Annotated in this window: 145 protein-coding genes, 1 pseudogene and 1 riboswitch (1 of these 147 cut by a window edge); of the genes and pseudogenes, 106 read left to right on the top strand and 40 right to left on the bottom strand. The window is 49.0% G+C overall.

Features of this window, described 5'->3' with window-relative positions; translation table 11 throughout:
* From JUF22_RS04855 to JUF22_RS04870, 4 genes are all read left to right on the top strand, one after another.
* Nucleotides 1-372, top strand: partial view of an Nramp family divalent metal transporter gene (locus JUF22_RS04855; protein ID WP_203639533.1) — the 3' end only. Its footprint begins 1,191 nt before the window's first position; 372 of the gene's 1,563 nt are visible here — the last part of the coding sequence; its start codon lies off the left edge, out of view; it ends in the stop codon at nt 370-372.
* Between the two features lie 12 nt (nt 373-384).
* Nucleotides 385-816: a universal stress protein gene (locus tag JUF22_RS04860; RefSeq protein WP_203644015.1), complete on the top strand. Its 432-nt coding sequence runs from the start codon at nt 385-387 to the stop codon at nt 814-816.
* Nucleotides 817-982: 166 nt separating this feature from the next.
* Complete coding sequence (locus JUF22_RS04865; protein WP_203644328.1) at nt 983-1,684, top strand: B3/B4 domain-containing protein; 702 nt, start codon at nt 983-985, stop codon at nt 1,682-1,684.
* Between the two features lie 95 nt (nt 1,685-1,779).
* Complete coding sequence (locus JUF22_RS04870) at nt 1,780-2,547, top strand: CPBP family intramembrane glutamic endopeptidase (protein WP_203644017.1); 768 nt, start codon at nt 1,780-1,782, stop codon at nt 2,545-2,547.
* A gap of 63 nt (nt 2,548-2,610) precedes the next feature.
* Here JUF22_RS04870 and JUF22_RS04875 read toward each other — a convergent pair whose 3' ends face one another.
* Complete coding sequence (locus JUF22_RS04875) at nt 2,611-3,597, bottom strand: GMP reductase (RefSeq protein WP_203639536.1); 987 nt, start codon at nt 3,595-3,597, stop codon at nt 2,611-2,613.
* Between the two features lie 25 nt (nt 3,598-3,622).
* Nucleotides 3,623-4,909 carry an adenylosuccinate synthase gene (locus JUF22_RS04880; RefSeq protein WP_203644019.1) on the bottom strand — a complete coding sequence of 429 codons (1,287 nt, stop codon included), beginning with the start codon at nt 4,907-4,909 and terminating at the stop codon, nt 3,623-3,625.
* Nucleotides 4,910-5,183: 274 nt separating this feature from the next.
* On the opposite strand from JUF22_RS04880, the gene purB reads away from it, so the two are divergent.
* The 4 genes from purB to JUF22_RS04900 all read left to right on the top strand — a co-directional run bounded on the left by purB (nt 5,184) and on the right by JUF22_RS04900 (nt 7,531).
* On the top strand, nt 5,184-6,482 hold the full coding sequence (gene purB, locus JUF22_RS04885; RefSeq protein WP_203644021.1) for an adenylosuccinate lyase: 1,299 nt from the start codon (nt 5,184-5,186) through the stop codon (nt 6,480-6,482).
* 48 nt (nt 6,483-6,530) lie between these two features.
* On the top strand, nt 6,531-6,761 hold the full coding sequence (locus JUF22_RS04890; protein ID WP_203644023.1) for a hypothetical protein: 231 nt from the start codon (nt 6,531-6,533) through the stop codon (nt 6,759-6,761).
* Nucleotides 6,762-6,929: a hypothetical protein gene (locus JUF22_RS04895; protein ID WP_203644025.1), complete on the top strand. Its 168-nt coding sequence runs from the start codon at nt 6,762-6,764 to the stop codon at nt 6,927-6,929.
* Between the two features lie 146 nt (nt 6,930-7,075).
* Complete coding sequence (locus tag JUF22_RS04900; RefSeq protein ID WP_203644027.1) at nt 7,076-7,531, top strand: hypothetical protein; 456 nt, start codon at nt 7,076-7,078, stop codon at nt 7,529-7,531.
* 383 nt (nt 7,532-7,914) lie between these two features.
* On the opposite strand, the gene JUF22_RS04905 is transcribed toward JUF22_RS04900, so the two are convergent.
* Together JUF22_RS04905 and JUF22_RS04910 are read right to left on the bottom strand one after the other, a co-directional pair.
* Nucleotides 7,915-8,853, bottom strand: coding sequence for an alpha/beta hydrolase (locus JUF22_RS04905; protein ID WP_203644029.1), 939 nt, complete (start codon nt 8,851-8,853; stop codon nt 7,915-7,917).
* Nucleotides 8,854-8,930: 77 nt separating this feature from the next.
* Nucleotides 8,931-9,725 (bottom strand): tyrosine-protein phosphatase, encoded by a 795-nt coding sequence (locus JUF22_RS04910; RefSeq protein WP_203644030.1) that lies wholly within the window; start codon nt 9,723-9,725, stop codon nt 8,931-8,933.
* A gap of 168 nt (nt 9,726-9,893) precedes the next feature.
* Between JUF22_RS04910 and JUF22_RS04915 the strand changes: the two genes are divergently transcribed.
* Nucleotides 9,894-10,778 (top strand): alpha/beta hydrolase fold domain-containing protein, encoded by an 885-nt coding sequence (locus tag JUF22_RS04915; RefSeq protein ID WP_203644330.1) that lies wholly within the window; start codon nt 9,894-9,896, stop codon nt 10,776-10,778.
* Between the two features lie 714 nt (nt 10,779-11,492).
* Nucleotides 11,493-13,337 (top strand): S53 family peptidase, encoded by a 1,845-nt coding sequence (locus tag JUF22_RS04920; RefSeq protein ID WP_236000720.1) that lies wholly within the window; start codon nt 11,493-11,495, stop codon nt 13,335-13,337.
* Between the two features lie 561 nt (nt 13,338-13,898).
* Here the strand turns inward: JUF22_RS04920 and JUF22_RS04925 are convergent.
* The 4 genes from JUF22_RS04925 to JUF22_RS04940 form a co-directional block, all read right to left on the bottom strand.
* Nucleotides 13,899-15,563 (bottom strand): MucBP domain-containing protein, encoded by a 1,665-nt coding sequence (locus JUF22_RS04925; RefSeq protein WP_203644034.1) that lies wholly within the window; start codon nt 15,561-15,563, stop codon nt 13,899-13,901.
* A 280-nt stretch (nt 15,564-15,843) separates the two neighbouring features.
* Entirely contained in the window at nt 15,844-17,706 is a 1,863-nt protein-coding gene (locus tag JUF22_RS04930; RefSeq protein ID WP_203644036.1) for a DUF5776 domain-containing protein, read from the bottom strand.
* A 403-nt stretch (nt 17,707-18,109) separates the two neighbouring features.
* Nucleotides 18,110-18,766 carry a DUF6198 family protein gene (locus JUF22_RS04935; protein WP_203644038.1) on the bottom strand — a complete coding sequence of 219 codons (657 nt, stop codon included), beginning with the start codon at nt 18,764-18,766 and terminating at the stop codon, nt 18,110-18,112.
* 81 nt (nt 18,767-18,847) lie between these two features.
* Nucleotides 18,848-19,573: a gamma-glutamyl-gamma-aminobutyrate hydrolase family protein gene (locus tag JUF22_RS04940; protein ID WP_203644040.1), complete on the bottom strand. Its 726-nt coding sequence runs from the start codon at nt 19,571-19,573 to the stop codon at nt 18,848-18,850.
* A gap of 360 nt (nt 19,574-19,933) precedes the next feature.
* Here JUF22_RS04940 and JUF22_RS04945 point away from each other — a divergent pair, with 360 nt between their 5' ends.
* The 3 genes from JUF22_RS04945 to glpK all read left to right on the top strand — a co-directional run bounded on the left by JUF22_RS04945 (nt 19,934) and on the right by glpK (nt 23,256).
* The gene (locus JUF22_RS04945) at nt 19,934-20,194 is read left to right on the top strand and encodes a hypothetical protein (RefSeq protein WP_203644042.1); all 261 of its coding nucleotides are present in this window, start codon (nt 19,934-19,936) and stop codon (nt 20,192-20,194) included.
* Between the two features lie 395 nt (nt 20,195-20,589).
* The gene (locus JUF22_RS04950) at nt 20,590-21,240 is read left to right on the top strand and encodes an endonuclease III domain-containing protein (RefSeq protein WP_203644044.1); all 651 of its coding nucleotides are present in this window, start codon (nt 20,590-20,592) and stop codon (nt 21,238-21,240) included.
* A gap of 498 nt (nt 21,241-21,738) precedes the next feature.
* Nucleotides 21,739-23,256: a glycerol kinase GlpK gene (gene glpK / locus JUF22_RS04955; RefSeq protein ID WP_203644051.1), complete on the top strand. Its 1,518-nt coding sequence runs from the start codon at nt 21,739-21,741 to the stop codon at nt 23,254-23,256.
* A 52-nt stretch (nt 23,257-23,308) separates the two neighbouring features.
* Here glpK and JUF22_RS04960 read toward each other — a convergent pair whose 3' ends face one another.
* The gene (locus JUF22_RS04960; RefSeq protein ID WP_203644053.1) at nt 23,309-23,587 is read right to left on the bottom strand and encodes a helix-turn-helix domain-containing protein; all 279 of its coding nucleotides are present in this window, start codon (nt 23,585-23,587) and stop codon (nt 23,309-23,311) included.
* A gap of 38 nt (nt 23,588-23,625) precedes the next feature.
* A complete protein-coding gene (locus tag JUF22_RS04965; protein ID WP_203644055.1) occupies nt 23,626-24,483 on the bottom strand; it encodes a DUF368 domain-containing protein in 858 nt (285 codons plus the stop codon).
* A gap of 628 nt (nt 24,484-25,111) precedes the next feature.
* Between JUF22_RS04965 and JUF22_RS04970 the strand changes: the two genes are divergently transcribed.
* Complete coding sequence (locus JUF22_RS04970) at nt 25,112-25,855, top strand: SDR family oxidoreductase (RefSeq protein WP_203644057.1); 744 nt, start codon at nt 25,112-25,114, stop codon at nt 25,853-25,855.
* A 768-nt stretch (nt 25,856-26,623) separates the two neighbouring features.
* Here JUF22_RS04970 and JUF22_RS04975 read toward each other — a convergent pair.
* Nucleotides 26,624-27,073 carry a hypothetical protein gene (locus tag JUF22_RS04975; protein WP_203644064.1) on the bottom strand — a complete coding sequence of 150 codons (450 nt, stop codon included), beginning with the start codon at nt 27,071-27,073 and terminating at the stop codon, nt 26,624-26,626.
* A gap of 430 nt (nt 27,074-27,503) precedes the next feature.
* Nucleotides 27,504-29,060, bottom strand: coding sequence for a 23S rRNA (uracil(1939)-C(5))-methyltransferase RlmD (rlmD, locus tag JUF22_RS04980; protein WP_203644073.1), 1,557 nt, complete (start codon nt 29,058-29,060; stop codon nt 27,504-27,506).
* A gap of 239 nt (nt 29,061-29,299) precedes the next feature.
* On the opposite strand from rlmD, the gene JUF22_RS04985 reads away from it, so the two are divergent.
* From JUF22_RS04985 to JUF22_RS13820, 10 genes are all read left to right on the top strand, one after another.
* Nucleotides 29,300-29,947, top strand: coding sequence for an ABC transporter ATP-binding protein (locus tag JUF22_RS04985; protein WP_203644081.1), 648 nt, complete (start codon nt 29,300-29,302; stop codon nt 29,945-29,947).
* A complete protein-coding gene (locus JUF22_RS04990; protein ID WP_203644091.1) occupies nt 29,948-30,706 on the top strand; it encodes an ABC transporter permease in 759 nt (252 codons plus the stop codon).
* Nucleotides 30,707-31,595: 889 nt separating this feature from the next.
* Nucleotides 31,596-32,426 carry an oxidoreductase gene (locus tag JUF22_RS04995; protein WP_203644094.1) on the top strand — a complete coding sequence of 277 codons (831 nt, stop codon included), beginning with the start codon at nt 31,596-31,598 and terminating at the stop codon, nt 32,424-32,426.
* A gap of 47 nt (nt 32,427-32,473) precedes the next feature.
* A riboswitch (TPP riboswitch) is annotated at nt 32,474-32,578 on the top strand.
* Between the two features lie 206 nt (nt 32,579-32,784).
* Complete coding sequence (thiM, locus tag JUF22_RS05000) at nt 32,785-33,573, top strand: hydroxyethylthiazole kinase (protein WP_203644096.1); 789 nt, start codon at nt 32,785-32,787, stop codon at nt 33,571-33,573.
* A gap of 333 nt (nt 33,574-33,906) precedes the next feature.
* Nucleotides 33,907-34,722, top strand: a complete 816-nt coding sequence (thiD, locus tag JUF22_RS05005; protein WP_203644098.1) for a bifunctional hydroxymethylpyrimidine kinase/phosphomethylpyrimidine kinase — start codon at nt 33,907-33,909, stop codon at nt 34,720-34,722.
* Nucleotides 34,722-35,369, top strand: a complete 648-nt coding sequence (gene thiE / locus JUF22_RS05010; RefSeq protein WP_203644105.1) for a thiamine phosphate synthase — start codon at nt 34,722-34,724, stop codon at nt 35,367-35,369. The genes thiD and thiE overlap by 1 nt, the downstream gene beginning before the upstream one ends.
* 672 nt (nt 35,370-36,041) lie before the next feature.
* Complete coding sequence (locus tag JUF22_RS05015; RefSeq protein WP_203644107.1) at nt 36,042-37,340, top strand: Y-family DNA polymerase; 1,299 nt, start codon at nt 36,042-36,044, stop codon at nt 37,338-37,340.
* Nucleotides 37,333-37,641 carry a hypothetical protein gene (locus JUF22_RS05020; protein ID WP_203644109.1) on the top strand — a complete coding sequence of 103 codons (309 nt, stop codon included), beginning with the start codon at nt 37,333-37,335 and terminating at the stop codon, nt 37,639-37,641. Before JUF22_RS05015 ends, JUF22_RS05020 begins: the two co-directional genes overlap by 8 nt.
* Nucleotides 37,642-37,653: 12 nt before the next feature.
* Entirely contained in the window at nt 37,654-38,046 is a 393-nt protein-coding gene (locus JUF22_RS05025; RefSeq protein ID WP_203644111.1) for a hypothetical protein, read from the top strand.
* Nucleotides 38,047-38,215: 169 nt separating this feature from the next.
* The gene (locus JUF22_RS13820) at nt 38,216-38,344 is read left to right on the top strand and encodes a hypothetical protein (protein ID WP_268890133.1); all 129 of its coding nucleotides are present in this window, start codon (nt 38,216-38,218) and stop codon (nt 38,342-38,344) included.
* A 4-nt stretch (nt 38,345-38,348) separates the two neighbouring features.
* On the opposite strand, the gene JUF22_RS05030 is transcribed toward JUF22_RS13820, so the two are convergent.
* Nucleotides 38,349-38,624 carry a type II toxin-antitoxin system Phd/YefM family antitoxin gene (locus tag JUF22_RS05030; RefSeq protein ID WP_203644113.1) on the bottom strand — a complete coding sequence of 92 codons (276 nt, stop codon included), beginning with the start codon at nt 38,622-38,624 and terminating at the stop codon, nt 38,349-38,351.
* A gap of 1,036 nt (nt 38,625-39,660) precedes the next feature.
* The gene (locus JUF22_RS05035) at nt 39,661-40,767 is read right to left on the bottom strand and encodes a hypothetical protein (protein ID WP_203644115.1); all 1,107 of its coding nucleotides are present in this window, start codon (nt 40,765-40,767) and stop codon (nt 39,661-39,663) included.
* A 317-nt stretch (nt 40,768-41,084) separates the two neighbouring features.
* On the opposite strand from JUF22_RS05035, the gene JUF22_RS05040 reads away from it, so the two are divergent.
* The 4 genes from JUF22_RS05040 to JUF22_RS13865 all read left to right on the top strand — a co-directional run bounded on the left by JUF22_RS05040 (nt 41,085) and on the right by JUF22_RS13865 (nt 45,122).
* Nucleotides 41,085-41,648 (top strand): sigma-70 family RNA polymerase sigma factor, encoded by a 564-nt coding sequence (locus tag JUF22_RS05040; protein WP_203644117.1) that lies wholly within the window; start codon nt 41,085-41,087, stop codon nt 41,646-41,648.
* Between the two features lie 91 nt (nt 41,649-41,739).
* A complete protein-coding gene (locus JUF22_RS05045; RefSeq protein WP_203644119.1) occupies nt 41,740-41,937 on the top strand; it encodes a hypothetical protein in 198 nt (65 codons plus the stop codon).
* 35 nt (nt 41,938-41,972) lie between these two features.
* Nucleotides 41,973-42,218, top strand: coding sequence for a DUF2922 domain-containing protein (locus JUF22_RS05050; RefSeq protein WP_203644120.1), 246 nt, complete (start codon nt 41,973-41,975; stop codon nt 42,216-42,218).
* A 582-nt stretch (nt 42,219-42,800) separates the two neighbouring features.
* A complete protein-coding gene (locus tag JUF22_RS13865) occupies nt 42,801-45,122 on the top strand; it encodes a MucBP domain-containing protein (protein WP_203644121.1) in 2,322 nt (773 codons plus the stop codon).
* A 91-nt stretch (nt 45,123-45,213) separates the two neighbouring features.
* Here JUF22_RS13865 and JUF22_RS05060 read toward each other — a convergent pair whose 3' ends face one another.
* From JUF22_RS05060 to JUF22_RS05070, 4 genes are all read right to left on the bottom strand, one after another.
* Entirely contained in the window at nt 45,214-45,948 is a 735-nt protein-coding gene (locus JUF22_RS05060; protein WP_203644122.1) for a hypothetical protein, read from the bottom strand.
* A 226-nt stretch (nt 45,949-46,174) separates the two neighbouring features.
* Complete coding sequence (locus JUF22_RS05065; protein WP_203644127.1) at nt 46,175-46,915, bottom strand: hypothetical protein; 741 nt, start codon at nt 46,913-46,915, stop codon at nt 46,175-46,177.
* Nucleotides 46,916-46,960: 45 nt separating this feature from the next.
* Nucleotides 46,961-47,092: a hypothetical protein gene (locus JUF22_RS13830; protein ID WP_268890134.1), complete on the bottom strand. Its 132-nt coding sequence runs from the start codon at nt 47,090-47,092 to the stop codon at nt 46,961-46,963.
* A gap of 81 nt (nt 47,093-47,173) precedes the next feature.
* Nucleotides 47,174-47,329, bottom strand: coding sequence for a hypothetical protein (locus JUF22_RS05070; RefSeq protein WP_203644129.1), 156 nt, complete (start codon nt 47,327-47,329; stop codon nt 47,174-47,176).
* 296 nt (nt 47,330-47,625) lie between these two features.
* Here JUF22_RS05070 and JUF22_RS05075 point away from each other — a divergent pair, with 296 nt between their 5' ends.
* From JUF22_RS05075 to JUF22_RS05090, 4 genes are all read left to right on the top strand, one after another.
* A complete protein-coding gene (locus tag JUF22_RS05075) occupies nt 47,626-48,864 on the top strand; it encodes an AAA family ATPase (protein WP_203644131.1) in 1,239 nt (412 codons plus the stop codon).
* A 99-nt stretch (nt 48,865-48,963) separates the two neighbouring features.
* Nucleotides 48,964-49,530: a hypothetical protein gene (locus JUF22_RS05080; RefSeq protein ID WP_203644133.1), complete on the top strand. Its 567-nt coding sequence runs from the start codon at nt 48,964-48,966 to the stop codon at nt 49,528-49,530.
* Nucleotides 49,531-49,586: 56 nt separating this feature from the next.
* The gene (locus JUF22_RS05085) at nt 49,587-49,862 is read left to right on the top strand and encodes a hypothetical protein (protein WP_203644135.1); all 276 of its coding nucleotides are present in this window, start codon (nt 49,587-49,589) and stop codon (nt 49,860-49,862) included.
* On the top strand, nt 49,862-50,320 hold the full coding sequence (locus JUF22_RS05090; protein WP_203644143.1) for a protein-export chaperone SecB: 459 nt from the start codon (nt 49,862-49,864) through the stop codon (nt 50,318-50,320). The genes JUF22_RS05085 and JUF22_RS05090 overlap by 1 nt, the downstream gene beginning before the upstream one ends.
* Nucleotides 50,321-50,688: 368 nt before the next feature.
* On the opposite strand, the gene JUF22_RS05095 is transcribed toward JUF22_RS05090, so the two are convergent.
* The gene (locus tag JUF22_RS05095) at nt 50,689-51,597 is read right to left on the bottom strand and encodes a LysR family transcriptional regulator (protein ID WP_203644150.1); all 909 of its coding nucleotides are present in this window, start codon (nt 51,595-51,597) and stop codon (nt 50,689-50,691) included.
* Nucleotides 51,598-52,707: 1,110 nt separating this feature from the next.
* Between JUF22_RS05095 and JUF22_RS05100 the strand changes: the two genes are divergently transcribed.
* Together JUF22_RS05100 and JUF22_RS05105 are read left to right on the top strand one after the other, a co-directional pair.
* On the top strand, nt 52,708-53,922 hold the full coding sequence (locus tag JUF22_RS05100) for an aminotransferase-like domain-containing protein (RefSeq protein WP_203644152.1): 1,215 nt from the start codon (nt 52,708-52,710) through the stop codon (nt 53,920-53,922).
* 147 nt (nt 53,923-54,069) lie between these two features.
* Nucleotides 54,070-54,780: a hypothetical protein gene (locus tag JUF22_RS05105; protein ID WP_203644154.1), complete on the top strand. Its 711-nt coding sequence runs from the start codon at nt 54,070-54,072 to the stop codon at nt 54,778-54,780.
* Nucleotides 54,781-54,941: 161 nt separating this feature from the next.
* Here the strand turns inward: JUF22_RS05105 and JUF22_RS05110 are convergent, their stop codons facing one another.
* From JUF22_RS05110 to JUF22_RS05125, 4 genes are all read right to left on the bottom strand, one after another.
* Complete coding sequence (locus JUF22_RS05110) at nt 54,942-55,364, bottom strand: DUF5776 domain-containing protein (protein ID WP_203644155.1); 423 nt, start codon at nt 55,362-55,364, stop codon at nt 54,942-54,944.
* A gap of 39 nt (nt 55,365-55,403) precedes the next feature.
* Nucleotides 55,404-56,153, bottom strand: a complete 750-nt coding sequence (locus JUF22_RS05115) for a hypothetical protein (RefSeq protein WP_203644157.1) — start codon at nt 56,151-56,153, stop codon at nt 55,404-55,406.
* Between the two features lie 30 nt (nt 56,154-56,183).
* Nucleotides 56,184-57,329, bottom strand: a complete 1,146-nt coding sequence (locus JUF22_RS05120) for a DUF5776 domain-containing protein (protein ID WP_203644159.1) — start codon at nt 57,327-57,329, stop codon at nt 56,184-56,186.
* An 87-nt stretch (nt 57,330-57,416) separates the two neighbouring features.
* Nucleotides 57,417-58,586, bottom strand: coding sequence for a DUF5776 domain-containing protein (locus tag JUF22_RS05125; protein ID WP_203644161.1), 1,170 nt, complete (start codon nt 58,584-58,586; stop codon nt 57,417-57,419).
* A gap of 383 nt (nt 58,587-58,969) precedes the next feature.
* On the opposite strand from JUF22_RS05125, the gene JUF22_RS05130 reads away from it, so the two are divergent.
* From JUF22_RS05130 to tnpB, 3 genes are all read left to right on the top strand, one after another.
* A complete protein-coding gene (locus tag JUF22_RS05130; RefSeq protein ID WP_203644164.1) occupies nt 58,970-59,680 on the top strand; it encodes a hypothetical protein in 711 nt (236 codons plus the stop codon).
* A 1,131-nt stretch (nt 59,681-60,811) separates the two neighbouring features.
* Nucleotides 60,812-62,281 carry an S-layer protein gene (locus JUF22_RS05135; protein WP_203644166.1) on the top strand — a complete coding sequence of 490 codons (1,470 nt, stop codon included), beginning with the start codon at nt 60,812-60,814 and terminating at the stop codon, nt 62,279-62,281.
* Nucleotides 62,282-62,633: 352 nt separating this feature from the next.
* Nucleotides 62,634-62,840 (top strand): IS66 family insertion sequence element accessory protein TnpB, encoded by a 207-nt coding sequence (gene tnpB / locus JUF22_RS13895; RefSeq protein WP_373306105.1) that lies wholly within the window; start codon nt 62,634-62,636, stop codon nt 62,838-62,840.
* Nucleotides 62,841-62,970: 130 nt separating this feature from the next.
* Here the strand turns inward: tnpB and JUF22_RS05145 are convergent, their stop codons facing one another.
* Complete coding sequence (locus JUF22_RS05145) at nt 62,971-63,345, bottom strand: hypothetical protein (RefSeq protein WP_203644175.1); 375 nt, start codon at nt 63,343-63,345, stop codon at nt 62,971-62,973.
* Nucleotides 63,346-66,423: 3,078 nt separating this feature from the next.
* Between JUF22_RS05145 and JUF22_RS05150 the strand changes: the two genes are divergently transcribed.
* The 4 genes from JUF22_RS05150 (at nt 66,424) to JUF22_RS05165 (ending at nt 70,790) form a co-directional block, all read left to right on the top strand.
* Nucleotides 66,424-67,632, top strand: a complete 1,209-nt coding sequence (locus JUF22_RS05150) for a DUF5776 domain-containing protein (RefSeq protein ID WP_203644177.1) — start codon at nt 66,424-66,426, stop codon at nt 67,630-67,632.
* A gap of 117 nt (nt 67,633-67,749) precedes the next feature.
* The gene (locus tag JUF22_RS05155; protein ID WP_203644180.1) at nt 67,750-68,535 is read left to right on the top strand and encodes a hypothetical protein; all 786 of its coding nucleotides are present in this window, start codon (nt 67,750-67,752) and stop codon (nt 68,533-68,535) included.
* A 56-nt stretch (nt 68,536-68,591) separates the two neighbouring features.
* On the top strand, nt 68,592-70,268 hold the full coding sequence (locus tag JUF22_RS05160; RefSeq protein WP_203644182.1) for a DUF5776 domain-containing protein: 1,677 nt from the start codon (nt 68,592-68,594) through the stop codon (nt 70,266-70,268).
* A 114-nt stretch (nt 70,269-70,382) separates the two neighbouring features.
* Nucleotides 70,383-70,790, top strand: a complete 408-nt coding sequence (locus JUF22_RS05165) for a DUF5776 domain-containing protein (protein WP_203644184.1) — start codon at nt 70,383-70,385, stop codon at nt 70,788-70,790.
* 1,053 nt (nt 70,791-71,843) lie between these two features.
* Here the strand turns inward: JUF22_RS05165 and JUF22_RS05170 are convergent.
* Entirely contained in the window at nt 71,844-73,208 is a 1,365-nt protein-coding gene (locus JUF22_RS05170) for an S-layer protein (RefSeq protein ID WP_203644186.1), read from the bottom strand.
* Between the two features lie 445 nt (nt 73,209-73,653).
* Between JUF22_RS05170 and JUF22_RS05175 the strand changes: the two genes are divergently transcribed.
* Together JUF22_RS05175 and JUF22_RS05180 are read left to right on the top strand one after the other, a co-directional pair.
* Nucleotides 73,654-74,886: an ImmA/IrrE family metallo-endopeptidase gene (locus tag JUF22_RS05175; RefSeq protein WP_203644193.1), complete on the top strand. Its 1,233-nt coding sequence runs from the start codon at nt 73,654-73,656 to the stop codon at nt 74,884-74,886.
* A complete protein-coding gene (locus JUF22_RS05180; protein WP_203644195.1) occupies nt 74,873-75,376 on the top strand; it encodes a DUF4411 family protein in 504 nt (167 codons plus the stop codon). Before JUF22_RS05175 ends, JUF22_RS05180 begins: the two co-directional genes overlap by 14 nt.
* 179 nt (nt 75,377-75,555) lie before the next feature.
* Here JUF22_RS05180 and JUF22_RS05185 read toward each other — a convergent pair whose 3' ends face one another.
* On the bottom strand, nt 75,556-76,872 hold the full coding sequence (locus JUF22_RS05185) for a tyrosine-protein phosphatase (protein ID WP_203644197.1): 1,317 nt from the start codon (nt 76,870-76,872) through the stop codon (nt 75,556-75,558).
* 149 nt (nt 76,873-77,021) lie between these two features.
* Nucleotides 77,022-78,203, bottom strand: coding sequence for a PucR family transcriptional regulator (locus JUF22_RS05190; RefSeq protein WP_203644199.1), 1,182 nt, complete (start codon nt 78,201-78,203; stop codon nt 77,022-77,024).
* Nucleotides 78,204-78,331: 128 nt separating this feature from the next.
* On the opposite strand from JUF22_RS05190, the gene JUF22_RS05195 reads away from it, so the two are divergent.
* Genes JUF22_RS05195 through JUF22_RS05210 form a run of 4 tightly spaced genes read left to right on the top strand, consistent with a single transcriptional unit; the run spans nt 78,332 to nt 82,731 of the window.
* The gene (locus tag JUF22_RS05195; protein WP_203644201.1) at nt 78,332-79,540 is read left to right on the top strand and encodes an MFS transporter; all 1,209 of its coding nucleotides are present in this window, start codon (nt 78,332-78,334) and stop codon (nt 79,538-79,540) included.
* Entirely contained in the window at nt 79,533-80,276 is a 744-nt protein-coding gene (locus tag JUF22_RS05200) for a nucleoside phosphorylase (protein ID WP_203644203.1), read from the top strand. Before JUF22_RS05195 ends, JUF22_RS05200 begins: the two co-directional genes overlap by 8 nt.
* 20 nt (nt 80,277-80,296) lie before the next feature.
* A complete protein-coding gene (locus JUF22_RS05205; protein ID WP_203644205.1) occupies nt 80,297-81,511 on the top strand; it encodes an MFS transporter in 1,215 nt (404 codons plus the stop codon).
* A gap of 26 nt (nt 81,512-81,537) precedes the next feature.
* The gene (locus tag JUF22_RS05210; protein ID WP_203644206.1) at nt 81,538-82,731 is read left to right on the top strand and encodes a phosphopentomutase; all 1,194 of its coding nucleotides are present in this window, start codon (nt 81,538-81,540) and stop codon (nt 82,729-82,731) included.
* A gap of 93 nt (nt 82,732-82,824) precedes the next feature.
* On the opposite strand, the gene JUF22_RS05215 is transcribed toward JUF22_RS05210, so the two are convergent.
* The gene (locus tag JUF22_RS05215) at nt 82,825-83,718 is read right to left on the bottom strand and encodes an ArsR/SmtB family transcription factor (protein ID WP_203644209.1); all 894 of its coding nucleotides are present in this window, start codon (nt 83,716-83,718) and stop codon (nt 82,825-82,827) included.
* Nucleotides 83,719-83,966: 248 nt separating this feature from the next.
* Between JUF22_RS05215 and JUF22_RS05220 the strand changes: the two genes are divergently transcribed.
* From JUF22_RS05220 to JUF22_RS05240, 5 genes are all read left to right on the top strand, one after another.
* Nucleotides 83,967-85,508: an alpha-N-arabinofuranosidase gene (locus tag JUF22_RS05220; RefSeq protein ID WP_203639369.1), complete on the top strand. Its 1,542-nt coding sequence runs from the start codon at nt 83,967-83,969 to the stop codon at nt 85,506-85,508.
* Nucleotides 85,509-85,522: 14 nt separating this feature from the next.
* The gene (locus tag JUF22_RS05225) at nt 85,523-86,896 is read left to right on the top strand and encodes an MFS transporter (protein WP_203644211.1); all 1,374 of its coding nucleotides are present in this window, start codon (nt 85,523-85,525) and stop codon (nt 86,894-86,896) included.
* Nucleotides 86,897-87,132: 236 nt separating this feature from the next.
* Nucleotides 87,133-87,996, top strand: coding sequence for a hypothetical protein (locus JUF22_RS05230; protein WP_203644213.1), 864 nt, complete (start codon nt 87,133-87,135; stop codon nt 87,994-87,996).
* A 41-nt stretch (nt 87,997-88,037) separates the two neighbouring features.
* Complete coding sequence (locus JUF22_RS05235) at nt 88,038-89,813, top strand: ATP-dependent nuclease (RefSeq protein ID WP_203644215.1); 1,776 nt, start codon at nt 88,038-88,040, stop codon at nt 89,811-89,813.
* The gene (locus JUF22_RS05240; RefSeq protein WP_203644217.1) at nt 89,806-91,545 is read left to right on the top strand and encodes a UvrD-helicase domain-containing protein; all 1,740 of its coding nucleotides are present in this window, start codon (nt 89,806-89,808) and stop codon (nt 91,543-91,545) included. Before JUF22_RS05235 ends, JUF22_RS05240 begins: the two co-directional genes overlap by 8 nt.
* A gap of 389 nt (nt 91,546-91,934) precedes the next feature.
* On the opposite strand, the gene JUF22_RS05245 is transcribed toward JUF22_RS05240, so the two are convergent.
* Nucleotides 91,935-92,381 carry a DUF5776 domain-containing protein gene (locus tag JUF22_RS05245; RefSeq protein ID WP_203644219.1) on the bottom strand — a complete coding sequence of 149 codons (447 nt, stop codon included), beginning with the start codon at nt 92,379-92,381 and terminating at the stop codon, nt 91,935-91,937.
* Nucleotides 92,382-92,409: 28 nt separating this feature from the next.
* Complete coding sequence (locus JUF22_RS05250; RefSeq protein WP_203644221.1) at nt 92,410-92,694, bottom strand: hypothetical protein; 285 nt, start codon at nt 92,692-92,694, stop codon at nt 92,410-92,412.
* 155 nt (nt 92,695-92,849) lie between these two features.
* Here JUF22_RS05250 and JUF22_RS05255 point away from each other — a divergent pair, with 155 nt between their 5' ends.
* From JUF22_RS05255 to JUF22_RS05265, 3 genes are all read left to right on the top strand, one after another.
* Nucleotides 92,850-93,332: a hypothetical protein gene (locus JUF22_RS05255; protein WP_203644223.1), complete on the top strand. Its 483-nt coding sequence runs from the start codon at nt 92,850-92,852 to the stop codon at nt 93,330-93,332.
* A 174-nt stretch (nt 93,333-93,506) separates the two neighbouring features.
* The gene (locus tag JUF22_RS05260; RefSeq protein ID WP_203644225.1) at nt 93,507-94,085 is read left to right on the top strand and encodes an ImmA/IrrE family metallo-endopeptidase; all 579 of its coding nucleotides are present in this window, start codon (nt 93,507-93,509) and stop codon (nt 94,083-94,085) included.
* Nucleotides 94,075-94,611, top strand: a complete 537-nt coding sequence (locus tag JUF22_RS05265) for a hypothetical protein (RefSeq protein ID WP_203644227.1) — start codon at nt 94,075-94,077, stop codon at nt 94,609-94,611. The genes JUF22_RS05260 and JUF22_RS05265 overlap by 11 nt, the downstream gene beginning before the upstream one ends.
* Here JUF22_RS05265 and JUF22_RS05270 read toward each other — a convergent pair whose 3' ends face one another.
* The gene (locus JUF22_RS05270) at nt 94,612-95,073 is read right to left on the bottom strand and encodes a hypothetical protein (RefSeq protein WP_203644229.1); all 462 of its coding nucleotides are present in this window, start codon (nt 95,071-95,073) and stop codon (nt 94,612-94,614) included.
* 307 nt (nt 95,074-95,380) lie between these two features.
* On the opposite strand from JUF22_RS05270, the gene JUF22_RS05275 reads away from it, so the two are divergent.
* From JUF22_RS05275 to JUF22_RS05295, 5 genes are all read left to right on the top strand, one after another.
* Nucleotides 95,381-95,818, top strand: coding sequence for a hypothetical protein (locus JUF22_RS05275; protein WP_203644231.1), 438 nt, complete (start codon nt 95,381-95,383; stop codon nt 95,816-95,818).
* A gap of 130 nt (nt 95,819-95,948) precedes the next feature.
* Nucleotides 95,949-97,313, top strand: a complete 1,365-nt coding sequence (locus tag JUF22_RS05280; protein ID WP_203644233.1) for an AAA family ATPase — start codon at nt 95,949-95,951, stop codon at nt 97,311-97,313.
* Nucleotides 97,306-97,878, top strand: coding sequence for a hypothetical protein (locus JUF22_RS05285; RefSeq protein ID WP_203644235.1), 573 nt, complete (start codon nt 97,306-97,308; stop codon nt 97,876-97,878). Before JUF22_RS05280 ends, JUF22_RS05285 begins: the two co-directional genes overlap by 8 nt.
* 226 nt (nt 97,879-98,104) lie before the next feature.
* Complete coding sequence (locus JUF22_RS05290) at nt 98,105-99,538, top strand: S-layer protein (protein WP_203644237.1); 1,434 nt, start codon at nt 98,105-98,107, stop codon at nt 99,536-99,538.
* A gap of 223 nt (nt 99,539-99,761) precedes the next feature.
* Complete coding sequence (locus JUF22_RS05295) at nt 99,762-101,045, top strand: hypothetical protein (protein ID WP_203644238.1); 1,284 nt, start codon at nt 99,762-99,764, stop codon at nt 101,043-101,045.
* 63 nt (nt 101,046-101,108) lie between these two features.
* Here JUF22_RS05295 and JUF22_RS05300 read toward each other — a convergent pair whose 3' ends face one another.
* Entirely contained in the window at nt 101,109-101,765 is a 657-nt protein-coding gene (locus tag JUF22_RS05300; RefSeq protein WP_203644240.1) for a hypothetical protein, read from the bottom strand.
* 303 nt (nt 101,766-102,068) lie between these two features.
* On the opposite strand from JUF22_RS05300, the gene JUF22_RS05305 reads away from it, so the two are divergent.
* Together JUF22_RS05305 and JUF22_RS05310 are read left to right on the top strand one after the other, a co-directional pair.
* The gene (locus JUF22_RS05305; protein WP_203644242.1) at nt 102,069-102,854 is read left to right on the top strand and encodes a hypothetical protein; all 786 of its coding nucleotides are present in this window, start codon (nt 102,069-102,071) and stop codon (nt 102,852-102,854) included.
* A 253-nt stretch (nt 102,855-103,107) separates the two neighbouring features.
* Entirely contained in the window at nt 103,108-103,488 is a 381-nt protein-coding gene (locus tag JUF22_RS05310) for a MarR family winged helix-turn-helix transcriptional regulator (protein ID WP_203644244.1), read from the top strand.
* 107 nt (nt 103,489-103,595) lie between these two features.
* Here JUF22_RS05310 and JUF22_RS05315 read toward each other — a convergent pair whose 3' ends face one another.
* Nucleotides 103,596-103,853 (bottom strand): hypothetical protein, encoded by a 258-nt coding sequence (locus JUF22_RS05315; RefSeq protein WP_203644245.1) that lies wholly within the window; start codon nt 103,851-103,853, stop codon nt 103,596-103,598.
* Between the two features lie 172 nt (nt 103,854-104,025).
* Entirely contained in the window at nt 104,026-104,628 is a 603-nt protein-coding gene (locus tag JUF22_RS05320; RefSeq protein WP_203644247.1) for a hypothetical protein, read from the bottom strand.
* 874 nt (nt 104,629-105,502) lie between these two features.
* On the opposite strand from JUF22_RS05320, the gene JUF22_RS05325 reads away from it, so the two are divergent.
* The 29 genes from JUF22_RS05325 to JUF22_RS05465 all read left to right on the top strand — a co-directional run bounded on the left by JUF22_RS05325 (nt 105,503) and on the right by JUF22_RS05465 (nt 143,357).
* Entirely contained in the window at nt 105,503-105,769 is a 267-nt protein-coding gene (locus JUF22_RS05325) for a hypothetical protein (protein ID WP_203639342.1), read from the top strand.
* A gap of 123 nt (nt 105,770-105,892) precedes the next feature.
* Nucleotides 105,893-106,531, top strand: coding sequence for an SDR family oxidoreductase (locus tag JUF22_RS05330; protein ID WP_203644249.1), 639 nt, complete (start codon nt 105,893-105,895; stop codon nt 106,529-106,531).
* A gap of 2,135 nt (nt 106,532-108,666) precedes the next feature.
* Nucleotides 108,667-109,491, top strand: a complete 825-nt coding sequence (locus JUF22_RS05335) for an alkaline phosphatase family protein (RefSeq protein WP_203644251.1) — start codon at nt 108,667-108,669, stop codon at nt 109,489-109,491.
* A gap of 294 nt (nt 109,492-109,785) precedes the next feature.
* A complete protein-coding gene (locus JUF22_RS05340; protein ID WP_125766241.1) occupies nt 109,786-111,045 on the top strand; it encodes a NupC/NupG family nucleoside CNT transporter in 1,260 nt (419 codons plus the stop codon).
* Nucleotides 111,046-111,290: 245 nt separating this feature from the next.
* Nucleotides 111,291-112,604, top strand: coding sequence for an NCS2 family permease (locus JUF22_RS05345; protein WP_203644253.1), 1,314 nt, complete (start codon nt 111,291-111,293; stop codon nt 112,602-112,604).
* Between the two features lie 80 nt (nt 112,605-112,684).
* Nucleotides 112,685-113,599, top strand: coding sequence for a ribonucleoside hydrolase RihC (gene rihC, locus JUF22_RS05350; RefSeq protein WP_203644254.1), 915 nt, complete (start codon nt 112,685-112,687; stop codon nt 113,597-113,599).
* 465 nt (nt 113,600-114,064) lie between these two features.
* Entirely contained in the window at nt 114,065-114,946 is an 882-nt protein-coding gene (locus JUF22_RS05355; RefSeq protein WP_203644256.1) for a metallophosphoesterase family protein, read from the top strand.
* 1,151 nt (nt 114,947-116,097) lie between these two features.
* Nucleotides 116,098-116,826: a 16S rRNA (guanine(527)-N(7))-methyltransferase RsmG gene (rsmG, locus tag JUF22_RS05360; protein ID WP_203644258.1), complete on the top strand. Its 729-nt coding sequence runs from the start codon at nt 116,098-116,100 to the stop codon at nt 116,824-116,826.
* A gap of 19 nt (nt 116,827-116,845) precedes the next feature.
* On the top strand, nt 116,846-117,679 hold the full coding sequence (gene noc / locus JUF22_RS05365; RefSeq protein WP_236000721.1) for a nucleoid occlusion protein: 834 nt from the start codon (nt 116,846-116,848) through the stop codon (nt 117,677-117,679).
* A 14-nt stretch (nt 117,680-117,693) separates the two neighbouring features.
* A complete protein-coding gene (locus tag JUF22_RS05370; protein WP_203639334.1) occupies nt 117,694-118,461 on the top strand; it encodes a ParA family protein in 768 nt (255 codons plus the stop codon).
* Nucleotides 118,451-119,335 carry a ParB/RepB/Spo0J family partition protein gene (locus JUF22_RS05375; protein ID WP_203644260.1) on the top strand — a complete coding sequence of 295 codons (885 nt, stop codon included), beginning with the start codon at nt 118,451-118,453 and terminating at the stop codon, nt 119,333-119,335. The genes JUF22_RS05370 and JUF22_RS05375 overlap by 11 nt, the downstream gene beginning before the upstream one ends.
* Before the next feature lie 20 nt (nt 119,336-119,355).
* Nucleotides 119,356-119,559: a DUF951 domain-containing protein gene (locus JUF22_RS05380; RefSeq protein WP_125763845.1), complete on the top strand. Its 204-nt coding sequence runs from the start codon at nt 119,356-119,358 to the stop codon at nt 119,557-119,559.
* A gap of 5 nt (nt 119,560-119,564) precedes the next feature.
* The gene (gene ychF / locus JUF22_RS05385; RefSeq protein ID WP_203644262.1) at nt 119,565-120,665 is read left to right on the top strand and encodes a redox-regulated ATPase YchF; all 1,101 of its coding nucleotides are present in this window, start codon (nt 119,565-119,567) and stop codon (nt 120,663-120,665) included.
* 17 nt (nt 120,666-120,682) lie between these two features.
* Nucleotides 120,683-121,408 carry a DUF1129 domain-containing protein gene (locus JUF22_RS05390; protein ID WP_203644264.1) on the top strand — a complete coding sequence of 242 codons (726 nt, stop codon included), beginning with the start codon at nt 120,683-120,685 and terminating at the stop codon, nt 121,406-121,408.
* A 1,412-nt stretch (nt 121,409-122,820) separates the two neighbouring features.
* Nucleotides 122,821-123,420, top strand: a complete 600-nt coding sequence (locus JUF22_RS05395; RefSeq protein WP_203644265.1) for a hypothetical protein — start codon at nt 122,821-122,823, stop codon at nt 123,418-123,420.
* Between the two features lie 88 nt (nt 123,421-123,508).
* A complete protein-coding gene (locus JUF22_RS05400) occupies nt 123,509-125,143 on the top strand; it encodes a glycosyltransferase family protein (RefSeq protein WP_236000722.1) in 1,635 nt (544 codons plus the stop codon).
* A 632-nt stretch (nt 125,144-125,775) separates the two neighbouring features.
* Nucleotides 125,776-126,939 (top strand): hypothetical protein, encoded by a 1,164-nt coding sequence (locus tag JUF22_RS05405; RefSeq protein ID WP_203644267.1) that lies wholly within the window; start codon nt 125,776-125,778, stop codon nt 126,937-126,939.
* Nucleotides 126,940-127,141: 202 nt separating this feature from the next.
* Complete coding sequence (locus JUF22_RS05410; protein ID WP_125763833.1) at nt 127,142-127,600, top strand: histidine biosynthesis protein HisIE; 459 nt, start codon at nt 127,142-127,144, stop codon at nt 127,598-127,600.
* Between the two features lie 82 nt (nt 127,601-127,682).
* Entirely contained in the window at nt 127,683-129,332 is a 1,650-nt protein-coding gene (locus JUF22_RS05415; protein ID WP_203644269.1) for a glycosyltransferase family protein, read from the top strand.
* Between the two features lie 6 nt (nt 129,333-129,338).
* Entirely contained in the window at nt 129,339-131,030 is a 1,692-nt protein-coding gene (locus JUF22_RS05420; protein ID WP_203644271.1) for a putative glycosyltransferase family protein, read from the top strand.
* Between the two features lie 198 nt (nt 131,031-131,228).
* Complete coding sequence (guaB, locus tag JUF22_RS05425; protein WP_125763826.1) at nt 131,229-132,368, top strand: IMP dehydrogenase; 1,140 nt, start codon at nt 131,229-131,231, stop codon at nt 132,366-132,368.
* Nucleotides 132,369-132,762: 394 nt separating this feature from the next.
* Nucleotides 132,763-133,005 (top strand): type II toxin-antitoxin system RelB family antitoxin, encoded by a 243-nt coding sequence (relB, locus tag JUF22_RS05430; protein WP_203644273.1) that lies wholly within the window; start codon nt 132,763-132,765, stop codon nt 133,003-133,005.
* A 454-nt stretch (nt 133,006-133,459) separates the two neighbouring features.
* Nucleotides 133,460-134,149: a response regulator transcription factor CroR gene (gene croR, locus JUF22_RS05435; RefSeq protein ID WP_125763821.1), complete on the top strand. Its 690-nt coding sequence runs from the start codon at nt 133,460-133,462 to the stop codon at nt 134,147-134,149.
* A 749-nt stretch (nt 134,150-134,898) separates the two neighbouring features.
* The gene (locus tag JUF22_RS05440; RefSeq protein ID WP_203639321.1) at nt 134,899-136,074 is read left to right on the top strand and encodes a sensor histidine kinase; all 1,176 of its coding nucleotides are present in this window, start codon (nt 134,899-134,901) and stop codon (nt 136,072-136,074) included.
* A gap of 49 nt (nt 136,075-136,123) precedes the next feature.
* A complete protein-coding gene (locus tag JUF22_RS05445) occupies nt 136,124-137,446 on the top strand; it encodes a serine hydrolase (protein ID WP_203644275.1) in 1,323 nt (440 codons plus the stop codon).
* Between the two features lie 759 nt (nt 137,447-138,205).
* The gene (locus tag JUF22_RS05450; RefSeq protein WP_203644277.1) at nt 138,206-141,400 is read left to right on the top strand and encodes a YhgE/Pip family protein; all 3,195 of its coding nucleotides are present in this window, start codon (nt 138,206-138,208) and stop codon (nt 141,398-141,400) included.
* A gap of 89 nt (nt 141,401-141,489) precedes the next feature.
* Nucleotides 141,490-141,990: a GNAT family N-acetyltransferase gene (locus JUF22_RS05455; protein ID WP_203644279.1), complete on the top strand. Its 501-nt coding sequence runs from the start codon at nt 141,490-141,492 to the stop codon at nt 141,988-141,990.
* A gap of 195 nt (nt 141,991-142,185) precedes the next feature.
* A complete protein-coding gene (locus JUF22_RS05460; RefSeq protein WP_203644281.1) occupies nt 142,186-142,992 on the top strand; it encodes an AzlC family ABC transporter permease in 807 nt (268 codons plus the stop codon).
* Between the two features lie 17 nt (nt 142,993-143,009).
* Nucleotides 143,010-143,357, top strand: coding sequence for an AzlD domain-containing protein (locus JUF22_RS05465; protein ID WP_203644283.1), 348 nt, complete (start codon nt 143,010-143,012; stop codon nt 143,355-143,357).
* Nucleotides 143,358-143,432: 75 nt separating this feature from the next.
* Here JUF22_RS05465 and JUF22_RS13925 read toward each other — a convergent pair whose 3' ends face one another.
* The 5 genes from JUF22_RS13925 to JUF22_RS05510 all read right to left on the bottom strand — a co-directional run bounded on the left by JUF22_RS13925 (nt 143,433) and on the right by JUF22_RS05510 (nt 150,344).
* Nucleotides 143,433-145,004, bottom strand: a complete 1,572-nt coding sequence (locus JUF22_RS13925) for a hypothetical protein (protein ID WP_236000723.1) — start codon at nt 145,002-145,004, stop codon at nt 143,433-143,435.
* A 319-nt stretch (nt 145,005-145,323) separates the two neighbouring features.
* The gene (locus tag JUF22_RS05495; protein WP_203644285.1) at nt 145,324-146,196 is read right to left on the bottom strand and encodes a hypothetical protein; all 873 of its coding nucleotides are present in this window, start codon (nt 146,194-146,196) and stop codon (nt 145,324-145,326) included.
* Nucleotides 146,197-146,525: 329 nt separating this feature from the next.
* Nucleotides 146,526-147,401, bottom strand: a complete 876-nt coding sequence (locus tag JUF22_RS05500; protein ID WP_203644286.1) for a hypothetical protein — start codon at nt 147,399-147,401, stop codon at nt 146,526-146,528.
* A gap of 213 nt (nt 147,402-147,614) precedes the next feature.
* On the bottom strand, nt 147,615-148,493 hold the full coding sequence (locus JUF22_RS05505; protein WP_203644287.1) for a hypothetical protein: 879 nt from the start codon (nt 148,491-148,493) through the stop codon (nt 147,615-147,617).
* Between the two features lie 654 nt (nt 148,494-149,147).
* On the bottom strand, nt 149,148-150,344 hold the full coding sequence (locus tag JUF22_RS05510) for an SAM-dependent methyltransferase (RefSeq protein WP_203644288.1): 1,197 nt from the start codon (nt 150,342-150,344) through the stop codon (nt 149,148-149,150).
* 296 nt (nt 150,345-150,640) lie between these two features.
* Between JUF22_RS05510 and JUF22_RS05515 the strand changes: the two genes are divergently transcribed.
* From JUF22_RS05515 to JUF22_RS05565, 11 genes and pseudogenes are all read left to right on the top strand, one after another.
* A complete protein-coding gene (locus JUF22_RS05515; protein ID WP_203644289.1) occupies nt 150,641-151,861 on the top strand; it encodes an RNA-guided endonuclease InsQ/TnpB family protein in 1,221 nt (406 codons plus the stop codon).
* Nucleotides 151,862-152,053: 192 nt separating this feature from the next.
* A complete protein-coding gene (locus tag JUF22_RS05520) occupies nt 152,054-152,956 on the top strand; it encodes a hypothetical protein (RefSeq protein WP_203644290.1) in 903 nt (300 codons plus the stop codon).
* Between the two features lie 1,360 nt (nt 152,957-154,316).
* Nucleotides 154,317-155,285, top strand: coding sequence for an ROK family protein (locus JUF22_RS05525; RefSeq protein ID WP_236000724.1), 969 nt, complete (start codon nt 154,317-154,319; stop codon nt 155,283-155,285).
* Nucleotides 155,286-156,019: 734 nt separating this feature from the next.
* Complete coding sequence (locus tag JUF22_RS05530; protein WP_203644293.1) at nt 156,020-157,111, top strand: AI-2E family transporter; 1,092 nt, start codon at nt 156,020-156,022, stop codon at nt 157,109-157,111.
* A gap of 174 nt (nt 157,112-157,285) precedes the next feature.
* Nucleotides 157,286-157,978, top strand: a complete 693-nt coding sequence (locus tag JUF22_RS05535; RefSeq protein WP_125763795.1) for a 2,3-diphosphoglycerate-dependent phosphoglycerate mutase — start codon at nt 157,286-157,288, stop codon at nt 157,976-157,978.
* A gap of 142 nt (nt 157,979-158,120) precedes the next feature.
* Nucleotides 158,121-158,342, top strand: coding sequence for a hypothetical protein (locus tag JUF22_RS05540; protein ID WP_236000725.1), 222 nt, complete (start codon nt 158,121-158,123; stop codon nt 158,340-158,342).
* Nucleotides 158,343-159,019: 677 nt separating this feature from the next.
* The gene (locus JUF22_RS05545; RefSeq protein ID WP_203644295.1) at nt 159,020-159,910 is read left to right on the top strand and encodes an HNH endonuclease; all 891 of its coding nucleotides are present in this window, start codon (nt 159,020-159,022) and stop codon (nt 159,908-159,910) included.
* 99 nt (nt 159,911-160,009) lie between these two features.
* A pseudogene (gpmA, locus tag JUF22_RS05550) lies at nt 160,010-160,215 on the top strand (2,3-diphosphoglycerate-dependent phosphoglycerate mutase); the annotation flags it as partial.
* Nucleotides 160,216-160,369: 154 nt separating this feature from the next.
* Nucleotides 160,370-160,591 (top strand): hypothetical protein, encoded by a 222-nt coding sequence (locus JUF22_RS05555; protein ID WP_236000726.1) that lies wholly within the window; start codon nt 160,370-160,372, stop codon nt 160,589-160,591.
* Between the two features lie 10 nt (nt 160,592-160,601).
* Nucleotides 160,602-160,847 carry a DUF3781 domain-containing protein gene (locus JUF22_RS05560; protein ID WP_203644299.1) on the top strand — a complete coding sequence of 82 codons (246 nt, stop codon included), beginning with the start codon at nt 160,602-160,604 and terminating at the stop codon, nt 160,845-160,847.
* A 350-nt stretch (nt 160,848-161,197) separates the two neighbouring features.
* A complete protein-coding gene (locus JUF22_RS05565) occupies nt 161,198-161,917 on the top strand; it encodes a hypothetical protein (protein ID WP_203644301.1) in 720 nt (239 codons plus the stop codon).
* A gap of 198 nt (nt 161,918-162,115) precedes the next feature.
* On the opposite strand, the gene JUF22_RS05570 is transcribed toward JUF22_RS05565, so the two are convergent.
* Nucleotides 162,116-162,889 (bottom strand): hypothetical protein, encoded by a 774-nt coding sequence (locus JUF22_RS05570; RefSeq protein ID WP_203644303.1) that lies wholly within the window; start codon nt 162,887-162,889, stop codon nt 162,116-162,118.
* 432 nt (nt 162,890-163,321) lie between these two features.
* Between JUF22_RS05570 and JUF22_RS05575 the strand changes: the two genes are divergently transcribed.
* The 4 genes from JUF22_RS05575 to JUF22_RS05590 all read left to right on the top strand — a co-directional run.
* Nucleotides 163,322-165,364 (top strand): MucBP domain-containing protein, encoded by a 2,043-nt coding sequence (locus tag JUF22_RS05575; protein WP_203644305.1) that lies wholly within the window; start codon nt 163,322-163,324, stop codon nt 165,362-165,364.
* A 10-nt stretch (nt 165,365-165,374) separates the two neighbouring features.
* Nucleotides 165,375-165,545 (top strand): hypothetical protein, encoded by a 171-nt coding sequence (locus JUF22_RS05580; protein WP_203644307.1) that lies wholly within the window; start codon nt 165,375-165,377, stop codon nt 165,543-165,545.
* Nucleotides 165,546-166,657: 1,112 nt separating this feature from the next.
* Nucleotides 166,658-166,924 (top strand): hypothetical protein, encoded by a 267-nt coding sequence (locus tag JUF22_RS05585; protein ID WP_203644309.1) that lies wholly within the window; start codon nt 166,658-166,660, stop codon nt 166,922-166,924.
* The coding region (locus JUF22_RS05590; protein WP_203644312.1) for a lectin-like domain-containing protein at nt 166,864-171,257 on the top strand (4,394 nt) is incomplete at its 3' end. The genes JUF22_RS05585 and JUF22_RS05590, both read left to right, overlap by 61 nt.

Below are 171,257 nucleotides of genomic sequence, written 5' to 3' on the forward strand. Positions count from 1 at the left end.
CACGAAGCGTTGAATGATTTAATGAACAATTCGCAAGTCTTTCTGGCGTTTGCCCTGCCATTTTCCATGCTGCCCCTCTTGATGATGACCGATAGCAAATTGGAAATGGGCGAGCGTTTCAAGAACTCCTGGTGGCTTAAAATTTTAGGCTGGTTCTCCGTCATTGCCTTGACCGGGTTGAACCTGGAAGGCATGCCGGGGCAAGTTCAGGCTTTCTTCGGCAGTAACGTGACGGGTGGCACGCTGGCCTTGGCCAATGGCATTGCCTACGCGTTGATTGCGGCCGTGCTGGGCTTGCTGGCGTGGACCATCGTGGAATTGCATTTCGGCAACAAGCGCTTAGCCGCATCACTAGCGGCGAAGGAAAAGTAGGGGGATGAGTGCATGCCAACCACGTTTAAGCGAATTTTAGTCGGCGTCGACGATTCGGCGGACGCCTTGTTAGCCTTTAGATACGCGATTCATCAGGCAAAACGAGACGGTGCCGAGCTGGTGATTGCGTCGGTCTTGGAAAAGGAAACCATGAACGTTTACCAGGCGCTGGATACGGATTTCATCCACGGGCAATATGATGATTTGAAACGGCATGTCCGTGAGTACCAGCAACAGGCAGAGGACGCGGGCGTTGCCGATGTCCGCATCATGATTGCGGAGGGCGAGCCGGGTGAGACCATCGTGAAGGAAATCATTCCCCAGGTTAAGCCGGACATTCTCATTGTCGGGTCAATCGCCAAGAAGGGTGTCAGTCGTCATTTTGGTAGCCAGGCTGCGTACATGGCTAAGTATGCGCCGGTCTCGGTGCTGGTGATCCGATAAAGAGCAGTTAGAAAAAAAGCTCAATAAAAAACACACAAAACGACTCATCCGTAAAATAGGATGGGCCGTTTTTAGACTAGCGTTGCAAATTTTTACCAGTAGCTTATGATGAGAGAGTAAGAAAGTAAACCAGCGATTAACCGAAAGGATGAATAGAATTATGACGATGAAGGATGTCATTATTGACGATAGTTTTTGGCAAACGTATCCGGAGGCCCAGATCAATTTGATGTGGCTGACGGGTTTTGATAACCACGATACGGACGATAATCTGGCTGAACGCCAAGAATTATTGCGCACGGCGACGGCGGAATCTGACAAATTTACCAAGGTTGACCCCTTCCGGAACAACCCGGTCGTGGCCGAATGGCGGGATGCTTACCAACAATTTCCTAAGCGTAAAGGGGCGCGTTCCTCGATTGAAGCCTTGTTAAAGCGGGCTAGTCAGGGCCACGAGTTCACCCCAATCGAGCCTTTGGTTGACGTGTATAACAGTATTTCACTGCGTTACGGCGTGCCAGTCGGTATTGAAGACCGGGATAAAATTGCCGGTGACCTGCATTTAGGCACGGCCCAAGGCGGCGAATCCTTCTTCCCATTAGGGGCGGAAGAGGATGACCCAGCCCGGGCTGGCGAAATGATTTACTACGATGAAGACGGCGCCGTATGCCGGAGCCTGAATTGGCGGGAAGCTCAACGGACCATGTTGACAGATGATACCACCAACGGCATTGTCGTGATGGAATCGGTCAACGCCGACCAGGCTGCCCGGGCCAATGAAGCCATGGCAGCCTTAGCCGAATTGATTCCAACCTATTTCGGGATCAAACCGGATAAGACGGCCGTTTTGACCGCGGAAACGAAGTAACTAGCTTAATCGCTACTGATGCAAAAATTTCGGGGAAGCTTGTGTTGGTCAGCGATAGACTGAATTTGTCGTGGCAATAGAAGGGGAGAATTTTCTTGGAGTTAAATCAGGGGAGAAGACAGCCAGCTTATCAGTTAATCTTAACGTGGGTACTGGTGATTGTTGTGATGAATGTCGTCGGCTACTTGCTGAAAAAGGCTAGCTTGTCGACGATGCTAACATCATTTTTGGAAGAAATTGTTGTCTTAACGATTGTTTGTTTGGCTAACCGGTTTTGGTTAGGTGTGCCGATTCATTTAAAGTCGGAACTGTCATTTTGGCAACAGGTTAAGACTAACGGGGGACCCGTGTTTTTTATGGTGATGAACGGGTCCTTACTGGTCACGGCCAAACACTTTACGGGGCACTCAGCCCTGCTGGTGTTACTGGCGCTACTGATTGCCATCTTTGAGGAGTTGCTGTTTAGAGGCGTCTTGCTCGGCGGCTTTCTCCGGCGGTTTGCCAACAATGTGCGGTGGGGCGTGTGGTTAGCGGTGATTTCCAGTAGTTTATTGTTTGCTGCGAGTCACTTGATCAATCTGTCACACCAAAGTCTGACCATGACTGTCGGGCAGGTCCTGATGGCGTTCGGTTTTGGCCTGCTGACGAGTGCCATGTATCTCCGGACGGGGAGCTTGTTGTGGACGATTGCGTGGCATTTCTTGGAGGATGCCCAGGTGTTGGTCAATACGGGATTGCTTCAGCAGGGCGTAAATTTACCTGCTTGGGCTGGCATCGGGCCACTGGTCGTCTATGGCGGTATTGCCTGGTTCATGTTGCGGCGGTCTAAGTTGGCTGACGTTCGTGCCCGCTTTTTAAACTAAATATGTAGCAAAAAGTCACGCGTCACTTTCCACACCGGAAAGGACGCGTGACTTTTAGTTTGGTTAGTAATTGTCGCCGTTCATAATGGAGCTCTTCACGATAACGTAGTCCACGGTCCGAATGTCCAGCAGATTACGGCCACCTGCGTAGGAAATTGAGGATTGCAGGTCTTCTTGCATGGCGTTTAACGTGTTGGCGATATCACCACGGTAAGGAACCAGCATTTGCTTGCCCTCAACGTTGCGGTAGGCGCCTTTTTGCTTTTCAGAGGCGGAACCCCAGTATTGCTTGAAGGTCCGGCCGTCGATAGTTAACAGGCTACCAGGCGATTGCTCGTGACCGGCTAACATTGAGCCAATCATGACCATGCTGGCACCGAAACGAATCGACTTGGCGATGTCACCATTATAGCGAATCCCACCGTCAGCGATGATTGGCTTCCGGGCAGCCTTGGCACAGAGCCGAACGGCTGCGAGTTGCCAGCCGCCGGTCCCGAAGCCCGTCTTGAGCTTGGTGATGCAGGCCTTACCAGGTCCGATACCGACCTTGGTAGCGTCGGCACCGGCGTTCTCCAATTCCCGAACAGCTTCAGGAGTGCCGACGTTTCCGGCAATCACGAAGCTATCTGGCAGCTTGGTCTTGATCTGCTTGATCATCCGAATGACCGCGTCACTGTGACCGTGCGCGATATCGATTGTGATGTATTCAGGCACTAGGTCGGCTGCGGCAAGTTCGTCAATGAAGGCGTGCTCGTCGTCTTTGACCCCCACACTAATGGAAGCAAAGAGGGACTTGGCGTGCATCCGTTCAATGAAGCCGCGGCGTTCTTCTGGGTGGAAGCGGTGCATGACGTAGAAATAATCATGTTGGGCCAGCCAAATGGCTAGGGGTTCGTTGATGACCGTTTCCATGTTCGCGGGAACGACCGGGATTTTAAACCGGTGGGGACCGAATTCAATACTGGTATCGGCCTCGCTTCGACTGTCGATGATACATTTGTTAGGAATCAGTTGAATGTCTTCGTAATCAAATACTTCAGCAGGATGCATGTGCAGTCACTCCTTGTTCGTGGGGTTAGGCGTTCCAGACGTCTTGTAAAATGTTAGTTTGTTCGCGGTCGGGGCCGACGGAGAGTGTGGCGATATCCACACCCACTAGTTCGGCGAGGCGCTTGACGTAGTTTTGGGCGTTGACGGGAAGTTCTTCGACTGAGTGACAGCCAGTGATGTCTTCCGTCCAGCCAGGGAATTCTTCATAGATGGGTTGGCAAGCGTCCAGGTCAACCAGGCTAGCGGGGTAGTGGTAAATAGCCTCGCCGTTTAATTCGTAAGCCTTGCAGATCTTGACGGTCTTGAGACCAGTCAACACATCGAGACAGTTCAGAGACAGGCTCGTTAAACCAGAAACGCGCTTGGCATGGCGGAGAACGACGCTGTCGAACCAGCCGATTCGGCGAGGACGCTTGGTAACTGTCCCGTATTCATGACCGGTCTCACGGATGGTGTCCCCGATTTCATCAAAGAGTTCAGTAGGGAAGGGACCATCACCGACTCGTGACGTGTAGGCCTTGCAGACGCCGACAACGTGGTCGATCTTGGTTGGGCCAACACCGGCACCGATGGTTACCCCACCGGCAACGGGGTTCGAAGATGTGACGAATGGGTAAGTCCCGTGGTCGATATCCAACATCACCCCTTGAGCGCCTTCGAAGAGAACGTTCTTGCCGGCATCAATCGCGTCGTTAATCACGACGGATGTGTCGGTGACGTGGCCTTTGATTTGTTGGCCCAGTGCATAGTATTCATCGAAAACATCATCAAAATTAAGTGGTTCGACATCGTATAACTTGGTTAAAACATTATTCTTTTCAATTAAGTTTTGGCGTAATTTATCAGCAAAAATGTCGTGGTCCAACAAATCCGCGATACGAATCCCGATTCGTTCGGCTTTATCCATGTAAGCCGGGCCGATACCCTTGTTGGTGGTCCCAATCTTGTTTTCCTTTGCCTTTTCTTGCGCTTGGTCTAACAAGATGTGGTAGGGCAGAATCACGTGTGCCCGGTCGGAAATCCGTAAATTATCGGTAGAGATGCCATTTTCATGGAGGTAAGTCAGCTCTTCAATCAGAGATTTCGGATTGACGACGACCCCATTACCAATCACACTCAGCTTGTCGGCGTAGAAAATCCCAGAAGGAATCAGCCGTAACTTGAATGTTTGACCATTGAAAACAATGGTGTGGCCGGCATTGTCACCACCTTGGTAGCGGGCAATGACATCAGCCTTCTCACTCAGAAAATCCGTGATCTTTCCTTTACCTTCATCGCCCCATTGACTACCAACTACTACTGTTGATGACATTGCAAACACCTCATCGTTATTATTTGCCGGGCCGAACACCCAGCAAGAATAAGTGTATCAAGTTCGGAATTAAAAAGCAAGCGAAAAGCGAACGATTTATTTAATAATGCAGTATAAAGTTCTTTTAATTATGGGTAGAAATTAATTAATAAGGGATATACCACGTAAATCACTAGCTAAAGTGGGATATTCTGTGCTAAAATAGATATCAGAGAAAAGAACGAAAATTAAAATTAATGTTCGTGTTTTACCTATTTTCGAGGAGGAAATGTGCATGTTAGAACGCTATACCCGACCAGAGATGGGCCAGATTTGGTCCCTAGAAAACCAGTATCAGTCTTGGCTTGCCGTGGAGATTGCCATTGACGAGGCTTGGGCAAAGTTGGGCGAAGTCCCTGCTGAAGATGCACGTAAGATTCGTGAGAACGCGACCTTTGATGTCGACCGTATCGCCGAGATTGAAGCCGTTACCCACCATGATATGGTTGCCTTTACGCGGGATGTTTCGGAATCACTAGGTGCCGAACGCAAATGGATTCACTTTGGCGTCACTAGTACGGACGTGGTTGACACGGCTCAGGGTTACCGATTAAAGCAAGCCAACGCCGTGTTACGCCAGGATTTGGTGACGTTGATTGCGACGCTTAAGGACATGGCACTTCATTATAAGGACACGGTCATGATTGGACGGACCCACGGGGTTCAGGCAGAACCCACCACGTTTGGCTTAAAGATTGCGCGCTTCTACGCGGAAATGGAACGGAACTTGGCGCGCTTTGACCAAGCCGCCACCGCCGTGGAAACCGGGAAAATCAGTGGGGCAGTCGGGACGTTTGCCAACGTGCCACCAGAAGTCGAAGCCTCAGTCTGTGAGGAACTTGGCATCAGTGCGCAACCAATTGCCAGCCAAGTGCTGCCGCGGGACCTGCACGCAGACTACATTTCAATGTTGGCCTTGATCGGAACGGGTGTCGAAAATATTGCCACGGAGATTCGGAGCCTACAACGCTCAGAAATCCATGAAGTGGAAGAACATTTTAGTGCCGGGCAAAAGGGCTCCTCAGCCATGCCACACAAGCGTAATCCCATCGGTTCCGAAAACGTGACCGGCCTAGCTCGCGTCTTACGGGGAACCATGGTCACGGCGTATGAGAACGTGAGTCTCTGGCACGAACGGGACATTTCCCATTCCTCAGCTGAACGCATGATTTTGCCTGAGAGCACGACACTGCTGGACTATATGCTGCACCGAATTAACCGCATCTTGACGAACCTAGATGTCTTCCCAGAAACCATGAAGGCGAATATGAACCGGACGTACGGCTTGATTTACAGTCAACGGTTATTGTTGAAGCTGATTGAATCGGGACTTAGTCGTGAGGCCGCTTATGATTTGGTCCAACCATTGACTGCCCAGGCCTGGGACCAACAAACACAGTTCCGGCCACTGGTGGAAGCCAATGCAGAAATTACGCAACGGTTAACGCCGAATCAAATTGACGATGCGTTCGATTATCATTACCACTTGCGCCGCGTGGACTTTATCTTTAACCGCTTGGGATTAACCAAATAGGTTTAGCGACGTCGTTAGCTTGTCTGTGAACTATGGGAGGAATGGCCAATGGAGAAAGTGTATTCACCAATTGATGCGCAACAGAATTTGTTAGAGTTGTTACGGCAAGTTCATGCCGGGAAGGCCGTTAAGATCGCGTCACCTCAGCAAACCGATGATGGCGCCATTTTGATGAGTGAAGCGCAGTGGGCAGCCATTCAAGCGCAACTGACCCAGGTAACTCAGACGCACGAGACGCAGCACCGGCAGGATCTGTATAAGGCTTGGCGGTGGTTGTAGGTGAGTGAGAAGCCTTCTGAAAAGATTGTGGTGGATGCGGATGAATGGCGTTCGTTACAAGAAACCTTGTTCCTAATTAACCAGGGTGTTGACCGGCAGATTAGGGAACGTAGTAATGATAAGACTATCGGGTTCGCTGAAGCCTGGCGTCAAATTAAAGACAAATAACGTGAATTGAATTGGAAAGTCCAGGAGATATCTTCTGGGCTTTTTTGGTGTCTAATGGTGTTCTGCCTTACATCCCGCACTTTTTAATGTCGGTTAATTCGTAGTAAACTAATCGTGAGTTTATACATAACAAGGAGTGACAAGGTTTGAAGTTCAAAAGACTGATTTTAATACTACTAGCAACCCTTTCCGTTGCCTTAGTATTTAGCAGTACGCCCCAGACGGCACAAGCGGCTAGCTGGAAGACTGGTTTGCCGAAGGTGTTGCGGGGCCACTGGTGGAGTAGCTATGTACCTGGCGGCGTGCGGGTTCGTTATAAATTCAGCAAAAAATATATTGGAGAAACGGATTGCTTTTATCAAAGTCATGGTCGATGGGTCAATAGTCATCAGTCATTGAATGCAGTCAATACCTTTAATCATGAGGTAAAAAGTCATCATTACGCTAAAAATAAGTACATGATTAAGTCTGCCGATCATTATAAGTCATTGTTTGGTAGCAATCGGGTTAAGATCACCAGAAAAGGTAAGAACAAGATCGTCATGACATCCCGGTTTAAAAAGACGTGGTCAAAGCCAGAAACCTTAACACGGGCGAAGTAAGTTGTTTTCCGGGCGGAACAGAATTCCAGCCCAAAATAAAAGGTTCGTCGCACTCTCGGGGAAGAGTACGGCGAACCTTTTTTCATGAGGAGTGCATTTACATAGGGGGTGTAAACGCAACTTAGAGGGGTGATTAGGCTTGAGGGAACCTAATCAGGAAGGATTCTCTTAGGGGGAGAGAATCTAAAAGGGATTGGATATAGAATTTGGTTAGTAATAGTTATTGGCTAATTACTATGGTGTTTACTATACCCGCCGCTTGTGAAGAGAAAAGGGCCAAATCCGTGATGACTTTTTGACAAATTACTAAAGAAAAACTAAAGTGTGAAGATTCTACGATAATCGTAAGGAAGCCGTAAATGCCGTTAAGTTAGGCTTAAGCTTCAGTCCTCGTTGAAGTAAGTTTGCAGGAATTCCGTGACGTGTTGTTGGTAACGCGCCGGATTAGTCCAGAAACTTTCCGCATGGGAGGCATTTTTCACAATCCATAATTGCTTTGGTGCGTGAGTGGCAGCGTAGTTTTCGTAAGCCATGCCCACGGGCACGTAGACGTCTTTTTCGCCGTGGATAAAGAGAATTGGCCGCTGGTTTTTCTGCAGTTGTTCCGTGGCGGTCACGTCGCCCAGGTAGTAGCCCAGTCGGCGCTTAGAAATGGTGCTGACGAGGGGCTCGATGGGGTACTTGGGTAAATGAAATTGTCGTTTCAACAGATACGTCAATTCGGCTTCGATGCTGGAGTAACCACAGTCGGCGATGATGGCCTTGACCTGAGGGGGAAGGCTTTCACCGGAGAGCATTTCCATCGTGGCGCCGCCCATGCTGACACCGAACAATAGAATCTTGACATCGTTGTCGGCCCGATCGATGACCTGTTGGATCCATTGCAGGTAGTCCAACCGGTCTAGCCAGCCAAAGCTGATATACTTACCGGCACTCTCACCGTGACCCCGGTCATCCGGCAACAGGACGTTGAAGCCCAGGCGATGGTACATCTGGGCAAAGTTTGCCATCGTTTCACCGTTACCCTTGTAGCCGTGAGAAATGATCACGGTCTTGGCGCTCGACGTTTCCGCGGGGATGTACTCCGCTACCATCCGATTTTTCGGATCGTGTTCGTGCAGGTACCATTTTTCCTTAGGAATCTTCTGGTACCAATCGACGTAGGCGTAATAGGCATCGGCGTATTTTTGCTTGTCCGCGGAGGTTTCTGGGACGTAATTCACGCGTTTAAAGGCGAAGTTAAAGAGGTGCTCACTGGCGGCCAGTGAGGTCAGGGCGATTCCGGCAAGTGGGAGGGCCCAGGTCAACGTTTTCTTCTTCATCAGCAATCAGTTCCTTTCGTATAGGTGGGGTTAAAAAACCAGACTACCCGTTAAAACGGTTAGCCTGGCGTGGATGTTTAGTCCAAATAAAGTCGTTTCAAAGTGGTTAAGTCACTGTGGGATAAGCCCAGAACGTCGTGCAAGTAATCTTGCGTGCCGCCGTATTGGGTGTTGATGACCTTCGTCGCCGCGGCTAAATAGTCGGGGTTGACCGTGGACAGTGCCCGGATGTTGGTCACAAAGGCTTCTGAATGGCCTTCTTCACGGGCCTTGTCGCTTTGGCGGTCTACCAGTGGCATAACGTTTGGATTCGTTAACAGGTAGTCCTGATGAATGATTTGGGGATCAACGTTTAGGGCGCTCAAGGCTAAGAACGCGCCCATCCCAGTCCGGTCTTTACCAGCAGTACAGTGGAAGAGTACAGATTGATCGGCCGTTTCATTGCTGAGGAGCGTACCGAAGAAGTTGTGGTAGGCTTCCTGCGCCGTGGGCAGCGTCACCATTTTCTGGTAAACGTCTAACATGTGGCGGTACCCGGCCTGGTCATCGCCGTTGAAGCGGGCTTCGAGTTCTTCCTGGGTGGCTGAAGCGTCGGTTTCATCGCCAGCCGGAAAGACTGGGAGAAAATGATAGGTTACCCCAGCCGGAACCTTGTCCGGTGCCAGTTTCTTTTCATCATTGGAGCGGAAATCAACGTCGGCAACGACGCCGTAGTCCGTCAATAATTGTTGGTCATCCGGGGTGAGGCGCGCTAGCCCGTCTGTCCGCAATAACTTGTGCCACTTAACCGAGTGGCCGTCAACGGTGGTGTAACCGCCCAGTTCTCGGAAGTTCCAGCCGCCCGTCACGTTTAATTTTCGGTTATTTGTCATTGGTTTCTTGCCACCCTTTCAGATTTACTGTTACGCCTTCTATTCTAACGGTTTTTCGGGAAATTACCTAGTAATTCAATCTGAGGGAAGCGTTTTTAGTGGAAACGCTGTATACTGACAATATGAGTCGAGCAAAAAATGAAGTCAAAAAAGATAAGGGTGATAGTCGTGAGTTTGCGCGGGAAATGGTTACTCTTCAAGACCCAGCACAGTCAGCTCAAACAGCAGATTCAACAAGCATTTTTACAGCCCAGCCGGCAAAACCGGGCCGTGGTGCCAGAAAAGTTTCCGGCTACCATCGTGACTAAGGAACGCAAAGTCTTTGGCGGCCGCATCCTGACCGCTGCATCGGGCGCGCCATTACCGCAACATGTGTTGTTATTTCACGGCGGGGCGTACACCATGCAGGGCATCGACAGCCATCGTGAATTGATGGAAACGTTGGTCCAACAGGCTAATTTGCGAATCTCCTACATTGATTACCCCCTGGTTCCAGAGGCAACGGTTGACGAAACGGTGATTTTTGCCATGAACGCCTACGATTACCTGCGGGCCCAGTATCCGGACGACCAGTTCTTCCTGATGGGAGACTCGGCCGGGGGCGGTTTAGCGTTGACTTTGTTACAACAATTGAAAATTCACCAAGAACCCTTGCCAGCCGGGACGGTGCTGATTTCGCCGTGGACCGACCTGAGCATGATGAATCCTGACCTCCAAACGGCGGCCAAGCACGATCCGTATCTCACATTGGCCACTTTGAAAAAAATTGGTTTCGATTACGCGGGAGACCACCCCGTGACCGATCCCCTCGTCAGTCCCATTTATGGTGATTTTGACGACTTGGGACCAATCCTCCTATATTACGGGACTAATGAATTATTGGCGGCAGATGACGAACGACTGATTCAAAAGCTAAACGAGGCCAGTGGCACGCCAGCCAAGGTTCACGAACTAAAGTCGATGCTCCACGACTACATCCTGTGGGGCAAGCTACCCGAGTCCAAGCGGACGTTGAAGGAAGTTAAGCAGTTTATTTTGACGGGAAAGTTATAGAGTGTAGAGCGGGGCGGTTAACTGGCGAGCATTAACGGCGTAACGGGAATGACCCCGGGCTTGGGTCGTTTTCGTTACGGTGTTAAGCGGAACCAGTTGCCCCGTGTAGCACGTTTCAGAAGCTGCCAGGACCAGAATTGTTCCGTGTAGAACTAGTGCAACGAACTGAGACAATCCGAATGAGACGACTGGGATATTTTTTTAGCCGGGGTTAAGCGCAGGGACCTGGCTCGCGTAGCACGTTTCAGAAGCTGCCAGGACCAGGATTGTTCCGTGTAGAACTAGCGTAACGAGCCGAGACAGTTCGAACTGAATGACAAGTCCTGCGCCAAACAAGTCCTACCGGTACTGTGGTAAGTTTCAAACCAGTCCAAAAGTAACCCCCAACAATCATTGTCTTCAAAACGCATTCAACCCAAAATACAACCAAAAACAACAGGTTTCCGCGACCCCAAAAACAAGGCCACGGCAACCTGTTTTTAGTTAACCCACCAAAAGTCCGTCAAAATCACGAAATTGCCCCGCCCTTAACCCGTGAAACCATTCTAATTGCTCACAAACGTAAGCGGTAAGACCGCTACGACCGGTAACGGCCACCCACCATTTAGCAGGACCTTGGTTCGACCATTTAATTATGTCATCATCAACTAGTGATTTGCGCCACCTTTTCGCGGAGTGGCGGGGTATAATGAAGCTTAAATGGAGGGGATGCTCATGAGGATTCGTCTGATTGTGGCCGGCTTAATTGTGGGGCTGGGCAGTTTCGGTGGCGTCACAGCGACCGCGGCTAGCACCAGCACGCTGGCGACACCGTACCGTGAGAGTGAATTAACCAATTTAAAAAATGTGAAACCCGTTTCTGGCAGTAAAACCGTGACGCTGGACCTGGTCCTCAACACGCGGAATAGCGCGCAGCTGACCAAGACCGCGTACGCCGTGAATACGTCGGGGAATAAGCAGTTCAAGGCTTACCTGACGCCCAAACAGTTCCGGCAAAAATTTGGACAGTCCACGACCACCACAAAACGTTTGGCCAAGTACTTCAAGTCACGCAAGTTTAAGGTCACAACCTTTAACGACGGCCTAATCATGCAGATCAAGGGGAGTACGACGGCCGTGAACAAGACCTTCGCGACGAACCTGAAGACGGCCACTTATCACGGCAAGAAAATTCAGTTTTCTAAGAAGACGCCAAAGTTGCCAAGCAACGTGGCTAAGCCCATCAAGGCCGTCGTCGGCATCACCAACCTGGCGAAGATGAGTAGCTTGGCGGATACGTCCAGCACCAGTTCCGACGGGCCAACCAGTGATGGTGCGCCGCAGAATTTCTTGAGTCAGTACAATGCGACGAACCTGGCCAAGGGCAATGATGGCAAAGGCCAAACGATTGGCATCATTAGCTTTAGCAAGGTCAACCAGAATGACATCACCCATTTCTGGTCTGAGGAAGGCGTTGCGTCGTCCGCCAGTCGCATCAGTGTGAAGACCACTGGCGGCATGAATATCTGGGGCAACGTCGATCCGGGAAACGAAGAGACTTCGCTAGACGTTGAACAGGCCGGGGCCATCGCGCCGAAAGCTAAGATTCGCGTGTACACGGCTTCTCTGAGTGACGTGGGTTGGCTCAATGCGTTTGCGACAGCCTTTGGTGAGAATCAGGCTAGTTCGTTGTCGTTGAGCTGGGGCCTATCCGAAGGTGTGCTCCAGAGCCTGAACAAGGAGCACCTGTTAACGCCACTTTATGGCAGCATCATGAACACGTTGCTGGCGCAGGGCGCGATTCAAGGAATCTCGACCTTTGCGGCAAGCGGGGACACCGGGGCCTATGGCGAAGAGCTCGACAGCCAGGGCAATACCAACGAAGGTATTTACGCCAACTTCCCTGCCAACAATCCGTGGGTCACGGCCACCGGTGGGACCACGTTGCCAGTCTCTGGCACGCTGGCCAACGGCATCAAGGTCGACATCCCCAAGGAACGGACCTGGGGCGGCGACGAACTCTTTGGCGCCTACTTCCAAGATGAAGGCTTTTTCAAAAAGAATTCTGATTTGATGGACACGCTTCAGAGCGGCAGTGGCGGCGGTATTTCCGAACTGTACGCAACGCCGCAGTATCAAAAGGGCGTGTCTGGCGTGAACACCTATAACGCCCGCCAATACCTGACGGCGAGTGGGTTGCCACGAGAGAATCCGAGTTTGATCACCGGGACGGCCAGCGGGCGAAACTTCCCAGACGTCGTGGCTGACGCCGATCCGTTGACGGGGTATGACGAATACACCAGCGCGGATGGTTGGGAACTGACCGGTGGGACCAGCGTCGTGGCACCGCAGTTTGCGGCGATGGCGGCCGTTATCAACAGTGGTCGCAGTAAGCGCATGGGACTGTGGAACCCGCAGCTGTACGCGCTGGCCCAGACCAGTCAGTCACCGTTTACCAAATTGGATTCGGCCACGAACAACGGGAATTTGTTCTACGTGGGGCAGCCGGGGAAGACTTATAACCAGGCGGCCGGCTTAGGTACCCTGGACTTTGACCAGTTAGCCAAGGTCTTCAAATAACTGGGTTAAACTGGGTCTTATCATCGCCTCCGGGCTGGTGAAAATGGACCGTGACGCTGTGGGCGCACGTCTGAAGCCTGAGAAGCGGTCTTCAGACTTACTTTGAGCCGAAAGTCACGTCTCAAAGATAGCAGTTACCTAAGCGGGAAACCCGCTAAGGTAACTCCCACGGCTGAGCCCATTTTCACCAGCCCTGCGGCTGACACGGGTTCAACCCGCAAGTTTGTGGCCATGTGCTTCTTAATAATTAAGCATAAGCATCATAATCAAAGAGCAGCAGCTCACCCAAGTGGTGGACTGCTGCTTTTGATTTACATAGAAAGTAGATAATCGACGTCACTAACGCAACGGATGTTGGTCGGATGGTTAACCACAATGTTAGCCGTGAGGGCGGTGAAAATAGCCTCAGCCGTGGGATTTCCTGTGTTCTTCAGGAAATGGTGACTTTGAGACGTGGTGTTGGCGGCTCAAAGCAAGTGGGAAGACCGAACCTCAGGCTTCCCGCGTCCTTCCCACCGCGTTCCAGCCTATTTTCACCGCCCGGTAAGGCGAATTAAACGATTATTTAACCGTCTGAACCAATTTCTTGTTAGCAGTGACGTAGGTGCCGTTGGTGAGGACGAACCGGGTCGTCAGGTTGTGGGTCACGATTTTCTTCACCTTGAGGACCTGGCCTTGACGGTAGTGGTGGCGCTTACCGGTCAGGGACTTTTTACTATAGGCGTTGACGCCGGCTTTGTTGATCACGGTGATCTTAGGTTGCTTCTTAGCGTAGTACACGCGAGCAGTGTAGCGGCTGTTGGCCGTGATATAACCGGTCTTGCCGGCGGTCTTACTGTGGTGGTTGACGTCCTTCACGCGGTAACGTTTGACGCCGTTCTTGGATTTGGCATAGCCGGTGACGACAAACATCGGCCGGTTTTGCCGTGACTTTTTCGCGTACCACTGTTTACGGGCCTTTTTAGTGAAGGTGGCTGACCGATACAGGCCAATCTTCTTGGTGGCGTAAACCACTGTGCCCTTGGGAGCGACAACTGCGGCACCAGCGCCACTCGTCAGGACGGCCTGGTACACGTAGGTGACGGTCTGTGCCTGGCTGGTAAATTTACCAGTGGCGTTGGTTGGCGTCGTCTTTAAGGTGTAGTTGGCAATCTTCAACGCGGCACTCTGATAGCTCGCTCCCAGGTCACCCGTCAGCGTTTTGGCCGGGGCGACCGTCTTGCCAGTGGTATCGACGTAACGGACCGTCACCGGTTGACTGGTCACGGGTTCTGGGTCGGGCGTTGGCTGCGGGTTGGGATTTGGTTCTGGTGTCGTAGTCGGTGGCAACAGGGCGTCATCGGAACTGAAAATTTTAAACTCGATGGCCATCAGAAGACCGCTGACTTGGTAGGTGCCATCCCCTTGTGGTATCAGGAAGTCAGCCATCGGTTGATTCATGGCACGTTCCGTTTCCGCTGCGGAGATTTCCGGGTTTAACTGGGTCAATTGTTCGTTGGTATACTGGCCTAGGTAGTTCGCTTGGATGAGACCAGGAAATGTATTTTCATAGAGCATTTTTTGAATACGTGGGTCTTCAAAGTTTTCCTCTGTAGTAAAAATCTGGTCGTAGGTTCCCATAGTGCTATCAGGGGTCTCAATATTAACCAGATAATCACGCAAGAAATTGTGGTAATCCGACTGCATTTGCGCATAATTACTTTGATTGATTTGGTATTGTGCAAGGTTTTTCAGCCACCAGGTGGTAATGAAAGTGCTGAGGCGGCTACTTTCGATATAGTCAGCGGCGCTAGAAAAGTCCTCGGTATTCTGAGTGTATAAAAATTCGCCGACAGTCGTGTCCTTGGCAATGGTTGGGTCGGCGTAGAGGCCTTGATAAATATAAGGCAGGCTGGCGGCCATATCGTCGTTATTGTTATATTTGACGAAATTTTCCATGTAGCCAGTATTTTCCAATTGACCAACGGTGAGGGCATGGGGCCCACCATCGGTATCACTGGTCATATCTTTTTGGAACCAGTAGTCCTTGGTCACTTGCTGGTTCGCAATCAGTTTCGTGTAGGGTAGCTCGACAGAACTAATGGTGTAAGTTTGTTTGGCAGCTTGAGTCGTAGCGGTTGGGACGGCGGTGACGGCTTCAGCGTGAATGACGCTGGGACTGAGAATCCCGCCAAATAAAATCATGGCGAGACTCGCGGTCACGAGTTGTCTAAAGCCCCTAGTCATTTTTGAACACTCCTTTTACTTTTTGTCCTATTATCTAGTAGCAGTATACCATGGATATAGGGCTAAAAGCTATAACAATCGCCCATATAAAGGCGATTATGACTAGTCCGACAAATGATTTCAAAGGTCGTTAATCAGTTGAATTAACATTGCACAGATTTTATAAAATGGGTTAACGTGAGAAAACGAATCCCTGTAGTGGTTTCCCCGAAAATAGGGGAAAATCCGTAAAAAAGAAGCCCCGACTGGTAGAGTCAGAGCTTCATTTCAAGAAATCACATTAACGAACGGTTTTCACCAGGTGCCGGTTAGCGGTGATGTACCCGCCAGCCACGTGGTACCGTAGCGTGTCGTGCTTACTGAAATTGTTGGCATTTGAGTAAGCCCAGCCGCGGACGGCTAATTTGGTGCCCTTCTTGAGGTGTCTATTCTGCTTGGTGAGATTAACGTTGCTGTAACGGTTGATGGCGTGTTTAGTCTTAATCTGCCGTGGCATCGTGACTTTACCCGCCTGAACCAGTTTCTTGTTAGCGGTCATGTAACGGCCATTCTTGAGAACGAAACGGGTCGTTAACTTGTTGGAAACCACTTTCTTAACGGTCAGCGTTTGTCCTTGACGGTAGTGGGTCTTTTTGCCAGTTAACGTCTTCTTGGCGTAACTGTTGACCCCGGTTGGATTGATCACCGTCACGGTCTTGTGCTTAGCTGCGTAGTAAACGGGCGTGGTGTAGGCGTTGTTGGTCGTGAGGTAACCGGTCTTGCCGGCCGTCTTGCTGTGGTGGTTGACGTCCTTGACGCGGTACCGTTTGACACCGTTCTTAGAGGTCGCGTAACCGGTGACCACAAACATCGGCCGGTTCGTCCGGGACTTCTTCACGTACCACCGCTTCAGGTTCTTCTTGGAGAAGGTGGCCGTCTTGTAGAGGCCGACCTTCTTGGTGGCGTAAACGACGGCGCCCTTAGGAGCCAGCGTATTGGTCTCGATGGTGTCGGCCGCAGAACCGCTTTGCAGCGTGCCTTGCTTGGTGTACACGTAGGTCACGGTCTGCGCAGCACTGGTAAATTTGCCAGTGGCGTTAGCGGGCGTCTTGCTCAGCTTGTAGCCGGCGATATTCAGGGCGTCACTCTGGTAGGTGGTGTCCAGGTCGCCGGTCAACGTTTTGCTGGGTGCCAGCGTTTTGCCTTGGTCATCGACGTAGGTCACCGTTACCGGTTGGCTCTTGGCTGGCGTTGGTGTCGGTGTTGGGTCGGGGATGACGGGGTCGGGCGTACCAAAGTTTAGAAACTGGAAACCACCTGCCATTAATCCACTTACTTTATATGAACCATCGGGAAGCTTAGTGAAGTAATTGGAAAGGGGGGCTAACCATAGCTTTAGCTGTTCATTGATAGTCTTAGCGGGGTCAAGTTTGACGAATTGCTCATCAGAGATTTTGCTGAAAAGTTGATTTTCTTTGAGCATGACATAATCGCTTTCGTATACTTTAGCCAGCTTATCGTTAAAGGTTTCTTCTGGGTATTTTCCAGGATTGTAGGCGTCAATGATTGATTGAGGAGCGTTTAGTTTGAGCAGTTCGGGTGCAGCGTTCTCTGCATAATCTTTAATGACATCCTCGCGATTCATAAGCTTCAGGCTTAAGTTTACGTGGATGTACGCATCCCAAAGCTTCACATAGGAGTTTAGGAGCGACAGTTTTGCAAGGCTCTCTGCGGTATAACCATTACCAGCCGGTCCTGAGGAAGCTAGTATAAAATCTGCATAGGATTCCTTAGGGCTCGCTGTAAGTTCATTCGCGACGATTCCAAGCATGGCGTCTCTAACGTCATTAGAATCACTAACCGTGTTTTCTGGATGATCAGCGATAAACTTTGTCATGTAGTCGTCATCGTTGAGCTGTTCAGTTGTTAAAGATTCTGGCCAACCGGTAACAATGGGCGTCTTCTTGATGCCGCTGGTTGAAGAAATCAAGACATAAGGCGTTTCGACGGCACCAACGTGATAGGTGATTTTGTCGTCAGCTTTAGTCGTAGCTGCGACAGTATCTGTCGAAGAATCCGCGTAAGCCACCGCTGGTGTGGCCACGCCCCCTAATAAAATCAGTGTGAAGGTGGCAGTCATTAATTTGCTAAGTCCCCTAGTCATTTAGCACACTCCCTTTACGTTTGCTCTATTTATTAAATGCAGTATACCATGAGTTCGGTAATAATTGCTAGTGTAAATCGTATTGTAACGGCGTTCATGAAGATTAAATAAAAGTTCAATGTGTAAATGTAACCGCTTAAATAAAATTGCACACAATTGATAGAATGGCAAAAGGGCGGAACGGTTTCGGGCCAGAAAGTTCCGTGGGGATGGTAAGTTGTTGAAACTAACCCGGTGAAAACTGATGAGGTCAGTCTTTCTGAACGACGATAGCTGTCCTTGTATTTATCGACCGATTAGTTGACCAGCAAAACCAAGCACAAAAAGAGCAGCGTCGTTCGGCTCCGAAGAGTCAAACGACGCTGCTGAAATTAAATGAGAAAAATGTTAGTAAATTTTGAGGTTACACATCCACATGATGTTTTAACTGGGGGAAAACGTGGTAATCCGCCCAACCCATGACGATTCCCTGGGTGACCAGCGCCCAAACCGTGCCGAAGCCGATCGCGTGTAACTCGCCCGTGAAAACATAGGAGAGAATGATGATCAGCAGGGGTGGTGCGTAGCTGGCCCATTGGGCAATGATGGCCGATCCCCGCAGGTATTTAAACCGCAGAATATAAGCCAAATCGTCGTTGGGATGCATGATGATATTACACCGGTTATAAATAGAGACGGCAAAGGCCACGCCAAACAGGCCGATGATATCGACGATGACCCGCCCGGTTAATGGCAGGCGGCCAACGCCAATCCAGTTCCAGAAGTATCCGATCCACTCGACCAGGTAACTAAAGGGGATGATATACAGCAGGTTAGAAATGAATCGCCTGCGGTCAAATTGCCCCAATAACAGTTGGTTCAATAGGGTAATCACGATGCCGTACATGAACAGGGTGGTTCCCAATGGTACGTTGATCCAGTTGGCCAGGTTGACGGAAGACCCCGTCCAGACGGCGCTCCCGAGGTTGGTTGAGATGGTTAAAGCGTTAGCGGCTGAGTTCAGGACGATAGAGAAACCCAAAAAGCGCATGCGTTGCCCAAAGTCCTTCATTTTTGCCACTGATGCTCGCCTCCGATTTTTTTGCTACAAGCTCTAGTGTATAGGAAGTGGCGGCCAATGAAAAGGCCCTTTACCACAATTTTACATGCGAGCTGCGGCCCGGTCGACGAAATTTTGGAAAATTTGCCGCGATTCGGCGTGGTGCTTGTACATGTTTTCCGGGTGCCACTGCACACCTAGAATTTGATCGCTATCCTTGGATTCCAGCGCTTCGATGACCTGGTCGTCGGCCGTCGCCGTGACGCGTAAACTTGGCGCGACAGCCTTGATGGCCTGGTGGTGGCGGGAATTCACGTACGGGCGGTCGCCAGTCAGCGTGGCGAGTGTACTGCCGGGAACGACGGTGATGTGGTGGCTGGGTTGGTTGCCCATGGCGGCCTGACTGTGTTTGAGCTGGGCCGTGGGGTCCTCACTCAGGTCTTGGTAGAGCGTGCCACCCAGGCCAACATTAATTAATTGGAGTCCGCGGCAAATACCGAGAATGGCCTTGTTGGCGGCAACCGCCTGCTTCAGCAGTTCGATTTCAAATAGGTCGCGCTTGCGGTAGGTCTTGCCCAACCGAACGTGCGGTTCCTCACCAAAGAAGGTCGGATCAACGTCGGCACCGCCCAAGAAGGCGACCCCATCAAATAGGGACAGGTAATCCGCGACATCTTCGGGGTCGATACTAGGTAAAATAATGGGCAGACCGCCAGTTTTGACAATGGCTTCAACGGCCGGTCGGGGCGCAAAGGCCGCGTTTCTTTCATTAATAATGTTCGTCGCCTCGTCGAGCGTGTCGGCGGGCAAAGCAATACGTGGACGCATAGCGTCGCTTCCTCTCTTTTTTCGGGTTAAACTGTTGTTGTCAGCGCCCTCACGCCTAACACGAGTTTAACCCACACTATTCGTTTTTCTAACTGGAATTGGCAAATGAGTAAGATTTGTGAACTGGGGTTAACTGTGGGAATGGTAAAACTGGGCGGATGAGGCCTGTGTTAGTGACCAGAGGCGGGCCACGGCCCAGTTTTCACCATCCCGGAGGCGCTGACTAGACTTAACCCTATTCTAAGGACCCAAAGAACGTTTGTCACCCGAAACTTAGTGAAGGTGTAACAAAATAGTTAACAAACTTTGAAAAGAACCCTACAATAGAGAAGTAGACTAAATTTAAGCGAGGTAAACATGATGACAGAACGGCAGTTGATTCAAGAAATTTTGAATTCCGAAGCGGTTGAATACAGTTTCGAAAACGTCGATGAAGACTCAAAAGAATACACGCTTTTATTGAAACGGCAAGAACAAGATGTCCGCGCCGTAGAGACAATCAACGATGAAATCAAGAAGTACTTCCAGAGCGCAAACTTCGATTACAAAGAAGAGTTGAACCCAGAAGGTGTTGACGACGATATTCGCTTGGTCATCAAGCGTAATAGCGACGCCAAATAAAGAAAAGAATTAGCGGCCAACCACGATTTTTGTGGTTGGCTTTTTTGATGCGGTGAAAGGGTTAGCAGGCGGCTAAGTCACAGATTGACGTCGGTAGTTGTATAATTAAAAGTCTAATGTTGCACGTTGTTAAGTAGAGCATTAATTACAATTTCAGCGTTATTGAGTGATTAAACAAATGTTAGCCGCAGGGCTGGTGAAAATGGGCTCAGCCGTGGGAGTTGCCTTAGCGGTTTACCGCTTAGACAACTGATATCTTTGAGACGCGTTTCTAGCGGCTCAAAGTAAGCCCGGAGACCGTTCTTTGGCTCCGGGCGTTCGCCCACCGCGTCCCGGCCCAGTTTTCACCATCCCGGAGGCGTTGACAAGCGTTTAACCAGAGAGGAGAGAATTGAATGACAATTGAAGAATTATACCGCGAAATGGCCAAGCAGATGGGCCCGCAACCCTGGCTGAAGCCCGGAACACCGTGGGCCGAGACACCGGTTGAAATCATGTTGGGCGCCATTCTGGTGCAAAACACCAATTGGCGTAACGTGGAACCGTCTTTGATCAATTTAAAACGAGAGACCGGGTTCGTCCCCGCTGAGTTGCGGAAATTAACGCCAACCACCATCACACCACTAATCAAGACCAGTGGCTTCTACAATCGCAAGGGACCTGCAATTCTGGCACTCGCCGATTGGTTGGGCCAGGCGGATGATGATCTGGACGTGTTGAAACACCGTGACGGCGCCAGTTTACGCCAAGACCTGATGAGCATCACCGGCATTGGTAATGAAACCGCAGATTACATTTTAATGTACACGCTGGACCACGGCACCTTCATGGTCGACACCTACGCTCGCCGGCTATTCACGTGGCTGGGCGCAACAATGCCCAAGACGTACCCGGCTTTTCAAAAGAAAGTCCTCGGCCAATTCAAACTGGGGTTGGCGGATTATCAGGAATTTCACGCGTTGATCGACGAGTTCGGCAAGAAAATCAAGAACGATGCGGACTTTGAGGACTCATTTCTAGCTGGCCAAAAGCTAGTTGTGGACTAAATAGGTTGGCTTAACAGAATGTGTTTAGGGCGTTTAGTTAGATAACCTTAGCTACTAAGCCATTGTCGAATCAAACAGATTCAGCAAGAACAATAACAATTAAAAGTTAACGCCAAAGACAATTGAAAAGATAACCAGAACCGCCGACTTAACGGTTTAAGCGGATGTTAGCCGCAGGGTGGGGGAAAATGGTCTCAGCCGTGGGAATTGCCTTAGTAGCGGGTTGGGCTGCTTAGGCAATTGGTAGCTTTGAGACTCGTTCTTAGAGGCTCAAAGTAAGTTGGTAGACCGTTCTTTGGCTACCAACGTCCGCCCACAGCGTTCCGGTCCATTTTCCCCCGCCCGGAGGCGACAAAACGTCCGCTCAAACCTTAAGAAAGTTTCAAGGGCGGGGGAGGCTGGGGCAAACCCTAGCGTTTTTCACAAGCGGCGTGCTATGATAGACGCAACGAATTTGGAACCGCTTACCACAGCGATATTTTGGAGGGAGTTTTACATATGGCACTTAAACAGCCGGAAAACTATATCTTAGCGATCGACCAAGGGACCAGCAGCACGCGGGCAATGATTTTCGATCATACTGGGCGTAAGGTCATCGAAGGCTACAAGGAGGTTCCCCAGTACTATCCACACAAGGGCTGGGTCGAATCCGACGCCAATGAAATCTGGAACAGTGTGTTGTCCGTGATTGCCAGCGCGCTGATTGATGCGTCGATTCACCCGGAAAATATCCAGGCCATCGGAATCAGTAGTCAACGGGAAACCACAATTGTGTGGGATAAGGTTACCGGCGAACCCATTTATCATGCCATTGGTTGGCAAAGTCAACAGACGGCGCCCCTGGCCAAGGAATTGGTTGCGGCGGGCCGGGCGGAAACGATTAAGGAAAAGACCGGTCTGGTGGTCGACGCATACTTCAGTGCCACCAAGGTACGCTGGATTTTAGACCACGTGCCGGGTGCCCAGGAACGCGCTGAAAATGGTGAGTTACTCTTTGGGACCGTGGATAGTTGGCTGGCTTGGAAATTATCCGGTGGAAATATTCATGTCACCGACTACAGTAACGCAAGTCGGACCATGCTCTTCAACATTCACACGTTGGAATGGGACCAGGACATTTTAAGTTGGCTCAACATCCCGGCAGCCATGTTGCCAGAGGTTAAATCGAGTTCGGAAGTCTACGGTGTCACCCAGAATTTCCAATTTTATGGGGTGGAAGTGCCCATCGCGGGTATCGTCGGGGACCAATCGGCAGCCTTGTTGGGTCAGCTGGCCGTGGAACCCGGAACCGTCAAGAACACTTACGGCGACGGGGCCTTCGTCATGATGAATACCGGGAACGAACCGCAACTGTCGAAGCATAACCTGTTGACGACAATTGCTTATGAAATGAACGGCGAGGTGACCTACGCGCTCGAAGGGTCCATCTTGGTGGCCGGGACCGCGCTGGCTTGGCTGCACGAAAGCATGCAGATCATCAGTAGCGTGCCCGAATCCCGGCAGGCGGCTATGGCCTCGACCGACGAGGATGAAGTTTACGTGGTGCCCGCCTTTAACGGGTTGGGTGCGCCGTACTGGGATCCGGACGCCAAGGGGGCTGTGTTTGGCCTGACCCGCGGGACCGACCGGAACGACTTTGTGAAGGCGACCCTGCAGTCGATTGCGTACCAGACACGAGACGTTCTCTTGACGATGAAGCAGGATACCGGCATCAAGGTGCCCGAATTAATGGCCGACGGCGGGGCGTCACGGAACCGCTACCTGATGCAGTTCCAGGCGGATATTTTAAATATTCCCGTGCAACGGGCCGCCGACGAGGAAACCACGGCGATGGGGGCGGCTATCGTGGCCGGCCTGGCCGTGGGCTTCTGGCAGAGCATTGATGAGGTCAAGGAAATCAGAAATGCCAGCCGGACCTTCACGCCAAACATGGACGACGACCAACGGCACCGCCTCTATGCGGGCTGGCAACAGGCTGTTGCGGCAACCCGGGCATTTAAACCTAATCAAGATTAAAGGCTAATAAAAAACAGCTAATCCACTTTACGGCGGGTTAGCTGTTTTGGCGTTAAATAAATTGGATGGAGAGCTCTTTGTTGGCGGCGATGGCAATTTCCTGGAGCAACCGGACCGAGACGTTCATCTTGCCTTCTTCGATGCGGGCGATGGTTGATTGGGGTTTGCCCACTAACCGCGCAAACTCGCGCTGACTCATTTTTTGTTCGGCCCGCAAGCGAGTGACGGCAACGGCGACGTCAAGGTTTAGACTTTCTTGGTTTACAGCAGTTGCGAAGATAGGGTCCTCGGCACTACGTTTGGCAATGTAATTATCAATTTTAGTTGTCATGGGGATAATCCTTTCTGTTTAGGCAGAGGATTCATCATTTATTTGTATTTTTCTTCGAGCTGGCTCATCCAATAGCCCAGGGCAATCCCTGCGACCAACGCCAGGGCGCTCCACACCAGTGTCAGCCAGGTCGCACCGGCGTACGAAATGCTCTCGGCAGCGTGACTGTTGGGGACGAGAATCAAAATGGTACTGGCGGTCACGATGCCCAGAATGAAGTGGTAGACCCGCGAATGGAAATGGTGGATCAGGTAGTCCATGCCCTTAGAGAAGAGCGCCATGGATAGGATGCCGCCCAGTGCAATCGGCAGGTAAACGCCCAGAATGTCGAAATTTTTAAAGCCAGTCAACATGGGGGTAAACAACCCCAGAATCAACAGGAGGTTCGACGGACTCAGCCCGGGAACCAGGACGCCCAGCGCAATCAGGGCGCCGGCCACCACGAAGCCCCAGAAGTTGACGGGCAGGGTGCCAAAGAGGTCACTCATGAAATACAGGAGACCACCGCTGATCAGCAGGGTGCCCCAGAACCAGAGATAGTCGATGCCATCCCGGGGTGTTTGGGAGCTGGCGGTCTGGGTCAATGCCGGTAAGGTACCAACAATGGCGCCAGCAAAACCCCAGAGGACAATGACCTGCCAGTGGTCCAGCAAGTATTCCAGCGGGGCAGATAACAGGGCAATCCCCACGATGCCACCCAGGCCAACCGGCACAAAGTACCAGAAGTCCCGTTTGAAATTTTGGCGAAAATGGGCCATGAAACCCAGGAGTCGTTCGTAAATTCCGAGGATGGCGGCCAATACCCCGCCAGAAACACCGGGGAGGATGAAGCCCAGGGCAATGATGATACCTTTAAAGAAGCGTTTCACCGGGCTGTCGGGTCGAGTCGTTTGCATAAGCGTCTTCTCCTTAGTTCGTCGGTTCGCGTTTTCCCCTAAGATACCAGAATTGGTGGGTGGAGGCAATCACTCCCTAACAATCACAGGATAACTTAACATTTGCGGGTGGGTCTTTGTCATTGCCTCCGGGATGGTGAAAATATGCTGGGTCGTGTCCGTTCCCGACGGCGAGCTCAAGGCGCCCTGCTGTGGGGCCGGTTCCAGCCTGAGGGCGGGCTGGAACCTCAACTTTGAGCCAAAGAGCGGTCTCAAAGGTTGTCCCGTGGGCTAGGTTGGGAAAATACCCCAACCAAGACCACCGACACAGCCGGGCACCTTGGCTCGCCTCTGGTCGCTCCCACGACTGGCTCATTTTCGCCATCCCTGCGGCTGAGACTGGCCCAACTCGCAGTTAAGTGGTCCCGATTGTTTGGCAAGGTGTTTGAGTTGTCGTAATGACGGTTGTTGTGTTCTAGCCGTTGGCGGGTGTTAACCGTTGCCGTTCTAGCCGATTGGTACTGCACGGTAAGGGGTTGTCCATATCCCTGTAGCCAGTCAAAAAATAATTTCAACCTGACGCTTGACTTCGAGTCGCTCGAACCTCATATACTGAGTGCATCAATTATGAGATAGGAGCGATTTATTTATGACAGTTGCAAATAAAGTTGTTGTGATTACCGGGGCATCCTCAGGGATTGGGGCTGCGACCGCGAAGTTGTTGGCTAGTAATGGCGCCAAAGTGGTTCTGGGGGCGCGGCGTGAAGACCGGCTACAGAGTCTGGTCCAAGAGATTACCGCTGCTGGTGGGCAGGCTGCTTACCAGGTGACCGATGTGCGGGATGCCGCTGAAGTTCAGGGCTTGGTTGACTTGGCCAAATCCCAATTTGGCGGGATTGACGTCATCTTCAACAATGCCGGCATTATGCCAACCTCACCCATCAGTGCGCTGAAGACGCAGGAATGGAATGACATGATCGACATTAATTTGAAAGGGGTGCTCAATGGGGTCGCCGCTGTGATGCCTGACTTCACCGCGCAAAAGCATGGCCAAATCGTGACGACCTCCTCAGTTGCCGGCATCAAGAGTTTTCCTGGTGCTGGGGTTTACGGTGCCACGAAGTTTGCAGTGCGGAATTTAATGGAAGTTATCCGAACTGAAAGTGCTCAAGAAGGGACCAACATCCGGACGGCCACGCTTTACCCAGCCGCCATCAATACGGAATTATTGCACACGATTACGGACGCCACGGCTAAACAGGGCATGGACCAATTGTACGACGCTGTTGGAATCACCCCAGATGCCATCGCGCGCGTGGTCAACTTCGCTATCGACCAACCGGCCGAGGTCAATGTTAATGAGTTTACAATCTACCCAACCAAGCAGGCTTAATGATTGGATGGCATTCACGGGTTAAAAACTTTGTGGGTTTCACCTGTAGCATGATATAGTGAAACGGTCGAAAGTTTAGAGGATAATTTCTTAGATATCTGGATGTTTAAATTGGTACCACGTCTTTTGTAACTTAGTGATAGATTTAAATGGTAGGAATCAGTTAAATCTCATGGTATACTGAACGCAACAAAGGCGAAGGTGTTCGAGCACCCCCGCCAATGGCAGAGTCGTTATTCACGACCAACAGTTATAAACCGAACAAAAATCGTCCTAGACTGTGGAAGTTCAGAGGGCGATTTTTATTTGTCCGGGTGTTTAAATCGGCGCCACGTCTTTTGTAACTTAACGATAGCCTTAACGAGGCTCGTCAATCGATGTACCAACAAAGTACAGAGCGATATCAAAACAACGCCAAAAGCGACTAGGTCAAGTAACGTGACAGCTATCCAAGACAAGGCAACCTCCTTTCGCTTGGTATGGTGAAACGTTCTTACAACTCACGTCATAAGCCCCAGTCCCTTACAATTAGATTTGCCGGTCGTCATTAACTTCTCTACGAAATTCAGTGTACCAGAGTTGGGACGAATAACCGCCTGAAAGCCCTCCATATCAGTATTTAAATGGTTTGTTATAACGGATTTTGTATTTCCACACATAATGTATAAAACAACAATCATCTGCACCCAAAAAGGATTGATCCAGCCATCAAAGCTGAGTCAATCCTTTTCATTTACGTAAAATTTAGCAACCGAATCCCTAAGCCACTTACTCTTTGGGTTGGGACCAGTAATGGGTCCGGGTTAAGAGGTCGCGTGACCGCTCATCTGCTGGGCGGAAACCGCGGTTGAATAGGTGCTTGAAGTACATCAAGTTGTAAAGCGACCCCCACACTAGTCCGAAGAACAGGGTGAAGGCGTAGTTGATAATCGCGACAAACTGGCTGGCACTCGTGGTCATCGATAGGAGCATGAACGAGCCAAACTCAACTCCGACAATACAGAGGAAGTTATACCAGTCCGCCCGGAAAATGCTGGGGAGGGGACTGAAGAAGAACATCGTCCACGAGAAACCAACCTTGGCGATCCGCATATTCCCCGTCTCAGGGTTAACGACGGTCGCATAGTTTGGGGGTAACGGCAGTCCTTGAGGGCCGTCACCATTTTGATTGTTTTGATCATCGTCATCGTCGTTAAAGCCCTTGAAAGGATCTTGCATGTCATTTGCCAACTTTCTAAAAATTCGATAGGTATCATTGATTGGGTGTTTGTCCAAACATCGGATGGTACTAGTAATCCAATTAATCCGTTAAGCGACTAATAGATTGCTAGTTAACGCAAACCATAAGGTCGTCATGCACGGGTAGTGAAGATGTCACGACCCATGTGAGTGACCAGAGGCGGGTCAACCTGACCAGCTGTGTCGGTGGTCTTGGCTGAGGCATTTACTCAGCCTAGAGCACGGGACGACCTTGGAAACTCGCGATTCTTAGCGAGGTTTCAAGTCGAGGCCCCAGACCGCTCCACAGGCTGGAGCCGGTCCCCACAGCAGGGCTGGTTGAACCCGCCGCCGGGAACGGAACGGTTCAGGACCCCCAACCGATGTTTAACTAAAAGTCTAACACGAAAAGTGCATGCTGCCTATTAATCTATTGACGGCGACTAAGTTTAACGACCGCTTCGCACCGGGCCGTTTGGGGCATCATGTCCACGGACTGGATGTAATCAACCTGGTAATCGCTGGTTAATTTGACCAGGTCCTTGGCCAGGGTCGAGGGGTTGCAGGAAATGTAGACGAACTTCTCGGGACGCACGCCGAGGATGGTGTCGATCAGCGTGTCGTCCAGACCGGTACGGGGTGGATCGACCACGATTGCATCCGGCCGGAAGCCAGCCATTAGCCATTTTGGCAACAGCTCTTCGGCGGTCCCGACTTCGTAATGGGCGTTGGTAATGCCGTTAGCGGCCGCGTTGGCGTTGGCATCGTCGACGGCTTCGGGGATGACATCCATCCCGCGAACCTCTTCGGCCACGTCGGCTAAGGACAGGCCAATCGTTCCGATACCGGAGTAGGCGTCGACCACGGTTTCGCCCGGTTGGAGGTCCAAGGCCTTCTTGGCCTCACCGTAGAGAACTTCCATCTGGCTTGGGTTCAGTTGTAGAAAGGCACGAGCGGACAGTTTGAAAGATAAGCCGTCTAATTTTTCAGTAATGGCGTCGCTGCCGGCCAAATGCTTGGTCTCGTCGCCCCAGACCAGTGAGGTCTTACCGGGGTTGACGTTTTGCATGACGGAGGTCACTTGGGGCAGTTCCGCAGCGATGCGGTCCAGCAATTCGTGTTTGCGGGGCAGCTTCTGCGAGTTGGTGATGATGGTCAGTTGGACATCGTCGGTGTGTGCGGCGGCCCGAACGACCAGCGTTTTCACGATACCGGAGCCGGCTTCTTCGTCGTAGATGGGCATGTCCAGGTCTTGGAGCATGGCCACGACGGCGCGCATGACGGTCATGGTCGCAGGCATTTGCACGGAGCAGGTCTCAAGGTCGACCAAATCATGGCTGCGTTCGGCATACAGTCCGGCTTCAATTTTGCCGTCGGCGTTGCGCCGAACCTGGAATTGGGCCTTGTTGCGGTAGCCGTAAGGGTCGGTCATGCCAAGCGTTGGCCGGAGATCATAGCTGTGGAAGCCTTGGGGTTGGTAGCGTTCCAGGGATTGGGCCACGATGTCGCGTTTGAAGGCTAATTGTTCGGAATAAGCTAAATGTTCCAGTTCGAAGCCACCGACCTCATCGGCGTAGCTGTCGCGGGGTTCGACCCGGTGTGGACTGGCGCGGCGAATCCGGTGGACCTTGCCGCGTAAGTAGCGGGTTGCCACGTTGGTGACCTCGACGACGGCCTCTTCACCGGTTAGGGCGCCGGGCACGAAGACGGTCATCCGCTTGTAGTAGCCGATTCCCTCGCCGTTGATGCCCATGCGCTTGATGGTCAATGGGAAACGTTGGCCAACTTCGACCTCGACGCTGGGGGCTTCCCGCTCCTGGCGCCGGCGGTCGTTGTAGCCGCGGTCGTGGCGGTTGTCCCCGCGTTGGTCGCGGTAACTGTGCCGGTCATTGCGGTTACGGTCGTTGCCGCGCCGGTCTTGCCGGTCGTTATGGTCGTGGCGGTCATAGTGATTGCCACGGTGATTATTGGATTCAAAGTTTGGCATATTTTCTCCTATATAAAACTTCAGTCATAAAGTGTCAGACACTTACCGATTAACACGGTCCTAAACATTATACCAAACTTTAGCAGTCGCCGGGCCGTGGCCGGTTCGGAAATTAGTGGTGGTGGGAACCCACTAAGTCCCTGGTGACGATTTGAAAAATTGTGGAGTCGTTTCCATAGTGAAAGGGCCGGCGTTTGGGTACAATTGGTGAGAACCTGAAAAATGAGGAGGGATGGCTCGTGAGTTTGATTGAGTTGAAAAATGTGGGCTACCAGGTAGACGATACGCCCATCCTACAAGATATTAACCTGTCCATCGATGCCCAGGAGTGGGTGACGCTGTCGGGACCGTCCGGTGGGGGCAAGTCCACGTTGGTGCGGCTCATCGCGTCGTTGTTGAGTCCGACCAGTGGGACGCTGCTATTTGATGGCCAATCGGTTGACGACTACGACCCCATCGCGTACCGGCGGCGGGTCTCGTATAGCTTCCAACAGCCGACCTTGTTTGGCCAAACGGTGCGCGATAACCTGAGTTTTCCGTATCAAATTCGCCAGTTGCCATTCGACGAGGAACGGGCCGTTAGCGGGCTGGAATACGTGGGGTTGCGCGCCAGTGACCTGGACAAGGGCGTCAACGACCTGTCCGGTGGGCAACGACAGCGGGTCGCCCTGTTGCGCAACGTGATGATCTACCCGGAAGTCCTGATCTTAGATGAGGTGACGGCCGGGCTGGACGCCGAGAACAAGGCGTTTGTCTGGTCTCTGGTCGAGCATTTTAACCAAGATGACAACCTGACCATCATCGCCATCACGCATGACCAAGCGGAGATCGATGCGGCCAAACGGCTGGTGACGATTGAGAACGGCCGCATCGTGGGAGGTGCCTAAATGAATTTAGCAGTGAATAATCAATCCTTGATGTTGGCGTTGGGACTGGTCGTGATTGCCCTGGCAATCAGCTGGAAGGAAAAACTCGGCATCGACCGTGACATGATCATCGGGGTCGTGCGCGCCGTGATCCAACTGTTTGTGGTCGGCTATTTATTAAAATACGTCTTTCGCCTGAATAATATTTGGCTAACAGCAATTTTGATTTTAATTATTATTTTCAACGCGGGCTACAACGCGAAACAGCGGAGCAATGGGATCCCCAACGCCTTACCGATTTCAATTGGTGCCATTCTCATCAGTACCAGCGTGACGTTGGGCGTATTGATGCTGGCCGGTGCCATCAAGTTCATCCCGAGCCAGATGATTCCCATCTCGGGGATGATTGCGTCCAACTCGATGGTCGCGATTGGCCTGTGCTACCGCAACCTCAACGCCCAGTTCAGACAGGAGCGGCAGGCCGTGCTGGAAAAATTAGCGTTGGGTGCGGACCTGAAGGATGCTTCTAAGGAAATTCTCCGTGACAGCATCAAGACCGGCATGCAGCCGACGATTGATTCCGCCAAGACCGTGGGTATCGTGAGTTTGCCGGGGATGATGTCCGGTCTGATCTTCGCGGGCGTCGACCCGGTCCGGGCGATTAAATATCAGATTATGGTGACGTTCATGCTGATGTCGGCGACTAGTATTGGGTCGGTGCTGGCGTGCTACTTGGCCTACCGCGGCTTCTACAATGATCGTAAGCAGTTAACGGTTTAAGTTGGTCGTTGGTGGTGCCTTCCGGGTGCTGAAAAATAGGCCGGAACGCTGTGGGCAGGACGCCCGAAGCCTGAGGGGCGGTCTTCAGGCTCGCTTTGAGCCGAAAACCGCGTCTCAAAGTCGCCATTTTCTGAGGAGAACACTCAGAAAATCCCACGGCTGAGCCTATTTTTCAGCACCCTGCAGGCTTACATGGTGAGTGTCGTTAACTGCTTGCGGTTATTGGTTCATTGGCTGGTGTGTGGTGGATTTCGTGATAGTAGTTGGTTTTACCTAAACGAGGATAAACTAGTCGTTGCTGAAACGAGAGTGAATTTGGGACTAGAAGGCTTTTCTCTGTGAAACCGGCTGTTTTGTCTTAACTATTGGAAAAATCGGTCCGAGATTCAGAACAATTCACCTAGTGTTTCGGACGATACTTCCTAAGTAACGGGTAACCGTTTTGTTTGCCCCAATCTATTTTCCCAATAATCCAAGAAAACATGTCAGATTAATTGCAATCGCTTACTTATACTGGCTATTCTAAAGATAAGTAACTAAAGTAATGGACCACCATCTAATAACGATGGTCGTTCGAGCCAGTTCAAATGAGATTGACACACAATAGAAGAACGAAGAAAAAAGACAAACGAGGCGTGGTTCTGGGGTTGGGCTTCGGAACCGGAGGCTGAATAGGTTTAGAGACCTGTGACAGTGGTGTTAGTCGGCGTTTTTTAGCCGGCTTACACCACGGGCCGACCTTGGAAACTCGCGAACCATAGCGAGGTTTCAAGGCGCCACTGAAGACCGCCTTTTGGCTTCAGTGGGTTGCCCCACAGGCGGGAGAACCTAATTCAGCCGCAGGTGGAGAAGCCCAACCCCAGAACCAAACCCAGAGGAGGGTTATTTTATGAGAAAAGTGGCTTTAGTGACTGGTGCCTCATCCGGCATCGGCAATGCGATTGCCCGTAGCCTGCACCGTAACGGCGTGATTGTTTACGCGGGTGCGCGGCGGGTCAACCGGATGAATGATTTAGATGATTTGGGCATCACCACGTTAGCGTTAGACGTGACGGATCCGATTAGCGTGGAAAACGTAGTCGACCGCATCGTGAGCGAAACCGGGCGGGTCGATATTTTAGTGAACAACGCTGGTTATGGCCTGATGGGGGCGCTCGAAGACGTTCCCATGGACCAAGCTCGTGACCAATTTGACGTGAACTTGTTTGGGGCGGCGCGGTTGATTCAGTCCGTCCTGCCCATGATGCGCCAACAACACAGTGGTCGGATCATTAACATCACCTCGGTGGACGGCAAGGTGGCACAACCCCTGGCCAGTTGGTACGTGGCGTCCAAGTTTGCGCTCGAAGGCCTTTCCGATGCGCTGCGGCTGGAATTGAAGCCACTGGGCATTGATACGGTGGTCATCGAACCCGGGGCCATCCAATCCGAGTGGGCCGACATTGCGGCTAACCATCTCCGGGAGACCTCGGCGCAGGGGCCATACCAGGAAACGGCGGACCGGGCGGCGGCTATTTTAACCGCGGTCAAACGCTTCTCCAGCAAGCCACAGGTGATTGCCAGACTAGTCGACCGGGCGGCGTTATCCCGGCGGCCAAAGACCCGGTATCATGCGGGCTCCGGCAGTGAAATTTTGGTAGTACGGCGGTTCTTGTCGGACAAGACCATTGACCGGTTGTGGCGGGTCATTGGTGAAGCGGCACAACGGATTACCCACTAATACGAGTGACGTTGTCCTGTTGCGGAAACCTGTTATACTTAACTTAACTAGAACACTAGGGGTGTCCACGACTGGGCTGAGATGCGGGTGACCGCGATCCCTTGGAACCTGTCAAGTTCAGACTTGCGGAGGGAATGTGTCGTGGCACCCAGACGGGCCACCAGTTCACCTCGATGTGAGCCGGTGACCCTTTTTATTTATCTAAACGGTTAGTTAACCACCTGACCGATGCGGGTCGAGAAGTCATCAAGTAACTTGACTACCTGGTATTCTAGACCTAAGTAGTGGCTGAAATATCAGCCCGGAGCATCAACCGATCACAGGTAAAGTCAGCGGCGTTAATCAAGGGAGGACAATCATGAAAGTTGCATTGTTAGATGAATTGCGAGCCAAGAACCCCATTGTTTTCAACGTTTCCAACTTCGTCACCGTTCAGGACGTGGCCAACGGTATCAACGCGATTGGCGCGTCACCCATCATGTCTGAGGAAGTGGCGGAGGCCGACGAAATGGTCGGGCTCGCTGGGGCCGTTTGCCTGAATTTGGGAGCGGTTACCTCTACCCAGATCACGCAGATTCGGGCGGTCGGGCAGTCAGCTAACCGGCAACACCGGCCGCTGGTCATCGATCCGGTGGCGGTTGGCGCCGTGAAATACCGGATGCAGATGGCGACCGGCCTCCTGAATGATTTCCACCCGGACGTGATTCGCGGTAATGCCGGTGAAATTGCGGCGCTGGCCGGTGTCGACTGGCAGGCCAAGGGTATCGACGCGGGTGAGGGCGCTGGTGACATTGAAGCCATCGCCAAGGCCTGCGCGCAGAAATTAGCCTGCGTGGTCATCCTGTCCGGCCCAACCGACGTCATCACCGACGGCACCCAGGCGGTCAAGGTCAAGAACGGCACGTCTTTGTTCCAGGTCCACGTGGGGTCCGGCGACATGTTGTCGAGCATCGTGGCGGCCTTCTGTGCGGTCACGGACGATTACTATGAAGCTGCCCAAACGGCCTGCCTGGTCTTCGCGGCCACGGGCCAACTGGTCCACGACGCCACGCCAAACCTGGGTGCGGGCACGTTCATCATGAAACTCCTAGACGCTCTGCAAACGACTACGGTTGCGGACATTGAGGGCATCGCTGACTTTGAGTAAAAGAGCCAGGGATTCACAAGTACCACAGAAAAAGCATTGAGTGGCTAAAGCCATGAGGGTGGCAAAGACCAAAAAGCAAAACTAAGCAAAGACTGGTTGTTCGGGCTCAGCTTGTGTCAGCCGGAGGGATAATGAAAATAGGCTCAGCCGTGGGATTTCCTGATGAAATCAGGAAATGGCGACTTGGAAACGCGGGTTTGGCGGTTCAAAGCGAGTCAGAAGACCGCTTCACAGGCTTCTGGCGTCCTCCCCACCGCGTTCCGGCCTATTTTCGCCGGCCGGCAAGGCGCTGTTAACGGCGGGAACCCGAACAGATGAAGGGATGAAGGTAGTATGGCAAATGAATTTCCACAAACCTTGACGATTGCGGGGACCGACAGCGGCGGCGGTGCCGGCGTCATGGCGGATTTAAAAACGATGCAGGAACGGAACGTTTTCGCAACGGCCGTGATTGTGGCGGTGACCGCGCAAAACACGTTGGGTGTGCAGGACTTTATGGCGCTGCCGCAGAAATTAATTGATGAACAATTTGCGTCCCTGGCGGCGGACTTGAAGATTCGGGCCTGCAAGACGGGGATGTTAGCGGATGCCGAGCACGTGCACGGCGTCGTTGAAAATTTAAAAAAATACAATTTTGGCCCCTTAACGGTTGATCCCGTGATGATTGCCAAGGGCGGCGCGGCCCTGTTGGCGGACGACGCGGTGGTCACGGTGCGCGATGAACTCGTGCCATTGGCAGACGTGTTGACGCCCAACTTACCAGAGGCTGAACGCTTGACTGGTACGACCATCACCGATAGCCGGGGGATGGAGCGCGCGGCGGTGGCCTTACAGGACCTCGGTGCCAAGAACGTCATTATCAAAGGGGGTCACGAGGCCACGCCGGAACAGGCGAGCGACTTCGTTTTGTTGGCAGACGGTCGGTCATTTTGGCTGACGGCGCCGCGGGTGGATACGGTCCGGACGCACGGGACGGGCGATACGCTGTCGTCGTGCATCACCGCCGAACTCGCCAAGGGCAAGGATTTTGAATCGGCTATTCGAATCGGTAAAGATTACGTGACGGCGGCTATCGCAAATCCCATTGCGGTCGGCAACGGTCACGGCCCATTGAATCATTGGGCATACAATCAAGGAGGCGCTGAGTAATGTCAGTAACGTTTGAACCAGGCCTATTGCGGGCCTACTTTGTGGCGGGGAGCCAGGACGTTCCCGGTCAAGGTTTACGTCAGGTGTTGGCGACCATGTTAAAGGCCGGCATCACGGCCTTTCAGTTTCGGGACAAGGGCAACAGCCAGCTGACCGATGAACAACGGTTGGCGCTGGGCAGCGACTTGCGGGTCCAGTGTCACGACGCCAACATTCCCTTTATCGTGGATGATGACGTGGAACTGGCGCTGCTGCTAAACGCGGACGGTATCCACGTGGGGCAAAGCGACCAGAAGATTCAGAGTGTGATCAAGGAAGTGGCCGACCGGGATATGTTTATCGGCCTGTCCTGCAACACGGCCAAGCAGGTCGCAGCGGCGAATAAATTGCGCGGCATCGACTACATCGGCAGCGGCCCCATCTACCCAACGGTGTCAAAGGATGACGCCGACCCAGCCATGGGCGTCGATGGGTTGCAAAAATTGGTTGAGCAGGCTAACGTACCCATCGTGGCCATTGGCGGCGTGACGGTTGCCTCATTGTCAGCTATCGCCAAGAGCGGGGCTGCCGGCGTGGCGGTCATCACCCTGCTGACGCGGAGTGCCGACCCGGTGGCGGACGTCCAAGCCATGCGCCAAGCCTTTTAGATAGAAATAAACGAAGCACCACGGAACGAGTCCTAAAGGACCGCCGTGGTGCTTTTTCACGCAACTAATCGATTGTGGGTGAAAAGGTTCAAATTGGTAAGCGCATACAGTTAGCCAGAACCGACTAGTTGTAACAGACAAATTAATCGTTAGAATCACGAAAAAACAGGATCAATTTCACCGTGTTTAAGTGCGGCAAACCAATCCTGTTCTAAAAGTTGAGGAAGCTAGTTGACTAGGGCTAACTTCACAAGTACATTCTAACACGACTTGCAAATAAAAGCTATCAAAAATGAATGAAATAACCGAATATTGGTTAAGTAAACGAATGATGGTCGTAAGATGATGAGCCGCTTGCGTAGTTTACGGAGTGCCACATATTATTAAAAAATTGGTAACTACTCATAACCGCTAATCACGGGATAAGTGAAATGAGCTGACGACTGAGCAGGCTTCCAGTCGACTAATCGCAAAAAAATTGGCCAGGATTCGACAATTTTCCCTTGCAAATCAGAACAAGTGTTCGTATAATGAGAACAGCAAGTTGTTAAGCACTTGTTTACGTTGACTGGATAGGATGGACTTGGTAGGGATAGATGATGGTTTAGGCTAGTGTTTCACGCCTCCGGAGACTGGGTAACGCAAGAGCCTAAACTAAGGGAGGCAAACGCCATGGATTACTCGCAGGAACCACACGGATTATTTTTCATGATTGATAATAAGTCCTTTTACGCCAGCGTCGAGAGCGTTGAGCGGGGACTGAATCCGCTGAAATCGGTCATCATTGTGATGTCGGAAGCGGACAACACGGGGAGTGGTCTGGTGCTGGCGGCCTCACCCATGGCGAAGAAATTGTTTGGCATTAGTAACGTGTCGCGGCAATACGAGGTCCCGCACGATGAACGGATTCTGGTGGTGCCGCCGCGCATGAATCTGTACATTCAAAAGAATCTGGCTATCAACAAAATTTTCCGTGAGTACGTGGCGGATACCGATCTCTTTCCCTATTCAATCGACGAATCCATTCTGGATATGACCAAGTCGTGGCGGTTATTTGGCCGCACGCCAGAAGAGGTGGCGCGCAAGATTCAGTTGCGCATCCGCAACGAGCTGGGGTTGTACACCACCGTGGGCATTGGTGAAAACCCCGTGCAGGCCAAGCTGGCCCTCGACCTGCAAGCTAAACACGACCACGAACTGATCGGTCGCCTGACCTATGAGACCTTTCCCGAGCACATTTGGCCGATCACCAATTTAGAAAAGGTCTGGAGCATCGGGCACCGGACGGCCGCGCACCTTCAACGATTGGGCATTCACAGCATGGGCGACTTGGCCCACGTCAATCCGTACGAACTCCGCCATGAGATGGGGATGATTGGCGCGCAACTCTTCGCGCTGGCCTGGGGCATCGACCGCAGTCATTTCCAACAGGTCCGTCCGCCTAAGGAGAAGAGCTGGAGCAACTCGCAGGTCTTGCCCCGCGACTACCGCGTCCAACGCGAAATTGAATTGGTCCTGCGCGAAATCGTCCAGCAGACGACCTCACGCATGCGGCATCACCACCAGCAGGCTGGCTGTATCAGTCTCTTCGTGGGCTTTGCTTGGGATGGCAAAGCCAGCGACGGCCGCAGTGGCATGAGTCATAGCCGCTGCATTGACCCGACCGACAACGCCCAGACGATTATCCGGGAATTCATGACGTTGTTTCGGGAAAATTGGGAGGGGCAACCCGTCCGGAACCTGGGCGTGGGCCTCTCACGGCTAAGTCACAGCGGTAAGTTACAGCTGGACCTGTTCCAAGACCCTGACCGACAAATTAAGGATGACCGGTTCGACCGGATTCTCGATGAGCTCCGGGATAAATTTGGTAAGACGGCTGTGATTCCCGCCAGCAGTTTGATGCATGGCGGGACCATGTTAAGTCGGGCTTCACTGGTCGGTGGGCACAATGGGGGGAATAGTTTTGATTGATGAAACTAAGGAAGCGACGTTGATTCTAGAGCGGCTAAAGCCTCTCTTTACTGCGCAGTGGCATTACCAGTATCGCATCGACGTGGTCAATAATCAGTACAGTCACGTGTTCAATTTTTTCTTGGACATTCGCCGGCCGAAACACCGGGAACGGTCGATTCCCTTGCACTCGCTGCGGACGACCGACTTGGAAGTCTTGGAACGCGTCATCAGTCAGGTGCGGCATGGAACCGCGCTGACACTAAATTTTGTTGACTTCGGTCACGTGCGCTGGCCGTTGAGTCAATGCTGGATTCGCTAGGAAGTGAACGCCATGTACCTGAAAAAATCGTCAGATGATCAGCTCGCGCAAGACTTTTTTCAGCGCGATTATCAGGACCGGGGCATGCTGAAGTGGGGCGGGTTCTACCTATCCGACCACACCAGTGCTTTGGCTAAAATGCACGCGTCGGAACAGGTGGAACAGCCATTGCCAGAGCAAACTGCGGCGGACGTCAGTGAGCGTCTCGTCGCAGCCTGGCAAAGCCATCGTCCAGTCCATCTCCAGCTTAACGTGTTCGATGATAACCAGACCATCACTGTCATTGACGGGGTGGTCGTGGGCGAATTTGACGACCAAATCGTGATTCAACTGGCTTCCGGTGAATTCCGGCGGCTACAGCTGGCAGCGATTCGGTGCGTGGCGCCAACCAAAGAAGCACCCTGACCAAGTTGATTTGGTCAGGGTGCTTCTTTTAGTTAACGTTATGTAGAAAGTTCTTGGGCCTGGCGACTAACAACCAGTTGACTGGATAATCCCATGGGTACGATTACTGTGGCTATTTACCTGGTAAACAAGTAATGTTAGGGATGAATCTAAGGGAGGTGTCTAGCAATTGAAATTACTGGAAACGCGTCACGTTAAGGTTAGTCTACGGCGCACGACCCACCAAGAAATGCGGGAGGAAATTTTTGCCTTGATCATTGTCTTTGCCATTGTTTGGCTCTGGTCTGTTTGGTCGTAGTAACCTAGTTTTGAATTTTTTGCCATTCGGATTTGGAGAGTGTCTTGGTGTTTCCTACTAGCATTTGATCGATTGACGTATCTAAAGCGTGATGATTAGCGGCGGATTCTAACAGATACAAAGTTTCTTGCCAGGAATTGAATTCGTCTTCAGACATAATAACGACATTACGGTTGTGGGGCTTGGTAACAATGACGCGGTCCTGGTAATCCACAACATCGTCAGTTAAAGATTCTAAGTTTTTACGTGCGTCAGTGATAGTAATCGTAGTTATAGCCATTTTGCAGGTCTCCTAATCTGTGTCAGTACTAGTTGGGTATCAAAAATGACTTAGAGAGTTAGCAAAGGGACCATTAATGCCGACCGCGACGTTAGTGTTCCCTTTGTTGGAGATTGAGTTATGGTGTGTTTCACAGATGGGTCAAGCCCACCTCGGGGCCAGTATAACATTGTCCCCACCATTTGTTCAGTCCTTGGTCACGTTCTGTGTGACCAAGCGCCTTACCGGGCGGTCGAAATAGGGCGGAACGCGGTGGGGAGGACGCCTAGAGCCAAAGGGCGGTCTCTAGACTTGCTTTGAGCCGAAGCCCACGTCTCAAAGTCACCATTTACTGCGCTCCGCTCCGTAAATCCCACGGCTGACCCTATTTCGACCGCCCTCACGGCTAACACAGATGTGACCAGTACGAAAGAGGGAGGATGGTTGGCCACAATATGGTGGATTAAATTTAGTGAGCCAGTGGAGGTTCTCCCGGCACAACGTTTCGTTAGGCACATACATAGAAGCTGAGTGATGGTCCAACACAGTTCGAGCACAAGAATCCCAGAGCACCAGCTCAATCCAATGTAACAACATCCCCAGATCCGCACCATGGCCGCCAGAAAGCACCACCCCCACCCAAACCATTGGTTATCTTCGACCCAGTATGAGCAGGGTGGTGGCTGTGGAGCCGGAGGACGCTAGGTTGCGAGTCCTGTGTCGGTGGTGTTAGACTGGGCGATTTTTCCCAGCCTTACAGCACGGGACGTCCTTGGAAACTCGCGGTCTTGGCGAGGTTTCAAGGCGAGGTGCCAGACCGCTCCTCAGGCTGGCACCGGTCCCCACAGGAGCGAAGTCAACCTAAAGCGGCCGCAGGCGGCAAGTCAGCCACCACACTATCTCTACACGCTCTTGACCCTAATCCCTTAATCTCCAAACGGAAGTATCCCCAAACAAATACATAATCAAACAACCAAACAACAAAACCAAAAGAAGAAAACCAAAAAGAGCAGTAGTTGCGGACCACTCGCAGTTACTGCTCCATTTCAATTATAAGCTAAAAGTTGTTACTAGTCGTCTTCATCAACTCGGCGGCCTTGTTGGTCATCAGGTAACCGGCACCGTTCTTGGTGAATTGGAGACTTTCGAATTCACGCTTACCGTTGAGGTTTGTGGCTTCGACCTGGTTAGCCTTCAAATGGCCCAACTTGGAAACGGGCACGGATGAAATACTGCCGTCAGAGAGGAAGTACAGGCGGTTGCGCTTAACATTGTAGTCCATGGATTGTGGCTTGGTACCTGGACGGTAACGCAGACCCTGCATGACTAAGTGGAACTTAACGGACTTCTTGTTGATCTTACCCTTGTAGATCTTGACGGCGCCCTTAGGAGCCCAGCCACCATTAGAGTAAGTGAAGAAGTAAGCATTGCCCTTCTTATCAAACGTCAGGTTAGAGCCCATGGTGACGGTACTCTTCAACATGAAGTTGATCTTCTTAGTTGGCTTCAGCGTGCTAGTAGAAACTTGTTGCACGTTGGAGTGAACCTTGACGGGGGCCCCGATGAACCAGAGTTGGCCGTTCTTAGGGTTCATAGCCAGTGATTGACCATGGCCGGTGTTAAACTTAGGCCCAATCTTGATGTAGCTCATGATGGCCTTGTCGGTGCTGGTCATTTGCTTGACGGAGTGGTCGTAAGTGGCGCGACGCAGGGCGTCCATGTGGTTGGTGCTGATACCAAATTTACTCCGCAGAGCACCCAGGTTGTAACGAACGATCCAGCCACGTGTACTCTGTGAGGTCGTGGTGATCAGTTCGTACATCGTGTTGCCATCCTTAGACAGCACTTCACTTTGAGGGTTGCCCCAGTCAGCGGACTTGTTGTAGGTGACGGGCAGGAAGACGTTAGACTTGAATGAAACCTTCTTACCCTTGATGCTGGAAATGCTGGTTGGCGTCGTTTGGAAAATGTTCGAGTAACTTTGCTTGAACGTGTAACGCTTAACGAACATGTTCTTGTTCTTAACCGTCTTGTACTTGTTGACGTTGTAGTTGGCCAACGCATTACCGTGTTGGGTATACGTCTTTGCGTGCGCTAAGGTCGTGGTACCGCCAAATAACAGGGCGGCAGCGGCCATAGCCGTTAACAATGCTGCTTTTTTCATAACAAAAAATCTCCTCTGGATATATGTAGGTAAACCGATTACATAACTATTTATACCACTAATTGGGGTGATGTGGACAAAAAATTAAAAATTTTAAGGCTTAAATCGACAAATAACTGAATTTTTCGGCAATTTCACTATTTTAAAGAATCCCGTCAGCCTGCCCACGGTGGCTATTTGTGGGGTAAACCAGTTGGATATTTGATAAATATTAGGGTCATTGTGGCAAATATTCGCTGTTCGTCAAAAAAATGGCGCTCGGGTAAAGTGGGACTCATCCATGGCCATGGATCATCATGTTTGAGAGGATGATTCAAATGAAGGAGTCACCACACGCTGCTGCTTACCGGTTTCTGTACGACGGGGACCACGAGATTATTTTATTTGCCGCGCTGAAACGGCTGCACATGAACCGTAGCCACGCCGATTACGAGGATTACCTGCAGGAGGCCCGGCTGTTATTTCCAGAAATTTACGCCGCCTTTCCCGAGAATCCCGAGACCAAGCCGCACCAATTCTTGGCGTACGCCCAGCAGAAAATTTATTGGACGCTGCTGGATAAGCTCCGCCGCGACCGCAAACAGCTGGAACGCCAAGAACCTGGTAATCAGGACGAGTTGATCACGGCGGTCGCCAGTGACGACGACATTTTAGATGCCATCGGCCAGGCCGACTTTCGCCAGTATCTCTTGAAGGTGATTGGCGGTGCCGGCACGACCGGGGAGTGGCGCTACTTGGTGGGCACGCTGCTGGACCAGCTGACGGCCGAGGAGATTGCGACCCGCCACGGCGTCAGTCGCAATACCGTTTATAAATGGCGGCGCTCGCTGATTCGCCGATTGGTCCGCAATTTGACGCCACCGGAAAACTTTTCGAATTAGGGGGTTACAAATCACCGCCGGATTTCGTTAGTAGGAGTGTAAGGGTTGGCCAATCACTTACCAAAATCAGCGTCACGAAGGGAGTACCACCATGCATAACAACTGGAATAAGACCACCATCATCTTTAGCTTAGGCGCCGACTCGGCCCACCCCGTGAAAGTCACCTTTCAAAACGCGGTGCCAGCACCGGATACTAAGCAAATTGAAAACTTTGGCGGCATTCTGGCACAATTGACCGGGTTACCTTTCCAATCCGCTACCGTTGCCAAGCAAGACATCGTCGCCTAACGTCCGTCACTCAGTCATTGAAAGGGAGTTATTAAATGAAGTCATTAGAATTGAGCTTTAAAGGGACCGACCTGCGGATCAAGCATTTACGGTTGAAGTACGTCAACACCAACCTGACCGGCGAAGAAGTGGCGAGCCTTATGAAACAAATCGCCGACGCTAAGCTGTTTGTCAAGGATGACATGCCCCTCTACGCCACCCCAGTGCGCGCCGACATCGTGGAAACGACGAAGACGGCCTTGATGGGCGGCACCGCGGTGGAACCAACGCCCGCTGCGTAACCACGTAACCGAATAAAACGTCACACAACCTGAGAACGGCCGGCCTCCCAACGGAGTCCGGCCGTTTTTGGCTTGGTTTGGTCTGAGCTGGCTTCCGCCTCCGCCAGTTTCAGGTTGACCACCTATGGGGCCCACTCGAAGCCAAAGGGCGGTCTTCGAGGTTCTAACGTGGCCCGTGCTGTAAGCCGGAAGGGTATCGGCTAACACCACTGTCACAGGTGGCCAACCTGAACTGGCTCCGGCTCCAGCCAGCTCAGACCAAACAGACTGGTGTGTATCGATAATGTTGTAAGTTTTAGGACTTGGCGAAATTAAATAGCGCTAGTAGCGGCTAGGACACCACGTCTAGCCGCTCTTTTGATGCCTAGCTTGGTTATGCAAGATTGAAAGGCTTATCCTGCCATCAGTGAAAAGACGTTGAAAGGTCAGCAGACAAAGAAATCGGTTCAATTTATTAATAATCCACCACGAGTTTTAAAATACCAGCTATACTGATTTTTGTTCGAGGCACTTAGAAAGACCGGTGGCCTCAAAATAAATCAGTATTAGCAAACTAGACCAATATTTCGGGGGAGAAAACGGATGAGTATTGAACAGACTGAGAAGCGACATTACAAGATGTATAAAAAGGGTAAACTATGGGTAACGGCCGGCATTATTAGTGGAGCCGTTTTGTTAGGAGCGGGGACGACCGCTCAAGCTAATGTGGAACCGGGTGTGACAGAGAGTACGTCGACCGTGACGGTTTCTACGGAAAAGCCCGTTGGGGATGAGGTGGAAGCGGCTGATTCGGCGGCGACGGATACAGAATCTGTTGTGACGGAGACGGCCGCCAACGAATCTGTTAGTGAGGAAACCACTACTGAAACACCTGCGACAGATGCCAACGAGACTGAGCAGACAGTCAGTGATAACTATGTAAATGAGAACGCTACCACGAATGAGCAGCCAGTAGTTGGTGCGGAATCAGCTGAGACTGAAACACCAGCGCAAACGCCAGTTGGTAGCACGCGCCCAGTCACCGATTTAGCTGAGAGTGTGGTCCCGGCGACTGAGAGTGAACCGGTTACGACCACGACGCCAGTCGCAACCGAACCAGTGGTCACGCAACCAGCAATCGCGGTCACACCAGCTACTTCCGTGACGCCAGTGAGCGTGACCGTACCCGAGACTCCGCCGGCTGAGGTGACGCCTGTGCCGGCGGCTGCGATGGTCGACACGCTGGGGGCTGATTTAGCCACCGCGGCCGTGCCGTTGGTTCAGGACGAGTTGGGCAAGACCACGACGATGAAATTGACGCACACCAGGGAGACGGCAACGATTGATTTGTGGATGCCGAATAAAAAGCTGCAACAAGTGATTCTTCAGGCACTACAAGAGTTGACCGATACCGACAAGACCTGGGATAGTGTGGCTGACATTACTCAGGAAGACATGGCGTTAATCAAAAATTTGAGCAAACACAGTCACAGCACCTACATCGATGGCAAGACCGCGTACTCGCTGGAAGGCTTGCAGTACGCGGTGAACCTGGAAAGCGCAAACTTTGGCGGCTCCTTTCAAGAGCATCCCGGCGCGGCCTATGGGGACATTGTAGATGTCACGCCACTGGCCAATCTGCAGCACTTGACGGCGCTTGACCTCCAGTACAACCGGATTAAAGACATCACGCCGCTGGCGACTTTACAAAATATTGAAGAGATGTGGTTATTTCACAATAATATTCAAGATTTTTCACCACTAAAAGGAAAGGTTAAGCCTTCTAAATTTAATTGCATCGGCCAGCTGATTACGTTGAATCCGGTTGTCATCAGTGATAAAGATCGTGAAGGACACTTGCAAATTGCCTGCACGACAATTGATGGTGAGGTTGTGCAGCTGGTAGGCAAGGAAGTGTTGACGCCACTAGCCTTTTATAACAATGACGATGGTTTCACGTATCAGGCCTATTTTGCTGGCGGAACCGCGGCTTCAGATGGCCAAGGCGGCTTGTACTACAGTGGGTTGCAAGACCAAAAGCCCGGAGCTACCGCCATTCCAGGCCATAAGGACGTGAATGTGGACGTCCAGCCCTACTACCATTACATGATTGGGGTATCCGATGTTAACACGGGCGCTGCCACATTCATAGTCGTCCAGCCCTACACCATCGCGCAATCCGCAGCCGACGTGACGGTCCACTACGTCGATGAGACGGGTAAGGACATCGCGCCAGCTCAAACGTTGAAACCGGGTCTGGTCGGGGAAGCCTACACGACGACCCCAGCGGAAGTTTCGGGGTACGTGCTCCAAGAGACACCGGAAAATGCGACCGGGACTTATGGTGAAACCGCTATTGACGTGACCTACGTTTATGCGGAAGAGGAGGCAGACGCTGAAGGAAACAAGCCGGGCGGCAACGGCAACCAGGGGAGTGGCAACACGAACGGTGGCGGCACGACCACCACACCTGATGGCCCCGGGGCTGGGGCGGAAACGCCAGATAGCGGTCAAGGCGGGGATGCCGGCACACCAGGCAACGAGATCGGTAATGGCCACCATCCAGGCGGCATAACAGTCACGGGTGATCCGGCTGGCGACGGGGATGTCGTGGTGCCGGGAATGCCCGGGGGACTCCCAACTGGTGGTGCTAATGGCAACGGCACTGGTGCGGGCGTTAGTATGGGTGGCCAAGCCAGTCAGCTGAGCACCGGCAGTTACGGCCACCAGCACCAAAGCCAGCCGGTGAGTGCCACGACAGCCAATCTGACCGAAAGCGAAGAGACGGGCGACCAAGTCCTCTCGACCAGCGTCGGCAGTATGGCGTTGCCGCAGACCAATGATAGTCGCGGTTCCATCGCGTGGGGCGTGGCGTTGCTGGTGAGTTTACTGAGTTTATGCAGTTTCAAACGGAAGACCAAATAAGACCAAACTGACTAAAAACACCTGAGAAGGCAGCGCAACCCATGCGCGTTCTTCTCAGGTGTTTTATTTGGTTATTTAGTGGAAATGGGTGTTAACGGAGATTTGTAACAGCATCACTCAAAGCATCAACGAGAGTTTCAGCAGAATCATTAATTTGATAATCTTCGCTTGAACTGTCAGCCATCGTATCAGCTAATTGATCACTGAAGGCAGCTAATTTAGCATTGGTAGTAGAGCTGAAACGTCCTTTGAAACTGGCGTTTACTTGGAGTGCAGCTTTACCATCTTTGACCGTATCACCATGGATTAGGTCGATGGCAAAACTTAAGCTGCCATAGCCAGTGTCATAAGCGTTGCTAGTAGTAACATCCTTCATAGCGTCCAGTGCGTCGCCTTGGTCTTCAGTACTCATCGAACGAATAGCAGACAACACGTGCTTAATGTCAGCTTTCCGTTGAGCTAAAGCCTTGGTATTAATCTTCTTCAGGTTCCCCTTCCAGATGTACCCCTTGACGTTGCCCTTACTGTTCTTGATGTAGTAGTAAGTGGCGGTCTTGCCGTTAGTCTTCTTGACCGTAACTGACTTGGTAGCGTAGAAAGTCGTCTTCAGGTAGTTGAAAGCCTTGTGAGATTTCTTGGTCAGCTTAGCGCTGGAGTAGATGTAGCCGCCGTTAGCGTGATAAGCGGTCTTCTTCATCTTCTTGGAGCGGAGAACCTTAGCAGATTTGCTCTTGGCGCTGGCTGATAAAGTAGTGCTAGGGACGATCACAGCGCCCAGGCTAAATGTCAGGGCAGTGATTGCGGAAACTTTAAGTAGTTTATTCATAGTTACTCCTCCAATTTATGTAGCTTCAAAATTACCTTGTCATTATAGCATTATAATCATGGTTGATACTAGTTGTGTTCAACAATTCGTTTCGCACTGAATAGTGTATTGCTTTAAGTAAAAATGTAAGAATGGGTGACCCAATATAAAAACGTCGAAGGAGCAGCGCAATCTGGCATGCTGGTTTCCTCGACGTTTTAGTTACTTACTTTAGTGAAAAACGTGATTAGTGGAGATCTGCAACCGCATTTGCCAAGTTGTCGGTGAGATCCTCAGTGGCAAGGTAGAGACTAAAATTGTCTTCGCCTTCGTTAGTATCAGCAACAACGTCGGCTACTGCGTCATTGAAAGCGGCTAATTTAGCATTTGTCACGGAATCAAACCGGCCTTTGAAACTTTCGTAAACTTGCATAGCTGCTTGGCCATCTTCAATGTAATCACCATGCATAAAATGAAGAGCACCTGATAAACCATCATTAATATCGTAGGTATTGCTGGTGGTTACAGTGCCCATTGCGCTGAGGGCAATACCCTTTGGACCGCTAGACTTCATGGTGCGAATAGCTGCCAACACATGCTTGATGTCAGCCTTCCGTTGTGCCAAATTTTTGGTGTTGATTTTCTTCAGGTTACCTTTCCAGATGTATCCCTTGATGCTACCCTTACTGTTCTTGATGTAATAGTAAGTTGCAGTCTTGCCGTTAGACTTCTTGACCGTGACTGACTTGGTAGCGTAGAAGGTCGTCTTCAAGTGCTTGAAAGCCTTGAAGGACTTCTTGGTCAGTTTTGTGCTGGAGTAGATGTAGCCGCCTTTTGCGTGGTAAGCGGTCTTCTTCATTTTCTTAGATTTGAGAACCTTAGCTGCCTTGGTCTTAGCGCTGGCTGATAAAGTAGTGCTAGGTACGATCACAGCGCCCAGGCTAAATGTCAGAGCGGTGATTGCGGAAACTTTAAGTAATTTATTCATGGTGATGCCTCCATTTTTTTAGTTGGTGAACTGAGTTGGGTGAAACTAGTTTAGCGTGGCAACGGCGGCAATGAGTGTCTTGAGAAATTTCTCACTGTACTGCTCAATGTAGTCATGGTCGATGGAACTCTGCTTAGGATCGTAATTGACGACCAGCTTTTGCAGGTGTTTCTTCACTTTCGCCGATTTGGTTGCGTAGAAAACGTACCTGATTGGCGTGAAGTTCTGTGATGCCTTCTTGGTGAGTTTGGTCGGCCGTTAGTGTTGATAACGGGTCTTGGCCAGCTTCTTAGAACTGACGACCTTAGCTGCCTTGGTCTTCGCAAAGGCGGTAAAGGTCATGGGTGATAAGGAGACTGTCCCAAAGCTGACGGTCAGCAATCCGGTAATGGACAACTTAACCACTTTGTTCATAGTTACTTCTCCCAAAATATGTATGTTCGAAATTACTTCGTCATTATATCATGATAAGTATGGTGGATACTAGTTGTCTTGAACAATTCTTTTTGCATTGAATAGTGCATTACTTTAAACAAATAGTGGGGTGGCGAAAGATACAAAAAGTTGAGTTAATTTGTTATGGCGGATTATTGGTGGATTTGTAGTGGAATTTCGATACAAATTAGCGATTTTTCTATATTTGAGAAAATATCTCAATTATTTGCTAATTGTTGTCACAACGGGTATATTCAATCTAAGAGGTGAGGATGATGTTGCATCAGTTTACGTTTAAAAACTTTAAATCGTTTCGCCAGGAAGTCACGCTGGACCTGACTGCTTCATCACTGAAGGAGCTTCCGACGGATGTGGTGACTGACGTTTTGCACGAACGGGTGTTAAAACTGGCTGCCCTGTACGGCGCCAACGCGTCTGGCAAGAGCAACGTCATTCACGCACTGAGCGTCATGACGGATGTGGTGCTGACCTCGTTTGCGGATGAGGATGCTCTGAAAAAGGTCACGCCTTACTGGTTTGAGGACCCCAGCGTTCCGACAGAGTTCAGCGTTTTATTCTCTACGCGAACAAACATCTATCAGTACGGGTTTAGTGCCACCCAGCAAGCCGTGACAGAAGAATACTTGTATCAGCGGGATAAAAGTAAAGTGGGCGAACAGTATCTGGAAATCTTTGACCGTACAGACGCGGGAATCGTGGGCAGTCTGACGGAACAAGCAGAGGTCCAGACACTAGCCAAATTGATTACGAAGAAATCGTTACTGTTGTCCGCATTATCTCGGTTAGAAATTCCCGTCGTTCGGGAGGTTGCCGACTGGTTCCGAGCTTTACGAATTGTGGATTATGGGAATCCGCAGAATGAGGTGACCAAGACCGCGCGCTTTCGTTCACGGCAATCACTGAGTCCGATGATTGCGCTGCTGACTGATCCGCAAGAGAAGCAGAAGTTTGAACAGTTTGTTCAAGCGGTCGATGTGGGAATCGCACAGCTAGGTGTCGTGCAAGATGACTTCGCCGATGAAAATGAAGCCCGCCAACGTGTCGTCAGCTATCACCGCAATCCAATGACGGGGGAACTTCTCCAGACGCCAATCAGTGCGGAATCCAGTGGAACGCGCAAGATGTTGTGGCTGTATGTTGATTTGAAACAAACGTTGGATGAGGGCGGTACGGTCGTCGTGGACGAGCTGGATGCCAAGCTCCATCCGTTGCTGTTGCGCTACATCCTAATTCTGTTTCATGACGCCCAAATCAACCCGCGTGGCGCCCAATTAATTTTCACCACCCAGGAACTCTTCACGCTAGATAAAACCAATTTTCGCCGAGACGAGGTCTGGTTCGTAGATAAGAATCCGGCGGGGATGTCGGACCTGTACTCGCTGGATTCGGTTAAGGTCAACGGCAATCAAAAGGTGCGGAATGATGCGAGTTATGGGAAGGACTATATCTTGGGGAGGTATGGGGCCGTCCCTCATTTAAGAAAAGCAAAGTAAATTAAACGCTTATTTACAGAGGCTTAAACTTTGGCGCAATGTGTTACTCGGGTGTGGTGAGTCTTTGCGTGGTATACTCTGTACATAAGGGAGAGAGATATGGAAAACCTAACTGAAGTTACGTCATTCCATGGAACAAACAAGCAAAATGCAAGTAAAATTGCAAAGCAGGGTGTCCGAATTTCTATACCACGGTTTGATGATCAGCGGGTCAAAAATCCGGGATCTTTGGGATATGGATTTTATACATTTATGGACGATTTTCCTGAGGCTCGGGAACTAGCATTTGAATTCTCGAGCAAGTTTACTAGTGAGGTTGTTGTTATTAGGGTGATGTCACAAGTTGATATGTCTAGTATTCTTGATATGAATAATGCCAATGATAGAATGCAGTATCTGCACTATTTTCGACGCGCTCATAAAAAGATTATGGGCATATGTAAGCAGAGGGGACTCAGTTTATCTAACCGTAAGCAACATGTTTTTGATGGCCTCATGATTGAAAGTTACATTAGATATTTAAAAACAAGACAAAAAACGATCGTCAATGGCGTGATTCACGATACAGTCACATACGTAGGAACCGATGGTATGAGTGACATGGAAAATGGTCGTGAATTTTGCATCAGAAATACCGGTATGATTATAAGCACTAGCGAATGTTGATTTTTTCCTTTTAGCTACTGTTGTAAAACGGAAGTGTTAGATGGGAGATGTTTTTAATGGCTTTAAATGTTTTTGACCTAGATGATAAATCGATAGACGATTATATTGATTCAATTGATATGGAGAAGCTCCTTCGCCAGTTTGATTTAGTAGAGTCAAATGACTTTGTAGATAAGACAAAAAGTCTTACTTTCAAAGAAAACAGAATTAAGAATCCTGTTTTATCAAATGGTAAGGATCTAGTTAAAATAATGACGAAAGACTACACTGATTTTAAGGGGAACTCATTCAGCGTGATTGCCAGTGCTAGTACTTACGGGGAAGCAGTCTAATGGCAAAAAAACTGGAACTGAGCGACCTTAAGTTAACGGGTATTAGTGTGTTGGATTCAGAATTTTCTAGAAATATTGCGGTAGACTTTCAACATTGGCAACAAGAGAATGATAATTATGAGTTTTCAATTGTGCCAACGTTAGCGAACGCAAAGAACGATGCTAACTCTGCAAGGGTGACTTTAGAGGCGCAACTCTTTTCTAAGGATTTTAAGGAAAGAGACAAGCCATTTTATATGCGGGTTAAGACGGCGTTTTACTTTCAAGATACTGCTGATTATCAAGATGGAAGTACGGTCTTGGATAAATATGCTGCTAATATGATTAGTATGGCTTTTCCATATGTGCGGGCATATATACAAACTGTAACTTCGTTGTCTGGTATTTCTAGCGTGACCGTTCCTGGCATTAATGTTTTTAAGCTCATGGAGGATATGAGTAAAGAATCTGATCTCTAGCTAGTTTGCAAGAGTCTATTGAAATCAAAAGTAAATAGCGACATAAAAATACCGCGGAAGTCCAGCCAAGAAAATGGCCAAGGACTTCCGCGGTATTTGGTTTAATCAGAGTTAAGTGAAAGCAGAACAAGCACCAGAAACACACACCAAACGGGCTAAACCAGTGTCAGTGACCAGAGGTGGGTCAAGGTGCACAGCTGTGTCGGTGGTGTTAGACCGAGCGATTTTTCTCGGCCTTACAGCACGGGACAACCTTTGAGACCGCTTCTCAGGCTCAAAGTTGAGGTGGGAGCCCGCACCACAGGCGGAAACCGGCCCCACAGCAGGGTACCTTGAACCCACCGCCGGGAACGGAGGCAGACGCAAGTTTACCCCACGTGGGGGTGCTGCAGGACCTTGTCCGGGTACTTGTGGGCGACGTAAGCCGTGATCGCCGCAATCATCTTAGCCGTCGACGGCGCCTTGGCCTGTTCGGAGTTGACCACCAAACAAATCGTCCGGTAGAACCGCTGGTCAAATGGGTAGACGTTTACGTTGCCGCTGACCCGTTCCAGCGCCAGCTCGGGCAAAATGCCCATGCCCATACCGGCCTCGACCATCGCCAGGATGGACTGGTCGTCGATGGAGAACCGCAGCGCGTTCGGCCGAATTTGATAGTGGTCCAGCGCGGCCTTGGTGTCCTTATCGTAGTCGCCCCGCTGCAAAATGAAGTTCTGGTCGACCAGGTCGGCGGCCGTGACCGTCGTGCGGTTGGCGGGGATGAAATCGTTGGGCGTGATGCAGTAAATTTCGTCCTTGACCAGCGGCAGGACGGTTAATTTTTCCGCGACCGGCAAGGCGGACAGGCCTAAATCCAAGCGCCCGGTCTTGACGGCGGCCGCGATGTCACTGAAGCCGGCCTGTTCTAAATTGATATCGATTTGGGGAAAATCCTGTTTGAACTGCCGAATGATCGGTGGCAGCCAAGTGATGCAGACGGAGGAGAAGGCCCCCAGCCGCACGGATCCGGCGTTCATGCCGTTAATGTTGGCGGCGGCCTGTTGGAGCCGGTCCTCGGCATTGATGACGCCCTGAATCAGTGGCAGGACGCTTTCGCCATCCGGGGTGAGCTCCACGCCGGTCCGGTTACGGATGAAGAGCGGAAAGCCCAGTTCCTTTTCCAGCTGGTTAACGGAGTGGCTGATGGCTGAAGGCGTCACGTTCAGCGTTTGCGCCGCTCGGTAGAAAGTTTGTTCCTGAACAATAGCTTGAAAGACGCGATAGGCAAACGGTAACATCGACGACACCTCCTGAGATTGGTAAAGATGAATTACATTCACGTTATTTCTGGATAGTTGAAATGGTTTTTCCTTCACCAGTATCTTATCATAAACGCGAGGTCAGAGGAAACCACCCCCAGCAGTTCGGCCGGTGACTTACCGGCGTGAAATGCAGGTTGGTGGAAACTTCGCGCCTTACCGGGCGCTCAAATATGGCCGGAACGCGGTGGGGAGGACGCCGGAAGCCTGAGAAGCGGTCTTCCGACTTGCTTTGAGCCTCTGAGGAGCGAGTCTCAAAGTCACCATTTACACCGCTAACGCACTGTAAATCCCACGGCTGAGCCATATTTGAGCGCCCTCACGGCTGACATTGGTTTCCTGACCGGCATTTGGTGGTGGTCACCGGCTGAACTGGAGGAGTGGTTTCACTGCCCAAGTGGGTGAACTAGTCGGATTCCACGGCTAAGCCCATTTTTACCGCCCTCACGGCAGGCTAGCCGCTGTTGGCAGCAAAGGCACCAAGTTTCTGACCGGCATTTAGCGTCATCACTGGCTGAACTGGGGGAGTGACTTCACTGACTGAGTGTGTGTAAATCCCAGGATTAAGTCCATTTCCACTGCCCGACGCAGTGTGGTGGGAACCTGACTGAGCCTGAACCGAAAGTATTAGCTAACACGTTAGGTTCCACAGTCGCCACCCATCAACCCAACATGACCAGCCTAACTGGGCCACCACACTGACGGCCAACGGCTTTGGCTGCCGGTTCGCCACCACCGTTGACTCTGACCGGGCACTAAGCCGAGGCCAAAAGCAACGCACAACCAGAGCCGGAGGAAGCCAGGTACGGAGACGGCTGTGTCGGTGGTGTTAGACCGAGCGATTTTTCTCGGCCTTACAGCACGGGACAACCTTTGAGACCTGCATGATCCTGGCAGGGCTCAAAGTTGAGGTGGGAGCCTGCTCCCCAGGCGGAAACCGGCCCCACAGCAGGCGTAGTACCTGGAAGCCGCAGGCGGCCAGCTGTCCATTGTTTTTGACCCTAAGGTCTTAGGGTTTTAAGGTCCAAACAAACTAAACCAAAAGAAGAACCGGCAGCCAAAAGTAGCTGCCAGAAAGGTGTGACTGTCATGTTAAATGATCTGTTAGCAACCCGTGTGAACCCGGATGTCCCTTCCGCCCTAAGTGGCCTGTTCGTCAACGACCCAGACCCCCGCGCCATCTCGTTTGCGGCCGGGAGCCCCAACGAAAGCCTGTTCCCGGTGGCGGCGGTCAAGGAAGCCTTTAACACCGCGATCGACACGCAGGGCGCGCACCTTTTTCAGTATCAGTCGACCCAGGGCAACCCGGACTTACGGGCGAAGCTGGCGGCGCGGATTGGCAAATGGGGGCGGGTCACGACCACGGCGGACCACGTGATTTTGACGGTTGGCGGCCAGCAGGCCATTGAGTTGGTGGCCAAGGCGCTCCTGAACCCCGGCGACGAGGTGGCGGTCGAGGTGCCGACCTACGTGGGCGCGCTGGCGGCCTTAGACCTCTACCAGCCGACGTATTACGGCGTGGGTTTACAAGCGGATGGTTTGGACCTAGACGTGCTAGAAACCACTTTAAAACGCCATCCGGGCATCAAGCTGTTGTACACCGTGCCGGACTTTCACAACCCGACCGGTATCACCATGAGTGTGGCCAAACGCCAACAGCTGGTGGCGCTGGCGAACCGCTATGACTTCATCATTTTGGAGGATTCGCCGTACCGCGACCTGGGCTACGACCAAGGGCCACTGCCGGCCATCAAGAGTTTTGACACCGAGGGCCGCGTGATCTTCGTGTCGAGCCTGTCGAAAATTCTGATGCCGGCGCTGCGGACCGGGTGGCTGGTGGCCGACGGAGACCTGTTGGCGGCCATTTTAAAGGTGCGGCAGGCCAGTGATCTGGAGGCGACCGGCGTGACCCACGCGGCCATCAACGCCTACCTGGACGCCAACGATTTGGACGCGCACGTGACGGTCTTGAAGGACCACTACCGCGAGCAGTGTGCGGCGATGGTGGCGGCGCTGCGGGCCTACTTCCCGGACGAGGCGACGTTTACCACGCCGGCCGGGGGCTTCTTCGACTGGGTGACCTTGCCAGAGTCTGTCGACGTCGACCAGTTACTGCGGACGCAGGTTATGCCAAACGCCCATGTGAGTTACGTGCCGAGTACCAATTTCTACCCGGCCCGCGACGTGCACAACGGCATGCGCCTGTGCTTCAGCGGCCTGACGCCGGACGTGATTGACGCCGGCATGCACCGGCTGGGCGACCAGATGAAGGCCGCCGTGCGTGGGGTGAAACCAGTATTTTAAACGATAAATTTTCTAACCAAAAGGCGTCGCAATCCTATGCGGCGCCTTTATCTGTCTCACGCATTTCTAGTAATGCCGTGCCAGTTAGCGCCCACCAGCCCCCAATCTGTGCTAAGCTAGGACCACTAATCTCCGGGGGCAAACGACTTGAAAAAAATTCTCATCGGCCACAAAAACGGCCACGACTACACCGATTACCAGACCTCACCCGCTGTGTACCAGGGCTATTTTCGCTACCGGCGGGAACAGTTTCCCCTGGAAGTCGAGGGCTTGGACGACTTCGCAGACTACTGGCGCATCTTGGCGGAGCGCGACACCAAGCGCTTTGCCGCGGACTACCAGCGGTATTACTGGGAGGACCAGGGTGAGCACGACCAGGCCAACTACTTCACCGACAGCGATACGCACAAGCTGAACTTGAACGTGTTCTGCGAGGCGGGCGAGTCGCTCACGGCCTTTGAACAAATGCTGACGCGGATTCGCCTGAACCACGTGACCATTTGGGACTACTGGCTGGACGGACAGAATCCGGCTGTGAAAAATTGGCGCGACGCCGAGCGCAATCTGGCGGCTAACTGGTCACTGGATTTCGCATCCCAACAGGCCGAGGAAAATGTTTACTTCCTATATTGGGGCATCGACCGCCTGAATTGGCCGACGGCGTATCAACCGGACGTGTATGACCCGAAGGACCTGGTGCGGCAAAATGTGATCTTCATGCTGCTGTCGGCCTGGGGCTATAACTACCGGCGCAATAGCCCGGCCAAGTTCGCCGCGTTCATGACGAAACAAAAGGCGCAGTTCTCACAAAATCTCGGCGATTACTTCAAGCACGTTGCCGATGGTTACCTGGGGTAAATGGGGCCTTCGCCTCCGGGCTGGTGAAACTTGGCCGGGACGCTGTGGGCGGACACTGGCTTAGCCCAGGTAACCGCGCACAATGTTAAGCGACAATTCCATAAAATTAAGCCAAATAAAGACGTCACAATCAAATCGACTGTGGCGTCTTTGCGTTGCATCTATTTAGCAATCACGAAAGTCTTGTTCCCGGTAATGTAGCGCCCGTTAGTGAGCACCAACCGCGTGGTCAGACCATGCGTCTTAATGGCTTTAACGGTCACAACGGATCCGCGAGCATAATGCCGCAGCTTCTTGCCGTTCAGCACCACGTTCCCATAGGCGTTCAGGCCCTTAGCGCTGATGACTTTAACCGTAGCCGGCTTGTGTTGGTAGTAGGTGTTCGTGACATAGGCGCTCTGCGTCGTGATGTAGCCGGTCGTCCCATCAGCCGTCCGCACCTTGTAGCGCAGGTTGCCCGCCTTGGAACGTGCGTAGCCGATAACGGTAAACGTTGGCCGGTTGGGCCGTATCTGCTTGGTGAACCAACGTGTGCGGCTCTGCTTAGTAAATGTTGGCTGGCTGTACAGGCCAATCTTCTTCACGGCGTAAACAGCTTTGCGTTGAACCGGGACTTTAGCTGATTAAACTGGCGTCACCGAACTTGAACTAGTGGACGCTGAGTCGGCTTCAGCAGCGGTGCTAGTGCCAGTGCTTGGTTTACTGGTTGGCGTATCCTTCACGTAATGATAGGTGAAGTCGTAATCAGAATCCGTGTTTGTCACAGGGTCTTGGTCCCGAAGCTTGTAGCCGGGGAAAGCACGACTTGCTATCAACTTGTGAGTAGTTGTGTCTGTAGTCTTTAAGCTATCGGCTAGGCCTGTAAATGGGTCTCCTGGGTAATTTGCGTTTGGACTATAGGAAGCTTTGATTGATTCCGAGGTAGTGAGGGGCTGGCCATTTTGATTAAGAAAGCTGAAAGTGAACGTTCTTGTCTGTACATTGCTAGAATCACTGCCAGGTAAAGAGCTAGGTATCAGGACTGTTTGATCATTTGCTGGGAACCACAGGTTTGTTGAGAAATCTGTAGAGCTACAGCTATAGTAGAGTGTTCCAGTATCTAGATTAATGGCATATTGAGAGGTGTAGTTAGGAATCGTGGTTCCATTCTGTCCCCAAAAGGGTATATCAGATTTTTGACCATCTAGGGTGTAAGCTTCAAGTAACGGGGCATCAAGTTGAACCATACTATCGTCGAGAGACATTTTAACAACAGCAATGTTTGAGGGCGTATCATCAGCAGCATGAGCTTGGTTACCTGCCCCCAAAACCAATGCAGAAATTGCCGTGACTACTATGAGTGGAACCTTAAACCACCAATTCTTATTCTTCAAAAAAATCAGACCTTTCTAAATGAAAGCCACTTACTTCTTAATCACCAAAGTCTTATTTCCACTAACATACTGCCCATTAGGCAACATCATCCGCGTCGTCAGGTGGTAGTCCCGAATGGCGGTCACCTTCAGCACGCTACCACGCTTGTAGTGCCGTGCTATCCGGCCAGACAGATCAACGTGATGGTAGCCGTTCAGTCCCTTAGCGGCAATCACCCTAATCTTAGTCGGCTGACTCTGGTAGTACAGCGGCTGGACATACTGGCTGTTCGCGGTGATGTACCCGCGCCGGTCGTTGGTCAGCGAGTTGTGATTAATGTCCCGAATCCGGTAGCGCAGGGTGCCATTCTGACTCCGCTTGTAGCCGGTCACGATAAATTTGGGCCGATTCTGCCGGGACTTCTTAACGTACCAAATATTACGAGTGGTGGCTTTAAAGTTCGGACTGGTGTACAGGCCAATCTTCTTAGTCGCATAAATTGCAGTGCCCTTTACCGCCAGTGGACTAGCTTTAGACGTAGTATTGGATGCGCTTGGTTGCGTAACAGCAGTCTTTGGGGGAGTTAGGCTAGAGCTGGTATTGGTGTTTGAGCTTGAGCCAGCGCCGGAGTTAGAACTCGAATCAGAACTGGAGTTAGAACTGGAACCAGAATCGGAGCCACTGTCTGGGTCAGCGATGTAGTGATAGGTAAAAGTAGTGTTGTTCTCACTGGCCGTCACAGGGTTTGAAGAGTTTAAAAAGTATCCACTGATGGGAAGTGCCTGAGTCTTAAGAGTGGATACAAAATCGGAATTATATAGGTCCGATGGTACATCAAAACTTTCCTGCCGATAGATGGAGTGGTTGGTCGAGTCGACGAAGTTAAAAGTTAATGTTAATGGCTTACTGGTGTCTTCAAAGGTAGCGCCAGGGCCAATCTGGACGAATTCATTTGTTGATACACGGTAGTAGATGTCCTCAGTTTTTAGATTCAGGACGATTTGATCAGTCATCCAGCTGGAGTTGCCGGCTAATCCGCGTGCTTGCATATTCCCGTCTAAGTCATAGATTGTATAAACGATTTTGGCAGGACCCTCTAAACTAATGAAACTAATGCCGCCTGTTCCTTGCAACTTGACTACTGCTGGACTGTAGCTCTCTTGATCTCCCGTGTCATCAGCATAAACTGGAGCCACCGAGAAAAGAATTCCTACTAAAGAAGCGACAAGGGCCAGCAACAAAAATCTAAATTTTCTAAATCGCATGAAAAATTCTCCTCTCGATTAACGCTTGATGACCATCGTTTTATTAGCCGTAATGTAGTGTCCGTTGCTAAGGACTAGTCGGGTTGTCAGCCCATGCGTTTTCACAGCCTTGACTTCCAACGTTGCGCCTTTCCGATAGTGATGGAGCTTGCGGCCATGTAAAGTGACGGCTTGGTAAGCGTTGAGACCGTGACCGCTAATCACTTGAATCTTCTTGGGGTTCTGGTGGTAGTAGAGGCTAGTCACATACGTCGCGTTGGCTGTGATGTAGCCACGACGATTATTAGTCAAAGAATGGTGATTGATGTCACGAATCTTGTAGCGCAGCTGACCTGAGCGACTCTTTGCGTAGCCAATCACGACAAATTGTGGTCGATTCTGGCGTTGCTTCTTCTGATACCAAATCTTACGAGTTGCCTTGCTGAAATTAGGACTGGTATACAGACCAATCTTCTTAGTCGCGTAAATTGCAGTTCCTTTGACGGCAACTGGTTCCGTCTTAGCTGGAATGGGGGTAGTCGTGGTAACGGGGTCACTAGGTTGCGTAGCTACGGTCGTTGATCCAGTGCTGATAGTAGGCTTGGCGTAATGGTAGGTAATCACATGTTCGGCTTGGTCAGCCGAAACCAAGTTGTAGCCGGTGACCGCTGGCCGAATGGCTAAGAGCTCAGTTTCTAGGGTAGCGAGTGTTGTGGCATCAGTCGTTGTGGAAAACTGTGCATCAAAGGTTTTAGCATCCTGAATCTCTTTACCGTTAGCATCGACGAACTTTAGCGTGAGGGCGACGGGGTCAGTGGGAGCCTGACCAGTTGAGTCAAGAAGGGTCACGGTTGAATCGCTTTGCAGCCAGCAATCTGGTAATACCTGGTAATACACGTTGCCAGACTGAACGTCTAATTTTATTTGGTCAGTAGTTAGACTAGGCGCAGTACTCGCATCACCGGCGATTCCGCGTGAGAGAAGCTTACCAGTACTGTTGTGGAGCGGGTAGATGGCACCTGCAGGTTGGTTTAACTTTAACAAGCTGCCAGCCGGTAGATCAGCATCAACTGTTGTTCCGAATGTAATATCGACATTCTCAGCGGCTAGGTTACTAGTATCTGCGGTAGCCAGGGTAGTGAGGGCAAAAGTTACTGAAAGTAGGGCAACAAGTGCTAAGAAAAACTGTTTGAAAATTTTACGAGTCATGAAGAAACCTTCTTCCTATATCAGCATAATATGTAGTAAATCGCTATGCCTTCAGTATAGGGTTAAATGTAACCGGTAACAATCAATTAGCTGTGCAAAACATCACACACAGAGCAAATTGCGGGACAAATCGTCATGACCGATAGGCGCTAGCCTACTCACAACCACAGTATCACCAGCCCAAGCCACGATTCTGAAAGAACAAAGAGAAATCGTCAATAAGCGTCCCGACTCCCAACCAAACTGCCCGCCAACCCCACGCCACACCCCCAACCCCACGCCACACCCCCAAACGCCCACTCACCATCCCAACCCACGCGAATCCATGTACTTCCCCCAACCACCGTGCTAAGCTGGCGGCAACACAGAGAGAACGTGAGAACATGCTAAAAGACTTTGAAGCATTCAGTATTGACGGTCACTACCATCGGGGCTGTAACATCGAACAGGACGTGCCGAGCGTCCTTCAGTGGTATCGCCGCTACTGTCGGCAAGAAGACCGGGTGGAGTACCCGCTGATGAACGTCCTGGCCAACCGGCTGTCGGATCTGCATGCGGGGCGCATCATCGGGACGGTTCGGCCCCAGGCCGTGCCCGTGCAATCGGCCTCGGAGGTCCTGTACCGCCTGAACGTGGACCTATACGCCCATGGCGGCCGCAACACGAGCTGGGAGTGGCAACCGTACGTCGGCATTGCCTTTTCCCAAATGACCATCTGGGACTTCTACCTGATTCGTTACCGCGAGCGGTTCCTGGCCGCGACGCACCTGGCGGCCGACTACCAGGACCTGCCCTGGTTCTTTCCGTTACCCTATACGGATTCGCAAATAGATGCAGACCTCATCGCCCAACTGGAACGGCTCTATTGGGTGTTCAAGGGGGATCCCATCAAGCCAACGACGGACCCGGCCCCATGGATTACGCAGGAGGTCATCTTCATTATGTTGGGGTCGCTGGGGTATAACCTGGACAAGCACGACCCATACTACTACCGCGCCTTCATGGACGATCAGACCAGGCGCTTCAGCGACCGCGTGAACCGCTACTTCACGTGTGAGAATAACTATCTGGAATTCGACACTTGGAAATTGTAGGCATGACAAATAGCGCCGTAGCTGACTCCCTGGGTGGGGAGGGCTGCGGCGCTGTTTTATGTAGAGGTCTAGGCGTTATAAAATTGGCGGGAGTGGGGATGACTGGTTGGCTAATCGAAATGAGGTGGACGTCCTGACTGGACAGCAAGGCCATAGCCGGAACCCTTAACGGGTATCCATCAGATAAGTAATCGGGTCGATACTGTACAACTAGCTGAACGCAGCGGTAGTTGCTTAGTAGTTGGGGATGATGTTAGCTCTTCTCTTGAACAAACAAAAAGGCCGACGAAAAGATTTCGTCGGCCTTTACCTTAAAGAAGTTAATCGTTTCCGTTCTCCGCGGAAGCGACTACTTTAAGGTAACAATTTCCTGTTGCCAAAAAGAATCACCCCCTTTCATTTAATGCCATCAGTATGGACCGTCAGCCAGTTGAATGCAAGAATAGTGACTTCACCTAACAAACGTTGGGGACTGAGTAGTTGCTGGTGGAAAAGGAGTATGAGAATAGGGGAGGCTAATATGGTAGCTGGGGATGTTCTGAGGGCAGTGCAGGTAAACTTACCAGTTATCCGTTAGCGAGTCACCAGGGGACAAAGAACGTGGTTAATGAGTTAGTCGACAGGGATGACCACCTAATTATAGTAATAACGGGTTCAAAGCAGACTAATGTCAACTTGTAAAAGTAAGTAACAACCTACTGTCAGTCAGACTCTCATCTACAAGCAAAGCCAACTGATCACCCACAACAAAGTAGCCGAACAATCATCAATCAAAGAAAAAGTTATCCGCCACAGAAATTAAGCTTAAAGCCACATTAATCTTAACCAATCATTCTTAAGGTCTTAATAAATCCTTTAATACCGCACCAACACTGCAATCACAGCGTTTATAGCCACAATAGCCATGTAACAAACACATTACAGAAGCCCGTTCATTGTTTCAATCCCACGACAAAAAGAGCATAATCCTTGTTTCTCCGCAACTATCCGTCTATAATCATAGTCGTAGTTAGGGGATAGCTAAACGAATCCGCCTAGTTAAGAAATAAAATTCTTAACAAAAGCGCTAATTTCGGTTATACTATTCTTGCTTGATAAATTACATATTTTATGTTTGGAGGAAGAAATACTATGCAATCAAGTTTAAAGAAATCACTTTACTTGGGCTTAGCCGCATTAAGCTTTGTCTCAGTTGCCGCAGTATCAACTACTGCTTCAGCTAAGTCATATGCTAAGGCTGGTGCCTACACGAGTTTGGAAAAGACTGACGCTACTACTCGTAACGTTGAAGCTACTGGTACTAACGCTTTATACACTAAGCCAGGTACTGTTAAGGGTGCTAAGGTTGTCGCATCTAAGGCTACTATGGCTAAGTTAGCTGCTTCAAAGAAGTCAGCTGACTACTTCCGTGCTTACGGTCAAAAGACTACTGATCGTGGTTCAGTTTACTACCGTGTAGTTACTATGGACGGTAAGTACCGTGGTTACGTTTACGGTGGCAAGTCTGCTACTGCCTTTGCTGGTGGTATCAAGTCTGCTAATACCACTACTGAAGCTACTTTACCAACTGCTACCAAGGGTTACTACTTGAAGGACAGCAAGACTAACACTCTCTGGACTGCACCTAAGTACACTCAATACAAGGCAAGCAAAGTAAGTCTTTACGGTGCTAAGGCTTCAGATACCTTTACTGTATCTAAGGCTGCTACTAAGACCCGTGAAGGTTCATTGTACTACTACGTAACTGATGACAACAACTCTTCTGTTGCTGGCTGGGTTTACGCTAAGGGCTTGACTACTGATGCACAAACTACTTTTGATGAAACTACTCAAGTACAAGTGCTTGTAAAAGCCACTGATGGTACTACTTTGAAGACGTTCAGCTACAATGCTGGTCAAACTTCTAAGGGTGCTGCAGTTGCCGACACTGTCTTATTTGACAGTGCTACTGATCCTAAGAACTTGAGTGATGGATTAGAAGCTGCTGCTACTAAGGCCTTGACTGGTACTGGTTACAGTGTTGCCAAGGGTGACACTGTTAACATGACTGCCAACGTTAAGACTGGTGACACTATTACCCTTTATGCAACTAAGGGCCAAGAAGCCATCACTAAGGTCACTGCAATGCGTTATGACTCAAATGCTACGAGTTCTAAGTCTACTGCATTCTTGACTACCACTACTCCTGTAGCCGCTACTGCATACTACACTGTTTCTATGCCTAGTGTTACTACTGCATTCAGTGGTACTAACGGTGCTGCATACACCGCAGCTGATGTTGAAGCTAATGTTAAGGCTAACAAGGCCCAAACGTTATCTTCTGGTACTATCTACTTGCCAGCTGGTACTCCAGCGGATGCAGATGCTACTGTCTTGGCTGGTGCTAGCTTGACTAACACTGATGTAGCTAACCCAACTAACACTGTTGCTTACCACGTTGTTTACACTTTGAAGAACGGTGTTGCTGGTACTTATGGTAATGCTGATGGCGCCCAAGCACTTTACACGGGTACCTTGGTACAAGGTGCTGCTGCTACTACGACTCCAGATGCAGGTAACTCATGGGGTAATGGCGCAGCTTCAGTTGTTGCACCCAGCTAATATTTGAATGATTAATTGTGGGGTTGTTATCCTACGATTGAAAGCTCAGATCTTTAATGATCTGAGCTTTTTTATTGTACGCCCGGCATGGGCGTTAACTGTGAGTACCATATAACTGACCGTCTATGATTGGCGGCAGATCCACGATATGATAACCTCATCAAATAAATTGGTGAGGTTTTTATTATAAACAGGATATCGTTCAAATCCGGATGCCGCGTGAGGCTGGGAACAACGCCAGTTGTTCCCAGCCGGGCAATCCAATTGAAAATTGGTAAGAACAAAGCAGTGATTATCTATAACAAGGCCAACGGTTATATCGATGACGCCGTTTTAAAGGCGGTGTTTAATGATGCTCATTGATCCGAGCAAAATTAATCAGGTCTATATTGTCTGTGGGAGGACCGACTTACGCCGTGGCATTGATGGCTTAGCGTCCGTTGTGCAAGAACAATTCGAGCTGGATCCATACAATCAAGCTTTGTACTTGTTTTGTGGTACCAGAAGGATCGTTCCAAGGCACTTTACTGGGACGGTCACAGATTTCTCCTCAGGTTAAATATAAAGGCCGCTTAAGGCATGGAAAGAAAATGGCGTCCTCAAAAATCGAGGACGCCATCTTCTTTTGATTCTGTATTTCAGTGTGGTCAATTAGTAGATGCTTACGCTACAGTAGTAATAGGAGACAGCTATTTTGTATAGCTAACCATTAACCGAATGAAGAGGGCATCATCAGTCAGTACTTCATGGATAATGCTCTGAAAAACGTTGGCCATCCCCTCATCATGCACACTATAGCTATGGCTCAACGGGCCTAGTAAACCAACTAACTTACTCAGCATTTCATCGGCCTCTTTAGTCGTGTCCTTACCAGTAGCCTCCGTGTAAGTCGACAAGTCATAGACCTTTGCGAGGAGTTCTCCCTCACGGACGGTAAGCTGTCCCGGCTGTAAGTCGCCTGACTTCAGCTCTTTAATGGTTTCGACATCAACGTGTGTGATATGAGCAAAATCTTCAGCGCTCATTCTGGGAATCACAAGCATTATTTTTTCCTCAATTGTCATGTAAACACCTCCTCGCATTGAGTAGGAAATAATAGCATAGGTTACCCATTAATGGATTGAAAAGTTGGGAAATATTGGGTGCTTGCTACAAATATTCGAATGGATGAACATTTTGCGCTATCAGGGGATACAATCTTTTGCAGCTGGTATTTACCGCAGTACTGCGAGATCTGAGAAGCCTGTTACCCATGGTTTAAGTACTACCAGCGGATTTTGTGGCAAGGGAGCTACCACTAATAAATCAAGGGAAATTTCTCTTGAAGGATGAGAGTGACTCTCTTTAATCCTGAAACCAGTATGGAAGTTCACCGTTACTAGCCTTGCAGTAAAGTCGTCGTTCTGGTAGTCACACCGCTTATGTGGTCTAATCAAGGTGTTCCCAGGATTCATCGTCGGGTACTGGGAACAGCTCTACCCCATATGGCTGGTCCGCCAATCGAGACGCTAGGTCGTTGCGGTAAAGGACCATAAAAAGCTAGTTGTATCGAGTGATTTCGGAAAAAATCGCTCGGTAGAGCTAGCCTTTTATTTGGGTTGAGATTTGATTTTTTGGGCGTTGGGTCACTGCTAATTTACCTAAGGGTTAGTGATACGGCTTAGTATGTCAGTTGGACTTTTCTCCGTGGCGTCTAGTTGGTAGCTGGGGCCGAATGGTGGTTTAATGAAGACAGTTCAGCGACGCGGCAACTCTTCTAACCGGGGGAGTGGGGGTCGTTGAATGAGAAATGCGTGTCGATCACACAAATACCTGTTTTGCCTGAGCGAGCTATGTTGCCGATTACTCAGGTTTTTTTGTTGGGTTGGGGTTGGTTGGTGACTTGGAGATTGGGTGATTGGTGAGTGCTAGGTGGTCTCTGGTTGTGCTGGTGCGCGTTTGACTGTTGATCTTGGTGAGTAGGTGCTTGGTGATTAGTTGAGTTTAGGTGGCTGATAGAGGGCCTCCTAGCTGATTGGAACTTTAGGTTGTACATAATTGTGATTAAGATGAGTTTTCAGCCTGGCTAGTTCCACTGAGAATTGGCAATTTATTGAGGTTGCCAACCCAGTATGGCAAGTGGCCGTTACTAGCTCGTGAATCCAAGCGGGTAATTGGTAGTCGACCAGGATATGTGGTGTAATCAAGCTGTTCCTAGAGAACAGAGTCATCTTGTCCTTCGGGAGCGGATTGAACGCCCTCCCCCAAGGGCTCCAGCGAATACAAGAGAATAGGTCCCAGCAAGTCGTTGTTTCGTAAGCGATGACTTGGTGGGGCTTGTTCTTTGGCTGAGTTCTAGTGATGGAAGTGGCTTAGCCCTAGGGGATTAGGGATGGGCGACGACCACTAATCTGTTTGAACAGGGTCTCGGCGCAACTAGGGTGAATGCCTCGCGGAATGACTGATTCTATGGTGTAATGAAGATGTCGGCAGGCGGAAAACTGTCAGCATTTGCATTTCACCCAGCGATCTGTAAGCCATCTAATTGTTTTCAGATTACTGGGTCTCCTTTAGGAGGTAGCGAGTGAATTTCACGCGTAGCCTCCTTTTTATTTAGAAAGATGGGCCACCGCAAGTGAACTACAGCTAGTGGGTAAGCAATGGGCGTGGCTCCCCATTCGGTTGCGCCAGTGACGGGGAGTAACTATGGGAATTCGGCGGTGTTTTTAGGTTATTCGGCTGATAGGTGGTTTAATGAAGGCGAGCTAAGGGAGAACATAAACTTTCCTTAACCCGTAGGCTGGCGCCACAGAGAGTCCCCATGGTGTCAAACTCTAGTTTGTCCCCCACTCGGGGTTCTCAACAATTCAGAGCCAAGCGATTGCGTATTCAACGTGACCGGTTGGTAGATCTCAAACAGGGTCGCTTCTGAATTGAATTTAATGCAGGAGAAGGTATTCTCGCTACGAAAACTCGGGGGATACCTTCTTTTACTGTGGTTTTGGTGCTGAGGGAATAGAATCGGTTGGATGACTAATTTGGGTGACCTTTTTTGGGGGGTGGCTGGGTTGGTCGTTTTTGTTTGGAATGGGGTGGTTGAGGCGGCTGGCGTGATTGGCGGAGTGGTTGATGGTGAAAGCTGGCACATAGGCATTTGTGACTAGTTTAGCCATAAATAAGTAAATGGTATCTTGAAAAAGTTGTCAGCGAATGACAACTTTTTTCGTGACGTTAATTTCGCGTTTTCTTCATTAAATGTCGAATACTTATATACTATTTATCGTTTATTGTATTGACCACATTGGTGAAAGTGTGGTAGCATGTGTTATTAACTTAATGTTATTGTTACTGCATAGAAAAAACTAATGCACTAAGTCGACAGTTAAGATGGGAGTGGGATGATGGAAAATTAATTGAGAAGATTGGCTTCGTGGAAGTGGGCACCACGTTGCTGGCATGAATCGTTATCGGACTGTTGGTAGTGACCTCACTATTGACAGTTAGCATGGCAAGACACTTTAGACTTAACAACAGAAACAAAAATTTGACGAATGAAGGCGATCAACAGAAAAAGGAGAAAACATATGAAAAAATGGGTTAAAGGCATACTAGCCTTATCAATAATTGCTGGAATTGGATTTGGTGGGAACTATCTTTGGTCTAAGACTAATCATAGTCGGTTGGATGATAGTTCGATTGAGGCTGATGCGGATGAAAATCTGAATAGTAATAGTTCGGATCAGATTCAGCTTAAGCTCATCACGGATGGATCTAATAAGTCGGGTATGGTAACGGTTCTTCTTGGGAAATCGGGACTTAGCCAAGAGGAAGTTACCGGAAAATCTTATAAATCGATACTGAATACAGTGAAAGAGAAATCAGGAAAAGATTACCCGTTGTTGATGAAGTATTTTAGTGTTAAATCCCTAGAACCGGAAAACAACACGGCATTGAACGAGATTATAAATGAACTTGGAACGCTTGAAGATTTTGAGGTAAAAAGAAATTTGGTTCCAGAGTCTACTACAGGATATATTTTGGATGAAGAACAGTTTGAGAAAAATTTAAGAAAGATATTTACTGACGATGGGCCTGGTGATAACGGCGCTACAGGTATAGTACAAGTTCCATACAAAACTAACGATGTAACCGCAAACGTAACCTTGAAACAAGCAGTAGATGGTGGACCTACAAAAGACCATGGTACCTTTATTATGAAGGGCGCTCACGGTCTCACGGTTTCCTTAGACCATTCGGACTTGAAAGTGAAAGCTAATAGCATTGGAAATCACACGCTGTCTCAAGATACAATCACTTTTGATAAAGGTGAAGATGGAGAGCAGAACATTACGATTTGGCTCATTCCTAAAGACATGAAGAACAGCAAAACGTTCATTTATGTTGATGACAAAACAGATAAAGTGATTAAGGAAGACGTTGTTGAAGGTGATTATGGACAGCAAATGGAACATGTTTATCCAGATATTGACGGATATATCTTAAACAGTGAGAAAAAGTCATGTAACTTTACTTTTGAAGCAGATCCTGGCCAAAGCGAACAAGAAGAAACGGTTCTTTACACTAGGAAGGATGAGTCTACTGGCAACGTTCCAGGTGGTGGCGTCACAGAACCAGACAACACCGACAAAGAAGACAACAACGATGTCGACACGAACACTGGCAATAACAACGGCAACACCAACAACGTCACTAAGTCCGTAACGCCATTCAAGGTCTACGGCAAGCAAAAACTCTACCGTTACTCTCACGCTAATTTCACCAACAAACGGCGGGTTCAAGCCCACGCCAAGAAGGTTAAGGCGCACGCCCCAGTCTTCACGGTGGTTGGCAAGACGACTGCCAGCAATGGCGCCGCTCGTTACAAATTAAGCGACGGCACGCACATCACGGCTAGCGACAAGTATGTCGGCAAGCTGTACTGGAACGGTAGCTACAAGAAGCTGCACGTGACGAACCCCAAAGGCATCAACACTTACAAGACTAACGCGTTAAGCGGCAAGGTCAAACATGTCAAGCAAGGCACGACGGTAGCGGTCAAGCAAATTTCCAAGAAGAACGGCATGACGCGTTACCAACTGGCCAATGGCAAGTATATCTCTGGTAGCAAGAAGTTAGTCTCACCGACGAAGCCGAAGCAGGTCAAGAAGGTGAAGGCGAAGACGACCGTTCGACTCTACAAAGACGTGGACTTGAAGAAGGTCGTTAAGACGTACAAGAAGGGCAGTGTCATCAACGTTAAGGGTTGGGACCACTCCCACGGCAACGTTCACCACGTTTCCGGCTACAAGCGTTACAAGGTCGCTGGCGGTTACATCACGGCTAACAGCAAGTACGTGAAGATTGCCCAGTAACCATTTGCTAAGGGAATCAGGTATCACAGGAACACCAGGTGCGGGACTCTCGCAGGTCGCGCACCTTTTGAAAATAAGGATGGATGAAGGCGATTAAACAAGATAAGGGGACTATCTATGATGAAAGCAATTAAAGCACTACTGGCGTTAGCGGTCGCATTGGCTATCGGTGTCGGCTGGAACTTTATCTGGTCGAAGACTAGCCACCACAAGAACCTGATGACGCGGACGACCTCGGTCAGAGCCGAGGCGGATGAGAAGGGCAAGGCCGGTTTCAAACTCCAGCCATTTACCAGTGTGAGTGGCATTCGCCAACGGATCACGGCGGACGGCGTCAAGGTCGACCTGTCTGGGTTGAACGACGTCAGTGGGTTGCGCTACGGCATGCTACTGAATGAGCTGGCGCACCTGAAGTCGGCTAAGCGGGTGAACTACTGGCAAGCCCTGAAGTACGCGGAACTGAAGAGCAGTGAGGGCGAAGGCGCCAAGCTGTGGGGCCAACGGCTGGATAACCAGATTCGCGGCCAGTACGGTGAAAAGACCTTAAAGGTGGCTAAGAACCTGACATTTTCCAAGAGCATCAGTCCGTGGGGCTATTCGGCGAAGTCCAAGATGACGACGGTCGACCCGTTCTATCCCAATGAGGATTTGGATGTGGCCTACGCGGTGAACAACCAGGTCCTGACGATTGAGGTTCACCTGGACTCCGTTTACGGGGCGAAGCTGGCGTCGTACCAGATTCACGGGGTCCGCGGCAAGACCGTGAACCTAGAGAATTCAGAGATTGCGTCGTTACTGCAGAGTAATGGCCGGATTGGCTATCAGATGGACCGCAAGACGGTGACGTTTAATGATCATGACTTGCAGGTTGAGAAGGTTGTGTTGGAGCCGGTGGTGTCTTAAGTACAAATAATATTGATGATGAATGAAGGCGATGTAAAAGAATAGGAGAAAACATGATGAAGAAATGGATAAAAGGACTACTGGCACTGTCCGTAGCGATTGGTGTCGGCATGACCTGGAACTTTGTCTGGTCGAAGAATAGCCATAACAAGCAGACGGTGACGCCGACTACTTCTATACAGGCGGATGCGGATACGGTTAATCGAATTGAGCTTCAACCGGTTGATGAACGTGGTAATGAGATTATGGAAGCTATTGAAGTTGGACTGGGTGGAACGGGGGTTAAGGATACAGATTCATTTTCTAAGGTATTAGCGAATGTAGCCAATACACAAGATGGAATAGATTATATCGATGCCTTAAAATACTTTTCGCTGGTCAATAATAATTGGGGCCGTAATCGGGAAGTTTTTGGGAGCAAATTGAGAAAACAATTAAGAAACAGTAGTACAGCTGCTTTTGCAGATACTTTAAGATCAAATGATGACGAAAGGTATACTTTAAATATAGGTAAACTTGAAACCAATTTGAAACAAATGGTGAAAAAAGGAAAGCTTGACATTCCTTTTACTAAAAGCTACTTGGAGATGAACATTCTTGTTAGACGGCAGACGGTTGAAGTACCTAGAGAGCATAGTGAAGAAAAATATCCATACTATGGAATCAAAGGGACTATCGTTGATTTAGAATATTCAGATATCTATTCAAGTAATATGACTAGATCTGCGGATAAGCTGGTATTTGATGGTACTTCTCCACAGTCAGAAGTAGTGCGTATGATTGCTAATAAAGCACTAAGAACGGTAACATTTAACTATCTTAAGGCAAGTGATAATTCAAAACTACTGGACTCAGAACTGGTTCATGGACATGTTGCAGACGAAAGGGTTTATGAAGCTCCTGAGATTAAAGGGTATGTAGCCAGTCCGGCAGAGCATAAGGTTAATTTTGACTTTCAACAAGGTGAAAGTAAGAACTTTAACTTTGAGTACACAGAGACAGCGACTGGAAACTCCACGGATAATGAGAATACTGATAAAAAATCAGATAACAACAACGTAACAGCCGCTCCCAAGCCTGTAACCCCATTCAAGGTCTACGGCAAGCAAAAACTCTACCGCTACTCCCACGCCAATTTCACCAACAAGCGGCGGGTTCAAGCCCACGCCAAGAAGGTGAAGGCCCACGCCCCTGTGTTTACGGTGGTCGGGACGACGACCTCTAGCAACGGCGCGGCCCGGTACCAGCTGAGCGATGGCACGCACATCACGGCCAACAGCAAGTATGTCGGCAAGCTGTACTGGAACAGCGCCTACAAGAAGCTGTACGTGACGAACCCTAAGGGCATCAACACTTACAAGAGCACGGCGCTCGGGCAGAAAGTGGTGCACGTCAAGCAAGGCACGCCACTGACGGTCAAGCGCATGGCCAAGTACAACGGCATGACGCGGTACCAGCTGGCGAGTGGCCAGTATATCTCCGGCAGTAAGAAGTTAGTCTCACCAACGAAGCCGAAGCAGGTCAAGCGGGTGAAGGCGAAGACGACCGTTCGGATTTACAAGGACGTGAATTTGAAGAAGGTTGTTAAGACGTTTAAGAAGGGTAGTGTCATCACCGTTAAGGGTTGGGATTACTCCCATGGCAACGTCTACCACGTTTCTGGCTACAAGCGCTACAAGGTTGCCGGCGGGTACATCACGGCTAACAGCAAGTACGTGAAGATTGCCCAGTAACCATTTGGCAACTGACGGATCATCCGGAACACCAGGTGCGGGACTCTCGCAGGTCTCCCACCTTTTGAAAATAAAAATGAAGACTGAAGGCGATTTTAAAAAAGGAGAAGAACTATGAGTGTATGGACTAAAGGGATTCTATCAATAATGGTGGCGGCGAGCGTGGGGTTTGGTTGGAACTATGTTTGGACGAAGAGTAATCACTACACCGGCCGGCTGTATGAGAGCAGCACGCTGACGGCGGAGGCAGAGGGTGCGCACGGGCTGAGTTTACGGACCGATAAGAAGGGGGAAGCAGCTCCGTTCAAGGTCTACGCGAAGCAAAAACTCTACCGCTACGCCCAACCGACCTTTACCGCCAGCCAGCGGGTTCAGGTCTACCCCCAGGAAGCAAAGGCCCACGCGCCGGTGTTTACGGTGGTTGGGAAGGCCCGCTCGAGCAATGGCGTGGCCCGGTATAAGCTGAATGATGGGACGTATATCACAGCTGACCAGCAGTATGTTCAGGCTGTTGGGGAATAGTAGATTGGGTTGGGGAGTCGCCGTGGGGCGGCTTTTTTACGTTTTCGTGGGTGTTTAACCCAATCATCCCCACCAGTTAGGCAACTCACCGCCACTAGCCCCATCCCCTGATCGGCTAGCTACCGGTCACCCCGGGATCGTGGTTTACTGAAGGTGTTCAAGCTAGCGAAGAGAATTCGTGACTTGAGCCGTCGACCGGTCCGAATCCTAGAAAGCAGCTGTTAACGCATAACCGTTGCGGACGCGAGAGGTAGGGCCGGCACCACCCCAGTGACTGCCTAGGCGGCTACTGGTATTTGTTAGGAAGCGCGAATCCGGCCGGGAACCATTGGCTGATGGCAAGGGGCGCCTGCGACCCGTGAGAAGTTTCATGCAGGTTTAACCTTGTTTGACCGAGGGGTTGAGGCCATAGATAGGTGGTGCGCAGCCGCGGTCCACACTGGGCGTCTTGCGCAGGACGCTTCCAAGTCAGAAGCTCATGATTGTTGTGGGCTGGCCTTAACAATGTGAATGAGATAGTGACGCTTGGCTGGGGAGGATTGTTCTTCCTGGGTGGGCGTTGCTATTTTTGTGGGGTGGGCTGGAATCATACGCTGGGAAGGTGAGTGACTAAACCCAATCCCCTGAGACAGATTTTTACGTATCTAGTGAGGCGCGTGGTTTACTGAAGGCGTTAGGTACAGTTGGCAACTCGCCTAACGGTTGTACACTAGCTTGGTCAAGGTCGGTCTTAGCGGCGATCTTGATCAAGCTAGCTTTTTGGTTTGGACACGGATCAGAAAAAAGGCAAAAAAATAAGACAACTCTAGGAGCAAAGGAATTCTCGGCGTATGCCTTACTCCCATTCGGGAACCCAGCTGTATCCTTCAGAGTTGTCTTGAGTCGTATTTTACAGGGAGCTTGAGTCGTTCGTCAACCAATGTTTTTAGCAGGATGACGTCAAAAAGCTTGCGACTACCGGAAAGGGCGGCCACAAGCTTATTTGCGTTGCGTTTGAAACAGGCGACTACAGCCCAATATGGTTAAAGGTTAAACAATCAAGCAAAAATCAATCTACTGCGCAGTCATGGTACTAGACCCACTCGTCAGCGCGTATGAACCGGCGGCGTTGTAGGTCAGAGCCAGCGACGTGCTGCCAAAGGTGATGCCGGTTGGCAGAGAGGCCGTGTTCAGTGTGTACTTGGTGTATAGCTTGGCACCGGTTGAGTTGGTTGACTGGGTGGTGCCGTCAGATTCGTAAACGGGGACGTAGATCGTGTTCAATTTATCACTGGTCAACGCGGCACTCAGGTCGCTTTGAGAAGCCGTGGTGCCACTGACGCCGGTGTAGTCCTTGGTGAAGTTAGACTGGGCGGTGGCGACGGTCGTACTGGCATCGGCGGCCAGGGCGTCGGTGGTGGTCAATTTGTCATTGGCCCCGGTCGTACTGCTCAACGCGGACGAGGAGGCAATCGTGATACCCGCGGCGGCGTTGGCGGTGACAGGCACGGTCACGCTGCTGCCCCAGGTGTCGGTGCTGGTCACGTAGGTATTGGTGGAACTGGTCAGGCTGTAGCCGGCTGGTAGGTAGGTTGATGAGCCGATGGCCGTGTTGACGGTCGCGGCGTCCGTGGTGCCCAGGGCGGCCCCGGATTTGGCATCACTCGCGGTGATCAGAACGCCACTCTTGACGCTCTTGCCAGTACTGCTGTCGACGTAGTTCACGGTGACGCTCTTGGCGCTGGTGATGGCGCTGTTCTCACCCGTTTGCAGGGCGCCGGCGTAGATCCAGCCGCTGACCTTGGTATTGTTGTTGTCGGTCACGTGGTAGTAGAGCGAGCCTTCCTTGGTCTTGGTGGCGGCGGAGTCGACGGTAAAGGAATCCGTGGCGAGGGCGCTGGTACTGTTGATGACCTTGGTGGCCTTGTATTGGGTGTACTTCGGCGCGCTCCAGAGGGTGTTGGCGGTGCCCGGACTCTTCAGGTAGTAAGTCTTGGTGGTTGGCGTCGTGGCCGCGGTGGTGGTGCTAGCGGTCTTGATGCCCCCGGCAAATGTCCCCGCGGTGGTGCCACCGTAGATGTAGCCGCGGTATTTACCATCCATGGAAACGACGCGGTAGTAAACGGACCCGCGGTTGGTGGTCTTCTGGCCGTAAGCGCGGAAGTAGCTAGCGGACTTGTTGGAGCTGGCCAGGGACTTCATGGTCGCCTTGGAAGCCACCACTTTGGCCCCTTTGACCGTGCCGGGCTTGGTGTACAGCGCGTTGGTCCCGGTGGACGCCACGTTGCGGGCGGTGGCGTCCGTCTTCAGGGTGGTGTAGGCCCCGGCGGTCGCATAGGACTTGGCGGAAGCGCTCGTCGTCCCGGCGATGGTCGCGACACCGGCGAGGCTGAGGGCAGCCAGGCCGAGGGTAACTGATTTCTTTAAACTAGATTGCATATCTAGGTCTCCTTTGTGATCTGAGTCGTTAAGTTTGCGCTTAACAGGAGCTAGTATAGCAAGGAAATTGGCCAAATGAGCGTGACCCCCGAGTTATGACGGGGAGTGGGCATCCGGGGATTAGCTAGCGTGGTTGGGAGTTGGCGTGGGCGTTGATTGGGGATAAGGGGACGGCGATTTGCGGTGGGGTGTGGGTGCGGCGGGGGCTGGTGATTTAGGTGGTGAATGGTTGGGTGGCGGTGTCGGGATTTTTTTGGTAGCGTTTAGGTTGGGTTAAGTTAGGTTTTGATTTGGTAAAGAGTGGGGCGTGGAAATGGTCGCTTGGAGGAACCAATGAGGGGGTAAAACGAAAGTCGGAGGCGAACGGACATTCGGGGCTGGGGGTATGGTATACTTTCGATACGCTAATGAACGGGTGGTTAAACGCAGTGGGGAGGGGTGCCGAATGGCCAGTGTCAGAGTGGATGTGAAGCCGGAAATTTTGGCGTGGGTCGCGACGAACGCCCAGAGCTTAACGGATAAATGGCGTCAGCAGTTGGCGACTTGGATTGCCGGAGAAAAACAGCCAACAGTTAAGCAATTACAACAGATGAGTCGCTCGGCCAAGGTGCCCTTTGGTTACTTTTTCTTGGACCGCGTGCCGCAAGAAGACTTACCACTCTTGAAGTACCGGACGGTGGCAAATGAAACGCTGACCCAACCGAGCCGAGACTTGATCGATGTTATCACGGACATGGAAACCAAGCAGGAATGGTTGCGAGATTACCGACAGAAGCAGGGCTTTAGCCAGAACCGGTTTAACGGCGCAGCACAGCGAGTGGCAGGCTTATCCCAGCTGACGGCGACGCAACAGGCAGAAGAAATCTTAACGTTGCTAGAGTTAGAGCCAGGGTGGAATGAGGGCCCGAAGTCGTTCGACCGGTTTAAACAGTTGCGACAGCATGCCGAAGCTGCCAACTTGACGGTGATGCTGGACGGGTGTGTGCAGGGTAATTCACACCGGCCTTTAGATGAAGATGAGTTTCGTGCGTTTGCGATGACGGATGCGTATGCACCCATGATTTTTATCAACACCCAGGATGGCTACCGGGCCCGGCTATTTTCGTTGGTCCATGAGCTGGTTCACATCTGGTATGGGCAGTCGGAACTGTTTAACTTTGACTTTGAGTCGACAACACTAGTCCGTAATCCGGTGACGGAGCAGCGGGTGAATCAAATCAGTGAGGCCATTCTGTTTGACCAGGCGACCTTTGAGCGGTTGTGGACGGCGTCTGCCGGACAGAAGCCGACGAGTCGACTCAAGCTGGTCGCTGGTAGCCTGGGAACCAGTCCGCTGTCTGCGGGGATTCGCGCAGTGCGGCTGGGGTTAGTTACCCAAGCGACTCTCGATGACTTAAAGCAAGAGCTGCGCGCAGATTATCAGCAGTACAAGCAACGGCAACGCAATCAAACAGGTGGTCCGTCGCTCTATCAGGTGCGCGCGGCTCATATTGATCATGCCTTTGTGGTTGACGTGGCCCGGAGTGCTCAGGCGGGAGACACGAGCTATCCGGCGGCCTTTGCGTTATTAGGCGTTCGGCATGGGGCTGGGTTTGATAAGCTTTTGGCAGCGATAGAGGGGACGGGGAGTCATAGTGGAAATGGGTTCTCGAACGAGCTATTTAATGGATTCAAATAGTTTTATTGCACCCTTTAGAAATTACTATGCCATGGGCCACTTTCCCAGTTACTGGGGCTGGTTAAAGGCGATTATTGTTCAGCCAGATTCACGGGTTAAGGTTCCCTTGGCTGTCTATGAGGAGTTGACGTTAGGTGGGGATGACCTTTCTAAATGGACTCAGGGAAATTTGCAAGGTATCACTTATGACTCAGATACGATTGAAGTTTGGGCTAAATTTGGTGAGATTATTAATTACGTTCATAACTCCGGTTGTTATTATGGTGCAGGGAAAATCAATTGGGATCAGATTGGAAAAGCAGACCCGCTTTTAATTGCGATTGCGGCAGTTAAGGGTTGGCAGATTGTCACGTTTGAGCAGTCTTCAGGCAATGTTAGTCCGAAAAATCCGACTAAGAAGGAACCTAAGATACCGGATGTTGCACGGCAGTTTGGCGTGAGGTGTGTCAATCTGTATGAGGTTGAAACGGCATTTGCGTTGCGTGTTTGAGTGGGAGAAACTTGCGGCGTGTTTGGGGATTGATGTGAGGACAATCACCATGTACGAAGCTGGGGCCTTCCCAAGTAAAAAGGATAATGATAGTTTAAAATCGTTGATGGCAAAGAAGCCCGGACACTCATTGTAAGGTGAGTGCTCGGGCTTCTTTGGATTTTAGGGTTAATTAATGTCTAGGATTTATGGCCAACAACCTTGACTACATAGGATTTCAAAATCCAGCCCTTGTGACCAGCGTGGTCCTTAACCTGGTAGTAAGTGCGGGTCTTGCCGTTGATTTTGATGCGTTCAGACTTCACTAATTTCCAAGTAGTGCGCTTGTGTTTCGCGGTGTGACCCAGTGAGTTTTGAAGGTGGGCGTCCTTGAACCATTTTTTGTGGGCCTTGAGATGGTAAATGTACTTGGTGTGCAGCTTCTTGGTAGAAATAATCTTGCCTTTAGGCTTCTTCGTGACAATCTGATCAGCCATTCCGAACTCTGCGGGAACTGCAACGTCCAGTGCCTGTTTACCAGTAGCTGGGGTGTCAGTGTCTTTAGTGGTGGCTGGTTTAGTTGGTGTCGAAGCTGGTTGAGGATGACTGGGTTGTGGGGCTGGTGTTGGTGCAGGTGCTTGTGGTGCTGGGTATGGCGTATTTTTGCCATCAGTCGAGACTAGGAGCATTGAACGAAGCTTTTCCTGTTGCGGACGGGAGAAGCCGAGAACGTTGGTGATGTATTGGTCCAAAGTTTTGTAGCGACTGGTGATTTCCCAGTAATACTCATTCAGCCAGCTTTCCTTTACGGTACGGTTGGTTTGGGCAGATTGCATGAAGTCGTTCATAATCGTTTGTTTGTCCATCCCCAGGATAGTCATGATTAAAACGGTAGCGATACCCGTCCGATCTTTCCCGGAAGAACAATGGTAAAGTGTGGCCTGGTTATTTAACAGTAAGAGATTTAGAAAGCGGCTGTAGCCGTCGATGGCTGATTTTGTAAATTCTAGCTGTTCAACGTAAAATCCGCCGTCAGATTTGGCGAAATCAGCGTTCAAGGCAGAGTCATCAGTGTAGGCCTTCTCCCCAAGGATTGAGAGGCTGATGTTAGTTGTGCCAGCGATATATTGGTCTGGAAGTTTGTTAATCTGGCCATCGGTCCGGAAATCAACGATGCTGGTGACGTGGTGGTCATTAGTTAGAATTGTCTTGTCAGCGTCGGTGATTCCGTTTAAATTATCCGAGCGGAGCAAACGATTGGGTCGAATCTGCCATTTGTGGTCTGCGGTCTGGTATCCGCCAAGGTCACGGGTGTTTTGGGTACCGGTTAGCTTGACGAGCTTGTCGTTGACATCCCCATACAGTCTAATTTGGTTAGTATAATCTGGCTTGGTTGCTGCTTTGGCAGTGGCTTGAACCGAATTAGTTGCAGCGTAAGCACTAGGCGTCCCCGCGCCGAGCAAAGATAGGATAACACCTGCGATACTCAATGATTTAATGATTGATAATCGTTGCATGTAACTCCTCCTGATGGTGCCATAATTTGATGCAAGCATTAGTGTATCAGGGGAATGTTTTAGGGGCGTTTCGATTTTGTATTTATTTGGTAAAGACGATGCTTTTATAGTTTAGTCATTGGGTACAGTAGACAAACATCCAAAGGAAACTAGTTGGTATCGCCTAAAAGGTTGAGCACAGTCGCAATGTACAATAAAAACTTATCGTTAGTGTTCTGATAGTCAAGTCCAGTTTGCTTTTTAATTGACTGCAAGCGATAACGAATTGTGTTGGGATGAGTGAAAAGCTGTTCACTGGTTTCCTTTAGTGATTCATTTTCTAAAAAGTAAGTCAGTAGTGTTTGTTGAAGCTCTTTCTTTTGAAGGAGCAAATCAAGCTTATGAGGATAGAATGATTTCTCATGGTGTTTATGCAGCTCGCTAATAAGTCTCCAGATAGAAATCTCGTGATAGTAGGTGAGATTGTCTTCTCGTTTTAAGATACGTGCCATTTTTAGACTGAATTGGGATTCTTCATAGGCCTGATTCAGATCTTTTGCGCTATGTAGATTTGAGATACCAATATGAAATGCCTTATTTAAACTTGGCAAAGCAGAATTAAATACGTGAAAGTCGACGTTATGCTGTATAGACGGGGTAGATAACGTGGATTGTGAAAAAACAACAATGGTGGCGCCTTGTGCTGTCTCAAGTAAAAAGTATGTCAAAATACGTTGTTGCTGTTCCCATGTAGTTAAAATTGCTTTGAGTTGGCTAATTAAATGAAATAAGGATTTGAAGCGGCTGGGTAGTTGCGTAGGGTGAGAAAAGCTGAGTTGAATTACTCGGGCCGATTCTTTGTAGAGGTCGAGATCTTTAGTGCTAGAAATGAAATCAAAATCTGTATCAGCGACCAGGTTGCTTTTTAAAATATAGTTTAAATCTAGCTCAACCATGTGCTCAATTTGACGATCATAAAACAAAAGTTCATTAACATCATTCATGATTTGTAAATAGTTTGTTGCAGGACTGATGCTAAAGATGGGAAAGTTAAGATGTTTTGCTCTCTGAATAAGTGAATTTGAAACTTGGTAATCATCTGAATGAGGTTTAATAATGAGACAGCAAACATGTAGGCGCGACAATTTGTCGACTAGTAGAATTTGTTGTTCATCTTCTTGAGGGAGTGTTTCAGAGCTTGTAAGAAGAATTTCGCCACCTTGGACCCATTTTTCAAGACGAATGTCTTCAATGATTGTAATTGCGGAAACTAGTCTAGTTTCATCATTTATGGGAAGTAAAGGGAAAATAACATCAATGTTTTTCTTGAGAACTTTTGATAGTGTAAGCAATAGGATCAGCTCCTTTGTCTATATGAACAGTAATTTATAGCATTTGCTGTAGAAATCCACTAATTTCATTTGTTGCTGTAATGGTACACTATGCTTGAAAATTTGGAAACTATATTGGAGGTATTATTATGGCTCAGAAGATGAGAAAAGAACAAAAAACGGCCTTAACAACTAGTGCCGCAGGATTGTTCTCTCAATCTACAAGCACTATGCTCTTATCATTTGTTTTAGCTTCTATGATTGCTAGTTTTCACATCAGTGGGGCAGCTGGTGGATTTATTTCTACGATTACCAATATTGGGATGTTAGTCGGGGGCCTGATCTTTGGACCAATGGCGGATCGGAATGGACGGGTAAAGATCTATGCAGTTACAACAATTATTTATGCATTAGCAACAGGATTGATGGCGTTGGCAACCAATATTTGGATGGTTTACGTCTTACGGTTCCTAGTCGGTGTTGGTGGTGGTGGGGTTTATGGTGTAATCATGTCCATGGTTGCCGATGTCTTCAGTAGCAAACAACGTGGGCGCATCAATTCATACGTTACGGTTTCAGGGCAACTAGGGAGTATTGTTGCTGCAATAGCTGCAGCAATTTTGATTCCAATGGCTGGTTGGCGTAGCCTATTTGTTTTTGGCGCACTTCCAATTTTCTTAGGAATTTTTGTCTATTTTAAGGTTCCAGAGTCAGAGGAATGGCGTAAGGCTAAAGACAATACTGAAGACCAGGATGAGAAAGTTACTTTATTAGATTTATTCAAGAATGGAAACGCCTCCAACACCATCAAATTGACAATTATGGCAGTCGTTCAGGTGGCAGGATACTTTGGTTTGATGAACTGGTTGCCTTCCATTTTACAACAAAAGTCAGGATTGTCAGTCTCTGGTTCATCAATTTGGATGATCTCAACGATTGTTGGGATGTCCTTAGGGATGCTTGTTTTTGGCCAGATTATGGATAAAATTGGCAGCAAGGTTGCCTATTCAATTTTCCTACTAGCATCTGCAATTTCTGTGTTTCTCTACGCATTTGCGCAAACAAATGTGAGTTTATTAATTGGTGGTGCAATCGTTGGGTTCTTTGCTAATGGGATGAACGCGGGGTATGGTGCTATTGTAGGGAACCTCTATGAAACCAAAATTAGAGCGTCAGCGAATAACTTGATTTTTAATATTGGTCGTGCTGTTGGTGGATTCTCAGCCGTTGTGATTGGATTTTTACTAGATCATTCCACAATGGTTGTGACGATGGGATTCTTGTCGGTGCTGTATATTATTTCGTTCTTCACGGTATTGACTTTAAAGGACAATAAAAAGGTGGTTAATCATGAGTAGCGAACACTTAACACACATCAAGAAAGGCGATTTGGGTGAAGTTACTTTGGTTGTTGGTGATCCTGGTCGAGTTGACCTGATTTCTGGTGATTGGAACAATCGAAAAAAATTAGAAGATAGTCGCGAATTTGTGTTAGTAGTTGGCGAATTTAACGGACATCATGTATCTATTTGCTCGACAGGTATGGGTGTTGGCTCGACTGAAATATGTATTATTGAGTTATTAGAAAACGATGCAAAAATGATTATTCGCTGTGGTGGTTGTGGTTCTTGGGATGAAAATATCCATCCAGGAGATATCATTGTTAATCGGGCAATGGTTAGAACGAAAGGACTTTTAGGTGAATACGTGCCGGATGAATATCCAGCAGTTGCAGATCCGTTGTTAGTTAATAAGATTTATCAAGGAGCAGTTAAGGCTAATTTTAAAGCATATACGGGCATTGGTCTAACGACAGAAACCTATTTCTTTGGCCAGTATCGACAACCCAAGATTGAAGGGTCTAGTTTACAGGTGGATTCGTCTAGAATGACATATTGGCAGGAGCGAGGCATAATTAATGCGGAAATGGAATCAGCAGTTCTCTTTCTATTAGGTTCAATTTATCGTGTGCCAGTAGCAAATTGTTTGGTCGTTCACTTAAGCCGGGCTACGTATACTTGGGAAGAGCCAGCTGACTATAATCGAATTCATAAATTATCGGCAGAAACGGTCTTAAGGTCTGTTTTGGAATAGGGTTTGGAGGCATAGTGGGAATGGAAGAACAAAAGTCATATCAAAAGAAAGTTCTGGCATCATCGATGTTGGGACTAGGGCTAGAAGGAATGGACGTATTACTACTGTCCTTTGCTCTGAGTTCCATTATCAGTGAGTTTCATATTTCCTCTGCGGCAGGCGGTATGTTGCCATCGATTACAAATATCGGGATGTTATTAGGTGGTGTTCTCTTTGGATATATGGCTGATAAGCATGGACGAATAAAGACTTTTACGTATACTATTTTCATATTTGCCATTGCAACACTGTTAATGGCTTTTGCTCACAGCATAACGGAAATATATGTTTTACGATTCATTGTTGGTTTAGGTGCCGGTGGTGAATATGGAATTGGAATGGCACTAGTTGCTGAGGTATTCCCCAAAAATCGACGTGGACAAATGTCTTCCTGGATTACTGTTGGTGGACAAATGGGAACCTTGTTAGCAGCAATTATTGCGGCAACAATTATTCCTTTAGCAGGTTGGCGTGGAACCTTTATCTTTGGTATCTTACCAGTAATTTTGGCATATTTTGTCAGAAGGCATCTACCAGAAACTAAGGCTTGGCAGGTCACACATAAGCAAGAATTAGAAAACCATCAACATCCGAGATTGAAGATTCTGGTTAAAGATCCTAAAACAACCGGAATTACGATTGGATTGATTATCATGTCAACGGTCCAAATTGCTGGTTATTATGGATTAATGAACTGGCTTCCTTCACTTTTGGAAAAGCAACAGGGGTTATCAGTATCAGGGTCGTCTATTTGGATGATTTCGACAATTATTGGTATGTCAATTGGGATGCTTTGCTTTGGAAAATTATTGGATAGGTTTGGATCGAAGATTACTTACTCTGCATTCCTGATTATGGCTGCTGCGTCTATTTCTCTTTATTCTCTAGTGCATAATTCAATCTTAATGCTTGTAGTTGGTATGATTGTTGGTTTCTTTGCTAATGGTATGAATGCAGGATATGGTGCGTTGATTAGTAGTTTCTACCCGACGGAAATCAGAAGTTTTGCAAATAACGTTATTTTTAATACGGGTCGGGCAGTAGGAGGACTATCGCCAATTTTAATTGGTTACTTGATTGATAGAAGTGGTTTCTCTGCTGCATTACTATTCTTAGGGTCCCTATATCTAATTTCATTAGTTGTCGTTAACTTAATTCCAAATCCCTTGGGAGGTAAACAGAGCATTAAAAACTAGAATTTGGATGGAAGCTGATATGAGATATGAAAAGGTTTAGAAGAGTTATCGTATTGGTCCTAGATTCGGTAGGTATTGGTGCGTCCCCAGATGCTTATAAATTTGGAGATGAAGGAGCTAATACTTTGGGTCATGTTAGTCAGTTTTTTCCAGGGGGCCTAGACTTGCCAACTATGGCTAGTTTAGGTCTCGGAAATATCAAAACAGATGTGCCTCTAGTTGGTGTTCCTGTCCAATCATTACCGTTAGGATCATTTGGTAAGTTGCGAGAAGTTTCAGTTGGTAAAGATAGTATTAATGGTCATTGGGAATTGATGGGGGTACCAATCAATAAACCGCTCGATACTTTTCCAAATGGCTTTCCTCAGAAGTTAATTCAGCAAATCGAGCATTTTTCTAAGCGAAAGGTCATTTTAAATCAGGTTTATTCGGGTTCTCAGGCAATTTTGGACTTTGGTGAAAAGCAGAAAGCTGAAGGTAGCCTAATTATATATACGTCGGGTGATTCAGTTTTACAAGTTGCTGCCCATGAAGATTCGGTACCGGTTGAGGAACTTTACAGAATTTGTAGATTTATTCGTTCTGCGATTGATCATAGTAATTTGACTGTTGGCAGAATTATAGCACGTCCCTTTATTGGCACGCATAACAAAAGTTTTGTACGTAGTAATCATCGTAAGGACTTTGCGATGGTATCACCAGAAGAGACAGTGCTAGATTTACTTGCAGCAAATGGAATTCAGGTGACTGGTATTGGCAAAGTCAACGATATTTTCTCATCACGGGGGATTAAAAACAGCATTCATACCAGCAGTGACGCTGATGGTATGAATCAAGTGATTCGGTTGGTAAATTCACCGGGACAAGGCTTCATATTTGCAAATTTAGTTGATTTTGATTCTAACTTTGGACATCGTCGGGATACGCAAGGATATGGTGAAGAACTCGCTAGAGTGGACAATAAATTAGATGAATTGGTAAATCTGATGAGTGACGAAGATTTATTAATCATTACGGCTGATCATGGCAATGATCCTACATTTAAGGGAACTGATCACACTCGTGAGTTTGTGCCGGTGATTATTTACGCAAAGGGTATCAGTGGTAAAGATATTGGTATTCGTGAAACATATAGTGATGTAGGTGCAACGGTTCTCGAAAATTTTCAAATTGAAAATGATGGGTATGGTGAGAGCTTCCTAGGATTAATAACTGAGTAGATGATAAGCTATACGATGCCCGCATGAACTCAAAAAGCGCGACTGGCATAATCCAGTCGTGCCTTTTGAGTTCAGTACAAATTTTAAGTGGTTTTATGAACTATAGTACATGGTCAAATACATATCTTGATTGCTATTCCCAAAGCCCTTACCGAAAATAGTACAGCCGCCAACATGCTCAGCGTTAGCCTCAACTGAAATGCGCAGTTTCAGACGGCTGGGCAGGGGCATGAGGTCCGCAATGGTTGTGCTGCTGACCATTTTGCCGCCAATCCAGGTACCTTTGCTGGAGATGAGAACCGTCAACATGGTTCCGTACTGATTGAACTGTGAGGGGGTCCACAGTGGGGTATATTTTCCCCGTGTATCTGCGAAGTCGCCGGGGCTGGTCCAAGTGCCCAGTCGATGGTCATTTAGTGTGAATGTGATATCAGAGGGCCAATCGCTATTGGACAAAGGAATTTCTGATCCCATTTCAGCTGAAAGCGTTATCATTTCAACGTGGTCACTAGGGCTCAGATAGTTCCCGATTTGGTACTCGACGAAGCCTTGGCTGAACCATAAAATCCTGGCGTTCATCCGTTGTGAGTCGAGAAAGTATTTAGGTTCATCTACGTGGCCAATAAAACTGTTTAAATCAGCGAGGCCACAGGTCGGTTTGACGTCAAAATCATTGAACAAGCCAACGGGGATGTCGATTCGCTGGGAATTCAAGGCGGAATTAACTTGACGAGGAACCTCCATTTTAACTTCGTCGACGCTGATGTGAGAGACCTTACTCTTGCCATCTTTGGTAAAGTTGATGAGGCCAGCTTTCTGGAGCTGATTGACGTGACGCAGTGTGAGCGGTTGGCTCAAACCTAATTGTTCCGCTAATTCTTTGACACTATATGGTCGTTCGCAAAGCAAGCGAATAATATGGAGTCGCACAGAGTTAGCTAAAGCTTTATAAACGGGTAGGGATTTATCAGTAACATCTACGAGCATCGTGAAATCCTCCATTCTTGATAAAATTATTTATATGTACAGGGTCAGATACCCTTGTCTATCTATTAACAAGTATAAAAGGTTATCTGAAGAACTTCAATTACCACTTTTGTTAAGTGAAAAAGCATTTATCGAATTCAGTTGTCCATAAGTTATTGTAACCGCTGTCATATTTGCTAAAATGTACCTGTAATCATGAAAGACAGATGTAAATCTGATTGATTAATTTAGCGAAGGAGATATTTATAATGAAGTCTACATACAGCTACGATAAGCTATTTGAAATTGGCAAGGTTGATCCTAAGGTTTGGAGTTCCTTTACAGAACATCTAGGCCGTTCCATCTATGGTGGGATTTATGACCCAGACAAAGATTTCTCTGATGAACATGGTTTCCGTAAAGATGTTAAGAAGGAAGTCAAGGACCTGAACCTGGGGGTTATCCGTTATCCTGGTGGGAACTTTGTTTCTAATTACAATTGGAAAGACGGTATCGGCCCTAAGAAAGACCGGAAGAAGACCATGGAATTTGCTTGGTCTAGTATTGAAACCAACCAATTTGGTATCGATGACTTCTGCGAATGGGCTGAAGAAGTCGGTGTTGAACCCATGATTGCCGTTAACTTAGGGACTGGGAGTATTCGTTCCGCTGCTGAATTAGTTGAATACTGTAACCATGATCATGGCACCTACTGGAGTGACCTGCGGATTAAGAACGGTCACCGTAAGCCTTACAACATCAAGTACTGGTGCTTAGGGAATGAAATGGAAGGCGACTGGCAAGCCGGGCATATGTCTGCTGAAGAATATGCGAAGAAGGCCCGGGAAGCTGCCAAGATGATGAAGTGGGTCGACAAGAGCATTAAGTTAGTTGCTTGCGGGAGCAGTTACGAAATGCTACCAACGTATCTGGAATGGGACCGGACCATCATGAAGGAACTTTACCCATACGTTGATTACATTTCTACTCATAATTACAACATGAATTCTGGTCAAGGGAACACCGATTTCTTAGCTTCTTGGAAGCAATTGGATACGCACATTAAGAACACGAAGAACTCTTTGAACTTTGTCCAATCCTTACAGACGAAGTACCGTGACAAGCAAATCAAAATCTGCCTGGACGAATGGAATGTTTGGAACTTCCAAGACATCAAGTTGGATAACCTGGACGACCTGAACGGGATGACGACGTTTGAATTGACTAGTGCTAAGAAGTGGGAAGAACATCCAGCCATCTTACAAGAAAAGTATTCACTGTTAGATGCCTTGACCGTTGGTGGTTTAGGGATTGATATTCTGAACAACACGGATGCTGTTGAAATTGCTTGCTTGGCCCAATTACTCAACGTTATCGCGCCTATTACGACTGACGAAAAGGGCAATCTGTTAAAGCAAACAATCTACTACCCATTTGCCCTGTTAAGCAAGTATGGTCGTGGCACTGTGCTTCAACCACAAGTCTCCGGTGATACGCAAAAGACTTCTTACGGTGTTATCCCCGTGATTGAAAGTGCCACGGTTTACGATGAAGCTAAGCATCAATTGCACGTCTTCGCTTTGAACTCTGATACTGAGAATGACGCAACGTTGTCCTTGAACTTCACCCGTTTAGGCAAGACTAGTTTGACCCAACACATTCAATTTACTGGAAATGATTTGGAAGCCCGCAACACGTTTGAAGATCCAGAAAAGGTGGTTCCTACCGAAGCAACGGTGAAGGATGCTAACGCAACCGATATCGTTTTGGCCAAGGGCTCATGGAACGTTTTGAACTTTGACGTTGAATAATCAGGGGTGAAAATATGGAAAGTGCAGAGAAACAAGAGTCCGTATCTTCCTCACTTAAAGAAAACCTGGGCTTTAAGGATTACCTTGGCTTTGGTTTCGGGGATATGGCGGTTAACTTTACCTTTGCTTCACTAGGAATGTTCGTAGTCTACTTCTATACTGATGTGATTGGTATCTCGGCCGGAATTATTGGGACGTTGATGCTGTTCTCACGGTCATTTGATGGAATCATTGATGTTGTCGTTGGTGGCTTAGTTGATAAGACCCATAGTCGTTGGGGGAAGACGCGGCCATGGTTGTTATACGGGGCTGTGCCGTTTGCTGCACTGACGATTTTACTATTCGCGGTGCCAACGAGTTGGTCCGAGGTTGCTAAAGTTGTTTACATCTTTGTTTCGTATAACATTTTGATGGTATCGTTCTCAACGATTGCGATTCCTTATGGGACCCTGAACTCATTGGTTACCCGGGATCAACATCAACGGGAAATCTTCAACTTGTTCCGGATGTTCATGGCACAAATTGGGGTATTGATTGTTACCAACGCGACGATGCCATTGGTTAACTTCTTTGGAAACAAACAGGTTAGCTGGGTTATCACGTACGCAATCTTATCCGCAATTTCAGTTGTTCTGCTGATGATTGTGTTCAAGTCACAACGTGAACGGGTTCAGGAAGCACCAAAGGAACAGATTCCACTGAAGACCAGTTTAAAGGCCGTTTGGCACAACAAGTACTGGTGGATTGCAACAATCTTCTTCATTATCTACAGTATCGGTTACGCGCTGAACCAAGGGAGTACGATTTACTACGCTAAGTACATTTTGCATAACGATTCTTTAGTTGGGGTCTTAACGATTGGTTACTTAGCACCCGTTCTGATTGGATTCTTAGTTATTGCTGGATTGTTTAAAAAATATGGTAAGACGAAAGTCATGGTTTATGGTTCTTTGATCAGTATCGTTGGTTACTTGGTCACGTTGGTTGATGCCAAGAGCTTTGGCATGGTCATGACGGCCCAAATCATCAAAGGCATCGGGCAAGCACCACTGCTTGGTGGTGTTTGGGCAATGTTCCCTGACACGATTGAATATGGGGAATGGAAGACCCACGTCCGGATTGAAGGATTGCTCTACAGTGGCGGTAGTTTAGGCCAAAAGATTGGTGTTGGTCTTGGGACTGCGCTGACTGGCTGGGTATTAGCTTGGGGCCACTATGATGGGACTCTGGCAACTCAATCTGGTAGTGCGATTCAAGCGATTTATCAATTGTTTATCTACATTCCAGTTGTCATTTACATTCTGCAAATTGTTATGTTGTGGATGTACGACCTGGATAAGAAGTACCCGAAGATTATGGCCGATTTGGCTGAACGTAAAGCTGAATAGGTGTATTGGAAAAGCCATGCTTGACCGCTGTTTGTTGGCGGTTAGCATGGCTTTTTTGCTAAAAATCAAGTCGTTAGAGTAATTGGAGATAGTGCTGAGAATATTTTTGGTGACAGATAATGGTAGACACTAAATGTCGGAAACTATGAATTGCCACAAAGTAGAGGGATGTCTATAGTATTTAGCTGGTTTCGGGATTATTATAAAAGTAATTTACAAGCCAGGAGATGTTGATAGTGAAATATGAAGGGATTAGTGATGCTACTAAGCGTTATCTTAGGCTAGGAGTAGCTATTGTTTTAGGCTTGATAATTGTCGCACTTGTTTTAAATTTAGGCTTTCATATGGAACTTGGCAGTGTCTCCGACCTAGTTAGCGGTCTCGGTGCTATCATCGCTATCTTGGGAATTGGCTGGCAAACAACCATTCAGAAAGATCAAAGTGAGGCCCAACGTCGATTAGAGTGCCGTCCTTTTAGTGTGACCATGCGTTACTGGACAGAACCGATTTCAGCAGATACGGTAAAGCTTTATGATTCAATGGATGCTAATGCTGAACTGGATGGGGATGGTGAAAACACACGGGCCGGTAACAAAATTAAAGCGCTCTTACAACAGTACATAGGTATAAGAATGGGTGCTATTCGAGTTCAGATGGAGGGAGACACTCCAATCTATAACGTCGTTTTGCGTCTACAGGAGGCAGAAAGTGCTAGTGACAAAGATGTGGATAATGAAGGTAAAAAGGAAAGCGAAAGTATCCATATCCCAGTGCTACGGCCCAACGTCAAGTATATTTGTTTGACCACCAACGTCTTGGAGAAAATTCATCAAAGCTTGGATGTAGACATCAAAGAATTGGAAAAAATCGGTAAGGCAAAGTCACGGCTGTATCCAGATGAACTGAATAAAACTAATCATGCGCAGCTGAAATTTTCTACAGCCTGTCATGAGGATGTTCTAATCTCTTTGAGTACTAAGGTGGGGGACTTTCATTTGGATAAGGAAGCAATCACGTATGGTAAGGAAATCAAAGAGGACTTTGAGGCCTACGATGAAGGTGAGGGGTATTCTACTCGGCGGGTTCGGATTGGGGAATGAATTTAAAATTATTACATGAGTATTTGTAGTCGGAATTGTCGATGGAACAATCCTTTTTTAAATTGATTGGAGTGGTAAATGTGTATTTAAAAAGAGTAAAAATCACAAATTACAGAATGTTATCAGACGTTGATATGACATTTGATTTGAATGTAAATTACTTGGTAGGACGCAATAATATTGGTAAGACAAGTACTTTGGATATGATTGAAACCATTTTAGAAGGCAAAAATTTTCAAAGTAGTGATTTTTCAAATCCGGAAAGTCCGATTGTCGTTGATATGACATTTCTCTTATCAGACGATGAGTTGGGTGTTTTTGGGGATAATTTTTCTCCAGAAAATAAAAATGAGGTAGTTTTGACATGTACACAATTATTTCCGGACGATCGAATTGAATTCATCCATAAGGATACAGAATCGGATATATCCGTTGTGCAAATTAAACGAGCAAATTATGTAGGGTATTCTTCAAATGTTAAGCCAGTTAAAGAAAATGATTTAACTGCTAATTACGGTAAATACAAATTAATACCACTTTTAGTGAATTCATACATTAGTTCGTCTAATGAGAAAGATAATAAAATTACAGAATCCCCACATGAAAAAGAATTGATTGATTTTATCAATAAGAACTTGCATAGAATCAAACCCTTTGAGGAAAACGAAGTGTCAGTAGGAGTCGGATCTGATTACTCTGAGTACATTACTAGGGCGCTAACGGTAACAGACAATGAAGGCATAGGATTTTCAAATTTAGGATATGGTACTCAATTTAGTAGTTTAATTTCGTTAAGAATTATTGATCAGATATTTAATTGGAGTCGATATGGGAAATTAGATACACACATTGTTGAGAATACAAGTGGACAACATATTTTGAATGTTATTTTATGTTTGGATGAGCCCGATGTACATTTACATCCCAACTTACAAGTAAAGCTGATGAAGCAGGTACAAAAAATGCTAAAAGGAGAGGATAACGGATTTAATGAGTTGTTGAAAACATTATTTAATATCGATGTAATCTCAGGTCAATTATTTGTTGTGACTCACTCGCCTAACGTAGTGGCAGGAGACTTTACTAAAATTTGTCGTTTCACTCGGCGACTTGGTGATGTTGAGGTGGCATCTGGTTCGTTAATTAATTTGAACCCTAAGGAGTTAAAAATGGTACAACAACAAATGGCAAACATTAAGGATGCCTTGTTTGCTGATGCTGTAATCATTGTAGAAGGGTATACGGAGGTTGGTGCGATTCCAGTGCTAGCCGACAATATTGGTAAATCATTAATAGACTTTAACGTTGATGTAATTGGAGCGGGAAGTGTTACAGCAGTGCCTGCGCTAACTAAAGTATTGTCGTACTTAAAAATAAAAAGCGTTTCTATTATTGATAGTGACGGTAAAGACAGACAAATGAAGGTAGAAAATCTATTTATTACAGATAAATCTGATTTTGAAGATGAATGCTGGAGTAGTATTACGTTGGATGAACTAAATAATTATTTTGGCGATTTTGAGTTGTATATCAAGGGAAATGAGTACACAGGAAGTTATTGGGATAGAACATTTGGAGACGACTACAAGCAGCAGCGTCTTATTCCCGAAACAAATATTTCTGAATTGGTTGAAAAATTTCTACGGAATCTTTCTAGTGATGAGCGGGCAAAGATTAAAGAAAATATTAGAGAAGATGTTATTAAAAAGTACTTTAAAGATAAATCAACTTTGAATGGACGTTTGATTGCAGAAAACATTTCTTTGACTCCAGACGTATATCAAAGGGCAATTGAGGTGGCCATCAAAGATGAATAATGAAAAATTAGCTCAGAAGATAATTTCGGAAAATTTAGATGATCCGACTCAGCTATCAGTGATTCAAGCCCAAGAAAAAAATGTTATCGTTGAAGCCCCTGCCGGGTATGGAAAAACATATACAATGGTAAGCATGATTCAATATTGGATGGCAAAAGATTACATTAAAAACTATAAAAAAGTTTTATGCTTATCATTTAGTGTGAGTGCTGCACGTCGTATGAAGGAAAGTGTGGGGCTGGCATTTGAGGGGAAAAGTCCAGAGCTGGCTGATAAAGTATTTGCAACCAATTTCCATGGGCTGTGTCGGGGTATTCTTCGGAAGTATGGATATCTGGTTGGACTCAGAGATATCGATAAGTATACGAATTTGGGCACAACTCAGGCAACAGCTTATAAGAGCTTGGATTCAGAATCACTGGCTATTGTGAATACTTTTGAGAGCGGAATTAGCAACGCAAATGTGTCCGAGAAAATGTTGGACTCCATGATTTTTAACTACAATAAAGTAATTAGAAATGGATTTTTATGCAGGTCGGAATTACCTTATAATTCGATAATAACGTTTGTATTGGAACTGTTCTATAAGTTCAATGATGTGTTAAGTTTCTATAGGGACTATTTCGTTGCAATTTGTGTCGATGAATTTCAAGATACTAATATGTTAGGGCTGTCATTGATACATAAATTGGTTGGTAAAGAGAATAAATTCATCGCATTTGGCGACTCTATGCAAGAGGTTTATGGATTTTTGGGTGCAATGCCTGATCTGATTAGCCAGGAAACCCTGAATACAGAATCAAAGTACGTGCGACTGAAAATTAATCATAGGTTCCATACCAATCGTCTAATGAGAACGTTAGATGCAAATTTTCGTAGCTTCCGAGAAAATCCGCAAAGTCAGTACAGTCTCCCAGTAACGGGAATTCAGGCTCTTCATGGCACTACAATTCCAGAAGAGGCAGATAAAATTTCGTCATTAATTAATAGGATGTTGGAAAGAAATTCAGATAATAGGATAGCTGTTTTGGTTTATCAGAAGGGGAGAAATACTGACGCACTGATAAATAAATTGAGTTTTAACCTGGATGAACAAAACATTAAACTTTTTGATGCTACTTTTGATGAAAATAGTAGTATTGTAGTTGATTTTCAAGAAAGAGTAGCTTTGATGTATCAGGAAAAATTTGCTAGTAGGCCGATTATGAAATTAGAAATAGATGAGTTTATAGATGAAATCTCACATGAGCTGTCAAACACAAGATATCTTGATTCACTTGTCAATCTATTAAGGGCTTTCTTAAGTGGAGCAGCAATGAAAGTTCGTAGTCGACATCGTTCTGAATTCATTATTGATACACTATTGTCAAATTCACTTAGACAAAGTATAGGTGATGTTAAGTTGCCAGTTACTGTTAGCAAAATTCATGGTTCTAAGGGACTAGAATGGGACTATGTCATTATTGCAAACTTTGAACAAGGAGAGTTTCCAAATTACTATGACTCCAGAGCCATTGGGTTTCAGCAGGGGGAAAATCAGTTAATTGTTACCAAAGATAACATTGCAGCTGTACGGGAGTTTGTAAATAAATTTTATGTGGGGTTCACAAGGGCTAAACATGGTGTGTTTGTTGCGTTCAGTGATACCAGATATGCAGGTAGTCAACTTCAAAGAACACAAGTATGCTGTCTAGCCACGCTACATTTTATAGAGTTGAGGGAGTTGTCTTAGAACTACTCTAGGAGAGTATCAGGATGTCTTCTAAAGAGTATTACACTGCTAGCAAAAGCAATTTGCCATTAAATGAATCGGTATTTTAGTATTTAAGTGGCGATTCATTTGAGTAAGTACGGTCATCGAGTCAATTGGCACACCAACTTCTGACTGAGAGAGCTTGATATATATATTATTTTGTTTACTCGGACAATCAAACGTAAATTGCCATTACCGGCTGATTGTGCCAGAAAACAATTAGTTTATTAGGTTGAACATGGTTCATATAGAAATGTATGTCATAGCTAGAAAGCATTTGAAATATAAAAACGGACTACCTCAGAAAAGTGAGTGTGGCCCGTTTTAACGTGTACAGTTATTTGGCCACAGCCATGACTAAAATCTTATTACCAGGGATGTACTGGCCGGTAGCCAATTGCAGGCGAGTCGTCCGTCGATAGTACCTTCATGATCTTGCCACGGGCAACGTGCATGACTCTCTGCGTTAGATTTTGGTTGTGGTAAGTGTTGATACCTTTAGCATTGATTACTTTCACTTGGCCGACAGCCTTCTGATAGTAGACTGTTATCACAAAGTTGGTTTTCGCCGTGATGTAGCCGGTCTTGCAGTAGGCGGCGCTATCATGATTCACGTCACGAACTGCGTAGCGCAGGCGGTCAGCACTGGAATAAGCCTGACCCGTGACCACGAAGATGGGACGCTGGATCCATTTAACTTTGGGATACTTGGCGATACGCTGGGACTTCTTAAATGTTGGCTTGCTGTAGAGGTAGAGTGTCTTTAAGCCATAAACGGCATCTGAATAGGTAGAAAAAAGCCGACCATCTCCCATCGGAAAACAGCCGGCAAAAATAACTAAATTAAGCTTCCAGCGCAACCACGCTAGATGTTTGGATAAGTTGCTTGAAGTCGGGACCCACGGCGAACCAGTCGGCGTGACTGAGGAAGCCTTGCAGGGCCACCATCAGGTCAGAAGCGGTCAGTTCCGTGTCGGCCAGCAGGGTGCCGTCGAGGATGGATTCGGCGTAGAATTCGCGTTTGCCGGTTTCCTCGTTCTTATCGTGCGTGCCCTTCCAGGCCTTGAGTGGCGTGTCTTGGTCGATGGTCAGGACTTGGTTATTGGCGAGCGTAAGTTTGATGGACATGTTGCACCTCATAGTTTTAGATTTGATTGGTCTATTGTAACGTAGATTGTGAGTGGGGGAAACCAATCCGACTAAAAATGGCGTGGGGTGTATACTGAAATTATCTCGTTAGTGTCAAGATTAGCGGGCAGATTGGGTTTCTGGGAGGAGAAAATATGCAACAATCAATTCGTTTAGGGTTAACCATTCTCGCGGTGAGCGGGGGATTATTGGCTGGCTCCACGACCACGCACGCTGCAGTGGTCACGCATCGCGGCACACCTAAGATTGCACGCGGCTGGTGGCGGACACCGAAGCACAAAGTTTATTATCAATCACAGGGCCAGCGGAAGTATCACTGGGACTATGCCACCCTACATATCACGCGCCATGCCATTCAGGAAACGACCGGCACCTGGGGTGAAAAAATTGGGATGAACGAGCTGATCAATTTCAAAACGACCGTTGACCACCGCAAGACCTACACGGTGACGGGCAATTACGTTCAGGCCAGTGACCGGACGTATACGAAATCGTTCGCGCGGTCCGGCAAACGGCTACTTACATTTGATGCTGAACAGGGGACGGCATTACGGATGCAAGTCTGGACGCCTTTCAGTGGGCGACATTCACGGGCGACGGATTATCCATATAAATAGGCTAGAAAATGATCACTGATTAGAGATTAAAGGATTCGCCAATAGTTAGGCAGTCGGGCAACTGATTGGGTGAAACGAAAACAGTAGGACTGATGGTTGTCCCGTGGTAAGATTGGTGACAGCTAAGAAAGTCGGCAATGGGCGTTGCACTTAACGAATATGGAGGTGGCTGCTATGGATAGTTCTACCCGTCAGACAATTGATGAACTCGCAGAACTTTTGCATAAAGAGATTTTTGCAGAACATAGTGACTATCGAAATGTTGATAGTTACTTGGAGGCCGAAGGTATTGACGTTAAATACATTTTAACTGAGGAATTCGACGGCTATTTACGGTGGGATGGGCAAAGTAATCGGCCAGTGATTGCAGTGAGTGCTTTGAACGTTCCGGTTCGGCAGAATTTCACTAAAGCCCACGAGCTGGGGCATTTGATTTTACATTGGAAATGGTTACCTGACATGACACAAGTGGAGCTAGCTGATTTTAAGCAGGACCAAGTTCTTGAAGTGTCCTATCGCGGTAAGGCTGACTACACGGTACAGGAACAGATTCGGGAAACGCAGGCCAATGAATTTGCCGCGGCGTTTTTGATTCCAAATTATAAGCTGACAGAGACCGTAGAATTAGCCGCTCAGGCGCATGATACCTTACCACAATTGGTCAAACGAATTGCGAAGACCTACTTTGTGGCCGAAATGACTGCTAAGATCCGATTACAAAACTATCGGAGGCTACTGCTGGATGGCAAATGATGATTTGCGGCGTTATCTCGAGCAAGTGCAGCAACAAGATTCAAAATGGCAAGAGAGCACTGAATCGTCAGCGTTAGCGCATGCTCGTGAGTTGTTGACGAAATCTCACGATGAATTTCCTTCAAATGGAACGGATGTTAAACGAAAAAATGCTTTAGTTGGTAAGCGGCGTCTAACAGAGTTTGAAACGCAATCAAGTGCTGAGATGCAACGAGAAATGATGAAAAACTTAAATCATGTTATTTTTAAGGAAAATCGAGATAAGAACCAAATGAAGCATTCGTTACTGCAGTACTTCATGTGGTTCTTTTCAATTGTCACGGGTTTGATTTTCTTTGTGGTAATTGACCCAATGCAATTAGGCTATTCGGATTCGCTAAAAATTGCCTTGATAAGTGGATTCTTCACTAATTTGATTGCATTGTTCATCATCATTTTTAAATATGTTTTTTCACCATCCAAAGAAGCATGGGAATTCTGGAAATCTGTTCGCGATGGTGTTAACAAGAATGAGTCTGTAGAATAATCAGTAATTTAAAAGCACAAGTGACGCCCCCAAAGAGACTGGGATGGCGGTTACTTGTGCTTTTTTGCTTGCCAATCGTTTACGTTTCTGCCGGGCCCGGTCTCGGCGAATGCGTTCGGCCTGCCTTTCATCCTCGGCGGTCCACAGGCCACAGCCGTGTTCTGTAAATAGGTTGCGCTCACAAGTGCCGCGGGCCTGGGCAAACGTGTAGCGGGCAGTGTCGAACAGCAGGGTGATCACGCCCTGGTGGTAGGCGTCGTCCCAGATGCTGCGGACCAGCACCACCATGCCCTTCTGCTTGAGATAGTCGTGCAAGGGAGCCAGCGCCGCGCCGGTGGGGTCAACTAGGCCGAGTGCGCGATAATTCAGATTGGTGATGATGCCCCAGCGCAACAGGTGGGCATGGACCGCGGCCAGTGATTGGGGTTGCGCGTGAAAATGGGCGTTAGGGGTTGAACGCATGAGCTAGTCTCCCTTCTATTTCGCACCAAAAAGCCGGGTAGCCGCCGTGAGCAACTACCCGACTGAATGGCCGAGCTTAATCATGGGGGTCGCCAACTGACAAACGCCTGAGCATTACGTCAGTCGCAAGGTGGCAACGGCCACCAGATAGGCGGTTTAGCTGTTGCCATCTTGAAGTTTAGCATAGGTTGGTGGAATCGGCGGCCCAACGGCATTCCCGGTCGCACGTTGGGAAAGGTTGGGGGCGCAACCGTGTGAGCGGGCGTATACTGAGGAGGTAGCGATAATGTTTGGGGAGGATTTTTTGATGAAAAAATGGCTTATGGCAATTGTCGTTGGTTTGAGTATTGGTTTGGTGGGTGAGACGCAGGGGCAGGCGGCTACCTGGCATCGAGGGACACCGAAAGCTCTGCGGGGCGTTTGGACGGGAAAGAAGACGTTCATGTTGGGTTCGTACATTCACCCAACGATTTCGTTTCGCCAAAACTTCTTTGATGCTGGCTCGGAAGGTGATCCGGCGCAGTATAAGCGGATGAGCTACCGGCATAAGCGTGGCAGCCACAGCTACGACTTGAAGGGACACGAGTGGTTTTACTCGCACTATAAGACGGTGGGGTATTTCCACGTGCAGGTGCGCTCGGCTGGGCATGGGAAACGGAAAGTGCATTTTAATGTGTATAAGATGATGGATCATGGTCGGAATATTGGCGGGAGCCGCGCTTATGGGGCTTGGTTTTATAAGTGATCGCTAAGTTCACCAGTCATGGGGTGAAACGGGAGGTCTGACCGCTATGTTATTCTGACGAAAGCTGGTTAGAGAACGGCCTTGACGTGATATACTAGTTGAAACTAAGCCGGAAGTAAGGGGAGTTCATATGAGAATTCGGAATTTAGGCCCCATTTCAGATGCAACGATTCACTTGAATAATTTAACCCTGTTTATTGGGGATAATGGTACTGGAAAAACGTTGGCGGCATATAGCGTTTTTGCCTTTCGTAATTGGTTGGAAAGATTTGTGCCCGATTTGCTTTCTGAACAGGATTTTGACGAGTTGAGGACGAATGGTACTTTTGAAATTAATATCAAAAAGCTAAGAGAACCGCTGATTCAACAGCTGATTGAGACGTTTAATGCTTTGAATGAAGATGGACAATATTTTGAGGAATTCTTCAAGGATAAGACGACGTATGAGAAGAATATTTCTAAAATTACGATTGATAAGTTTGATGTGGAGTCTTTCGAATTTGTTAATGATGCTACTCTGCGTAAAATCGTGTTTTCCTACTCGGATACTACCTCTAAGAGAGCTACCTTTGAGGGGGAAAAACGACAAGATTATAGTCTCACGTTTAAAATTGATGGAGATCTTTTGCAAATTTTACAAGAAGAGACATCGCTTAATGGCGAGGGCTTTTCACCGAAACAAGCACTGGTTCAAATTAATAGATTAATTGAAGGGTTTCTTGCCGATAATATTTCTCTTAGTACTTACTTGCCTGCGGAAAGAATTGGCATCAATGTTTTTCGAACGCGGTTAAATAACCAGGTGATTGAAGAAAGTTTTGCCAATCCGCTAGCTGCCAATACTTCTATTGAGCGCTACCCTTATCCAATTGAGGCATATATCAAGTATTTGAATAGTTCGTTGGACCTTTTGGATAAGCCATATACAAGAGCATCCCCAGAAGAGAGTCGTCTATTAAAAAAATTAGTGCCTGGAACATTTTCGTTTGATGAGACAGCAAATCGTATCAAATATCAAACTTCAGATTCTAATTCTAAACAGATTGATTTTAGCTTGGTCTCTTCTTCTCTCAAGTCGTTGTTAGGTATTGATCTGTTCCTTAAGAGCACAAACCCCTATAACTGGTTGATTGTTGATGAGCCAGAGATGAACTTACATCCAACGCGACAAAAACTAGTAATGGATTTACTTTATCACTTGGCAGAATCTGATGAACACGTTGTGATTTCTACGCACAGTGATTACTTGGTCAAGGAGCTTATTAATCTGATGCTGGAATCTAAAATAGCTAATAAAAAGCAACATGTGGGGATGTCTAAGAGCGTTTCCGTGTATGAATTTTCTGATTCAGGTGTTAGAGATTTGGGCGATATTTCTAGTCCAAATCAAGCTGGTCTGGCTAACTTTGACCACACAACAGACGAAATCAATAATCATTATTATGATCTATTAGAGCAAATTGACGGGGAAGACGGGGATTCTGCAGGTGAATGATGCGTACGCCAAAGCGTTCAAACAGGCAATTGATCCCGATGTTTTTCGTTCAGAGACGCGAGGAAAGAAAGTAAAACAACGAATTGACGAGGAGAACTATGCATTTGATTTAGTATTTCACGTGAAGAGTGATCATGCAGTAAGTTTCCGAATTGAAGACTTTAAAAACCAAGCGGGCTATCTACGATCGGGCAAACGTGGTGCAGGTAAAGACAACGATTGCACAATTATTGATGATGCTATTTTTCAGATTGAGGTTAAACGAGCCAAGAAGATGGGGCACACGCATGCACATGAACAGCTTGAGGCAGGGAAACGGTGGCTACATCACGTTTTATGGCTTGTTGTTGGTGACGATGAAGAACTGATAAATGCTGCGAAAATGCCCTTGTTTAACGTGATTATTCAACTGAATAATCGGCACTCGTTATCGCGGTCATACCCCGTAAAGAAAGATGGGGAGGTCTATCGCATCATCGTGTGGGAAGGTCAGAAAATAATTGATTTGAGTCGTGCTAAATCAGTGCTTATGCAGAAGCGATTAGGTGACGACTTTAGTGTTTAGCAGAGATTGAATTCTGAGGGATTCTCTCATTATTAATAAAAAATTTTGCGGAAATTTGGACGTTGAGGTCACCTGATAGAGGTAGCGTCAACGTCCTTTTTATTTATCTAGTTATACCAAATATAATTATTTACATAGGGTATTTTACATACGCTATATCATTTTGCTGGGGCTTCTTGGTATACTACCCGAGAACAACTAAATCTATTTTCTAGGGGAGAAAATTATGCAAGCACAATTAGCAAAATCGTTGTATTTAGGTTTAGCAGCGCTGAGTTTAGGGGCTGTGGCAACGGTCACGACGACTGCCACGACCGCAGACGCCGCTTCTAAGGCCAAAGTTGTGTCCAAGTCTTCACTGGGCAAGGACAGCAAGAACGTTGAGTTGACTGGCACAAACGCCATCTACTCAAAGCCAGGGACGGTGAAGGGCGCCAAGACGGTTGCTTCTAAGAAGACCGTGAAGAAGTTGGCTAGCTCAACGCACTCCAAGGACTACTTCCGGGCCTACTACATGGCCGTTACGAACCGGGGAACGGTTTACTACAAGGTCGTTTCAATGAACGGTAAGTACCGTGGCTACATCTACGGCGGTAAGGTCAAGGGGACGATTGGTGCCGGTATCAAGGAAGCTCAAACGACCAAGGAAGCTACGATGCCAACACGGACGGCTGGTTTCCACATCAAGGACGTGAAGAAGAACACGTTATGGACCGCACCACAACACACGACTTACAAGGCCCACAAGGTGAACATGTATGGGACGACTAAGGAAGATACCTTTACTGTGTCTAAGGCAGAAACTAAGACTAAGGAAGGCTCACTATACTACTACGTGACCTCTGACAAGAACTCTGATGTTTCTGGTTGGATCTTTGCTGGTAAGGGTTACAACGCTAGCGCAACCACCCAAGAACTCGGCGGTTTGTCCATGACGATGGCTGAAGCAACGCCAACTGAAAACAACAGTGTGACGGTTAACTACTTGGCTTCTAACGGTAACTCTGTGGGTAAGTCAACGTTTATTACGACTTTGACTAATACCAAGAAAGACCAACATGTTGTTTCAACCGTTGTTGGCGCTCCTGAGTCAACAAACGTTAACGGTCAAACCTTAGCAAAATTTGCTGAGGATTCAAAGAACGCGCCTGCAGGGTACATGGTGTCACCAACAAATACTATTGCTACGGATGTAATTGCTGCAGTTTATGGTGGGACAATGAGTGTCAAGGTGTACGCTGCAGCTACTTCTAAGGTTTCATTCTTCTTAGCTTCTACGAATGGCGTTGACGCCGGAATCGAAATTAAGGATACTGAGTTTGCGAATGGACGCCCTGCAATCGAAAAGACGGACGCAGAACGTTTAACTGGTGATGCGACTAAAGTTATCGCTACTTCTACTGGAATTGCAACGGATTTCTTTACCAATAAGAAAATGTATTCTAAATTAATGGAAGCAGACAAGGATTATACAACGACGGTTACCAAGGGGAAAACGTACTACGTTGAGTATACGTACAATCCATCAGCAACGTTAACTGTAAACAAATTAGTGAAATATGGCGAAACTATTCGGGTTGTTCTTGATAAAAAGTTAGTTCAAGCTCCTAAACTTCCAGATGAAGCAGGGGTAAACAACAGTACAACTATCGATTACTAAAGTTTAACAGTAGACGGTTGGCTTATTCAAAGAAAGTTTGATCGAACTAGTTCTACAATAAAAGCCGCTACCCACAAGAAAGTCCGTGGTTAGCGGCTTTTTAAGCATTTCCAACCGTCTTAAGGTAGTTTAAAAATGTCTAAATATGCGTAATTTGTGAAGATTTTTGGTATACTGTATTCCGTTAACAAATAAACTTATATTTCAGAGGAGAAATTACAATATGCAATCAAGTTTAGCAAAATCGCTTTACATTGGTTTAGCTGCGTTGAGTTTTGGTGCCGTTGCTACGGTCTCAACTACTGCCAACGCTGCTAGCAAGGCCAAGGTTACTTCAAGCCAAACCTTGAAGACCGCTGCTGACACTCGTAACGTTGAAGTAACTGGGACTAACGCCCTTTACTCCAAGCCAGGGACTGTTAAGGGTGCCAAGGTAGTTGCTTCTAAGAACACGATGAAGAGTTTAGCTGCTTCTAAGAAGTCTGCAGCCTACTTCCGTGCTTACTACCAAAAGACCACTAACAAGGGCTCCGTTTACTACAAGATCGTTTCCATGGACGGGAAGTACCGTGGTTACATCTACGGTGGTAAGACTGCCGGCACTTTTGCTGGTGGGATTGCTTCTGCTAACACGACCACTAAGGCTACGATGCCAGCTAACACGACTGTCTACTTCACTAAGCCAGGCAAGACCAACGTTACGTGGGATGCACCTAAGTACACCCAATACAAGGCTTCTAAGCAAATCAAGGACACCACGGCTTACGCCAGTGATCCTTTGACTGTTACCGACGCCGTTACTAAGACGCGTGAAGGCTCAACTTACTACTACGTTACCGATGCTAAGAACCCAGCTATCAATGGTTGGATCTTTGCTGGTGCCGTTACCGCTGGTAAGAGTGACGCTGCTAAGGCTGAAAATGGGATTACCTTCAACTACATCAACAAAGCTACTGGTGCCAAGGTTTCCTCAGCTATCTATGAATTCCCAGCTGGTGCTGCAACTATCACTAATACTGAAGCTCAAAAGCAAGCTGGCGTTGCTGGCGTCTTGCCTGCCGGCTACTCATTAGCCACTCAAGGTGTTCTGGGCAGCAGTGATGCAACCTTTGCTAAGAACTCTTCAGTATCTGTTTACGTTGTCGCTAACCCTGCAGCTGCATTGACGGTTAACCCAGTCGCTTACAACAACGACACGAACTTCACTGGCAATATTACTTTCCCAGCTGATGTTCAAACGAAGCTTGCTGCTGATACGTTCTTCAACCAACCTAAGGGTGTAGTTGCCAGTTCTGCTGACATCCAAGCACACTTGACTTCTGCTGGTGCTGACAAGTTTGTCGTTGCCACTAACGCTGGTAACCAAGCTACTGGGACTCAAAACGCTTACCAATTCACTCTGAAGAGTGTTCAAAGTGGTACTTTTGGTTCAAGTGTTAACGCATTCTACGAAATTACGCCAGGGACTGTGTCTAACTCAACTAGCACTTTCACCCCATCTAAGTAATTTTTAACCAAGCAACACAAAAAAGCATCGTCCGCCAGGGCGATGCTTTTCTAATACATAAAATTAATAATTCCCAGGCATCTTCACCGGTTCCAACGAGTACTTACAAATGTCCAGTTGCCCGCACAGTGCACTAAACAGGTCGTCCACGTAAAAGAACCGACTCAAGTCCTCAACCTCCAGCCGGTAGCACAGCAGGCGTTCGACCTCATCCGTGATGGCGAGCTGGGCGGCCTCCATTTGCCAATAGGCCATGGGCGACAGCCGGTAGTACACGCTGGCGGCCATGACCGGATCGTGGTCGATCTGGATCCGCAGGCAACGTAAAATGTCGGCGTAGTTATGGTTGGCCGCGGGATCGGTCTGGTTCAGACTACCCGGTTGGTTGGCAGCCCACGCGCTGTCTGGCCAGTCTAGTCGTTGCTGGCGGAGAAAGGTGGCCGTTGCCTGGTCACGTTGTCTCGCCAATTCAGTCAAATCGGTGGTGAGTTGGGGCGACTGGCGCAGGTCAGCCACGTCGGCAGGCGCTAGTTCGTAAGCTTGACAAATCAACGTCAGCAAATCTTCATTTGGCCGCGTGATATGGTCGTGTTCTAACTCTGCTAGGTACCAAGCCGGTACATCCACGTCGCGCAAGACTTCTGCGGGGGTCGCACCGTTCATCAAAATTTCCCGGGCGCTGGTCAAAACCGTGCCCAAACTTTGCTGTCTCATTGTCATCGAACTCCTCCTCACTAATTATATCCGCATTATACCAGCCGTTTCTGGCATCCTTGTGAAATTTTAATGAGAATATCCGAATGAATATGATATTAAAATATTTATAGTTCGTCAACACTACCGGCAACCATTTCCCCTAAACACCATTGATACTACAATTTATAACGAATTATTTGATGATTTTATCTTTTAAAAATGAAGCGTCTTTCTTGCTATTATTCGTGTTTTGTGAGAATCTATAGCCGGGTAACGGAGAGATGTTTAATCGATTACCCACGTAGTTTTCGGAGGGGATGCGACATCTTGAATAAAGCCTGTTTGAATGGCTTATCAAGTGTGTATCGTAATCAGATCAATGCCCAGGGCGTCGTCAACTTTGATGAGTTGCGGCCTGAGGACGTGATCCGGCAAGTCCCCACCGAACAACTGGACCTTGATTGGTCGGCGGTGATCTACATCAAGAACTTTCAAGGTAGCCAGGCTGGCGGCACCGTCATCTGGAGCAACGATGAGGGCTTTTTCCGAACGACCTATTCGTCGAAGGCGGTCATGGATATGCTCACGGCGACGCAGGTGCTGACCTGGTTCGACATGAACACCATGGTGGAATTTCTACAGTTGAGTAGTCCGGTTCCCTTTGTCCTGGGGCCCATCGTCCTCGTTTCAACGGACCGACCATCTGGATCAGGCTATACCAGTTGGTTGGGGTGTCAGTTTGAAACGCACATCAACGGGACCATGCAGGAACGACAGGTGCGGGTCTTGCTCAGCAATGGGCTGGCACTGATTGCCCACGACACGGCACCACGACTTCGCAAGAAAATTGATGAAGCGCGACAAGTTTTGTTGCTTCAGCAGCGAATTCAACAAGAAGTTGTGCAACGACACGGAACGGTGCCAATGGCGGGAGAATTTCGCGCCGTGATGGACGTGGCAAGGCAGTTTCAAGAGAAACGGGATTGTCGGTTGATTGGTGAGATTTTTAGCAAAGCGGGGCTCGACCCCGACCCCAAACTTTTGGAGAAGGCATTGCGCGGTTTGTACCAGGGCGAAGGGCGTTCTTACGATCTCATCAATGAGCGGAGCTGATTCCTAGAGTGACGGGGAGTGAGAGGGGTAAGTGACAACTTAATATGAGTGAATTTATAACAAATTTCGGCTGAGATGTGATTTGTTTATAATATAGTCGGTCATTTATGCTAGTATATTAAGAGTGATGCGTTAGGGGTCAACCTTTTTGCCCACTAACGAATTATTTTGAATGCGGACTATGTTTAGACTTACCGGCGGAAGTAAAATTATCGGCATAAGGCCGTCGGGGGTCATGAGGAGGAAGAGAATCATGATCGACACGCAAAAGCTTGCTGGCGATGTCCAGCGAATCCACCAGTTGAATTCACTTTTACGGCCATTCATCAAACGTCCAAGTAGCGGAGATGCCCTGACGTTTGAACAATACCGGATCCTACACGAACTGGTTGCGGAAAAAATTAGCACCAGCGAGTTGTCTCGGCGCTTGAACGTTGGCCAATCAATGGTTTCCATTCAAATTAGCCGCCTGTTAAACGGGGGATATATTCAGGATGAGACGCTACCAACGGACCGGCGCTACCACGTTTTCCAGGTAACGGCTCGTGGTCGTAAGATTGAGGAACACGTAAATGAAACGCTGTCAGCGGAGTTACCAGTCTTGATGAAACAACTGACAGAGATTTTAAAGTGAGTCTTGGCAAGGAGTGGGGGCCAGTTGGTCGCCACTCCTTTTGTTTGGGTCTTAGCAAACGGGGCAACAAAAAAGGCCCGGCAAATAGCCCAGGCCCTTAACTAATGTTATTCAGCTGCTTCCAGTTCTTCTTCAGGTTCAGCGATAGCCTTACCCTCAGCGTCGACCAATTGCAACTCAGAGTGGCGGATAACCACCAGGTCGCCGAAGGAATCAATCTTATCCGTTTCCTTCTTGGAGAGTTGGTCGGGTTCAACCTTTACGATTGCAGAGTGTTCGTACATTTTCGTGATGGTGCCGTAGAAAGGATCGGAGAAGAGCTCCGTCTTTTCACAAAACACCCGATTATTTTCGTGTAGTGCCATTGGCGTTCGTCCCCCATAAAAGTAATTTATAACAGAGTAATGGTTGAATGACTAAAAGTCAAGAACTTTCCGACGAAATGGTCGAAATCTGTTAAAATATTTGCGAATTCAGTCTTTTATGGGGTAATTCGTTAAGTGACAGTATAAACAGGCGAATAATGGGCTTGTGAAATTAGCCCCGCCGAAGTTGGTCGATTTTGGATTGGATGGCAAAGTTTTGTAACAGTTCGCTCTGTTTGGCGACCTGGGCGGCAAAGTCCGTCAGGAAGCTTAATTCAAGGTCGGTCAGGGGGCGTTGGGACTGGGCAGCGGTCAGGAGGTCGTCAATGGCCTGGCTGAGGTGCTGGTTGGTGTTGACGACCTGCGCGAAGGCTGGGGTGCCGGCAAGGCCCTTAACGGCGGAGAGCGCCAATGGGGCCGTTACCGAGGCGGCGGAAGAGGCGACACCAGCCCCACTCGTGGCAGCGCTGGCCGCGGCCGCTTGGACCTTGGCGGGTGCCGGCGTGTTCACATCGAAGTAGTAATAAACTTCGCGCGGCTTGACCGCAGCCTTCTTGATCCGCGGGTCGGTCGAAGGCGCAGCGGAGACGGCCCCCATGACGACGGACGCCTTGTACCCCAGGTCACCCAGCATTTGCCGCAGGTTCACGGCCCGAATGCCGCGGATACCGGGGAACTTCGCTTCGGAGACGACCTGCGTCTGTTGGTCATCTTGAAGCCAGGTGATAATTTGTTGCCGAATCTTTGCTGCTTGACTGTTTTTCGTGTTTGCCATGATTCATCCTCCATTGCTCTTCAAGCCCGCACGTTTGGCTGGGCTAAACAGGTGTCTCCAGCGCCTCCGGGTCGGTGAAAATGCCCGCTGACTGTCCGTTCCCGGCGGTGGGCTCAAGTCGACCTGCTATGGGGTCGGTTTCAGCCTGAGAAGCGGGCTTCCACCTCGACTTTGAGCCAAAGAGCGGTCTCAAAGGTCGTCCCGTGGGCTAGGCTGAGTGGAAAACCTCAGCCAAGACCACCGACACAGCTGGCCAACTTGGCCCACCTCTGGTCACTAACATCCACCATGCCTTCACCGCCCCTGCGGCTGACACACGTTTAACCCGCTAACCAACTGTCATGAGCTGTTTGCTTATCTTCGTTATGTTGTGTTGAGTTGGTGTTTATTTGTTGGGTATTGATTAACCTTGCGTAATTTTGGCTGGCTTAGTATTAAGCGACTAATTAATAATTGCCGTCAGTTGCCCTAAACCAGCTATTATTAATTATTGAAACATTTCTAACCCATGGCTGGCAAGGGGCTGGGGTGAATTGACTGGTCTTTTTGTTAATTATTAGGATTTTAATTGGGATAATTGATAATTACTTGGCATCCGGGGAAGCTAATCTTTTACAGGCAAGTATGGTACAATCAAAGTACATAGAGGAATTATCTGGTGATACCAAACTGGACGTGGTTTGGCCAGGCTAACATCACTGTGCGCATGGAGGTTAATCATTGGTTTTTTAGCCGTGATTGTCGAAATAGTCGCGGCGGTTCTAAAAATCTTTGATTGAGCGAATGACGATATCGAGGAGGAGCCGTGGTGGCGGCTTTTCCTTTTTCTTTTCCACATCGTGCGGCATCTAATCAATATAGGAGTGAACAAATTTTGCATATCTTTAGAGATGAAAACGGAATTCGGTTGGTCGTTTCGCACCAACTCGGCACTTATGCCGTCCGTTTCGCTGACTACGCCCCTGAACAAGAATTCGTGAACTATGAATTAAAGCGTGATCGGCATGGCCGTTATCATCTGACCATTCAAAAAACTAACCTAACCGAATTGAGTCAACCCGTCTTCAAAAAAGAATTAGTCTTTGGCGATCTCGGCGACAGTTTGACGCCAGTCGAAGGCGTTACGTTAATGTTGATTTAATTTTCGAGCTTCGCAGTCGTTGGACTGTGGGGCTTTTTTATTTGCCGTGAACCCTTTGACTTGCTAAATGTAACTATGAGTATTACAGTATAATCGTAGACAAAAACGAAAAGGGGTATTCATATGACGAATGTATTAGTTTTAGGTGCGAACGGTAAGATTGCAAAATTAGCGACGGCCCAATTGCTGGCAAATCCAGACAACCACTTAACGTTGTTCTTGCGTAACAGCAAGCGGTTAGCCAACGCAGCCAGTGACCGCGTTAAGGTCGTTGAGGGTGACGCGGCGAGCGAAGCTGACCTGAAGGCAGTCATGGCCGACGCTGATATCGTGTACGCCAACTTGGCCGGTAGCATTGAGGCTGAAGCCAAGGCTGTCGTGGCCGCAATGGACGCCAGTGGTCTGAAGCGCCTGATCTGGATTTCCACGCTGGGCATTTACGATGAGGTCCCTGGGAACTTTGGCAAATGGAATCACCAGATGCTGGACGGCGGCTACTTGGAAACCTACGGCGCCGCAGCCAAGACCATCGAGGACTCCGACCTGGACTACACGATCATTCGGCCAGCTTGGCTCTCCAACAACGACGAAGTGGCCTACGAGACCACACAGAAGGGTGAGGCCTTCAAGGGCACCGAAGTTTCTCGCAAGAGTATCGCGGCACTGGTTGCCAAGTTGGTCGCCGACCCGAGCCAAGCCATCCACGAGTCACTCGGTGTCAACAAGCCCAACACGGACGGCGACAAGCCAGCCTGGTATTAAAAAAGTTTTCTACTATAAATGCCCAAGCGTTAGTATTTAGTCCAGTAACCGCAAAATTTGCGATTCAAAAAGTGTGCAATGGTCACGGTTTCGCGGTATAACTATGGTGTGCGTTGAGAATGTCTCCGCACGACTTGCGGTTCATTTATTTAGATTGGAATCAATTTACTAAGCTCATTCTGTGAAACTTTTCCTCCAAACAAGAACCCATGGATTTGCCGGGAATTGATTCATACGTTGCGGAATACCGTTGGTTAAGCGCCAACGGTATTTTTTTGCGCTCAAAATTGTGTGGGTGCCACTGCGGCCACCAGGTGCTCCCTGCCTGTGGGAAACTGGTTTGGTGAGCGAAAACGGTGGTGGACGGGCCGTTCCCGGCGGTGGCTTCAAGCTGACCTGCTGTGGGGCCCGGCTCCAGCCTGAGAAGCGGTCTTCCGCCTCGCCTGAAAGCCTGGAAACCCGCCAGTCTCCCAGGTCGGCCCATGCTCTAAACTGAGAAAAGCACTCAGTTAAGACCATCGACACAGCTGCCCAGCTTGATCCACCTCTGGTCACTGACACGGGCCATCGTTTCACACGCTAGGTGATGGCCACAGGGGTTCCACACCTGGTGGCCGGCGCTCTGGCGACAGGAGGAGAGAAAAAATACCGTCGGCGGTTACCAGCTTCATTGAACTTGCCTTTGACATGGATCTTAGACGGGAAGCGAGTGCAGTAAGCACAGACGCCCAATTAACTCGACCGCCATCTCCAAACCAGTATCGACGGGGAGCTCACAGTAAAAACCAAAACCAGAAAAGTGGATTGGTGCGTGGGGTTACGCCAGTGTTAGCCGCAGGGATGGTGAAAATGGGCCAGTCGTGGTAGTGACCAGAGACGAGCCAAGGTGCCCGGCTGTGTCGATGTTCTTAGCTGAGTGATTTTCTCAGCTTAGAACATGGGACAACCTTTGAGACCGCTTCTCAGGCTCAAAGTTGAGGTGGAAGCCCGCTTCTCAGGCTGGAACCGACCCCACAGCAGGGCACCTTGAGCTCGTCGCCGGGAACGAACGCGACCAGGCCCATTTTCACCATCCCGGAGGCGATGGCACTGTCACAACCGCCGTACCTAACCCACTTGTTCAAAAAAATACAAGAAGTTTGGGTGTTTCTGTTGCAAACGCTTACAGCCTATGATACTATTATGGTGCGGAAAGGAATTAAGAGTTGTGACGTTCCACAGCATCAAATTGCATCAATGTTTTAAAACCGATTTCCGCTTCAACGTGAGTCAGGTTTTAAAGTAGCTCCGAGATACTGAAAGATAGAGACAACTCCGATAAACCTTCTAACGAACTCTAGCAGTTCCAGGCAATGGTTTCACAGATTCGGCTCCACAGAATCAGGTACCATCAAAACTGAATAGATTTTAGACTTAGTGCTTGTAAGTAAGCGTCAAATGTTTAAAGACTAGTAAACAGTTCCAGGTAGTAGCTAGAGCTCGGATGTTACGGTTGCAAGGATCATGCGAGGATTTTAAGTAGAATCGTTAGTAGCGTGTCTTGTGTCAGTAATGAAGGAATTAAGTTCCACTGGTAACAAGCTGAAACGGCAGCCAGAAACTAATTAAAACGATTTGTTGGCTGCGGCCGCTCGGCGAAACATTCTAGTTATGAGGCGATTAAGAATTACAATGATTACGAAACGGGAATTTAGTAGTAATCACAACCTCCTTTCCGAGAGTTAGCGGACTTCAAGTGATTTCCTAACACTAAACTTGAAGCCCGTTTTTTATGTTCTCAGGAAGGGTACGTTCGGGTACCTCAGACTTTACAGTTTTAGTTATAGCGGTATTAATTAATGTAAACGGCCTCATCTTACCGTGTTGGTAAGCGGTCGCGCTTCCTTTTGCTCTTTGAAAACTAGGGAAAATGTTAAAGGTAAATCCTTTTAGCAAAAACTATGGGTCGTTCGGTTAGCCTCCGGACGGACCGGTTCCCGCAACTGATTCAGGGTAGTAATGTTCGGAAATTGGTGATATGAACTTTTCTGCAATCGACCATTTACAGGGCGCTTAAGAAAAGGTATATTGTTACTAGACCGAAAAAGTTTTTGGTAGAAAGTCTTACCAAAGACTGACCTAAGGAGTGAGAAATAGTGGCCTTTCATCGCATCTTTGTGATTGATTTTGCTGGATTAGGTTTGGGGGAAGCCCCAGATGCTAACCGCTTTCAATCGGTGGGCGCTGACACGTTGGGTCATGTGGCGGTTAGTTGCACGGATAAACTAAATCTTCCAACATTACAACGGTTAGGGCTCGGTAATATTCGGGTTGACCACCCACTACCGGGGGTCGAACCGGTTGATCATCCGGCTGGCTTCTTTGGTCGCCTGCATGTGCAGGCCCAAGGCAACCGCCGGGCAACGGGTCTCCGTGAGATGTGGGATTATCCGGGAACCAACCGCACGGAAACGGTATTTGCCACCTTACCCGCAGCGGGCTACGCTGTAACGCTGGCGGGACCGTTTCTCAGCTACCTGCAGACGCAGAGCGCCGCACAACGCTTTCAACTTGGCAGTAACCAAGATGCGTTTCGGATTCTCTACGATCAATTGAACCAGAATGCGTCTGGACTGACCTACGTCATGTTGCCAGACTTCCGGTTCGCTGGGGAGCATCGAGACGCTGAAGCATTTGCGAGTGCCCTGATGAGTGCTGACAATTACTTGGCCCAAGTTCAACACGACTTGAACGCCAACGACCTGTTACTCATCACGGCGACTCACGCCGATGACCCGGCTAGTGAAACGACCCCGACCCGCGAGTATTTACCATTAATAGCGTACTCGCCATCGCGGCCGAGTGTTCACGCACTGGGAATTCGCCGGACGCTCGCTGATGTGGGTGCCACTGTCTTAGAGAATTTCGGCCTGGCTGGTCATGCAGCCAGACATAGCTTTTTAAATGAGATTACGCAATAAAAATTAATTTTGTCGAACGGACCTTGAAGGGGGGTGAGAAGGTACCAAAGCCGGAACGCAACGTTGGGTTGCAAAGGTCAGTAAGTCATCAGAAAGTATTCAGATATTATTCACCGTTTAATTTCACCATTTAACTGATGGTTTACTGAAATCCAACTGTTATGAACTGGTTATCGTTCGTTCGTAACAGAAGTTATGCTTTACATAATTTCTGCAGCAACACATCGCGTCAACTTTTGTGTGGCAATCGTGCCATGCATCAAAGAATAATATCGGAAAGAGGTATTTTGACCAATGCTAGTCGCAGTCAATATTTTAGGGGTAATTGTTTACCTCGCAATCGCTTTCTTGTTCTCCAAGAACAAGAAAAAAATCAACTGGAAGTCAACGGCCATTGTCTTAGTTCTTAACTTAGTTTTGGCTTGGTTCTTCACTAGTTTCTCACTCGGGCAAGACATCGTTAAGGGTGCCGCCGATGGTTTCAACTGGTTAGTCCAAGTGGCTTACCAAGGGATCGTCTTCGCCTTACCTAACTGGGTTACACCACAGTTCGGTGGGACTGCCAAGTCAATGAACTTCATCACCAGTTCATTGCTGCCAATCTTATTAGTTGTTCCAATGTTTGATATCTTGACTTACATCGGGATTCTTCCTTGGATCATCAAGTGGGTTGGTCGTGGCCTTTCCTTCATTACTGGTCAACCTAAGTTTGAATCATTCTTCTCTGTTGAAATGATGTTCTTAGGGAACACTGAAGCCTTAGCCGTTTCACAATTACAATTAAAGAGCATGCGTAAGGAACGTAACTTGACCCTTGCCATGATGTCCATGTCATGTATCACTGCCTCCATTCTGGGTGCATATACCCAAATGGTTCCTGGTCAATTTGTTTTGACGGCCGTTCCAATTAACATCTTGAACGCCATCATCGTGACCAACATGTTGAACCCTGTTGAAGTTGCCCCAGAAGAAGACACCATTGCTCGTATCGGTGGTTCTAACTCTGCTGCAGCTGAAGACGGTGAAGTTGAAGACGACGGCAAGAAGGAACCATTCTTCTCATTCTTGGGTGACTCTATCCTTGGTGCCGGCCGTCTGATCTTAATCATCGCTGCTAACGTTATCGCTTTCGTTGCCTTAGCTGCTTTGATTGACCGTCTGCTTGGTTTATTCAACCCATGGCTGTCATTGGAACACATCTTAGGAATCATCATGTTCCCATTTGCTTGGTTAATGGGTCTGAACGTGCACGATGCCTTCGGCTTTGCCCAATACATGGGGACTAAGTTAGTAACGAACGAATTCGTTGTTATGGGTAAGATTTCTTCAACCATCAACACGGGTGCTTTCTCTAATCACTACCGGGCCATCTTGACTGTCTTCTTGACTTCATTCGCTAACTTCTCAACTACTGGGATGATTATCGGTTGTTTCAAGGGGATCGTTGACCGTGAAAACAACGAACTTATTTCTAAGAACGTTGGTTACATGTTACTTTCCGGGATCCTGGTTTCCTTGCTATCAGCCGGAATTGTAGGTCTCTTCGTTTGGTAAAAAAATAAAACCTCATTTTACTTGGGGTTGACTTGATAGCCCAGGGGCCCTTCGTTCCTGGGCTATCTGTGTCACTATGGCGAAAGAAAGCCATTGCGGCTGACGGGGTGACCCGGTCAGTCCGTACGGGTGCCGACCTTCCTGAAGAGGGGAGTGAAACCCAGCCGGATGGGTGAAAGCATTCGGTTGCAAAGCCCGTGAAGTCTGTGCGCCGGTCGCTGGCGTACCGAAAGATAGGGATTTTTATGGATAAGCAACAATCGCAGGTAGACTTAGCCAATCACATGACGCTAAGAGAAGCCCTGCGGCATAAGGATATCGTCCGCAACGAACTGATTGCCGGAGTGACTGGTTTCTTTGCCATCTCGTACATCATCATTGTGAACCCGTTGATTTTAAAGGATGCGGGGATTCCCACTGACCTCAGCGTGTTCGCCACCATCTTCTCGTCCGTCATCGGCTGTCTGATCATGGCCTTCTGGTCTAATGCACCAGTCATCTTGACGCCAGGGATGGGGGTCAACGCCTTCTTCACGTACACCATTGTCGTGAACATGGGGCTGAGTTGGCGTGAAGCCTTAGGGATTGCGGCAGTCGCCAGTTTCATTTATATGTTGATTGCCTTCACTAAGGTGTCCACGATTCTCTCGGAAGCGATTCCGGAGTCACTGAAGAGTGGGATTACCGCGGGGATTGGGCTCTTCCTGGTCGAAATTGGCCTGGAAAAAGCGGGCCTGATCGTTGCCGGTAAGTCTTCCCTGATCGTCCTGGGCGACCTGACCCAACCGACGCCACTGCTGGCGCTGTTTGGACTGGTTCTCAGTTTGATTCTGTACATTCGCAAGATCAAAGGGAATTTCTTCATTGCCATCATCGCCACGAGCCTGTTGGCGTTCTTCCTGGGCGTGAAGGATAGTGACACGCCAACCGTTGATTTAGCACGGTTGGGCCAGTACCACAAGATTGTCTTCCAAAACGACTTCTCCCACATTTTCAGCACGCCATTTATTCTGGCAGCCTTCTCGATGACCATGATTTTGGTCTTCGAATCCATGGGGCTGCTACAGGGCCTGCTGCCAAATCAGAAGAAGTTTAAGAAGACTTTTGAGGGTAGTTCCGTAACGACGTTCATTTCCAGTTTTCTGGGAACGAGTCCCACCGTTGCCGCTGCCGAAAGTGCTTCTGGGATTGAAAGTGGGGGCCGGACCGGGATCATGGCGTTGACCGCCGCAGTCCTGTTCGCCTTATCACTCATCTTCGTGCCACTGTTGGCCTACGTGCCGTCCGCAGCCATTGCGCCCGTGATTATTATCACCGGGGCCTTGATGATGGCTGCCATCGGCAATATCAAGATGGCCGACTTCTCCGAATGGTTCCCAGCCTTTTTAATTATTGTGCTGATTCCATTTACCAATAGTATTTCCACCGGGTTGGCATTCGGTTTCGTGTGCTACCCCGTTATGAAAGTGGCTTTAGGGAAGGGTAAAGACCTGACCTGGCCAGTTTACTTGTTAGGCGTTTTGTTCCTGCTCGACTTGGTCTTCAGTGCCATGCTCTAGCGCGAACTTTTCGCTAGGTTTAAACGTAAGCGGTTCCGCTTTACAAAAAACATAACTTTTCATTGGGAGGAAATTTTATTATGACTATTAAAGTTCTTATGGATACTGACCCCGGGATTGACGATGCTGCTGCCTTAACCATGGCGATCAACGACCCAAAGATCGATTTGAAATTAATCACGACCGTTGCTGGTAACGTCACGGTTGACAAGACCACCATCAACGCCTTGAAGATCGTTCGGTTCTTCAACCAAAACATTCCAGTCGCAGCCGGTGCTGAACAACCATTGTTCAAGGACTTCGAAGACGCTGCCCGGATTCACGGCGCCTCAGGGATGCCTGGTTACGAATTCCCAACCGACTTACCTAAGCCAATTAACAAGACGGCCGTTGAAGCTTTGCATGACGAAATTATGGCCAGCGCTGACCCAATTACTTTGGTGCCAACCGGTTCATACACGAACATTGCCTTGCTCTTCTCCGAATACCCAGAAGTTAAGAGCCACATCGACCGCATCGTTGCCATGGGTGGTGCTCTGGGCAAAGGGAACATGACCAGTGCCGCTGAATTTAACGTCTTCACCGACCCAGACGCAGCCGCCATCGTTTACAAGTCTGGTGTGCCAATCGTCATGGTTGGTTTGGACATCACCATGAAGGCTTTGCTGACTCACGAAAGCATCGAAGAATTACCAAAGATCAGCGAAACTGGGAAGATGTTGCACGACATCATCATCAATGATGGTGACAACAATGAAAATGGAATCGCCATGCACGATGTCAACACCATCTTCTACCTGCTTCACCCAGAAGCCATCAAGACCCAAGACATGTGGATCGACGTTCAAACTGATGGCCCAGCCATTGGTGAAACGGTCGGTGACATCCGTGGGGCCTACCACGATGGCAAGACCAACGCCAAGGTATCTGTTGATATCGACGCTGAAGCCTTCAACAAGTGGTTCCTCGAAGAAGTTCGCGCCATTAAGAACTAATTCAACCGAAAAATTAGATACAGCACGCAAAGAAGCTTGGGAGCAATCCCAGGCTTTTTTGTTTGAAAAACTTTACACGAATGGGTGGGTAATTCATACGAAATCGTTACACGAGCTTGGTAGACTAAAGGAAAATCAAGGGAAAGAGGATGATCACATGTCTGCCATGAATTTTGACACGCTCGTGCTGCTGGTCGTCACTTGGTTACCGATGTTATTCTTCGTGAAGAAGCCGAAACGGCCGTGAGAAAAGTAAAATTAAAATCCATCACCGTGAGAGGCGTGATGGATTTTTTATTGCGAGGACTTTGCTCAGCGTTGGCAAAAATTTTACAAGATGTTGACGGGGACAACATCAAATCTTTACATCGCTTCGGTATGCTGGACCTAACTTAGTAATAGTCGGGGACTGTTGCCGGGTGGTGCCCCGGTAATGGCGACTTATTTGATGGGGGCCACGGGGGTATGAATAAATTCACAATTGTTCACTTATCAGATCCACAGTTATCGGCGGCCAATGGGCCACAGTACAACCAACAGCTCCCGCCGGCAGCCAAATTACAACGTATCTTTGATGACATCATCGCGCACGACCTACAGCCGGACCTCATCGTTATTAGTGGGGACCTACTGACGGCCGGCACAAGCCGCGATTATGCCAAGCTACGCGACTACTTAGCTACGCAGTCCGACCGACTGCAGGCGCCCATTCAGGTCATCTTGGGTGATCAGGACGACCGTGAGGCGTTTAACCTTGGGTATTTGGGTGAGCCGCATCAGCCGTACTATGCCTACAAGCAGGTTTACCAGAATATGGATTTCTATTTTCTGGATTCCAAATGGGAGCCGAACAAAGAGGCCGGGTGGCTGGACCGTGAGCAATTGGATTGGCTCAATAAAAATCTCCATCTAGCGCCACGCCGACGTGCCTTTTTGTTTCTCCATCATCCACTGGATGCGCCAGCGCTTCGGGGAATGCGGTACGCGCTCTTGCAAAATAATCGAGAGCTGTTGGCCATCCTACATGGCCACAACATCGGTGGCATCTTCGCCGGCCACCTACATTTCGGGGCCAACTATTTGGTGGATACGACCATTCCGGTTACCACGGTAGCCTCGGCCTCGACTTACATCGATTGCCAGGATCCCCACCACCACGAGGTTCACGACGCCACCAGTTACAACGTCATCACGATTCAACGGGGGATGGCCAGCATCACCAACCATCCGCTCTACCTGGGCCAGTCCGTGATCGACACGATTGACATCACCAATACGGGCTTCGCCAAGCACCGGCCGCGGCTGACTAATCCGCGCCGGGCGGGCAATGGCCTGCCACTAATTTAAGCCACCAACCTAGCGCCACAAAACCAGCACCAACGGTTTTGTGGCGCTATTTCACGTGCTAAACGAGTCGTTGTCATCGCCTCCGGGCTGGTGAAAACTGGGCCTGGCCGTGTCCGTTCCCGGCGGCGCGCTCAAGGCGCCCTGCTGTGGGGTCGGTTCCAGACTGAGGAGCGGTCTTCCACCTCAACTTTGAGCCAAAAGGCGGTCTCAAAGGTTGTCCCATGCTCTAAGCTGAGAAAATCGCTCAGCTAAGACCATCGACACAGCCGGGCACCTTGGCGCGCCTCTGGTCACTCCCGCGACTGGCCCAGTTTTCCCAGTCCTGCGGCTAACACTGGTTTAGCCCGTGACTAGCGCCGATAACGTTGGGTGGTGTATTTTGTTTTGTCCTATCAAGTAGTGAGCAAGATATGCGTAGGCTGGAAGAAAACTGGGTCTGAACGCGGGGCTGGTCGTTCCCTGCGGCTGACACTGGTTTAACCCGTGACTAGCGCCAATATCGTTGGATGATTATTTGGCTTGTCAGTAGTCGTGCTAAAACGTAGAGGTTATAGAAACTTCTCGAGCCGGTGTAGTTTCCGATTCCTTTCAACAGTAAACGTCAATCACAGAAACCGCTTAACATGAAACCACCAATCGGTTCTTTAGGTTTTCGCTCGTCTAGCCTCACCGGACGAGCCACTGACGCGTCCCAGGAAATTTAACGTTGGTGATCAACCTTAGCCGGAGGCAGCCGGGGATGGAGACGGCTGTGTCGGTGGTGTTGGGCCGGTGGGCTGCCGGCCTTACAGCACGGGACGACTTTGGAAACTCGCGGGCCGCAGTGAGGTTTCAAAGCGAGGTGGAGGACCGCTCCTCAGGCCGGAACCGTGCCCCACAGCAGGCGGAATCCCTGGAGGCCGCAGGCGACCACGTTTCGCCAGCGAGATATCGGTGGTCAGTGTCAGTCAGTGACTTATCCAGTGAGGCAGACCAGCAAAACCCAAAAGTAACCGATAGGCGTTTCATGTGGCGGGGATTTTCGGTATAATAGGTAACGACGCTATGGCGAAGCCCAACCGGTTCGGTTGCGTTTCGACTGTAAGTAAGGTAAAGTATAATCAAACGTGAAACAATTGTGTTTCACAGAGAACTGAGCAGGGAGATATTGCATGAATCCTGAAGAATTTCGTGCCGCGCTGTCGGCGCAAGGCATCGAATTAAACGCAACACAGCAACAACAATTTGCTGACTATTATCAGTTCTTGGTAGCGACGAACGAACACGTCAATTTGACGACCATTACTGCGGAGCCCGAAGTCTACTTGAAACATTTTTACGACTCGTTGACCCCCGCTTTTTACGTGCCCGCAATCCGGACCGAACCGCTCACGCTCTGTGATGTCGGCGCCGGGGCCGGGTTCCCGTCACTGCCACTGAAAATCGTCTTTCCACAGCTCCAGGTGACCATCGTGGATTCCTTAAACAAGCGAATCACGTTCTTAAATGATCTGGCCGCCAAGCTGAACCTGACCGGCGTGGCCTTTCATCACGCCCGGGCCGAGGAATTCGGTGGCAAACGGGCGCCATACCGCGAGGGCTTTGACCTGGTCACTGCCCGCGCCGTGGCCCGCATGTCTGTCCTGAGTGAACTGTGTTTACCCCTGACCAAGGTCGGTGGGCAGTTCGTGGCCTTAAAAGCCGCTCAGACCGAAAACGAATTGGCCGTTAGCCAGACTGGGATTACCACGTTAGGTGGCCAGGTGGCTGGAGATTTTGCGTTCAATTTGCCAGAATCCAACGACCCCCGGCACATCGTGGTCGTGGACAAGGTCAAGCACACACCCAAGCGCTACCCGCGTAAAGCTGGCACGCCCAACCGGGAGCCGTTAGAAGATTAATGGGATGGGGGTAAGATAATTGCCATTTTCATTATTTGGAAATAATCGGGAGAAGGCCACGCATCCGGCCCATCCCGTGAAACAAAATGTGGTGATGATTCCAGTCGCCCAGATCATTCCCAACCGGTTTCAACCCCGGCAACGGTTTGACCAAACGGCAATCGCCGAACTGGCCCAAACGATTCAAGAACATGGCCTCCTCCAACCCATTGTCTTACGGGAATACGAGGACGACCACTACGAGATCATCGCTGGTGAACGGCGTTTTCGGGCCGTTTCGAGTCTGAAATGGGACACGGTCCCAGCCATTTTAGAAAAAATGGATGATGACGAAACGGCTTCCATGGCCCTGATCGAAAACCTCCAGCGGGAGGAATTGACCGCCGTGGAAGAGGCCCACGCCTACCAGAAACTGATGGAACTCAACCACATGACCCAGTCGCAACTGGCTGAGGGCATCGGCAAGAGTCAGGGATTCGTGGCCAACAAGCTGCGGCTCCTGAAGCTGGCCGAACCTGTGCGCGAGGCCATCTTGAACCGCGACATTTCCGAGCGGCATGGCCGGGCCTTATTGGCCTTAGACGAAGCCGCGCAGGTCGCCGTGCTTCAGACGGTCATCGCTGACAAGCTGACCGTCAAGGAGACCGAAGCGCTCATCGCCAAGGAACAGCATCCTAAGAAACGCCGCCGTAAAGTCACTAAACACGGCGTTTCTGGCGATACCCGCGTGGCCGTCAACACCATTCGCAAGTCGGTGAAGATGGTCAGCGATGCGGGCATGACGCTCACCACCAAAGAAGAAGAAACCGCGGACGGTTACCGCATTATTATTGACATTCCCAAAGAAAGCTAGAGGTGAAACGACATATGGGCTACATCATTGCATTAGCCAATCAAAAGGGTGGCGTGGGTAAAACCACGACCGGCGTGAACTTAGGGGCCGCTTTGGCCACCGATGGCAAGCAAGTCTTACTTGTGGACACCGATGCCCAGGGTAACGCTACCAGCGGGGTCGGCGTTCAGAAGGCCACCATTGAACAAGAAATTTACGATGTGCTGGTCAACGAGACGCCGATTCAAGACGCCATTATTCACACGGAACACCCCGGGTTAGACATCGTTCCGGCGACCATCCAGCTTTCTGGGGCCGAAATTGAGTTGACCCCGATGATGGCCAGAGAAACCCGGCTGAAGGCCGCCCTCGACGAAGTTCGGGACCAGTACGATTACATTTTGATCGACTGTCCCCCTTCGCTAGGCCTGTTGACCATCAACGCGTTCACGGCCGCTGATTCCATCCTGATTCCCGTGCAGAGTGAATACTATGCGCTGGAAGGGTTGACCCAGCTGTTGAACACCGTCAAATTGGTGCAAAAACACTTTAACCGCGACCTGAAGATCGAAGGCGTGCTCCTGACGTTGTATGACGCCCGGACCAACCTGGGGAAACAGGTCAATGAAGAAGTTAAAAAGTATTTCCAAAACAAGGTTTATGCCACAATTATTCCGCGTAACGTGCAGTTAGCGGAGGCACCAAGTCACGGGATGCCAATCATTGATTACGCGCCAAAGTCTAAGGGTGCGGAAGTTTACTCTGAACTCGCAAAGGAAGTGCTAGCTGCCCATGGCAAGTAAGAAAGAGAAAAGTTTAGGACGGGGAATTGACGCGCTGTTTGCGGAAAATGGCGTGGATACCGCTGAAGAAACCGTTGTTGACCTGACGCTAGCCGACATCCGGCCCAACCCGTATCAGCCACGGCAGAAATTTGATAAGAAGGGGCTGGACGATCTGGCTGCTTCGATTGAAAAGACCGGGGTGTTCCAACCCATCATCGTCCGGCAACCGGACAAGACGTTGGAACGCTACGAGATCTTAGCTGGTGAACGGCGCTTCCGGGCGTCCAAACTCGCGGGTAAGACCACGATTCCGGGCATCATCCGTGACATTACTGAGGAACAGATGATGGAGATTGCCGTGCTGGAAAACCTCCAACGCGAAGACCTCACGCCGCTGGAAGAAGCCGAAGCCTACGATACCCTGATGACCAAGCTCACCTTGACGCAGGCCCAGGTGTCCGAACGGCTGGGCAAGAGTCGGCCATACATCGCCAACTACCTGCGTTTGCTGGGGCTGCCCAAGGCGGTCAAAGATATGCTGCAACACAACGAGCTGTCGATGGGCCAGGCCCGGACGCTGCTGTCCTTAAAGGACAAGACCAAGTTGGTGGCATTGGCCAAGAAGGCCGTGGCCGAGGGGATGACCGTTCGCGCGGTCGAAGCCGAAGTCAACAAGCTGAACGGCGCCGCTAAGAAATTAGCCAAGAAGCCCGCGAAGAAGAAGTCCCCGTTCCTCCGGTCGACCGAAAACCAATTACAAGAACGGTTCGGGACCCAGGTCTCCATCAACGAGGCCCTGAACAAGGACCATCAAGGACACATTGAAATCGAATACCTGTCCAATGATGATCTGAACCGCATCCTAGATTTGCTGGACATCCACTTAGATTAGCGAGCATTGGAGGGAACGCCATGTACGATTTAGGTGATTTGGTAGAAATGAAGAAGGCCCACCCCTGCGGCACCAACCGCTGGGAAATTACCCGGATGGGCGCGGATATTAAGATCAAGTGTACCAACTGCGGCCACGTTGTCATGTTGTCGCGCCGTGAGTTTGAGAAGAAATTGAAAAAGGTGCTGGTCAAGGCCGACGCCAATAATGGAAAGAGTGAATAATTGTTATGTCATTAACTGCAGGGATCGTTGGGCTACCAAACGTTGGGAAGTCCACGTTATTTAACGCGATTACAAAGGCTGGGGCCGAAATGGCTAACTATCCTTTCGCCACGATCGACCCAAACGTCGGCATGGTGGAAGTCCCAGATAGCCGGTTAGACCGTATTCAAGAACTAATTCCAGCGAAAAAAGTTGTGCCTACCACGTTTGAGTTTACCGACATTGCCGGGATCGTTAAGGGTGCCAGCAAGGGTGAAGGTCTCGGGAACCAGTTCCTGGAAAACATTCGCCAGGTCGACGCCATCGTCCACGTTGTGCGGGCCTTTGACGACGACAACATCACCCACGTTTCCGGGAAGATCGACCCAATTGATGATATTGAAACCATCAACCTGGAACTCGGTCTGTCCGACTTAGCCGCCGTTGACAAGCGGTTGTCTAAGGTTGAACGCGCTGCCAAGGGGAGCGACAAGGAAGCCAAGGCTGAATTGAACGTCTTGCAAAAGATCAAGCCCGTCCTCGAAGCCGGTGGGGCCGTCCGCACGATTGCCTTTGATGAAGACGAATTACCTATCGTGAAGGGTCTGTTCCTCTTGACCTCCAAGCCCGTCCTGTACGTGGCCAACATTGCCGAAGACGACATGGCTGACCCCGAAGACTCCAAGTACTTTGGCGTCATCAAGGACTACGCTGCCAAGGAAGGCGCCGAAGCCATTGCCGTGGCTGCCGAAGCCGAAGAAGAAATCGCCCAATTGGACGATGACGAGAAGCAAGACTTCTTGGAAGCCGAAGGCGTTGAAGAACCTGGCTTGAACCGTCTGATTCGGGCCTCATACCACCTCTTAGGCCTGCAAACGTTCTTTACGGCTGGTGGTAAGGAAACCCGTGCCTGGACGTTTAAGACCGGCACCAAGGCCCCTCAAGCGGCTGGTATCATCCACTCCGACTTTGAGCGTGGGTTTATCCGGGCCGAAGTCATGGCCTTTGATGCTTTAGACGAATTCGGTTCCGAAGCTGCCGTGAAGGAAGCCGGTAAGCTGCGGGTCGAAGGGAAAGACTACGTGATGGCTGACGGCGATATCGTCGAATTCCGGTTCAACGTTTAGAAGGGAAACAACTATAAATGAGTGATAACAAGCAAACGCCGCGTAACGCCGGTGTTCGTCAGGACCGCAATAGCGTGGCCGTGAACGAACGGGCGGCCTTCGACAACGTCGGGCTGACCAAGCGTAACGCGGACTACATGTTCCGGTTCAACAAGGCCTTAGACAAGACCAAGCTGAGCCCAGAAAAGAAGGCTAGCGCCGTTCAAGACATGGTCAATGAACTGGTTGAAGGCCAAAAGTCGGGGAAGACCGCCAAGAACATTTACGGCGACGTCGATGCTCGCGTGAAGGCGGTCGTTGACGGCCCCGTAACGGCCACGGCCGTTATCGGTGGCCCCAACTACTGGCCCAACATGATCTACAACGCGTTGACGTTCTTCATGATCTTTAACTTGATGTTCGGGATCATGTACCTCTTCAGTCCCAAATTGATGACCAGTAGCCAACCCGTTGGGATTACGGCGATCACAGTGAGTGCCGTTGTGGCTGGGTTTATCTTGCCCATCATGCCACGGCTGTTTGATCCTAAGATTAAGCACAAGTACAATGGCTGGATTCGTGCCTTGTTCGTGCTGTTAGGGTTCATCGTCTGGATGGTTCTGTTCTACGCTGCCCAACTGTTACCTGGCGTCATCAACCCTGTGCTGATGCCTTGGCCAAGTATCATTCTGGGGGTTGTGTCTATTGCCCTCATGTACTGGCTCCGCCGCACCTACAAGATTCGTGGCGGGTTCTTCGGGTAAAACCTAGTTTGGTTTAGTGATTAGGACGTGCGGGAGCTGGTCGCTCCCTGCGGCGGTCCTGGGGCTGGAACGCTGGGGGGAGGACGCCCGGAGCCGAAGAGCGGTCTCCGGACTTGCTTTGAGCCGCTGAGAAGCGCGTCTCAAAGTCACCATTTACGCTGCTGCGCACCGTAAATCCCCCGGCTGAGCCCCGGCCGCCTCCGGTCGCTGATGTTGCGGTTCTTTGACAACGTTGGTTTGGCCCGAACCCGCCACGAATTTTGTGGTGGGAGATGGTTGGTGCGTGTTTGCGCTCGCCGACTAGGGTGGCTGGACTTGCTAACTAAATAAATGATGGTTGAGACGGACTTAATCGTCTTAAATCAGTTAAACGAGTGAGGGATTCCAGATTGGGATTGCTTGCTCGTTTTTGTTTTGTTCTGCGCCGATCTCAAAGGTCGTCTCATGGCCTGAGCTGAGAAAATCGTTCAGCTAATGCCATCGGCACAATTGGCGACCTTGGACTATCTTCGGTCACGCTTGCGACTGCGCTTTTTTGTTCTTACGGTGGCCACCAATCGGAGCTCAGAAAGCGTGTATAACTGAGTGTCACATACTGTGCCAGAGAAAACCGACATAGGGCCAAAACTGTACTAGCCGCAGGGATGGTGAAAATGGGTTCAGCCGTGGGACTTCCCTTAGTGGTGGGCTTGGCCGCTTAGGGAAGTGCTATCTTTGAGACGCGGTCCTGGCGGCTCAAAGTAAGTTCGGAGACCATACTGTGGCTCCGGACATGTGCCCACCGTGTCCCAATCCATTTTCACTATCCCGGAGGCAAGTTGTTTGTGCAACACATGTTGGGGTCACTCACTATGTCAGGCGAACGATCCACCAAGAGCCGGAGGAGGCCGGGTGCGGAGCCAGCTGTGTCGGTGGTGTTAGACCGGGTGGGCTTGCCCGGCCTTACAGCACGGGACGACTTTGGAAACTTGCGGGCTGGGCGAGGTTTCAAAGCGAGGTGGAAGCCCGTCCCTCAGGCTGGAACCGTTCCCCACAGCCGGTGGAGCACCCGGCAGCCGCAGGCAGCAATTTAGCGCAAATCAGTCCCAGCCGCAACTAGGCAAAAGACAACCCAGGGCGCTTGTTTAGTAAGCCAGCAGACCTAAGTGAAAAAAGATTTTTGCGACAGGTTTTAAACGACGTCGCGCGTGAGTGTCTTACCCCCTTAGACAAAATCCACGGGGCACTAAGGATGCCGCAAACGCCTGATACTTAAGGCCTGACGCCATTTACAGTCGCACTTTCATTTTCCTAGTGAAACGTGAAAGACGGATGCTTGACCCTTTCTTTCGATGGCACTATGATGCTCACAAGTAATCGAGCTAGAGAGTAGTTCGACGAAAAATATGTCATCATCTCGGGGAGGATTTCTTATGAAGAAAATCTTTGGGTATGTTTTAGGTTTGGTTGCGGCGCTGACTTTTGCCGGGGCGATTGCCACGACCGCGAACGCTGACGGGAGTAGTGCGGATGCGGCGAGTGGGAGTTCAGGTAGCGATGCCGCGGCTAGCGGATTGGTCGTGCCACGGGGCGGCACAGATACCGGCGCCGGTGCGGGCTCAAGCAGCGCAATCATTGCGTCCGACAGCTCCAGTGCGGTTGCCAGCAGCGAATCCGCCGCTAGCAGTTCAGCCGCCAGCAGCTCTTCCGCAATTTCAGAATCGCAGAAGCCATTGCAAAAACCAGCTAAGGCCAAAGTTTTAGCGAAGTCCAAGCGCGTTAAGCTCCGCAAGCACTACCGCAAGGATGCCCGGATTCTCTACCTGGAAAAGGGTCGCAAGGGTGAAAAGATTGAATTGCTGACTCGCAAGGGCAAATTAGTTAAGAAGTGCACGGTCAAGAAGAATGGCAAATTCGACATTCGCTTGACCAAGAAGGAAGCTAAGAAGTTAGCCAAGGGTGAAAAGAGCTTTTTGATCAAGGTTAAGGCCAAGGGTTACAAAGCTTTCGAAGTCGTGGTTAAGATTTACTAGCTTGCTAGTGAAAAGGCGCGGGTGACCGCGTCTTTTCTTATGGCGTCAGATCGATTGTTAAGCGAACTAATGGGGAGGGGCAACCATTATGGAACGCATTAGATTAGTGCTGCATAAGCGCAGCGCCCAAGTATTTGGCTTGTTTACCATTGTCGGGGCTTTCATCATGACCTTCTGTTCGTACACCTCCCCGGCTTACTACTTCGACGTGTCGCCGGACAACAACGCCTTCTTCACGGTCGGCAAGGCCATGATGCACGGCATCGTGCCCTACAAGGACATTTTTGAGCAAAAGGGCCCGTACGTCTATTTCCTGCACGGGCTAGCCTACCTGGTGAGTCATCGCAGTTTCACACTGATTTTCGTGTATGAAATTGCGACGCTGGTGGCCGCGATGTACCTGGTCTACCGCATTGCCAAGTTGCTGGACGCCCATGAGTTACCGGCGCTGCTGACGGCCTTGTTGTCGCCGGTCCTGTTCCTGTACCACCCGTACTACGATTACGGCGATACCGTGGAATTTTTCACGCTGCCATTTCTGCTCTCATTGATTTATCTGATTCTGTTGCTGGACCGCCACGACCTGACCGTTAGCCATTGGTGGTACTTCGCGCAGGGCGCGCTGGTCGGCGTGGTTTTCCTGTCCAAGTACACGCTGCTGGGCGCCTGGATTGTTTTTTACCTGGTGATGCTGGTCACCCGGCTGGTCAAACGCCAATGGCGGGCGCTGGGCCAACTGATTGGCTGGAGTGCGGCGGGGTTCCTGCTGACGACGGTGCCATGGCTAGTCTACTTCCTGGCGACCAAGAGCCTGGGCGCCTTCATCAACGTCTACATTCTGTTCAACACCAAGGTGTACCTGACCTCGTCGGTGGCCTTCTTCGCCAACCTGATTCAGTCGATGGCGTTGGTGTCCCAATTTTACCTGAGCAACGTGCTGTTCTTCCTGCTGGGCGTAGTGGGGACGCTGGTGGTGACCTTTGAACGCGGCGTCTTCCACAGTAACTTTACCCGGGGACTTTACCTGGTGGCGACGCTGGGCAGCGACCTGTTCGCCCTGTACGGCTATCAGGCTGGGGCGGTATACCAGTATTATGAATTGATTTATTTCGCGAGCTTCGTGCTGCCGTTCGCGGTCTTCTGCCAGCTGCTGTTCCGCCACCTGAGCTTGCCAAATGGGGATGACAGTTTTGCCATCCTGGCGACGCTGGTGATTGGCTGGTTCCTGGTGCTCGGCGTCAACAACAACGTGACCAACTCGAAGGTCTTTCCCAACAACGCGTCGGTCACTGAGGAGACGACCAGCGTGCCGCAACAGCCGGCCCAGGTGGACTTCGGCAATTACATGCGGCAGAGTGGCTTGCCCCTGACGCTGCTGAATTACGGGTCGATCGACATGGGCTTCTACACGGCCTCCGGGGCGGTGCCATCGACGTATTACTTCCAGAACTACAACATTGCTCAGAGTGCGGCACCCCAGATTCTGCGCTCACAGGTCGATCAGATTCGCCAGCACAAGGTCGAATGGGTCGTCCTCAACACGCCAGCCGGCAAGACGGTTCGCGAGTGGCAGGGTGGTGGCGGCCGCATTACCAGCGGCAACCTGAACCCGGGCACTAGCAAATTAGCCAAGACACTGTACCGCAATTACCTGCCGGTCGGGAAGCATACGCAGGTGTTTGAAGGGGTGAGCGTGACGTATTGGTTGTTTGAACGAAAATAAGAGTGTGAGTCAAGGCGGTTAGCTGGTGAGTATTAACGTCACTAAGTGAATGACCCCGAACTTGGGTCGTTTGCTTAGTGGGGTTAAGCGGAACCAGCTGCCTTGGGGAACACGTTTCAGAAAGTAAGGTTGGCTAAATTTTTCCGTTCCCGGCGGCGGGCTCAAGGTTCCCTGCTGTGGGGTCGGTTTCAGCCTGAGGGGCGGGCTTTCACCTCAACTTTGAGCCTTAGAAGCGGTCTCAAAGGTTGCCCCATGCTCTAAGCTGAGAAAAATCGCTCAGCTAAGACCATCGACACAGCTGGGAACCTTGACCCGCCTCTGGTCACTCAGATTTGCGCGCTTACTTTCGGTAGTTTGGTGGGGTGGCAAGTAGTTCACTGATTCATACGCTTTTTTTGAAATTCTTGCTTACTTTAAGTAACTAGAAATATCCACTTTATGAATATATTTGTTAGGGGAAACATTCTGATATCACGAATGCTTCTCCTTTTTCATGTATAAACTTGTTTTTAGTTAGGGGTCAAATCTTGAAAAATGGCGCCTTGATGTTTCTATAAATCGGGACTAGGGTGGAGGCGTAATCAACACCACAACTGGCTTGATTGAAATTTACATATTTTAGGAGGAATTTGATGAAGAAAGTTTATGGATATGCTTTAGCTTTGGTTGCCACCTTAACTTTTGGTGGGGCATTGGCAACGTCTGCAAATGCTGCGGATGATGGTTCTGCAACTGGCACGCCTGCTGTGACAAACAGCGCAACTTCTGATAAACCGGCAACGGCTACTCCTGGGGAAACAACTACTGACACTACGGGAGCCGATAAGACTGGTACGGACGGTGATAGCGATGTAGCTGCTGGCGCTGATGGTGGTGACACAGTAGTTGACCCTAACAAGGACGCTGATACTACAACTGGCACTGGCACTGGCGATGGTACTGGCACTACCACACCAACTAAACCTAGCGATGGCGCTGGTACTACAACCGGCACTGGCGATGGTACTGACACTACCACACCAACTAAACCTAGCGATGGCGCTGGTACTACAACCGGCACTGGCGATGGTACTGACACTACTACACCAACTAAACCTAGCGATGGCGCTGGTACTACAACTGGTACTGGCGATGGTACTGGCACTACCACACCAACTAAACCTAGCGCTGGCGCTGGTACTACAACCGGCACTGGCGATGGTACTGACACTACCACACCAACTAAACCTAGCGATGGCGCTGGTACTACAACTGGTACTGGCGATGGTACTGGCACTACCACACCAACTAAACCTAGCGATGGTACTGGTACCACAACCGGAACTACTACAACTAACCCTGGTACCACTACTACAACCCCAGCAACCACTAACAACACCGCAACAACCCCAAGCTCCAGCAGTGTGGCTTCCTCAAGTTCCAGCCAAGTAGCTGCCACCAGCAGTTCCAAGCCGGCTACTAAGACGACCAAGACGGTCAAGAAGACTACTAAGAAATCAGCCAAGAAGACGGTTGCCAAGGCGAAGAAGATTCGTGCGCAGAAGACCTACACCAAGAATTCACGCCGCGTTCAGTTCAAGAAGGCCGTTAAGGGTAGCAAGGTCGTTTTGAAGAACAGCAAGGGCCAAGTCGTTAAGACCCTTAAGGTGACGAAGTCTGGGAAGCTCAGCATCAAGTTGAGTAAGAAGCAAGCCAAGAAGTTGAACCGCACCAAGAAGAACAAGCACTACTTCACGGTCACGGTGACGCAGAAGGGCTACAAGCCTTACACCATCAAGTACACGATCAAGGCTTAATTTCCTAAATAAATACGTAACCAATGGGTAGCTGTCTTCAACGGGCAGTTACCCATTTTTAGACTTAATTATCTAGGCTTACATTAATTGCCAAGATAATTGAAAATGCCCCTTGACGGAATCATTTGAAAGAACTACGATTATTTAGTGATAAAACCGGTTTATGATTTTATTAGAATTACATATCTGGGAGGAATTTTTCATGAAGAAAGTATTTGGTTACGTTCTTAGTTTGTTAGCCGCATTAACGTTTGCTGGTGTCATTGCTACGACTGCTAACGCTGCCGGCAACAATGCCGCAGCTACTAGTGGTAGCGGTAGTGGTGTTTCTAGTGTCGTTGCTTCAAGCAGTTCCAAGAAGGTTGCTAAGAAAGCAACTAAGAAGACTGTCAAGAAGTCAAAGCGCGTTCAACTGAGCAAGAAGTACAAGAAGAATGCTCGTAAAGTTTACATCAAGAAGGCTACCAAGGGTTCAAGCATTGCTTTGAAGAACAGCAAGAAGCAATCCGTTAAGAAGTTCTCCGTTAAGAAGAGCGGCAAGAAGACCTTGAAGTTGACCAAGAAGCAAGCTAAGAAGCTTAACAAGGGTAAGAAGTTCACCATGACTGTTACCAAGAAGGGCTACAAAGCTTACACTGTTAAGGTTACCATCAAGAAGTAAAGCTTTTTAAAACAAGCATTGAGGAGACGTGGCAGAACCACGTCTTTTCTTTTCTCATTTTTTAGGAAAAGGAGTCGGGTCCGTGTACTTACGAATCAAGGAAAAAATGCAGCGCCACGAAACTCAGTATTTCATGTTACTCGCGTTCATTGGGATTTTTATGATGGCGTTTTGTTCCTACACCTCACCAGCGTATTACTTCGACACCTCGCCGGATAACAACGCCTTCTTCACGGTCGGCAAGGCCATGATGCACGGGATTACGCCGTACAAGGACATCTTTGAACAGAAGGGGCCCTACGTGTACTTCTTACATGGGTTGGCCTACCTGGTCAGTCACCGCAGCTTCATCCTGATTTTCGTGGTGGAAATCGCGGTGCTGGTGGCGGCCATGATCTTAACGTTTAAGATTGCCCGGGTCATGAAATTAGCCGAGCTACCGGCCTTTCTGGTGGCGATGCTCTCGCCCATGCTGTTTCTCTACCATCCCTACTACAATTACGGGGACACGGTGGAGTTCTTTACGCTACCGTTATTGCTGTCGCTGATCTACCTGATTTTTCTGCTCGACCAGCACCAGCTAACGGTCAGTCCGTGGTGGTTCTTCGCGCAGGGGTTATTTGTCGGGATCGTTTTCCTGGCCAAATACACCCTGCTGGGGGCGTGGATCGCCTTTTACCTGGCCTATGGCGGCTATTTGTTGGTCAAAAAGCAGTGGCGGTTACTGGGCCAGCTTGTCCTCTGGAGTGGGGCGGGTTTCCTGCTGGCGACGGTGCCGTGGTTGATCTACTTCCTGGCGACCGGGTCGTTGGGTTCCTTTATTAATGTCTATATTTTATTTAATACCAAAGTTTATATGACCTCATCCGTGTCATTCTTTTCCAACTTGATTCAATCGACTATCTTGGTGGCCAATTTCTACCTGAGTGACGTCTTTTTCTTCCTGTTGGGGGTCGGTGGCACGCTGCTGATTCTGTTCCAACGGACGATTCTGAAACGCCGCCTGACGCGGGTGCTATACCTGTTGGTCTTTCTGGGGACCGACCTGCTGGCGCTTTACGGCTACCAGACGGGCTCACTTTACCAGTACTATCAGTTGGTCTACTTCGCCTTCTTCGTGGTGCCATTTATTTATTTCCTAAACCTATTCTTCAGCTGGGTTCGGCTCCCAGCCGTGGACGATCCGTTTATCATTTTAAGCACCCTGGTACTCAGCTTTTTCCTGGTGCTCGGGGTGAATGACAACGTGACGGTCTCCCGGCTATTTCCGAACAATGCGGCGATTACCAAACGCAGCACGCGCAAGCCGCAACAGCCCGCGCAGGTGGAGTTCGGGAACATCATGCGCCAGCAGTCCGCACACCCAACGCTGTTAAATTATGGGTCAATCGACATGGGCTTCTACACGGCGGCCGATGCCGTGCCGACCACCTATTATTTCCAAAATTATAATATCCCAGAGAAGGCGGCCCCCCAGATTCTGCGGTCCCAACGACGCGTGATTCAGCGGCACCAGGTCCAATGGGTCGTCTTGAACACGCCGACCAAGCAATCCGTGCGCGAATGGGAAGGGAACAAAGAAATTCCCGGCCGCATTTCCAGCGGGAACCTGAACCCCGGCACGTCCAAGCTGGCGAAGTCGCTCTACCGGCATTACCGGCTGGTCAAGGTGCATCGCCAGGTCTTTGAACAGGTCGATGTGAAGTACTGGCTGTTTGAACGAAAGGGGTAAGCAAACATGGCAACAAGTGACACGGCAAATGGGTCGTCCCAGTCTGATTGGCTGCGACGGTACCGCTGGCTGTTAGAGTTGGGCCTGTTTAGCTGCCTGAGTCTCTTCTGGCTCTTTTTGTGGGCGGCGCAGGGGAAGATTTATCTCGGGGATGACCTGGGCTTTCACCTAAACCGCGTCCAGGGCCTTTACCAGCAAGTAATTTCGGGTCACTGGGGCTTGGGGCACATTGCCACGACCACCTTTCAGGGATGGGGCTACCCAATCAATCTGTTTTACCCGGCGTACACGTTGCTGCCCATGGCCATTCTGCAGGTCTGGTTCGGCGGGGTGCACGCGTACGCGATTTTTCTATTTCTGATTACGCTACTCACCCTGTACACGACCCGCTTCGTGGGGCAACGGGTACTGGGTAGCTACTACCAGGGCCTACTGCTGGCGGTGCTCTACAGCTTCTCGCAGTACCGGGTGCTGGACTTCTTCGTCCGGGGCGCCTTGGCCGAGGGTATCGTCTTTGCGTTTCTCCCGCTGGTCTTTTACGGGGCCTATAGCATTGCCATCGGTGACGTGCATCAGTGGTACTGGCTGACGCTGGGGATGGCACTGATTGGCCTGACGCACGTGGTCTCCCTGATTTTGGCGTCCGTCTTGGTCCTGTTGACGCTGGGACTCTTTTTCCTGAAACGAACGGGGCTCAAGCAACGACTGGGCGCCCTGTTCCTAGCGGTGGTCACGACCGGCCTACTGGATCTGACCTTTCTGGCACCACTGATGGAACAACTCCATCACATGAAGGGCCTCGGCGTCATGCAATTTCAACTGGCCAGCAGCGCGGTGCAGCCGTGGCCGTTTCTGGTCAACTCAGCCGTGAATCAAATGGGGTCGGGGCAGATCAATCTGGGTTGGCTGATGTTGATGCTCTTACTCCTGACGCTCGGCGTCTGCTGGAAATTTAACGGCGTGGAGCGCTACCTAGTTGGGTTAGCAGTCGTCTTTGTGTGGCTCGCAACGACCTGGTTCCCGTGGTCGCTATTTCAGGGTGTGCTGGGAACGATTCAATTTCCCTGGCGCTTCCTGGCGATTGCCAGCTTCCTGATTGCCTTAGTGGGGACCCGGGCGCTAGTACTGGTCTTGCCACGAAATACCCGCCACGTTCGGGGAATTTTACTGGCGGCCATGGTTGTCCTGGGCATCATTCTAAATGCGGCTGGGTTCGTAAGCTTTTTCCAGAATCCCTATAGCAATGCGATCACACCCGAGAGCTATCACACGGTGGCAACGGACGTGGCTAGCACGGATTACGTCCAACCGGTCTCATTGCCCGCGATGCCGGCGCTAAAAACCCATTCTATCGTGGTGATGAACCCAACGAAGGGGAAGACCACGCTACGACAGCTTAGTCGCCAGGTGGGAGCGGATTCATTTACCTACCGTCTCTGGAGTCGTCGCGCCCGGCGCCTGAAGCTGCCACATCTGGCCTATCCGGGCTACCAGGTGACCGTCAATGGCCACCGGCAACCGTTGCGTCAGAACCGAATGGCCATTCTGCTGGCCAACGTCAAGCAGGGGACCAACATCATTCGGGTGGCCTACGTGGCGACGACGATACAACGCGTGTCGGCGTGGCTCTCTGCGCTGACATGGGTGGTGTTGCTGGGCTGGTTCGGCTGGAAAGCTTGGCGACGTCTGCGTCAGTGAATGGGCAATTTGGCGGCTCGATAAATGCGATTTAAAGTAGTTCGTCACCTGACCCATTTAATCACTGCCGTTAATTACTCCATGATAGTTCAATGAGAAGCCTTGACCTGAATGGCCTAGACTGGTAAATTAAGAAACAATATCTCCCAGGATTCCTAACCGAGCCTGAGACTAAAATTAAGAGGAGCGATATCAACTATGTCTAATTGGGACACGAAGTTTGCTAAAGAAGGATTCACTTTTGATGATGTTTTGTTAATACCCGCTGAAAGCCACGTTTTACCGAATGAAGTCGATCTGAGTGTCCAATTAGCCCCGAACCTCAAGCTGAACGTTCCGTTTTTAAGTGCCTCCATGGACACCGTTACTGAAACCAAGATGGCCACTGCCATGGCGCGTAACGGGGGCCTTGGGGTCATCCACAAAAACATGAGTGCCGACGACCAAGCCCAAATGGTCGCTGACGTGAAGGCCATCGAAAACGATGCTAGCCAATTTCCTAAGGCCGCGGTCGACGCGAACAACCATTTGTTAGTCGCCGCTGCCGTTGGGGTCACGTCCGACACGTTCGACCGGGCCAGCGCCTTACTTAAAGCTGGCGCGGATGCTATCATCATCGACACCGCCCACGGTCATTCCGCTGGGGTATTACGCAAGGTCGCTGAAATTCGCCAACAATTGCCAGACGCCACGCTGATTGCCGGGAACGTCGCCACGGGTGAAGGTACCCGGGCGCTGTTCGAAGCCGGCGTTGACGTGGTCAAAGTGGGTATCGGCCCCGGTTCTATCTGCACGACGCGGGTGGTTGCCGGTGTCGGTGTGCCCCAATTGACGGCCATTTACGACGCTGCTCAGGTGGCCCGTGAATTTGGCAAGCCAATCATCGCCGATGGTGGGATGAAGTACTCTGGTGACATCGTGAAGGCCATCGCTGCCGGTGGGAACGCCGTCATGTTTGGCTCCATGTTCTCCGGGACCGACGAAGCGCCTGGCGAAGTCATCGAAGACAACGGTAAGAAATACAAGACTTACCGGGGGATGGGGAGCTTGGCTGCCATGTCCCACGGTTCAGCCGACCGTTACTTCCAAGGTGGCGTCAATGAAGCTGACAAGCTGGTGCCAGAAGGTATCGAAGCCCGCGTGGAATACAAGGGTAGCGTCAACGACATCATCTTCCAAATGGTTGGTGGCCTGCGTTCCGGGATGGGTTACACTGGGAGCGCTACGATTCAGGATTTGATCAACGACGCACAATTTGTTCGGATTTCCAACGCCGGCCTGATCGAGTCTCACCCCCACGACGTCCAAATCACCAAGGCAGCCCCTAACTACAAATAAAACCGTTCGGAGCGGGTCAAACTGAGCTTGGCAGCGCCTACCGGGCGATTTAAAATGGACCGGAACGCGGTGGGCAGGACGCCTCGAGCCGAAAGGCGGTCTCGGGACTTGTTTTGAGCCGAAGAACGCGTCTCAAAATCACCATTTATCACGCACACGCGCGTGATAAATCCCACGGCTGAGTCCATTTTAAACCGCCCTCACGGCTCCAACTGGTTTGACCCGCAACGATTTTGTTTGTGGGTTGTCGCAGCCAGGCGATTTGGCTGTGTGGTTGTATAAATTTAAATTAGACAGAAGGCTAACCGGAAATTTCTGGTTAGCCTTTTTTGAGCACCAAATCTGGGATTGACAGAGGTGTGGCGTATACTTCAGAACAAGTGAGGTGAGTGGGATGGCAACAATTTCTATTCGGGTGAGCGCCGCCGAAAAGGTGTGGTTGCAGCGGATGGCTGAATTTTATGGATTATCGCTGTCAACATTGATTATGACGTATTCCTTTGAACAACTTGAAGACACCTATGATGCCTTGATAGCTGAGTCCGTGTACAAGTATTACCATGCTAAGGACCAGTCGACCGTTTCGATGGCACAGGTGTTGGCTGAATTTGGTGGTGGGGATGGGCATAAATTATAGGTTCGTTGAGTGCAGCGCACCCCGCCACCTCGGCAAGCCCAATTACGGGCTAAACCCGTGTGAGCCGCAGGGATGGTGAAAATGAGGCCAGCCGTGGGAGTTGCCTTAGCGGTTTACCGCTTAGTCAACTGCTAGCTTTGAGACGCGTTCTTCGGCTCAAAGTAAGTCTGGAGACCGGTCCCCAGGCTCCAGACGGGCGCCCACCGCGAACCGCTCTCATTTTCACCATCCTGGAGGCGCCGGAACGAAGATTAGGACTTAATTGGAGCTTAACACCGGGTTGGCGAGTCGCCCGCAAATAGTGTAAGATTAAGGAATGGTAAAGTGCCTTACGCCCGACTAAAGGTTCGGGTTTTCCGGTCACGCCACGCGGTTTATTTGCTAGAATAGACGTAAACCTACGGGGAAGACCGCTAGTGTTATTACCTAGCTGTTAAAGGAGATTAGCCCAATTATGAAAATTTTAGTTGTCGATGATGATAAAGAAATTGCACAATTACTCGAAATTTATATTAAAAACGAAGGTTACGAACCCCTGACCGCCTACAACGGTAAGGAAGCGCTGACCAAATTACACACCACGCCGGACATTGCCCTGATGATTTTGGACATCATGATGCCTGAAATGAGCGGGATCGAAGTCATGAAGGAAGTTCGGAAAGACTCTCAAATTCCCATCCTGATCCTGTCAGCCAAGACTGGTGACATGGACAAGATTCAGGGATTAATTTCCGGTGCCGATGATTATGTCACCAAGCCATTTAACCCACTAGAAGTTATGGCACGGGTCAAATCATTGTTGCGGCGGAGCCAAGACCAAGTGACCGACGATGCACCAGACGTTCTGGACATTGGCACACTGACCATCAACAAGGATTCTCACGAAGTTAAAACGATTGCCGGCAAGACGATTTCCCTGACGGCCTTAGAGTTCGGGATTCTCTACCTGTTAGCGAGCCACCCCAACCGGGTCTTCTCCGCTGACGAAATTTTCGAACGCGTTTGGCGTCAGGAAAGCATTGTCTCCGCTAAGACCGTCATGGTTCACGTGAGCCATTTGCGCGATAAGATTGAAGACGCGACTAACGGGGAAAAGGTCATCCAGACCGTCTGGGGCGTCGGCTACAAGATTGAATCACACTAATATTGGTTTAAAGATGGTTTAGTTGGTGCTGGTGCCTTACCGGACACGCAAATATGGCCGGAACGCTATGGGGAGGACGCCCCGAGCCGAAGGGCGGTCTCGGGACTTGCTTTGAGCCGCTGAGAAGCGCATCTCAAAGTCACCATTTATGGACGCGCCTGCGCGTCATAAATCCCATGGCTGAGCCATATTTGCGTGTCCTCTCGGCGTATACTGGTTTTTAATGGCCGCGAAAGTCGTGTGAGTCAAGCTGGTGGCTACTTGGTGTGTGCTTGCCGTTTTTGGCGGCAGCGTTCACTCGCGGACTCATCCTGTGTGGTTGGCGTGGGTCACTTTCTACGTGGCCGTTCAAGTGGTGTCGCTCAGCCGCGGCTACCCGCCACCAAGCCAATGGGTGACACGCCCGCAACCAGTTTCACGTGAACGCACCATCTGAGCCGGAGGAAGCCAGGTACGGAGACGGCTGTGTCGGTGGTGTTAGACCGAGTGTTCTTCTCGGCCTTACAGCACGGGACGACCTTTGAGACCTGCGTGAACTTCGCAGGGCTTAAAGTCGAGGTGGGAGCCTGCTTCTCAGGCGGGAACCGGCCCCACAGCAGGCGTAGTACCTGGAAGCCGCAGGCGGCCAGCCGACGCACATCCATCCGCACCGAAACAAATTTAAAACAGAAGTTTCACCAATTGGAGAAGGAGTAAGTTATGGGCAAATGGGAACAAGTCCAATTGAATCGTCCGCGGGGGGCCGCAGCATGAAGCTAACCACTCGCGAGAAAAGCGCGCTGTTCATGGAAGGCGTCGTCACGGTCATCCTGCTGTTGATGCTGAACCTGGCGCTGCTGGTGCTGATCAGCCAAGCCATTCAGAGCAACCCCGGACTGCGGGACGGGATTTTTATCATCAAACGGTCCGTGGTCTTTGGCCCGAATCACTTTCAGCTGTGGAGCTGGGAAAATGTCTTCATTGGCTTCATGATCATCGCGGATGCCTTGGTCGTCTGGTGGCGGCTGATTCGGCGCTACCGGCAAATGCAGCTGCATCATATCATTGAGGAGCTGCATTACATTGCCAACGGCCATTTTGACCACCGGATTCCGTTCCGGGTCAGCGGCGACGTGCAGCGGGTCGTGGATTCCGTCAATGCCCTGGTCGATTCTGTCATTCACTCGATGGATGAGGAGCGGGCGATTGAGAAGTCCAAGGACGAGCTGATCACCAACGTCAGCCATGATATCCGGACGCCATTGACGTCGATCATCGGCTACCTGGGTTTGATCGAAGACCAGCAGTATCACAGTCAAGAAGACGTTTTGAAATACACGCACACGGCCTTTTTGAAATCGAAACAGATGAAGTCTCTGGTAGACGACCTGTTCGAGTACACCAAGGTCCGCCAGACGGACACGCCGCTGAGCCTGACGACCATCGACCTGGCCGCCATGCTAGAACAGCTGGGCGCCAGCTTCGAGTTGGAGGCCCAGAAGAAGGGCATGACGATTGGCGCGGCCAGCGAGCCGGCTAGTTTAATGATGGAAGCCGATCCTGAGAAGTTGGTCCGGGTGTTTAACAACCTGGTCTCGAATGCGCTGAAGTACGGCGATGGCGGGAAAGAAATCAACCTGCTTGCCAAGCGCGTTAGCGACAACGAGTTGGAGGTCCGCGTGACCAACGATGGTCCCAAGATTCCCAAGGAGTCGCTGGCTCTCATTTTCGAACGGTTCTACCGCGTGGAAGAATCCCGTTCCAAGGAAACTGGCGGGACCGGGCTGGGGCTAGCGATTGCCCAAAGCATCGTGGCCCTACACGGCGGGTACATCTACGTCGAATCCGACGACGACCTGACCAGTTTCGTGATTCATTTACCCGTTAAACATGATCAACCCTTGGCCATTCCGCAGCGGTTAAAAACGGCGGGAGCGGTCAACTAAAGCTGCCGGACTTTTCCGGTAACTACATAAGATAGAGGTGTTTTAATTGATGAAACGTTTAAAACAAGTTGTTATGGGCTTGGTAACGGCGATGACGCTGTTTGCCGGGAGCCTCAGTACCCTTAGCGCGCCGGTCACGGCCCAAGCGGCCACGACCAGTACCAGCACCACGGTCAACCTGAAGGCCAAGGCCGGCATCGCTGTCGACGCCAAGACCGGGCAGATTCTCTACGATAAAAATAGTGATCAAGCCCTGCCAGTCGCCTCGATGACCAAGCTGTTGTCCATCTACCTGGTGCTCGATGCGGTCCACAACGGTCAGCTGAAATGGGACCAAAAGATTACCGTGAACAAGGCTACGGCTAAGGTGGCGCAAAACACCAACCTGTCCAACGTGCCACTGCGTGCGGGTCACAAGTACACGGTCAAGGCACTGTATCAGGCTTCCTTGATTTACTCCGCCAACGGGGCCATCGAAGCCCTGGGGACGGCGGTTGCCGGGTCACCGCACGCCTTCGTAGATAAAATGCGGGCCCAAGCCAAGAAATTGGGCATGACGAATGTTAAAATTTACAACGCTTGTGGACTGACGAACAAACAAGTCGGTAAGCTGGGTTACGACAACGAGGCCGGTTCCGCCGAAAATGAATGGTCCGCTGCCGACCAAGCCAAATTGGCCGTCGCACTGTTAAACAAGTATCCAGAAGTCCTACAAACCACCAGCGTTAAGAAGATGTGGTTTGAAAAGGGCACCAACGACGCTACCAAGATGGAAAACTGGAACTGGATGTTGAAGGGCTTGTCCGCCTCATACGCAAAACTTCACGTGGACGGCTTGAAGACCGGGACTTCCGACGCTGCCGGCGCCAACTTTACCGGGACCGCCAACAATAATGGCAACCGGATTGTGACCGTCGTCTTGCACGCGGCGCACAAGTCTGAGACCGATCCGTCTCGTTTCAAGCAAACGCAGAAGATGATGTCTTACGTTTACAACAACTTCAAGACGGTTAACGTCAAGGCCGGTAGTCAGGTGACTGGCAGTAAGACGGTCAAGACCAACGATGCCAAGGAAAAGACGGCTAAGACCGTGTTGACCCAGAACCTGAAGCTGTGGATTCGTAACGACCAGGTCGCTAGCAATGTTCAATCCACCACGACGCTGAAGAGTAAGCTGACTAAGAACAAGGCTTTGGAAGCGCCCGTTGCCAAGAACACGGTTGTTGGGACCGCCAACATTTCCTTGAAGGGCGATCAACTCGGCTTCTTGGGGAATACCAAGACGACTAGCGTGCCGGTTAAGGTTACTGGGGCGGTGGAGAAGGCGAACGTCTTCGTCCGCCTCTGGCGCGCCATCGTCGCATTGTTCTAAAAAGTGTTTTTGACCGCGCCTCCGGGCTGATGAAAACTGGACCGGGACGCTGTGGGCAGTTGCCGTTCCCGGCGGCGGATTCAAGGTGCCCTGCTGTGGGGCCGGTTCCAGCCGAAGGGCGGGCTTCCACCTCAACTTTGAGCCGAAGAACGGTCTCAAAGGTTGTCCCATGGAACTAGGCTGGGACAGAACCCCAGCCAAGTCCATCGACACAGCTGGTCGCCTTGATCCGCCTCTGGTCACTGAGACTGACCACGCTTGGTCCATTTTCACCAGCCCTGCGGCTAACACTGGTTTAGAACAAACTGACGGTTGTCGTTTGTGTGGTTTCATTTGAATGTGTAAGTTAGAATCCTCAATCAGGGTGGTTACTCTGGTTGGGGATTTTTTAGTGGTCGATTGATTGAAGCATGACTAGTTGTCATTTCAAGTGGGGGTCGCTCGTAGCAGACGGGCCCCTGGAAACCGAAGACGGCGGCTGAATGCGCCTCGCTTGATTCAAATCAATGTACCTAGTTGACGCGTGGGATATAATATTTTATGTAGTTAAGGGCAAACCTTAAATGTGTCTGAAATTTATTTTATTTTATAAAAAGTTGGCTAAACGTTGATTTTACACTGTTGGTGGCGATTACGTTAGATTGTTGATGGCGTGTTGTTGTTTTGACAAGTCAAGTATTAATGTGCGAAGATACTCTTTAACATTAGCTGAGAACGCGCAATTTTAAGATTATTTTTAGGAAAAGGGAGTTGGCATTCGTGAACATGATTAAAGGCGAGTGGAATTACATTCGGCACAACCGGTTGATTTTGATCTCCGTGTTGGCCATTATGTTTATTCCATTCCTCTACAGTATCTTCTTTCTGAAATCGGTTTGGGACCCATACGGCGAAACCGGTGAACTGCCCGTTGCGGTGGTTAACCAGGATAAGCCAGTGACTTACCAAGGGCAAAAATTAAACGTTGGGGATCAAACGATTACCAATTTGAAGAAGAATAAGCAGTTGGGATGGAAGTTCGTTTCCGCTAAGACGGCGGCTGACGGGCTGAAGCACCACAAATACTATACCGTTATTACGTTCCCTAAGAACTTTTCGGCAAACGCTGCGACGGCGCTGAACAAGCACCCGAAGAAGATGACGTTTACCTACAAGACGAACGGTTCCGCCAACTACATCGCTCAGGTTATGAGTGAAGTGGGGTCCTCTAAGCTGGACAGCGAAATTCGTGCCAAGGTGACGAAGGCCTACGCCCAAGCTACCTTTAAGCAAATCTTCGCCGTTGGTAAGGGGATGGACAAGGCTGCCAAGGGGTCCGCTCAGTTGAAGAACGGGACGGTTACCTTGACGGATGGTCTGAACACCTACACGACCGGGGTTCACACGTTGAACAACGGCCTGCAACAAATGAAGACGTCCGTGACGCCATTAGCTACCGGGATTCAACAATTGTCGACCGGGGCGAAGACGTTACAGACCGGTTTGGGCACCTACACGGCTGGTGTGGGACAATTTGCTAGTGGGGTTAATACCTATACTAGTGGGGTTGGCCAATACACCAGTGGGGTTAACCAATTTACCGGTGGTGTCAGCAAACTGAGTGCTGGGATGCCTAAGTTGACCGCCGGGACTTCCCAATTAGCTTCTGGAGCCAAGTCTTTGAAGTCTGGGACTTACACGTACGTTAATGGGGTCTACACGTTGAACTCTGGGGTGAAGACTCTGGGTAAGGGCTCAACTTCTCTGGCTAGCGGCGTTACTAAGCTGGCTGACGGGAGTAAGAGCTTGAATTCTGGACTGTCTACGTTGAGTGGTAACTCTAAGTCATTGAATGATGGCGCTACGGCCCTGGCTACTGGTGCAACTACCTTAAAGAATGGGGTCGATCAGTTAGAGACAGAGTTGGGAAACATGGCAGCTATGTCTGGTGACTTAACACAGGCGCAAGGGCTATTACAAGATATTCAATACGCCGCATCAATTTCAGGCAGCGACGGAACGAGTATGGAGACTGCCTCGGGCCAATTGTATACAGCTATGCAGCAATTGATGGCAGCCCAAGCTGCGGCTAAAGAAGCAGCAGCTAGTGCCCAGGCCGCAACGAATCAGATTAAGAGCGATGTTGCTGGGTCAAGTACAGGTACTTCTGGTTCAACGAGTGGCAATGAGACTGTTAAGAAGAACATCCAGGATACAACTGCTGAAGCCGAGACATTAGCTGCGGAAATTAGTTCAGCAAAAGACGATGCTACTGTTTCTACTATCAAAGATAAAGTGACGGCATTGCAAGGGAAATTAGCAACCATCAGTAAGGATGCCGACAACATTACGGCTGAAAAACAGGCTTCAGCTGCCACAGCAAATGCCTCGTTACTTAAGGATGCAACTACGGCATCTGACGCACAAGCTGCGGCGAAGGAAGCTTTGCAAAATGTGCAAGCAAAAGCTGCAGAGCTGTTAAATATCATGCAGTCTGCAAACTTGGATGATAATCAAGCTGCTGTGCTCAAGGCGTTTATGACTGGGAAGAGTCAAGATGTTAAAGATCAAATGACTAAGTTATCTGCTGACTTACAAGCTCTATCAGCGTTAAACTCCGATGGTAATAAGAAACAATTGAAAGCCTTGAAGGATGGCGCCACAGCTTTAAGTACGGGTGCTACGCAATTAAGTACCCAATTACCTCAATACACGTCCGGTGTCGACCAAGCCTTCGCAGGCTCAACCACGCTGAACAATGGGTTATCTACGCTTAACAGTCAAGTGCCAACCTTAACCGACGGGGTCACCCAGATCATGAATGGGACGGCCAAGTTAGCTAAGAACGGTCCTGCCCTGAAGAGTGGGTCTAAGAAGGTTGCTGCTGGGGCTACGCAATTGAACGGTGGGCTGAAGACGGCCGCTGCTGGTGTGAACCAGTTGAACGCCAACACGGGCAAGTTAACGGCTGCCGGCAACAAGCTCAACGCCAACACGCCTAAGCTGACCGCCGCTGGTAACAAGCTGACTAGTGCTTCTAGCCAACTGACCAACGGTGCCGGCCAACTGACCTCTGGCTTGAACACCTTGAACAGCAAGGTGCCTGCTTTAACCAGTGGGGTCAACCAACTGGCCGATGGTTCACAACAATTGGACGACAACAGCAACAAGCTGATGCAAGGTGCCAACAAGCTCAAGAAGGGGAATGGCACGCTGGCCAAGTCCCTGAAGAGTGGTGCTGATCAACTCAAGGCCCAACCGTTGACCAACAAGACGGCCGACATGTTTGCCGCACCAACGCATTTGAAGCACGAAAGCTACAGCTACGTGCCTAACTATGGTCACGCCTTAGCACCTTACGTGTTATCCGTTGCCCTCTACGTTGGGGCCCTGGTCTTCAACTTTGCCTTCCCAATTCGGAAGGTCTCACGCGAAGGTGGGAGTGCCACTGGCTGGTACTTGAGTAAGGTTTCCATTGGTGCCGCCGAAGGGCTCGCCATGGGACTGATCGAACCCGTCCTGATGATGTTAGGTGGCTTGAGTGTTGATCACCCAGGTCAAATGATTCTGATTTCCATCTTCTTCGCGGAAGCGTCGATGTTTATCGTCATGTTCCTATCGATGTTACTGGACAACCCTGGCCGTTTCATCGCCATGGTTCTCCTGATGCTCCAACTTGGTGGTTCCGGTGGGACGTTCCCAATGGAAGTCACCAACCACTTCTACAACGTCGTTCACCCATTCTTGCCAATGACTTACTCAATCCTCGGATTCCGTGAAGCCATTACGTCGGGGATGTCGGGAATGGTCGGTCAAGCCTTGTGGGTCTTAGCACTCTTTACCATCATTGGTTTAGCGCTGCTCTGGCCAACGATGATTTGGCTGCAGAAGAAGCATCTCATGGGCAAGTCACAACTGGATGATAATCAAAAACTCCAGGCCGTTGAAGACCCAGAGTCGAAGTCACATTCATAAAATTTAAAATGGAAGCGTCGTGAAACCACTGGTTTTGCGGCGCTTTTTGCGTATAATCAATTTTATTGAGTGAGAAATGAGGGATGGATATGTCAGTCACGTTTCGGTTAGCCACCACCGCTGATCAGCCGCGGGTGGTCGCGATTTATAATCAGGCAATTGCCACCAAGGGAAGTACCGCCGACCTGACGCCGATGACGGTCGCCCAGCGCCAACCGTGGTTCCGGGAGTTCTCTGCGGACCACTTTCCGTTGTGGGTCATCGTCGAAAACGACCAGGTTGTCGGTTTTGTCGGGCTGGAACCCTATAGTGATCGCGTAGCCTACGCGCAAACGGCCGAAATTGCCCTGTATTTGGCGTCTGAGGCGCAGGGCCACCACTTAGGTGGACAAGCCGTAGAATGGGCTGAGAGGGCCGGAAAACGCCTGGGACTGACGACGATTATTTCGCGGATCTTTGGCCACAACCAGGCCAGTCGGCATTTATTTGAAAAACACGGCTACGAGCACTGGGGGCATTTGCCAGCGATTGCTGACATGCAGGGCTTCACGGCCGATTTGGAAGTCTACGGCAAGCATTTAACGGAATAGGAAACGATGAAAATTCGCTGGATTTTTTCACAAACCTTTAATCAAACGAGGGGGTAACGGGGCTGACCTTTGCTAAATATCACAACTGTTATATGAAAATGACGTGAAACATGTTAAAATATCATCGTGTGGTTTTATCATGTAAACCCATTAACTTGCTTCATATCTCAGAGTATTCGACGGAGGCAAACATTCTTGAATAAACGACGGCCAAACCCCAAGCAGGTGCCGGACCCCAATGAACCCTTATGGCGGTCGACACTGCGGGTAGCCATGCCCCTTAATTTGAGTTACATTCCGATTGGGCTGGCTTGTGGGATTTTGCTACACGCGGCAGGGTTCAATACCTTACTGACTGGATTAGTTTCGATATTGATCTTTTCTGGTGGGGCACAATTTTTAATTGCCACGATGTTGACCATTAATTCCCCACTACTTTCAATTGTTTTGATGTTGTTCTTTTTGGAATTACGGTATGCATTACTGAGTTCGAGTTTATCGCCTTACTTAAAAGGCCAATCCAATCGCTTTTTATTTGCGTTTGCGATTTCTTTAAACGATGAAAATTACGCCATAAACTACTTAAAATTTGCCACGGATAAAAAGTGGACGGGTAAGGAAGCCTTGATGGTGGAGCACTATTCCTTGCTGTTCTGGGCCGTCAGCAACATTATCGGGAGTTTGATCGGTAGTGCGCTGAAGATTGACCTGGGAGTCGTGAACTTTGCGCTAACGGCGTTGTTCTTGTACATGATTGTGATGCAGATCAAGAACCGTTTGACGATTGTCATTTGCCTGATTTCTGGGGTATTGGCAGCGCTCTGCATGATGCTCACCAAGAGTACGTTAGGGCTGGTTATTTCGACGATTATTGCTTCATTGATTGGGTTCTTCCTGGAGACGACGTTGCGCAAACGCTTGCCAGATAGCCACTGGCTGTGGAAACTCCGCAGTCCGGGGTCGAAGAAGTCAACCGTGGAGAGTGAATCGGACGCTGATTAGGATACAGGAGACGCTATATGAATGCAGTTAATACGTGGAACAGTACGCAACACTTTTGGTTGATCATTCTCGGCTTTTGTGTTGCCTTCGTGCCGCGCTTCATTCCCTTAATGTTGTTCACGAAGCGGGCCATTCCCGAATGGTTCAACGAATGGATGAAGTTTGTGCCGGTTTCATTATTTACCGCGCTGGTCGTGAAGGATGTCTTCATCGACAGTGCCAGTTACCAAATTATCTTTAACCATTTTTCCGAAATGATTGCGGCGGTCATCGTCGTTATCATTGCCTACCGCACGCGCTCCATGGCCATCTCGGTCATCGTCGGCTTGATAGCCGTGTTCCTGTTGAGCATGTTTATTGCGTGACCTGGGTTAATTAAATTGATTTTGTTGTATGCAAAAGGCGGAGCTGTTGGGCTCCGCCTTTTTGATTGCGTTAGGTTATGCGTTTGGGTCTTTGGTTTCTGACTGGTTAGGATTCTTATCTGGGTTAGTAGGGTTGGATTCACCCGGTTGGGCTGGAGTTGGGGTAGGAACGATTGGATTGATTGGATTTTTACCATCAGTATTCGCGGATGCGTTGCCATCGCCGTTAGAGGTAGTGTTATCGCCGGTGTCGGTGCCACTGTCGTTAGAATCAGTGCTTTCCTCAGGCTTGTTATTGCCGCTAGCGGTATTGCCATTGCTAGAGCCAGTGCCTGCGCCTGGTTGTTCTGGTTGTCCAGTGTTAGGTTGTCCAGGTTCAGCTGGAGTGTTGCCACCTGGGATAGTTGGTGCAGGATTGCCAGGTTGTCCAGGTTCAGACGGAGTGGTGGCACCTGGGATAGTTGGTGCAGGATTGCCAGGTTGTCCAGGTTCAGGCGGAGTGGTGGCACCTGGGGTAGTTGGTGCAGGAGTGCCAGGCTTTCCAGGTCCGGGCGGAGTGGTGGCACCTGGGATAGTTGGAGCAGGAGTACCAGGCTTTCCAGGTTCAGGCGGAGTGGTGGCACCTGGGATAGTTGGTGCAGGATTGCCAGGTTGTCCAGGTTCAGGCGGAGTGGTGGCACCTGGGGTAGTTGGTGCAGGAGTGCCAGGCTTTCCAGGTCCGGGCGGAGTGGTGGCACCTGGGATAGTTGGAGCAGGAGTACCAGGCTTTCCAGGTTCAGGCGGAGTGGTGGCACCTGGGATAGTTGGTGCAGGATTGCCAGGTTGTCCAGGTTCAGGCGGAGTGGTGGCACCTGGGGTGGTTGGAGCAGGAGTACCAGGTTGTCCAGGTTCAGGCGGAGTGGTGGCACCTGGGGTAGTTGGTGCAGGATTGCCAGGCTTTCCAGGTTCGGGCGGAGTGGTGGCACCTGGGGTAGTTGGCGCAGGATTGCCAGGCTTTCCAGGTTCGGCCGGAGCGGTGATACCTGGGGTAGTTGGCGCAGGAGTACCAGGCTTTCCAGGTTCGACCGGAGTGGTACTACCTGGGATAGTTGGTGCAGGAGTACCAGGTTTTCCAGGTTCGGTCGGAGTGGTGGCACCTGGGGTAGTTGGTGCAGGAGTACCAGGTTGTCCAGGTTTGATTGGATTGGTAGTGCCTGGGTTAGTCGTTCCGGAAGTACCAGGTTTCTCAGGCTTGTTTGGTTTTTCTTGTAGGTTTGAGCTTTCAGAAGGTGTTATTGGTTTGTTTGGATGTGAGTCTGACGTTGATGATCCCACACTGTTGATTGATTTTGCCTTGTGGGTATAAGTGCGTGCCTTTAATCCCGCTTTCGTTGCCTTGAGCTTGAAGTTTAACTTCGTGAGATTATTGTGCTTAACCGTAAGCGTGAACTTACCATGCTTGTTGGCAGTTGTCGAAACTTTTTCTCCGTGTTTCAGCTTCAGAAGTTCGATGTGGGATTTTGCTGTCGTATAACCAGTGACCTTGTGTTTCGTGACCTTGACGTGGGTAAACTTAGCAACGGATTGTTGGGTCTTAGCGGCTAGCGCACTAACTTCTCCACCAGTAACGATTGAGACTAACGTAGCGGCCATAACAATCTTCTTCATATCCATAACAAATATAATCTCCCTTATAACTGTTTTTACCAACTGTTGTGCTGGTGAAATTACTATATCATGAAATGTAGACCAGCAAAAGAAGAGATGAAAATCAAGAATAAATAGTTGATTGGTAAGCGGTGGTGGGGAGATACGCTTGTGGTGATATAAAATCAACGCTAATTGATATTTCGCCGATAAGACAATTATTAGGTTATTGTCATGATTTAAATACTATTTGGTAATGAATGCTAATTATAATGTTGGTGGTCCAAATTATTTAGCCACCAAAAAACGAAGCCAAGTAGCTTCGTTTTTAGTGAAAATATTAGCTATGGGTAAGTGGAGCAGGAAGTTGAGTTGTCGTACCGTTTAAAAAGTCATTGATGTTTTTAAGTAAACCAGCAACTTTTTCCCTGTTGCTAACGGCGTCTTGGATGGCGCTATCAAAAGCATCTAACTCTTTAGTAGCGTCCTTGTATTTTGAATCTCCCAGTTGCGCTTTGTATTCGTTAATTTTGGCAGTTAGGGAAGTGACAGTATTTTTTTCTTGAACGCCAATGGGCTTAGCCTGTTCTTTTGCCAAATCAGCCTTAACTTTTTCACTAGAGATTCTTAGTGAATTGAGTTCAGCGAGTTGACCTTTTAGAGCAATGCTTTTCTTATTGGTTGCATCGGTAACTTTCTGTTGTGCTTCTTTTAGAACGCCGTTAAAGTGATCTTGCAGGCTCATTACTTGCATAACTACTTTAGGACTTAAAGGCTTTTCCTTATGAGTAGATGCAGGCTTCTTATCCGCACTAGAACTATCGGGCTTAACCACAGCAGGGGCAGTCTGCGTCTCAGTAGTAGCGCCATCGTCGATCGACTGCACAGCCTTCTTAACCTTATGCGTGTAAGTCCGGGCCTTCAAGCCAGTCTTAGTAGCCTTCAACTTAAATTTCAACTTCGTCAGGTTATTGCTCTTAACCTTCAGCGTGAACTTGCCGTGCTTGTTGGCAGTAGCGGAAACCTTTTCCCCGTGCTTCAGCTTCATCAGTTTGACGTGGGACTGGGCGGTCGTGTAGCCCGTGACTTTGTGCTTCGTGACCTTAACGTGCGTAATCTTAGCGACAGAGTGTTGGGTCTTGGCAGCTAGGGCGCTAACTTCTCCCCCGGTAACAATCGAAAGCAACGTGGCAGCCATAACAATCTTCTTCATATCCATCTTAAATATAATCCCCTTTATAACTGAGTTGGCCAACTATTCTGCTGGTTGAAGCTACTATAGCATGGGGGTCACCCCGGCAAAAGCAGAGATGAAAATCAATGAAAAAGGTTCATACAATTAGCTGTGCAAATCACCAATAGCGACGGCAATCCAGGGGCCACACGTTTTCACAATAAATACAGTTGTGTCAAAAAATAATAAAAGGGTATGTAAAAAATACTAAACGGATATGAGTCATTTAATGGGTGAGAAAGTAAAAAAGCACACGCATTGGTGTGCTTGGGCAGCCTAATATCTAGCTATCTCAAATGGTGAAAGGGCTATAGATTGCCGAAGTCGAAGGAGTACCCGGGCTGCATCAAAGATAGTTTGTTGGACTCGGCATCAGCACGGTTATACGCAGCTTCTGTTTTCTTTCGATAAATGGCCTCGTTGCGGATTGCTGATTGATATTCTTCAGAACTTATAGCTTCGTCACATAGTTTGTTTACAGCATCTAGTTCTGCCCGAGCTTCTGCAATGGTACGGCGCTTTTCATCTGCGTCCGTAGTTGTTGCGGTCATGGCATTTGACAGGGCCTTTAGTTTATCCATTTGTGTTTGTAATAGCTTGTTGACCTTATCCGTTTGTTCTTGTTGTGCTTTTGTTAGTTGTGGAGCTTCGTTCCCTATTTGTAAATAAGCCAACAAGGCATCTTCAAATATCTTTCTTTGCTGATCAATTTGCTGCTTGGTATAGGTAGTAGGTTTGCTAGGGGCTGATGGTGTACTACTGGGTGTCGATGGTTGGGCAGTAGTCGGTTTACCACTAGGGGTCGGACTCTCCGTTGATTCGTGAGGCCTACTCAAGGCGGCTACTTGCGCCGTGCTCTTCACCTTGTGTGTATAGGTTCGGGATTTCAATCCAGTCTTGCTGACTTTAATTTTGAATTTGAGCTTAGTCAGGTTTCCTTTTTTAACACTGAGAGTGAAATTGCCGTGTTTGTTGGCCGTTGCTGAAGTCTTCTGGTTATTCTTCAACTTCAACAAGACTACGTGAGACTTGGCAGTCGTGTGTCCGGTTACTTTATGCTTCGTAACCTTAACGTGGGTGATTTTGGCGACCGACGACTGTGGCTTGGCTGCCAATGCAGTGGTTTCACCGGCTGTGGCGATTGAGAGTAGGGCGGTAGTCAAAATAATTTTTTTAATATCCATAACAAATTGAATCTCCTCTATAGACTAAGTTTCCAACCGATTGACTGGATTAAATCACTATATCATGTTTTTCAATGCGGCAAAAGAAGAGATGAAAATCATTAATAAGAATTGAGGGGCAACACTTTTTTAGCTAATAGGGGAGAACAAAGTAAAAAGCACACAGCCCCCACCGTGTGCTTCGTCCTCATTTCCCCCAAAATAGTGTGTTGCTTACCTAATCTCCTCTGGCACATAGGTCTTATCTAGTGATTCCAGCTCGTCCATTAGACTGCTGAGCTTTGTCCGAGCATCGTCCCACGGAATCAAATATTTGTACAGATCCGCGCGTTCATCCTGTGAAGCGTAAATGGACTGATTGATGTTGGCAATTCGCTGATTCGCTAATTGAATGGCCGCGGTATCTTGCCGGGCGATGGCGTCGGCTAAATCCTTTTTAACGACCTCACGATTGGCCACTTGGTTACGGATGTTTGTGCTGCACGCATCAATTCGTTGTCTTATTGGCGCTATTTTCTGTGTCAACCGGACGTATTCCGCCTTAGCCGCGGCCACTTCCGCACGTTTAGCTAGAACCAGCTTGGACACGTTGACTCCAGTATCCGCGGCATTCCCCCCAGAATTACCGCTGGTACCAGGTCGGTGGTTCCCCGCTGATGGTGAGGTGGGCCGCGCCGGTGCGACGGGCTTCACTGGCTTCGTTGATGCTGGTTTATTCGGCGTAGTTGCCGCCTGATTAGCTAACGCCTGCGTGATGGCTTTGTTGATCTGTTGACTGGTAAATGTCCGTGACCGGTAACCTGGTTTCGTGGCCGCTAGCTTGAATTTCAACTTCCCCAAGTTTTGATGCTTCAAGCTGAGTTTGAACTTGCCAAGATGATTGGTCCGCCCACTCGCCAACGACTTCCCCCGAGCGTCGAAGAGCTGGACCCTGGCATTCTTGGTCGTTTTACCGGCCACGGTGTGTTTGGTCACCCGCACCTGTGTGAGCTTGCCAATGGTTTTGGTTGCGGCCAGCGAACTGATTTCCCCGCCGGCGGCAAGCGTCAGAGCTGCCGTCAGTAACATCGCTTGCTTAATCCCCGTAATCATATGAAGTCTCCTTACTCTTTTAGTAGGCACAATTTAATTGTGTACCCAGAGTTTATCATGAAAACCAAGTCAAAAAAAGGAGAACTGAAAATCACAAACAACGGTTGAGGGCCATCACTTCACTAATTTTAAATTCGGATGAACGGGAATTGAACGGCAAATGAAACGATTACATAAATCGACGTTTTCACAATATTCATATTAAAAACTTTGTGAAGTTATGGTTTCGAGAACCATGACGAGCCATATAAGCCTGATGAAAATGCGTTATCAAAGCTCGCAGACATGGTTATGAAAACTAGGTGCTTATATTTTCAAAGTTACACGTTCACGACGGAGAAGGGGCGGGTGTGGGGGGTTCAACCAGTATTAGCCGCAAGGCTGGTGAAAATGGCCTAAGCCGTGGGAATTTAGTCAGCGGACCTGGCCGCTGACTAAATTGGTAGCTTTGAGACTCGGTTTATGAGGCTCAAAGTAAGTCCAGAGACCGCCTTATGGCTCTGGACGTCCGCCCCAGCGTTCCAGGCCATTTTCACCAGCCTGGAGGCGAAGGGACAAACCAGCTAAACGCAAAAAACACCCGCCAACCGGTGATCAATCCGGTTAGCAGGTGTTTTTTAGTCGAGTGATCCGCGGTCACCCGAGTCATTTGAATTAGTTAGCGACCTTGTCGTGGGTCTCATCGTACATGTAGTCCCGCGTCATTGGCAGCATCCGGGCAGAAGGGCCCTTCGAAATCAAATACTGAATCACGTCAATATTACCAGACTTGAAGGAAGCCGCGCAAGCCTGCAGGTAAAGATCCCACATGCGCACGAAGTTTTCGTCAAACATCTTGGCAACTTCATCGCGGTGAGCATTGAAGTTGTCATCCCAAATTTCCACCGTCTTTTGGTAGTGACGGCGCAGGGGTTCCATGTCATCAATTTGTAAGCCACTTTCGATGATGTGCGTGGTGTTTTCAATCAAGCCAGGCACGTAGCCACCTGGGAAGATCCATTTGTTCAACCACCCATTGTTGGCCCCACCTTGTTGACGGGTAATCCCGTGAATCAAGGCAACACCGTCGTTCATCAGGTACTTTTGAACGCACTCGAAGTATTGGCCCAAGTTTTCTTGGCCAACGTGTTCGAACATTCCAACTGAGGTGATGTAATCCCATTGTTCGTTGCCCAATTCCCGGTAGTCTTCCAAACGAACTTCGGCGACGTCCTCGAGGCCTTGGTCCTTGATTTGTTGGTTCACGTAGTCGTATTGTTCTTGGCTCAACGTGATCCCGGTAACGTGCAGACCGTAGTCCTTAGCCGCCGTCAACATCAGGGTACCCCAGCCACAACCAATGTCCAAGAGCGTCTTGCCCGGTTGCGGGTTCAACTTCTTGATGATGTGGTGGACCTTGTTCATTTGCGCCGTGTATAGGCTATCTTCTGGCGTTTTGAAGTAGGCACAGGAATACGTCATGGTGTCATCCAACCATAAGTTGTAGAAATTATTACCGATATCATAATGGTTTTGAACGTCGGTGATACTTTCCTTTTCCGTGTGTTTTTGTTTAGGTAAGAAATGAATGAACTTCTTATTGTGGAAGAAACTGTCGGCGTTTTCGTAAGCGGCCGTCAGTAAGTCTTCGATGCTCCCATCGATTTCGATGGTGCCGTCCATGATGGCTTCCCCCAGCGCGATGGACGCGTTGCGGGAGATTTCCTTGACCGGAATGGCCTCGTGGAAGGTGATCGTGATGTCGGGAGTGCCAGTCCCATAGACATCGGAAGTCCCGTCCCAATAGTTAACGCGAACGGGGATGTTGAAGGTGTGACTCAGAAACGTTTTGTAAAATGTTTTTTCAAGCATGACAGGGGTCCTTTCCGGTTTTCTAGGTTTGAATTTGGACACAAAGAAAATAAAATTCACTTGGTCATTATACGCCTTTAAGGGGGGAAAGGGTAAGGGGAGACTTGGTGAAAGCGGTTAACATTAATTTGCGATTAGTCCGCGGTAAAATTTGGGGGGTTCATTAAAGATTAAGCAGGAAACCTGCGATTTCAATCGCGGGATGAATGCTAGAACTTAACGCTTTCTAAAACATATGTTCCCCTATGGGTGGCTAAATATGGTATACTTAGACCAATCTTCAGGGGAGGTAGCCGTTGGTTAAACTAGGTCGAACAATTAAATTACGACTCTATCCAGACAGTAAACAGTCGGCAGATTTCTTAGCAATGAGCCGAGAGTACCAGCGATTGGCTAATATCGTCAGTCAATGGATCTTTGACCACGAGTTTCCATTAAGTTGGTTAAAAATCAACCACCAGCTGTACCAAGTTCTCAGACAAGAATCGCCATTGAACAGTCAAATGATTCAGTCTGTCTTTCGGACGGTCGCAGCGCGTTACAAAACTGTTCAGGAACAGATGAAACAACATCCTCGCCGTTATAAGAGCGAAGACAACAAGTGGGTTCAAGTTCCCAGGGACTTGACTTGGTTGGTGAAGCCCATCCATTTTCGCCGACCACAGGCAGATTTAGTTCGCCAAAGAAACTATTCCTTTGTGGATGAGATGAACCGAATCTCAATCTCCACCTTAGGTAAGCGGACGAAGCTGTGCTTTACCGACAAAGGGTTCGAAGACTATTTTCACGGAGACTGGAAACTCGGTACCGCCAAATTAGTCCACAATCGTGGCAAGTGGTTCCTCCACATTGGTATCACCAAAGAAGTTGATGACTTTGATAAACAGGGCTGTCCGAAGATTGTCGGCATTGACCGCGGTTTACGCTTTCTGGCAACAATATATGATCACTTGGGCAAGACATTGTTCTTTGACGGCCAGAAAGTTTTACGGAAGCGGAAGAAGTTCCTAGAAATTCGGCGACAACTGCAAAGTAAGGGCACCAAGTCTGCCAAGAAAAAGTTGAAACAACTAGCGCAACGAGAGAACCGCTGGATGTCCGATGTGAATCACCGGATAGCCAAGACACTCGTTGCCCTATATGGTTCGCATACACTTTTTGTTTTGGAAGACTTAACCAACGTAACATTCAATACTGATGACTTACCTAAGTCTTTGCGTAATAGCCATCGTTCTTGGTCCTTTTTCCAGCTAGAATCGTTCTTAATGTATAAGGCCCAAGAAGTCCAAAGCACTGTTGTAAAAGTGAATCCAGCATTCACTTCACAACGCTGTCCCAAGTGCGGACTAGTTGAGAAGACTAACCGGCATCACGAGACTCATGAGTATTGGTGTATCCAATGTCAGTATCGTTGTAATGACGACCGATTAGGAGCCATGAATATTGAGATGCTTGGGCGAGACTGGCTGAATGGTGTTAAGCATCCAAAGATCAAAAAACTAACAGCTATTGGGTAGATCCTGATAGTTAAACGGGTAGCCGTCAATTACCCGATGATGTTGCCACTACGAGTAGGAGTGTCTTAACGGACATGTTGGACTACTGTGTCACCAGACACGTGAGCGACAAGCCTCTGAATTCATTCAGGAGCAATTGACTCGGCTTGCATGGTATAATGGAGATACAATTAACCAGCGGAGGTCTTTCATTTGAAAAAATGGGTATGGGTCGTGGCAACAATCGTTGTGGCACTGCTGATTGGCGGGTACGCGTATTCCAATCATCACGCGACAGCCAAAGAGTACCAAGCGGCAATGGCCAACGGTCGGAGTGCCATTCAAGATAAACATTACACGCAAGCGGAAAGTTATTTCCAAAACGCTTTAAAGCGGCGGCTGAACGATAAGCCAGCCCAACGTTACTTAACGCAAACGCAACGCTTCGTGTCAGCGGAAAATGCACTGGACGATTTGAAATTTGCTAGTGCAGCGGACCACTATGCCGAGGTCAAGAACACGACTAACGCATCCACGGTGCTGGTCAAGCGGGCAACCGCCCAGGCCAAATTGGTCAAGGGAATTCGAGCTAACGTTAAACAATTCAAGCAGATTTTGAAGACGGCTTCGGGCCAGAACCAGGCTTTGAACTATGGGCAATCGAACACCACGTTGGATGAGCTCTTCAACAACGCCAAGTTCCGCCAGAAGTACTACAAGAACTTGTACGATCAAGCCTTAGCGCTGCGCAAGGCCAACAATGCCGGTCAAACGTCGGCAGCGTCGAGTGATAGCAGTAGTAGCTCCTCGTCGTCAGCGACGTCTAGCAGTAGCAACACCAGTGCCACCAACAGTTCCAGCGCGTCATTGACGTCGTCAGAACAGTCAGCGGCCAACAATTATTCCGGTAGCAATGAATACACGGTCACGCAAAAGCAAAAGGAACTGGACGGCAAGACCATCACGGCCGGCCAAATCACCAGTGCCCGCAAGACCATCAACGCGGCCGGTGGCCAGGCAGACGCCATGAGTGATCAAGACGTCCGGGTTGCTTTACAAACGGCCAGCAAGAAGGGCATCTCCCTCACCAAGTACACGGAACAGTATCTGAAGTAGTCTTGATGGTCGAAAATCAAATTGTGCTTTGCCAGTGCCTTACCGGGCGGCGAAAATAAACCGGAACGCTGGGGCGGACGCCCGGAGCCGAAGAGCGGTCTCCGGACTTGCTTTGAGCCTCTGAGAATCGAGTCTCAAAGACACCAATGGTCTAAGCGGCGCATACGCCACTAAGACCATTCCCACGGCTGAGTTTATTTTCGCCGCCCTCACGGCTGACAGTGGGGTTTGACCACCAAGGTGGCGACCTCAAGCTCTGTTCGTGGCGGTGGGATTGCATGGTTTGTAATGAATAGGATAATTTAACTTGTGGAGAACGTTTTGCATCGACTATTGTTGGTGCGAGACGTTCTTTTTTGTGTTGGATTGTCTGTTAATCTGCATTCTTAATGCGTGGATGGGTGTCGCTATTTGTAATGATTAGGAACAAAGGCTGTGACGTGGTGGTCGTGGGTTAAACCAGTGTCAGCCGGAGGGGTGGTGAAAATGAGCTTAGCCGTGGGAGTTCCCTTAGTGGCGGGTTGGGCCGCTTAGGGAACTGCTATCTTTGAGACGTGGTCTGCGGCTCAAAGTAAGTCTGGAGACCGCTCTTTGGCTCCAGACGGGCGCCCACCGCGTCCCAGTCTCATTTTCACCGCCCCGGAGGCGAGCCTGACAACTAGTTTAGCCAGAACCGTGCCCCACAGCAGACGGAATGCTCAGAGGCCGCAGGCGGAGAAACCAACGACCACCAGAATGGATTAATGCGAAAAGAGTTAAGTCGATTAAGTAAGAAACCTTACCATTTCCAACGATTGAAGGACAAAACTTGACATGTAAGGTAGGTTAGTAAACAAATCGGTTAATCAACTGATTGGATAAATGACTAACACATTTAGTGATTTCACGAGCTGTATCCCAATAGGCACGCGGTTTGTTTGGAATATTCCCGGAAAAACCGCCAAAAAATTCACGAGTCGTTTTCCATGCTATATTCGTTAGGAGGATTTACTATATAGTTAGAATCAGAATCTACAAGGGGGGTTAGGTAACGCGACCCCCGCAAATAGCGGGTGAGCACCAATCTTGGGGGATGGGGCAACCTAAACTGATTTGATTCCCGAATCGCCACAAGCTATTTTAGGGGCACGTTATCAAGAAAATTATGATTATCAACAAACACATTATGCGCACCACCAATGAGAAACAGGTTTTGCAGCAGATTGTGAATGCTGGCCCGATTTCGCGGAGCCAGATATCACGAAATCTTAGTTTGAATAAAGTTACGGTCTCGGATATTTATAGTCAGTTACTTCATGAAGGGTTGATCCGTGAGGTTGGTCACGGAGTAAGCACCCGGAATGGTGGGCGGAAGCCCGTTATGGCATTACTAAACGTGGGGTATGGTTATGTCATCAGTATCAACATTTTACGTTCTCGCTTTTCAATGATCACTTGCAGATTGGACGGGCGGTCCGAGAACTACGAAAGCGTGTCGACCAGAGACGTTGATCTGACGTCCGTGTTAGATATGATCGACGAACGCATCGCCAACATCATGGCGGCAAGCCAGACCCGGTTATTAGGTATCGCATTTGGCTTGGATGGCACGATTTATGAGAATCAGATTTTAGGCGCCTCACTGAAGGGCTTTAAGAACTTTGATTTGGCAAAATACTTTAGCGATAAATTCCAGGTGCCGGTGGTCTTGGAAAACTTGGCCAACGAGTCCGCGATTTACGAACGGGACTTTTCCGGTGAAGGGGTTTATCAAAACCTGATTTCGGTTACGATTCGTGATCAAGTTTCGGCCGGAATCATTACGGAAGGTCACCTGTATCGGGGGCACAACGGCGAGGCCGGTAACATTGGGACTTGTCCATTGGCCGACCGGTATAAAGAAGATAATATGGAAACGGTGAACCACTACGTCGCGGAGGGGAACGTGCTGCAACGGATCATGGCCTACCAAAACATTGACCGGGTCGACGTCAACCGAATTCGGCGGGACTACCTGGGTCACCGGCCAGAACTGTTGTCCATTTTGGACGAGTTTGCCTACTACCTGAGCAAGGTCCTGGGCAACCTGTCCAGCACGTTCGCCCCAGACGCCATCATCGTCAACGCCCCAATTTTGGAGCTGTTGCCAGAACTGATGGATCAGGTGCGCGACTACGTGGGCAAGTTAGAAATTTTAAGAAAAGCACCTTTGCTGTTAACCAAGAACTCCAAGGAAGCCTCACTGATGGGTGGCGCGTCAGCCATCATTCACCGGGCGCTGGCCTTGGACGACTTACAACTGACCTTTAGCAATCAGCGGTCGGCAGTCTTAGAGGGAGTCGAAGCATAACGAAAACGAAACGGCATACGTAAGGGCTTCTGTTCATCGCGGACAGAAGTTTTTATTTTGCCCTTGAAACTAGTCGTTGGTGGCGCCTTACCGGGCGGGGCAAATAGGCCGGAACGCTGGGGGCAGGACGTCCCGAGCCAAAAGGCGGTCTCGGAACTTGCTTTGAGCCGAAGAACGCGTCTCAAAGTCACCATTTAACTCTAGTCAGCTCTGCTGACTAGCGTTAAATCCCCCGGCTGAGCCTATTTGCCCCGCCCTCACGGCTTGGACTGGTTTTAAGGGCAAAATAAACTAGTGTCCCTCCTCAGGGGCTGGTAGGTTGTTAACGTTAGTGAGGCAGTAGCTGAGTGAGTTACGTTGAGGCTGGGATTTAGCTGGAAGCTGAACTTGGTTCCAGCACAGTAAGCGAGTTGGCCAGTCTGAGTGACCAGAGGCGGGTCAACCTGAACAGCTGTGTCGATGGCATTAGCTGAAGGGGCTTTTTCAGCTTAGGCCATGGGCCGACCTTGGAAACTCGCGATTCTTAGCGAGGTTTCAAGGCGAGGTGGAAGCCCGCTCCTCAGGCTGGAACCGGGCCCCACAGCAGGGCAGGTTGAACCCGCCGCCGGGAACGTCACGGACTCGCCATTTGGTTTACGGGTCAAACCAAATTCGACATTTTCCAGGTAAACTGCTAGGGAATTTGGCGAGATACGGTATAATAAAGCTATTGAATGGATGGGGGAGATTCACAAGTGAGTGTATGGCAACGCTTCGTAGAAAATGTCCGGCTCCGGCGATTCACGGTGCTGGCGCTGATTATCTTTGTCCTGTGGCTGATCAGAGCGGAAATGAACATGATTCTACTGACGTTTATTTTCACGTTTTTGGTGCTGCAGCTGGTCAAGGCGGTGCGCAAGGTCGTCAAACTACCGCCAACGTTGATTGTCACGGTGACCTACGTCGTCATCATTGGCGGCCTGTATTGGGCGGTCACGACCTATTTACCACAGATTTTGAATTCGTCGATGCACGGGATTGAACAGTTGTTTAAGTTCTATCAGAATCCGAAAAATGACAGCAACGAAATCATCAGTTACGTGGCGAACTACATCAAGACGTCTGACATTGTGAGTCAGCTGCAAAATGGCGCTAAGCTGGTCCTGACGTACATTTCCACGATTGGCTCGTTCGGGGTCACGCTGTTTATGTCAATGATCTTGAGCTTCTTCTTCACGATTGAAAGTAAGCAGATGGGCGAGTTTTCCAAACGCTTCCTGACCAGTACGTACGGCTGGTTCTTTGAGGATATCAAATTCTTCGCAACCAAGTTCGTGAACACGTTTGGGGTCGTGCTGGAGGCGCAATTCTTCATTGCCCTGTGCAACACCGTGATTACCACGATTGTGCTGGCGTTCATGGGGATGCCACAGCTGCCAACGCTGGCGATTATGATTTTCATCCTGAGCCTGATTCCGGTGGCCGGGGTCATCGTGTCCGTGGTGCCACTGACAATTCTGGGGTACTCGGTCGGCGGGTTCCGCTACGTGGTCTACATTCTAGTGATGATCGTTGTGGTCCACGCGCTGGAAGCCTACGTGCTGAATCCGAAATTCATGTCGAGCAGAACGGAACTCCCCATCTTCTACACCTTCGTGGTGTTGTTGGCGGGTGAGCAACTGTTTGGCGTTTGGGGCCTGATTGTCGGGGTCCCAATCTTTACCTTCTTCCTGGATATCCTGGGCGTCCGGCCGGTCCATGGCCTGCATCAGCCACCCCACGTGGACGTGCAAAAATTACGTGAAATTCGACGCAATTACGGCCCGAATAACGATAAAAAAGAATAAATGAACGTGGCGCAGCCGAAATGGTGAGCGCCACTTTTTGTTAGGTTGCGGGCGCTCTGAGAGTTCTCACAGAAGAAAACGGTTTCATGTAAAGAACCACACAATTTAGCTGAAATTCGCGGCTAGATGGTGTAAAATGACAAAGTATTCTACGACAGAAAGAGGTTATAAGTGATGGCAAAATTAGTATTGATTCGCCACGGCCAAAGTGAATGGAACTTGGCAAACAAGTTCACTGGTTGGGTTGACGTTGATTTAAGCGAAAAGGGTGTCGAAGAAGCTAAGGCAGCTGGGAACAAGATCAAGGAATCTGGCTTGAAGTTCGACTACGCTTACACGTCAGTTCTGAAGCGGGCAATCAAGACGTTACACTACGTTTTGGAAGAATCCGACCAACTTTGGATTCCAGAAACCAAGACTTGGCGTTTGAACGAACGTCACTACGGTGCTTTGCAAGGCTTGAACAAGAAGGAAACCGCTGAAAAGTACGGCGATGACCAAGTCCACATCTGGCGTCGTTCTTACGATGTTTTGCCTCCACTTTTGGATGCAGACGCTGAAGGCTCAGCTGTTAAGGACCCACGTTACGCTAACTTGGACCCTAACATCGTACCCGGTGGTGAAAACTTGAAGGTTACCCTGGAACGTGTAATGCCATTTTGGGAGGACCAAGTGGCTCCTAAGTTGCTTGATGGCAAGAACGTCATCATCGCAGCTCACGGTAACTCATTACGTGCCTTAAGCAAGTACATCGAACGGATCTCCGACGATGACATCATGGACCTCGAAATGGCTACTGGTGAACCAGTTGTCTACGACTTTGATGACAAGTTAAACATGACTAACAAGACGAAGTTGGGCAAGTAGTCCTTCTGAATCGAAGCCGCCTCGCACATGGGGGGCGGCTTTTTCGTGGCCTGAAACTGGCTATCAGTATAGATAATTCGCAACTAACTCATAAAGAGAAAAGAGATTGAATTTGGCAGACAAAGAAGTATCACAAATTGAAATGATGAAGATTATTGCACTGTTTAGAAAAGAAGGATTCAAGGGTGAGTACGAAACGTTCCAACGCGTGAGTGGCACGGATCGTGAATTCTTCGTGGTCATGAGTAATGAACAGGGAATCAAGGCGCTGTTCCGGGCAAGCCTAATGCTCAACGCCGTTGAATTTCAGTATGTGTTAGACGACAAGCACACGTTTGTGACGGAAGACGCGGACGCTAGCTAGTTTGGAGCTATTAGCCTCTATTAAGTGATACATCGAGATAGTGTATCAGTGGGTGAGTAAGAACCTGACCATTAATCCAGCAAAAGCCAGAGATAGAGACGCTGGTCATTGCGGTATTGGGTAATGGCGCTACAATGTCGAGAAGTCTGGAAAGGATACTGCGTGACTAGCCCTGCCCGTCTACAATTGGTGGCCAATTCGTTTAATTACGGTGAAGCGTGTAACTGAATAGAAAAACTAAAGAAGTGGTAATCCTCGGGTGAATTCTCAAGAAGGTTACCACTTTTTTAAACGAATCAAGAATATGATTAAGCCGGTACTGGGTATTCAATAACGTTACGAAACTACTTAGCATGCCAGCAAGTTAAAGGCTACAGCCGATACGTAAATATTCATTACCGCACATTAGTATATAAACGAATTATTGATGCGGGTTTAAGACCGAGGACCAGTTTAAATTAATGTTATTGCCCTCTATTATTGTGGAAAGCAAATAGCAGTAATTGCTTAGACCAGATGTTGTGACAGATTGGGCATTTTTTCAGTGACGAAGAAAGGAGCAAGGTTGTTGTGCAACTCACTTTTTTGGTAGGTTCAGGAGTTGAACATATGTTCCCTTTGTGCCATAATGTAGCGAGGTATCTTAATTTGAACAAAAAATCTTGGAGGGCTTAGTTATGACGGATCATTGTTTCTTTTGCAATGCGGAAATTACGGAGGATAATAAGACAGAAGAGCATGTGTTTTTGTATGGATTAGGTGACCGTTTGAAAGCCACTGATATTGTTTGTGATAGCTGTAATAACCTACTAGGTGATATTATTGACAGTGGTTTTGTGAAGGAGTTAAAAAACTTTGTAAATTTTGCAGGTATAAAAACGCATGAGAAAACCCAAAACGTAGTCGTGAAAGATGTAGAAACTCAAAATGAATATTTGTTTGATCCAAGAAATAATACATATAAATTACGGCATACAATAGTCAAAAAAGAAGAGCAGGGGAAAAGGGTCCGTATAGATGGAACGTTTAGGGATGAAGAGTCCGCAAAAAATTTTTTTAAGAGTATTCAAAAAAGATATCCCAATGTTCGTGATGAGGATTTTGTAATTAAGCATAAGCTCTGCAGACCTACATTTCAGGTCGAACTACCGTATAATAATAGTGTTGCAGCTTTAGCAGTACTAAAAATGGCGATTGAATTTGCGTTGTTATGTGGCATGGATAGCAAAGCGATGATACAGGTTATTGATGTACTGAGGAGTGTAACGAGAGGACTTAAACTAAAAGTTATTACAATCGATAATCCTTTACTTGAAAGATTAGGAACGGAGAGGCTCCATCCGTTTGCACCTATTCCAGGTGACATGACACCTAAAGCACGTGTTATGCAGGCTAAATTATATACAGAAAAGGAAAGGCTATATTGCTGGATATCAGTGTTAGGACTCTATTCGTATCAGGTGTGTTTATCGGATATTAACGTAATAGTGTCAATGAGTCGCTCAATTTATTATTATGGGGACTCGGGAAGATTTTGGAAAAGTTACTTTGTACCTAAAGCAGAGTAGTTGAAGTAAATAGTTGAGATTTTAGCCAATTGATATGTCCTTAGAATGTTACGAAAAGAATCGCCAGTGAATACTAGTTACTATCATTATAGAGAGGCCTGGGAAGCCCAGCTTGCTCCTAGGTTGCTTATGGCAAGAACGTCATCATCGCAGCCCACGGTAACTCATTACGTGTCTTAAGCAAGCACATAGAACGAATCTCCGACGATGACATCATGGACTTCGAAATGGCTACTGGTGAACCAGTGGTCTACGACTTCGATGACAAGTTAAACATGACTAGCAAGACGAAGATGGGCAAGTAGCCCTTCTGACTCGGAGCCGCCTCGTACATGGGGGGCGGCTTTTTCGTGGAAAAAATTGTCACTAGCGGTCACTAGGTGGGCCAATATTGCCCGAAAATTTAGCATAGAGAAAAGAGATTGAATTTTGGCAGATAAAGAAGTAACCCAGATTGGAATGATGAAGATTATCGGTTTGTTCCGTAAGGAAGGATTTAAGGGAGAGTATGATTCTTTCCAACACGTCAGCGGCACGGATCGTGAATTCTTCGTGGTCATGAGTAATGAACAGGAAATCAAGACGCTGTTCCGGGTAAGTCTAACGCTCAACGCCGCTGAATGTCAGTATGTGTTAGACGACAAGCACACGTTTGTGACGGAGGACGCGGACGCTAGCTAATCGGGCGCTCTTGACGCAACTCAAGGCGCATGTTTGTTATACTGAATTGGTGTATCAGCGGGTGAATAAGAAGTTGTCAGTTGACCTGTCGCCGGTTGATGTAGAAGCGCTAGTGTTTGCTGTACTGGACGATGACGCTAGCCGTGTCGAGAAGTTAGGCAAGAACTACTGTGTGACTAACTCAGCTCGAGGAGTTCAGTTGGTAATTAATTCGATTAATTACCGATTGATCACGGTGAACTGTGCAATGGAATAGAGAAATATCAACTGCTGTCAGACCCAATTAGGGAGACTGACAGTTTTTTTACGTTAGACGTTTTATGGGGGATTTTTATAATTACTTATTACTTATTGTGTCCAGAGTGTTCTAAAGTACAAATGAAAGCTGATTGAAAAGTGGCTCATTGAATAACATTAGGGTCTTTAAATAAAGTTGTCAGCTGGATACTCTGCCGAAATGATTTTCTGGTATATACCTTTACTTGATTTAAGAACGCTGATTACATGGGGATGGTTATAACATGATGATCTCTTATTATAGATTACAACTAGAGTATTGAAACGAGATGTAAAGGCTGATATGGTAATTTTAAGAGGGCGATAAGTATGAAAATTGAGAATGAAATTATCACAAATCACTTACGAGAGATCTTAGATGAAAAGCATATCCCACTAAAATATTTTGTTAAACAGGCTGTTATATATGGGCTATCTCGTGCAACGGTCTATAAGGTTGCAGCTCATCGTCATTGTAAAATGAGCGAAGAGGTCTCGCATGGATTGGTAGAATTATTGAACGTCCCTCATGACACCTTGATTACGTGGAGTCAAAATATGGATACGTACTTTGATGATGATTTACGAGGGTTTACCCCCAAGAACCTGGAAATACTGAGTAAAGAGATGGCAGAGGCTGGAATCTCCTTACATTATCAAGTATATTCTCGAAATGACTCAATGAACGTCACTACGAGATACGCACAAAATCATCGTATGTTTTTAGATGGTAATTTTAGAATATGCACTGATGGACTACCAGAATTATGGTTGACGGGCTTTGATGTCTTTAATAACCGGATTGATACGACGGCAACGGAGCTTAAAAGCTTTCATTCTCAATTGTTGAAACGAGTTATTAAGTTTGCAGAAAAGGTGGGAATGTACAAGGTGGTTTATACTGTATTTCAGGATGATGACAGTCGGTACAGATGCATTTCTACGGGACAAAATTTGCAGATTTGTAAGGAACTTGGCTTTAAGGTGAATACAAGACATGGTGCAAGTGATTTTCAGAGGAATTTTGAAAAGATACTTATAAAAAATTAAATGGCCTAATTTTCAGATGGATAACCATCCTCGCCAGATACAATTGGTAATCAATTCGTTTAACTGTCGATTGATTACTGCCAATCGGATAGCTGAATAGCAGAGAACGCCAAATAGGACTAACCCCCACAGCTGAGGGCTAGTCCTATTTGACGTTCATTTATTTAACGAGATTTCAAAAACAACGTAAAGACTGAATTATTTTGCTGGAGCCAAGAAGATAGCCGCATCGCCTTGATTGACGCCTTCGCCGTAACCATCTTCGGTTTGCACGCGGACACCAATGTGCCAGCCGCGGTACTGGGCTCGTTTGGCGGCCGGATAGCCAGCTTGCGTCAACAGGTTTTGATAATTTTGCGTATCCATGGTCATAGACGAATTACTCAAGTGAATGTAGGTTTCACCGGCTGGCACCGTTGGCGATTCCTCGCCGTCGTCAGTGTAAACAACGCTACCTGCTTGGTTAGACAGATTCTGGTCGACCGTTGTTCCTGGGAACAAGCTTAAGATTTCTTGAATCAGGGTGTTTTCATTCGCGATTGGCAAATTTTCTGCTGGATCAGCTGGGTTTGTCTGCGTTGTCACCGTAGATGAAGCTGGCTTTTTAGCAGTGGCTGTTTTCAAATAGCCCCGCCAAATCCAACCTTGAAGGGTTCCGTCGCCACTCTGGACGTGATAGTAAATGGCATTAACACCCTTATTCTTTTCGTACAGTTTTTCGTGAGCATCCGTATACCAGATAACGGTGGGGGTCACGTCATTATTACTATAACGAATCCCCAGGTGCTTTGAATAACGGGCCCCAGTCGTGGCCATCAGCGCATGACGTTTCATACTTTTACGCCAAACCAACCGGACGGACTTGGACCGAGCCGCTGAATACTGACTGTTCGCGGAAGCTGTGACACTGGCTGCCCCTAAAACGCCAGCTCCAACTCCCAAAACCATTAACGCTTGCATAACTTTTTTCATAAATGATTTTCCTCCCATTACCCCTAAAAACGACTTGAATAATCTCCGATGTATCTCGGTTGCTAGCTTATGTACCGGCAATCACTCATTATTGTAGAGCTAAAGCAGCGGGGTGACAAGCACACGTTTGTGATGAAAAAATGTGTAGGAGAAAATAAACAAAGATGGCTAGACCCAGACAAAAATCCGCCAATTGTAGAGAATGGATTGGCAAACTAAGTGCAACACTTCATCGAATGATTATAGTCGACAGTCAATTGATATCGAAACAAATTGCCGATTAGATACAATATAAAACATCAACGGGGTATAGAAAAGCCAAATGAATTTCGATATACTAAAATCAACTCACAACAGATGAGTAATCATTATTATTCTGGGGTAATAGATGGTAGTCAGTAACCATTACCACAGGTTCAGGAGGATTTTGACATGCATTGGGGAGCAGAAGTCAGTCGACACCAAGCCACACACCACATTAAAAACTGGATGGTCACCGTAGTTATTTTAGCCGAAATTAGTGGGCCGCTCATCACACCGGTGAGGGCCTTAGCGGCGACCCCCGCGACAGCCAAACAGACCCTGAAAAATCGCTCAGGGGAGGCGCTCTTAGGGAGTTCGTCTTCGTCGGACAGGCTGAGCGGAGACAGTGGCAGTGAATCAAGGCTGCCGACAACGGAAGTCACCGAGCCCACAACGGTTGAGTCGAATGCCGTGGCCACTCATGAAACGACGACAACGGAAACCGCAGACAAGCCCAAGAAACCTGACACACCGAAGCCGGCTACCGTTGGGGTTGACCGACCACACGAGGCCAGTAAGCAAGCCACCGAGTCGATTGATCAGTGGATGCCGAATAAGCGACTCCAACGGGCAATTTTTTATCAATTGACCCATCTCATTCCTGTTCCGGATGATGACAAGACTTGGCAGTCGACCGCCGACATCACGAAGGACGATATGAAGCGGTTGAAGGCGTTATTTATTGGTTATTACGGAGGTGAGAGTGGCGAGTCGACTTACAACCCGGATGGCGAAGAATACCGGCTTGATGGACTGGAGTACGCCACCAATTTGGAAACCCTAATGATGGGTGGTGGGGGCACGGATGATGAGTCTTATCAAAACTTTGGCAATATCAAAAACGTTTCGCCGCTAAAAAATCTGACTAGCCTAGAAACGTTATGGCTGAGCAATAACCAAATCAGTGATGTGTCGCCGTTGGCGGGGCTAACCAATCTTACGGAGTTGCGGCTTCATGATAATTTTATTGCAGATTTTTCAAGTCTGAAAAACATTCCGGCCGATGTCAGTGATAATCAGATGTATCAGTACATATTTCCGGAGCCTATCAAGGTGAACTCGTGGACGCGTAAGGCTCACTTGAACATTCCGATTTATTTACAAACTGGCGAACTAGCCACGGGCGTCGACCAGCACCTCGAAGATATGTATTTGATCCACAATTATGAGGGGGGTGCCTTGGGTCACGGCGGTGAGGGCGTTACTTTTTGGTACACCCAGGGTGGTGAGGTCACGGAAGATGGCAAGGGGGGACTCGACTTTGCGAATATTATCGACCAAGCGCAGTTTCCCGAGGGTGGCGACCAGACCGGTAATTATTATTTCTTAATTGCGAAGTATGTGATAGGCAAGGATCCTCTTCACAGATACTTTTTTTGGATTGTCCAAAGGTATGATATCGGCGATGCCGCCGAGCCAGTCACGGCGAACTATCAGGATGAACAAGGTCAGGAACTAGCACCCAGTCAAACTTTGAATGGGGATATCGGTGATGTTTATCAGACGGAAGCCGCTACGATCCCCGGTTATGAGCTGACGGAAACGCCTGCCAACACACAAGGGACGTTTGGCGAAGAGCCAATCATGGTGACCTATATTTACCGTAAACTGATCCCCGTACCACCGGTTACTCCGCCGACACCTAATCCACAACCGGTGCCCACCCCGGCGCCGAAACCAACCTTGCCGGCCATTAAGCAAGGTCACGTGGCGGTGCATTATCAGACCGCTGAGGGGATGCCGGTTCACAGCGATACCCGTGTTGTTGGCCAGGTGGGAAGTGGTTATCAGACGCAACCCTTGCCGCTGGCCAACTACCATGTCGTTGGCCGGCCAACGAATGCTGTCGGAATCTTTGGCGAGCAGCCGGTGGATGTGACTTATACTTATGCGCCTAATGTGGTGGGTGGTGGCCAAGGAGATGGTGGTGAGCCAGCCGAACCAACCTTACCAGTTGAGAGCGGAACAGCAAGTGGCAACGGTCAGATTGGTCAGACGACCACGACGTTGCCAATCCATACTGGAAGTGCGTTTGCGACGGCGACGAAACCTGAAAAGCAACAGTTGTCCTTGCCCGCTACGAATGAGCGGTTCACACCGATTCATTGGTTAGGTTGGGGTGTTTTGGTTGCCAGTTTCGGTGGCTGGTGGCTTAAGCGACGTCGACAGTAGGCATAGCCCCATGGCTGAAAGTGGGGACTATGACCATTTTGAGGTCAAGCTAAGCAAGTCGCATAAGACGTTGACGGTTAGCAATCTATTCTTTGACAAGGACTGGAATAGCCATCGAACGTATACCAAGATGCATAGCTTTACCCATTTTCCTAAATGGCATGGTCATGCGGCCAAGTAAATTTTAAAGAGAAGTCAAAGAGAACACGAGACGTGCTTACGATTGAAAGGCACACGTCTCGTGCTTTTTGTAATCCTGAGGTGCAAGCGGTCCAGTCAAATTGAATATTTGGTAATAGCAGCAGGTTGATTAGAGCAACCTGCTTTTTTATGGAAAATGTCCCTAGAAGATGGTGATCCTTAAACAAAATTGAGGTAGCGACTTTTGAGGAAAATAGTTCACCATATAGAGAATTAATATAAGCCGGCGATTCTCAGCGATTTTCCTAATAAAATAAAAATATTTATTTAAAAGCCAACTGGCTAAAGAATAAAGCACAGCGCTACATAGCACATTTGGTAACACATGGAATCATTTGTTACTGTGACTAAATATGGAACATAAACGTCTTGAATGTTAGCCCCATCACATTTATAATGATACTGCAATTGGAATAGTCGTGAAAAGGTTATCTGAAATAACGGTTTCAGGCTAGAATGTTTATAGCTTGTTATTTAGCTGTGAGGTAGTTCCGCCAAGTCTATGTACAAATCTGGCAGAATGATGACTAATCAGCTGTTTTCCAACAGACTGTTTCAAATGGGCAAAAAAGAAACGTGCTTTTTTAATTCCAAGGAATTTCTCGAAAGAAGCGACTAATTTTTTGCGGGATACCACGAGTAATCATGAGAATCATCGGTAGGTTAACCACTGAAAGGCAATTTTACTAACTGGTCGCTGACAATAGTATCCTGGCGATCGGTTATCAGAATTGTTAATCGAATTCTGGCGATGGATTTATTTTAATAAATAAGTATTCGGTACCATTTAAAAGGAGAGGTCAAGCTTGAGACAAAAAGCAGCAAATCAAAATGCGAAGAAGAACTTCATTTTATACAAGGGACATACGGGCTGGAAAATCAAGACCCGTTTATTTGGAACGCTTTTAGTTGGTTTTTCTGCGTTAGCTATCGCAGAAAGCACGGGCGTTGTTGACGTCCATGCCGCAACAGGGGATGATACTCCAGTGGTGGATGCGTCTTCAGTATCAACGCCAACGGTGACAGGGAGTGCGACGCTTAAGACTGGGTCAACAAGTGACTCATCGAAGCTAGGAACCACTTCCGTACAGGATGCTTCAGACCAAGGCACTTCAGGCCAAGATGCTTCAGGCCAAGGCACCTCAGGCCAAGATGCTTCAAGCCGAAGTACCTCAGGCCAAAGTACCTCAGGGCAAGATACTTCAGGCCAAGGCACCTCAGGGCAAGATGCTTCAGGTCAAGGTGCCTCAAATCAAGACGTCCCAGCGCAAGACGCTCCTACAGCCGTTAAAGCAGCAGTGGCAGAATCTGCATCCGTTACGCCAGATAATAATGCGGCACAACAGTACCCAGTATTAACACCCGGTCAACAGGTTGATGTTAGCAAGGTTAATGGTACGGATGGCACAGTTTCGCTCACGGCGGACCAGATTAAGGATCATTTCGTGGGAACTCTTGTGAATAATGATACCAATGATAAGACTAGCGGACAGGGCAAGATAGATAACACCCATAACATTACAATTGGTGATGATGGATCTGTTGCATTGACCAGTACGGATCCTCACGATGTTTATAACACATTTGGTGATCTCAAATCGGATCAGGTGACTGGTCACCAAGTAGCTCATGTTTCTTTTGACCATGATATTGACTTTAGTCATGACTTTTCAATGACCGGGGCTTTGGGAATTGGAAACAAAACCGGAGCTGATGCAGGAGATGGCATTGGCATTATCTTTGCTCCCGGTGACCCCGCATACGCGGCCACGGGTGGTGCCGGTCAAATGCTAGGACTAGGTAACCTGCATAATGCCTTTGGTTTTGTTTATGATAATTATCACAACGGAGCTGATGAAGATGGTGACGCTGCTGATCCTGGCACGGCAGATTACTTTGGCTGGCGGACGACGGATAGTAAATATGGATTACTGCAAGCAGATACTGACGTGAGAGCTGCAAGCACGATGGATTTGAGTAATCGAGCAAATGATCCGTTTTATAAGTTCGCAATAACTTATGATGCTGCAAGTAAAGTATTGACGGTTACTTTGGCTGATAAATACGTTTTCACACGCACAATCAGTGACACCACCTCTGGATATTCAATCTCAATCGCCGCGTCTACTGGGTATCAAACGAACAATTATGCGGCTAGAATTGATTCGTTTGATTACACACCTAAGACGACGCAAGTCGATGTTAGTTTTACCACACCAACGACTACGCCTTTAGCAACGGAAACGGCTAGTACTGCTACACCAGCACATGTGACTGCTAACGTTGGGGATACTGTTTTAGTATTTTCTTCAGAGGCAGCTGCACAGCGGGCCATCGCGGCAGATCCTAAAATAAATCCTAATTTGGTGACGGTAATTCCATCAGACGCAGACAATAACGTGTACGTTGTTGATGGGAGCCAAGCTTCTACGAAGTATATTAGTGGTGACTCAACCGCTTCTGATGGCGCCTACTACAGTTACGTGGTGACTGGGGATGCGACTCAAAGTATGTCAGTCCCAGTTAGTTTGACCTATAAGGCCACTATAACGCCAATCGATAAGGCAACTGGAAAAGCCATTCAGGGGATTGCCCCTATAGAAGTGAATGCGGTTGCTGGTAAGAGTACTGTGGTTGACATCCCAGGATTTACCCCAGCAACGGTTACAATTCCTACACCTGAAGACGGTCAGCCAGTCAACTATGACTTAATAATTGATATGAGCAAGACAGTGGCTGAAGGAACCACGACGACTGGAGACGTTAACCCAATTGAACACTATTACACGGCTACCGGTGAAACGATTGACGGGACCCCAGTTGTTACGGCCAATGTAACTGTAGGGACGAATCAATCCGTCACGGATGCGCTTAATGCGCAACAACCTATCGGGTCGGATGGTAAAGTTATCACTGACGGTAGCACGCCAGCCTACACTTGGTCGACCGTTCCTAATGCTGCTGCGACAGATTCCACGGATTCTTCGGCGGCTCAGGATAGCAAGAGTATCTTGGTTCCAACCCAATCAACGCTAGACTACTGGATTCAAAAGGCGACTGACAATCAAACCGCTGCCGATAAAGAAAAGGCCGCGGCGCAAGATATCTACGATACATTTGTGGCTTCACCCGACATCACGGCTGATCAAAAGACTGCCGCAAAGAGTTTACTGGATTCCGTGAACGCGGTCTATGAGAACCTATCGAAGACCAATGCGGATGCTAAGGCATCTTTGGAAGATGCAAAGAATTCAACGGATCCTGAAACCATTGTTACAGACAGTCAGGCTGGTTATGCTGGTATCAGTGGCATGGATACGTCACTCAGTGAATTTAAAAACGATGTAGATAATATGTCGACGACTAACTCCGCAACCCAAGCTAGCATGGTGACCTTCAGCTCTTGGTCTCAGGTCTACGGGACGACATTGGAAAATCCTAAAGCTGATTTTGGTACAGGTTTTGGTGCTACAGTCACTGCTGACCAATTGGCGGGATTATTTGCCAACCCAGATAACTTTTATTACGTTGCTGCACTTGATTCAGATACGTCAGTTACGCCAAAAGACGTGGGTGCTTACTACTTCAAGTTAACGGAAAAAGGGCGGAGCTATATTAAGAGCTTAACGCCAGATAACCCAAATGCTGGGCTCTACGTTTCTGGAATAGTCACGATTACACCGGCAGATGCAACACCAACGATTCAAGATACTAGTGTGGTGTACGGTGCAGATCCAACAATCACGGGTAGTTTAGGATCGGATTTAGCAAATACAGACCATTCACTTACTCAGGATGATTTTGAAATTATTGATAATACTACTGGAAAGGCTGTTTTGAGTAATCAGCTACAAGCTGGTGGTGACTACACGATTCAATACACCACTGATGCACAGAACACCTTGAAGGAAGATACGAATTATACTTTTGGCAATTTTGGAACGGCTAAGTTAACCGTGAACCCAGCGGCTGGAAACGTGGCTGTAACGGGGACCAGTGTGACTTATGGTGATTCATTACCAAGTTTGTCAGTCTCAGTCAATGGGGCAGATACTAGTGTACTTAGTGCGGACAATTTCGAGATTGTTGACACAATGACAAATTCAGTATTACCAGCTGATAAATTGCAACCTAATCAATTACAAGCTGACAATAACGGTAGATACAAAGTACAATTAACCAAAGCTGCTCAGGATACTTTGAGCGCAGCCAATGGCAACTTCAAGCTTACTTTTGGGACAGGTGCATTGACCGTGAACAAGCGGCCAATTACGGTGAACATTAATGATGTCACTACTGATTACGATGGCTCGGCACATGGTGCGAATGGCTTTAGCATTGCAAAGGGTGATAAGTTAGTCGATGGCGATACGAGTGATGCGCTCAGTGTTACACTAAACCCAATCTCTGAGACTGAAATTAAGACGTACACAATTACTGGAAAGTCTGATTCAGCAAACTATGCCGTTACCGTTAACAATGGGACATTGAAGATTTTGGGCCAGACTGATGATGGTAAGGGTAATAAGACAACCACTGAAAAAGATGCAGCTGGTAACGTGGTGCGGATTGATAAGCAGTGGGCTGATGGCAGCGAAACAATTTACAAGTATGATCCAGATACTGGCGATAGATCTGTGAGTGAACAAAAAGATAAGGTGCAGGTTGGTACATCACAACCGCTTACCAGTGATGCTAAGGTAACTTTGTCTGATGGTGACACTGAAAACACGAGTACTGTTGTTGCCCTTGACCCTAAAACTAATCAGCCGACGTTTGAACATGATACGACGACGCCTACCGACAACAATACGACTACGACAACAGATACCAATGGGAATGTTGTTAAAGTCGTTAAGACGTGGCCAAACGATAATAGTACGACGACGTACACGTATGATCCATCAACTGGTGCCCAGTCGGTCAAGGAAGAAAAAGACGGGGAAGTTCCTGTCACGCAGGACTTCACCAAGGGTGCAACGCAGACAACGGTAAAACAAGGTAAAACTGATACAACCGTTACTGCACAACCAGGGTTAGCACCAACGTTTGCACACGACACAACGACGGCGGATCCCAACGACAGCACTGTGACTACAACGACAGATGCCGATGGGAAAGTTATCAAGGTCGTAAAGACGTGGCCAAATGATGATAGTACGACGACGTACACGTATGACCCTTCAACCGGTGACCAGTCGGTCAAGGAAGAAAAAGACGGGGAAGTTCCTGTCACGCAGGACTTCACCGAAGGTGCAACGCAGACAACGGTAAAACAAGGTAAAACTGATACAACCGTTACTGCACAACCAGGGTTAGCACCAACGTTTGCACACGACACAACGACGGCGGATCCCAACGACAGTACTGTGACTACAACGACAGATGCCGATGGGAAAGTTATCAAGGTCGTTAAGACGTGGCCAAACGATGATAGTACGACGACGTACACGTATGACCCTTCAACCGGTGACCAGTCGGTCAAGGAAGAAAAAGACGGGGAAGTTCCTGTCACGCAGGACTTCACCGAAGGTGCAACGCAGACAACGGTAAAACAAGGTAAAACTGATACAACCGTTACTGCACAACCAGGGTTAGCACCAACGTTTGCACACGACACAACGACGGCGGATCCCAACGACAGTACTGTGACTACAACGACAGATGCCGATGGGAAAGTTATCAAGGTCGT

Source organism: Levilactobacillus lanxiensis, assembly GCF_016861655.1.
GTDB lineage: Bacteria > Bacillota > Bacilli > Lactobacillales > Lactobacillaceae > Levilactobacillus > Levilactobacillus lanxiensis.

Excerpts from the sequence above, each read along its gene's own strand:
- JUF22_RS04860 (WP_203644015.1), top strand. The coding sequence starts at position 385 with ATGCCAACCACGTTTAAGCGAATTTTAGTCGGCGTCGACGATTCGGCG.
- JUF22_RS04865 (WP_203644328.1), top strand. The coding sequence starts at position 983 with ATGAAGGATGTCATTATTGACGATAGTTTTTGGCAAACGTATCCGGAG.
- JUF22_RS04875 (WP_203639536.1), bottom strand. The coding sequence starts at position 3,597 with ATGCATCCTGCTGAAGTATTTGATTACGAAGACATTCAACTGATTCCT.
- JUF22_RS04880 (WP_203644019.1), bottom strand. The coding sequence starts at position 4,909 with ATGTCATCAACAGTAGTAGTTGGTAGTCAATGGGGCGATGAAGGTAAA.
- purB (WP_203644021.1), top strand. The coding sequence starts at position 5,184 with ATGTTAGAACGCTATACCCGACCAGAGATGGGCCAGATTTGGTCCCTA.
- JUF22_RS04890 (WP_203644023.1), top strand. The coding sequence starts at position 6,531 with ATGGAGAAAGTGTATTCACCAATTGATGCGCAACAGAATTTGTTAGAG.
- JUF22_RS04905 (WP_203644029.1), bottom strand. The coding sequence starts at position 8,853 with ATGAAGAAGAAAACGTTGACCTGGGCCCTCCCACTTGCCGGAATCGCC.
- JUF22_RS04910 (WP_203644030.1), bottom strand. The coding sequence starts at position 9,725 with ATGACAAATAACCGAAAATTAAACGTGACGGGCGGCTGGAACTTCCGA.
- JUF22_RS04920 (WP_236000720.1), top strand. The coding sequence starts at position 11,493 with ATGAGGATTCGTCTGATTGTGGCCGGCTTAATTGTGGGGCTGGGCAGT.
- JUF22_RS04925 (WP_203644034.1), bottom strand. The coding sequence starts at position 15,563 with ATGACTAGGGGCTTTAGACAACTCGTGACCGCGAGTCTCGCCATGATT.
- JUF22_RS04930 (WP_203644036.1), bottom strand. The coding sequence starts at position 17,706 with ATGACTAGGGGACTTAGCAAATTAATGACTGCCACCTTCACACTGATT.
- JUF22_RS04940 (WP_203644040.1), bottom strand. The coding sequence starts at position 19,573 with ATGCGTCCACGTATTGCTTTGCCCGCCGACACGCTCGACGAGGCGACG.
- JUF22_RS04945 (WP_203644042.1), top strand. The coding sequence starts at position 19,934 with ATGACAGAACGGCAGTTGATTCAAGAAATTTTGAATTCCGAAGCGGTT.
- JUF22_RS04950 (WP_203644044.1), top strand. The coding sequence starts at position 20,590 with ATGACAATTGAAGAATTATACCGCGAAATGGCCAAGCAGATGGGCCCG.
- glpK (WP_203644051.1), top strand. The coding sequence starts at position 21,739 with ATGGCACTTAAACAGCCGGAAAACTATATCTTAGCGATCGACCAAGGG.
- JUF22_RS04960 (WP_203644053.1), bottom strand. The coding sequence starts at position 23,587 with ATGACAACTAAAATTGATAATTACATTGCCAAACGTAGTGCCGAGGAC.
- JUF22_RS04965 (WP_203644055.1), bottom strand. The coding sequence starts at position 24,483 with ATGCAAACGACTCGACCCGACAGCCCGGTGAAACGCTTCTTTAAAGGT.
- JUF22_RS04970 (WP_203644057.1), top strand. The coding sequence starts at position 25,112 with ATGACAGTTGCAAATAAAGTTGTTGTGATTACCGGGGCATCCTCAGGG.
- JUF22_RS04975 (WP_203644064.1), bottom strand. The coding sequence starts at position 27,073 with ATGCAAGATCCTTTCAAGGGCTTTAACGACGATGACGATGATCAAAAC.
- rlmD (WP_203644073.1), bottom strand. The coding sequence starts at position 29,060 with ATGCCAAACTTTGAATCCAATAATCACCGTGGCAATCACTATGACCGC.
- JUF22_RS04990 (WP_203644091.1), top strand. The coding sequence starts at position 29,948 with ATGAATTTAGCAGTGAATAATCAATCCTTGATGTTGGCGTTGGGACTG.
- JUF22_RS04995 (WP_203644094.1), top strand. The coding sequence starts at position 31,596 with ATGAGAAAAGTGGCTTTAGTGACTGGTGCCTCATCCGGCATCGGCAAT.
- thiM (WP_203644096.1), top strand. The coding sequence starts at position 32,785 with ATGAAAGTTGCATTGTTAGATGAATTGCGAGCCAAGAACCCCATTGTT.
- thiD (WP_203644098.1), top strand. The coding sequence starts at position 33,907 with ATGGCAAATGAATTTCCACAAACCTTGACGATTGCGGGGACCGACAGC.
- thiE (WP_203644105.1), top strand. The coding sequence starts at position 34,722 with ATGTCAGTAACGTTTGAACCAGGCCTATTGCGGGCCTACTTTGTGGCG.
- JUF22_RS05015 (WP_203644107.1), top strand. The coding sequence starts at position 36,042 with ATGGATTACTCGCAGGAACCACACGGATTATTTTTCATGATTGATAAT.
- JUF22_RS05025 (WP_203644111.1), top strand. The coding sequence starts at position 37,654 with ATGTACCTGAAAAAATCGTCAGATGATCAGCTCGCGCAAGACTTTTTT.
- JUF22_RS05030 (WP_203644113.1), bottom strand. The coding sequence starts at position 38,624 with ATGGCTATAACTACGATTACTATCACTGACGCACGTAAAAACTTAGAA.
- JUF22_RS05035 (WP_203644115.1), bottom strand. The coding sequence starts at position 40,767 with ATGAAAAAAGCAGCATTGTTAACGGCTATGGCCGCTGCCGCCCTGTTA.
- JUF22_RS05040 (WP_203644117.1), top strand. The coding sequence starts at position 41,085 with ATGAAGGAGTCACCACACGCTGCTGCTTACCGGTTTCTGTACGACGGG.
- JUF22_RS05045 (WP_203644119.1), top strand. The coding sequence starts at position 41,740 with ATGCATAACAACTGGAATAAGACCACCATCATCTTTAGCTTAGGCGCC.
- JUF22_RS05050 (WP_203644120.1), top strand. The coding sequence starts at position 41,973 with ATGAAGTCATTAGAATTGAGCTTTAAAGGGACCGACCTGCGGATCAAG.
- JUF22_RS13865 (WP_203644121.1), top strand. The coding sequence starts at position 42,801 with ATGAGTATTGAACAGACTGAGAAGCGACATTACAAGATGTATAAAAAG.
- JUF22_RS05060 (WP_203644122.1), bottom strand. The coding sequence starts at position 45,948 with ATGAATAAACTACTTAAAGTTTCCGCAATCACTGCCCTGACATTTAGC.
- JUF22_RS05065 (WP_203644127.1), bottom strand. The coding sequence starts at position 46,915 with ATGAATAAATTACTTAAAGTTTCCGCAATCACCGCTCTGACATTTAGC.
- JUF22_RS05070 (WP_203644129.1), bottom strand. The coding sequence starts at position 47,329 with ATGAACAAAGTGGTTAAGTTGTCCATTACCGGATTGCTGACCGTCAGC.
- JUF22_RS05075 (WP_203644131.1), top strand. The coding sequence starts at position 47,626 with ATGTTGCATCAGTTTACGTTTAAAAACTTTAAATCGTTTCGCCAGGAA.
- JUF22_RS05080 (WP_203644133.1), top strand. The coding sequence starts at position 48,964 with ATGGAAAACCTAACTGAAGTTACGTCATTCCATGGAACAAACAAGCAA.
- JUF22_RS05085 (WP_203644135.1), top strand. The coding sequence starts at position 49,587 with ATGGCTTTAAATGTTTTTGACCTAGATGATAAATCGATAGACGATTAT.
- JUF22_RS05090 (WP_203644143.1), top strand. The coding sequence starts at position 49,862 with ATGGCAAAAAAACTGGAACTGAGCGACCTTAAGTTAACGGGTATTAGT.
- JUF22_RS05095 (WP_203644150.1), bottom strand. The coding sequence starts at position 51,597 with ATGTTACCGTTTGCCTATCGCGTCTTTCAAGCTATTGTTCAGGAACAA.
- JUF22_RS05100 (WP_203644152.1), top strand. The coding sequence starts at position 52,708 with ATGTTAAATGATCTGTTAGCAACCCGTGTGAACCCGGATGTCCCTTCC.
- JUF22_RS05125 (WP_203644161.1), bottom strand. The coding sequence starts at position 58,586 with ATGACTCGTAAAATTTTCAAACAGTTTTTCTTAGCACTTGTTGCCCTA.
- JUF22_RS05130 (WP_203644164.1), top strand. The coding sequence starts at position 58,970 with ATGCTAAAAGACTTTGAAGCATTCAGTATTGACGGTCACTACCATCGG.
- JUF22_RS05135 (WP_203644166.1), top strand. The coding sequence starts at position 60,812 with ATGCAATCAAGTTTAAAGAAATCACTTTACTTGGGCTTAGCCGCATTA.
- tnpB (WP_373306105.1), top strand. The coding sequence starts at position 62,634 with ATGCTCATTGATCCGAGCAAAATTAATCAGGTCTATATTGTCTGTGGG.
- JUF22_RS05145 (WP_203644175.1), bottom strand. The coding sequence starts at position 63,345 with ATGACAATTGAGGAAAAAATAATGCTTGTGATTCCCAGAATGAGCGCT.
- JUF22_RS05155 (WP_203644180.1), top strand. The coding sequence starts at position 67,750 with ATGATGAAAGCAATTAAAGCACTACTGGCGTTAGCGGTCGCATTGGCT.
- JUF22_RS05160 (WP_203644182.1), top strand. The coding sequence starts at position 68,592 with ATGAAGAAATGGATAAAAGGACTACTGGCACTGTCCGTAGCGATTGGT.
- JUF22_RS05165 (WP_203644184.1), top strand. The coding sequence starts at position 70,383 with ATGAGTGTATGGACTAAAGGGATTCTATCAATAATGGTGGCGGCGAGC.
- JUF22_RS05170 (WP_203644186.1), bottom strand. The coding sequence starts at position 73,208 with ATGCAATCTAGTTTAAAGAAATCAGTTACCCTCGGCCTGGCTGCCCTC.
- JUF22_RS05175 (WP_203644193.1), top strand. The coding sequence starts at position 73,654 with ATGGCCAGTGTCAGAGTGGATGTGAAGCCGGAAATTTTGGCGTGGGTC.
- JUF22_RS05180 (WP_203644195.1), top strand. The coding sequence starts at position 74,873 with ATGGATTCAAATAGTTTTATTGCACCCTTTAGAAATTACTATGCCATG.
- JUF22_RS05185 (WP_203644197.1), bottom strand. The coding sequence starts at position 76,872 with ATGCAACGATTATCAATCATTAAATCATTGAGTATCGCAGGTGTTATC.
- JUF22_RS05195 (WP_203644201.1), top strand. The coding sequence starts at position 78,332 with ATGGCTCAGAAGATGAGAAAAGAACAAAAAACGGCCTTAACAACTAGT.
- JUF22_RS05200 (WP_203644203.1), top strand. The coding sequence starts at position 79,533 with ATGAGTAGCGAACACTTAACACACATCAAGAAAGGCGATTTGGGTGAA.
- JUF22_RS05205 (WP_203644205.1), top strand. The coding sequence starts at position 80,297 with ATGGAAGAACAAAAGTCATATCAAAAGAAAGTTCTGGCATCATCGATG.
- JUF22_RS05210 (WP_203644206.1), top strand. The coding sequence starts at position 81,538 with ATGAAAAGGTTTAGAAGAGTTATCGTATTGGTCCTAGATTCGGTAGGT.
- JUF22_RS05215 (WP_203644209.1), bottom strand. The coding sequence starts at position 83,718 with ATGCTCGTAGATGTTACTGATAAATCCCTACCCGTTTATAAAGCTTTA.
- JUF22_RS05220 (WP_203639369.1), top strand. The coding sequence starts at position 83,967 with ATGAAGTCTACATACAGCTACGATAAGCTATTTGAAATTGGCAAGGTT.
- JUF22_RS05225 (WP_203644211.1), top strand. The coding sequence starts at position 85,523 with ATGGAAAGTGCAGAGAAACAAGAGTCCGTATCTTCCTCACTTAAAGAA.
- JUF22_RS05235 (WP_203644215.1), top strand. The coding sequence starts at position 88,038 with ATGGAACAATCCTTTTTTAAATTGATTGGAGTGGTAAATGTGTATTTA.
- JUF22_RS05240 (WP_203644217.1), top strand. The coding sequence starts at position 89,806 with ATGAATAATGAAAAATTAGCTCAGAAGATAATTTCGGAAAATTTAGAT.
- JUF22_RS05245 (WP_203644219.1), bottom strand. The coding sequence starts at position 92,381 with ATGGGAGATGGTCGGCTTTTTTCTACCTATTCAGATGCCGTTTATGGC.
- JUF22_RS05250 (WP_203644221.1), bottom strand. The coding sequence starts at position 92,694 with ATGTCCATCAAACTTACGCTCGCCAATAACCAAGTCCTGACCATCGAC.
- JUF22_RS05255 (WP_203644223.1), top strand. The coding sequence starts at position 92,850 with ATGCAACAATCAATTCGTTTAGGGTTAACCATTCTCGCGGTGAGCGGG.
- JUF22_RS05260 (WP_203644225.1), top strand. The coding sequence starts at position 93,507 with ATGGATAGTTCTACCCGTCAGACAATTGATGAACTCGCAGAACTTTTG.
- JUF22_RS05265 (WP_203644227.1), top strand. The coding sequence starts at position 94,075 with ATGGCAAATGATGATTTGCGGCGTTATCTCGAGCAAGTGCAGCAACAA.
- JUF22_RS05270 (WP_203644229.1), bottom strand. The coding sequence starts at position 95,073 with ATGCGTTCAACCCCTAACGCCCATTTTCACGCGCAACCCCAATCACTG.
- JUF22_RS05275 (WP_203644231.1), top strand. The coding sequence starts at position 95,381 with ATGAAAAAATGGCTTATGGCAATTGTCGTTGGTTTGAGTATTGGTTTG.
- JUF22_RS05280 (WP_203644233.1), top strand. The coding sequence starts at position 95,949 with ATGAGAATTCGGAATTTAGGCCCCATTTCAGATGCAACGATTCACTTG.
- JUF22_RS05290 (WP_203644237.1), top strand. The coding sequence starts at position 98,105 with ATGCAAGCACAATTAGCAAAATCGTTGTATTTAGGTTTAGCAGCGCTG.
- JUF22_RS05295 (WP_203644238.1), top strand. The coding sequence starts at position 99,762 with ATGCAATCAAGTTTAGCAAAATCGCTTTACATTGGTTTAGCTGCGTTG.
- JUF22_RS05300 (WP_203644240.1), bottom strand. The coding sequence starts at position 101,765 with ATGACAATGAGACAGCAAAGTTTGGGCACGGTTTTGACCAGCGCCCGG.
- JUF22_RS05310 (WP_203644244.1), top strand. The coding sequence starts at position 103,108 with ATGATCGACACGCAAAAGCTTGCTGGCGATGTCCAGCGAATCCACCAG.
- JUF22_RS05315 (WP_203644245.1), bottom strand. The coding sequence starts at position 103,853 with ATGGCACTACACGAAAATAATCGGGTGTTTTGTGAAAAGACGGAGCTC.
- JUF22_RS05320 (WP_203644247.1), bottom strand. The coding sequence starts at position 104,628 with ATGGCAAACACGAAAAACAGTCAAGCAGCAAAGATTCGGCAACAAATT.
- JUF22_RS05330 (WP_203644249.1), top strand. The coding sequence starts at position 105,893 with ATGACGAATGTATTAGTTTTAGGTGCGAACGGTAAGATTGCAAAATTA.
- JUF22_RS05340 (WP_125766241.1), top strand. The coding sequence starts at position 109,786 with ATGCTAGTCGCAGTCAATATTTTAGGGGTAATTGTTTACCTCGCAATC.
- JUF22_RS05345 (WP_203644253.1), top strand. The coding sequence starts at position 111,291 with ATGGATAAGCAACAATCGCAGGTAGACTTAGCCAATCACATGACGCTA.
- rihC (WP_203644254.1), top strand. The coding sequence starts at position 112,685 with ATGACTATTAAAGTTCTTATGGATACTGACCCCGGGATTGACGATGCT.
- JUF22_RS05355 (WP_203644256.1), top strand. The coding sequence starts at position 114,065 with ATGAATAAATTCACAATTGTTCACTTATCAGATCCACAGTTATCGGCG.
- rsmG (WP_203644258.1), top strand. The coding sequence starts at position 116,098 with ATGAATCCTGAAGAATTTCGTGCCGCGCTGTCGGCGCAAGGCATCGAA.
- JUF22_RS05370 (WP_203639334.1), top strand. The coding sequence starts at position 117,694 with ATGGGCTACATCATTGCATTAGCCAATCAAAAGGGTGGCGTGGGTAAA.
- JUF22_RS05375 (WP_203644260.1), top strand. The coding sequence starts at position 118,451 with ATGGCAAGTAAGAAAGAGAAAAGTTTAGGACGGGGAATTGACGCGCTG.
- JUF22_RS05380 (WP_125763845.1), top strand. The coding sequence starts at position 119,356 with ATGTACGATTTAGGTGATTTGGTAGAAATGAAGAAGGCCCACCCCTGC.
- ychF (WP_203644262.1), top strand. The coding sequence starts at position 119,565 with ATGTCATTAACTGCAGGGATCGTTGGGCTACCAAACGTTGGGAAGTCC.
- JUF22_RS05390 (WP_203644264.1), top strand. The coding sequence starts at position 120,683 with ATGAGTGATAACAAGCAAACGCCGCGTAACGCCGGTGTTCGTCAGGAC.
- JUF22_RS05395 (WP_203644265.1), top strand. The coding sequence starts at position 122,821 with ATGAAGAAAATCTTTGGGTATGTTTTAGGTTTGGTTGCGGCGCTGACT.
- JUF22_RS05400 (WP_236000722.1), top strand. The coding sequence starts at position 123,509 with ATGGAACGCATTAGATTAGTGCTGCATAAGCGCAGCGCCCAAGTATTT.
- JUF22_RS05405 (WP_203644267.1), top strand. The coding sequence starts at position 125,776 with ATGAAGAAAGTTTATGGATATGCTTTAGCTTTGGTTGCCACCTTAACT.
- JUF22_RS05410 (WP_125763833.1), top strand. The coding sequence starts at position 127,142 with ATGAAGAAAGTATTTGGTTACGTTCTTAGTTTGTTAGCCGCATTAACG.
- JUF22_RS05420 (WP_203644271.1), top strand. The coding sequence starts at position 129,339 with ATGGCAACAAGTGACACGGCAAATGGGTCGTCCCAGTCTGATTGGCTG.
- guaB (WP_125763826.1), top strand. The coding sequence starts at position 131,229 with ATGTCTAATTGGGACACGAAGTTTGCTAAAGAAGGATTCACTTTTGAT.
- relB (WP_203644273.1), top strand. The coding sequence starts at position 132,763 with ATGGCAACAATTTCTATTCGGGTGAGCGCCGCCGAAAAGGTGTGGTTG.
- croR (WP_125763821.1), top strand. The coding sequence starts at position 133,460 with ATGAAAATTTTAGTTGTCGATGATGATAAAGAAATTGCACAATTACTC.
- JUF22_RS05440 (WP_203639321.1), top strand. The coding sequence starts at position 134,899 with ATGAAGCTAACCACTCGCGAGAAAAGCGCGCTGTTCATGGAAGGCGTC.
- JUF22_RS05445 (WP_203644275.1), top strand. The coding sequence starts at position 136,124 with ATGAAACGTTTAAAACAAGTTGTTATGGGCTTGGTAACGGCGATGACG.
- JUF22_RS05455 (WP_203644279.1), top strand. The coding sequence starts at position 141,490 with ATGTCAGTCACGTTTCGGTTAGCCACCACCGCTGATCAGCCGCGGGTG.
- JUF22_RS05465 (WP_203644283.1), top strand. The coding sequence starts at position 143,010 with ATGAATGCAGTTAATACGTGGAACAGTACGCAACACTTTTGGTTGATC.
- JUF22_RS13925 (WP_236000723.1), bottom strand. The coding sequence starts at position 145,004 with ATGAAGAAGATTGTTATGGCCGCTACGTTAGTCTCAATCGTTACTGGT.
- JUF22_RS05495 (WP_203644285.1), bottom strand. The coding sequence starts at position 146,196 with ATGAAGAAGATTGTTATGGCTGCCACGTTGCTTTCGATTGTTACCGGG.
- JUF22_RS05500 (WP_203644286.1), bottom strand. The coding sequence starts at position 147,401 with ATGGATATTAAAAAAATTATTTTGACTACCGCCCTACTCTCAATCGCC.
- JUF22_RS05505 (WP_203644287.1), bottom strand. The coding sequence starts at position 148,493 with ATGATTACGGGGATTAAGCAAGCGATGTTACTGACGGCAGCTCTGACG.
- JUF22_RS05510 (WP_203644288.1), bottom strand. The coding sequence starts at position 150,344 with ATGCTTGAAAAAACATTTTACAAAACGTTTCTGAGTCACACCTTCAAC.
- JUF22_RS05525 (WP_236000724.1), top strand. The coding sequence starts at position 154,317 with ATGGCATTACTAAACGTGGGGTATGGTTATGTCATCAGTATCAACATT.
- JUF22_RS05535 (WP_125763795.1), top strand. The coding sequence starts at position 157,286 with ATGGCAAAATTAGTATTGATTCGCCACGGCCAAAGTGAATGGAACTTG.
- JUF22_RS05540 (WP_236000725.1), top strand. The coding sequence starts at position 158,121 with ATGATGAAGATTATTGCACTGTTTAGAAAAGAAGGATTCAAGGGTGAG.
- JUF22_RS05545 (WP_203644295.1), top strand. The coding sequence starts at position 159,020 with ATGACGGATCATTGTTTCTTTTGCAATGCGGAAATTACGGAGGATAAT.
- JUF22_RS05555 (WP_236000726.1), top strand. The coding sequence starts at position 160,370 with ATGATGAAGATTATCGGTTTGTTCCGTAAGGAAGGATTTAAGGGAGAG.
- JUF22_RS05565 (WP_203644301.1), top strand. The coding sequence starts at position 161,198 with ATGAAAATTGAGAATGAAATTATCACAAATCACTTACGAGAGATCTTA.
- JUF22_RS05570 (WP_203644303.1), bottom strand. The coding sequence starts at position 162,889 with ATGAAAAAAGTTATGCAAGCGTTAATGGTTTTGGGAGTTGGAGCTGGC.
- JUF22_RS05575 (WP_203644305.1), top strand. The coding sequence starts at position 163,322 with ATGCATTGGGGAGCAGAAGTCAGTCGACACCAAGCCACACACCACATT.
- JUF22_RS05580 (WP_203644307.1), top strand. The coding sequence starts at position 165,375 with ATGGCTGAAAGTGGGGACTATGACCATTTTGAGGTCAAGCTAAGCAAG.
- JUF22_RS05585 (WP_203644309.1), top strand. The coding sequence starts at position 166,658 with ATGCTTCAGACCAAGGCACTTCAGGCCAAGATGCTTCAGGCCAAGGCA.